Origin of the sequence: Vibrio sp. GLN_1, from assembly GCF_043106015.1 — a bacterium.
Lineage (GTDB): Bacteria > Pseudomonadota > Gammaproteobacteria > Enterobacterales > Vibrionaceae > Vibrio > Vibrio parahaemolyticus.
In genome coordinates, this window is record NZ_JBICMD010000017.1 from 1 (window position 1) to 230,686 (window position 230,686).

Annotated in this window: 197 protein-coding genes, 1 tRNA gene, 1 other RNA gene and 2 other annotated features (1 of these 201 cut by a window edge); of the genes, 78 read left to right on the forward strand and 121 right to left on the reverse strand. The window is 45.3% G+C overall.

Annotated elements, in window-relative coordinates; translation table 11 throughout:
* Positions 1-319: 319 nt before the first annotated feature.
* The 3 genes from clpB to rluD all read right to left on the reverse strand — a co-directional run bounded on the left by clpB (position 320) and on the right by rluD (position 4,748).
* Complete coding sequence (gene clpB / locus ACF8OV_RS08355; protein ID WP_005460310.1) at positions 320-2,893, reverse strand: ATP-dependent chaperone ClpB; 2,574 nt, start codon at positions 2,891-2,893, stop codon at positions 320-322.
* Between the two features lie 147 nt (positions 2,894-3,040).
* Positions 3,041-3,769: a peptidoglycan editing factor PgeF gene (gene pgeF / locus ACF8OV_RS08360; RefSeq protein WP_025518860.1), complete on the reverse strand. Its 729-nt coding sequence runs from the start codon at positions 3,767-3,769 to the stop codon at positions 3,041-3,043.
* Between the two features lies 1 nt (position 3,770).
* On the reverse strand, positions 3,771-4,748 hold the full coding sequence (gene rluD, locus ACF8OV_RS08365; protein ID WP_005460300.1) for a 23S rRNA pseudouridine(1911/1915/1917) synthase RluD: 978 nt from the start codon (positions 4,746-4,748) through the stop codon (positions 3,771-3,773).
* Positions 4,749-4,884: 136 nt separating this feature from the next.
* Here rluD and ACF8OV_RS08370 point away from each other — a divergent pair, with 136 nt between their 5' ends.
* From ACF8OV_RS08370 to yjjX, 5 genes are all read left to right on the forward strand, one after another.
* On the forward strand, positions 4,885-5,613 hold the full coding sequence (locus ACF8OV_RS08370) for an outer membrane protein assembly factor BamD (RefSeq protein WP_005460312.1): 729 nt from the start codon (positions 4,885-4,887) through the stop codon (positions 5,611-5,613).
* A gap of 134 nt (positions 5,614-5,747) precedes the next feature.
* Positions 5,748-7,229, forward strand: a complete 1,482-nt coding sequence (locus ACF8OV_RS08375; protein WP_317675878.1) for a lytic transglycosylase F — start codon at positions 5,748-5,750, stop codon at positions 7,227-7,229.
* A gap of 330 nt (positions 7,230-7,559) precedes the next feature.
* Positions 7,560-7,886, forward strand: a complete 327-nt coding sequence (gene hpf / locus ACF8OV_RS08380) for a ribosome hibernation-promoting factor, HPF/YfiA family (protein ID WP_005468590.1) — start codon at positions 7,560-7,562, stop codon at positions 7,884-7,886.
* A 107-nt stretch (positions 7,887-7,993) separates the two neighbouring features.
* Positions 7,994-8,116 (forward strand) — a sequence feature (Phe leader region).
* Between the two features lie 13 nt (positions 8,117-8,129).
* Positions 8,130-9,308 (forward strand): prephenate dehydratase, encoded by a 1,179-nt coding sequence (gene pheA / locus ACF8OV_RS08385; RefSeq protein WP_005468591.1) that lies wholly within the window; start codon positions 8,130-8,132, stop codon positions 9,306-9,308.
* A 9-nt stretch (positions 9,309-9,317) separates the two neighbouring features.
* Positions 9,318-9,866: an inosine/xanthosine triphosphatase gene (gene yjjX / locus ACF8OV_RS08390; protein WP_203504934.1), complete on the forward strand. Its 549-nt coding sequence runs from the start codon at positions 9,318-9,320 to the stop codon at positions 9,864-9,866.
* A gap of 48 nt (positions 9,867-9,914) precedes the next feature.
* Here the strand turns inward: yjjX and trpR are convergent, their stop codons facing one another.
* Both trpR and sltY read right to left on the reverse strand, forming a co-directional pair.
* Complete coding sequence (gene trpR, locus ACF8OV_RS08395) at positions 9,915-10,226, reverse strand: trp operon repressor (RefSeq protein WP_020904197.1); 312 nt, start codon at positions 10,224-10,226, stop codon at positions 9,915-9,917.
* Between the two features lie 13 nt (positions 10,227-10,239).
* Positions 10,240-12,186, reverse strand: coding sequence for a murein transglycosylase (gene sltY, locus ACF8OV_RS08400; RefSeq protein WP_203504936.1), 1,947 nt, complete (start codon positions 12,184-12,186; stop codon positions 10,240-10,242).
* Positions 12,187-12,549: 363 nt separating this feature from the next.
* On the opposite strand from sltY, the gene ettA reads away from it, so the two are divergent.
* The 3 genes from ettA (at position 12,550) to ACF8OV_RS08415 (ending at position 15,919) form a co-directional block, all read left to right on the forward strand.
* Complete coding sequence (gene ettA / locus ACF8OV_RS08405) at positions 12,550-14,217, forward strand: energy-dependent translational throttle protein EttA (RefSeq protein ID WP_005460278.1); 1,668 nt, start codon at positions 12,550-12,552, stop codon at positions 14,215-14,217.
* A gap of 303 nt (positions 14,218-14,520) precedes the next feature.
* Positions 14,521-14,889 (forward strand): PilZ domain-containing protein, encoded by a 369-nt coding sequence (locus ACF8OV_RS08410; RefSeq protein ID WP_005460291.1) that lies wholly within the window; start codon positions 14,521-14,523, stop codon positions 14,887-14,889.
* 28 nt (positions 14,890-14,917) lie between these two features.
* A complete protein-coding gene (locus ACF8OV_RS08415; RefSeq protein ID WP_203504938.1) occupies positions 14,918-15,919 on the forward strand; it encodes a M23 family metallopeptidase in 1,002 nt (333 codons plus the stop codon).
* A 62-nt stretch (positions 15,920-15,981) separates the two neighbouring features.
* Here the strand turns inward: ACF8OV_RS08415 and tyrA are convergent, their stop codons facing one another.
* From tyrA to nagZ, 3 genes are all read right to left on the reverse strand, one after another.
* The gene (gene tyrA, locus ACF8OV_RS08420) at positions 15,982-17,109 is read right to left on the reverse strand and encodes a bifunctional chorismate mutase/prephenate dehydrogenase (protein ID WP_086590735.1); all 1,128 of its coding nucleotides are present in this window, start codon (positions 17,107-17,109) and stop codon (positions 15,982-15,984) included.
* A 25-nt stretch (positions 17,110-17,134) separates the two neighbouring features.
* Positions 17,135-18,208 carry a 3-deoxy-7-phosphoheptulonate synthase gene (locus ACF8OV_RS08425; RefSeq protein WP_005488320.1) on the reverse strand — a complete coding sequence of 358 codons (1,074 nt, stop codon included), beginning with the start codon at positions 18,206-18,208 and terminating at the stop codon, positions 17,135-17,137.
* A 207-nt stretch (positions 18,209-18,415) separates the two neighbouring features.
* On the reverse strand, positions 18,416-19,399 hold the full coding sequence (gene nagZ, locus ACF8OV_RS08430) for a beta-N-acetylhexosaminidase (RefSeq protein ID WP_021454358.1): 984 nt from the start codon (positions 19,397-19,399) through the stop codon (positions 18,416-18,418).
* A gap of 99 nt (positions 19,400-19,498) precedes the next feature.
* On the opposite strand from nagZ, the gene ACF8OV_RS08435 reads away from it, so the two are divergent.
* Together ACF8OV_RS08435 and murQ are read left to right on the forward strand one after the other, a co-directional pair.
* Positions 19,499-20,611: an anhydro-N-acetylmuramic acid kinase gene (locus tag ACF8OV_RS08435; RefSeq protein ID WP_203504940.1), complete on the forward strand. Its 1,113-nt coding sequence runs from the start codon at positions 19,499-19,501 to the stop codon at positions 20,609-20,611.
* A 37-nt stretch (positions 20,612-20,648) separates the two neighbouring features.
* Positions 20,649-21,575, forward strand: coding sequence for an N-acetylmuramic acid 6-phosphate etherase (gene murQ, locus ACF8OV_RS08440; RefSeq protein ID WP_025792737.1), 927 nt, complete (start codon positions 20,649-20,651; stop codon positions 21,573-21,575).
* A gap of 79 nt (positions 21,576-21,654) precedes the next feature.
* Here the strand turns inward: murQ and ACF8OV_RS08445 are convergent, their stop codons facing one another.
* The gene (locus ACF8OV_RS08445) at positions 21,655-21,987 is read right to left on the reverse strand and encodes a hypothetical protein (protein ID WP_021450227.1); all 333 of its coding nucleotides are present in this window, start codon (positions 21,985-21,987) and stop codon (positions 21,655-21,657) included.
* Positions 21,988-22,126: 139 nt separating this feature from the next.
* Positions 22,127-22,468 (reverse strand): DUF2799 domain-containing protein, encoded by a 342-nt coding sequence (locus ACF8OV_RS08450; protein WP_005460271.1) that lies wholly within the window; start codon positions 22,466-22,468, stop codon positions 22,127-22,129.
* A 273-nt stretch (positions 22,469-22,741) separates the two neighbouring features.
* Here ACF8OV_RS08450 and ACF8OV_RS08455 point away from each other — a divergent pair, with 273 nt between their 5' ends.
* From ACF8OV_RS08455 to btsR, 3 genes are all read left to right on the forward strand, one after another.
* Positions 22,742-24,226 (forward strand): carbon starvation protein A, encoded by a 1,485-nt coding sequence (locus ACF8OV_RS08455; RefSeq protein ID WP_005477897.1) that lies wholly within the window; start codon positions 22,742-22,744, stop codon positions 24,224-24,226.
* 145 nt (positions 24,227-24,371) lie between these two features.
* Positions 24,372-26,042 carry a sensor histidine kinase gene (locus tag ACF8OV_RS08460; RefSeq protein ID WP_203504942.1) on the forward strand — a complete coding sequence of 557 codons (1,671 nt, stop codon included), beginning with the start codon at positions 24,372-24,374 and terminating at the stop codon, positions 26,040-26,042.
* 31 nt (positions 26,043-26,073) lie between these two features.
* Complete coding sequence (gene btsR, locus ACF8OV_RS08465) at positions 26,074-26,802, forward strand: two-component system response regulator BtsR (protein ID WP_005460295.1); 729 nt, start codon at positions 26,074-26,076, stop codon at positions 26,800-26,802.
* A gap of 76 nt (positions 26,803-26,878) precedes the next feature.
* Here the strand turns inward: btsR and ispH are convergent, their stop codons facing one another.
* From ispH to murJ, 6 genes are all read right to left on the reverse strand, one after another.
* Positions 26,879-27,844, reverse strand: coding sequence for a 4-hydroxy-3-methylbut-2-enyl diphosphate reductase (ispH, locus tag ACF8OV_RS08470; protein WP_025507039.1), 966 nt, complete (start codon positions 27,842-27,844; stop codon positions 26,879-26,881).
* A 24-nt stretch (positions 27,845-27,868) separates the two neighbouring features.
* Entirely contained in the window at positions 27,869-28,300 is a 432-nt protein-coding gene (gene fkpB / locus ACF8OV_RS08475) for an FKBP-type peptidyl-prolyl cis-trans isomerase (RefSeq protein WP_024702563.1), read from the reverse strand.
* A 156-nt stretch (positions 28,301-28,456) separates the two neighbouring features.
* A complete protein-coding gene (gene lspA, locus ACF8OV_RS08480) occupies positions 28,457-28,966 on the reverse strand; it encodes a signal peptidase II (RefSeq protein WP_005460289.1) in 510 nt (169 codons plus the stop codon).
* Between the two features lie 73 nt (positions 28,967-29,039).
* Entirely contained in the window at positions 29,040-31,868 is a 2,829-nt protein-coding gene (gene ileS, locus ACF8OV_RS08485; protein ID WP_005488293.1) for an isoleucine--tRNA ligase, read from the reverse strand.
* 64 nt (positions 31,869-31,932) lie between these two features.
* Positions 31,933-32,868 (reverse strand): bifunctional riboflavin kinase/FAD synthetase, encoded by a 936-nt coding sequence (ribF, locus tag ACF8OV_RS08490; protein WP_005477935.1) that lies wholly within the window; start codon positions 32,866-32,868, stop codon positions 31,933-31,935.
* A 70-nt stretch (positions 32,869-32,938) separates the two neighbouring features.
* Positions 32,939-34,501, reverse strand: coding sequence for a murein biosynthesis integral membrane protein MurJ (gene murJ, locus ACF8OV_RS08495; RefSeq protein WP_020904206.1), 1,563 nt, complete (start codon positions 34,499-34,501; stop codon positions 32,939-32,941).
* A gap of 294 nt (positions 34,502-34,795) precedes the next feature.
* Here murJ and rpsT point away from each other — a divergent pair, with 294 nt between their 5' ends.
* The gene (gene rpsT, locus ACF8OV_RS08500) at positions 34,796-35,056 is read left to right on the forward strand and encodes a 30S ribosomal protein S20 (protein ID WP_005381938.1); all 261 of its coding nucleotides are present in this window, start codon (positions 34,796-34,798) and stop codon (positions 35,054-35,056) included.
* A 198-nt stretch (positions 35,057-35,254) separates the two neighbouring features.
* Here the strand turns inward: rpsT and ACF8OV_RS08505 are convergent, their stop codons facing one another.
* Together ACF8OV_RS08505 and nhaR are read right to left on the reverse strand one after the other, a co-directional pair.
* Entirely contained in the window at positions 35,255-35,551 is a 297-nt protein-coding gene (locus ACF8OV_RS08505) for a metalloregulator ArsR/SmtB family transcription factor (protein ID WP_005461077.1), read from the reverse strand.
* Between the two features lie 292 nt (positions 35,552-35,843).
* The gene (nhaR, locus tag ACF8OV_RS08510) at positions 35,844-36,734 is read right to left on the reverse strand and encodes a transcriptional activator NhaR (protein WP_005457134.1); all 891 of its coding nucleotides are present in this window, start codon (positions 36,732-36,734) and stop codon (positions 35,844-35,846) included.
* Between the two features lie 384 nt (positions 36,735-37,118).
* Here nhaR and ACF8OV_RS08515 point away from each other — a divergent pair, with 384 nt between their 5' ends.
* Complete coding sequence (locus ACF8OV_RS08515; RefSeq protein ID WP_005497177.1) at positions 37,119-38,267, forward strand: Na/Pi symporter; 1,149 nt, start codon at positions 37,119-37,121, stop codon at positions 38,265-38,267.
* Between the two features lie 307 nt (positions 38,268-38,574).
* The gene (locus ACF8OV_RS08520) at positions 38,575-39,717 is read left to right on the forward strand and encodes a flavohemoglobin expression-modulating QEGLA motif protein (RefSeq protein WP_021487239.1); all 1,143 of its coding nucleotides are present in this window, start codon (positions 38,575-38,577) and stop codon (positions 39,715-39,717) included.
* Positions 39,718-39,789: 72 nt separating this feature from the next.
* Here the strand turns inward: ACF8OV_RS08520 and ACF8OV_RS08525 are convergent, their stop codons facing one another.
* From ACF8OV_RS08525 to rppH, 5 genes are all read right to left on the reverse strand, one after another.
* Positions 39,790-40,641 carry a thymidylate synthase gene (locus ACF8OV_RS08525; RefSeq protein WP_015296258.1) on the reverse strand — a complete coding sequence of 284 codons (852 nt, stop codon included), beginning with the start codon at positions 40,639-40,641 and terminating at the stop codon, positions 39,790-39,792.
* A 9-nt stretch (positions 40,642-40,650) separates the two neighbouring features.
* On the reverse strand, positions 40,651-41,472 hold the full coding sequence (lgt, locus tag ACF8OV_RS08530; RefSeq protein ID WP_029851143.1) for a prolipoprotein diacylglyceryl transferase: 822 nt from the start codon (positions 41,470-41,472) through the stop codon (positions 40,651-40,653).
* 88 nt (positions 41,473-41,560) lie between these two features.
* A complete protein-coding gene (locus ACF8OV_RS08535) occupies positions 41,561-42,352 on the reverse strand; it encodes a sulfite exporter TauE/SafE family protein (RefSeq protein WP_005481395.1) in 792 nt (263 codons plus the stop codon).
* A gap of 6 nt (positions 42,353-42,358) precedes the next feature.
* Entirely contained in the window at positions 42,359-44,605 is a 2,247-nt protein-coding gene (gene ptsP, locus ACF8OV_RS08540; protein ID WP_203504944.1) for a phosphoenolpyruvate--protein phosphotransferase, read from the reverse strand.
* Between the two features lie 2 nt (positions 44,606-44,607).
* Positions 44,608-45,132, reverse strand: a complete 525-nt coding sequence (rppH, locus tag ACF8OV_RS08545) for an RNA pyrophosphohydrolase (RefSeq protein WP_005457789.1) — start codon at positions 45,130-45,132, stop codon at positions 44,608-44,610.
* A gap of 618 nt (positions 45,133-45,750) precedes the next feature.
* Here rppH and mutH point away from each other — a divergent pair.
* Positions 45,751-46,431 (forward strand): DNA mismatch repair endonuclease MutH, encoded by a 681-nt coding sequence (mutH, locus tag ACF8OV_RS08550; protein ID WP_005481789.1) that lies wholly within the window; start codon positions 45,751-45,753, stop codon positions 46,429-46,431.
* Between the two features lie 14 nt (positions 46,432-46,445).
* Here mutH and ACF8OV_RS08555 read toward each other — a convergent pair whose 3' ends face one another.
* Complete coding sequence (locus ACF8OV_RS08555) at positions 46,446-46,757, reverse strand: DUF6482 family protein (RefSeq protein ID WP_005481791.1); 312 nt, start codon at positions 46,755-46,757, stop codon at positions 46,446-46,448.
* A 156-nt stretch (positions 46,758-46,913) separates the two neighbouring features.
* Between ACF8OV_RS08555 and ACF8OV_RS08560 the strand changes: the two genes are divergently transcribed.
* Positions 46,914-47,948, forward strand: a complete 1,035-nt coding sequence (locus ACF8OV_RS08560; protein WP_005459412.1) for an NADP(H)-dependent aldo-keto reductase — start codon at positions 46,914-46,916, stop codon at positions 47,946-47,948.
* Between the two features lie 133 nt (positions 47,949-48,081).
* Here the strand turns inward: ACF8OV_RS08560 and ACF8OV_RS08565 are convergent, their stop codons facing one another.
* The 7 genes from ACF8OV_RS08565 to xerD form a co-directional block, all read right to left on the reverse strand.
* Positions 48,082-48,333: a hypothetical protein gene (locus tag ACF8OV_RS08565; protein ID WP_005459410.1), complete on the reverse strand. Its 252-nt coding sequence runs from the start codon at positions 48,331-48,333 to the stop codon at positions 48,082-48,084.
* 509 nt (positions 48,334-48,842) lie between these two features.
* On the reverse strand, positions 48,843-50,177 hold the full coding sequence (gene vpsR, locus ACF8OV_RS08570; RefSeq protein ID WP_005459408.1) for a cyclic-di-GMP-binding transcriptional regulator VpsR: 1,335 nt from the start codon (positions 50,175-50,177) through the stop codon (positions 48,843-48,845).
* A 249-nt stretch (positions 50,178-50,426) separates the two neighbouring features.
* Positions 50,427-51,944, reverse strand: coding sequence for a lysine--tRNA ligase (gene lysS / locus ACF8OV_RS08575; RefSeq protein WP_005459407.1), 1,518 nt, complete (start codon positions 51,942-51,944; stop codon positions 50,427-50,429).
* A gap of 34 nt (positions 51,945-51,978) precedes the next feature.
* Positions 51,979-53,077 (reverse strand): peptide chain release factor 2 gene (prfB, locus tag ACF8OV_RS08580; RefSeq protein WP_097371395.1). Its coding sequence is split into 2 segments (ribosomal slippage): positions 51,979-53,001 and positions 53,003-53,077, totalling 1,098 coding nucleotides; the frame shifts between segments, so codons are not numbered across the junction.
* Between the two features lie 173 nt (positions 53,078-53,250).
* The gene (recJ, locus tag ACF8OV_RS08585) at positions 53,251-54,990 is read right to left on the reverse strand and encodes a single-stranded-DNA-specific exonuclease RecJ (protein ID WP_005459404.1); all 1,740 of its coding nucleotides are present in this window, start codon (positions 54,988-54,990) and stop codon (positions 53,251-53,253) included.
* A gap of 45 nt (positions 54,991-55,035) precedes the next feature.
* Positions 55,036-55,824, reverse strand: coding sequence for a bifunctional protein-disulfide isomerase/oxidoreductase DsbC (gene dsbC / locus ACF8OV_RS08590; RefSeq protein WP_005497149.1), 789 nt, complete (start codon positions 55,822-55,824; stop codon positions 55,036-55,038).
* Between the two features lie 59 nt (positions 55,825-55,883).
* Positions 55,884-56,801 carry a site-specific tyrosine recombinase XerD gene (xerD, locus tag ACF8OV_RS08595; RefSeq protein ID WP_020904209.1) on the reverse strand — a complete coding sequence of 306 codons (918 nt, stop codon included), beginning with the start codon at positions 56,799-56,801 and terminating at the stop codon, positions 55,884-55,886.
* 167 nt (positions 56,802-56,968) lie between these two features.
* On the opposite strand from xerD, the gene fldB reads away from it, so the two are divergent.
* Positions 56,969-57,487, forward strand: coding sequence for a flavodoxin FldB (gene fldB / locus ACF8OV_RS08600; protein ID WP_005479739.1), 519 nt, complete (start codon positions 56,969-56,971; stop codon positions 57,485-57,487).
* A 90-nt stretch (positions 57,488-57,577) separates the two neighbouring features.
* On the opposite strand, the gene brnQ is transcribed toward fldB, so the two are convergent.
* A complete protein-coding gene (gene brnQ / locus ACF8OV_RS08605; RefSeq protein WP_025792716.1) occupies positions 57,578-58,891 on the reverse strand; it encodes a branched-chain amino acid transport system II carrier protein in 1,314 nt (437 codons plus the stop codon).
* A gap of 331 nt (positions 58,892-59,222) precedes the next feature.
* Between brnQ and ACF8OV_RS08610 the strand changes: the two genes are divergently transcribed.
* The gene (locus ACF8OV_RS08610) at positions 59,223-59,942 is read left to right on the forward strand and encodes a tRNA1(Val) (adenine(37)-N6)-methyltransferase (RefSeq protein WP_020904210.1); all 720 of its coding nucleotides are present in this window, start codon (positions 59,223-59,225) and stop codon (positions 59,940-59,942) included.
* A 107-nt stretch (positions 59,943-60,049) separates the two neighbouring features.
* Complete coding sequence (gene srmB / locus ACF8OV_RS08615) at positions 60,050-61,273, forward strand: ATP-dependent RNA helicase SrmB (protein ID WP_203504948.1); 1,224 nt, start codon at positions 60,050-60,052, stop codon at positions 61,271-61,273.
* Positions 61,274-61,378: 105 nt separating this feature from the next.
* On the opposite strand, the gene yaaA is transcribed toward srmB, so the two are convergent.
* Positions 61,379-62,155, reverse strand: a complete 777-nt coding sequence (gene yaaA, locus ACF8OV_RS08620; RefSeq protein ID WP_025505368.1) for a peroxide stress protein YaaA — start codon at positions 62,153-62,155, stop codon at positions 61,379-61,381.
* Between the two features lie 107 nt (positions 62,156-62,262).
* Complete coding sequence (locus ACF8OV_RS08625) at positions 62,263-63,696, reverse strand: sodium:alanine symporter family protein (RefSeq protein ID WP_005459389.1); 1,434 nt, start codon at positions 63,694-63,696, stop codon at positions 62,263-62,265.
* Positions 63,697-64,417: 721 nt separating this feature from the next.
* Between ACF8OV_RS08625 and ACF8OV_RS08630 the strand changes: the two genes are divergently transcribed.
* Entirely contained in the window at positions 64,418-64,603 is a 186-nt protein-coding gene (locus ACF8OV_RS08630) for a DUF3545 family protein (RefSeq protein ID WP_005459060.1), read from the forward strand.
* A 230-nt stretch (positions 64,604-64,833) separates the two neighbouring features.
* Here ACF8OV_RS08630 and ACF8OV_RS08635 read toward each other — a convergent pair whose 3' ends face one another.
* From ACF8OV_RS08635 to nfo, 3 genes are all read right to left on the reverse strand, one after another.
* On the reverse strand, positions 64,834-65,385 hold the full coding sequence (locus tag ACF8OV_RS08635; protein ID WP_005459058.1) for a hemerythrin domain-containing protein: 552 nt from the start codon (positions 65,383-65,385) through the stop codon (positions 64,834-64,836).
* Between the two features lie 112 nt (positions 65,386-65,497).
* Complete coding sequence (gene ung / locus ACF8OV_RS08640) at positions 65,498-66,178, reverse strand: uracil-DNA glycosylase (protein WP_203504950.1); 681 nt, start codon at positions 66,176-66,178, stop codon at positions 65,498-65,500.
* A 283-nt stretch (positions 66,179-66,461) separates the two neighbouring features.
* The gene (gene nfo, locus ACF8OV_RS08645; RefSeq protein WP_203504952.1) at positions 66,462-67,349 is read right to left on the reverse strand and encodes a deoxyribonuclease IV; all 888 of its coding nucleotides are present in this window, start codon (positions 67,347-67,349) and stop codon (positions 66,462-66,464) included.
* A 326-nt stretch (positions 67,350-67,675) separates the two neighbouring features.
* On the opposite strand from nfo, the gene grcA reads away from it, so the two are divergent.
* Positions 67,676-68,053 carry an autonomous glycyl radical cofactor GrcA gene (gene grcA / locus ACF8OV_RS08650; RefSeq protein ID WP_005459053.1) on the forward strand — a complete coding sequence of 126 codons (378 nt, stop codon included), beginning with the start codon at positions 67,676-67,678 and terminating at the stop codon, positions 68,051-68,053.
* A 138-nt stretch (positions 68,054-68,191) separates the two neighbouring features.
* Here the strand turns inward: grcA and thrC are convergent, their stop codons facing one another.
* Genes thrC through thrA form a run of 3 tightly spaced genes read right to left on the reverse strand, consistent with a single transcriptional unit; the run spans position 68,192 to position 72,905 of the window.
* Positions 68,192-69,472: a threonine synthase gene (gene thrC, locus ACF8OV_RS08655; RefSeq protein ID WP_029823505.1), complete on the reverse strand. Its 1,281-nt coding sequence runs from the start codon at positions 69,470-69,472 to the stop codon at positions 68,192-68,194.
* Positions 69,469-70,425: a homoserine kinase gene (thrB, locus tag ACF8OV_RS08660; protein ID WP_005479586.1), complete on the reverse strand. Its 957-nt coding sequence runs from the start codon at positions 70,423-70,425 to the stop codon at positions 69,469-69,471. Before thrB ends, thrC begins: the two co-directional genes overlap by 4 nt.
* Before the next feature lie 20 nt (positions 70,426-70,445).
* On the reverse strand, positions 70,446-72,905 hold the full coding sequence (gene thrA, locus ACF8OV_RS08665) for a bifunctional aspartate kinase/homoserine dehydrogenase I (RefSeq protein ID WP_005479590.1): 2,460 nt from the start codon (positions 72,903-72,905) through the stop codon (positions 70,446-70,448).
* A gap of 54 nt (positions 72,906-72,959) precedes the next feature.
* Positions 72,960-73,079: a sequence feature (Thr leader region), on the reverse strand.
* 439 nt (positions 73,080-73,518) lie between these two features.
* On the opposite strand from thrA, the gene ACF8OV_RS08670 reads away from it, so the two are divergent.
* Positions 73,519-73,989, forward strand: coding sequence for a hypothetical protein (locus ACF8OV_RS08670; RefSeq protein WP_005460677.1), 471 nt, complete (start codon positions 73,519-73,521; stop codon positions 73,987-73,989).
* Here ACF8OV_RS08670 and ACF8OV_RS08675 read toward each other — a convergent pair.
* Positions 73,986-74,468: a putative 4-hydroxy-4-methyl-2-oxoglutarate aldolase gene (locus ACF8OV_RS08675; protein WP_005460676.1), complete on the reverse strand. Its 483-nt coding sequence runs from the start codon at positions 74,466-74,468 to the stop codon at positions 73,986-73,988. The genes ACF8OV_RS08670 and ACF8OV_RS08675 overlap by 4 nt on opposite strands.
* A 53-nt stretch (positions 74,469-74,521) precedes the next feature.
* Positions 74,522-74,929 (reverse strand): DUF3293 domain-containing protein, encoded by a 408-nt coding sequence (locus ACF8OV_RS08680; protein ID WP_203504954.1) that lies wholly within the window; start codon positions 74,927-74,929, stop codon positions 74,522-74,524.
* A gap of 360 nt (positions 74,930-75,289) precedes the next feature.
* On the opposite strand from ACF8OV_RS08680, the gene arcA reads away from it, so the two are divergent.
* Entirely contained in the window at positions 75,290-76,006 is a 717-nt protein-coding gene (arcA, locus tag ACF8OV_RS08685) for a two-component system response regulator ArcA (RefSeq protein WP_005479585.1), read from the forward strand.
* Positions 76,007-76,073: 67 nt separating this feature from the next.
* Here the strand turns inward: arcA and ACF8OV_RS08690 are convergent, their stop codons facing one another.
* From ACF8OV_RS08690 to ACF8OV_RS08705, 4 genes are all read right to left on the reverse strand, one after another.
* Entirely contained in the window at positions 76,074-76,538 is a 465-nt protein-coding gene (locus tag ACF8OV_RS08690; protein WP_203504956.1) for a hypothetical protein, read from the reverse strand.
* Between the two features lies 1 nt (position 76,539).
* Complete coding sequence (arcB, locus tag ACF8OV_RS08695; protein ID WP_005488721.1) at positions 76,540-78,891, reverse strand: aerobic respiration two-component sensor histidine kinase ArcB; 2,352 nt, start codon at positions 78,889-78,891, stop codon at positions 76,540-76,542.
* A 226-nt stretch (positions 78,892-79,117) separates the two neighbouring features.
* Positions 79,118-80,863: a diguanylate cyclase gene (locus ACF8OV_RS08700; RefSeq protein ID WP_005455892.1), complete on the reverse strand. Its 1,746-nt coding sequence runs from the start codon at positions 80,861-80,863 to the stop codon at positions 79,118-79,120.
* Between the two features lie 34 nt (positions 80,864-80,897).
* Positions 80,898-81,857, reverse strand: coding sequence for a TIGR01212 family radical SAM protein (locus ACF8OV_RS08705; protein ID WP_203504958.1), 960 nt, complete (start codon positions 81,855-81,857; stop codon positions 80,898-80,900).
* A gap of 551 nt (positions 81,858-82,408) precedes the next feature.
* Here ACF8OV_RS08705 and gltB (ACF8OV_RS08710) point away from each other — a divergent pair.
* The 10 genes from gltB (ACF8OV_RS08710) (at position 82,409) to ACF8OV_RS08755 (ending at position 99,533) form a co-directional block, all read left to right on the forward strand.
* Positions 82,409-86,962 carry a glutamate synthase large subunit gene (gene gltB / locus ACF8OV_RS08710; RefSeq protein ID WP_317675903.1) on the forward strand — a complete coding sequence of 1,518 codons (4,554 nt, stop codon included), beginning with the start codon at positions 82,409-82,411 and terminating at the stop codon, positions 86,960-86,962.
* Positions 86,962-88,431 (forward strand): glutamate synthase subunit beta, encoded by a 1,470-nt coding sequence (locus ACF8OV_RS08715; protein WP_005497129.1) that lies wholly within the window; start codon positions 86,962-86,964, stop codon positions 88,429-88,431. Before gltB (ACF8OV_RS08710) ends, ACF8OV_RS08715 begins: the two co-directional genes overlap by 1 nt.
* Before the next feature lie 451 nt (positions 88,432-88,882).
* Entirely contained in the window at positions 88,883-93,346 is a 4,464-nt protein-coding gene (gene gltB / locus ACF8OV_RS08720) for a glutamate synthase large subunit (RefSeq protein WP_203504960.1), read from the forward strand.
* A gap of 21 nt (positions 93,347-93,367) precedes the next feature.
* The gene (locus ACF8OV_RS08725) at positions 93,368-94,780 is read left to right on the forward strand and encodes an FAD-dependent oxidoreductase (RefSeq protein ID WP_203504962.1); all 1,413 of its coding nucleotides are present in this window, start codon (positions 93,368-93,370) and stop codon (positions 94,778-94,780) included.
* 91 nt (positions 94,781-94,871) lie between these two features.
* Complete coding sequence (locus ACF8OV_RS08730; protein WP_005480841.1) at positions 94,872-95,300, forward strand: DUF1499 domain-containing protein; 429 nt, start codon at positions 94,872-94,874, stop codon at positions 95,298-95,300.
* A gap of 62 nt (positions 95,301-95,362) precedes the next feature.
* Complete coding sequence (mtnN, locus tag ACF8OV_RS08735; protein ID WP_203504964.1) at positions 95,363-96,058, forward strand: 5'-methylthioadenosine/S-adenosylhomocysteine nucleosidase; 696 nt, start codon at positions 95,363-95,365, stop codon at positions 96,056-96,058.
* 12 nt (positions 96,059-96,070) lie between these two features.
* A complete protein-coding gene (locus ACF8OV_RS08740) occupies positions 96,071-97,024 on the forward strand; it encodes a cobalamin biosynthesis family protein (RefSeq protein ID WP_140085588.1) in 954 nt (317 codons plus the stop codon).
* Positions 97,024-97,848, forward strand: coding sequence for a vitamin B12 ABC transporter substrate-binding protein BtuF (gene btuF / locus ACF8OV_RS08745; RefSeq protein ID WP_025507167.1), 825 nt, complete (start codon positions 97,024-97,026; stop codon positions 97,846-97,848). The genes ACF8OV_RS08740 and btuF overlap by 1 nt, the downstream gene beginning before the upstream one ends.
* 71 nt (positions 97,849-97,919) lie before the next feature.
* Positions 97,920-98,540 (forward strand): TRIC cation channel family protein, encoded by a 621-nt coding sequence (locus ACF8OV_RS08750; protein WP_005461192.1) that lies wholly within the window; start codon positions 97,920-97,922, stop codon positions 98,538-98,540.
* Between the two features lie 132 nt (positions 98,541-98,672).
* Positions 98,673-99,533, forward strand: coding sequence for a LysR family transcriptional regulator (locus ACF8OV_RS08755; protein ID WP_024700352.1), 861 nt, complete (start codon positions 98,673-98,675; stop codon positions 99,531-99,533).
* Here ACF8OV_RS08755 and ACF8OV_RS08760 read toward each other — a convergent pair.
* A complete protein-coding gene (locus ACF8OV_RS08760; protein WP_203504968.1) occupies positions 99,469-100,248 on the reverse strand; it encodes a TSUP family transporter in 780 nt (259 codons plus the stop codon). The genes ACF8OV_RS08755 and ACF8OV_RS08760 overlap by 65 nt on opposite strands.
* Before the next feature lie 640 nt (positions 100,249-100,888).
* Here ACF8OV_RS08760 and ACF8OV_RS08765 point away from each other — a divergent pair.
* Positions 100,889-101,728, forward strand: coding sequence for a hypothetical protein (locus ACF8OV_RS08765; protein ID WP_005497113.1), 840 nt, complete (start codon positions 100,889-100,891; stop codon positions 101,726-101,728).
* Between the two features lie 572 nt (positions 101,729-102,300).
* Here the strand turns inward: ACF8OV_RS08765 and carB are convergent.
* The 5 genes from carB to secA form a co-directional block, all read right to left on the reverse strand.
* Positions 102,301-105,534, reverse strand: coding sequence for a carbamoyl-phosphate synthase large subunit (gene carB / locus ACF8OV_RS08770; protein WP_005461228.1), 3,234 nt, complete (start codon positions 105,532-105,534; stop codon positions 102,301-102,303).
* A 16-nt stretch (positions 105,535-105,550) separates the two neighbouring features.
* A complete protein-coding gene (gene carA, locus ACF8OV_RS08775) occupies positions 105,551-106,690 on the reverse strand; it encodes a glutamine-hydrolyzing carbamoyl-phosphate synthase small subunit (RefSeq protein WP_011105665.1) in 1,140 nt (379 codons plus the stop codon).
* A gap of 481 nt (positions 106,691-107,171) precedes the next feature.
* Positions 107,172-107,981: a 4-hydroxy-tetrahydrodipicolinate reductase gene (dapB, locus tag ACF8OV_RS08780; RefSeq protein WP_015296233.1), complete on the reverse strand. Its 810-nt coding sequence runs from the start codon at positions 107,979-107,981 to the stop codon at positions 107,172-107,174.
* Positions 107,982-108,090: 109 nt separating this feature from the next.
* Positions 108,091-108,489, reverse strand: coding sequence for an 8-oxo-dGTP diphosphatase MutT (gene mutT, locus ACF8OV_RS08785; protein ID WP_005461225.1), 399 nt, complete (start codon positions 108,487-108,489; stop codon positions 108,091-108,093).
* 75 nt (positions 108,490-108,564) lie between these two features.
* Positions 108,565-111,291 carry a preprotein translocase subunit SecA gene (gene secA / locus ACF8OV_RS08790; RefSeq protein ID WP_005461206.1) on the reverse strand — a complete coding sequence of 909 codons (2,727 nt, stop codon included), beginning with the start codon at positions 111,289-111,291 and terminating at the stop codon, positions 108,565-108,567.
* Between the two features lie 412 nt (positions 111,292-111,703).
* On the opposite strand from secA, the gene ACF8OV_RS08795 reads away from it, so the two are divergent.
* Positions 111,704-112,159 (forward strand): DUF721 domain-containing protein, encoded by a 456-nt coding sequence (locus ACF8OV_RS08795; RefSeq protein WP_005497100.1) that lies wholly within the window; start codon positions 111,704-111,706, stop codon positions 112,157-112,159.
* A 111-nt stretch (positions 112,160-112,270) separates the two neighbouring features.
* Here the strand turns inward: ACF8OV_RS08795 and lpxC are convergent, their stop codons facing one another.
* The 16 genes from lpxC to rsmI all read right to left on the reverse strand — a co-directional run bounded on the left by lpxC (position 112,271) and on the right by rsmI (position 130,563).
* Positions 112,271-113,188, reverse strand: coding sequence for a UDP-3-O-acyl-N-acetylglucosamine deacetylase (lpxC, locus tag ACF8OV_RS08800; protein WP_024700356.1), 918 nt, complete (start codon positions 113,186-113,188; stop codon positions 112,271-112,273).
* A 101-nt stretch (positions 113,189-113,289) separates the two neighbouring features.
* Entirely contained in the window at positions 113,290-114,519 is a 1,230-nt protein-coding gene (ftsZ, locus tag ACF8OV_RS08805; RefSeq protein ID WP_024700357.1) for a cell division protein FtsZ, read from the reverse strand.
* Between the two features lie 30 nt (positions 114,520-114,549).
* Positions 114,550-115,812 carry a cell division protein FtsA gene (gene ftsA / locus ACF8OV_RS08810; protein ID WP_005458184.1) on the reverse strand — a complete coding sequence of 421 codons (1,263 nt, stop codon included), beginning with the start codon at positions 115,810-115,812 and terminating at the stop codon, positions 114,550-114,552.
* The gene (locus ACF8OV_RS08815) at positions 115,805-116,587 is read right to left on the reverse strand and encodes a cell division protein FtsQ/DivIB (RefSeq protein WP_005489880.1); all 783 of its coding nucleotides are present in this window, start codon (positions 116,585-116,587) and stop codon (positions 115,805-115,807) included. Before ACF8OV_RS08815 ends, ftsA begins: the two co-directional genes overlap by 8 nt.
* Positions 116,588-116,777: 190 nt before the next feature.
* Entirely contained in the window at positions 116,778-118,235 is a 1,458-nt protein-coding gene (gene murC, locus ACF8OV_RS08820; protein WP_005458174.1) for a UDP-N-acetylmuramate--L-alanine ligase, read from the reverse strand.
* A 22-nt stretch (positions 118,236-118,257) separates the two neighbouring features.
* A complete protein-coding gene (murG, locus tag ACF8OV_RS08825) occupies positions 118,258-119,325 on the reverse strand; it encodes an undecaprenyldiphospho-muramoylpentapeptide beta-N-acetylglucosaminyltransferase (RefSeq protein WP_021453148.1) in 1,068 nt (355 codons plus the stop codon).
* Positions 119,312-120,508, reverse strand: coding sequence for a cell division protein FtsW (gene ftsW, locus ACF8OV_RS08830; protein WP_005458190.1), 1,197 nt, complete (start codon positions 120,506-120,508; stop codon positions 119,312-119,314). Before ftsW ends, murG begins: the two co-directional genes overlap by 14 nt.
* Positions 120,509-120,526: 18 nt before the next feature.
* Complete coding sequence (murD, locus tag ACF8OV_RS08835; protein WP_005458170.1) at positions 120,527-121,840, reverse strand: UDP-N-acetylmuramoyl-L-alanine--D-glutamate ligase; 1,314 nt, start codon at positions 121,838-121,840, stop codon at positions 120,527-120,529.
* Positions 121,841-121,879: 39 nt separating this feature from the next.
* On the reverse strand, positions 121,880-122,962 hold the full coding sequence (mraY, locus tag ACF8OV_RS08840; protein WP_005458164.1) for a phospho-N-acetylmuramoyl-pentapeptide-transferase: 1,083 nt from the start codon (positions 122,960-122,962) through the stop codon (positions 121,880-121,882).
* A complete protein-coding gene (gene murF, locus ACF8OV_RS08845; RefSeq protein WP_203504970.1) occupies positions 122,962-124,326 on the reverse strand; it encodes a UDP-N-acetylmuramoyl-tripeptide--D-alanyl-D-alanine ligase in 1,365 nt (454 codons plus the stop codon). The genes mraY and murF overlap by 1 nt, the downstream gene beginning before the upstream one ends.
* Complete coding sequence (gene murE, locus ACF8OV_RS08850; RefSeq protein ID WP_203504972.1) at positions 124,323-125,804, reverse strand: UDP-N-acetylmuramoyl-L-alanyl-D-glutamate--2,6-diaminopimelate ligase; 1,482 nt, start codon at positions 125,802-125,804, stop codon at positions 124,323-124,325. Before murE ends, murF begins: the two co-directional genes overlap by 4 nt.
* Before the next feature lie 60 nt (positions 125,805-125,864).
* A complete protein-coding gene (locus tag ACF8OV_RS08855; RefSeq protein ID WP_203504974.1) occupies positions 125,865-127,658 on the reverse strand; it encodes a penicillin-binding transpeptidase domain-containing protein in 1,794 nt (597 codons plus the stop codon).
* On the reverse strand, positions 127,655-127,972 hold the full coding sequence (ftsL, locus tag ACF8OV_RS08860; RefSeq protein WP_203504976.1) for a cell division protein FtsL: 318 nt from the start codon (positions 127,970-127,972) through the stop codon (positions 127,655-127,657). Before ftsL ends, ACF8OV_RS08855 begins: the two co-directional genes overlap by 4 nt.
* Before the next feature lie 5 nt (positions 127,973-127,977).
* The gene (rsmH, locus tag ACF8OV_RS08865) at positions 127,978-128,928 is read right to left on the reverse strand and encodes a 16S rRNA (cytosine(1402)-N(4))-methyltransferase RsmH (protein ID WP_005458168.1); all 951 of its coding nucleotides are present in this window, start codon (positions 128,926-128,928) and stop codon (positions 127,978-127,980) included.
* A 175-nt stretch (positions 128,929-129,103) separates the two neighbouring features.
* An RNA gene (rnpB, locus tag ACF8OV_RS08870) (RNase P RNA component class A) lies at positions 129,104-129,533 on the reverse strand.
* Positions 129,534-129,699: 166 nt separating this feature from the next.
* Positions 129,700-130,563, reverse strand: coding sequence for a 16S rRNA (cytidine(1402)-2'-O)-methyltransferase (gene rsmI / locus ACF8OV_RS08875; protein ID WP_086584365.1), 864 nt, complete (start codon positions 130,561-130,563; stop codon positions 129,700-129,702).
* A gap of 68 nt (positions 130,564-130,631) precedes the next feature.
* Between rsmI and ACF8OV_RS08880 the strand changes: the two genes are divergently transcribed.
* Genes ACF8OV_RS08880 through ACF8OV_RS08895 form a run of 4 tightly spaced genes read left to right on the forward strand, consistent with a single transcriptional unit; the run spans position 130,632 to position 134,081 of the window.
* A complete protein-coding gene (locus ACF8OV_RS08880) occupies positions 130,632-132,443 on the forward strand; it encodes a penicillin-binding protein activator (RefSeq protein ID WP_317675913.1) in 1,812 nt (603 codons plus the stop codon).
* Complete coding sequence (locus ACF8OV_RS08885) at positions 132,430-132,795, forward strand: YraN family protein (protein WP_020904236.1); 366 nt, start codon at positions 132,430-132,432, stop codon at positions 132,793-132,795. The genes ACF8OV_RS08880 and ACF8OV_RS08885 overlap by 14 nt, the downstream gene beginning before the upstream one ends.
* A gap of 3 nt (positions 132,796-132,798) precedes the next feature.
* Positions 132,799-133,389: a phosphoheptose isomerase gene (locus tag ACF8OV_RS08890; RefSeq protein WP_005458175.1), complete on the forward strand. Its 591-nt coding sequence runs from the start codon at positions 132,799-132,801 to the stop codon at positions 133,387-133,389.
* Between the two features lie 20 nt (positions 133,390-133,409).
* Positions 133,410-134,081, forward strand: coding sequence for a BON domain-containing protein (locus ACF8OV_RS08895; RefSeq protein ID WP_024703386.1), 672 nt, complete (start codon positions 133,410-133,412; stop codon positions 134,079-134,081).
* Between the two features lie 60 nt (positions 134,082-134,141).
* Here the strand turns inward: ACF8OV_RS08895 and sspB are convergent, their stop codons facing one another.
* From sspB to zapE, 8 genes are all read right to left on the reverse strand, one after another.
* A complete protein-coding gene (sspB, locus tag ACF8OV_RS08900) occupies positions 134,142-134,624 on the reverse strand; it encodes a ClpXP protease specificity-enhancing factor (RefSeq protein ID WP_005458208.1) in 483 nt (160 codons plus the stop codon).
* A gap of 16 nt (positions 134,625-134,640) precedes the next feature.
* A complete protein-coding gene (gene sspA, locus ACF8OV_RS08905) occupies positions 134,641-135,276 on the reverse strand; it encodes a stringent starvation protein SspA (RefSeq protein ID WP_005458199.1) in 636 nt (211 codons plus the stop codon).
* Positions 135,277-135,372: 96 nt separating this feature from the next.
* Positions 135,373-136,110 carry a cytochrome c1 gene (locus ACF8OV_RS08910; RefSeq protein WP_005479715.1) on the reverse strand — a complete coding sequence of 246 codons (738 nt, stop codon included), beginning with the start codon at positions 136,108-136,110 and terminating at the stop codon, positions 135,373-135,375.
* A complete protein-coding gene (locus ACF8OV_RS08915; protein ID WP_005479717.1) occupies positions 136,107-137,372 on the reverse strand; it encodes a cytochrome bc complex cytochrome b subunit in 1,266 nt (421 codons plus the stop codon). Before ACF8OV_RS08915 ends, ACF8OV_RS08910 begins: the two co-directional genes overlap by 4 nt.
* Complete coding sequence (gene petA / locus ACF8OV_RS08920; RefSeq protein ID WP_005479718.1) at positions 137,372-137,962, reverse strand: ubiquinol-cytochrome c reductase iron-sulfur subunit; 591 nt, start codon at positions 137,960-137,962, stop codon at positions 137,372-137,374. The genes ACF8OV_RS08915 and petA overlap by 1 nt, the downstream gene beginning before the upstream one ends.
* A 546-nt stretch (positions 137,963-138,508) precedes the next feature.
* Positions 138,509-138,901 carry a 30S ribosomal protein S9 gene (gene rpsI / locus ACF8OV_RS08925; protein WP_005458217.1) on the reverse strand — a complete coding sequence of 131 codons (393 nt, stop codon included), beginning with the start codon at positions 138,899-138,901 and terminating at the stop codon, positions 138,509-138,511.
* A gap of 15 nt (positions 138,902-138,916) precedes the next feature.
* Positions 138,917-139,345, reverse strand: coding sequence for a 50S ribosomal protein L13 (gene rplM / locus ACF8OV_RS08930; protein WP_005396465.1), 429 nt, complete (start codon positions 139,343-139,345; stop codon positions 138,917-138,919).
* Between the two features lie 252 nt (positions 139,346-139,597).
* Entirely contained in the window at positions 139,598-140,701 is a 1,104-nt protein-coding gene (gene zapE, locus ACF8OV_RS08935; protein ID WP_020840080.1) for a cell division protein ZapE, read from the reverse strand.
* A gap of 196 nt (positions 140,702-140,897) precedes the next feature.
* On the opposite strand from zapE, the gene zapG reads away from it, so the two are divergent.
* The 3 genes from zapG (at position 140,898) to degS (ending at position 144,306) form a co-directional block, all read left to right on the forward strand.
* A complete protein-coding gene (gene zapG, locus ACF8OV_RS08940; protein WP_005457173.1) occupies positions 140,898-141,341 on the forward strand; it encodes a Z-ring associated protein ZapG in 444 nt (147 codons plus the stop codon).
* 336 nt (positions 141,342-141,677) lie between these two features.
* On the forward strand, positions 141,678-143,045 hold the full coding sequence (locus tag ACF8OV_RS08945; RefSeq protein WP_005457169.1) for a Do family serine endopeptidase: 1,368 nt from the start codon (positions 141,678-141,680) through the stop codon (positions 143,043-143,045).
* Positions 143,046-143,241: 196 nt separating this feature from the next.
* Positions 143,242-144,306 (forward strand): outer membrane-stress sensor serine endopeptidase DegS, encoded by a 1,065-nt coding sequence (gene degS, locus ACF8OV_RS08950; protein ID WP_005490480.1) that lies wholly within the window; start codon positions 143,242-143,244, stop codon positions 144,304-144,306.
* 43 nt (positions 144,307-144,349) lie between these two features.
* Here the strand turns inward: degS and parC are convergent, their stop codons facing one another.
* From parC to nudF, 6 genes are all read right to left on the reverse strand, one after another.
* A complete protein-coding gene (parC, locus tag ACF8OV_RS08955) occupies positions 144,350-146,635 on the reverse strand; it encodes a DNA topoisomerase IV subunit A (protein ID WP_005482017.1) in 2,286 nt (761 codons plus the stop codon).
* Positions 146,636-146,638: 3 nt separating this feature from the next.
* On the reverse strand, positions 146,639-148,519 hold the full coding sequence (gene parE / locus ACF8OV_RS08960; RefSeq protein WP_005457157.1) for a DNA topoisomerase IV subunit B: 1,881 nt from the start codon (positions 148,517-148,519) through the stop codon (positions 146,639-146,641).
* A gap of 252 nt (positions 148,520-148,771) precedes the next feature.
* A complete protein-coding gene (yqiA, locus tag ACF8OV_RS08965) occupies positions 148,772-149,356 on the reverse strand; it encodes an esterase YqiA (protein ID WP_015296221.1) in 585 nt (194 codons plus the stop codon).
* A gap of 48 nt (positions 149,357-149,404) precedes the next feature.
* On the reverse strand, positions 149,405-150,211 hold the full coding sequence (gene cpdA / locus ACF8OV_RS08970; protein ID WP_017449192.1) for a 3',5'-cyclic-AMP phosphodiesterase: 807 nt from the start codon (positions 150,209-150,211) through the stop codon (positions 149,405-149,407).
* A gap of 61 nt (positions 150,212-150,272) precedes the next feature.
* The gene (locus tag ACF8OV_RS08975; RefSeq protein ID WP_005482022.1) at positions 150,273-150,716 is read right to left on the reverse strand and encodes a DUF1249 family protein; all 444 of its coding nucleotides are present in this window, start codon (positions 150,714-150,716) and stop codon (positions 150,273-150,275) included.
* The gene (gene nudF, locus ACF8OV_RS08980) at positions 150,716-151,366 is read right to left on the reverse strand and encodes an ADP-ribose diphosphatase (RefSeq protein ID WP_203504978.1); all 651 of its coding nucleotides are present in this window, start codon (positions 151,364-151,366) and stop codon (positions 150,716-150,718) included. Before nudF ends, ACF8OV_RS08975 begins: the two co-directional genes overlap by 1 nt.
* Before the next feature lie 229 nt (positions 151,367-151,595).
* Between nudF and vpoC the strand changes: the two genes are divergently transcribed.
* On the forward strand, positions 151,596-152,924 hold the full coding sequence (gene vpoC / locus ACF8OV_RS08985) for an efflux RND transporter outer membrane protein VpoC (RefSeq protein WP_005455451.1): 1,329 nt from the start codon (positions 151,596-151,598) through the stop codon (positions 152,922-152,924).
* A 222-nt stretch (positions 152,925-153,146) separates the two neighbouring features.
* Here the strand turns inward: vpoC and hldE are convergent, their stop codons facing one another.
* The 3 genes from hldE to ACF8OV_RS09000 all read right to left on the reverse strand — a co-directional run bounded on the left by hldE (position 153,147) and on the right by ACF8OV_RS09000 (position 158,863).
* On the reverse strand, positions 153,147-154,577 hold the full coding sequence (gene hldE / locus ACF8OV_RS08990) for a bifunctional D-glycero-beta-D-manno-heptose-7-phosphate kinase/D-glycero-beta-D-manno-heptose 1-phosphate adenylyltransferase HldE (RefSeq protein ID WP_005497052.1): 1,431 nt from the start codon (positions 154,575-154,577) through the stop codon (positions 153,147-153,149).
* Positions 154,578-154,654: 77 nt separating this feature from the next.
* The gene (gene glnE, locus ACF8OV_RS08995; protein ID WP_317675922.1) at positions 154,655-157,498 is read right to left on the reverse strand and encodes a bifunctional [glutamate--ammonia ligase]-adenylyl-L-tyrosine phosphorylase/[glutamate--ammonia-ligase] adenylyltransferase; all 2,844 of its coding nucleotides are present in this window, start codon (positions 157,496-157,498) and stop codon (positions 154,655-154,657) included.
* A gap of 108 nt (positions 157,499-157,606) precedes the next feature.
* A complete protein-coding gene (locus ACF8OV_RS09000; RefSeq protein ID WP_005455439.1) occupies positions 157,607-158,863 on the reverse strand; it encodes a methyl-accepting chemotaxis protein in 1,257 nt (418 codons plus the stop codon).
* A 48-nt stretch (positions 158,864-158,911) separates the two neighbouring features.
* On the opposite strand from ACF8OV_RS09000, the gene ACF8OV_RS09005 reads away from it, so the two are divergent.
* Positions 158,912-159,730, forward strand: a complete 819-nt coding sequence (locus tag ACF8OV_RS09005; protein WP_005455438.1) for a potassium channel family protein — start codon at positions 158,912-158,914, stop codon at positions 159,728-159,730.
* Positions 159,731-159,792: 62 nt separating this feature from the next.
* On the opposite strand, the gene ACF8OV_RS09010 is transcribed toward ACF8OV_RS09005, so the two are convergent.
* A complete protein-coding gene (locus ACF8OV_RS09010; protein WP_020840070.1) occupies positions 159,793-161,328 on the reverse strand; it encodes an inorganic triphosphatase in 1,536 nt (511 codons plus the stop codon).
* A 212-nt stretch (positions 161,329-161,540) separates the two neighbouring features.
* Between ACF8OV_RS09010 and ACF8OV_RS09015 the strand changes: the two genes are divergently transcribed.
* From ACF8OV_RS09015 to ACF8OV_RS09025, 3 genes are all read left to right on the forward strand, one after another.
* The gene (locus tag ACF8OV_RS09015; RefSeq protein ID WP_005479163.1) at positions 161,541-162,221 is read left to right on the forward strand and encodes a TIGR00153 family protein; all 681 of its coding nucleotides are present in this window, start codon (positions 161,541-161,543) and stop codon (positions 162,219-162,221) included.
* A gap of 130 nt (positions 162,222-162,351) precedes the next feature.
* The gene (locus ACF8OV_RS09020) at positions 162,352-163,611 is read left to right on the forward strand and encodes an inorganic phosphate transporter (RefSeq protein ID WP_005479165.1); all 1,260 of its coding nucleotides are present in this window, start codon (positions 162,352-162,354) and stop codon (positions 163,609-163,611) included.
* 177 nt (positions 163,612-163,788) lie between these two features.
* A complete protein-coding gene (locus ACF8OV_RS09025; protein ID WP_005455434.1) occupies positions 163,789-164,400 on the forward strand; it encodes a TIGR04211 family SH3 domain-containing protein in 612 nt (203 codons plus the stop codon).
* Between the two features lie 93 nt (positions 164,401-164,493).
* Here ACF8OV_RS09025 and ACF8OV_RS09030 read toward each other — a convergent pair whose 3' ends face one another.
* On the reverse strand, positions 164,494-165,177 hold the full coding sequence (locus tag ACF8OV_RS09030; RefSeq protein ID WP_089202865.1) for a general secretion pathway protein GspB: 684 nt from the start codon (positions 165,175-165,177) through the stop codon (positions 164,494-164,496).
* Positions 165,177-166,796 carry an ExeA family protein gene (locus tag ACF8OV_RS09035; RefSeq protein WP_005479167.1) on the reverse strand — a complete coding sequence of 540 codons (1,620 nt, stop codon included), beginning with the start codon at positions 166,794-166,796 and terminating at the stop codon, positions 165,177-165,179. Before ACF8OV_RS09035 ends, ACF8OV_RS09030 begins: the two co-directional genes overlap by 1 nt.
* A gap of 138 nt (positions 166,797-166,934) precedes the next feature.
* Between ACF8OV_RS09035 and ACF8OV_RS09040 the strand changes: the two genes are divergently transcribed.
* The gene (locus ACF8OV_RS09040) at positions 166,935-168,155 is read left to right on the forward strand and encodes a multifunctional CCA addition/repair protein (protein WP_203504984.1); all 1,221 of its coding nucleotides are present in this window, start codon (positions 166,935-166,937) and stop codon (positions 168,153-168,155) included.
* A gap of 52 nt (positions 168,156-168,207) precedes the next feature.
* Here ACF8OV_RS09040 and ACF8OV_RS09045 read toward each other — a convergent pair whose 3' ends face one another.
* The 3 genes from ACF8OV_RS09045 to folB are packed head-to-tail and all read right to left on the reverse strand — an operon-like array spanning position 168,208 to position 169,865.
* Complete coding sequence (locus ACF8OV_RS09045; RefSeq protein ID WP_203504986.1) at positions 168,208-169,011, reverse strand: undecaprenyl-diphosphate phosphatase; 804 nt, start codon at positions 169,009-169,011, stop codon at positions 168,208-168,210.
* 15 nt (positions 169,012-169,026) lie between these two features.
* The gene (gene folK / locus ACF8OV_RS09050; RefSeq protein ID WP_021454013.1) at positions 169,027-169,509 is read right to left on the reverse strand and encodes a 2-amino-4-hydroxy-6-hydroxymethyldihydropteridine diphosphokinase; all 483 of its coding nucleotides are present in this window, start codon (positions 169,507-169,509) and stop codon (positions 169,027-169,029) included.
* Positions 169,506-169,865 carry a bifunctional dihydroneopterin aldolase/7,8-dihydroneopterin epimerase gene (gene folB / locus ACF8OV_RS09055; RefSeq protein ID WP_005465889.1) on the reverse strand — a complete coding sequence of 120 codons (360 nt, stop codon included), beginning with the start codon at positions 169,863-169,865 and terminating at the stop codon, positions 169,506-169,508. Before folB ends, folK begins: the two co-directional genes overlap by 4 nt.
* A 248-nt stretch (positions 169,866-170,113) precedes the next feature.
* On the opposite strand from folB, the gene plsY reads away from it, so the two are divergent.
* Positions 170,114-170,725: a glycerol-3-phosphate 1-O-acyltransferase PlsY gene (gene plsY, locus ACF8OV_RS09060; RefSeq protein WP_005479185.1), complete on the forward strand. Its 612-nt coding sequence runs from the start codon at positions 170,114-170,116 to the stop codon at positions 170,723-170,725.
* A gap of 21 nt (positions 170,726-170,746) precedes the next feature.
* Here the strand turns inward: plsY and ACF8OV_RS09065 are convergent, their stop codons facing one another.
* Both ACF8OV_RS09065 and tsaD read right to left on the reverse strand, forming a co-directional pair.
* The gene (locus tag ACF8OV_RS09065; protein ID WP_045605699.1) at positions 170,747-171,562 is read right to left on the reverse strand and encodes an alpha/beta fold hydrolase; all 816 of its coding nucleotides are present in this window, start codon (positions 171,560-171,562) and stop codon (positions 170,747-170,749) included.
* Between the two features lie 157 nt (positions 171,563-171,719).
* The gene (tsaD, locus tag ACF8OV_RS09070; RefSeq protein WP_011105657.1) at positions 171,720-172,736 is read right to left on the reverse strand and encodes a tRNA (adenosine(37)-N6)-threonylcarbamoyltransferase complex transferase subunit TsaD; all 1,017 of its coding nucleotides are present in this window, start codon (positions 172,734-172,736) and stop codon (positions 171,720-171,722) included.
* A 230-nt stretch (positions 172,737-172,966) separates the two neighbouring features.
* On the opposite strand from tsaD, the gene rpsU reads away from it, so the two are divergent.
* The 6 genes from rpsU (at position 172,967) to ACF8OV_RS09100 (ending at position 179,148) form a co-directional block, all read left to right on the forward strand.
* A complete protein-coding gene (rpsU, locus tag ACF8OV_RS09075) occupies positions 172,967-173,182 on the forward strand; it encodes a 30S ribosomal protein S21 (RefSeq protein WP_001145625.1) in 216 nt (71 codons plus the stop codon).
* Positions 173,183-173,210: 28 nt separating this feature from the next.
* Entirely contained in the window at positions 173,211-173,654 is a 444-nt protein-coding gene (locus tag ACF8OV_RS09080) for a GatB/YqeY domain-containing protein (protein ID WP_005453780.1), read from the forward strand.
* 148 nt (positions 173,655-173,802) lie between these two features.
* Complete coding sequence (gene dnaG, locus ACF8OV_RS09085; protein ID WP_203504988.1) at positions 173,803-175,563, forward strand: DNA primase; 1,761 nt, start codon at positions 173,803-173,805, stop codon at positions 175,561-175,563.
* 99 nt (positions 175,564-175,662) lie between these two features.
* Positions 175,663-177,525 (forward strand): RNA polymerase sigma factor RpoD, encoded by a 1,863-nt coding sequence (gene rpoD / locus ACF8OV_RS09090; protein WP_005453778.1) that lies wholly within the window; start codon positions 175,663-175,665, stop codon positions 177,523-177,525.
* A 140-nt stretch (positions 177,526-177,665) separates the two neighbouring features.
* A tRNA-Ile gene (locus ACF8OV_RS09095) sits at positions 177,666-177,741 on the forward strand.
* 165 nt (positions 177,742-177,906) lie between these two features.
* The gene (locus ACF8OV_RS09100; protein WP_032477059.1) at positions 177,907-179,148 is read left to right on the forward strand and encodes an integrase domain-containing protein; all 1,242 of its coding nucleotides are present in this window, start codon (positions 177,907-177,909) and stop codon (positions 179,146-179,148) included.
* 259 nt (positions 179,149-179,407) lie between these two features.
* Here ACF8OV_RS09100 and ACF8OV_RS09105 read toward each other — a convergent pair whose 3' ends face one another.
* The 6 genes from ACF8OV_RS09105 to ACF8OV_RS09130 all read right to left on the reverse strand — a co-directional run bounded on the left by ACF8OV_RS09105 (position 179,408) and on the right by ACF8OV_RS09130 (position 184,223).
* On the reverse strand, positions 179,408-179,941 hold the full coding sequence (locus tag ACF8OV_RS09105) for a hypothetical protein (protein WP_148522925.1): 534 nt from the start codon (positions 179,939-179,941) through the stop codon (positions 179,408-179,410).
* Positions 179,942-179,949: 8 nt separating this feature from the next.
* Positions 179,950-180,270, reverse strand: a complete 321-nt coding sequence (locus ACF8OV_RS09110; protein WP_032477057.1) for an STAS-like domain-containing protein — start codon at positions 180,268-180,270, stop codon at positions 179,950-179,952.
* Between the two features lies 1 nt (position 180,271).
* Positions 180,272-181,291, reverse strand: coding sequence for a hypothetical protein (locus tag ACF8OV_RS09115; protein ID WP_032477056.1), 1,020 nt, complete (start codon positions 181,289-181,291; stop codon positions 180,272-180,274).
* A 272-nt stretch (positions 181,292-181,563) separates the two neighbouring features.
* Positions 181,564-182,721, reverse strand: a complete 1,158-nt coding sequence (locus ACF8OV_RS09120) for a beta family protein (RefSeq protein ID WP_050503360.1) — start codon at positions 182,719-182,721, stop codon at positions 181,564-181,566.
* Between the two features lie 12 nt (positions 182,722-182,733).
* Entirely contained in the window at positions 182,734-183,963 is a 1,230-nt protein-coding gene (locus ACF8OV_RS09125; protein ID WP_029809306.1) for an ImmA/IrrE family metallo-endopeptidase, read from the reverse strand.
* On the reverse strand, positions 183,960-184,223 hold the full coding sequence (locus ACF8OV_RS09130; RefSeq protein WP_032477054.1) for a hypothetical protein: 264 nt from the start codon (positions 184,221-184,223) through the stop codon (positions 183,960-183,962). Before ACF8OV_RS09130 ends, ACF8OV_RS09125 begins: the two co-directional genes overlap by 4 nt.
* A 271-nt stretch (positions 184,224-184,494) precedes the next feature.
* On the opposite strand from ACF8OV_RS09130, the gene radC reads away from it, so the two are divergent.
* The 7 genes from radC (at position 184,495) to ACF8OV_RS09165 (ending at position 187,623) form a co-directional block, all read left to right on the forward strand.
* Entirely contained in the window at positions 184,495-184,968 is a 474-nt protein-coding gene (radC, locus tag ACF8OV_RS09135; RefSeq protein ID WP_032477053.1) for a DNA repair protein RadC, read from the forward strand.
* Positions 184,965-185,402: a DUF2787 domain-containing protein gene (locus ACF8OV_RS09140; RefSeq protein WP_197035685.1), complete on the forward strand. Its 438-nt coding sequence runs from the start codon at positions 184,965-184,967 to the stop codon at positions 185,400-185,402. Before radC ends, ACF8OV_RS09140 begins: the two co-directional genes overlap by 4 nt.
* 50 nt (positions 185,403-185,452) lie before the next feature.
* A complete protein-coding gene (locus tag ACF8OV_RS09145; protein ID WP_123162468.1) occupies positions 185,453-185,896 on the forward strand; it encodes a DUF2787 domain-containing protein in 444 nt (147 codons plus the stop codon).
* A gap of 3 nt (positions 185,897-185,899) precedes the next feature.
* Complete coding sequence (locus tag ACF8OV_RS09150; RefSeq protein ID WP_015296107.1) at positions 185,900-186,076, forward strand: hypothetical protein; 177 nt, start codon at positions 185,900-185,902, stop codon at positions 186,074-186,076.
* Between the two features lie 138 nt (positions 186,077-186,214).
* A complete protein-coding gene (locus tag ACF8OV_RS09155; RefSeq protein WP_222729970.1) occupies positions 186,215-186,949 on the forward strand; it encodes a WYL domain-containing protein in 735 nt (244 codons plus the stop codon).
* 30 nt (positions 186,950-186,979) lie between these two features.
* Positions 186,980-187,348, forward strand: a complete 369-nt coding sequence (locus ACF8OV_RS09160) for a hypothetical protein (RefSeq protein ID WP_053037329.1) — start codon at positions 186,980-186,982, stop codon at positions 187,346-187,348.
* Between the two features lie 47 nt (positions 187,349-187,395).
* The gene (locus ACF8OV_RS09165; RefSeq protein ID WP_032477046.1) at positions 187,396-187,623 is read left to right on the forward strand and encodes a hypothetical protein; all 228 of its coding nucleotides are present in this window, start codon (positions 187,396-187,398) and stop codon (positions 187,621-187,623) included.
* Positions 187,624-187,797: 174 nt separating this feature from the next.
* Here ACF8OV_RS09165 and ACF8OV_RS09170 read toward each other — a convergent pair whose 3' ends face one another.
* The 7 genes from ACF8OV_RS09170 to ACF8OV_RS09200 form a co-directional block, all read right to left on the reverse strand.
* Positions 187,798-189,591 (reverse strand): DUF2357 domain-containing protein, encoded by a 1,794-nt coding sequence (locus ACF8OV_RS09170; RefSeq protein WP_029827291.1) that lies wholly within the window; start codon positions 189,589-189,591, stop codon positions 187,798-187,800.
* A gap of 19 nt (positions 189,592-189,610) precedes the next feature.
* A complete protein-coding gene (locus ACF8OV_RS09175; protein WP_029827290.1) occupies positions 189,611-192,178 on the reverse strand; it encodes a hypothetical protein in 2,568 nt (855 codons plus the stop codon).
* Positions 192,179-192,511: 333 nt separating this feature from the next.
* Positions 192,512-192,958 (reverse strand): ribonuclease HI, encoded by a 447-nt coding sequence (locus tag ACF8OV_RS09180; protein ID WP_029827289.1) that lies wholly within the window; start codon positions 192,956-192,958, stop codon positions 192,512-192,514.
* Between the two features lie 82 nt (positions 192,959-193,040).
* The gene (locus ACF8OV_RS09185; RefSeq protein WP_001211742.1) at positions 193,041-193,241 is read right to left on the reverse strand and encodes an AlpA family transcriptional regulator; all 201 of its coding nucleotides are present in this window, start codon (positions 193,239-193,241) and stop codon (positions 193,041-193,043) included.
* A 73-nt stretch (positions 193,242-193,314) separates the two neighbouring features.
* Entirely contained in the window at positions 193,315-193,914 is a 600-nt protein-coding gene (locus ACF8OV_RS09190) for an inovirus Gp2 family protein (protein ID WP_222729967.1), read from the reverse strand.
* Positions 193,915-193,967: 53 nt separating this feature from the next.
* Positions 193,968-194,642, reverse strand: a complete 675-nt coding sequence (locus ACF8OV_RS09195) for an inovirus Gp2 family protein (RefSeq protein ID WP_222729965.1) — start codon at positions 194,640-194,642, stop codon at positions 193,968-193,970.
* 61 nt (positions 194,643-194,703) lie between these two features.
* Positions 194,704-195,384: an inovirus Gp2 family protein gene (locus ACF8OV_RS09200; RefSeq protein ID WP_148511521.1), complete on the reverse strand. Its 681-nt coding sequence runs from the start codon at positions 195,382-195,384 to the stop codon at positions 194,704-194,706.
* A gap of 514 nt (positions 195,385-195,898) precedes the next feature.
* Between ACF8OV_RS09200 and ACF8OV_RS09205 the strand changes: the two genes are divergently transcribed.
* Together ACF8OV_RS09205 and ACF8OV_RS09210 are read left to right on the forward strand one after the other, a co-directional pair.
* Positions 195,899-196,735 (forward strand): hypothetical protein, encoded by an 837-nt coding sequence (locus ACF8OV_RS09205; protein ID WP_217266213.1) that lies wholly within the window; start codon positions 195,899-195,901, stop codon positions 196,733-196,735.
* A 598-nt stretch (positions 196,736-197,333) separates the two neighbouring features.
* Positions 197,334-198,137 (forward strand): MetQ/NlpA family ABC transporter substrate-binding protein, encoded by an 804-nt coding sequence (locus ACF8OV_RS09210; protein ID WP_069525416.1) that lies wholly within the window; start codon positions 197,334-197,336, stop codon positions 198,135-198,137.
* A 120-nt stretch (positions 198,138-198,257) separates the two neighbouring features.
* Here the strand turns inward: ACF8OV_RS09210 and ACF8OV_RS09215 are convergent, their stop codons facing one another.
* Complete coding sequence (locus ACF8OV_RS09215; protein WP_021487203.1) at positions 198,258-198,530, reverse strand: hypothetical protein; 273 nt, start codon at positions 198,528-198,530, stop codon at positions 198,258-198,260.
* 366 nt (positions 198,531-198,896) lie between these two features.
* On the opposite strand from ACF8OV_RS09215, the gene ACF8OV_RS09220 reads away from it, so the two are divergent.
* A complete protein-coding gene (locus ACF8OV_RS09220; RefSeq protein ID WP_203504621.1) occupies positions 198,897-199,946 on the forward strand; it encodes a DUF4382 domain-containing protein in 1,050 nt (349 codons plus the stop codon).
* Between the two features lie 43 nt (positions 199,947-199,989).
* On the opposite strand, the gene ACF8OV_RS09225 is transcribed toward ACF8OV_RS09220, so the two are convergent.
* Positions 199,990-200,709 carry an SIMPL domain-containing protein gene (locus ACF8OV_RS09225; protein ID WP_005453781.1) on the reverse strand — a complete coding sequence of 240 codons (720 nt, stop codon included), beginning with the start codon at positions 200,707-200,709 and terminating at the stop codon, positions 199,990-199,992.
* A 163-nt stretch (positions 200,710-200,872) separates the two neighbouring features.
* On the opposite strand from ACF8OV_RS09225, the gene ACF8OV_RS09230 reads away from it, so the two are divergent.
* From ACF8OV_RS09230 to ACF8OV_RS09255, 6 genes are all read left to right on the forward strand, one after another.
* Positions 200,873-201,139 (forward strand): hypothetical protein, encoded by a 267-nt coding sequence (locus tag ACF8OV_RS09230; protein WP_180791678.1) that lies wholly within the window; start codon positions 200,873-200,875, stop codon positions 201,137-201,139.
* Positions 201,140-201,276: 137 nt separating this feature from the next.
* Positions 201,277-203,025: a lysophospholipid acyltransferase family protein gene (locus tag ACF8OV_RS09235; protein WP_025505510.1), complete on the forward strand. Its 1,749-nt coding sequence runs from the start codon at positions 201,277-201,279 to the stop codon at positions 203,023-203,025.
* A gap of 609 nt (positions 203,026-203,634) precedes the next feature.
* A complete protein-coding gene (locus ACF8OV_RS09240) occupies positions 203,635-205,587 on the forward strand; it encodes a PTS mannitol transporter subunit IICBA (protein WP_005487444.1) in 1,953 nt (650 codons plus the stop codon).
* Between the two features lie 112 nt (positions 205,588-205,699).
* The gene (locus tag ACF8OV_RS09245) at positions 205,700-206,848 is read left to right on the forward strand and encodes a mannitol-1-phosphate 5-dehydrogenase (RefSeq protein WP_021450155.1); all 1,149 of its coding nucleotides are present in this window, start codon (positions 205,700-205,702) and stop codon (positions 206,846-206,848) included.
* A 57-nt stretch (positions 206,849-206,905) separates the two neighbouring features.
* The gene (locus ACF8OV_RS09250) at positions 206,906-207,436 is read left to right on the forward strand and encodes an MltR family transcriptional regulator (protein WP_005392227.1); all 531 of its coding nucleotides are present in this window, start codon (positions 206,906-206,908) and stop codon (positions 207,434-207,436) included.
* Positions 207,437-207,556: 120 nt separating this feature from the next.
* Complete coding sequence (locus ACF8OV_RS09255) at positions 207,557-208,216, forward strand: HAD family phosphatase (RefSeq protein WP_025817025.1); 660 nt, start codon at positions 207,557-207,559, stop codon at positions 208,214-208,216.
* Here ACF8OV_RS09255 and ACF8OV_RS09260 read toward each other — a convergent pair.
* The 5 genes from ACF8OV_RS09260 to ACF8OV_RS09280 all read right to left on the reverse strand — a co-directional run bounded on the left by ACF8OV_RS09260 (position 208,176) and on the right by ACF8OV_RS09280 (position 213,627).
* Positions 208,176-209,549 carry a heavy metal sensor histidine kinase gene (locus tag ACF8OV_RS09260; RefSeq protein WP_180932412.1) on the reverse strand — a complete coding sequence of 458 codons (1,374 nt, stop codon included), beginning with the start codon at positions 209,547-209,549 and terminating at the stop codon, positions 208,176-208,178. The genes ACF8OV_RS09255 and ACF8OV_RS09260 overlap by 41 nt on opposite strands.
* Complete coding sequence (locus ACF8OV_RS09265; protein ID WP_062888216.1) at positions 209,542-210,234, reverse strand: heavy metal response regulator transcription factor; 693 nt, start codon at positions 210,232-210,234, stop codon at positions 209,542-209,544. Before ACF8OV_RS09265 ends, ACF8OV_RS09260 begins: the two co-directional genes overlap by 8 nt.
* A gap of 102 nt (positions 210,235-210,336) precedes the next feature.
* Entirely contained in the window at positions 210,337-210,714 is a 378-nt protein-coding gene (locus ACF8OV_RS09270; RefSeq protein ID WP_023624886.1) for a DUF3316 domain-containing protein, read from the reverse strand.
* Positions 210,715-210,918: 204 nt separating this feature from the next.
* Entirely contained in the window at positions 210,919-212,751 is a 1,833-nt protein-coding gene (gene glmS / locus ACF8OV_RS09275) for a glutamine--fructose-6-phosphate transaminase (isomerizing) (RefSeq protein ID WP_005453795.1), read from the reverse strand.
* 114 nt (positions 212,752-212,865) lie between these two features.
* Positions 212,866-213,627, reverse strand: a complete 762-nt coding sequence (locus ACF8OV_RS09280; protein WP_005453786.1) for a DeoR/GlpR family DNA-binding transcription regulator — start codon at positions 213,625-213,627, stop codon at positions 212,866-212,868.
* A gap of 431 nt (positions 213,628-214,058) precedes the next feature.
* Here ACF8OV_RS09280 and pykF point away from each other — a divergent pair, with 431 nt between their 5' ends.
* Complete coding sequence (gene pykF, locus ACF8OV_RS09285) at positions 214,059-215,471, forward strand: pyruvate kinase PykF (protein WP_005453794.1); 1,413 nt, start codon at positions 214,059-214,061, stop codon at positions 215,469-215,471.
* Positions 215,472-215,628: 157 nt separating this feature from the next.
* Positions 215,629-216,297, forward strand: coding sequence for a GntR family transcriptional regulator (locus ACF8OV_RS09290; protein ID WP_005453785.1), 669 nt, complete (start codon positions 215,629-215,631; stop codon positions 216,295-216,297).
* Positions 216,298-216,390: 93 nt separating this feature from the next.
* Here the strand turns inward: ACF8OV_RS09290 and ACF8OV_RS09295 are convergent, their stop codons facing one another.
* The 8 genes from ACF8OV_RS09295 to ACF8OV_RS09330 all read right to left on the reverse strand — a co-directional run bounded on the left by ACF8OV_RS09295 (position 216,391) and on the right by ACF8OV_RS09330 (position 227,281).
* A complete protein-coding gene (locus ACF8OV_RS09295; RefSeq protein WP_203504610.1) occupies positions 216,391-218,271 on the reverse strand; it encodes a GGDEF domain-containing protein in 1,881 nt (626 codons plus the stop codon).
* A gap of 111 nt (positions 218,272-218,382) precedes the next feature.
* Positions 218,383-218,877: an acetolactate synthase small subunit gene (ilvN, locus tag ACF8OV_RS09300; protein WP_005459526.1), complete on the reverse strand. Its 495-nt coding sequence runs from the start codon at positions 218,875-218,877 to the stop codon at positions 218,383-218,385.
* A 1-nt stretch (position 218,878) separates the two neighbouring features.
* A complete protein-coding gene (locus ACF8OV_RS09305) occupies positions 218,879-220,603 on the reverse strand; it encodes an acetolactate synthase 3 large subunit (RefSeq protein WP_005480580.1) in 1,725 nt (574 codons plus the stop codon).
* A gap of 450 nt (positions 220,604-221,053) precedes the next feature.
* Complete coding sequence (locus ACF8OV_RS09310; RefSeq protein ID WP_005480577.1) at positions 221,054-222,862, reverse strand: long-chain fatty acid--CoA ligase; 1,809 nt, start codon at positions 222,860-222,862, stop codon at positions 221,054-221,056.
* Positions 222,863-223,160: 298 nt separating this feature from the next.
* A complete protein-coding gene (gene calR, locus ACF8OV_RS09315) occupies positions 223,161-224,120 on the reverse strand; it encodes a LysR family transcriptional regulator CalR (RefSeq protein ID WP_005459522.1) in 960 nt (319 codons plus the stop codon).
* 597 nt (positions 224,121-224,717) lie between these two features.
* Positions 224,718-225,764, reverse strand: coding sequence for an MJ1255/VC2487 family glycosyltransferase (locus ACF8OV_RS09320; RefSeq protein ID WP_025558304.1), 1,047 nt, complete (start codon positions 225,762-225,764; stop codon positions 224,718-224,720).
* A gap of 3 nt (positions 225,765-225,767) precedes the next feature.
* A complete protein-coding gene (locus ACF8OV_RS09325) occupies positions 225,768-226,316 on the reverse strand; it encodes a phosphatase PAP2 family protein (protein ID WP_243196977.1) in 549 nt (182 codons plus the stop codon).
* Between the two features lie 167 nt (positions 226,317-226,483).
* On the reverse strand, positions 226,484-227,281 hold the full coding sequence (locus tag ACF8OV_RS09330; protein WP_023584988.1) for an SH3 domain-containing protein: 798 nt from the start codon (positions 227,279-227,281) through the stop codon (positions 226,484-226,486).
* 543 nt (positions 227,282-227,824) lie between these two features.
* Between ACF8OV_RS09330 and leuA the strand changes: the two genes are divergently transcribed.
* The 3 genes from leuA to leuC all read left to right on the forward strand — a co-directional run.
* Positions 227,825-229,372: a 2-isopropylmalate synthase gene (gene leuA, locus ACF8OV_RS09335; protein ID WP_243196978.1), complete on the forward strand. Its 1,548-nt coding sequence runs from the start codon at positions 227,825-227,827 to the stop codon at positions 229,370-229,372.
* 82 nt (positions 229,373-229,454) lie between these two features.
* Positions 229,455-230,546, forward strand: coding sequence for a 3-isopropylmalate dehydrogenase (gene leuB, locus ACF8OV_RS09340; protein ID WP_005459506.1), 1,092 nt, complete (start codon positions 229,455-229,457; stop codon positions 230,544-230,546).
* 90 nt (positions 230,547-230,636) lie between these two features.
* Positions 230,637-230,686 carry the 5' portion of a 3-isopropylmalate dehydratase large subunit gene (gene leuC, locus ACF8OV_RS09345; RefSeq protein WP_005459505.1) on the forward strand. 1,366 nt of this gene lie beyond the right edge of the window, so 50 of the gene's 1,416 nt are visible here — the first part of the coding sequence; the start codon lies at positions 230,637-230,639; the stop codon falls past the right edge of the window.

The window sequence follows — 230,686 nt, forward strand, 5'->3', positions numbered from 1 at the left end:
CACTTTGAAGTTCTCTTCAAAGTGGACGGCCATTTTAGCTAGATAACTTATCGTGTCAAACACTTTTTTAAGTTATTTATCTGCGAGTTAATTCTTAACTCACTGACCTTGTTGACTAGGCTTCGCTTAACTTGCTTTCCCTTGGCAACGGAGGCGCATTATAGGGAGTTCATTGAGGAACACAAGCCTATTTTTCAAAAAAACTCTCCTTTTTAGTTTATTCGTATAGAAAACATCCAAAACGGACTAAAAGCGCATAGAAAAGGGGCCCGAAAGCCCCTTAAATGTGATTTTAATCTCACTTTTTGTGTCAGTGCAATTACTGATGAGCGAGAATTTGGTCATTAGTAACGATTAGCTGCACTTTCTTGTCTGGAACTATTTCACCAGCAAGAATGGATTTAGCTAATGGGTTCTCGACATTCTGTTGAATTGCACGTTTTAAAGGACGTGCACCGTATACTGGGTCGAAACCGACTTGGGCGATCAAGTCGAGTGCTTTATCAGAAACCTCTAATTGATACCCTTTTTCTTCTAGTCGTTTTGCCAAGCGTTCTAATTGAATAGAAGCAATGGACTTAATGTGCTCTTGACCAAGTGGGTGGAATACCACTATTTCGTCAACACGGTTCAAGAACTCTGGGCGGAAGTGTTTGCTAACCACATCCATCACTTCACTCTTGATACCTTGATAGTCCAATGTGGCGAAGTTCTCTTGGATTCGAGAGGAACCCAAGTTTGATGTCATGATCACGACGGTGTTACGAAAATCAACCGTACGACCTTGTCCATCAGTGAGTCGGCCATCATCGAGCACCTGCAGAAGAATATTGAACACATCTGGATGTGCTTTTTCTACTTCATCCAACAAGATCACTGAGTATGGTTTACGACGAACCGCTTCAGTTAGATAACCACCCTCTTCGTAACCAACGTAACCTGGAGGCGCACCCACTAATCTTGCCACTGAGTGTTTCTCCATGAACTCCGACATGTCGATACGTACCATTGCATCTTCGCTGTCGAACATGAAGCTCGCAAGTGTCTTACATAATTCCGTTTTACCGACACCAGTTGGGCCTAAGAATAAGAAGGAACCAATTGGTCGGTTTGGATCAGAAAGCCCAGCTCGGCTACGACGAATCGCGTTCGATACCACCGCAACTGCTTCGCTTTGCCCTACAACACGATTGTGAAGTACATCTTCCATGCGAAGTAGTTTCTCTTTCTCCGCTTCTAACATCTTAGATACTGGAATGCCGGTTTGTTTAGAAAGCACTTCTGCGATTTCGTTATCTGTTACTTTGTTACGAAGCAGCGTCATTTCTTGCATTTCAGCCTGAGTCGCCAAGTCTAGTTGCTTCTCTAATTCCGGAATACGACCGTATTGAAGCTCAGACATTCGGTTAAGATCGCCAGCACGACGCGCAAACTCCATGTCCATGCGAGCTTGCTCTAGTTCAGATTTAATATGCTGAGTACCAGAAAGTGCGGCTTTTTCTGTATTCCAAACCTCTTCTAACTCTGCGTATTCGCGTTCTTTCTCATTCAACTCATCATTCAATGCTTGCAAACGCTTTTCACTCGCTTCATCGTGCTCGTTACTTAGTGCTTGTTGCTCAATTTTTAGTTGGATGATTTTACGCTCAAGCTTATCCAATGATTCTGGTTTTGAATCGATTTGTAGACGAATGCTTGAAGCCGCTTCATCGATCAAGTCAATGGCTTTATCTGGCAACTGACGGTCCGAAATATAACGGTGCGACAAACTTGCCGCTGCAACAATCGCTGGGTCAGTAATTTCTACATGGTGATGAAGTTCATAACGCTCTTTCAGACCACGAAGAATAGCTACCGTATCTTCTACTGTCGGCTCATCCACCAGCACTTTTTGGAAACGACGTTCTAATGCAGCATCCTTTTCGATGTATTGACGGTACTCATCCAATGTTGTTGCACCAACACAGTGAAGTTCGCCGCGAGCCAATGCTGGTTTGAGCATGTTGCCCGCATCCATTGAGCCTTCACCTTTACCAGCGCCGACCATAGTGTGTAGTTCATCAATGAAGAGGATGACGTTGCCTTCTTCTTTAGCAAGTTCATTCAATACTGATTTTAAACGCTCTTCAAATTCACCACGGTATTTCGCGCCAGCAACAAGTGCGCCCATATCCAGTGATAGCACACGGCGACCGCGTAGACCTTCTGGCACTTCGTTATTAACGATTCGCTGCGCCAAGCCTTCCACAATTGCGGTTTTACCCACACCAGGCTCACCGATGATCACTGGGTTGTTTTTGGTGCGACGTTGCAATACTTGAATCGTGCGACGAATTTCATCATCTCGACCAATAACAGGATCCAATTTGCCCTGCTCAGCTCGCTCAGTTAAATCGATGGTGAATTTTTCAAGAGCCTGACGTAGCTCTTCAGCATTTGGATCATTGACCTTTTGACCACCTCTGATCTTTTCAATCGCTTGACTCACTTTTTGCTCGGTCAGCCCAACTTCTTTAAGTAGTTGCCCTAAAGGACCACGATCTTCTAATGCCGCAAGCAAGAAGACTTCGGACGAGATGTAGGAGTCTTGACGCTTTTGAGCCACTTTGTCACACAGATTGAACAAAGTCCCCATCGAGCTAGAAAGCTGCACATCACCACCGATGCCACTCACCTTTGGTAATCGATCAAGCATTTCGCCCAGCTTTGAGCGGAGATGAGTTACATCCACGTCCAGCATTGTCAGCAATGGACGAATTGGACTGCCATTTTGATCAAGCAAAGCCACCATTAAGTGAACTGGCTCGATGTACTGATGATCGCGCCCTAACGCTAGTGATTGAGCATCAGAGATAGCGATTTGAAACTTACTGGTAAATCTATCAAGACGCATATCGACCTTCCTAACCTCGATTAAAGAGAATTCTTTTGACAGTAGAAAGATGGATACTCAGTGGGGGAATTTCAAGGGAGTGAATAAATAAAGATAGCTTTGCAAAAATAGAACTATGCATCTCAGCTCTTTTGAGCTTTATGGGGCTTACTCTTCAATCCAGATAAACGTAGCTTGTCTCCCTGTCACACCATCTCGGCGGTAAGAATAAAAGGACTCTTTATCTTGGTAAGTACACAAACCGGAATCGAAAACTTGCGAGACGCCAGCCCTATTGAGACGCTGCGTCGCTAATTGCGACATGTTGGCAAGCCATTTACCTTCTACATTACGAGGGGTAAATGCGCGCTGAGCTTTTGAGTCAAAATCGACAAACGCTTGTAGAACATCTTCACCCACTTCAAACGCCTGTGGACCAATAGCAGGCCCTAACCATGCCATCACATCATCCGAAAATAATGCGAGAGCATTTTCAACGATACCATTCGCCAAACCACGCCAACCAGCATGAACAGCTGCTACTTGAGTACCTTGAGTATTCGTCAGCAGTACAGGCAAACAATCAGCGGTCATTGCTGAACACACGACATTACTCGCCGATGTGAAGACGCCATCAGCATCAAGCACTATTGGCGTAGGAGCATTCGCATGGGCAACGACAGTAGAATGAGTTTGGTTTAACCAAATTGGCGCACTTGGCATATTCGCTTGCTGTGCCAACCAATGACGATTCTTCGCTACGATAGAAGCATCATCCCCAACGTGCGCACCGAGATTTAACCCTTGATAAGAGCCTGTCGAAAAGCCACCAACTCGCGTAGAAGCAAAGGCTTTGACATTTTTAGGTGCAGACCAGTTAGGAATGATTGCCTTCATTTTAAAACTCGTCTGGTAAACCGTATTCTTCAGTGTCTTTACGAAGAGCTTCAGTCATTGCCACCATATCGTCTGGCACTGGAGCATGGAATTCCAGTTCTTCACCAGTGATAGGGTGTTCAAAACGAAGCATTACGGCGTGTAGCGCCTGACGATCGAAACCACGAATCATGTCCGTCAGTTCTTGCGATGCACCAGTAGGAATACGTGCACGACCACCATAAGCAGTATCACCTAACAGAGGATGCTGTAGGTAAGACATATGAACACGGATTTGGTGAGTACGACCCGTTTCCAAACGCAGACGGATACGCGTATGCTCACGGAAGTGCTCTGCTACACGGTAGTGCGTTACCGCAGGCTTACCCAAAGGAGCTACAGCCATGAGTGTGCGTTTAGTCGAGTGGCGACCAATTGGTTGATCCACTTTACCACCCGCTGTCATACGACCGATTGCAATCGCTTCGTACTCACGCGTGATGTTGCGTTTTTGCAGGGCACGAACCAAACGCGTTTGCGCAGGAACGGTTTTCGCCACAACCATCAGACCAGTGGTGTCTTTATCGAGACGATGTACGATGCCCGCTCGCGGTACTTCTGCGATGTCTGGGTAATGATGTAGCAATGCATTCAGCACGGTACCATCTGGTGTACCAGCACCAGGGTGAACGACGAAGTCACGAGGCTTATTGATTACGATGATGTCATCATCTTCGTAGACGATATCTAGTGGGATATCTTGCGCTTCCCAGCGTTCTTCATCTTCCAGCTCGGCTTGCAAAGTAATTTCCTCGCCACCCATAACTTTGGTGCGAGGTTTAGTGACAACTTCACCATTCACTTGAACTTTCCCGTCCAGCAACCATTCTTTCAGGCGCGAACGAGAGAAGTCAGCGAACAATTCGGCGATAGCTTGGTCTAAACGTTGACCTAACTGGCTATCTTTTACGGTATTTGTTAATACAATCTGCTGAGCCATATCGAACTTTTTTAAAAACTGTGAGACTAATGCTCACGACTGTGGAAAAATAGACTATTACGTCATTGTATCTGTTACTGGAAAGAAAGTAACGGCAGCTTAAGAAATATTTAGATTCAAGGAACAGACTCCTGATATGAAACGTCAGACTTTAACAGGCCTTTTAGCGGTATCTCTTCTGTTTGGATGTGCAAGCAAAGAAGAAATCGTTCCTGATGTGCCACCTTCGGAACTGTATGCAGACGCACAAGTCTCACTTCAAAGTGGCAACTGGCTTTCTGCGATTGAGAAACTGGAAGCGTTAGACTCACGTTACCCATTTGGTGCCTACTCTGAACAGGTGCAACTTGACCTTATTTACGCATACTACAAAAACGACGACCTAGCGTTAGGCTTAGCAACCATCTCTCGCTTTATGCGCCTAAACCCTACCCATGAAAAAATGGACTGGGTGCTTTACATGCGTGGCCTGAGCCACATGGCTCAAGATCGTAACTTTATGCACGACCTGTTTAGCATCGATCGTAGCGACCGCGACCCAGAGCCCGTGAAAAAAGCATTTGATGACTTTAAGAAGCTGCTTCAACGTTATCCAAACAGCCCATATGCGGAAGATGCACAAAAACGCATGGTGGCCTTGAAAAACCGCTTAGCGAATTACGATTTAGCTACCGCTGATTTTTACCTTCGCCGTGAAGCCTGGATCGCAGCCATTAACCGTAGCCAAGAGCTTCAAAAATCATTCCCTGATACAGAAGCTGCTCGCAAATCGTTAGAAATTCAGCTGGAAGCCTACAAGCAGCTGCAACTAGAAGATGCCGTTGCAAGAACAGAAGCGCTCATTAAGCTAAATCCTGTCAAATAAACGCCTACCGCCACAGCTCAAACTGTGGCGGTTTTGTTTTCTACCACCAATTCCTTCTCTTTGAACAATCTTGATGATTTTTTGAGCACAACTTATGCTTAGAGTTCTACTCCACCATTAAACTGGACGTGAACGTGACCATATCTAAGTTTTGGGCAATGCTGTTCTTTCTGTTGTCGGCGTCCGTTTACGCTTTGGAAATCTCACCATTAAAACAGCCTCCGTACACGGGTGACTTAGATGTCATCAAGGAGAAAAACGTATTGCGCGTTTTAGTTTCTGCCGATTTAGGCTTCTACTATATCGAAGGAGGAACACCAAAAGGGATTGGCGCAGAGCTGCTGGCTCACTTTGAAAAAGATTTACGCAAAATCAAACCCAAACTGAACGTACAAATCATCCCTCTAGCGCGAGACCAATTACTCCCTTCTCTCGAAAACGGCTCTGGTGATTTAGTGGTGGCAAACTTGACGATCACCGATGCCCGAAAACAAAAAGTCGACTTCAGTACCCCAATCTTATCCGGCATTGAAGAATGGGTGATCACCAACAAAAGTACTCCAACCATCACCAAACTTGAGCAGTTGAGCGGTAAGGAGATTTGGGTACGTGCCAGTTCCAGCTACTTTGAAAGCATTCAAGCCGTCAACAAAACACTGAACAAGAAAGGCTTACCGCCGATTATCGTGCACTTCATCGAAGAGACTCTGCAAGACTACGAACTCGTCGGCATGCTCAACAATGGCTATATCAAAGCCATTGTTTTAGATAGCCACAAAGCCAAACTTTGGCTCAATGCGATGGATGACATCAAAGCGCATAAGAAAGTCCCTCTTCGCAAAAACGGCAACATCGCTTGGGTAATGCGACAAAACAGTCCTCAACTCAAAGCAGTGGTGAACAAATTCATCCAAAAATCTCGCTCAGGCACACTCCTTGGAAACGTCATATATAGCAAATACATCGACAATACCAATTGGCTCAATAAGGCACTTAACCCTAAGAAAATTGCCCAGCTAGAAAAACTGTCGGCGCTGTTTTCACGCTACGGGGAGAAATATGACTTGGATTATTTGCTGATTGCGGCGGTTGCGTATAAAGAGTCCGGATTTAATAACAACTTAGTCGGCACAAGAGGCGCTGTGGGCATAATGCAAGTCTTACCGAGCACAGCGCGCGATCCAAACATCAACATCAAAAATGTTCGACAACTCGAAAACAACATCCACGCAGGAGCGAAATACTTAGCGTTTTTACGTCGGCAGTACTTTGGCGATAAGGCCATTACTGCTGAGAACAAAATTTACTTTACCTTGGCGGCTTACAATGCAGGCCCAGGTAATGTCGAGAAAATGCGCAAGCGAGCCGCACAGCAAGGCTACGACCCCAACGTTTGGTTTAATAATGTCGAAGTGGTCATGCGAAAAAGCCTCAGATCAACGGTCAGTTATGTGACCAGCGTGAACCGTTACTACGTCATCTATAAGCAACTAGAGAGCTTAGACCTCGCCAAAACACTAGAAAATGTGCTGCTGATTCCTGATGACCCAGTCTTTATGACACCAATAAGGAAAATCACTCAAACGCCAGATACAAAAATGCCGCTTGTTAATTAAGCGGCATTTTTATTATTCAGTGTACTTTGAAATTGCAGAGTGATTAATGTCACATTTTCATTCTAGTTAAAATTTAACCACTCTAAAAAACAGGCTGAACAACGTCCCTAAAAACGAAGGAGTTTTCAGCTGAGTACTCTATCCAATCTAATGATTTGCTAACCGATAACAAGCAATTTTGCGATAAATCTCAACAGATCTTGAGTGAGATCACATTCATTTTTCATCATCAAAAACACAACTTAAAAGGTGATCTAAATCACATTCTTTTATCCTTAAAGCGGTAATCTGAACTCAACCCATGAGGGATGCAACAGAGGAAAAACACTTATGACAATGAATATCACTGGCAAAAACATCGAAATCACCTCTGCAATCCGTGCTCATATTGAGAGCAAGTTTAAAAAACTGGAGAAATGGCAAGTCGACATTATTGGATGCCAAGCAACTTTCAGTGAGGAACCGAATAAACAGAAGAAATTCGAAGCGGTAATTAAAGTTCCTAAAGGCCAACTTGTCGCCTCAGCAACTCACGAAGATCTTTACGCAGCTATCAATGAAGTGGAGCAAAAACTAGAACGACAACTGAATAAGCTGACCCACAAACCTGAAGCTCGTCGTGCCAATAAGCCTGAGCTAGTGGAAGAAGAAGAGTAAACCGACCAGATTGAGGAAGTAGCGCCGAAAGGCGCTATTTTTTTGCTTGACGCTCCCCGCCTGCTTGCTTATTGTGTTTAAACACTCATAAATTAAGCACTATTTATGCACTTAACCTCACTGTTTATTTTTGACTTCTTTTTCCTTCCATAGTTGGAGGGGCTAACTCGTTTGTGAAAGAAAAGTCAAAAACAAACAGAAAGCCTCCCCACTCGGGAGGCTTTTTTTATAAGGAAAGAATTGATGACTGACCAACCTATTTCCCTTGAAGAAATTCGTTTACGCTTGAATGAGCTCGATGACCAGCTCCTTAGCTTGCTGTCTGAACGCCGTAAACTCAGCATTGAAGTAGCCAAAAGCAAAGTACAAACCTCAAAACCAGTTCGTGATGCCGTTCGAGAGCAACAACTGTTGGTTAAGCTGATTTCCAACGGCCGAGACAAATACGAACTCGATGCTCAGTACATCACCAAACTTTTCCACACCATCATTGAAGATTCGGTCTTACTTCAACAAGGTTATCTGCAAAACCTTGTTAACCCTCAACAAAGCCGCAAGCCACTTGCACGCGTCGCTTTCTTGGGAGCCAAAGGTTCTTACTCGCACTTGGCAAGCCGCGAATATTTCAGTCGTAAAAATACCGAGCTTATCGAGCTAAATTGTGAGCATTTCAAAGAAGTGACTCGAACGGTGGAATCAGGCCATGCTGATTACGGTGTGCTGCCCATCGAAAACACCAGCTCGGGCTCGATCAATGAAGTATATGACCTACTACAACACACCACGCTGTATATTGTTGGTGAGCTGACTCAACCTATCGAGCACTGCTTAGTTGCAACAAAAGACATTCGCCTCGAAGACATCAAAACACTGTACTCGCATCCGCAACCGCACCAACAGTGCAGCGAATTCTTAAGCCGTATGAAAGGCGTGAAACTTGAGTCTTGCGCAAGCACAGCAGACGCGATGCAAAAAGTCCAAGAGATGAATCGTGATGATGTGGCCGCAATTGGTAATGCTTCAAGTGGTAAGTTGTACGGCCTGCAAGCGATCCAAGGCAATATCGCGAACCAAACCGAAAACCACACGCGCTTTATTGTCGTCGCGCGTAAACCAGTTGAAGTCTCAACGCAAATTCCAGCCAAAACGACGTTGATTATGTCGACCTCCCAGGAAGCGGGCTCATTGGTTGAAACTCTACTGGTACTGCAACGCTACGGCATCAATATGACCAAGTTAGAATCGCGTCCAATCATGGGTAACCCGTGGGAAGAGATGTTCTACGTTGATCTAGAAGCGCACCTAGGCTCAACCGAAATGCAGCAAGCATTGCAAGAGCTAACAAAAATCACTAAACACTTGAAAGTACTGGGTTGTTATCCAAGCGAAAACATCAAACCAACGCAAGTAAAATTGAGCTAATAGACATCGATGAGTAAAAAGATCATAGCAACCCCAAAAGTCGTTATCGCCTCTCTAAACCCTGCAAAAATAAATGCGGTAAAGAGTGCATTTCAAAGCGCATTCCCTCAACAAGTTTTTGAGTTTGTCGGCATCAGCGTTCCGAGTGAAGTCGCCGATCAGCCGATGACTAACGAAGAGACCCATCGCGGAGCACTCAATCGAGTTAAAAATGCTAAATTGGAAATGCCAACCGCAGACTTTTATGTTGGCTTAGAAGCTGGAATTGAAGGCAATGTGACGTTTGCGTGGATGGTGATTGAATCAGATACCCATCGTGGAGAATCTCGCTCAGCCAGTTTGATGCTACCGCCAGAAGTATTAGCTCAACTTGCAGATGCTAATGAACTTGGTGATGTGATGGACAAAGTGTTTGGCACCGAAAACATCAAACAGAAGGGCGGCGCAATCAGCTTGCTGACCCAAAACCAATTAACTCGTAGCTCGGTGTATTATCAAGCATTAATTCTGGCGCTGATTCCATTTACGAATCCAGACCACTTCCCTGCCAATCTTTAATTCGAATTACCAGATACGAAAAAGGGCGGATATTTCCGCCCTTTTCTGTTACTTCGCGACTTGAGCCACTTGCTCTAATAAGAGTTTCAGCTTGTCTTTTTCCACTTCGGATTTCGACTTCAACTCATTTGAGCCACGAGTGATCGTGGCAATGCCAACACCAAGCATCTGACTGATCTGACGTTGAGATAATTCCCCTTTGAGAAGCTCATTAAGAATGTTAACGCGTGCAGTTAATGATTCCCTCTCATCAGGTGTCATCAGCATGGTTAACAGCATCTCATGTTGCTGACTATCCACGCTGGATCGGATTAGCTCGACAATCTGTTGCCAGTCTCTGTACTCGGGTTCGTGTGACATCAAGTTACCTCACTCAATACTTGGTATTGATCTCGTGTTGATTCAAGAACGCGCCGTCGATACCCAAAAGATCACGATAGTAGGTTTCAAACATTAGAATGTTTTGCACATACCCACGAGTTTCGTTAAATGGAATCGCCTCAATAAAGGCGTATGCGTCCACTTTGCCTTGGGTTCGCTCTCGCCACGTTTTTACTCGGTTAGGGCCAGCATTATAAGCGGCGAGCGCAAAAATACGATTATTATCGTAATCCTCTAGCAAACCTTGCAGATAATGACTACCGATCTCGATGTTTTTGCCGACGTTGTATAAATCATCACTACCTTGATAAGTCAGCTTGTATTTACGTGCCGTGTACTTCGCAGTCGCTGGCATGATTTGCATGATACCGCGAGCCCCTACCGGAGAACGCGCCTCTGAATCCAATGCACTTTCTTGTCTGGCTAACGACATCATCGTAATCGGGTCGATGTCATGCTTCTTCGCATAAAAGTTGAACCACCAGCGGTGCGCAATGGGGAATCGCAGTTCAATGTTGTCCCACATTTGCGCTTGGATACTGGCTGTGACCGTTAGGTGATGCCAATTCTTGGATGAGGCATACGCCGCCAACATCGCCTTTTCATCTTTACCTACTCTACTCAGCAAATGCGCCCACTCACTTTTCGCTGCCGCAATTTTATCTGTCGCAATCAACTCTTCTATACGAGTGAGAGAGTTTTGATACGGGTGAATAACCTTAGTATCGAGCTTAATACGATGAGATGGATATTTGATTGACTGACCAATCGCATTCGCCGCAGCCACGCTGTAGAAATTGCGCTGACCAACTAAGGTCGCCAATCGCTGTTTGCCTGCAATATCATCACCCAGCGCAATCTCACTTCGACCTAACCAATATTGCCAGCGAAGCGAGGCTTGCTCATCTTTGTTGAGTACAGCAATCCATTGTTGAACACCTTTCCAATCTGCATTTTGAATTGCTAGACGGATACGATTTTCGATCAAAGCGACATTTTTACTGGTTTTCGTCTTATCATCTCGCCATTTGGCTAGTGAATCGGATTCAGTACGAATCAGACGAATCGCAATGTAGTCCGCAAGTGCTTGGGCTTTTTCTGCTGAGAACTTTTGTCCTTTCACGACTTGCGCATACACTTTTTGAGCTTGATTGACATCCATGCGAGCTAGCTTTTCTAACGCATATTCACTCTGAGCACGATAAAAGTCATTGGCTGGCTTTTTCTTAGCAAACTCAGCCACCGTCGCAGGTTTATCAAACAGCGCTTTCATTTCTTGCGCTTGTTGTTTCGCTTTTGCAGAGCTTGGCAGCTTTTGCAAATAAGCCATCAAACTACCGTTACGAGCATCAAACGCCAACAACATGCGTTGCAGAACCAAATCGTCTGTACGTCCACCCGCTTTATCCCAAGCATTAAATAACGGGTCACACTCACTCGCGATGCTAGAACCGCTTAGCCACATGTCTTCTGCGCCTTTAAAGGCTGCAACTTGTTTGCCTTGCTTTAACTGAGCAACGTAAAAAATACACTGATAACGCTCACCACTTGGAATGATTTTTTGAAACTCAGTGATGGTTTTCCAATCTTTCTGTTTGTACAAGTTATCGAGATAAGGCGCACGAATGCGACGTGAGAAAGGGAACGCCTCATGCTCATTAATGAAAGCATCCACTTGTTGTGGTGATTTCATGGATAGCTGCCTGATGAACGTTCGGTAATCCACATAAGGAGTCAGTGGATAATCAGCAATTTTTGGACGAATAGATAAGTATCCGTCAATGTCATTCTTATCTAATAAATCTTGAGCTTGTTCATATACTTCGCGCTGCTTTTCTAAGCTGAGCGACGCGTTTGCCGTCATGCTCACTGCACATAACGCAGCGGCATAACATACGTTTTTAGCCAATTCAGATACGTTGAATCTCATTTGTGTCATTTTCCCCAGACATTTACTGCCCCAAAGCCTAGTTTTCTTAAAGTTCAGTGTTTTGAAGGCGCTTTGAATCCATGCTTTCATTCGTTTGGAATGCGGCTATCACTGTAAAACAACTTGGTGTATTAAAATTTGTACTCGTGAAACTTTTAAGACAATAGAGGCATGATGTTCCCAATAAGCAATGCAGACGCTCCTAAAATCAAAGCGAATAACAAAAGTGTATACCCTAACCGTGTAAGTTTCCGGTCAGCTGAAAATAAGAAATCTCATCCATAGGGAAATTCTTGCAATCCGGTAACAAAACAAAGGGAGTTGGTATAAAATAGTGGGTTTGAATGACAGTTAATTTAGGAACGATCGGCAATGGCTGAATACGTATATACCATGTCGCGGGTGAGCAAAATTGTGCCACCTAAGCGTCAAATTCTTAAAGACATCTCTCTGAGCTTCTTCCCTGGTGCGAAAATCGGTGTTTTAGGTCTGAACGGTGCAGGTAAATCTACCCTGCTACGTATCATGGCTGGTATCGACACGGATATCGACGGTGAAGCACGTCCACAACCGGGCCTAAACGTTGGCTACCTACCGCAAGAACCAGTACTCGATGAATCGAAAACCGTTCGTGAAGTCGTTGAAGAAGCAGTTGCTGACGTTGCTGACGCACTGAAACGTCTTGATGCTGTGTACGCTGCATACGCAGAACCAGATGCAGACTTTGATGCCCTAGCGAAAGAGCAAGGTGAACTAGAAGCTTTGATCCAAGCAAAAGACGGCCACAACCTAGAAAACACGCTAGAGCGTGCGGCAGATGCACTTCGTCTACCTGAATGGGACCAAAAAATCGCTCACCTATCTGGTGGTGAACGTCGCCGTGTAGCAATTTGTCGTCTGCTTCTATCGAAACCAGACATGCTACTACTCGACGAACCAACCAACCACTTGGATGCAGAGTCGGTTGCATGGCTAGAACGCTTCCTAGTGGATTACTCTGGCACTGTTGTGGCGATCACCCACGACCGTTACTTCCTAGACAACGCAGCAGGTTGGATTCTTGAACTTGACCGTGGTGAAGGTATTCCATGGGAAGGTAACTACACCTCTTGGCTAGAGCAGAAAGATGCACGTCTACAACAAGAAGCATCACAAGAAAGCGCTCGCCAAAAGACCATCGAGAAAGAACTTGAATGGGTACGTAAAAACCCTAAAGGTCGCCAAGCAAAATCTAAAGCACGTATGGCGCGCTTTGAAGAGCTACAAAACACTGAGCACCAAAAACGTAACGAAACCAACGAGCTGTTCATCCCACCAGGTGAGCGTCTAGGTGACAAAGTGATTGAAGTGAAGAACCTGACTAAGTCGTTTGACGGTCGCGTTCTGATTGATGACCTATCGTTCAACATGCCTAAAGGTGCGATCGTGGGTATCATCGGTGCCAACGGCGCGGGTAAATCAACGCTATTCAAGATGCTAAGCGGCACTGAACAACCTGACTCAGGTACCATTGAGATGGGTGACACAGTAAAACTCGCATCTGTTGAGCAGTTCCGTGATTCAATGAACGATAAGAACACGGTATTCCAAGAGATTTCTGAAGGCGCTGACATCATCAAGATCAACAACTTTGAAATCCCTGCGCGTGCGTACTGTTCACGTTTCAACTTCAAAGGCTCAGACCAACAGAAAGTGATTGGCGAGCTATCTGGTGGTGAGCGTAACCGTGTACACCTAGCAAAACTGCTTAAAGCGGGCGGTAACGTACTACTACTCGACGAACCAACCAACGACCTTGACGTTGAAACGCTACGTGCTTTAGAAGAAGCACTACTAGAGTTCCCGGGCTGTGCAATGGTTATCTCGCACGACCGTTGGTTCCTAGACCGTATTGCAACGCACATCATCGACTACCGTGACGAAGGCCAAGTTAACTTCTACGAAGGTAACTACACTGAGTACATGGATTGGTTGAAGAAAACGTTGGGCCCTGAAGCTGCAGAGCCGCACCGCATCAAATACAAACGTATTGCGAAATAATGATTACGACAGACTGACACCGAAACTTACGCTTTCTGGAAAGTCTGTTGGTAATTTATACAAAGGCCGCTATCATAGCGGCCTTTGTCGTATACCCCAGCCAGTTAAAAGCGCCTTTCTGGGCCATTTTGATTGGCGTTATTAAGGTATTTGATGATTTGAGAGTCATTGGGTCAGTGAAAAACATGACCGTGTACTTACGTAACTCTGTAGCGTTCTCGACAGTTTTTAAACAACATTCGAACACTTTTTGTTCTTCTTGATATACTATTCAATCTGTTTAAATGCCTTAGAGAGCGCAATATGACGGAGAAAAGACGCTTTTCACGCATCATCTACCAAGCTCCAGCTCAGTTAGAACAACGTGATTTGAGACTTAACGCTACGATTCAAGATCTTTCCTTACATGGTTTGCTCTTACAAGCCGAAGGCTTAGATACATTGAATCCTGCACTTTTGGTTGATGTCGGTTTCTCGTTCCACCAGTCTGAACAAGAGATTACGTTAACGGCACAGATCGTAGACGTCACTCAAGACCAAATACGGCTCAAGATCACCAACATCGGCATTGAAAGCATTAGCCAATTAAAACGATTTATCGAATTGAATGTAGGCAATAACGAACTTCTGAATCGAGAGTTAGACCATCTTTCCGATTTAGGGGAAAAATAAATCAACGCCTATTTAAGTAACAATAATTATGTCTAAAAAAATCATCATGCAGATCCCCACTAAAAACGGTGATCAGCAATTTTATTTGGGCCGCGGTTCGGTCCTAACCATATTAACTTCGATCATCACCTTACCTGCCGTTGTCGGTGGGGCTTGGTATTTGAACCAGCAACAGATTCATAATCAGACAACGCTGGCGCAAACCATTACCAAACTAGAAAGCGAGAAAGCGGAAATCACAGCGCTCTATGAAGAGCAATTGGATACCAACCACTCACTCTCTCAAGCTTTGACGGACAAGAACAACCAGATTCAGCTGCTCGGAAAGCGCGTATTTGATGTGGAATCGGTACTCGGCCTTGCTGATGAAGAGCTGTCTATCGATGAGAACAACCTCGCCTTAGAAGAGCGAATTGATGCGGCAGCTATAGATTCTGCGGTTCGTGCGACCATGTTCCGTTTGATTCCGAATGACAGCCCAGTGACGTATCAACGAATCTCTTCTTCTTACGGCAGTCGGATCAATCCTATCTCAGGCAGAAGACACGTGCATACTGGTATCGATTTGACCTGTAAGCGCGGTGAAGAAATCCTCGCGCCTGCAGACGGTGTGGTTGAAACCGTACGTCCAGGAAACAAAGGTTATGGTAACTACCTCACCCTTCGTCACTCTTTTGGTTTCTCTAGCTCTTTCGCTCACTTGAACAAGTTCAATGTCAAAAGCGGCCAGTTTGTTAGTAAAGGTGATGTCATTGCGCAATGTGGTAACTCAGGAAATTCAACCGGCCCACATTTGCACTATGAAGTGAGATTTCTAGGTCGCACACTTAACCCTCAATCACTAATGGAGTGGACGCCAGAAAACTTCAACTACGTGTTTGAGAAAGAGAAGATGGTGAAATGGGGTCCATTAGTTCAGTTGATTGATAATGTAGTGCGTCTACAAATCAACTTAACTAACTCACCCTACCGCGACACAACGATTAATACTGTTTCTAGTGAAGACAACAACGAAACGATTATTAACTGATGTCATTCGCTTGAAATAGAAAGAGCAGCCTAGAGCTGCTCTTTTCTTTTAAGAAGATAACATTATCCACGATGGATATTGTCATTCGCCTGTTTCAGTAAGTTTTGGCTCTCGTTCATAAATTGCTGAGAGTATTGGCCAAACCAATCACTCACCTGCTCAAAACTTTCTACAAATTTGGCCTTGTCTTTGCTGTCTAAAATCGCAAGCGCTTCCCCAAAGCGTTGATGGAAACGCTTGATCATATCGATGTTCTCTTGCGATGCGAGAATGATGTCACCGTAGAGATTTGGATCCTGACCAAACAGACGCCCCACCATTGCCAATTCAAGACGGTAGATTGGCGAGCTCAGTTTCAACAGTTGCTCAATATTCGGGTTCTCTTTGCTAAGGTGCATTCCGTAAGCAAATGACGTGAAGTGGCGCAGCGCTTGAATTAACGTCATGCCATGATCGTGTTCTTGCGCATCAATCTGACACAAGCTCGCGCCCCAAATACCAAACTGTTGTAACAACCATTGGTATTGCTCGTTACCACGCCCATCACAGTACACAATCACCTGCTTGGCAAGGCTAGGAACATCAGGGCCGAACATTGGATGTAAACCAACCACAGGTCCAGTGTGCACATTCAACATCGCTTGCAGCGGCTTTGACTTGATAGACGTCAGGTCACACAGAATGCAGTCTTGTGGCAAGTTGCCCAGTTTTTCAATCACCCCTTCCGTTAGGTGAATCGGTACGGTGACAACCACTAAGCCTGCGTCTTTGAGAATCTCATCTGCACGATCCCAATCTTTGCTACCCAAAACTTTCACTTGGTAACCTGATAGCTTGAACATGCGGCCAAACAGACCGCCTAACTGGCCATTACCACCAATAATGACCACTGAGCGTAATTCTGGGTTCAAACACTTAAAACCGGAATCTTTCTCACTGGCATAGGACTCACGCATGGTACGACGAAGAATGTCTTCGATAAGCTGAGGTGGGACACCCATTTTCTCAGCTTCTGCTCGGCGAGACGCCAGCATCGCCGCTTCACGATCAGGGGCATAAATAGGCAAACCGTGTTCGCTTTTTACTTCCCCAACTTTTTCTACCAGCGCTAAACGCTGAGCCAAAAGCTCAAGCATTTGTTTGTCGACTGCATCAATCTGATCGCGCAATGCGTTAAGTTCAACTGCCATTGATGTTCCTTAAATAAGTTCCGTTTTAGCCTTTAAGGCGGTTTTCTAAGAAAGGCACCAGCTCTTCGTGTGCATGACGTAATAGTGCCTCAGTTGACTCCCAATTAATACAAGCGTCAGTGATAGATACGCCGTATTTCATCTCATCCAACGCCAGATCAGAAGATTGATTACCTTCATTGATGTGGCTCTCGATCATCAAACCGATGATCGACTTGTTCCCTTCACGGATTTGGTGAATCACATCTTCTGCGACCAATGGCTGACGACGGTAATCTTTGCGTGAGTTTGCATGGCTGCAATCCACCATCAATGACGCTTCAAGACCTGATTTCGCCATCTCCTGTTCACATTCCGTAACGGATACTGAGTCGTAGTTCGTCTGTTTACCACCACGTAGGATCACGTGGCCATTCGGGTTACCTTGGGTTGTGAGCAACGCAACTTGACCTTCACGGTTAATACCCATAAAGCGGTGGCTAGAAGAGGCTGCCTGCATCGCATTGATTGCGGTTGCCAAACTGCCATCTGTGCCGTTCTTAAAGCCAATCGGCATCGAAAGACCACTAGCCATCTCACGGTGTGTTTGTGATTCTGTTGTGCGTGCGCCGATCGCTGCCCAACTAAAAGTATCGGCTAAGTATTGTGGGCTAATTGGGTCAAGTGCTTCGGTTGCAAGTGGGATTTCCATTTCCGCCAGTTCCACCAGCAGTTCACGTCCTACATGCAGACCGTGTTCAATGTCGAAGCTGCCGTCTAGGTGTGGGTCATTGATCAGGCCTTTCCAGCCGACCGTGGTGCGCGGCTTCTCAAAGTAAACACGCATTACAATATACAGTTGGTCGCTTAGTTGTTCAGAAAGAGCTTTTAGACGCTTCGCGTAATCCTTTGCTGCTTCAATGTCATGGATAGAGCATGGTCCACATACGACAAGTAGGCGATGGTCTTTTTTGTGAATGATGTTGGCGATGGTTTGGCGAGATTCTTGAATAAAACGGCGTGCCTTTTCACTAAGAGGAAGCTTCACTTTTAGCTCATCTGGCGTAATAAGAACCTGTTCATCGCTGATGTTAATATTGCTCAATTCACTTTTTTGCATAATTTAAACCTGTATATTTTTTTTTACACCCAACCAAATCCTTGGCGAGACAACTAAGCTTTAACGACAAGATAACAGGCTAAAAAAGAAAAACAAGCGTACACAATAAAAAACATTTAATGTAAACATAAATTTACACTCAAAGAAAAAGCCAAAGTCTAATGAGCTTTGGCTTCTAATTGGTGTTTTTAACAGTTTACGAGAGGTTTAGCTGGTCAAGCGTTTCATCGCTTCACTCGCCGCTTTCCACTCATGAGACAATTTGAGATCGCTTAAAGAAAACGACTGCTTTTTGAGTAACGCATCCGCTAGTGGCACGGTTGAAACAGGCAAGTTATCCAACACTTCAACTTGTGCTTCACGCTTATTACACATCAATAGCATATCGCAACCGGCTTTCATGGCTTGAGCTCCACGCTCGGCGGGGCTTCCCATGATCGCTGCGCCTTCCATCGTCAAATCATCAGAGAAAATTAAGCCTTTAAAACCAAGCTGTTGACGTAAAACGTGTTTCAACCAGTATTCAGAACCACTTGCGGGCTGAGAATCGTAGTTCGGGAAAATCACGTGAGCAGGCATCATGGCATCTAAAATACCGGCATCAATTTGCGCTTTGAAGATAGCCATGTCTTGTTCAAAAATGTCGCTGCGCTCGTCGTATGGCGTTTCTAAGTGTGAGTCAGCAATCACACCACCATGACCCGGGAAGTGTTTTCCGGTCGTCGCCATTCCTACGCTCTTCATACCCTGCATATAAGCGGTGCTATAACGAAGGATGGTATCGGCATCTTCACCAAATGCACGGTTACCGATCGCTTTACATTGATGACCTTTGTCGAGCACGGGTGCAAAGCTTAAATCGATGTCGTGAGCAATCAACTCGGCTGCCATTAGCCAACCGCCCATACGTGCTAGCTCTTCGCCATTTTGATGTTTGGCGTATTCGTCGGCGGCAGGGATTAACGAGAAACCTTCACGAAAGCGTTGTACTCGCCCGCCCTCTTGATCCACACCAATCAGGAATGGGCGTTTCACAGCTTTGCGGATAGATTGAGTAAGTGCTTGAAGCTGTTCACTATCATGATAGTTACGAGTAAATAGGATCAAGCCACCAACCGTAGGATGTTCCAGAATTTCTTTGTCTTCTGCGGTCAGTTCATAACCCGCAACGTCAACCCATAACGGTCCCATTTTTTCTCCTCAAAATCGGCTGAATATCTCGTATTCGATGAGGTTATTCGCTTCAGATTTGCTTTACAATAAGTGAATGAAGAATTGACGAGATCGGCTATGAAATTTAACGAACTGTACATTGGTGTGATGTCTGGAACCAGTATGGACGGCGTTGATACCGCTCTGGTTGAGATTACAGATAATCACGTTCGCTTAATTGCGCACGACGACTATCCAATGCCTGCGGCGATGAAAGAAATGCTGTTATCGGTTTGTACCGGTCAAGCGACAAACTTAAAAGCCATCGGTGAACTTGACCACCAGCTCGGCCACCTATTTGCAGATGCCGTGTTGCAGCTACTCAATAAGTCTGGTTACGTCGCAGAACAAATTCGTGCGATTGGTAATCACGGTCAAACGGTATTCCACCAACCTACCGGAGACTTGCCATTTACCACTCAATTGGGCGATGCCAACATTATCGCGGTCAAAACAGGCATTAATACGGTAGCGGATTTTCGTCGTAAAGACATGGCGCTGGGTGGACAAGGTGCTCCACTGGTTCCCGCTTTTCACAAAAGCATCTTTGCCATGCAAGATTCCACAACGGTAGTGCTAAACATCGGCGGCATTGCCAACATTTCGGTTTTGCATCCGCAGCAACCCGTGCACGGCTACGATACAGGGCCGGGCAATATGTTGATGGACGCATGGTGTGAGCGACATACTGGTCACGGTTTCGACAAAGACGCGCAACTTGCCCAGCGAGGCAACGTCAACGAAGCATTGCTGGCTCATTTACTTAAAGAGCCTTATCTCGCAGTGTCTGCCCCGAAGAGTACCGGACGTGAACTGTTCAACATGGATTGGCTACATCACCAGTTAGCCAATTACGATGTATCCGTCGAAGACGTCCAACGCACCTTGTGCGAATACACCGCGATCACTATTGCGCATGACGTAACAAAGTTCACGTATGGCGAGACTCCTCAGCTGTTGGTTTGCGGCGGCGGTGCACGCAACCCACTGTTGATGCAACGTTTAGCTGAACTTCTCCCCCAATGGCATGTGGCAACCACTACCGATAAAGGCGTTGATGGCGACTACATGGAAGCAATGGCGTTTGCTTGGCTTGCGCAGCGCCATATTCATGGCCTCCCTAGCAATTTACCGGAAGTCACAGGGGCAAGTCGCCTCGCTTCACTTGGTGTGCTCTATTCAAAAAATTAAGGGCAATAGACCCCAAACAAAAAAGGCTTAATTTATTATGACGAACGATGCACTTATCGCAGCTTTATCCCATCTGGTATCTGAAGGGCGAAATCCAGATACCATGGACATCGACTTGCTGCCTTCTCTCGATATTGTTCAACGCATCAACCAACAGGACAAACTCGTTCCGCTTGCCGTTGAAAAAGTGTTGCCTGAGATTGCTCAAGCGGTCGATAAGATCACCGACGCCTTTAAAGTGGGTGGACGCTTAATTTATATGGGTGCGGGAACGAGCGGCCGTTTAGGTGTACTGGATGCCTCGGAATGCCCACCAACGTTTGGCGTATCGGACAAAATGGTGATCGGCCTTATCGCTGGTGGTCCAGAAGCGATACTAAAAGCCAAAGAAGGTGCAGAGGATTCACCTCAACTTGGTGAGCAAGATTTAAAGGATATCGACTTCAGCAGCAATGATGTACTGGTAGGAATAGCAGCCAGTGGCCGTACACCTTATGTGATTGGCGGTTTGGAATACGCGAATACGATTGGTGCAACTACCGTTGCGTTGTCGTGCAATCCGGATTCTCCTATCGCAGATATTGCTGATATCGCAATAAGTCCCGTTGTTGGCCCAGAAGCCTTGACGGGGTCCACTCGCTTAAAATCAGGCACCGCGCAAAAGTTGGTGCTCAACATGCTCACTACAGCAAGTATGATCCGTTTAGGTAAGAGCTACCAAAACTTGATGGTGGACGTGAAAGCGACCAACAACAAATTGGTCGCGCGTGCTGCTCGCATTGTTATGCAGGCAACGGAGTGCACTAAAGAAGAGGCAACCAAGGTACTTAAGCAGACCAATTATGAGGTGAAACTGGCGATCTTAATGATCTTGACCGATCTTGATATCGAGTCCGCACGTCAGCACCTTCATCATCAAGACGGCTTCTTGCGTAAAGCGGTAGAAAGCCATAAATCAAACTGACCGAATGTAAGAAGGTTGGATAGTAAAAAGGTGGCTCATGGGCCACCTTATCTTTTTGCCGGTGCTGACACATCAAGCATCAATCCTCGTCATACAACCACTCATCAAATTCGCGATTTAACTCGTTATTCACCTTACGCTTGAGCTGGTCTGGATCAGTGGCATTTTTAACGCGTTCCACTTTATTCGTGTACTGGCTTGTCGCCTCGTTTACTTCCCGTTTCATTTTGTTTTGCACGTAAGTCCCGTTGGTGAGATCTTCAATATCCCGCTTGGTATTATTGAGCGTATTCGTAATCTGATGCTTGTTATGGTCGTATTTGCGTTTCGCTTTGATCGTATCTTTCAGCATATTGCTGGCACTTGCGGTTAGCGGCAGTAATACTAACGCAACTAAAAAGTACTTTTTCATATTTCAATATCACTTATTACTCAATCTCAATGAGCCAAGTAGACCAAAGCGATCCGATAGAATTGTCAGAAGTTCAACAAGCCAAACTATCGTCTTGATTATGAAACACAGTGAGTCTTGGCGTTAATTACTGTATTTATTAATTACTGTATTCGTTCCAGCCTCGTTGCCATTCCATACGGAATTTTTGAGCTTGCTCAGTGCCCTCACAGACACCCTCATAATATTGGCCAGATAGACCCATTTGATAAGCAAAGTCTGGATTGCAATATTCAGCGACACCTTCCAAATAGCCACGGTCATAATCACCAGGGTTAGCAGTGCCCAACGTTTTCAGCTCTTTTACACTACGAGAAGTGTGCCCTGCGATGCCATCTTGATAACCAATCTGATACCAATCACCCGATTTGGCGAGATCTTCCGTGGTTGCAGCACACCCAGCCAATAATACCAGCGCCAACCCCAACGTCGCTTTTTTCATAACTCTTCCTTAACTGATTGTTTTCAAAACAAGCTTATCACTAATTCTCAGAATCTGCCGCTCAACACTCAGATTTCGCCGCTCACGCAACCGCAAAACCACATAATGATGAAACGCGCCACTCACGAGCATCACAAACCACTCAATCGGTATATCGACCACTCGCTACTGTATTCGACCACTCATCTACTAAGCGAATGCATTTAACACAAGTGCCGCATAACATGCACCCTGAGATTAAAAAATTACCCTACCCAACCAAGGACAATTGCTATGATGTGGTTTCTAACTTGTGTCGCTGCCCTCATCGGCGGATACTTCATCTACGGCGCTTTCGTTGAGAAAATTTTCGGCATCAATGAGAAACGCCAAACCCCTGCACACACCAAAACGGATGGTGTTGACTTTGTTCCAATGTCAACAAAGAAGGTTTACCTAGTTCAGCTACTTAACATCGCTGGTGTAGGTCCTATCTTTGGCCCAATCATGGGTGCACTTTACGGCCCAGCCGCAATGCTTTGGATTGTTGTAGGTTGTATCTTTGCAGGTGCCGTACACGATTACTTCTCAGGTATGCTTTCAGTGCGTAACGGCGGTGCATCAGTGCCAACGATTACTGGTCGCTACCTAGGTAATGGCGCAAAACACTTTATGAATATCTTTGCCATTGTCCTGTTGCTTCTTGTTGGTGTGGTATTCGTATCAGCGCCAGCGGGCATGATCACAAACCTAATCAATGATCAAACCAGCCTAAACGTAAGCATGACAACAATGGTTGTGGTTATTTTTGCTTACTACATCATCGCGACAATCGTTCCAGTAGATAAGATCATCGGTCGTTTCTACCCTCTATTTGGCGCACTACTTATCTTCATGTCGGTTGGTCTAATGACTGCGGTTGCTCTATCTAGCGAGCACACAGTGATGGGTGATTTCCAAGTAACAGACATGTTCTCTAACCTAAACCCAAATGATATGCCTTTATGGCCTGCACTGTTCATCACCATCGCTTGTGGTGCAATCTCTGGCTTCCACGCAACTCAGTCGCCACTAATGGCGCGTTGTATGGAAAACGAGAAAAACGGTCGCTTCGTATTCTACGGTGCAATGATTGGTGAAGGTGTTATCGCTCTAATCTGGTGTGCTATCGCCCTATCATTCTTCGGCTCTCTAGAAGCGCTTTCTGAAGCAGTGAAAAACGGTGGTCCTGGTAACGTGGTATACAGCGCGTCATTTGGTCTACTAGGTGTATTCGGCGGTATCATTGCTTTCCTAGGTGTGGTTATCCTACCAATCACATCAGGTGACACAGCATTCCGTTCAAGCCGTCTAATCCTTGCTGAATACTTCAACATGGAACAGAAAACACTACGTAACCGTCTACTAATGGCTGTGCCGCTATTCGTTATCGGTGGTGTGTTGACTCAAGTAGACTTTGGCATCATCTGGCGTTACTTCGGCTTCGCAAACCAAACAACCGCAGTAATGATGTTGTGGACTGCGTCAGCTTACCTACTGCGTCACAACAAACTGCACTGGATTACAACTATCCCTGCAATGTTCATGACTACAGTGTGTGTAACTTTCATTCTGAACAACAGCTCACTAGGTTTCGGCCTACCAATGCAAGTGTCGACTATCGCGGGTGTCATCTTCTCCCTAGTCGTTACAGGTTACGTTATCAAAACCTCTAAAGGTAAAGGCGAATCTGAACTGGCGGATGAAGAAAAACCACAAGCAGTAACAGAAACTGCGTAAGCCAACCTCATATTGACTGGTTAAGACAAGGAGCCTGCCGTTTGCAGGCTCTTTTTGTTTTATACCTAAATGACTTTAAAGGCCGATAAAACCTTGAGGTTGTTTAGGTATACAATAACAACATTAATTTCAGGTTAGGTTCGCTATGGAACTAGTTATCTCTCTCTTGCAGCAAATGTGTGTTTACTTAGTCCTGGCTTACATGCTGAGTAAAACACCCATCATCTTACCGCTACTGAGTATTTCGTCTCGCCTTAGCCATCGTTTGATTTGCTACGTGCTCTTTTCTGGTTTTTGTATCCTCGGGACGTACTTTGGCCTGCACATCAATGATGCGATCGCCAACACGCGTGCCATCGGCGCTGTCATGGGCGGGTTGTTCGGCGGGCCAGTAGTCGGTTTTGCTGTCGGCTTAACTGGCGGGATTCATCGTTATTCACTTGGTGGCTTTACCGACCTAGCCTGTGCTATTTCAACCACTGCTGAAGGCGTGATTGGTGGCTTGTTACATGTCTACCTTATCAAACGCAACAAGGGCGCATTGCTGTTCAACCCAAGCATGGTGTTCAGCGTGACATTTGTTGCCGAAGTTGTGCAGATGATTTTGTTGTTGGCGGTAGCCAAACCCTTCGACCAAGCCTACGAACTGGTGTCAGCGATTGCCGCTCCGATGATCATTGCCAACTCGTTCGGTGCCGCACTTTTCATGAGCATCCTACAAGATAGAAAAACCATTTTTGAAAAGTACTCCGCTACCTTTTCACGCCGCGCGCTTACCATCGCCGATCGATCCGTAGGCATTTTGAGCAACGGTTTTAACACCGAGAATGCAGAAAAAATCGCTCGTATCATTTACGAAGAAACCAAGGTTGGCGCAGTTGCAATTACTGACCAAGAGAAGATTTTGGCGTTTGTCGGCATTGGCGATGACCACCATAGACCGAATACGCCTATTTCATCGCAAAGCACATTAGATTCGATGGAGAAAAACGACATCATCTACCTTGATGGTACAGAGCGTCCGTATCAGTGTTCTTTGGCGAAAGATTGCAAACTCGGTTCGGCGTTGATCATTCCATTGCGTGCGGGTAAAGCGGTCATCGGAACAATCAAACTTTATGAACCTAAGCGTAAGCTGTTCTCAACCGCCAACATGTCAATGGCGGAAGGGATAGCTCAGTTGCTCTCCAGCCAAATTTTGTATGGCGATTATCAACAACAACAAGCGCTGTTAGCGCAGGCAGAAATCAAACTGCTGCACGCGCAGGTAAACCCTCACTTTTTGTTTAACGCGCTCAATACCATCAGTGCAATTACACGCCGCGACCCAGATAAAGCCCGTGAGCTTATCCAAAACTTGTCGCATTTCTTCCGCAGTAACTTAAAACAGAACATTAATACGGTGACGCTGAAAGAAGAGCTTGCACACGTCAATTCTTACCTCAGTATCGAAAAAGCACGCTTCACGGATCGCTTGGAAGTAGAAATAGATATCGACCCGGAATTGCTCGATATCAAGCTGCCAAGTTTTACACTTCAACCCTTGGTGGAAAATGCCATCAAACACGGCATCTCCAATATGCTTGAAGGTGGAAAAGTTAAAATTTACAGCGAAGTACACCCTCAAGGACACCTGATTACGGTCGAGGACAACGCAGGCAGTTTCCAGCCACCAAAAGACAACCACTCAGGTTTAGGCTTGGAAATTGTAGACAAACGTCTCACTAATCAATTTGGGCGTGACTCAGCGCTAAAAATTGCGTGTGTGACGCATCAATTTACTAAAATGAGCTTTATCATTCCCCCGAAATCATAAACCCAATCAGCAGCAATAAAGGTAATGTTGGATGTTAACCGCACTCGTCATTGATGATGAACAGTTTGCTCGAGAAGAGCTGGCAGAGCTCTTGGATGAAACAGGTCAAGTGGAGGTGGTCGGTGATGCGTCCAATGCCATCTTGGGCCTCAAAAAAATCAACGAGCTCAAACCTGATGTGGTGTTCTTAGATATCCAAATGCCTCAAGTAACCGGGATCGAGCTGCTTGGCATGCTCGATCCTGAAACCATGCCGTATGTGGTTTTTGTTACCGCTTATGACCAATACGCAATCCAAGCTTTTGAAGACAACGCGTTTGATTATCTCCTCAAACCTGTCGACCCATGCCGCTTGAACAAAACCGTTAAGCGCCTAAACAAGGTGATCAGTCAATCAGCGTTAACTCAACAACTGTCTGCGATTACACCCGATACTTTGGATCAAATTCCTTGTATTGGACACAATCGGATTGTGATCATGGCAACCGAGACGGTGGAATGTGCTTATAGCGATATTAGCGGTGTGCATGTACGTTCCACCAGCCAAACAGCAAGCACTCAGCTCACGTTAAAAACACTGGAAGAAAAAACGCCCTTAGTGCGTTGTCATCGCCAATATTTAGTGAGCATTAAAGCCATCAGTGAAATCAAGCTGCTGGAAAATGGTCTAGCCGAAATCATCACCAAAACAGGCTTTGAGATCCCAGTAAGCCGTCGTTACCTCAAAGTACTCAAAGAGATGCTAGGTATCAGCCACTAAGTGCCGAATATGAGCGAAACATGCGATCAAAAAAGGCGACCTTGAGGTCGCCTTTTGAATATTCGATAAATGGATATCAGTCCACTTGCTTGATTTGCAGCTCTTTTGGTACTTCGAAGAACATGTTTTCTTCTCGACCTAAGACTTCATCGACTGAGCGTGCACCCACTAGCTCTTTGATACGCTCAAGAATCTGATTCACCAACTCTTCTGGCGCAGAAGCACCCGCTGTCACACCTACTTTTGTCTTGCCTTCAAACCACTCTGGCTTGATATCTTCAGGACAATCCGTCAAGTAACCAGGCGTGCCAAGTTTCTCAGCCAACTCTTTAAGACGAGTAGAGTTTGAAGAATTCTTAGAACCCACAACCACCATTACATCCACATCACCAGCCAGCTCTCGCACGGCATCTTGGCGGTTTTGTGTTGCGTAACAAATATCGTCTTTACGTGGGCCTTGGATGTCAGGAAATACGCGGCGTAGCTCTTCAATCACATCAGCGGTTTCATCGACAGACAATGTGGTTTGGCTTACATAGTGCAGATCCGATGGATCTTTCACGATCGCTTTTAGTTTTTCAACGTCCGTAGGAGTTTCCACTAAGTACATGCCGCCAGTTTCGCTTGAGTACTGACCCATCGTACCTTCGACTTCTGGGTGACCAGCGTGACCAATCAGAACCACTTCCATATTGCGGCGGCTTGCACGCGCAACTTCCATATGAACTTTCGTTACCAATGGGCACGTTGCATCAAATACCGTCAGATCACGCTGTTTTGCTTCTTGGCGAACCGCTTGCGATACACCATGAGCAGAGAAAATCACGATGTTGTTGTCAGGCACTTCATGTAGCTCTTCAACGAAGATAGCGCCACGCTGTTTTAGCCCCTCAACCACAAAACGGTTATGTACCACTTCATGGCGAACATAAATCGGTGGCTGATATAGCTCTAGCGCACGCTCTACGATGCTAATCGCACGGTCAACACCAGCACAAAAACCGCGTGGGTTAGCTAATAGGATTTTCATTTCATTGCTCATGGAAATTATCTTTTATTGGGGTGGCTATTCTACTGACAAAATTTCGACTTCGAAAGTCACGTCTTGTCCCGCTAGAGGGTGATTAAAGTCTACCGTTACCGAATCGCCAGCAATCTCAGTAATGATGCCCGGAATTTCCATACCATCAGGGCCACTGAAAGCCATGATAGTACCGACTTCAACTTCCGCTTCACCAACAAATTTGGTGCGATCCATATGATGAATATGGTCTGGGTTAGGCATACCAAAAGCATCTTGCGCTTTGAGTTCAATCGCTTTTTTCTCACCAGATTGGAGACCCACCAAGCACTGCTCGAAGTTCTCACTCAGGCTGCCGTCACCCATCACAAACTTCGCTGGTTTGCCCATATTATGAGTGCTGTCTGCCACCGAACCATCTTTCATTTTGATCGTAAAATGCAGGGTTACTATCGAATCATTCGTTATTGTTGTCACGTTACTGCTTCCTTGTTCTTGGGTCATTACGTCTATCCGCTTTGTCTTTTTATACACTGATGTGCGGATTTGCGTTCCAACATAATAAAAAGCGTCGTACGAATCAACGGACGACGCTTAGGGTTATTCGACTTTTCCAATATACATGGCCACGATTTAGGCTTTTGCTGTGTCTTTCTTGCGAAAGCCGTCTAGGATAATCATCGCCGCACCAAGACAAATCGCCATATCAGCAAGGTTAAATGCCGGCCAGTGATAATTGCCCCAGTAGAAGTCTAAGTAATCGACCACAAAACCATGGATCACGCGGTCAAATACGTTGCCAACGGCACCACCAATAATCATGGCGTAAGCAATGTTGTTCCACTTTTCTTTTGCAGGAAGCTTACTCATCCAATAAGTCAAAAGACCTGTGACTACAAACGCGATACCGGTAAACAACCAACGTTGCCAACCCGCTTGATCGCTCAAAAAGCTGAAAGCTGCGCCATAGTTGTGAACATAGAGAAGATTGAAGAAAGGCAAAATTTCAATTCGGTTTGCCCAGCCATATCCCATGTTGTTCATGACAACGTATTTAATGCCTATATCGGCCAAAAAAATCACAATCGCTAGCCACAGCCAACGTACACCTGATTGCTTTAACGTCAGTGCTTTTTCACTCATTACTTTACCTACAAACAGCCCCAGTAAATACTGGGGCTGTTAATTTTAAAAAAAGTTCAGTCGTTCTAGGCAATTACGCGAATTTACGTACTTCACCTTCGCCATCAACGTTAGATACACAGCGACCACAAATCTTCTCGTGACCCGCAATTGTGCCTACGTCTGGCGTGTGGTGCCAACAACGATCACACTTCTCAGCTTCTGTCGCTTTCACTTCAACAAACAGACCTTCGATGTCTGTTGCTTGTGCCGCGTCAGATTTCTCGCTTAAAGGCTTAACTGCTGCTGCAGACGTCAGTAGCACAAAGCGTAACTCGTCTTCTAGCTTGTTGATTTTCGCCGCTAGTGCGTCATCAGCAAATAGAGTTAGCTCAGCTTGTAGTGCACCACCGATGGTTTTCTCTGCACGCGCCGCTTCAAGAAGTTTGTTCACCGCCCCACGAACTTTCTGAATTTCAGTCCAGAATTCGTTGTTTAGCTCTTCACCTTCCGCTAGACCAAATAGACCATCGAACCACTCACCTGTAAACACGAATTTTTCGCGCTCGCCTGGCATCTCGTTCCAGATCTCATCTGCGGTGAATGACATGATTGGCGCCATCCAACGAACTAGTGCTTCTACGATGTAGTAAAGTGCAGTCTGACAGCTACGTTGAGCGTGGCCGCCCTGCTTCGCTGTGTACTGACGGTCTTTGATTACGTCTAGGTAGAATGAGCCCATCTCGATAGAACAGAACTGCATTAGACGCTGAGTTACGGCGTGGATGTTGTATTCATCGTACGCTTTGATGATCTCTTCTTGCGCAGCAAGTGCACGACCAACTGCCCAACGGTCTAGCGCCACCATTTCTTCAGCAGGAACGATGTCTGTTGCTGGGTTGAAGCCATTTAGGTTCGCTAGGAAGAAACGCGCTGTGTTACGGATACGACGATACGCATCTGCAGAACGTTTTAGGATTTCATCAGAAACCGCAACTTCACCAGTGTAGTCTGTAGAAGCAACCCATAGACGCAAAATGTCTGCACCGAGTTTGTTCGTTACGTCTTTTGGCGCAACCACGTTACCGATAGATTTAGACATCTTACGGCCGTGACCATCAACCACGAAACCGTGCGTCAGAACTTGTTTGTATGGCGCTACACCTTTCATCGCAATTGATGAAATTAGAGAAGACTGGAACCAACCACGGTGTTGGTCAGAACCTTCAAGGTATAGGTCTGCACTGTTACCGTTGTACTCTTCACGAGCATCAACAACTGAGAAGTGCGTAACACCTGAATCGAACCATACGTCTAGCGTATCGAGTACTTTTTCGTACTGCTCTGCTTCGTCGCCTAGTAGTTCAGCTGCGTCAACATCCCACCATGCTTGGATGCCTTTTTCTTCAACAAGCTTCGCTACTTTTTCAATTAGCTCTAACGTGTTTGGATGAAGTTCTGCTGTTTCTTTATGAACAAACAGAGCGATTGGCACACCCCAAGTACGTTGACGAGAGATACACCACTCAGGACGACCTTCGATCATACCTTCGATACGGCTTTGACCCCACTCAGGCATCCACTGAACACCTTTGATTGACTCTAGTGCTTTTGCACGTAGGCCAGCTTGGTCCATTGATACGAACCATTGAGGTGTTGCGCGGAAGATGATTGGAGTCTTATGACGCCAACAGTGAGGGTAGCTATGCTCGTAAGCGTGATGATGTAGTAGCGCGCCTTTTTCTTTTAGCGTTTCTACTACAGCGTCATTCGCTTTGAATACGTGCTGGCCAGCAAAAAGCTCAGTGTCTGGTAGGTAAACACCGTTTGAACCCACTGGGTTTGCAACTTCTAGGTTGTACTTTTGACCAACCGCAAAGTCTTCCTGACCATGGCCAGGTGCCGTGTGAACCACACCAGTACCTGAGTCAGTCGTCACGTGATCACCAAGGATCGCCGGAACTGTGAAATCGTAGAATGGGTGTTGGAACTGAGAAAGCTCTAAATCCGCACCTTTCGCAAAACCAAGGTTATGGAAGTGCTCGATACCCGCGCGATCCATCACATCTTTTGCTAATTCAGCAGCAACGATAATACGCTCAGGGTTGTCACCCTCAACTTGGATTAGCACGTACTCAAGATCATCACGTAGACATACTGCGCGGTTTGCCGGCAGAGTCCAAGGAGTGGTTGTCCAGATAACGATTGAAACGTCACCCTTACCTTCGTGGCCTTCAGTCAATTCAAATTTAGATAGCAGCGCAGCTTCGTCCGCTGTTTTAAAACGTACGTCGATAGATGGCGATACTTTATCTTTGTATTCTACTTCTGCTTCTGCAAGTGCAGAACCACAATCCGTACACCAGTGAACAGGTTTGAAACCTTTTAATAGGTGGCCATTACTTGCGATTTTACCAAGCGCACGAATAATGTTCGCTTCAGTTGCGAAATCCATAGTGCGGTATGGCTTATCCCACTCACCCATGATGCCAAGACGCTTGAAGCTCTCTTTCTGACCTTCAACCTGACCTGCTGCGTATTCGCGACATTTTTCGCGGAATTCCGCTGCCGTTACTTTTTGGCCTGGTTTGCCTACTTTCTTTTCTACCATCAATTCGATTGGCAAACCGTGGCAGTCCCAGCCTGGGATGTAAGGTGCGTCAAAACCTGAAAGTGTTTTGGATTTAATAATAATGTCTTTAAGAATCTTGTTTAGTGCGTGACCAATGTGAATGTCACCATTTGCGTAAGGAGGGCCATCGTGCAATACGAATGACTTTTTGCCTTTTTTAGCTTTACGGATTTCACCGTAAAGATCTTCTTTGTACCAACGCTCAAGCATTTCTGGCTCACGATTAGCCAGGTTGCCGCGCATTGGAAACCCTGTTTCAGGTAAGTTCAGGGTATCTTTATACTCACTCATCGATTCTTAATTCCGTTATATTGGGCGAAAATTAGACATTATGTCGAACGGTGGAATAAACCGTTCAACTCTTAAGCTGACGCAGCCACACCCTTGCTGCTTCAGCATCCAATTCGATTTGTTGTTTAAGTGCTTCAAACGACTCAAACTTTTGCTCATCTCGAAGTTTGTGCAAAAGTTCCACTTCTAGTTGCTTGCCATATAAATTGGCATGAAAGTCAAATAAGTGTACTTCTAACTGTTGGCGAACGCCATTTACTGTAGGTCGTTGGCCAATATTAGCCACGCCACCGACTGGCTTATCACCCAAGCCTAGCGCTTGAACAACATAGACTCCGGAAACCGGAGAAACACAACGTTTCAGTGGAATATTGGCCGTCGGGAATCCAATGGTTCTTCCTAACTTTCTTCCGTGTGAAACGCGACCGCTGATGCTGTAATCTCTTCCCAGCATCTCTTGTGCGGCATGCAAATCGTCACGAGCTAAGGCTTCGCGAATCGCGGTGCTACTCACTCGTAACTGTTGTAAACAAAAGCTTTGGGTACTGACGACTTCAAAGCCGTATTTTTCCCCTGCTTCCTGCAACATAGCAAAGTTACCTAAACGGCCTTTGCCAAAGCAGAAATCATCACCAACGACAAGAAACTTAACACCCAAACGCTCGACCAACAAGTCGCGGATAAACTCTTCCGCTGTCAGGCTGGCAAAATGGCGATTAAAGTTGACGCAAAGCAAACGGTCGATGTCGAGCTTGCTTAATTGAACGAACTTGTCGCGCAGTCGCGTCAACCTTGCGGGCGCTTTGTCTTTGGCAAACAGCTCCATTGGCTGAGGTTCAAAGGTCATCACAACCGACGGTAACGAAAGTTTCTCCGCTTGCTCAGACACTTGCTGCAATACTTGTTGATGGCCTTTGTGTACGCCATCGAAATTGCCGATCGTCAACACACAACCATAATGGTGTGGTGCGATATTATGAATGCCTCTAATCAGTTCCATTGGATACTGCGTTCTGCCTCTGTTTTTACTTTGCACTGTGTGAAACTGACGGATTATATACTAATCAACCTCAATCTGTCCCAGCTTTTAGGTCTTTTAAACGTACGCCTGTCAAAAATAGAACCGCTAGGTAAACTGCGGCGCCTAGACCAATTAACATTCCTAACATGCCGCTACGGTGAGCAAAGCTCCACTCTAGCCAAACCGACATGTCTTCCAATTGCCATAAGATCGCAGCGACCATCGCAGCGCCAGCAACAACCAAACGTACAATAAAGAAGACGGTACGCTTAGTGATTTGATAGACACCTGCAATGTGCAGACCTCGGTACAACAGCGCCATGTTGACGAACGCTGACAATGCCGTAGCAATAGCCAAGCCGACGTAACCGTAGAAATAGGCAAAAATTGCGTTGAACACCATGTTAGTCACCATCGCGATGATGCCGTATTTCACTGGCGTTTTTGTGTCTTGACGTGAGTAATAGCCTGGCGCTAACACTTTAATTAACATGAAATTCAATAGGCCAGATGCGTAAGCGAGCAACGACAGAGACGCTTGGTGCACATCTTGTGGAGAGAACTCACCGCGCATAAATAGCACCATCAACATCGGCTTCGCCAACGCCATCAAACCCAACATCGCCGGAATCCCGAGCAGCGTTACCATGCGAACGCCCCAATCCATGGTATGTGCAAAACCTTCGCTCTGCGAGTCCACATGTTTACGAGACAGCGCAGGCAAAATCACCGTCGCAATCGCAATACCAAACAGTCCCAGCGGGAACTCCAACAAACGATCGGAATAATACAACCAGCTGATTGAGCCAGTTTGTAGAAAGCTGGCAATAAAAGTATCAAATAGCAGGTTGATTTGACTGACAGAGACGCCAAACAAAGCGGGAATCATCAACGTGCGGATTTTTACCACCCCAGGATCGCGCCACCCCCACTTAGGCTTAACCATCACGCCCGCTTTAATAAGGAAAGGTATTTGGAATAAGAACTGAACCAAACCACCTAAAAACACACCGATAGCCAGACCGATTTCCGGTTGAGACATCTGTGGCGAGATAAACCAAGCCGCCAGAATGATCATGACATTCAAAAAGACCGGAGTGAATGAGGAGACGGCAAACTTGCCGAGTGTGTTAAGAATAGCTCCGGAAAGCGCAACAAAGGTGATGAACCATAAATAAGGGAAGGTAATTTTGAGCATCAGACTGGCTAGCTCAAATTTCTCTGCTGCCGGCCCACCATGCATCCAATCTAAAAACCAGCCAAAACCAAACAGCGCGGTTACCACACCAGAGCCCAGCACGCCCAGTACGGTAACAATAGAGACAATAACCCCTAACGTACCGGCAGCACGAGCAATCAACTCGCGTGTTTTGTCCATATCACCTTGAGCGTGATTCTCCGTTAAAACAGGGACAAACGCTTGAGAAAAAGCCCCTTCAGCAAACAAACGTCGTAAGAAATTCGGAATTTTGTTGGCGAAGAAAAAGACGTCAGCGCTTGCTCCTGCCCCCATTAAATTTGCCACTACAACATCGCGAACTAAACCCAGAACGCGGGAAATTAATGTCATAGCACTGACGATCATGCCTGACTTGAGTAGTCGTTTACTCACTGTAACCTCGGAATATCACTATAAGACAGCCAACCCTATACTGTTAAGCTCGTGGAGGCTCTAAATAGACGTCAAAAATATATCCGTTTATTGTTAGTTCTAAGCGGATAATTATTAGCATTGGTATAAAAATGCTGTTAGAATCCCCGCCATCTTAACCGCGATAACCTTTCATACCAAAATTTGTTTTGGTTTAGATGGGTTTTTGCACAAATCATTTGACATTTAGGCGCAAATGAGGGATATTCCTCGCCCTTAAATTGTCACAGAACTAAGTTTTTGGGAGTTAGACCCTTGGCAAATAGTAAATCTGCTAAGAAGCGCGCTATCCAAGCTGAGAAACGTCGTCAGCACAATGCTAGCCGTCGCTCAATGATGCGTACTTACATGAAGAAAACTGTTGCTGCTATCGAAGCAGGCGACAAAGAAGCTGCAACTGCTGCATTCGCTGTAGTTACACCTATCCTAGACCGCATGGCAACTAAAGGCCTTATTCACAAGAATAAAGCAGCTCGCCATAAGTCTCGTTTCGCTGCACAAATCAAAGCTCTTTAATAGACACTTGATTTTACAGTGAAGAAAAAACCGGCTTTATGTCGGTTTTTTTATATCTAAAATTCGTCAAATCACGAATCCAAGATAAGAAAAAAGCTGGCACCGCCAGCTTTTGTTATTTAGAACGACTCAAATCTGCCAGTTACCTACCGTTGCCTAAACAACACAGATAACACTAACGCATTTCAGTCTGTGCGATCAGTTTGCGCAATAAAGACCGTGAAGGGTTTGAATCAATGTCTTCACCTCATCACTTTTTAACGTGTAATACACCGTTTGCGCTTCTTTTCTCGTCGCGACTAATTCGTCACGACGAAGCCAAGCTAAATGTTGCGATAACGCCGACTGGCTTAATTCCAGTTTGGTACACAGCTCCCCAACGGACAACTCTTGGTTATGCAGCATACAAAGAATTTGTAGGCGTCTTTCGTTTGCCATCGCTTTGAGCAACACGACGGCTTTTGCGGAGTTTTTCTCCATTTCTTGTAGATTCATGTGTTGGACCTCTAGCTACAACTTACTTATTCCAACCCTGGCCAGCTTGTTGTGTTGCACTGATTTAATATCTCTAAGGACATCAAGATTCTTCTCCAGAGTCTTCTTTATTAGAACCTCTAAATTTGGCTTTAAAGCGATACATCAATTTTACCCACCAGCAGTGTTCACTGGGGCTTTATCGACGAGAAATAATTTTGCTCACTAAACCAAGTATCTTGAATTACTTAGGTATCATTTAGATTTATATTTTTATCGATAGTAATCTATTTATTTGAGCAACGATACGGGTTTACTCAAACATTTGACTGAAATCAGCATCACATACGTTTTTTACCGCAGGATGCTGAATCATTCGCTCGGCGAAAATAACGTAATACTCTTCTTTCAAATCCTCAACATGACCGATCAACTGTAAGCTGCGGTCATCTTCGATTTCTGACATGTAAACCGTCGGCGCCAAAAAGATTACATCATCACGGTATCTCGCAAAGGCTTTCATCAACGCGACGTCATCAAACTCTCCCAAGACATCAGGTTGTAATCCTTGGCGATCAAACCATTGAATGACTTTTCGCCCCATCGCCGTTCGACTTGCTGGGATCAACAGCTTTTTCTTTTCCAAAATTTCAGGGAACTTGACGTCTGGAATGTCAGAAGATGCAAAGAAACTCATGCTACTCTCGCCAAGCTTCTTACTATAAAGGCCTGGGCTTTGCGTCGAGTCCACCGGGCAATCAGAAAGAATCATATCCAACTTGTGCTGCGATAGCCGTTCTAATAACAGTTCGTGCGTCGACTCGTAACAACGTAAATGGATACTGTTGTCTTCAGGCACGGTTGTCATCAGCACTTTACTAACTAGCCGTTTTGACAGCGCATCAGCTACACCAACTTCAAACAAAATATTGGAGTGCTGACTGTAGTTCACAATATCAAGCATCTCATAGCTTAAACCAAACATACGATCCGCATATTTGAAGACCAATTGTCCGAGTTCTGTTGGTTCGACAGTACGGCCGTTTCGCTTGGTTAGCTTACCTTTCATCCGCTCTTCAAGCGCTTTGATTTGCCCGGTCACCGTTTGAGGAGTGAGAAAAAGCGCATCCGCGGCCTTGGTAACAGAGCCTTGCTTGCACACCATCCAGAAGTAATAAAGATGGTTGTAATTTAGATGTGACATCGGCCAATTCCAGAAAAGAAGGTGATGCTTTTTATACCAAATGTGACAGAGACAGACAAGATACTCGGCAAAACCATCACTTTAACCAACTAAAATTAAGTTTTACCGAAAATACAATCTCAGTATTGTCATAAAACTTGAAGTAAAACGCACTTTTTATCGAATTCTCTTCAAAAAAACCTCAGTTTATAAAACCAATAAAGCCTATATTTTTCAATAAATTAAAACAGGACAATCCGCTACTTTTTTTGAACTATTAAAAAGCACAATAAAAAGTGCTCACAGAAATCAATCTGTAATATTACTGAAATATTTGTTCTCTAACATCGCCCGAAGTTTCAACTTAAGACCGAAAAACGAACTTAAAGGTCAACGGAGAAAATTATGATGAACCAAGCTACTTCAACAGCAGCGCCTATCTCGAGCACGACTCGTTGGTTACGCTGGGCTAACTTGGCATTCATGCTGTATCTGCTTCTTCTAGCAGTATCTATGGTTGGTAGCGGTTTCAAATGGGCAACTGGCGACCAAGCAAAAGTATTGTTTGAGTTTGCATCTCACCCTATCGCTGGTCTTATGATCGGCCTAGTAGCAACAGCCCTAATCCAATCCTCAAGTACTGTAACTTCTATTATTGTGGGCTTAGTTGCAGGTGGTCTACCTGTAGAGACAGCGATTCCAATGGTAATGGGTGCCAATATTGGTACCACAGTGACCAATACTTTGGTTTCACTAGGTCACGTACGTTGTAAGGAAGAATTCAAGCGCGCATTTGCTAGTGCGACGATCCACGACTTCTTTAACCTTCTTGCTGTTCTGATCTTCCTTCCTTTGGAAATGATGTTCGGCATTCTAGAGAAAATTTCTCACTGGTTGGTTTCGCCACTATTGAACACTGGCGACATGAGCATGAAGGGTTTTGACTTCATCAAGCCAATCACTAAGCCTGTTGTTTCTGCTATCAAAGAACCGCTATCAACATTTGGTGACACCATGGGGGGCGTGGCTCTAATTGCTTTAGGTATCGCTACAATCTTCGTTGCTATCACAGTAATGGGTAAGCTAATGAAGAGCCTAATGGTTGGCCGTGCTCGCGATATTCTGAAGAATGCAATTGGTCGTGGTCCTATCCACGGTATCGTATCAGGCTCGATCGTGACGGTGTTGGTACAATCTTCATCAACAACAACAAGCTTGATGGTTCCACTTGTAGGTACTGGTGTTCTTAAAGTTCGTGACATTTACCCATTCACTCTAGGTGCGAACATCGGTACATGTATCACTGCGCTACTTGCAGCTACCGCAGTATCTGGTGAGTTTGCTGTGTTTGCTCTTCAGATTGCGCTAGTACACTTAACCTTTAATATTTTGGCGACACTGTTTATCTTTGGTATTCCGTTCTTACGTGAAATCCCAGTAAAAGGCGCTGAAATGATTTCAGAGCTTGCTATCAAAAACAAAGCCGTTGTGGGTGGCTACCTGATGTCTGTATTCATCATTCTGCCAGGCGCAATCCTTGCTCTGACAACCTGATAATACCAACCATCGCTTATTGTTTAAGGCTCCACGTTGTGGGGCCTTTTTTGTATCTGTAACCATGATGCAAAAATGAGAGCTGATGTAACTCCGATTGAGACTGAGAAATATTTGTTGTTCAAACCAAACACTCAATGATAATTTGGCTCCACCTCTTTCAATACAATCACCGTTAGTCAAAAGTACAGAGACGGTCATATACACAATGGATAACGGCTCTTGCCTCCCATAGTTGTCTTCGATGACTGACAGGTACTCTGCGCGTTGTTGAAAAAGGTCTTACCTTCACATGGAGTTGAACGACATGGCTCAGTTTAATGAACCAATTTCTAGCCAGCTATTAGCAATAGATGAAAACCTCACTCAGTTAGTCACTGATATTGATATTCTTAGCAGCGTAAACCCGCTTAATTACGCCCAAGAGCGAGAAAGGTTCATCAGTAATAAGTACTCGCAAGAACCTAACTTTCAGTACCAGAAAGCGCCTCTTGACACTCATCAGTCAAAACGCCGTTTGTACGAATTGCCTTTGGAACACATCGAAGATGCTCAGTTACAAAAGCTTTATGAGGATGTCATTCAGTCTTACGCCGACAAACTTGATCAAGTCAACACCATAGGTACGCAAGAGTTCCTATACAACTCTCTGCGCTATTACGGTGAACCAAGTGCGAAAGACATTGCTAACGCACATTTCATTTTGCATCTGCCGACAGAAGAAGAAAGCAAACCAGAGCATGATAGCCGCTCCATTGCTCATTTCATGCAAAGCTTCGCCGATAAAAATGGGTATGAATGTGAAATTCAAATCTTAGATGGCATGCTAGCTAACGCTTTGGTTTCAGGCTCACGAGTGAAGATTAACAGCGCTGCGCACATCACAACTGACGAACTTGAAGCGCTCGCACACCACGAGATGGGCGTGCATTTGCTAACTACGCTTAATGGCCGTCAACAACCACTTAAAGTGCTTAGTTTAGGTTGCCCTGCCAATACCAATACGCAGGAAGGGTTGGCAATTTTGTGTGAGTACCTCTCTGGACACTTCAGTATCAAACGTTTAAGAACCTTAGCTCTTCGCGTGCTTGCTGTAGAATCTATGATTAAAGAACGCGATTTCCGCCACACCTTTATGTTGCTGAAGGAGCAGTACAAAGCGTCTGACGTTCAAGCCTTTACCATTACTTCGCGCGTATACCGCGGTGGTGGCTTAACTAAAGATTATTTGTACCTGAGAGGATTTAGAGAAGTGCTCAACGCGTACGATAAGCTAGGGGATGATTTTTCACTGCTGCTATGTGGTAAAACGGAATTGAAGTATTTCGATCTGATCCGTTCTCTCGTTAATAAAGGGATTTTCACACAACCGAAGTTCATTAGCCCTGCACTATCGACTCCGAAGCAAACTAACCCGATTCATCGCTATATCGTCAGCGCATTGAAGTAACGAAACTCAAACACATCGCAAAAGCAAAAAAGCTCCATTCGGAGCTTTTTGTAGTATCAAGAACCAGCGTGATTACACTGAGAATGGATAACGAATTGGATCGTGGTGTTCGTACCCTTCTACCCAAAAGTCATCCAGTGTCACCCAAGTTTCCAAATCTTCTAGAGATTTAATCTCCGGATTGATATGGAATGTTGGTGCTTGTAACGGTTCACGCTTCAACTGAACATCACGCATCAACTCAAGCTGATCTTCATAAATGTGCGCGTTAACGATTTTATGGAAGGCCTGACCTGGCTTCTTACCCGTAATTTGCGCCATGATCGCTAAGAACACATAAACTTGAACCATGTTGAAGTTCAATCCAAGCGGCACATCGCACGAACGCTGTGTACTGTTGAGATACAAAGTGTCATCCAGTAGCGAGAAATGATGACTGTACATACAAGGTCGCAAGCACCCCATATGGAACTCACCAGGGTTGTAGAAGTTCAAGATTTCACCACGGTCATCAACACCGCGAGTCAAATCATCCACAATCTTGCGTAGCTGGTCGATATGACCACCATCAGGCTTTGCCCATGCACGACCTTGAACGCCGTATACACGGCCCATATCGTCTTCACCCTTACGGTATGGGTTATTCAACCAAGCGTCGTTTAGGTTGGCGTTCGCATCCCACGTTTTGGTGCCTAATTTACGGAAATCTTCAGCATTATCATAACCACGAATGTAGCCAAGTAGCTCAGCCACTGCTGCTTTCCAAAAACTTTTACGCGTCGTTACCAATGGGAATTGATTGTTCGCAACATCGTAGGTTAAATCCGCGTTGATTACCGTCAGGCAACGCTTACCTGTACGTTCATTTTCAACCCAAACACCTTGTTCAACGATGCGTTGACACAAATCTAAATACTGTTTCACACCAATACCTTACTTCGTTTTAACTTGATCTTTGTCTTGGTAAAGACCACGTTTGTAAGCCCAAACCATCATCAGAATACCCAACACGATCATTGGCGTTGATAGAATTTGTCCCATCGAAATATAACCACCAAATAGACCAAGCTGAGCATCCGGTTCGCGAACGAACTCGACTAAGAAGCGGAATGTACCATATCCAGCTAAAAATAGCCCTGATACCGAACCCAATGGGCGAGGCTTTTTGATGAACCAGTTCAAGATGAAAAACAGCACTACGCCTTCTAACAGCATTTCATACAGTTGCGATGGGTGACGTGGTAAAGGCCCGCCATTTGGGAAAACGATAGCCCAAGGAACGTCTGTTACACGCCCCCAAAGCTCGCTGTTCATGAAGTTACCCATACGGCCCATACCCAAGCCAAATGGCACAAGAGGCGCAACAAAGTCAGCAACGCCGAAGAAGGTACGACCGTTCTTGTGTGCATACCAGAACATTGCCGTAATCACACCCAACAAACCACCGTGGAACGACATACCGCCAGTCCAAACTTTGAAGAGATACAAAGGATCATCTAAAAACAGTTCAAAGTTATAGAAGATAACGTAACCGACGCGACCACCGATGACGACCCCTAAGAAGCCCGCGAAAAGTAGATCAGAGACTTGCTCTCGAGTCCAGCCGCTGCCTGGTTTGTCAGCACGACGGTTCGCCAACCACAATGCAAACATGAAACCGACGAGGTACATCAAACCGTACCAACGAATTGAAACAGGACCAATAGAGACTAAAACCGGATCAATATTGGGAAATTGAAGGTATCCCTGAGACATAAATCATTCTCTTCTTATTTACAAATAAAACCAATATACCCAAGTCACCTCAAATGCTCGGTTCAGCGTGAATAACTTGGGAATAAACTTACAGCAGCATTGTTGCTGCAACAAACATTAAGAATATTGCGAATATTTTCTTTAATACCGCAGTAGGAAGATTGGTCGCGAGCTTCGCCCCCACTTTCGTGGTCAACATCGAAGTCATCGCAATCGCAAGTAACGCAGGAAGGTAAACATAACCAATACTGTACGCAGGTAAGCCTTCAACCTTATAGCCGTGCAAAATAAAGCCGATCATGCCAGAGATGGCGATAATGCAGCCACAAACTGACGATGAGCCGACCGCTTTGCGCATTTCTACGCCATGCTTGTTGAGAAAAGGCACCGATAAAGAACCACCACCGATACCAGCTAAGCTCGAAACCACACCAATTCCCGTTCCGTACATCATAGTGACCGGACTACTCGGCATTGGCTTCTCACTTTTTACTTTAATAGATCGGAACATCTGCACAGCTAGACACAGAACAATGACACCAAATACTTTCGGCAAGTAATGAGTTGGGATCCATTCGGCAATGTTGGCACCAACAAAGCCGCCAATCACCACTCCGGGCATTAGCCACTTCACAACAAACATATCTACGTTGCCAAGTTTAAGATGGTTGAGAGCAGAAGAACCTGATGTGACGATGATACTTGCCAGAGATGTCGCAAGCGCCATGTGCATGCTCATTTCTGGAGAAATGCCCGCCCAAGGCAGCAAAAATAACAACGCAGGTACGACGATTAATCCGCCCCCAATGCCGAGTAGCCCCGCCATCACACCAACAAAAGCGCCCAGCGCCAGCAATAACAAAAATAAAGAGACGGTCACGATTACCTACTTTTTCCCTGCACGAACGAAGCCTGCAAAACCTTGTTGGATAAAGAAATCATGCATCATTTGATGAATCTCCTCTCCGTACGATTTTGTCATCGCCTGTTCCGCTAGTTTTTCTAGTTCCTGTTGTTGGCTATGACGAATCAAATACTTCACCTTAGCCACGTTAGATGTGTTCATACTTAAGCTGGTGTATCCCAACCCAAGTAATAAGAGCGCACCAAATGGATCACCGGCTAATTCACCGCAGATGCACACTGGCACATGATATTTATCGCACACGTCATGAATCTGTTTGAGTGCTAACAGCACTGCCGGATGCATGGATTCATAGACATCAGCGACGCGGGAATTGTTCCGATCCACCGCCAGTAAATACTGAGTTAAGTCGTTAGTACCAACAGAGACAAAATCCACTCGATGCGCGATGGCAGGAAGCAGATATACCATCGATGGTACTTCGATCATCACCCCGACCTTTGGAGCCTGAATACGCTCATCAAGCAAGACAACTTCGCTGTAGGCTTGGTTGATCAGCGTCATCGCATCATCCAGCTCTTTAATACCAGATACCATGGGTAACAAGATACTTAAATTACCACTTTCAGCACTGGCTCTTAGCATCGCACGCAATTGAATCAAAAAGATATCAGGATGATCTAACGTAAAGCGAATCCCGCGCCAACCTAAAAACGGATTGTCCTCTTCGATTGGCAGGTATGGCAATGGTTTATCACCACCGATGTCTAGAGTACGCATCACCACGCGTTGGTTCGAGTAGCTGTTTAATATTGCTCGATATTGATGATACTGCTCATCTTCCGATGGAAAGTGATGTTGAAGTAAAAATGCAATTTCAGTTCGATATAAACCGACACCATCGACGCCCGTATTAATGGCAATGTTGCTATCGGCACTGAGACCCGCATTCAGCATCACTTCAATGTACTGGTTATCTAACGTTACGGCAGGTAACGCGAGGTCTTTATTGACCATCGCGAAGAGCTCTGACTCTTCACTAACTAAACTGCGATACTCACGTAACAGCTGGCGGTTGGGCTCAAGAAAAATCTCGCCCGTATAACCATCAACGATGCCTAATTTGCCGTTAACCACATCCGTATTGATGTTAGCGCCCATAATGGCCGGCACACCCAATGCGCGCGAAAGAATTGCAGCGTGTGAGTTTGCGCCCCCTTCAAGCGAAACGACCGCTAATAAATGTTCTTTCGGCACCGATGCTAACAAAGTCGCAGTAAGCTCATTGGCCACTAAGATGATAGGACGATCGATGGCCGCATTCTCTTGCTCACTGTTGTGCAGAAAATACAGCAACCTTTGCCCCAACTCTCGGATATCTTGTGCTCGTTCACGCAAATAGACATCTGACATACGAGCAAAGCGGTTTGAATAAGTTTCGACTACCTGACGCAGCGCCCAATCCGCTCGATCGCCTTTTTCAATCTGTTTCTTAAGATCGCCGCGCAACATTGGATCATTGAGCAAGTGGGTAAACAAATCGAATATCGCTAACGCATCTTTATTGATTTCGCTGTCGAACTTTTTCCGCATCCGGCGGAAATCATTCAGCGCACGCTCAATCGCTACCAGCAGCAGCTCTTGCTCTCGCTCTTTATCCAGCGTGGAAGACGGGAATACGTCCGACAAACTCGGCTGCGTGTTGTCAAACCAAAACTCTCCGATGGCGACACCCGTTGATGCAGGCAAGCCTTTAAGAACCGTCGGTTTTGAGGCTAATTGCCAATGACCTAAACTTTGCGCGTGAGCGATGATAACGGCTAACTGCGCAGATAAGGTCACTAAGAAAGATTCTTCCATCTCACTAAACAATCGTGGCGTCTTTTGCTGAATGACTAATACACCTAATACTTGTTTGCGATGGATGATTGGAGTGGCGAGGAAAGAGTGATAAACCTGTTCACCAAGCTGCGGGAAAAATTTAAATTCAGGGTGTTTTGAAGCTTCTGCGAGGTTAAGAGGTTCTGCGCTGCGTTTAACGAGACCAACTAAACCTTCATTGAAATTAATGTGGATGCTATCGCCTTCAAAAATAAGGCCTTGAGTTGCCATCAACTCAAGGCGCTGCATTTCTTCATTGGCGAGATAGATAGTACAACACTCAGTGCGAAGGGCGGCACAAGTCTCTTTTACCAATATATCTAGTGCCAGATGCACATCATCGACTCTGGAGACTTTCTCAACTATTTCCCTTAGCTGGCTGAGCATGACTATCCTCTACGTTGTTGCTTTTTTCTTTTCCCTTTCGCTTTTCTCTCTCGAAAAGGCATGGCTAAAGATGCAAACTCTTTCATCGCTCGACGATAAACATCACGCTTGAAAGAAACAACTTGCCTAACTGGATACCAATAGCTCACCCAGCGCCAACCATCAAATTCAGGGGATTTCCCGCGCTGCATATTGATGCGCGATTCATCGCATTCCAATCGCAGCAGAAACCATTTCTGTTTTTGGCCGATACAAACAGGCTTGGAGTCCCAACGCACCAATCGCTTTGGTAGTTTATATCTTAACCAATGACGACTTGTTGCAATGATCTTAACGTCTTTTTTCGTTAATCCGACTTCTTCATACAACTCCCTGAACATCGCCTGTTCAGGTGTTTCACCTTCGTCAATCCCACCTTGTGGAAATTGCCATGAGTGTTGCCCGTATCGTTTAGCCCAGAAGACCTGACCATGGTTATTACATATCACAATACCAACATTCAGTCGGTAACCATCGCCATCTATCACTGGCTAACCTCTATGAATAATTTTTTATTACCGTGATTTTTCCACATATCCCCATTACTAGCAAACTTACTGATGTGATATGAGCAAGATTTATTACCTTTTCACCGTCATTGGATATCTTTTAATCAAATTAAAGTTTATCAACACAAGAGTGAGACATTGCCCACATTTATTCACCTTTTCTGTGAATAACTTTGTGAAGAATTCCATATCAACTCCGATTTTCAATCAAAAGCATTATTCTCTTACTCATCAATAAAAATAACGACCAATCATAACTCAATGATAAATATAAACTTAAAAACAAACCTGGTGATAAAACGATCTTGTCAATTCTGATGATCTTTTCACCAAACTCAGATCGGTTAAAGATCAACCGATCGGTTATTTATCCACACATTCATTCTCTAACTTCATGACATCTACATAAAATCAAGCCTAAAAACGTTTCAAAACCCCTGTTTATTCATCCAGCCCATCAGTGGATCCACTTATATGCACCTATATCTGTGGATAAGTTATGAATTGATCATTCTTAATCCATCTCGATGAAATCTTGGACAGTAGATTTTGTTGAAATTTGTTAGACTAGGATTTTTCCATTGTCATGCAGTTATTATGAAACCAGAACCACAATCAGAAGCGGAGTTAATGGAACGCGCTCACGATATTGCCGGACTCAGTTTTGCGGAATTAGCGGACGAAGCAGGGATGACCGTTCCAGAAAACCTCAAACGCGATAAAGGCTGGGTGGGACAATTGCTGGAATGGCATTTGGGCGCTCCTGCGGGTAGCAAACCTCAACAAGACTTTTCCAAACTTGGTATCGAGTTAAAGAGCATTCCAATTGGCTACAACGGACGACCGTTAGAAACTACATTTGTATGCGTTGCACCCTTAACTGGTGTTCAAGGACTGACATGGGAAACCAGCCATGTGCGCAATAAGCTCTCGCGTGTATTGTGGGTTCCGGTAGAAGGTGAACGAGAAATCCCCCTTGCCGAGCGTCGTGTAGGGACACCTCTTATTTGGTCGCCAGATAAAGAAGAGGAGCAGATCTTACGAAATGACTGGGAAGAACTGATGGAAATGATCGTCTTTGGCAAATTTGATCAAATTTCAGCCAGACATGGCGAAGCGCTTCACTTACGCCCAAAGGCCGCTAATGCCAAAGCACTAACTGAAGCCTATAGCTCCAACGGGAAACCAATGAAGACGCTACCACGAGGCTTTTACCTGCGAACACAATTCACCGAACAGATCTTACTGAAGCACTATATCAATGTGCAATCTGAGTAACTCATCTGTTCACTCTAATGGGTAACCAACGATAATTCGATATCGCAGTAAGAGGCGGTACCCTCACTACCGCACTCATCGTAAGCGTTGTGTAACCGCAAATAAGCTTTGTCGATACCTAACCTGAGCAGCTCTTCTTTCACCAAATCTAAGGAACCAAAATGAAGCGGTTCCTCTCCATCTTTAATCGGCTCTAGCTGGTGCTTATATTCCACAGCTAGCAAATAGTCAGAGACATCGGAACACCCAATGACAAATACTTTGGGTAACGTATAGGTGTCTTTATGTTGACCATGTAGCCACATGTCCAGTTGATGCTTCTGCATAGTGCACCTCCTTCACAAGATCTTTTTAGTGTAGTTGGGGGATGAATACCTTTCGAGCCACACTTGCGCTTATACGTAAATGATTTGCGATAGCGACCAAAAATCCCATATATTGATGGATAACCTATTCAGTTGGCTATTTTTCAAGGAAGTGAAATGCAATACACCAAACTACCGCACTCATCACTCGAGATCAGTAAAATCTGCCTCGGCACTATGACTTTTGGTGAGCAAAATACCGAACAGGAAGCTTTTGAGCAGCTCGACTTTGCTGTCGATCATGGGGTGAACTTCATTGATACCGCAGAGATGTACCCTGTTCCGCCAAAAGCAGAAACACAAGGCCTAACAGAACAATACATCGGCAACTGGCTGACAAAATCCGGCAAGCGAGAAAAAGTCGTTCTAGCGACAAAAGTGGCAGGGCCGCGCAATGTGCCTCACATCCGTGAAAACATGAGTTTAAATCGTCGCAATATCCATGATGCCATCGACTCTAGCCTTCAACGACTCCAAACCGATTACGTAGATTTGTACCAACTTCACTGGCCACAGCGTCAAACTAACTGCTTTGGCCAACTCAACTACCCTTACCCAGACAAGCAAGAAGAAGTGACGTTAATTGAAACCCTAGAAGCATTAACTGAACTGGTTAAGATGGGTAAAGTGCGTTACATCGGCGTATCTAACGAAACACCTTGGGGGGTGATGTCTTTGCTTCGTTTAGCGGAGAAGCATGATTTACCGCGTATCGTTTCAATTCAAAATCCATACAATCTACTCAACCGCAGCTTCGAAGTGGGTTTGTCTGAAATCAGCCATTATGAAGGTGTCCAACTGTTAGCGTATTCACCTCTGGCGTTTGGTTGTTTGAGTGGTAAATACTTACATGGCGCAAAACCAGAAGGTGCACGCTGTACTAAGTGGGAGCGTTTCGCTCGTTACTTCACGCCTCAAGGCGTCAAAGCGACAGAAGCATACGTGAACTTGGCGCGTGAGCATGGCCTAGATCCTGCGCAAATGGCATTGGCGTTCGTCAATCAACGTCCATTTGTCGCTTCCAACATCATCGGTGCGACCAACCTTGATCAACTTAAAGCCAACATTGACAGCATCGATATCAAGCTTAGTGATGAGCTGTTAACAGACATTCAAGCGATCGGTACTACCTACTCTAACCCATGTCCATAAAAGCAAACAGGCTGACCAAATAGGTCAGCCTGTTAATAGCACTTAGAACAAATCTATTTCGATATGCGTTTACAGCGTGTTGAGCTTTTAGGGTTAACTAAAGCGTCATGTTGGAAGCTCAACACGCTATAGATTACGTCGGTATTCGCGCAGTTAGCACTCGACGAAGATGACGAACTCGACGTTCAACTTTAACCGCTTCAGGCACGCTGGTTTGCGTAACTCGCCCTTCACGATCTAAACCAATATCCCTTAATAAATGAACATTGGTCCATGGAACATCATGAGAACTGCGGCGCACGGTACGTTGCCATTCTCTCTCTTCACGTTTTAAATCCGCTTTAATAAGCAAAGTAGCCAATGTTAAGTAAATTGAGTGACGCATAATTTTTCTCCAATTAAACGATAAATTATCGACTGGGAAAAATAGTACGCAGAGACACAGAGAGATCTGTTGAGACTAAGCCGCTACTTTTCCGCAGCCTAGTAAACATAAATTAGGTTACGGATTAATTTTTATCTTGTGAGCCAGTGGTATCGTTAATATCCGATTTAAAAGCTATCGGAGATTTAGACATACGATCAGCGCAAGCAGTGGTGTTAACAACGTAATGTTTCATCTTGCGCCTCCTAGCTAAAAAAATAATCCGTGTGTGAAGTGATATAACTCAACGAGTTATGGCTAAATTGTAAGCGTTGATGAGTATATATCAAACAATTTCTATGCTTTCGATAAAAAACAAATCAATACCCTGAAGATAAGTTGCATATGTTTTTTCATATAACATATTCATCTAGGGAATATATAAAACTTCGAGTTTTATAAATCAGAACGTATACAACGAAAAAGAGCGACCAGCAAGGTCGCTCTTTCAATTCGATTCACTCATTGAATTACATCGCCTGATCGGAAATCAAGTTGTGCTTGTTAAGTAGTCGATACATGGTTGCACGCGACACACCAAGTTCTTTCGCCGCATTGGAAACTTGACCAGAGTGCGACTCCAACACAACCAATAACGCATCACGCTCACTCTTTTCTCGAATTGATTTCAAACTGCGTTTTGAATCATTACGTTGCGGCAAATCGAGATGATGTTCTTCAATCATCACGCTGTCAGACATCAACACCGCACGCTTAACTTGGTTCATCAACTCGCGAACATTACCAGGCCAGAAGTAACGAGTCAGAGCTTTCAAAGCGTCCTCAGAGAAACTTTTTGCTTGAGAGTTGTACTCTTTAGAGAACTCTTGCAGATAGAAGCGAGCTAGTAGTGCAATGTCACTCGCGCGCTCTTTCAAGCTTGGTACGTTGATACGAAGTACATTGATGTAATGGTACAACTCTTCGTTGAAGTCGCCATCAATCAAAGCTTTTTCTACGTCTGACGAGTTAGCAGCAAGAATACGCACATTCACATTCTTCACACCTTCGCGCGTTTCAATCGTGCCCTCTTGTAAGAACCTTAACAGGTTCATTTGCTGGTCCTTCGAAATGGTCAGAATGTCATTAAACAACACAGTACCGCCATCTGCTTGTTCCAACAGACTTGGGCCCATTTCAGCATCCGCAGCAATACCAAAGACTTCCGCTTGGAAACGTTGCTCATTCAAAGCGCGGCAGTTAATCGACATAAAGGGCTTATGAGAACGGGAAGATACTTTATGAATTGCACGAGCAACCGCTTCTTTACCAGTACCGCTCTCGCCAGAGATCAGAATACTCACGTCCGTAGGACCAATTCGCTTAACTTGATCGCGTAAGCGCTTCATCGGGATAGATTCGCCAATCAGCCCCATATCGAGGCTATTGCCAAAGCTTGGCCAAACTTTTTTCTCTAGCTTGAGCATACCAAGTTGGTGGCCGATGGTGCTCAACAGTTGGGCATCTGGGATTGGGGCAGTAAAAAAGTCGATACAGAAGTTAACGATGAATTGGCAGATGGTGTCTGTGCCGAGCTGAGACTCACGAATAAACGCCAACCAACGCACGTGCTTATGAGAACTCACTAAGTTTGCCAGACCATTCAAGCTAAACTCGTCATGGCTCAGGTCAACGATACCGATACAAGGCCCAATATCTTCCAATAACGTGTTAGCTTTGCGTAAGTCGCCTACTTGGTGACACTTCCAGCCAACTTGTTCCAGTACTGATAACCAAGGCTCATAAGTACCGCCAACTACCACAAGCGATCCCGGGATGGAATCCATCTTAAACTGCCCAGCCATTCTCTAACCCTTATTCTTTTGTTGATAGAAATTTCGCGCCACAAACCCATCTTTGCGAACGGGTAACATTATCGAGACTACGACGCTCGAAGTCTGTCTCAATATTAAGACTATGCAATAGATTGAGATTTGGCGAATACTTATTTGCATATGCCATCAAAATCAAAATGCAACCTATTGAATTTTAGGAAATTAAAGATACAAAAAAACCACCCGAAGGTGGTTTTTTTGTCATTGTTCAGCAAAGAATTACGCTTGTGGGCGCATTGCAGGGAACAAGATCACGTCACGGATAGTGTGCGTGTTAGTTAGCAGCATAACTAGGCGGTCGATACCGATACCTTGACCTGCTGTTGGTGGTAGACCGTGCTCTAGTGCAGTGATGTAGTCTGCATCGTAGAACATCGCTTCGTCATCACCAGATTCTTTTGCTTCAACCTGTGCTTTAAAGCGCGCGTCTTGGTCTTCTGCATCGTTAAGCTCTGAGAAGCCGTTTGCTACTTCACGGCCACCGATGAAGAACTCAAAGCGGTCTGTGAAGAATGGGTTGTCATCGCTACGACGTGCCAGTGGAGAAATATCCGCTGGGTAGCCAGTGATGAACGTAGGCTGCATTAGTTTAGGTTCTGCAGTTTCACCGAAGATCTCTTCAAGAAGCTGACCACAAGTCCAGAAAGGTTCTACTTCAACGTGAACAGATTTCGCGATAGAAACCATTAGTTCGCGGTTTTGTAGATCTTCTTCCGTTAGCGCTTGGATTTGAGCGTGGTCTGGGTTGTAGTGTTTGATTGCTTCAAACATGCTCATGCGAGCGTACTTACCGCCAAACTCAACAGTATCTTCACCGTAAGGCATTGATGTTGAACCTAGAACTTCTAGTGCTACAGAGCTTAGTAGTTCTTCAGTGAAGTCCATTAGATCTTTGTAATCCGCGTACGCCATGTAGAATTCCATCATTGTGAATTCTGGGTTGTGACGTGGAGAAAGACCTTCGTTACGGAAGTTACGGTTGATTTCGAATACGCGATCAAAGCCACCAACAACTAGACGCTTCAGGTATAGCTCAGGCGCAATACGCAGGTACATTGGCATGTCTAGCGCGTTGTGATGCGTAATGAATGGGCGAGCACTTGCACCACCAGGGATCACGTGCATCATTGGCGTTTCAACTTCCATGAACTGTTTAGAGATCATGAAGTTACGAATTGCAGACATAACTTTAGAACGTACAACGAATGCATTACGAGAATCTTCGTTAACGATTAGGTCTACGTAACGCTGACGGTAACGCATTTCTTGGTCAGTTAGACCGTGAAACTTCTCAGGAAGTGGACGAAGTGCTTTTGTTAACAACTCGTACTCTTCCATATTCACGTATAGGTCGCCTTTACCAGATTTGTGTAGCGCACCTTTAACACCGATGATGTCACCGATATCAAGACCTTGGTATTTCTCTTTCAGTTCTTTTTGAACTTCTTTGTCTGCGTAAGCTTGGATACGGCCAGATGTTTCTTGAATTACTAGGAATGGACCACGTTTTGCCATAATACGACCAGCGATCGCTACTACGTGGTTAAGCTCTTCTAGCTCTTCCTTAGTCTTTTCACCGAACTCTTTTTGAAGGTCGCCCGCTAGTGCGTCACGACGGAAGTCGTTTGGGTGGCCGTTTGCTTTGCAGCTCTTTCGGATTTCGTCCAGTTTAGCGCGGCGCTCAGCAATCAGCTTGTTTTCTTCTTGTACAGTTTCGTTTTGAACAGCATCAGTCATTTTCGATGTATCCTGTTTTTGTCGGTGAAAAGCTTTATAGGCCTGATTTCAGGCTAGCTTCAATAAATTTGTCCAGATCGCCATCAAGAACCGCTTGAGTGTTACGGTTTTCAACGCCCGTACGGAGGTCTTTAATGCGTGAATCATCCAATACGTAAGAACGGATCTGGCTACCCCAGCCAATGTCAGACTTAGCGTCTTCATTAGCTTGTTTTTCCGCGTTTTGCTTTTGCAATTCAAGCTCAAATAGCTTCGCTCGAAGCTGTTTCATTGCCTGATCTTTGTTCTTATGTTGAGAACGGTCGTTTTGACACTGCACCACAGTATTCGTTGGTACGTGCGTAATACGTACCGCAGATTCAGTGGTGTTGACGTGCTGACCACCCGCACCTGACGCACGGTAAACGTCGATACGCAGATCAGCAGGGTTAATGTCGATAGCAATGTTTTCATCAATCTCTGGGTAGATGAACGCAGACGCAAAAGACGTATGACGACGGCCGCCTGAATCAAATGGCGATTTGCGCACTAAACGGTGAACACCAGTTTCTGTACGTAGCCAACCGTAAGCGTAATCACCTGAGATACGAACCGTTGCAGATTTAAGACCCGCAACCTCACCTTCAGATACTTCGATCACTTCCGCCTTGAAACCTTTTGCTTCTGCCCAGCGTAAGTACATGCGTAGCATCATGTTGGTCCAGTCTTGCGCCTCAGTACCACCTGAACCTGCTTGCAAGTCAATGTAGCAATCAGAGCTATCGTGGTCACCAGAGAACATGCGGCGGAATTCTAGCTGCGCAAGCTTCTCTTCCAACTCTGCAAGTTCTGGTTCGATTTCATCAAACGTTTCTTGGTCTTGTTCTTCAACAGCCAGTTCAAGAAGACCATCAACATCTTCTACACCTTGCTCTAGTTGATCAATAGTTTCAACTACGGCTTCAAGTGATGCACGTTCTTTACCTAGTGCTTGTGCACGTTCAGGCTCGTTCCATACATCTGGCTGTTCAAGTTCTGCGTTGACTTCTTCTAGACGCTCTTTCTTCGCGTCATAGTCAAAGATACCCCCTCAGGACATTCGTGCGCTCAGACACGTCCTGAAGACGGTTTTTAATGGGATTGATTTCAAACATGTTTGCTCAACATTTTAGAATAGAATTTAACCGAGAAATTCTACTGAAAAATGTGACGGAGATACAGGAAAATTTCGGCTGAGAAATCAGATTACGATTAGAGAGAGCACGGTCATAAAATTTTACACCCGCTTAAGGGCAACCGTACTCTATATTTAAGAAAAGCTTAGGTATTACTTGGCTTCGATGTGATCAATCATCAGTTGCAATGATTGGTTACCACGAAATTCATTCACATCCAGCTTGTAAGCCAAACGTACAGTTTTGACCGATGCGTCAGGCCAACGGCGTAAATCGACGTTAAATGCAATTCCATCAATCATCACATTGGTCGGATGCCCTTTGTATAAAGGCTCCAACATCAGTTTAAGATGTTTTTCTCCCACCAATTTTTGGTGCAACACCTTAAACTCACCATCAAAGATTGGCTCAGGAAAAGCTTGTCCGAATGGCCCACCAGCGCGCAACTGCTCCGCAATGTGCATAGAAAACTCTTCCGGTTTTAACTCGCCATCAGTAAGAATCACGCCTTTTAGAGCCGCTTCGTCGAGCTCTTTTTTCACCACTTCATCGAATAAACGACTGAAACGCTCAAAATCTTGCTCTTTGATGGTTAAGCCTGCCGCCATCGCGTGACCGCCAAACTTGATGATCAAACCTGGATTTTGCGTATCGATGAAGTCCAACGCATCACGCATGTGTAATCCAGGAATCGAACGACAGGAACCCTTGATCGTCCCTTCACCACCGTCAGCAAAGGCAATGACTGGACGATGGAATTTCTCTTTGATACGCGAAGCGAGAATACCAATCACACCTTGGTGCCAATCGCGCTGGAACAGCGATAAGCCGTATGGCAGCTCGCTGTTTTCGCCAAACTGCAAACGTTCACAAAACGCCATCGCTTCTTGCTTCATGCCTTCTTCAATCTCTTTACGAGTCTGATTGAGCCCATCAAGCTCACTGGCCATGCGACGTGCGGCGTGGATGTTGTTACACATCAGCAGCTCAACACCAAAAGACATGTCGTCTAAACGGCCAGCGGCATTAATACGCGGCCCCAATGCAAAGCCGAAGTCCGATGCCACCAAACGTCGCGCATCGCGTTTCGCCACTTCAATCAGTGCCTGAATACCTGGGCGCGCTTTCCCCGCACGAATACGCTGCAAACCTTGATGCACCAGAATTCGGTTGTTCTCATCAAGCGGCACAACATCAGCGACAGTGCCCAGTGCGACAAGGTCGATCAGCTCCATCAGTTTCGGCTCTTGCATGCCTTGCTGAGCAAACCAGTTGTGTTTGCGCATGTGGACGCACAACGCCATCATCAGATAGAACGCCACACCAACGCCAGCCAACGCTTTAGAAGGAAACGCACAACTGTCGAGGTTTGGGTTCACCATCGCATCCACTTCTGGCAGAACTTGTCCTGGCAAATGGTGGTCTGTCACCAATACGGTAATGCCATTTTCTTTGGCGTAGCGCACACCTTCAATCGACGATACGCCATTGTCGACCGTCATGATCATTTCTGCGCCAAGTTCCAATGCTTGATCGACCACCTCTGGGCTCAAACCGTAGCCATCTTCAAAGCGGTTCGGCACCAAGTAATCGACGTTATTGCTGCCAAGCATACGCAATGCCAATACAGAAAGAGCAGAACTCGTTGCGCCATCTGCGTCAAAGTCACCCACCACGATGATGCGTTTTTGCTCTTGAATCGCTTGGAACAATAACTCAACCGCCTGCTCAATGCCGCCAAGCTTTTGGTACGAATGCAATCCACGAGCAGAGGTTTCTAGCTGCGCGATGTCAGTAATACCGCGATTGATGTAAATGCGTTTTAAGATCGGAGGAATGGAATCTGGGAGAAGGGAAAGATCCGGTTCGGGACGTCGTTGAATTTCTATCATGCTTGAAAAGAGCCGACTATTGCGTCGGCTCTGCTCCTTAAAGGATTACAGTTGCTCTAAACGTTTCAGTAGTTCAGCTGGCGGTAAGTAACCACCAACCATCTCACCGTTTGGAAGGAAGATTGCAGGTGTACCTGAAATACCTAACTGACGACCAACGTTGTAGTGCGCTTGGATGGTCTCTTTACATTGTTCAAGATCTTTCGCTGGATTGTCGAAAGTGCGGCTCACTTTCGCGTTATGCATCGCCGCTTTTGGATCTTCTGCACACCAAATCGTTGCCATTTGCTCAGCAACAGGCCCTGTCGCACCTTGGCGAGGGTATGCCATGTAACGAACAGTAATACCTAGATCATTGTAGCCCTGCATTTGGTTATGCAGACGAACACAGTAGCCACAAGTGATGTCAGTAAATACCGTCACCACGTACTTTTCGTTGTCCGCTTTGTATTCGATCATGCTGTCTGCAAACTTGGCAATTTTCTCAGCATTCAAAGGCGCTTGGCGTTCTGCAAGTACGTCTTTGTAACCGCCGTTGTCATCAATCGCGTATAGTGTACCTGCAATAAAGTGATCGCCATTGTTTGACGCAAACAATATGCCGCCGTTGGTTTGAATTTCTAGCAGGCCCGCCACGTCTGAAGGTTGAATATCAATAATAGACAGACCTAGTTTCGAGAACTTTGCTTTTAGCGCCGCTTCATCAAAGTGTTGTTGCGCAGTTGGCGCAGCCTGTTGTGCAGGAGTTTCGGTTTTTGCCTGACTTTCTTCCGCACCACACGCGGTAATAAAGAATGGTAAAGTCAGCAGAGTTAGTCGGCGTAATACGCTCATTAAAGTCACCTTTAAATAAATTCTTTTCATCCAATCAAAGAGGATGAAGCAAGCCATCATTATGCTCTTGGGTGGTGTTGACTGTGGATCTGCTTCAATCGTTCAGTCGCCACGTGAGTATAAATTTGCGTGGTCGATAAGTCACTATGCCCTAGCAGCATCTGTACGACCCTGAGATCTGCGCCATAGTTCAATAAATGCGTTGCAAACGCGTGGCGTAAAACGTGCGGCGAAAGCTGGTCGGTATCGATACCAGCAATGACAGCATAGTATTTGATACGATGCCAAAACGTCTGACGAGTCATTTGGCGTGCTCGTTTACTTGGGAATACCACATCAGAAGACGTATCTCCCAATAATGCAGGGCGACCTTGCTGGATGAATGTTTCAATCCAATCGATCGCATTCTCCCCCATCGGCACCAAACGTTCCTTGCCACCTTTACCCGTCACACGCACGACGCCCTGACGTAAACTGATGTTTTCCATCGTCAGGCTGACGAGTTCTGTCACACGCAACCCAGTCGCGTACAACAACTCAAGCATGGCTTTATCGCGCAGTTCTACCGGATCATTCGGATCTGGCGCGTCCAAAAGTGCGTCCACTTGCTCTTCGCTGATGTCTTTCGGTAAGCGTTGTGGCAATTTCGGGCTGACCAACAAGGCACTTGGGTCATCGGCACGCACTTTTTCGCGGTGAAGATACTGAAACAAACGGCGAATAGCTGACAGCATACGAGCACGTGACGTCTGCTTGTAATCCAAATCCACCAGATACGTTTGGTATTCTTGAAGTCCAGACAAACTGATGAAATCGAGGCGGTAACGATGATGCTCCATCCAAGTGAGAAGCTTCATTAAGTCATTTCGGTACGAAGCCAGCGTATTCTCTGACAGACCGCGCTCCATCCACATTGCATCTAAGAACTGCTCAACAAGCGCAAAATCTTGTTGATTGACAGGCTGTTGTGCCGTCATTCACGCTTCCTTTTATTGTTCATCTATACCCAGTGAGAGTAAGACAGCGCCAGTGTGAATGCTATAAAAAATTGGCTCAGGTGGGGAATCTCACGATATTCGCTGCATTCCTAGGCAGTTTAAGGTTAAAATCCTCTGCAACAGCAACACAAAAAACGACGAATATAATGAAAATCGGACTCTTTTACGGCTCAACAACCTGCTACACCGAGATGGCAGCAGAGAAAATTCGCAACATTATTGGTGCAGACCTTGTCGATATTCACAATGTGAAAGAGACGCCGCTATCGCTGATGGCTGAGTATGATTTATTGCTTCTAGGCATCTCGACTTGGGACTTTGGTGAGATCCAAGAAGATTGGAGCGCCATTTGGCAAGACATCGCGTCTACGCCGTTGAAAGGCAAAGTTGTGGCGCTATTTGGTCTTGGCGACCAAGAAGGCTACGGTGAATGGTACCTTGATGCCATGGGCCTACTGCACGACGAGTTAAAAGCAACCGGCGCCCAGTTTATCGGTTATTGGCCAAACGAAGGCTATGAGTTTGAAGCCTCTAAAGCGCTAACGGAAGATGGCAGCCAATTTGTTGGCCTAGCACTAGATGAAGACTCTCAATACGATTTGAGTGACGAGCGAATTGAAAAGTGGTGTGAACAAGTACTTGTGGAGTTCCACGATACGCTTTAAGCACCGACGCTTACATTGATGCGAACCAGATACAAAAAAGCCCGATGAATCACTTCATCGGGCTTTTTCATTATTCAATTTCTAGCGTCTTTACACCGCTTCTTCTCGTAGTTCTGGTTGAACAGATTTAGAGATGAAGAACATGCAGATGATAGCTGACAGAGTAGGAAGAACCCAACCCATGCCCACTTCAAACAGCGGTAGTACGTTGAACGCAGATACATCCAAACCAGCAACTTTCGCTGCATCAACAAGTGCGAATAATAGTGATACTAGCAGTACCGCACGGTATGCAAAGCGAGGATTTGGCAGCTTGCTACGAACAAAGGTAAGAGCAACCAAAGCAATCGCCACTGGGTAAAGGGCAAACAGTACAGGTACAGAGAGCGAAATCAATTGCGCTAGACCAACGTTAGCAACTAGCGCACATACGGCACCGTTGATCAGAACCCACTGCTTGTATGACAGTGATGTCTTCGAGCTGAAGAAATCAGAACATGCTGAAATCAGACCGATAGCCGTTGTCAGACACGCTAGCAATACAATCACAGAAAGAACGATTTGACCGTAAGGGCCAAACAATGCTTGAACGTACTGGCTTAGAATCAGACCACCGTTGTCTGCGCCCGCAGCAACTGTTGCACTGGTAGCGCCTAGGTAGAATAGCGAAATGTAAACAAATGCTAGACCAGCCGCAGCGATACAACCTGCAAAAATCAGGTACTTAGTCGTCGCAGAACGCTCCGTAATACCTTTGCCGCGCAGTGCATCCACCATCAACATACCAAACATCAGCGATGCGAAAGTATCCATGGTGTTGTAGCCTTCAAGGAAGCCTTTGGTTAGTGGCTGAGTTAGGTACTCACCGCGTGCACCAATCATATCGCCTTGAGGATCTAGGAATACTGCAACAGCAAGAATGATCAAACCGACAAACAGCGCTGGAGTCAGCACTTTACCGATCAAGTCGATAAGACGGCCTTGGAACCAAGAGAACAGCATTGCAACCGCAAAAAAGATCACAGAAAACGCGGTAAGGTGCGCTTGAGAAGCTTCAACAAAGAATGGCTTCACGGCCATCTCGTAAGCCACTAGACCTGTACGAGGCGCTGCAAACGCAGGACCAATAATGATGAAGATAAGTGCTGCCATCAATACTGCTGCTTTTTTCGGAAGATCTTGAGTCAAGTGATCCCATGATCCACCTGCTACAGCAATAGCAACGATAGTAATAAGAGGTAGACCTACCGCTGTTAGCAAGAAACCGAACATCGCTGGCAATAGGTTTTCACCCGCGAGCTGACCCGCTAGAGGTGGAAAGATGATGTTGCCTGCACCTAAAAAGAACGCAAATAGCATAAAGCCTACTGCGACAATATCTGTTAGTTTTAACGTCTGCTTCACAGATAACCCTTTTCTTTATTTAATGAATGTTGTGTATGCATCGACCACTTTTTTGTATACCCAAAAGTTAATGAGTATCTGTGGTTCAATCTATAAAATTTTCGCCGCATAATGACGAAAGACTCATCATTTGGCAACCTTTAAGAAAAAAACACCATATTAATTTAGTTTTTAAACTTAAAAGCAGTGTATCTAACTAGATCAAAAGAACCGTACAGTTCTTTATCTCGATCAATTAACCATACAATTTAATAACCAACAAAACAACAATCTATACAAATAAGAAACAATAGAGAATTTCACTTAAATATTGAGCAGATAAAAAACAATCATGAAGAGCGGAAAATTTCAAACTAAAGGCTTCAAGTTTAAGCAGTTTTGTATCGAAGGAGGCGAAAGTGGCATGCCGGTGAGTACCGACGGCGTGATGCTTGGCGCGTGGATGGAAAGTCCGAGCCCTGCCCATATCTTGGATATCGGGACAGGAACAGGGTTACTCGCTTTGATGTGTGCTCAACGCTTTCCTGACGCAAAAATTACCGCCGTTGACATCGAAACCACAGCGGTTGAAGCTGCAAGCCACAATTTTTCGCACTCGCCGTGGCACGACCGACTCTCAGTTCAGCATACCGATGTTTTGATTTTTTCGCCGCCGCAACGCTTTCAACGCATTGTTTGCAACCCACCCTATTTCAACACTGGTGAGCAAGCTAAACAAAGCCAGCGAGCAACCGCTAGGCATACCGACTCCCTACGCCATGATGCGTTGCTTAAGTGTTGTTATCAGTTGCTAGATACAGAAGGAAAAGCCAGCTTTGTGCTGCCAATCACCGAAGGGGAGCTATTTATTGAACTAGCATTAACCCAGGGTTGGGCTCTATCTCGACTGTGCCGCGTGCAACCATCGGAAAAGAAACCCGTGCACCGTTTGCTGTTTGAACTGGCAAAGCAACCTTGCGATACTCAAGAGTCACATTTGATCATTCACTCATCAGACGGTTACAGCGATGATTTTGTCCGCTTAACCCACGAGTTTTATCTTAAGATGTGAAATAACATGTGATCCTTATCACCAATCACTTTATAATGTGCGACCTTTTTATATTCTATGCTGCTTTGGCGAACCATTAACCAAGCTTTGCTTGTGGAGAACTCATTGTGATCAGAACCTTTGCTGAACTTGATCTAGACCAAAACCTACTTGAAGCCATTGAAGAGATGGGCTACGAACGCCCAACTAAAATTCAGGCAGAAGCGATTCCACAAGCGTTGGATGGTCGTGACATTCTAGCGTCAGCGCCAACGGGTACTGGTAAAACGGCAGCCTTCATTCTGCCAGCATTGCAATACTTGCAAGATTTCCCTCGTCGTAAACCTGGGCCTGCGCGTATTTTGATCCTTACGCCAACTCGCGAACTGGCGATGCAGGTTGCCGACCAAGCTCGTGCTTTGGCAAAGAACACTAAGCTGAACATCTTCACGATCACAGGCGGCGTTCAATACCAAGAACACGCAGACATCCTAGCAACTACGCAAGACATCGTAGTTGCAACACCAGGCCGTCTACGTGAGTACATTGATGCAGAACGTTTTGATTGTCGTGCTATCGAATGGCTGGTTCTCGATGAAGCAGACCGCATGCTGGACATGGGCTTTGCTCCAACGGTTGACCGTCTGTCGAATGAATGTCGCTGGCGTAAGCAAACCCTTCTGTTCTCAGCAACACTAGAAGGTAAAGGCGTAGAAGGCTTCACAGCTGACCTACTGAACGAGCCAGCAGAGATCGACGCAAAATCGCCACTGCGTGAGCGTAAGAAGATTGCTCAATGGTATCACCGTGCTGATAGCGCAGAACACAAACTGGCTCTGCTGAAACATATCATCACAGAGCAAGCTGAGCGCACTATCGTGTTCTTAAAAACTCGTGAACGCTTGGCAGAGCTACGTGCACAACTTGAGAGCGCACAAATCCCGTGTTCGTGGATTCAAGGTGAAATGCCTCAAGATCGTCGTAATAATGCCATTGCACGTTTCCGTGACGGCACTGTGAACGTGCTACTAGCAACTGACGTTGCGGCGCGTGGTATCGACCTTCCTGATGTTTCTCACGTTATCAACTACGACATGCCGCGCACGGCTGACGTATACCTTCACCGTATCGGCCGTACAGCTCGTGCAGGTAAGAAAGGTAACGCAATCTCAATCGTAGAAGCGCACGACCAGCCAATGATGGATCGCGTAGCACGTTACGTGAAAGAAGACATCAAAGAGCGTTTCATTAAAGAGATGCGCCCTAAGCACAAGAAACCTGTGTTTAAGAAGAAAAAGAAAAAAGAAGACAAGAAGAAAACAGCGAAAAAGAAAACCGCTAAGAAGAAGTAATCTTGTTGAGGCTTAAAAAGCCCAAATAGAAATAACAAAGGGTTGGCAGTGCCAACCCTTTTTCGTTTGTGTAGCTTTCAATTAATAACGCGTATTGCGCTTCAATCAGTTTTGCTCTTCACGTTTAAATACCAAGTCTGTTGGTGTCGACTCTTCCTCAACGAAGTAGTAGCCAGCGGTATCAAACTTCGTTAAATCCGCCACACTCTCAATGCGATTTTCGATGATGTAACGCGCCATCATGCCACGCGCTTTCTTCGCATAAAAACTGATCACCTTGTATTGGCCATTCTTACAGTCTTTGAAAATTGGCGTAATCACTTGTGCATCCAAGTTCTTTGGCTTCACCGCTTTAAAATACTCATTCGACGCAAGATTGATCAAAACATTGTCACCTTGCTCAGCAATCGCTTCATTGAGCTTGTCGGTAATCACATTGCCCCAGAACTGGTACAGGTTGCTACCTTTCTCGTTCGCCAGTTTTGTCCCCATCTCCAGACGGTATGGTTGCATTAAGTCGAGCGGTTTGAGCAGACCGTACAGACCAGATAGCATGCGTAAGTGTTTTTGCGCGTATTCGAAGTCCGCATCTGATAGTGTTTCAGCTTCCAAGCCCGTGTACACATCACCTTTAAACGCAAAAATGGCCTGACGCGAGTTTTCCGTTGTGAACGTTTCGCTCCACTCTTGGAATCGCCCGACGTTCAGATCGGCTATCTTGTCACTCACTTTCATTAAAGAGGCAACATCAGCAGGCGTCAGTTTGCGGCAAACGTCGATCAATTCTTTTGAATATTCAATTAACTCTGGTTGAGTAAATTTTTCTGTCGCGAGCGGAGACTCGTAATCGAGGGTCTTCGCTGGAGAAACTACGATAAGCATGACTTTCACTTCCCTAATTTTGTTTTTTATTAGGGTACAAAAAAAGCCATGCATTGTCTGCATGGCTTTACGAATCGTCTTAATAGCTTTTAACGATAGGAGAACACTTAGTCTTTCTTAGTGTTGTCCCAAATACCGTCTTCTAGCTGAGACTTAAGCTCAGGGAAATCGTTCGCATCGAACGTTGGTACTTTACCTTCACCTAGCTGGCGGTTGTAGTCTTTCGCCAGTTTGATCACGATGCCCGATAGCAACAGAATCGCTACCAAGTTCACTATCGCCATCAAACCCATTGATACGTCAGCCAATGACCAAACCACAGGAAGAGACGCTAGCGCACCAAACATTACCATGCCAAGAACTACAACGCGGAAGATGCTTAGACCAGCTTTATGGTTGTGTTCCAAGAAGATCAGGTTCGTTTCTGCGTAAGAGTAGTTCGCGATGATTGAAGTAAACGCGAAGAAGAAGATTGCAACTGCAACAAAGATGCCGCCCCAATCACCAACTTGCGAGCTCAATGCACGTTGAGTTAGCTCAATACCAGTAACTTCCGTTGCTTGACCTACATACTCGCCCGACATCAGGATAATCGCTACTGTTGCAGAACAGATAACAATCGTATCCATGAACACGCCTAGCATCTGAACGTAACCTTGAGATGCTGGGTGCGGTGGGTAAGGCGTTGCCGACGCTGCTGCGTTAGGCGCAGAACCCATACCCGCTTCGTTCGAGAATAGACCACGTTTGATACCGTTGATCATTGCTTGTGCAATCGCATAACCAAGACCACCCGCTGCAGCTTCTTGCAGACCGAATGCGCTCTTGAAGATCAGCATCAATACATCTGGTAGTTTCTCTAGGTTTGAGAATACAACGAACAATGCAAGTACTAGGTATAGCAGTGCCATGATAGGAACGATCAGCTCAGCTACTTTCGCGATACGCTTGATACCACCGAAGATAACTACAGCTGAAAGTGCAACAACAGCAATACCAACGTATAGGTCATTCCAACCAAATGCGTTGCTCATTGCGTTTGCAATTGAGTTCGCTTGTACGGCGTTGAATACCAAACCAAAAGCGATGATTAGGAAAACAGAGAACAACACGCCCATCCAACGCATGCCCAAGCCTTTTTCCATGTAGTAAGCAGGACCACCACGGTAGTTGCCATCATCATCTTTGGTTTTGTATAGCTGCGCCAGAGTACTCTCTGCAAACGACGTTGCCATACCAAGCATTGCGATCAGCCACATCCAGAAGATCGCGCCAGGGCCACCCGCAGTCAATGCAACTGCAACACCCGCCATGTTACCAGTACCTACACGTGCAGCAAGACTAGTACAAAGCGCTTGGAAAGAAGAAATACCAGCTTTGTCTGCTTTACGGCTGTTCTTAAGAACAGAGAACATGTGGCCGAAGTGGCGGAATTGGATGAATCCCAATCGAACGGTGAAGTAGATTCCTACACCTACAAGAAGATAAACCAGAATCGAACCCCAAAGGAGATCGTTCATCAAATTGATTAAGTCTGTCATGTGTACCTCAAAGTGAGTTGCGCCAGTCTGTGCGTCCGAGCCATCCACCAGATTGCCTGCTAAGTGTCAAAGTGTGCTTAGCTTTTTGAATAATGTTTATGCGCAATCTAGAATCGTAAACGTCGCTTCATGCATCCATTTTACGTACCAGCGTATTTTTTGACGGGCGGATAATGCAACCTAGGAACGCAAAAATCAATATGCAACTATCACAATAACATTGTTATTTTTCACTATAAAGTCACCAAAAAATAACATAAAAAGAGGACTTAACACCCCAAACGCGCAACATTTCAATTACCAACATCCAACATAAATAATTACACCGACATTAATAGAACAGCACTCCATAAAAAACGAACCAGGCTAGTATTCACAAGGTGTTACATAAAATTATCTTCGCCGCCAGAGAGGTAATCGAACACTATTTCATCAAACACATTTTATGCAACTTCAACCTTTGCTTAGTACTCTAATTGAACGCATCAAATTAACATTGAAAATCTCTTCATTTAATCGTTTTCCCTTTCTCGTTTGTACACTTTTTATTCAATTATTCACGAAGCAAAATGTGATTTTGAGAGAACTTTTGCACGAAACTGTCATGTTACCGACACAAATGCGAAATATATCATGGTTATTCTCACACCTATTGTGGTACTTAAAAAACTCCACAAGGACTGGTTACAACAGTTTAGATAAAGAAGGGTAAAGGTGGCTTATGGAAGGCTTTCAACTAGATGAGATTTTCAATCTGGATACTACCTCAACAACAAGATCTCGCGCTAAACCAGTAAAAAGAAAGTGGCGTGAAATAGAAGAGATGAACGACAGACGTAACTTACTTAAAGAACTACGTGAACTTGATGTTTGCAACGACTACAGCTTAGACGACATCAAACTCTAATTTGAACAAAAGGCACCCTAACGGTGCCTTTTGTTTTTGTATAGAGCGGGGTTACATGTCCTGATTCTCTACGTCTAAATGTTTACGTGGACGGAATTCTTACTCAATGAGAATTAGCCGTTCTTTTTATCGAGAATTGGTTATGTTGAATTTCCATTCAATTCTCAAAGAATAAGAATTACCACAAATAAACCCGAGCAAGATTTATAGATACTCGGGCTTTGAGTGAGTTAAACAAACTCCATATCGCTTTGACGAACGCGCTCGGCAAGCTGTTTGTAGCGATCCGCAATCGTGTCACCAAATACAGGGTCGTCTTCGCTCTCGGTCCACAGACTTTCAACGTGTTGCCAGTCTTCAGTAGTAAAAAGCTCTTCAATTAATGGCAGGATTTTTCTCTCTTCGAGCTCAAGGTGACGCTTTTGCGACTCAATGAAATCTTCTAGCTGAGCAATAAAGATGTCTTGAGGAACAACCGCATCTTGCAAAATCATCTCAATGAGCATCGAAAACTCTTTGGTCTTCTCGGCGAGCTCTTGGTGCTCTTTCTCCAAGTTTTCCATGGTTTGTTGCTTACCGTAATGCTTGAGGAAATGATGGTAGAGAATGTCTTCTTTCGGATGATGAATTTTTTCCGAATGGTTTGAGAGGTAATCAACAATCTCGCTTACTAGCGAGTAATTAATGGCGTTTTCTTCTTTTATTTCGTTGAGTTTATGGCGCAATATAGCCAGCAGGCGAACCATGTAGCCGTGTTCGCGTCGAATTCTTTCGATCATCATAGCGTCTCTCCTTAACACCTACTTTCAATAAGTGTACATGAGAAATTCGCTACCAGCTTCGAGCATGCTCAAAAAAACAGCGATCATAGCACTATGATCGCTGTCTCTTCTTTTATACCGTTAACGGTAAATGCCAGTTGATTGGCTCTTTTCCTTGCGAAGCAAGTAATTGGTTTGCTTGGGAGAAATGCTTACAACCCAAGAATCCTCGATGAGCAGACAATGGCGATGGATGCGGCGCGGCTAATACATGGTGCTTCGAGCGGTCGATGAAACGCCCTTTCTTCTGAGCGTTAGAACCCCATAAAAGGAACACGACCCCATGCTGATGCTGGTTTATCGCTTCAATCACTCGGTCTGTGAATGTTTCCCACCCTGTTTTAGAGTGTGAGTGCGCTTTGCCTTGCTCAACCGTCAAAACCGTATTGAGCAACAATACGCCTTGCTCTGCCCAGCTTTGCAAGAATCCGTGCTGAGGGATCTGAAATCCTTCGATATCTTGAGCCAATTCTTTATACATGTTCACGAGCGACGGTGGCGTTTTGATTCCAGGAAGCACTGAGAAGCACAAACCATGCGCCTGATTTGGACCGTGGTATGGGTCTTGTCCTAAGATCACCACTTTCACATCGTTAAACTCCGTGAAACGAAATGCGTTAAAAACATCTTTTGCTGGCGGATAAATCGCTTTGCCTGCTGCTCGTTCTGCTTCAACAAAATTCAACGTGTCTACAAAGTAGCTCTGCTTTTTCTCTTCGCCGATCACATCGTGCCAAGTGGGTGACTGATTCATGGAAAGTTCCTGTCCTAAATTTTGCTTCTATTCTAACGAGCGAAACCCAAACAAACAAAAACTTACCACGAACTTGAGAACAGTAATAAAAGGCTAATGCTTCTGCGGCGTTCTAAAATGACCTTGCCCAGTAATATGGCGATTAGGCATCGGCAGACGCAATACGCGGCGACTGTAAGCATAGGGAGCAAAAGAGAGTGGTCGAGACATAGTGGCATCCTTCTTTCTTAATTCAAATTGACTTAAGCGACTAAGAAAGAAAGGTGCCAACTTTGCGATTACATTATTGGTTGTTAATAGCGGCTAAATGAAACTGACGCAGTGCGTTGATCTCTTGCTGCCAGATGTCCGGATCAATTGTTTCTAAAATCAGAGGGATACCATCAAAACGAGAGTCTTTCGCAATGTACTCGAAACAATCCCACCCGATCTCTCCTTTACCTAAAGAATGGTGACGATCCACTTTGCTAGCAAACTCTACTTTTGAATCATTTAGATGCATTGCTCGCAAATAGTGCATACCCACAATACGGTCAAATTCAGCAAAAGTGCGTTCGCAATCTTCTTTTGTACGCAAGTCATAACCAGCCGTAAAGGTATGGCAGGTATCAATACAAACACCGACACGATCTTTATCTTCCACTTGCTCGATGATTTCAGCTAAGTGCTCAAACTTCCAGCCAAGATTTGTGCCCTGCCCCGCAGTATTCTCAATCACCGCTACCACATCAGGTACAGTTTTGTGCGCTAAGTTGATTGACTCAGCAATCGTTGCCAAGCATTCCTGTTCAGAGACTTTCTTTAGGTGACTACCCGGGTGGAAGTTAAGCAAAGTCAGTCCCAACTGATTACAACGCTCCATTTCATCGATGAATGCAGCGCGTGACTTATCCAACTTGTCCACTTCTGGAGCACCTAAGTTAATCAGGTATGAGTCGTGCGGGAGAATATGTTCTGTGCTGAAACCCAGCATTTTACAGTTCGCTTTAAATGCACTGATGGTTTTTGCTTCTAAAGGCTTCGCCACCCACTGGCGTTGGTTTTTTGTAAATAGTGCGAATGCATTCGCGCCAATTTCGCGAGCTCTCAACGGCGCTTGATCGACCCCACCAGCAGCAGAGACATGTGCACCAATGAGTTTATTACCAAACTTGTTTTTCATGTTTGTCATTTAATCACTTTAGACTTTCAGTATCGCTACCCAAATACAGATAGTTGCGTTAATCAGTTTAAATTTTAAGCTCAACTTGTAGTAAATTTACAACAAATTGAGTTATTAAATATTTTTTATATTATCAAATAAATTGTAATTAGTATGTTTTCAAAGGTTTTATTGATTTAACTCAACAAAATCACCTTAATAAAAATAATGTTTTTGGTTGTTTTTTGACTTAAATCAATATTAAAATAGTGGATATTAGCTATATAATACTCAGCTCAACAAAAATTCGAAAATTAACACCAATAATCACCACGTAAGTGGTCTAGGAGATAGTGATGATCCAAGGTATCCAAATTACTAAAGCAGCAAACGACGAACTACTAAACTCAATCTGGCTACTAGATAGCGAGAAGAATGAAGCACGTTGTGTTGCTGCAGCAACTGGTTACGAAGCAGACCAAGTTATCGCAATCAGCGACCTAGGTGAATACGAAAGCCGCGAAGTAGCTATCGAAACTGCACCTCGCATCGAAGGTGGTCAACACCTAAACGTGAACGTTCTTAAACGTGAAACGCTAGAAGATGCAGTTGCTCACCCAGAAAAATACCCACAGCTAACAATCCGTGTTTCTGGTTACGCAGTACGCTTCAACTCGCTAACGCCAGAACAACAACGTGATGTTATCGCTCGTACATTTACTGAGACTCTATAATAGAGTACGCTCAAGTAAGTTTTAAAAACGGCGCTCAATGAGCGCCGTTTTTTATATTCGATTTCTGCCCGAGACCAGCCCTATAAAAACAAAAAGGCGGAGACAATGCCCCACCTTTTATCGCATATTCAGTTTTGGTTACTGAACGCGGCGTAATACTGTTTTTAGTGCATCAAAATCCGCATCAAGATCTTCAGACAACAACTCCATCGCAGCATGTTTAGCTAGTGGTGCAGGCAGTTCGATATCCGTCTGAAGAATATCATCTACAACCTCTTTGAACTTCGCTGGGTGCGCAGTACACAAGAACAGACCCGTTTCACCTTCTTGCAGTTGCTCTTCCAATACGCGGTAAGCAATCGCACCGTGTGGCTCACATAGGTAGCCTAATGCGTACAAGTCTTTTACTGATTGTGCGCTTTGTTCATCAGAAACTGCGCCTTTACCTAGTGTCTCAAGGCCCCACTCTTTCACACGGCACAGCTCTTCGATACGTGGCCAGTTGTTCGGTTGGCTCACGTCCATAGCATTTGAAGTGGTTGCAACCGTTGGTTTTGGCTCCCATTTACCCGTTTCGAGGTAACGAGGCACCGTGTCATTCGCATTGGTAGCAGCAATAAAACGTTTGATAGGTAAACCTAGCGCTTTTGCTAATAGACCTGCTGTTAGGTTACCAAAGTTACCGCTTGGTACTGATACCACGAGGTTTTCACGCTCTTGCTTACTCATTTGCGCCGCAGCTTCAAAGTAATAACAGATTTGTGCCATCAAGCGGCTGATGTTGATTGAGTTTGCAGAGTTCAGACCGATCTCTTCACGCAGTGCAGCATCATCAAAGGCTTGCTTAACAAGAGCCTGACAAGCATCGAAGTCGCCATCGATCGCTACGGTGTGAATGTTCTTACCAAGCGTACAGAATAACTTCTCTTGCAGTGGGCTGATCTTACCTTTCGGGTAAAGAATCACAACATTAATGTCTTCCATTCCGTAGAAAGCATGCGCAACAGCTGCGCCAGTATCGCCTGACGTTGCGGTCAAAATGGTGATCTTGCCGCCATTAGAAACTGCCGCAAGGGATTGCGCCATGAAGCGGCCACCGAAATCTTTAAATGCTAACGTCGGGCCATGGAAAAGTTCTAGCGCGTAAACGCCTTCTTTTACTTGGTTGATTGGTGCTGGGAATTGGAACGCAGCGTCAACCATTGCGTTAACTTGCTCTTCCGCCAGTTCATCACCAATCAGTGCTGATAGGATCTTAGTGCTACGAGAGACAAAATCTTCTGCTAACAACGCATCAACGTCTTCAAATTTTGGTAATTCCGATGGAAAAAATAGGCCTTGATTACGACCTAATCCTTGGCGAACGGCTTGGCCAAAGGAAACTTGTTCATCATTTTCTTTTATATTGTAAAGCTTCATAGCTCACTTCCTGTTACTTTCGAACCCTGCTTATCTAAACGACAAACGTGGACGAATCCTTCTTCGTTTTGTACGTAATTTTGTTCTAGCCAGCGAGCAACTCGCTCAGCGACATCTTTCTGTTTGCAAATACTGAACAGTGTCGGACCACTGCCAGAAATACCAGTTGCTAACGCGCCTGCTGATGCTGCGTACTGACGCGCATTCGCAAAGCCCGGAAGCAGTTTCTCACGATACGGTTCTGCGATCACGTCTTTGATCATTTTTGCAGCGAGTTCAGGCTGACCAGAGTGACATGCATGAATAAAGCCCGCAAGGTGACGGCCATGGGCAATGATATCTTGTCGACGATATTGAGATGGTAGGATTTCACGCGCTTCAGCCGTCGACACTTTAATGCCCGGATACGCCATCACCCAATACCACTCGTCAAAGCAAGGGACTTCTTGGCTGATGATGCCTAGCTCTTCAAGCATCAACTGGACACCACCAAGGTAACATGGAGCAACATTGTCGTAGTGAATACCACCCGAAATTTTACCTTCCATTTCACCCATTAAAGCCAGTAATTCCGTTTCATTCAAAGGCTGGTCGTGGAATCGGTTTAGCGCGTCCAACGCTGCCACAATAGAACAAGCACTTGAGCCCAAACCAGAACCAATAGGCATGTTTTTCTCTAGCGTCATTTCAAGTGGTTTTAGCTCAATGCCTTTTTTGTCCAGTTCACGAGCAAACACCACCCAACAATCGTAAACGATGTTCTCTTTTGGATCGGTTGGTAACTTCGAAACAAAGTGCCCAGCAGTGTTTAGACTGAACGGCTCAGTCCCTGCTTTTACTTGAACTCGGTCACCCAACAAAGTGCCGTCAACTGGGGACACTGCCGCCCCCAGCACGTCAAAACCTACGCTAACATTACCAATTGAAGCTGGGGCATAAACCACCACGCCCATATCACTTGCACTCATTCTTGTTATACCCCTAGTTTCCAACCTAAAGTACGCATTACATCCGAGAATACGCCTGCTGCCGTCACTTCTGTACCGGCACCGTAACCACGCAGCACTAAAGGAATTGGCTGGTAGTAGCGACTATAAAACGCCAACGCGTTTTCACCGTCTTTAATTTTGAACATTGGATCATTTTCATCGACAGCGGCCATGCTCACTGTGCACTTGCCATCATTAATTTCACCAACATAACGTAGCACTTTGCCTTCTTCTGCCGCTTTCGCAGATAACTCTTTGAAGTACGCGTCCGCTTCTGGCAAACGAGCCATAAATTCATCAACACTGCCTGAATCATCAAAGCCTGGTGGTAGCGCTTGGTCAACGACCACATCTTCAAGCTCTAATGACATACCTGCTTCGCGAGCTAGGATGAGCAGCTTACGCGCAACGTCCATACCAGAAAGGTCATCACGAGGATCTGGCTCAGTGAAGCCATTTTCTTTCGCAATATTCGTCGCCTCGCTCAGGCTCATACCCTCGTCAAGTTTACCGAAGATGTAAGACAGTGAACCTGACAAAATGCCACTAAATCGTTCAAGCTCATCGCCTGCTGCAATCAGGTTTTGTAAGTTTTCGATAACCGGTAGGCCTGCCCCTACGGTTGTTTCGTACATCAACTTGCGACGCGAGCTACGAGCGACATCGCGAAGCTGATGGTAGTACGCCATGCTTGCTGTGTTTGCTTTTTTGTTTGGCGTGACCACGTGGAAACCTGCTGCTAGAAAGTCTGCATATTGATTTGCAATGTCTTCACTAGACGTACAATCCACAAGTACAGGGTTGATGATGTGATTGCGCTGAACTAACGCGATTAAACGAGCTAGACTGAATTCTTCTGTTGCCGCAGACATGCGGTCGCGCCAGTGTTCTAGTGGTAAGCCTTCACTATCGAGTAGCAAGCCTTTGCTATTTGCTAAACCACACACTCGAATCACGATACCTTTTTCTGCCAGTTTGGATTGCTGACGTTGGATCTGATCCACCAGCTCACCGCCAACACCGCCAACACCAACAACAAACACATCGAGGAAGTATTTGGAGTTAAATAGGTTTTCGTGACACGCTTTGATCGCCTCAGAAATTTTGTCTTCCGGAATTACCGCAGAGATAGCACGCTCTGAAGAACCCTGCGCAATCGCGACGATATTAACGTTCACTTCCGCAAGAGAAGAGAAGAAACGTGAAGCAACACCACGGGATGTACGCATGCCGTCACCAACCAAGGTAACGATAGAAACATCATCGATAAAATCAACCGGTTCCAATAGACCGTCTTTTAGTTCAAGCTCAAACGCATCCGCCAGAACTTGTTGAGCTTTCAGCTTATCATCAGCCTCGATACAGAAGCTGATGCTGTACTCAGACGATGATTGAGTAATTAATACAATAGAGACACCAGCAGAAGACATCGCACCAAATACTCGGCTCGCCATGCCTACCATCCCCTTCATACCTGGGCCTGATACGTTAACCATGGTTAGGTCGTTAAGCGTTGTAATACCTTTGATCGCAAGATTATCTTCTCCAGTATCTTGGCCGATAAGCGTACCCGCGCCTTGAGGGTTAAAGCTGTTTTTGATCAGACATGGAATGTGGAATTGCGCGATAGGAGCAATGGTCTTCGGATGCAGAACGGATGCACCGAAGTAAGAAAGCTCCATTGCTTCTTGATAGCTGAGTGACTTAAGCAGTCGTGCATCTTCAACCAATCGAGGATCGCAGTTGTAAACGCCATCCACGTCCGTCCAGATTTCACAACAATCAGCACGTAAACAAGCCGCTAATACTGCCGCTGAATAGTCAGAACCGTTACGACCCAGCGTCACCAATTCGCCTTTTTCATTACCCGCAGTAAAGCCCGGCATGATGTTCACATGATCTTTAGGAAGAGGATTTTGACGGAAGTTCTGTGTCGATACATCAACATCCACCATGGCTTCTAGGTGATCGCCTTTCGCATACAGATATTCAACAGGATCAATGAGGTTCGCTTTTTGCCCTTTGGCTTCCAGTACCGCCTTCATCAATTGAATCGAAACTCGCTCACCTTTACTGATGATGCGAGCATTGACGTTGTTTGGACACATACCAAGTAAGTTGATGCCGTGCACAAACTGACGCAGTTGAGAAAGAGAGGTTTTAACTTGGTTATCGAACGCCGCACCTTCTAGGTTAGGCAATACCGCTTGGATATCAGCAAAAAGCGTTTTAAACGACTCTTCCAACTCATTGATTTGCAGCTCAGCTTCACCATTGCGAAGTGCACCTTCAATGACTGCTACTAACTTATTCGTCGTTTTACCCGGCGCTGAAAGTACAACGGCCACTTCTTCTTGTTGAGCGTTATTGGCAATGATATCTGCCGCTCTCAAAAAGCGATCTGCATCCGCTAGTGATGAACCGCCAAACTTCAATACTCGCATCCCTTCCTCCGATGTATTTTCTTAATTTTTGTCTAAATTCTGTCTAAAAACGCATAAAAAAAGGCCTGTATCTTGTTGGATACAGGCCTTTTTTGTGAATTTCTTTCGCTCAGCAGCCTGCCCCAACATTTGTCGTGTCGGTAATAATAATGGTCGTGGTCATTACTACTAGGCTGTTAGATGGCATAAATAAATATTCAACGTTAATCGTGTTTGCTTATATCTACGTTTACCGAGTTTCCTATTCAGAGTCAACAAAAAATTGTTTATTTTCCAGTCTTCCAGAGGTTTATTCTGCGTAATGTCATTGATATATAAGTGTAATTACTTACGCTTGATTTTAAGAAAAACATCCTTGTTTTCTAACTTCAGGAGTTAATGCCATTAAACGAACGGTGATTAGGAGCTATAGGTAAGCGGATCTTTCTCATAAAGCGCAAGATCAAACATTTGGACGGTGTTGTTTCTAGTTAACAACAACTTAACTGTGATCAATGTTCCTAGGATCGAATTATTTAGAAAATAGATGTGTTGGCTTTCATATTCTATGCTTTAATAGTGAGAAGCTTTTAGCAGATACTAATAAAAAAGTTAGACACAAGGAGTGGTGGACATGAAAAAATGGCTTTTTCTGTTACTGTTTTTAGTGTCTGGCGTTTCTTTTGCTAACGATCTCCCTCCCCTTCCAGGGAAAACAAGCACGTCTCCTCACAAACTGTTTATCTCAAGTGAAAGTTACCAAACCGACAGCTTTGATGTATGGAATATTGATGGTGGCTACGCCTATGAACTTTTTGATTCTGTTGACCTTTATGTAGGTGCGCGAGTCAATAACTCTCCGACTCAAAACCAAAGCGGCTTTCTCAGCGGGATCAGCTACCACTTCAATGATCGTGTCACCGTAAAAAGCACCGTAAGATCTTACAAATCAGAGAATAGCAACGGCATTCAAACCGAAGACAGTAGCCTCGCTGCTGAACTTTCTAGCCGCGTGAAAATTACCGATAAGTTAGACATTCACGCGACGTTGGATTACCAAGATTGGCAACAAGGCTTTGAGGTAGGTTTAGGTTTCCGATTCTAAAAATCGAGTGCTTCTTTTGAAATCAACACCCCATTCCAATCGGCATAAACATGATGTTTTGGTTGAACAATTTGGTTCAGCATCGTTAACGTCACGTTGACTTCACCCACACCACGCTTTTCCGTTTTAAACGGGCATGTACCCAGCGCTTGCACTCCTATGTCCATTTGCGACATTTGTGCCACATCACGCACTGCTCCGTACACGATGATACCTTCCCAACCATTTTCGATACCGAGTATCGCCAGCTGATCACCAAGCAGCGCTTTTTGGCAGGAACCGTGTCCATCAACAATCAAGACTTTGCCAGTGCCATCCTGTTCTAGAACTTCACGTACTTTAGAATTATCGTGATAGCAACGCACTGTGACAATTTCGCCATGAAAGGCGGTACGTTGACCAAAGTTCTGTAGTGGTAAATTTAGCAACGTCACTTGGTCTTCAAATTGGTCACAAATATCTGGTGTTATGTCTCTCATATTTCCTCCGTGAATTTGCTCGCTCGGGCATAACCCCAACGAGAGATATCCTGTTATACGAGCCTGTCGTTAATTTTTCCTAGCCAATGTTTTTTGCTCGGTACCGCGCACGCAACTAAGTAAAGATCACCATCTATCACATAGTAAATGGCATTTTGTTGAAACGCTTTTGCCAATCGCACAGCCTCTTCTAATGATATATCCGCCGCAAAACTCTCTTCACACCATTCAAAGCTGCGATCACCTACGTTAACGAGCACGTAATTCGCGTGTTTAAGTTGTTTTGCTAACTCTTGATTACTTATGCAGTTCTCTTTCTTTGACCGCAAATTACTGTAGGGGTTCCAAGCAGTTATCACCGCATAACTTGACGTATGCCATTCAGCCTCAAAATGAAAAAAAGATTCTGAATAAGCATTCCATAACGATACATCTATGTTCGTATTACTTTTTTCTATCATAACTCTTAAACGATTAATAACAGTTACATTTCATCAATTGATGTAAATCAACAAACTGAATGGAATTAACATTTGAGCATTGTTAGCATGCTGTTAACAATATAAAATCCGCTCCATATCTTAGGGTGTTTACGTTTCATGCCCTGCAAAGCAAGGAACTGAAAGGTAAACAAGCCCTATAGAATAAACGTCGCCATTGGATACTGGTGAGTTGGCAAAATTCCAAGGAAGGCGGATAGCTGAAAGAAGTGTTTTTTTGATCAACTTGATTTATTATCAAAATCACATTACCTGTATGTTATATTTTTGCCTAGAATTTATTCTATTAGCACAATTTTGTCACAAATTTAGGTACCGCCAATGCAAACCCCGCAGATTCTTATCGTAGAAGATGAGCAAGTAACTCGTAACACTCTTAAGAGTATTTTTGAAGCAGAGGGATACGCTGTTTTTGAAGCCAGTGACGGTGAAGAGATGCACCAAGTGTTGTCTGACAACTCTATCAACTTGGTCATTATGGACATTAATCTTCCAGGCAAGAATGGTCTACTGTTAGCACGTGAACTACGTGAGCAAGCGAACATCGCTCTGATGTTCCTAACAGGCCGCGACAATGAAGTAGACAAGATCCTAGGTCTTGAAATTGGTGCTGATGACTACATCACAAAACCATTCAATCCACGTGAATTGACTATTCGTGCGCGCAACCTGCTAAGCCGCTCAATGAGCACTAACGCAGTTCAAGAAGAAAAGCGCTCAGTAGAAAAATACGAATTCAACGGTTGGGTGCTAGATATTAACAGCCGCTCACTAGTGAGCCCTGCTGGCGATAGCTACAAGCTGCCTCGTTCTGAATTCCGTGCACTTCTGCACTTCTGTGAGAACCCAGGTAAGATCCAAACACGTGCTGATCTTCTTAAGAAGATGACTGGCCGTGAGCTTAAACCACATGACCGTACTGTCGACGTAACGATTCGCCGTATTCGTAAACACTTCGAATCAGTATCTGGTACGCCAGAAATCATCGCGACTATCCACGGTGAAGGCTACCGCTTCTGTGGTGACTTAGAAGACTAATTCAGTCTGCTAGAAATACGAAGGGCTTGCTCATTGGAGCAAGCCCTTTTTCTATGCGGGAAAGAAACTAATAAACCTTGTTTATCTTCACGTGCTTTTCAACAAGCCAACGTTGTTTACCCGCATCATCAAGCAGCAACGCCAAATCGACGGATTTATCTGTATCGGCTTCAACTTGCCAAGTAAACGTCACTTCCCACTGATTTTCGCTGTGAGTGCGAGTTTCCAAGTCCCCACCATCAATCATCCACTCGGTAGTACCCTGCTTTATAATCAAAGCCTCAGCAGTCAAATTCGCAGGCAGCTGTTTGTCGCCTTCCAGATACAAAGCACCTTGAATACTCAACTCTTGAACGTCTTGCACAGGCTCTTCCTCAATCGCAGGCATTAAGTTCACCCAAAGATTGCTCTTTAGTTCAACATTCACCTGATTCATCGTAATTTGGCTGCCTTGTTGCCAGTTCACTTGAGAAACAGAACTACAACCTACGAGCGATGCAATAAGTAAGGCTACGGGTGCAAGTTTCTTCATGTTATTTCCTTTGATCTAACCAACTTTTGAGTACCTGAATATCGTTTTGGTATTCATTCTTTATCTCTTCGACCCAGTCAGAAATATTTTCCCACCATGCCGGCATATCCGGGGATTGCGCTTTTTGAGCAACGCTTTGGATACGTTTAAGACCAATAGATCCTGCCGCACCTTTGATTTTATGCGCTTCAGAAACAATGCCATCCTGATCTTTTGCGGTCATGTTTGAGTCTAATACCTCAATGTAATCTGGCATCATGTCTTCAAACATCTTGATGCTGTCGTACACGGGTTTAACGCCGACAATATCCACATAAGACTCTAGCATATCCAGATCCAGTAGATGTGTCTCAATCACAGGAGAAGGCGCCGCTTCTTCCTTGACTTCAGGCTTAACAATCACCGCGGGTTTATCGACTCGATCAACAAAGAACTTATCTATCACTGACTGAATAGCATGCACAGCTAATGGTTTACTGATTGCGTCATCCATTCCATTTTCTAAGTACTCTCGACGATCTTTCATCACGTTCGCCGTTAACGCCACCAACGGAGGTAAGTGGTCATAATGCTCACGGTAGTACTTCGCCACATCAAACCCTGTCATGTCTGGCAGTTGAATGTCCAACAGCGCAAGGTCGTATTGATCCGGCACAAAGTTGACTAACGCCTCTTCCCCAGTCATCGCGACCGTCACGGAATGCCCCAAACTTTCTAGCAGCGACTTAGCCACCGTCACGTTAAGTTCAATGTCTTCAACCATAAAGATGTTGAGATGCACATTGTCGCGCTTCGCATCGATTACCGGCTCTTCGAGTTCAACAATAGGAACGTGAATCGACACAGTAAAAGTACTACCAAAGCCTTCTTCACTTGTGACCGTAATGTCCCCATCCATCATATTGATCAGCTGTTTCGAAACCGCTAACCCAATGCCTGTACCTACCGCATGCAAGTTGTCTTTGCCCGACTTAACTTGATAATACATAGCAAAAATCTTATCCAGTTCAGCTTCAGGAATACCGATGCCGGTGTCTTCGACTTCCATAATAATGGTCGCGAAGTCTTCTTCAACATCAGCGCTGACTGTCATCACAACGCCACCTTCTTTGGTGAACTTCATCGCGTTGCTCACTAGGTTCCAAATCACCTGACGTAAACGGGTCGCATCCACCTCGATCGCTTTTGGTAAGTCACTCAAACGTTCTAAGTCGAAACGCAGTCCTTTTTGTTCCGCCATGAGCGCCGAAATACTCTCTATCTCGGCGACAAAGTCTTCAAAGTTCAATGGCGCAGGTAACAGTTCAAGCTTGCGACGGTCGAATTTGTCCATATCGATGATGTCATTGAAGATATTCCCCAACGTAATCGCACTCACGTTGATCGTCTGCATGTGCTTACGCTGCTCTTCCGTCAGCTGGCTATCAAGCAACATTCGACTCAAGCCAACAATGCCGTTTAACGGTGTGCGAAGTTCATGGCTAATTGTGGAGATAAACGTCGTTTTATCTCGGCTGGCTTTTTCTAGAGATTCTTCGTGACGCTTACGCTCAGTAATGTCTCGCCCAAAACCAACCAACCCCAAGTGGCGACCGTCTTTGCTATAGAATGGTACTTTGCGCAATTCAAAATAGTGTTTTCGCCCATCAGGGTATTCCAACCATTGCTCGTAAGTGATCGCTTGGTTGTCGCTAAAGACTTTTTGGTCGGTATCTACGATTGGTTGCGCAATTTCTTTACTGTAGACATCCCACGGGCTCAAGCCGACAAGTTGATGCTCTTTCTTGCCCGTTAACTCTTCCATCGCTCGGTTACAACCAGAGAAGACGCCATCGGCATTACGGTAATAAATCAAATCAGGTGACGCATCGATGAATGAACGTAACAAGGCGGTACGCTCTGCTAACTCTAATTGCGTTCGCTCACGCTGGAAAACCTCATTTTCTAAATCCTGCATCGCCTCTTCACGCGCTTCTTCCGCTTTAATCCGCTCTTCAATCTCTAGATTGAGCTTTTCGATGTTCTGCTGTAGTTGGAAGTTCAGTTCTTGGTCGCGTGAACGCATGTCTTTCAATTTAGAAACCAGCTTCGTCAATCGTTGACGAGACTCTTCTAACTGATCAACCACCACAGATAGGAAGTAAACGGCCCAGGGCGTGATTAGCAAACCAAAGAAAACGGAACGTACGATGTCGATATCATCGACGCGCCCTTTGAGAGCCAAAGTGATACCAACTTGTACGACGACAGCAAGTGCCACCAGCGCTAGGGCTAACAAAATTGAAAAACGGACAATCCCTAGTTTCACCAGTAAGTCTACATAGTACTGGGCGAGATTTTTCATGGGCTTCATTCACTACTCCATGGCACAAGCAAGCTATCAACCCGACATATTGAAAACGGGCAGATGTACAAGGCCTAACGCAATTTAGGTCTGTTTGATTTTGAGGCATTCACCTTGATGAACTGGCGAGAATCATAGGATCACAGACGAGAACACAAGGTATAAGCAGTTTAACGTGTTTAATACGGTGATTTAAACCGCTTGCTATCAACTTAGAGCAAGCGGTCACAAAGCGCTAGAAGGAACTAGGGTGGATACAGGTGCGATTACGGCCATCGGCTTTGGCCTGGTATAGCGCACTGTCGGCCATAGCGATGCCCATTTCAGGCTCATCACCATGCTGAGGAACGTAAGAAACAAAGCCGATACTCACACTAAGGTGTTCTGAAGCTTCCGAACTACCGTGCTCCATATCAAGCTGTCTAATCTGTTGATGAATGCGTTGAGCGACTTGCTCTGCGCCTTCTGTTGTCGTGTTTGGCAAGATAAAACCAAATTCTTCACCACCGTATCGAGCCACGCAGTCTGAAGAACGGTTGACCACTTGCTTGAAGACCGCCGCGACACGAATCAACGCCTCGTCGCCTTGTTGGTGCCCGTAACAGTCGTTGTAATCTTTAAAGAAGTCGATGTCGCACAACATGATAGTCAAAGGCAATTTTTCACGAATATGGTGATACCAAAGTACATGAAGACGTTCATCAAATCGGCGTCTATTCGCCACTTGCGTCAAGCTGTCCATAAAACTCAATTTCTCAAGTTCAAGGTTCGCTTGTTCGAGTTTTTGCTCGGCGAGATAACGCTCTGAAATATCACGCGCCATGATAAGAACGCCATTCGTACCCGATGCCTTGTCTTTAAACGGCGATTTCACCACATCAAACCACGTAATATGGCCATCACTACTCACGACCTTATCGATATACCTTACCGGTTCCGCTTGTCGTAGAGCGTGTAGGTCGCTCGTTTCCAACCGCGTGTACATTTCAACGGGAATGACATCTTGAAGACGTTTACCAATCAAATCAGAAACTTCCGATATACCTAAAGCGTTTACAAATGGCTTATTGCACGCTTGGTACACCATGTTCTCATTAAAGATACCGATAGAGTCAGGGCTTGCATCTAAGATTGTTTGAAGAATGGTGTCACGTTGAGCCAAGGCGACTTCAGTGTCTTTACGACGTTCCATTTCATCACGTAAGTTTTGCTGAATCTTATGCCACTCCGTCACATCGTGACTAATAGACAACGTTCCGAGTAGCTCACCACTTGGCGATACTAATGAGCTTAAATTCACTTCAAGCAAGCAGCTGCGACCTTGCGTGTCCGTCGTCCATTTGCGTTCACTTTTACGGGTAGCGACTCGGCTCGCCGTTGCAGTGATGGCTTCTTCTCGTCGCCCCTCCCAAAACTGGTCAAAGGCACGATTCGTCGTCAATAAGTTACCTTGGCAATCTTGCAAGCAGATCAACTCGGACAGCGAATCTAGCGCTGAGCGAGCCATCTCTAACTGCGCCAACTCTTGCTGCTGCTCTTGTAAAGTGACTTGATAAGGTTGCGCGTACATGATCCAAACACGATGACCACGTAGCAAACTCTTTCGGCCGGACAATTCAACCTTAATAGATTCGTTTTCAGATAAACGCCAATCAAAGACTTGGTGACGGAAATAGCGACTGGAAAAACTATCTAGCAACGAAGAAAGTTTGTGAAGCTCAAACAAAGCTGGGTACAAAAAGCCTGTACCCAGTGAGCGAATGCCAAGCAACTGCATCGCTGCTTGATTCGAAAGTAGGATTTGTCCATGGCTGGCATCTAGCACCAGCACTGGATAAGGCGAATCAGTAATAAGCTGCTTAAGTGCGTTTTGGAAACGAAAGTAGATAAGTGCTATCGCAATCGCACTGACTATCGATAGCAGGACAATATATCCATAACTCTCCTGCCCATTCCAAAGCCAATTAAGTAACTGATCCATTTTTCCACCTATAAAGCAAACTGCTAAAAATATATCAGTTATTTATTGAGCAATCTGCTTTTAATTCCGGCTTCGTGTAGATAAAAGGTTTTCCTATTAAGCAGCCTTGAGCGCCATCTTTATTTAATGCGCGACCAATTTCAGTCATGGCTAACCAACGGTTTTCACACCAAAGCGGGGACAACAACGTTGGACGACGAGCTGCGGAAGAGACACGATGAAACACAACATCAGCGGGCGTCATACGAATCATTTCACTGGCAATCGCAACATATTCTTCCAATTCAGGAGCTTCTAATCTGCCAGCTCTCCAAGCTTTCGCCATCGTACTGCCTTCCACAATATGCAGGCCATGTAACTTGATGCCATCAGTGCCCACGGCCAGCACTTTTTGCAGCGTTTCAATATTATCGTCGCGGGTTTCTTTCGGTAATCCAACAATCAAATGAGTACAAACTTTGATCCCTAAGGATCGAGCTCGCTGAGTGATCTCCGCATAACATTCAAAATCATGTCCGCGGTTGATGCGTTTGAGCGTATCGTTATTTGCAGTTTGAAGACCTAGCTCGAGCCAAATTTCATAACCTTGGTTTATATAATCTGACAGCAAATCCAATACCGAGTCAGGCACACAGTCTGGGCGAGTTCCCACACACAAACCCACAATATCAGCAGCTTTGAGCGCTTCTTCATACATATTTTTCAGTACTTGTACTTCTGCATAAGTACTGGTGTAAGCCTGAAAATACGCCAGATATTTCTTCGCTCGATGGATTTCCCCAGCACGATCTTTCAACTGTTCATGAATACTTTTGATTTGTACTTCTTCGTCAGCAAACGAAGCCACATTACAAAATGTACAACCACCTCGGCCAATCGTGCCGTCGCGGTTTGGGCAACTAAAGCCACCATGTAAAGTCAGCTTATGGACTTTTTCGCCGTAACGACGCTGAAGATCTTGGCCTAGAGTATTGACCAACTCATGTAACTGCATAGATTCTCACCAATAGTAAACCGTAATAAATCTCACTACGATTTATGTAACTAAATTACATCCCTGCAAGAAAAAACAAACAATATTACTCAATTCAAACAACGCCCAATCGGTGTGAAATCAATAAACTTGCATAAATACAGACAAAAAAGCGTCATGTTGCGTAAATGTTAAACTAAAAATGCATATTTAAACGAAAAAATTGGGTCACAGAGGCGACTTTTCATTGCAATCCGAAGTAACAAAATTGTAGGATACTTACACAACCCCGCATTTTTTGTGACTTTTATTACAGCACGCACAGCGGGAATTGTCGGTGTTATCCCACTCCCACCTATATAAATCACTAAATAGTGAGAATAAATAAAGGGATATCACCAAGGATTGTTTTTCTCGCAATACTTTTCCTGCGAGATACGGAAAGGAATCAAGACCAGTCAACCTCGACTGGTGGCGATAATAAATATAAAGGACAAGACGCATCATGTGTCACAAGGCAACTTCGGTCTGCCTCGTACCTTTGCGTCGCATTGAACTGGAAGGATGTATCTATGGTAGATAGAGAGCAAAATTCACAGGGTCTATACACTCCGGAATTGGAGCATGACGCTTGTGGTATCGGTTTTGTTGCTCACCTTAAAAACCGTAAATCTCATGAAGTTGTGACTCAAGCATTGGATATGCTGGCTCGCATGGAACACCGTGGCGGTCAAGGTTGTGACCCATGCAGCGGTGACGGTGCGGGTATTTTGTTGCAAAAACCTCATGAATTCCTATTAGAAGAGGCCGTTAAACTAGGCATTAAACTGCCTTCGTTTGAAAAGTATGGCGTTGGTGTCGTTCTTTTCCCGAAAGACGAATACAAACGCGAACAATGCCGTGACATTTTAGAGCGTAATGCCAAACGCTTAGATCTCGAAGTCATCGGCTACCGCGTATTACCAACCGACAACTCCATGATTGGTGCCGACCCTCTAAGCACAGAGCCTCAATTTGAGCACGTGTTTATCTCCGGCGGCCCTGGCATCACACCTGAAGAGCTAGAACGCAAACTTTACGTACTTCGTAATTACACCGTACGCGTTTGCCTAGAAAGCGTTTCGAACATTGGTGACGACTTCTACATTAACTCAATGTCTTACAAGACATTGGTGTACAAAGGTCAGTTAACGACAGAGCAAGTGCCTCAGTACTTCCTTGATCTGCAAAACCCGACCATGGTGACCGCTCTGGCACTGGTACACTCTCGTTTCTCTACCAATACCTTCCCGAAATGGCGTCTTGCACAGCCTTTCCGTTACATCGCTCACAACGGTGAAATCAACACAGTTCGCGGTAACTTGAACTGGATGAAAGCCCGTGAAGCGATCCTAGAATCAGACCTGTTTACTCAGGCTGAAATCGACATGCTTCTTCCTATCTGTCAGGAAGGCAGTTCAGATTCATCAAACTTTGATATGGCACTTGAGCTCCTAGTTCTTTCTGGTCGTAGCCTGCCACATGCCTTAATGATGATGATCCCTGAAGCATGGCAAGAAAATAAAAACATGGATCTTAAGCGCCGCGCGTTTTACCAGTACCACGCGAACATTATGGAACCGTGGGATGGCCCGGCATCTGTCTGTTTTACCGATGGTGTTCAAGTAGGTGCTACGCTCGACCGCAACGGTCTACGTCCTTCTCGCTACACAGTGACCAAAGATAACTTCTTAGTCATGGCATCAGAATCTGGCGTAGTGGATATTGCACCAGAGAACGTAGAGTTCCGTGGTCGTCTGCAACCAGGTCGTATCTTCGTTGCGGATCTAGAGCAAGGTCGCATCATTTCTGATGAAGAAGTGAAAGACACCATCGCAACAGCACAACCTTACGAGAAGTGGGTTGAAGAAAACCTACTGAGCTTGAAGAAGCTGCCTGATGCGAGCAACCAGTTCAGCCAACCTAAGCCAGAACATCTTCTACACCGTCAACAAGCGTTTGGCGTAAGTACTGAAGAAGTGAACGAAATCATCGTTCCAATGGCAAATGAAGGTAAAGAACCGCTATCTGCAATGGGTGCTGACTGGCCGCTGGCCGTGCTGTCACACCAGTCGCAACATCTTTCAAACTACTTCAAGCAGTTGTTTGCGCAGGTAACCAACCCACCGATCGACCCGATCCGTGAGCGTATGGTAATGTCGTTGAATACTTACTTGGGTAAAGACCAAAACCTTCTGACAGAAACGCCACTTCACTGTCAGAAAGTGGAATTGGAATCGCCAGTTCTGGCTAACTCTGAGCTTGAGAAACTGCGTGCAATCGACAATGAGCACCTGCAAGCCAAAACTCTGGATATCGTATTCCAAGCCAGTGAAGACCAAGGCAAGCTTGAGCGCGCACTAAAACGTATCTGCCAATACGCCGAAGATGCGGTTATCGATGGTTACTCAATCATCCTTCTAACTGACCGTGCAGTGAACTCAAACCACGCGGCGATCCCAGCAATGCTGGCAGTTGGTGCAGTACATCACCATTTGATCCGTAAAGGTCTACGAGCGAAGTGTGACATCGTGGTTGAAACCGGTGACGCGCGTGAAACGCACCACTTTGCAACGCTACTTGGTTACGGTGCGAATGCGGTTAACCCTTACCTAGTGATTGAAACCATCATTGAACTTCAACGTACTAAGAAGTTGGATCCAGAAGCGAACCCTCGCGATCTGTTCAACAACTACCGTAAAGCGATCAATGGCGGTCTTCTGAAGATCTTCTCGAAGATGGGTATCTCAACCCTGCAGTCGTACCATGGTGCGCAAATCTTCGAAGCATTGGGTATCCACAAGTCAGTGGTAGACAAATACTTCACTGGTACGGTTTCTCGCATCCAAGGTTTGACTCTGGATGACATCGCGAAAGAAGTGTTGATTCGCCACCGCATCGGCTACCCACAACGCGAAATCCCAATTCAAATGCTGGATGTGGGCGGTGTTTACCAGTGGAAACAACGTGGTGAGAAACACCTATTCAACCCAGAAACTATCTCTCTACTCCAGCAATCAACTCGCAACAAAGATTACGAGCAGTTCAAGCAGTATGCGAGTGCCGTCGATAAACAAGGTGACAACGCGGTAACGCTACGTAGCCAACTGGAATTCATCAAGAACCCTGCGGGCTCTATCTCTATCGATGAAGTAGAACCAATCGAAAGCATCGTGAAACGCTTCGCGACAGGTGCAATGTCATTCGGTTCTATTTCTTACGAAGCTCACTCCACACTGGCTGTTGCGATGAACCGTCTTGGCGCGAAATCGAACTCTGGTGAAGGTGGTGAAGACCCAATGCGCTTTGAGCGCAAAGAAAATGGTGATTGGGAACGCTCTGCAATCAAACAGGTGGCTTCTGGCCGTTTCGGCGTAACCTCTTACTACCTAACTAACGCTGAAGAGCTGCAAATCAAAATGGCTCAAGGCGCGAAGCCGGGTGAAGGTGGTCAGCTACCAGGTGATAAAGTGGATGACTGGATCGGTGCCACTCGTCACTCGACTCCAGGCGTCGGTCTGATCTCACCACCGCCACACCACGATATCTACTCAATCGAAGATTTGGCTCAGCTGATCTACGATTTGAAAAACGCCAACCGCGCTGGTCGTGTAAACGTGAAACTGGTATCGGAAGCGGGCGTAGGTACGATCGCTTCTGGTGTTGCGAAAGCAAAAGCGGACGTAGTGCTTATCGCAGGTTTCGATGGCGGTACGGGTGCGTCACCAATGTCTTCAATCCGTCATACTGGTCTTCCTTGGGAACTGGGCTTGGCAGAAACCCACCAAACGCTACTGAAGAACGGCCTACGTAACCGTATCGTTGTTCAAGCAGATGGTCAGATGAAGACACCTCGTGACCTTGCAGTCGCAACACTACTAGGTGCAGAAGAATGGGGCGTAGCAACCGCCGCATTGGTGGTTGAAGGCTGTATCATGATGCGTAAGTGTCATAAGAACACCTGTCCTGTTGGTATCGCGACTCAGAACAAAACACTTCGCGAGCGCTTTGATGGTCGCGTAGAAGACGTCGTAACCTTCTTCCAATACATGGCCCAAGGTCTGCGAGAAATCATGGCTGAACTTGGCTTCCGCACTATCGATGAGATGGTAGGGCAAGGCCAAAAACTGAAAGTTCGCCAAGACGTTTCTCATTGGAAATACAAGAACCTGGATCTATCTCCTGTACTTCATGTTGAACAGCCTCGCGAAGCTGATGGCGTATTTAACCAAGCGCAGCAGAACCACAACCTTGAAGCAGTACTAGACCGTAAGCTGATTCAAGCCGCAATTCCAGCTCTAGAAAAAGGTGAAGCAGTAAGTGCTGACTTCCCTATCGTTAACACAGACCGCTCTGTCGGAACCATGCTGTCTAACGAAATTTCGAAAGTGTACAAAGACCAAGGTCTACCTCAACCAATGAATGTCAAATTCAAAGGTTCTGCAGGTCAATCTTTCGGCGCATTCCTCGCTAAGGGCGTGAAGTTCGAAGTGGAAGGTGATGCAAACGACTACTGGGGTAAAGGCTTATCTGGCGGTACTTTAGTGCTCTACCCTGACGCGAAATCCAGTATTGTCGCTGAAGACAACATCGTAGTTGGTAACGTATGTTTCTACGGTGCAACTTCGGGTGAGTCTTTCATTCGCGGTATGGCAGGTGAGCGTTTCTGTGTTCGTAACTCAGGCGCGAAAGTGGTTGTAGAAGGTGTCGGTGACCACGGTTGTGAATACATGACGGGCGGTGCAGCCATCATCCTTGGTTCAACAGGTCGTAACTTTGCTGCAGGTATGAGTGGCGGCGTGGCTTACGTATGGGATAAATCGGGTGACTTTGAGTCGAAACTAAACCCAGAGCTGGTTGACCTAGACCCAATCGAGCAAGAAGACAAAGATCTATTACTCGACATGCTAACCAAGCATGTTCAATTCACAGGAAGTGAAGTCGCTCAGTCTTTCCTAGATAACTTTGAAGCAAGCCTAGCCTCTATGGTTAAGGTGATGCCGCGTGACTACAAAGCGGTTCTTCAAAAGCGTAAAGCTGAGGAGGCTCAGTCTCAAGGAAATGAAACTCAAGCGGAGGCAGTGTAATGGGTAAGCCTACTGGATTTTTAGAGCATGGTCGTGAACTACCACAGAAGATCGACCCAGCTGAACGTATCAAGAACAACAAAGAGTTCGTTCTGAACGAGGAGTTTGGTAGCAAAATCAATACTCAGGCTTCTCGTTGTATGGATTGTGGTGTGCCGTTTTGTCATAACGGCTGCCCTATCGGCAACATCATCCCAGAATTTAACGATGCGGTTTATCGTGATAGCTGGGAAGAAGCATGGAACATTCTAAGTTCAACCAACAACTTCCCGGAGTTTACTGGTCGAGTTTGTCCCGCTCCTTGTGAAAGTGCATGTGTGCTTGGCATTAACCAAGACCCAATCACTATCTGTAATATCGAGAAAACCATCGTGGAAACGGCGTATCGTGAAGGATACGCCAAACCAAAAACTCCGCGTTCTCGCACTGGTAAAACCGTCGCTATTATTGGTTCTGGCCCTGCGGGTCTTGCGGCTGCCGAGCAGCTAAACAGCGCAGGCCATACCGTGACCGTATTCGAGCGTGACGAGAAAGTGGGTGGTCTGCTGCGTTTCGGTATTCCAGATTTCAAACTGAGCATGGAAGTCATTGATCGTAAGATCAATCTAATGGCAGAAGCTGGCGTTGAGTTTAGAGTAAATCAACACGTTGGTGTCGATGTAAACGCGCAACAACTACGTCAAGAGTACGATGTGGTACTGCTGACTGGTGGCTCAACCGTTCCTCGCGATCTTCCTGTTCCGGGACGCGATCTAAAAGGCGTGTACTTTGCAATGCAGTTCCTAGGACAAAACAATCGCCGAGCAAACAACATGGATCTAAAAGGTGAAGAAATTCACGCAGCAGGAAAACATGTTGTCGTAATCGGTGGTGGTGATACCGGTTCAGACTGTGTGGGTACATCAAACCGTCACGGCGCAGCAAGCATAACTCAAGTTGAAATCATGCCGATTCCACCAGAGAAGCGCCCAGCCAATATGCCTTGGCCTCAATACCCAATGATCCTACGCACTTCGACTTCTCATGAAGAAGGTGTCGATCGTCACTGGAACATCTTGACCAAAGAGTTCATCGGTAACGACAAAGGTGAAGTTACAGGTCTTCGTCTTGCAGATATCGTTTGGGAAGATGCGAAATCAGGCGAGCGCCCAAGCTTTAAAGAAGTAGAAGGCAGCGAGCGCGTGATCCCATGTGACATGGCTTTCCTAGCGATGGGCTTCCTGCACCCAGAACCAACTGGCGTGCTTGCTCAACTGGATATCGCACTCGATGATCGCGGCAACGTTGCAACGCAAGGTTTCGCGACGAATCAAGAAGGCGTATTCGCCGCAGGTGATATGCGTACAGGCCAATCTTTGGTGGTTCGTTGTATCAACGAAGGTCGCGAATGTGCTCGTGCTATTGATGAATACCTGATGGGTGGCACTAACCTTGAAGCAAAAGCAAATTCGCTAATGCTTTCAGCATAAAGGGGGCATTCACGCTTCCTTCTTTCAAAGTCATCACTTAGCCATCAGCGATATCGATGGCTAAAGACCAAGAAAGAAAACAATTCCTTCCAATCTTTATCTTTTGACCAGCATTTTATGCTGGTCTTTTTTATTCCTCCCAGCATCAAATGTTACTTTTTTGTAACAATCAATTTTCTATCTCATTGAAATTATTACACTATTTTAGGCAATTAAACGGTAAATCGCATATTCACATGATTATCCACTAATAACTTGACCTTTTTTACAATAAGCTATAGCTTGTGAAGTTGATGAAAATAAAACACACAAATTTTGTTAAATATTTTTCTAAATTAACTGAATAAATACACACAAAAATATAAAAGTGACGCATAGTTAGTCATCACTATCAACGTAAGCAGTGTTGATGTATCTGTCGGGATGACAGATAAGCAAAGGGAGAATTGCAATGGCTCTTTATGATCCAAGTCTTGAGAAAGACAACTGTGGATTTGGCTTGATCGCACATATGGAAGGCGAGCAAAGCCATAAGCTGGTTCGTACAGCAATTTCTGCACTTGACCGAATGACCCACCGTGGTGGTATTGCCGCCGATGGTAAAACAGGTGATGGTTGTGGTCTTCTTTTACAAAAGCCCGATTCCTATTTACGCCTTATCGCCGAAGAGAATGGTTTCAACCTAGGCAAACAATATGCCGTAGGGATGCTTTTCTTCAGCCAAGATCCGGTTAAAGCTCAATTATCTAAAGACATCGTCAATAAAGAACTCGCTCAAGAAACCTTAACGGTTGCGGGTTGGCGCGAAGTTCCAACAAATTCTGCAGTACTCGGCCCGATTGCGGCCAACTCACTGCCCAATATTCAGCAAGTCTTTATCTCAGCTCCAGCGGGCTGGCGTGAGCGCGACATTGAACGCCGTCTCTATATTGCCCGTCGCCGTATTGAAAAACAGATCACCGAAGATCCTGATTTCTACATCTGTAGCTTATCGACGCAGGTGCTGGTGTACAAAGGTTTGTGCATGCCTGCGGATTTGCCTCGCTTCTACCTTGATCTTGCTGATCTACGCATGGAATCAGCTATCTGTCTGTTCCACCAGCGTTTTTCAACTAACACTCAACCTCGCTGGCCACTGGCGCAGCCGTTCCGTTATCTTGCTCACAACGGTGAGATCAATACCATTGAAGGCAACCGCCAATGGGCCCGAGCGCGTGCTTATAAGTTCTCTTCCCCATTGCTGCCCGATTTACAAACCGCAGCTCCGTTTGTAAATGAGACTGGTTCGGATTCTTCAAGTCTGGATAACATGTTGGATCTTTTCTTGGCCGGCGGCATGGATATCTTCCGAGCCATGCGAATGCTTGTTCCACCAGCATGGCAAAATCACCCAGATATGGATCCCGATCTACGAGCCTTCTACGATTTCAACTCCAAACACATGGAGCCTTGGGATGGCCCAGCAGGGATCGTACTTTCCGATGGCCGCTACGCAGCATGTAACCTCGACCGAAACGGTCTGCGCCCAGCTCGCTACGTGATCACAAAAGACAAGTTGATCACGCTGGCTTCTGAAATCGGTATTTGGGATTACGCACCAGACGAAGTTGCGAAAAAAGGTCGTGTTGGCCCTGGTGAGTTGTTAGTTGTCGATACTCGTAAAGGTAAACTGTGGCAATCAAGCGAGATCGATAACGATCTCAAATCTCGTCACCCTTACCGCGAATGGATGGAAAACAACGTTCGCAAACTAACGCCATTCTCTCAGTTACCTGAAGATCAAGTGGGTGAGCGAAGCTTCGATGAAGATTTGCTTAAGACCTATCAAAAGCAGTTCGCCATGACCAATGAAGAAGTGGATCAGGTGCTGCGTGTACTTGGCGATATGGGTCAAGAAGCCGTAGGCTCTATGGGCGATGACACGCCGATGGCAGTACTGTCTTCGAAAGAGCGTTTGGTTACCGATTACTTCCGCCAGAAGTTTGCTCAGGTCACCAACCCGCCTATCGATCCACTACGTGAAAAGCATGTTATGTCGTTAGCTACCAGTATAGGTCAGGAGATGAACGTCTTCTGTGAAACCGACGGCCACGCGCATCGAGTGACATTTGATTCTCCAGTGCTACTTTACTCTGACATGCAGCAGTTGCTTGAGCTGGGTGACGATCACTACCGCAATACCATTCTCGACATAAACTACGATCCACAAGAGAAAGATCTCAAACAAGCGATTGATGACTTATGTGATCAAGCTGAACAAGTGGTGCGAGAAGGTACCGTCTTAGTGGTTCTTTCCGACCGCGCATTAGTTAAAGGCAAGTTGCCAATTCCAGCCGCCATGGCTGTCGGCGCCGTGCAAACTCGCTTAGTTACAGCCAACCTTCGTTGTGATGCCAACATCGTCGCGGAAACCGCAACCGCACGTGACCCTCATCAATTTGCCGTATTGCTAGGCTTTGGCGCTACGGCGGTTTATCCGTATCTAGCTTATGAAGCGCTAGGCAAGTTGATTGACGATGGTGCCCTAGATAAAGACTACCGCGATGTTATGCAGAACTATCAGTATGGCATCAACAAAGGCTTGTACAAAATCATGTCGAAGATGGGTATTTCGACCATCGCCTCTTACCGTTGCTCACAATTGTTCGAAGCTGTTGGGTTGAGCCGGGAAGTGGTCGACTTGTGCTTTAAAGGCGTAACCACTCGCATCGAAGGCGCAAACTTTGATGATTTCCAACAAGATTTAACCAACTTGTCCCGCAAGGCGTGGGCAAAACGTAAATCGATTGAACATGGTGGATTACTCAAATACGTACATGGCGGTGAGTACCATGCCTACAACCCTGATGTGGTTGGCACACTGCAAAAAGCGGTGAAATCTGGTGAAAGTAACGATTATCAAAGTTTTGCCAAACAAGTAAACGAGCGCCCTGTCGCGATGTTGCGTGACCTAATGGCACTGAAAAAAACTGACTCGCCATTGCCACTTGAACGAATCGAACCTAAAACAGAATTATTCAAACGTTTTGATTCTGCCGCCATGTCTATCGGAGCGTTGAGCCCAGAGGCACACGAAGCACTTGCAACGGCGATGAACCGTCTTGGTGGTTACTCTAACTCTGGCGAAGGTGGTGAAGATCCTCGTCGTTTTGGCACCGAGCGTAACTCGCGAATCAAGCAGATCGCATCAGGCCGTTTTGGGGTTACGCCTCATTACCTAACCAATGCAGACGTACTGCAAATCAAGGTTGCGCAAGGAGCTAAACCTGGTGAAGGTGGTCAGCTACCAGGGCACAAAGTCACGGCAGAAATCGCCAAGCTGCGTTACTCGGTGCAAGGGGTGACGTTAATCTCCCCTCCTCCACATCACGATATTTATTCGATCGAGGATTTAGCCCAGTTGATCTTCGACCTAAAACAAGTCAACCCGAATGCCCTGGTTTCGGTGAAACTCGTCTCCGAGCCTGGTGTTGGCACCATAGCCACAGGGGTCGCAAAAGCTTACGCCGACCTCATCACTATCTCAGGTTACGATGGCGGTACGGCCGCAAGTCCACTGACTTCGGTGAAATACGCAGGTAGTCCTTGGGAACTTGGCCTCGCAGAAACCCAACAAGCACTGGTTGCAAATGGCCTTCGCCATAAGATTCGTCTTCAAGTAGATGGCGGGTTAAAAACAGGGCTAGATGTTGTTAAGGCCGCGATTCTTGGTGCGGAAAGCTTCGGATTTGGTACCGCACCAATGGTTGCTATGGGTTGTAAATTCTTACGTATTTGCCACTTGAACAACTGTGCAACGGGTGTGGCAACTCAAGATGAAACCCTTCGTAAAGAGTACTTTAAAGGCTTACCTGAAATGGTAATGAACTATTTTACTGGCCTTGCCGATGAAGTACGTGAGTTACTCGCAGCACTCGGCGTAGAGAAACTGACAGACTTAATTGGTCGTACTGATTTACTTGAAGCCGTCGAGGGATTCACTGCGAAGCAAACCAAGTTGGATCTATCAAACATCTTAGAAGCTCCTATTTCAGCCGAAGGTCATCCACTATTTTGGACGGAGCCAAACAAACCGTTTGATAAAGCCGAACTCAACCAAAAAATCGTTGATGATGCCTTGAATGCTGTCGAAAACAGCCAATCAGCAAGTTTCTTCTACAACGTCATCAACACCGACCGTTCTGTTGGCGCGCGTTTATCTGGTGAGATAGCAAAACGCTATGGCAACCAAGGTTTGGCAGCTTCGCCAATCAAAATCTATCTTGATGGTACGGCTGGCCAGTCGTTTGGTGTTTGGAATGCGGGCAGCGTAGAGCTTTACCTCACTGGTGATGCGAACGACTACGTAGGCAAAGGCATGGCAGGCGGTAAAATCGCGATTAAACCTCACCTAGGCACTGCATTTAAATGTAACGAAGCCACCATTATCGGTAACACATGTTTGTACGGCGCGACAGGAGGCAAACTGTTTGCTGCGGGTAAAGCGGGAGAGCGTTTTGGTGTTCGTAACTCTGGCACCATCGCTGTCATAGAAGGCGCGGGGGATAACGCTTGTGAATACATGACTGGCGGCATTGTGGCTATTCTTGGCGCCACAGGAGTGAACTTCGGCGCTGGTATGACGGGCGGTTTTGCTTACGTGTTGGATGAAAATCAAGACTTCCAAGGTCGTGTAAACAACGAATCAGTGGAAGCCATTTCACTGTCGGATCTATACATCCACCAAGAGCACTTGCGCGGCCTAATTGCGGAGCATCTCGAAGAGACTGGCTCTAGCCATGCAGAACATATTTTGGCGAACTTTGACGAATGGATTCCGAAGTTCTACTTGGTGAAACCTCAAGCGGCTGACTTAAACACGCTACTTGGTCACCAAAGCCGCAGCGCTGCTGAACTGCGCGTTCAAGCCCAATAAATCATGGAGGATGTTTGAATCATGAGTCAGAACGTTTACCAATTTATCGATGTTCAACGCGTAGATCCGGCGAAAAAACCAATTAAGATTCGTAAGATTGAGTTTGTTGAAATTTACGAGCCGTTCACGAAACAACAAGCAACAGCGCAGGCCGATCGCTGTTTGGATTGCGGTAACCCATATTGTGAATGGAAGTGCCCCGTCCATAACTACATTCCCCAGTGGCTAAAACTGGCGAATGAAGGCCGAATTTTAGAAGCCGTGGAACTTTCACACCAAACCAACAGCTTGCCTGAAGTGTGTGGCCGTGTGTGTCCGCAAGACCGTTTGTGTGAGGGTTCGTGCACACTAAATGATGATTTTGGTGCAGTCACGATAGGTAACATTGAAAAGTACATCACCGACAAAGCCTTTGAAATGGGCTGGAAGCCTGACATGTCCAAAGTGGAGTGGACGGATAAAAAGGTGGCAATCATCGGCGCCGGCCCTGCTGGTCTGGCAGCAGCAGACATCTTAGTTCGCAACGGTGTAAAACCGATGGTGTTTGACCGTTACCCAGAGATTGGTGGCCTACTTACCTTTGGTATTCCTTCTTTCAAATTGGAAAAAGGAGTCATGGAAAATCGTCGTCGGGTATTTACCGAAATGGGCGTTGAGTTCCGCATGAATGTGGAAGTCGGCCAGGATGTGCAGATGCAAGAACTGCTTGATGAATACGATGCGGTTTTCTTAGGTGTGGGCACATACAAATACATGCGCGCGGGTTTGGAAAATGAAGACGCGCCGGGCGTTTATGACGCCCTACCATTTTTGATTTCCAATACCTATAAGGTTATGGAGCTAGAACATAACCAACCGTTTATCGATATGGCTGGCAAAAAAGTCGTAGTGCTTGGTGGTGGTGATACCGCGATGGACTGCGTGCGAACTTCGATCCGTCAAGGCGCATCTAACGTGATTTGTGCCTACCGTCGTGATGAAGAAAACATGCCAGGCTCCCGTCGAGAAGTGAAAAATGCCAAAGAAGAGGGCGTGAAGTTCATGTTTAACCTTCAGCCTTTAGGTATTGAGGTTGATGCGTATGGCAAAGTTTCAGGCGTGAAAGTGGTCAAAACTGCTTTAGGCGAGCCTGATGACGCAGGTCGCCGTCGCCCAGAACCTGTAGAAGGAAGTGAACACGTACTGCCTGCCGATGCTGTCATCATGGCATTTGGTTTCCAACCTCATCAAATGAACTGGCTTACTCCGTTCAATGTTGAACTTGATCAATGGGGACGAATCAAAGCACCCAACAACCAAGAGTTTCAATATCAAACCAGCAATGAAAAGATCTTTGCTGGGGGAGACGCAGTTCGCGGTTCTGATTTAGTGGTAACCGCCATTGATGAAGGACGAAAAGCAGCAGAAGGCATTCTTGATTACTTAAACGTATAACGTCGTACCAACACTCAAAAAGGATCCAAAGATTGGATCCTTTTTTCTTTTATTACATATAATTAAATTCCTCTGTTAAGGAATAGAACTCATGAAAAAAGCCGCTCTGATGCTCATCACTTTTCTCGGCTTAACCGCATGCAGCCAAGGAGTCACTTCGATGCCAGATAGAACTCAAACCCCATGTGGAAACAAACCTAACTGCGTTTCAACACAAGACCAACGAGAAGAACACCACCTCGAACCTTTTACTCTCACCGAATCCGCCACATTGGATGCAATTGAGCAAGCAGCACTGCAACTATCGGGGGCTAAAACAGCAGAGAAAGATGGCAATTATCTGCGCATTGAATGCACATCTAAAATCATGCGCTTCGTGGATGATCTCGAATTAAAGATCGACGGGAATACTCTGATCGTGCGTTCAGAATCACGCGTAGGGTATTCCGACTTTGGCGTCAATCGGAAACGGGCCGAGCAATTACGAACCGAACTTTCTAAAGCAGAACTCATCAAATAGAAAACTGCTGACAGGGAGTGCTATACTCTCGCCGATTAAATATTTTACCTAAAGAGAGTGCTATGAAAGTTGGTATCATCGGGGCGATGGAACAAGAAGTGACCATCCTGAAAGAAGCTATGACAAACTGCCAAACCGTAAACAAAGCAGGTTGTACGTTTTTCTCTGGTCAAATTAACGATGTAGATGTAGTGCTACTACAATCTGGTATCGGTAAAGTTGCTGCGGCAGTTGGTACAACAATTCTTCTTGATGAATACCAACCAGATGTGATTATCAACACAGGTTCTGCTGGTGGTTTCGATTCAAGCCTAAATCTAGGTGACGTAGTGATTTCTACAGAAGTGCGCCACCACGACGCAGACGTGACCGCTTTTGGCTATGAAATTGGTCAAATGGCAGGTCAGCCAGCAGCATTCAAAGCGGATGAAAAACTGATGGATCTAGCAGAAAAAGCACTCGAGCAAATGGCAAATACACATGCTGTTCGCGGTTTGATCTGTACGGGCGATGCGTTTGTTTGCACGGCTGAGCGCCAAGCGTTCATTCGTGAAAACTTCCCATCCGTTATTGCGGTTGAAATGGAAGCATCAGCTATTGCTCAGACTTGCCACCAATTCAACACACCATTTGTTGTTGTACGTGCTATCTCTGACGTTGCTGATAAAGAATCGCCAATGAGCTTTGAAGAATTCCTGCCTCTAGCAGCAAAAAGCTCTTCAGAAATGGTCTTCAAGATGCTGGAACTGGTTAAGTAATCCAAGTCATTCATGGAAGAAATTTTTCAGCAATTCTATGCTAACGGTGCGCTCCTCGTGATGTGGGGCGCATTACTGTTTCACCTGATCCTCCCTATTCCTCATTCCGCTCACCCTGCGACTTTATGGCGCAAGGTAGCCGAACAATTAGCAGAGAAAGTAAATAACCACCATAGCTACTCACAAAGCATTCTCTCAGGAAGCCTCGCTCTTATTTTGATGACATTGCCGTGTTTGGTGCTCTTAATCGCTCTAAAGCCTTTAGTTTGGCAAGAGCCTCTGTACGAACTTGCCTTGTTACTATTAGCGTTAGATTGGCGAAGTTGCGAAACCCTCACCAAACAACTTGCCCTCGCCTTGTCGCGTGAGGATAAAACGCGCTGTCGCGAGCTACTCAAGCCTTTTGTGAATCGTGATACCGAAACGTTGTCGCTTGTCGGTATAGGTAAAGCCGGAGCTGAAACCATCATTATGGGCTTTGGTCGCAATGTAGTGTGTGTACTGTTTTGGTATGCCATCGCAGGTGGGATTGGGGCGCTCATGTACCGTTTAACCATGGAGCTAGCACGAGCTTGGTCTCCTAGCCGTCGTCAGTATGCGCCATTTGGGAAACCAGCCATTCAAATCGTTGCCGTTTTAGAATTCATTCCATTAAGATTATTTTCCCTACTGTTGCTTGCTGGTCACAATATGTCCGCAGTGCTTAATGGACTCAAACAACAAGCGAAATCTTGGCCATTGCCAGGACCAGCTTGGTTACTGTGTACTATCGGCAATAAGTTCCAGCTTTCGTTAGGAGGCCCTGCTCTATACCAAGGCGTCAGAGCAGAACGCACCAAGATTGGTGGACGCATTGTGCCTTCTGCTATTCATCTTGCACAAATCCAAATTTTGCTGGTTTGGCGCATCTTTGCTTGGATTGTGATTCAAAGCTTTATTCTAGCACTGATTTATCAAGGATTATGATGAACAAAATTTGCCTATCCCTCCCCCTTTTCTTCTCCTCTCTTACGATGGCGAACGAACCCGTTGAACGAGTGATCAGTTTAGCGCCTCACGCCACAGAGATAGCTTATGCTGCTGGCTTAGGTGACAAACTGATCGCTGTGAGTGAGATGAGTGATTATCCGAAGGAAGCTGGTGAACTGGAGAAAGTATCCAATTACCAAGGCATAAAGTTGGAACGCATTATTGCCCTTCAGCCCGATCTCGTCATTGCTTGGCCTGCGGGTAACCCCGCCAAAGAGCTCGAAAAGTTAAAACAATTTGGCGTACCTATCTACTACTCAACCACGGGTACTTTAGAAGACATCGCAAATAATATTGAGCAGCTGAGTCAATACAGTGATGATCCATCAAAGGGTCAAAAAGCAGCGCGGGACTTTAGAGAGGGGCTAACTGCTCTCAAAGCGAAATACAACACCACAGAGAAAGTCCGCTATTTTTATCAACTCAGCGAAAAGCCGATCATTACTGTGGCAGGTAAAAACTGGCCGAGCGAAGTGTTTAACTTCTGTGGTGGTGAAAATGTATTTGCCAATACAGCAGCACCCTATCCTCAAGTCAGTATCGAGCAAGTGATAACACGTCAACCTGAAGTACTCTTCACCTCTCGTCATGCTATGAGTGATGATGGAATGTGGGCTCAATGGAAAAATGAACTGCCAGCTCTGCGCAACAATCATGTTTGGTCACTCAATTCTGATTGGATAAATCGCCCAACACCACGCACACTCAATGCTATCATTGAAGTGTGTGAACACTTTGAAAGCGTTAGACGAAAACGCTAACGTTTTCGTTGGAAATACCGTACAATTTCCGCCCATTTTTGTTCTCACACTTTTTATAGGTACCAAGTAACATGGATTCCATGCTGCTTTATATGATCGATTTATTCGGTACAGCAATCTTCGCTGTGTCTGGTGTTTTACTCGCTGGCCGATTAAAAATGGATCCCTTCGGTGTTATCGTCCTAGGCAGCGTGACTGCCATTGGCGGTGGCACTATTCGTGATATGGCACTTGGTGCGACCCCCGTCTTTTGGATTACCGATACCACTTATCTTTGGGTTATCTTCATCACCTGCTTGTTAACTATGATCTTGGTTCGCAGACCAAAACGGTTAGCTTGGTGGGTTTTACCCGTGTGTGACGCCATCGGTCTGGCCGTATTTGTGGGAATTGGGGTAGAAAAAGCGCTCGCCTACAACGCCTCAGGCATGGTTGCCGTGATCATGGGTGTAATAACCGGTTGCGGTGGCGGCATAATCCGAGATGTCTTAGCCCGAGAGGTACCTATGGTGCTAAGAAGCGAAGTCTACGCCACAGCCTGTATCATTGGTGGCATCTTCCACACGATGGCTGTGAGTATGGGTTACGATCATTCCACAGCCCTGCTCGCAGGTGTTATCTCAACACTGGTGATTCGCCTTGGTGCGATTCGTTGGCACTTATCTTTACCTACTTTCGCCATCAACCGCTAAGCAATTCAAGTGCAGATTTCAATCTAAAGAGCCGACTTTATCTCGGCTCTTCGCATTTTAATTAACACGATTCGCTTATCCCTCAGCAATTCGTTAAATTATCCGTCTCATTCCTAATTTTCATTAATTGCTATGTTATTAGAAGGCATTGAAACGTTACTTGTACTAAGTAAAGAAAAAACCATGAGCCGCACTGGTAGTCAGCTGTACATCAGCCAATCTGCGGTGAGTAAACGTATCGCCAATTTAGAAAAAAAGTTAGGAAAGAAACTGATCGAGCCAAACGGCAGACACATTAAACTAACCTCGGATGCTCTGGCCCTTATCAATACGATAGAGCCCACGTTCAATGAGTTACGAGGACAGATTTACGATCAGCAAGAGCTCGAAGATACGTCATTAATAAAAATGGATTGCTCAGAAACTCTCGTCGCAGGTTATCTGAGTATGATTATGGAAGAGCAACTGGCACGCGATCCTTATCTCAGAATCTCGACCAATCACACTCCGAGAATCGTTGAAAACGTAAAATCGGGGCGAGCGACCCTAGGATTCTGCGCTGGTTACTTACCTTCTCATCACGGTTTGATGAGCATTCATCTCGCCGATGAGCCTTTCTCTATAATAAGTAAGCACCCGCTAACTCAATTACCAAAAGCGATTTTAACTAACGATTTGAATAACCCAGCCAATACATACCAGCAAGCCATTTTGTCCAAGTACGAGATCCAACCTTTGATGGAGATGGACTCTTACACGGCGGCAGCACAATTAGCTTTAAAAGGAATGGCACCAGCACTGATACCTAAATCCATCATCAAAACACTCAACATCGCATCAAATTTCTGTTTTGAATTCGAAGAACTAGAGCCTCTAATTCGCCCAATACACATCTGTCTTCGCCACAACACATACCGCAATCAGCGAATTAAAACAGTGTTAGAAGCCATTGCTGATGTTGTTGCCAAAGAAGTTTTGTTGCCATCAGCATAGACATGGTAATCACTAGAGGTCGAATCCACTTTTGACCTTTGGTAACCACCACTTTTGCGCCAAGTTGAGCGCCAATAAAGCCACCGACCGCCATCGTCAAACCAATTTCCCATACAGGTAACCCTGCTAGAACGAAAAACAACAATGCAGCGATGTTTGAAGTGAAATTCAAAATCTTAGTTCGTGCTGTTGCATCCACGAGGGAGAAGTGGCCAATAGCAACAAAGCACACAGTAAAAATCGAGCCCGTACCGGGGCCAAAGAAACCATCGTAGAAACCAACTCCACCACCGATACACAATGCAAACATCGCTTCGGCAAGTTTTGGTTCGCCATCGATTTTTCGAGTGCTTGGGGCGAGTAAGAAATAAAGAGAAATCGCAATTAGAAGAACAGGAATCAAACTGGTGAGTACGCTAGCATCAATAAACTGTACAGCCTCGGCACCGATTGCAGCACCAATAAAAGTACAGAGTATCGCGAAACGCATTTCCTTTAGGCTGACAATACCGTTACGCACGAAATACCAGCTAGCAGAGAAGCTGCCAAACGAACTTTGTAACTTGTTGGTTGCTAGAGCTTGAGTAGGGCTCAATCCCGCAGCCAAAAGCGCAGGGAGCGTAAGGAGCCCTCCCCCACCAGCCATTGCATCAATAAAACCAGCCACAGATGCAACCAAAAACAACGCGGTTAATACTTCTAAAGTAAGTTCCACTTACACTTCCTTGTTCAAAAATACGAAAAGAGCTAAACGGTAGCACTTAACACCTCAAACTAAAAAGGAAAGTCGAGATATGAACCTATTCCATATTTTCATTGATTTAAGTAAGTATTGAGAAGCTCTAACCTAAAGATCTACAGATAAAAGCTAACTTATATTGAAAAAAGATAATTTATAACGTTTATAGTGGCTTATTTTAAAAATGCAACACTGCATAATTATGTCTATACAGAAACATTTCCAATTTGGATAAATTTCCAAGGGTATTGTTAAAGTACGACTATTATACTCTATTACTACATTTATAATAACATCATTAAATCCGCCGCCGTATTTTCTACAATACCCAAAATAGACATAGACGCACCTAACAATAAATCGTCAAATTGGTCATTCCATTCAGTTACCATATAAGCACTGATAAATTATTTCTTTGCGCTAGTGCAATTTTCATAAAAACCAGACTTAAGAATGCAACCCAAAAAACAACATATTAACAATATAAAAACAATAATTAGAGTTAAGTCGCAAATATTTTCTTATTAATAAGAAATCGAAAGGCAAACTATAGAAAAAATAGATTTAAAGTTACATTTATATAAAATAAAATAAAAACAAACTAGGTATAACTGACATGTCAACCACATATCCAATAGCAGGTCAAAAATTTCCAAAAGATAATAAAACTACAGCGCCTTATCCAGTAAAAAAACCTAGCCAAGGCAATAAAAAGACATTCTTATTTTCAGTGGAATCTTTTGATATTTTAATAAATAACTCAATCAGAGATAAACTAACACTTACTCGCTGGGAGCGAATTAAAGGTCTATTTGAAAACACAGCTAATTACTATGTAACTGGAAGTGATTTTGCTTTTGTAGCTCAACTTTGTCAGAAAGTTACAGGGAAAAACAGTGTATTTTACATAAAAAGCTATGCTGGGGTTCCACATATTGTTGTATCAGGGTCCTCCGCATTACAACTACGACTAACCAATATAGGTAGTAGCCTCCCTAACCCAACTGTCATAAAATTTGCAGTTGGTTCAGAAAGCGTGATGAAATCTATAAAAAGCGGAGGCATAATTACAGTAGTACTTGTAACCGCTTATCATGTCGCCAATTATTTCTTAGGAGATAAGCAAACTCTCTCTAAACTTTATGGGAGTGTTGCTAGCGATATTATAAAAATCGGATTGTCTTCCGCAATAGCTGCGGGGTCGACAAAGCTAGCAACACTTTACCTAGGAAGTGCTGTATTTTTATCAGCAGGACCGATATTGGGAATAATTGTAGTTGGTGTATTAGTGGGGCAAAGCCTAAATTATATAGACCAAGAGTTCTCATTAACAAATAAACTTACTAATGCAATCGATACTCATATGGACAATATAGCTAAAAATGAATACGAAAAGCTATCTCTAAAAATACATAGCTCTGTAGCTTTAGGTCGTTTAAATGGAAGTAACCTCTAATGAAAGAAATGACGAAAAAAGACAGATACACTGCATTTTTTTTAGGCGTATTTTTTTTGTTATTATCAGTAACTTTATTCTATATTGGTATTAGCAAAAGTTATAACTTCGCCCATTTCATAATGGAATCTAGGCCTGAAGTCATATTTAATCAAATTTACATTTTATCTTTTTTTGGAAGTGGTGTTTTCCTCATTTTCTCTTTCATGGGCATATTCTCATTTATAGTTGGCAGAGCAGCAAAAGCTAAAGAAAGAAATTTCATTAATCGACTTTTAATAATTACATCTTTACTAACTATTATTAGTCCATATCCGTCTTTGTTATTAATAGACGTATTTGCTAAAAATCACGGGTTTCAATTTGACAAGTCAGAGTCCAGCTATAACTTACTGCTTGAAACTAGAATCTACAAACTCCATAAAGAATAACCCTAGTTATATTCATACGCTGTATAAACACTACCAATACTAACAAAAACACCCATAATTAAATAAAAAAGCCCGCTCAAATGAGCGGGCAATGAGGTTGTCATATAGGCCCTATTTACCGGGCTTATTGATTTTTATCTATTACGCTTCCAGACTCGCTTTTACTTTCGCGTGTAGCTCTTGAACAGAGGTTACTGACGCTTTTGCATCAGCAGTGTGAGACATACACGTTGCAAACGCAGCGTTTAGCGTTGTTGTGTAGTTCACTTTCTCTGCTAGAGCACCGCGGCGTAGAACTTTCGAATCTTCAATAGCTTGACGACCTGCAGCCGTGTTCACAATATAGGTGTATTCGTTGTTCTTGATGCGGTCAAGAATGTGTGGACGACCTTCATGTACTTTGTTTACCAGGCGAGGGTTAATACCCGCTTCACCAAGGATTACAGCAGTACCGTGAGTCGCATCCAATTGGTAACCCAATTTTACTAGCTTAGACGCAAGGTCAACAACACGCTGCTTATCACCTTCACGAACAGAAAGTAGCGCACGACCACCTTCAGGGTACACACTGCCACAGCCAAGCTCTGCTTTTGCGTAAGCTTCTGCAAACGTTGCGCCAACACCCATCACTTCACCTGTTGAGCGCATTTCAGGACCTAATAGAGGGTCAACGCCAGGGAACTTATTGAAAGGTAGAACGACTTCTTTGACTGAGTAATAAGGAGGAATAATCTCTTTGGTGAAACCTTGTGATTCCAGAGACTGACCTGCCATTACACGTGCCGCGATTTTCGCTAGTGGTGCACCCGTCGCTTTCGATACGAATGGAACGGTACGTGCAGCACGCGGGTTCACTTCGATTAGGTATACTTCGTTGTCTTTTACAGCAAACTGCGTGTTCATCAGACCACGTACACCAAGTTCGAAAGCCAGCTTCTCAACTTGCTCACGCATCTTGTCTTGGATTTCTTGGCTTAGTGTGTAAGCAGGAAGCGAACATGCAGAGTCACCAGAGTGAACGCCCGCTTGCTCAATGTGCTCCATGATGCCGCCGATAACCACGCGCTCACCGTCACAGATAGCGTCGATATCCACTTCTGTTGCATCATCTAGGAATCGGTCTAGTAGAACTGGAGATTCATTCGATACGCTTACTGCTTCGTTGAAGTAACGACGCAAGTCTTGTTCATCGTAGACGATTTCCATCGCACGACCACCCAAAACGTAAGATGGACGAACAACGAGTGGGAAGCCGATTTCACGAGATTTCTCAACCGCTTGCTCCATCGCCGTTACTGTTGCGTTTTGTGGTTGTAGAAGACCTAAACGCTCAACTGCAGCCTGGAAACGCTCACGGTCTTCTGCGCGGTCAATCGCATCTGGGCTTGTACCGATGATTGGCACACCTGCAGCTTCTAGTGCGCGAGCCAGTTTAAGTGGCGTTTGACCACCGTATTGAACAATCACACCTTTTGGCTTTTCAACGCGGGCGATAGACAACACATCTTCAAGAGTTACTGGTTCGAAGTAAAGACGGTCAGATGTATCGTAGTCTGTCGATACTGTTTCTGGGTTACAGTTCACCATAATGGTTTCGTAGCCATCTTCACGAAGCGCTAGTGATGCATGTACACAACAGTAGTCGAATTCGATACCTTGACCGATACGGTTTGGACCACCGCCCAGTACCATGATCTTGTCTTTATCTGTTGGGTTTGCTTCACACTCTTCATCGTAAGATGAGTACATGTAAGCCGTATCAGAAGAGAACTCTGCCGCACACGTATCCACACGCTTGTAGACAGGGTGGATGTCAAACTGGTCACGTAGACGACGGATTTCGCTTTCAGCCACACCTAACAGTTTAGATAGGCGCGCATCAGAGAAACCTTTACGTTTCATCTGGCGTAGAACTTCTTCTGTTAGACCAGCAAAGCCACCGGCTTTCACTTGCTCTTCTAGTTTAACTAGCTCTTCAATTTGAACTAGGAACCAGCGATCAATGTTCGTCAGGTTAAACACGCCATCCACTGACATGCCCGCACGGAATGCATCTGCGATATACCAGATACGCTCTGCGCCAGCTTCTTTTAGTTCGTGACGAATCTTAGTTAATGCGTCAGGTGCATCTAGGTCAACCATCTCATCAAAACCAGTCGCGCCAACTTCTAGGCCACGTAATGCTTTGTGAAGAGATTCTTGTTGGTTACGACCAATCGCCATTACCTCACCAACTGACTTCATCTGAGTCGTCAGGCGATCGTTAGCGCCAGCAAATTTCTCGAAGTTAAAACGAGGAATCTTGGTCACTACGTAGTCGATAGTAGGTTCGAATGATGCCGGAGTTGCACCACCTGTAATGTCGTTTTGCAGCTCGTCTAGAGTAAAGCCAACAGCCAGTTTCGCCGCAATCTTAGCGATTGGGAAACCTGTTGCTTTTGATGCCAGAGCAGAAGAGCGAGATACACGTGGGTTCATCTCGATGATAACCATACGGCCATCTTTCGGGTTGATACCAAACTGTACGTTTGAACCACCTGTCTCAACACCGATTTCACGCAGAACCGCTAGCGATGCATTACGCATTAGCTGGTATTCTTTGTCAGTCAGAGTTTGCGCTGGAGCAACCGTGATTGAGTCACCGGTGTGGATGCCCATTGGGTCGAAGTTTTCGATTGAACATACGATGATACAGTTGTCCGCTTTGTCGCGAACTACTTCCATTTCGTACTCTTTCCAACCGATTAGCGATTCATCGATAAGAAGTTCGTTAGTCGGAGAAAGATCCAGACCACGACGACAGATTTCTTCAAACTCTTCTTTGTTGTACGCGATACCGCCCCCCGTACCACCCATGGTGAACGATGGACGGATGATACAAGGGAAGCCAACCATGTCTAAAACTTTGTAAGCTTCTTCCATCGTCTTCGCGGTATCAGCACGAGGACACTCAAGGCCGATAGACTTCATTGCTTTATCGAAGCGAGAACGGTCTTCTGCTTTATCAATCGCATCAGCGGTAGCGCCAATCATCTCTACGCCGAATTCAGCAAGAACGCCGTGCTTCTCTAGATCTAGCGCACAGTTAAGCGCCGTCTGACCACCCATTGTTGGCAATACTGCATCTGGGCGTTCTTTCTCAATGATCTTGCGAACAACTTCCCACTGAATCGGCTCGATGTATGTTGCATCTGCCATTTCAGGGTCTGTCATGATGGTTGCTGGGTTAGAGTTAACTAGAATAACTCGGTAGCCTTCTTCACGAAGAGCTTTACACGCTTGTGCGCCAGAGTAGTCAAACTCACATGCCTGACCGATAACAATCGGACCAGCACCAAGAATTAGAATACTTTGAATGTCAGTACGTTTTGGCATTATCTACTACTCCGAATTAAGCGCTGTGTTTTTTGATGAGTTCGATAAAGTGGTCAAATAGCGGTGCCGCGTCGTGTGGACCTGGGCTTGCTTCTGGGTGACCTTGGAAACTAAATGCTGGCTTGTCTGTGCGGTGAATACCTTGTAGAGAACCGTCAAATAGTGATACGTGAGTCGCACGTAAGTTTTCCGGTAATGTTGCTTCATCTGCCGCAAAGCCGTGGTTTTGCGAAGTGATCATCACAACGTTACGCTCTAAATCTTTTACTGGGTGGTTCGCACCGTGGTGACCAAACTTCATTTTCACCGTTTGCGCACCCGACGCAAGCGCCAGAATTTGGTGACCTAGACAGATACCAAAAATTGGTAGGCCTTTTTCTAGGAACACTTTGGTCGCTTCAATCGCGTAAGTACAAGGCTCTGGGTCACCAGGACCGTTCGATAGGAACACGCCATCTGGATTCAGAGCCAGAACTTCTTCAGCAGAAGTTTCTGCAGGAACAACCGTTAGGCGGCAGCCGCGGTCAACCAACATTCGTAAGATGTTGCGTTTTGCGCCGAAGTCGTAAGCAACAACGTGGTATGGCAACTCGCTGTCGTCTTTCGCTTCTGGAAGTCCACTCTCAAGCGTCCACGAACCTTGTTTCCATTGATACGCTTCTTTTGTTGTAACCTCTTTCGCAAGATCCATACCTTTCAAACCAGGAAATTCTTTTGCTTTCGCTAGCGCCAAAGCTTCGTCTAGATTGTTACCAGCTACGATACAACCGTTTTGAGCACCTTTTTCACGCAGGATACGAGTTAACTTACGCGTGTCGATGTCTGCGATGCCGACGATGTTTTGCGACTTAAGATAATCAGAAAGGGATTGTTCATTACGGAAGTTAGAAGCGATAAGAGGGAGATCGCGAATCACAAGGCCTTGTGCATGAATGGAAGAGGATTCTTCGTCTTCGGAATTGGTTCCGGTATTGCCAATGTGAGGGTAAGTAAGAGTAACGATTTGCTGAGAATAGGAAGGATCAGTGAGGATTTCTTGATACCCCGTCATCGAGGTATTGAAAACGACTTCACCGACGGAAACGCCATCTGCCCCAATGGACACTCCGCGGAACACTGTCCCATCTTCTAGGACTAACAGTGCTAATTTACTCAAGACAACCTCCAGAATAAAAATGCAAAAAAAATAAATCAAACTGCAATCATGCCTTCCTTTACCTATAAAATCTACATAAATAGGTATTTCAGACAAATTGGCGGTATTCTAAAGATGGACTGCAAACCTGTCAACATACAATGAAAAATAAATTATCTTTTTCTAAAGAGTAATAACATTTACTAGCAATAAGCCCCAAAAACACAAGTTTCCACCACCTGCAAACTTTGAAGATGGTTCTTTTTTTAGATTTTACAAATTTGAACTTTTTATAGATCACAAATTTTTATGAGATTTTCACGCAAACGTTAATCACAACAAAACAACATCAACTTTTAAGCAGTTAAGACAAATAAGACAACCAAGTCAGCAAAAATACACACAAACAAGTTCAAAACTGACGCTCTACAATACTCATTTTATTTACATAACTTTCTTCAAATACAAAAAAGCCGGCTTACGCCGGCGAATAATTATGTATTTAAAGCTCATTCAAACCAAGCACATCGGTCATGGTATAAAAGCCCGCTGGCTTGGAATGTAGCCACACTGCAGCCTTCACGGCACCATTAGCAAAAGTCATGCGGTCCGTCGCTTTGTGCGTTATTTCGACTCGCTCACCAATATCAGCAAACATTGCTGTGTGCTCGCCGACAATGTCACCTGCACGAATGGTTGCAAAACCGATTTCATCTTTAGTACGCTCACCAGTAATGCCTTCACGCGCATACACCGCAACATCACTTAACTTGTTGCCCATAGCGCCAGCAATCGCCTCACCCATACCAATCGCAGTACCTGACGGAGCATCAACTTTATGGCGGTGATGAGCTTCGACAATCTCGACATCGCAGTAATCACCCATTACTTTTGCAGCTTTCTCAAGCAACTTAAATACTAGGTTCACACCAACAGAGTAGTTAGGAGCCATCACAACAGGTACGTGCTTCGCAACTGCATCAATCAGTGCTCGCTCTTCTTCACTAAAGCCAGTGGTACCAATTACAATAGACTTCCCATGCTGTTTACATAACTCTAAGTTCGCTAACGTACTTACTGGAGCGGTAAAGTCGATAACAACATCAAAATTGTCGACCTCTTTCTCTAGGTCATCGGTCAGGAAAACATCGAACTTTCCTTCACCACAAAGTTCACCGATATCAACACCGACGAGCGAAGATTCTGGACGTTCTGAACCTGCCGTTACAGATGCATCTGGGTTTATGTGCGAGGCTTTGACTAGGTTGCGACCCATACGGCCAGCAGCTCCTGCGATTGCAATACGAACCATTGCGCTTTCTCTCCTTCTCTGGATAACGAGGCTTCTCGTTCTCTTTCGTTTCGCTGAATCTTTTTAAACTAACAACATACTGTGTTAACCACAAGCACGTTCATTGGGCTTAAGCAAACTCTTTTACGACACGTTGTAAGATAGGCACGTTAGCTTCAGGGAAGGTGTAATCCCCTAATTCACCAACTGCGACCCAGCGCCCTTCTTGGCCTTCTCGACCATAAGGTTCGTTCTCGAACTGAGAGACGGTAATAAAATCAAATTTTAGCGACTTATCTGGGTAATCGTATTCAAGGTGTTCAAACGGTGCTTGTTCAATCACTCGAATCCCCACTTCCTCTTCAAGCTCACGAACCATCGCTTGTTCAACTGTTTCTCCTAGCTCGACTTTACCGCCCGGAAACTCCCAAAAACCACCTTTGTGTTTATCATCAGGACGTTTAGTAATAAAGATTTGCGACTTATCTTGATTGAAAATGATCGCTGCAACAATGTGAATTCTTTTCATGGATATTTACCTAGGATCTATCGATACAAAAAGAGCCGCCTAAGCGACTCTTTCTTATTAAGTTATCAAGTTAGATTAATTGATCTGACCGTGACACTGCTTGTATTTCTTGCCACTACCACATGGACAAGGTTCGTTTCGACCTACTTTACGCTCATCACGAACAACAGGTTGATTTGAGCCCTCAGACTCTTCACCATCAGCCAACTGATTTTCCGCAGCTGCATGCTGAGCCTGCGCACGACGAGCAGCTTCTTCTGCTTGTGCACGACGTTGCTCTTCCATACGCTCAACTTCTTCTTGCTGTTGAACGCGGACACGAGACAGAACAGTAATAACGTCAGTCTTCAGCGCTTCAAGTAAACCTTCAAACAATTCAAACGATTCACGTTTGTACTCTTGTTTCGGGTTCTTTTGTGCGTAGCCACGTAGGTGGATACCTTGACGCAGATGATCCATCGCCGCCAGATGCTCTTTCCAAAGCGTATCGAGTGTTTGAAGCATCACTGATTTTTCGAAGTTACGAAGCACTTGTGCACCCACAACTTCTTCTTTCGCTTTGTATACTTCAACGGCTAGGCTGATGATCTTCTCGCGCAGCGCTTCTTCGTACAGTTTGTCGTCTTCCTCAAGCCATTGCTTGATTGGCGCGTCTAGATCGAAATCTGCTTTCAAACGTTCTTGAAGACCTTCCACATCCCACATGTCTTCTAGAGATTGTGGTGGAATGTATTCGTCGATGATCGCTGTGAGCACATCTTCACGGTTTTGTTCAATCATGTCGCTGATATCGTCAACGTTCATGAGCTCATCACGCAGTTCGTAAACCACTTTACGTTGATCGTTCGCCACGTCATCGTATTCAAGAAGCTGTTTACGGATGTCGAAGTTGCGACCTTCCACTTTGCGTTGTGCTTTTTCAATAGAACGAGACAACATCTTAGATTCGATTGCTTCGCCTTCTTCCATACCGCTTTGAATCAAGCTTGCCATACGATCTGAAGTGAAGATACGCAGTAGTGAGTCTTCCATCGATAGGTAGAAACGAGATGAACCCGCATCACCTTGACGACCAGAACGGCCACGTAACTGGTTATCGATACGACGAGATTCATGACGCTCAGTACCGATGATGTGCAGACCACCAGCATCTAAAACTTGATCGTGAACTTTTTTCCACTCAGCTTTGATTGCGTCGATTTGCTCTTTCGTTGGATCTTGTAGTGATTCAACTTTTGCTTGCCAGCTACCACCTAGCACGATATCTGTACCACGACCCGCCATGTTTGTTGCGATAGTTACCGCACCAGGCATACCTGCTTCAGCAACGATTTCCGCTTCTTTCTCATGGAACTTAGCGTTCAAAACGTTGTGTTTGATCTTCGCTTTCTTCAAGGCGTTGGAGAGTAGTTCTGATTTTTCAATCGATACTGTACCAACCAATGTTGGCTGACCTTTCGCAACGCGCTCTTTGATATCTTCAATGATTGCAGCAAACTTCTCAGCTTCGGTACGGTACACCACATCCGGCATATCGTTACGAATCATTGGTTTGTTGGTTGGGATAACAACAGTTTCCAAGCCATAAATAGATTGGAACTCAAACGCTTCAGTATCCGCTGTACCAGTCATACCAGACAGTTTCTCGTATAGACGGAAGTAATTCTGGAATGTGATAGAGGCTAGCGTTTGGTTTTCGTTTTGGATCTTAACGCCTTCTTTCGCTTCGACAGCTTGGTGAAGACCTTCTGACCAACGACGACCTGGCATTGTACGACCAGTGTGTTCATCAACGATCACAACTTCGCCGTCATCGTTAACGATGTAATCCACATTACGCTCAAACAGCACATGTGCTCGTAGAGCAGCATTTACGTGGTGAAGCAAGCTGATGTTCGCAGGTGAGTACAATGTATCACCTTCTTCCATCAAACCATTTTTAACCAATAGCTCTTCTACGTATTCTTGACCCGTTTCAGTCAAGTGAACTTGTTTTGATTTTTCATCAACAGTGTAGTGACCATCGCCACGGTACTCTTCAGAGTCTTCTTTATCTTGCTTCTGTAGGTGTGGGATAAGCAGGTTGATTCGAGTGTAAAGTTCTGAACTGTCTTCTGCCGGACCAGAGATGATCAAAGGAGTACGAGCTTCATCGATAAGGATTGAGTCCACCTCATCGACCACAGCAAAGAAACGTTCGCGCTGAACACGGTCTTCATTGCGGAAAGCCATGTTGTCGCGCAAGTAATCGAAACCAAACTCGTTGTTTGTTCCGTATAGAATATCAGCTTGGTACGCTTCTTTTTTCGCTTGAGGAGGCATGTTCGGCACGTTAACACCCACCGTCATACCTAGGAATTCAAATAGCGGACGGTTTGTCTCCGCATCACGTTTAGCGAGGTAGTCGTTGACCGTAACAACGTGTACGCCTTTACCAGGAAGTGCATTTAGGTAAGCAGGAAGAGTTGCCGTTAGAGTTTTACCTTCACCCGTGCGCATCTCTGCGATTTGGCCTGCATTTAGAACCATACCGCCGATGAGCTGCACGTCGAAGTGACGCATACCGTATACACGTTTAGACGCTTCACGAACAGTAGCAAAAGCTTCTGGAAGTAGCTTATCAAGAGTTTCGCCTTGCTCTAGGCGCTCACGGAACTCAACAGTTTTCGCTTTAAGCTCTTCATCTGAAAGTGCTTCAAATGTTGGTTCGTAGTTATTGATCTCTTTTACAATTTTTCTAAGGCGGCGCAGTGTTCGGTCGTTGCGACTGCCAATTACTTTTGTCAGTAGCTTAGTTATCATTTTTCGTGAATCTCTCTTTAATCAGACCGTTCCCGATCTACTCGTAATGCCTTCAGTCTCTGCCAGTTTGGAACTAAGAATACTGAGATAAATCATTTATCAAAGATATTGAGTTCAAACATTCATATTTCAAGGCTAAGTTTCGAAACAATGTGGCTTAGTGTAAGGATTTTTCATCGATACAACCATAAATAGACGTATTTGTTTGAAGCACTCTGAAATTTTTAGGTAAAGTGGTGATGGATTAGCCAATATTATTAGCAGCTACACGACGAAACTTGGCAAAAACAGGACTTTACCACGTTCAATCCATCTCCATTGTAAAACTGAGGCTAAAGACGTTAATGTAAACTATACCTAGTGAGAAAGCTGCTCTAGAATAGTCATATCTCAACAAAATTAGATTTTACCTATGCGTGATCATCGACCAACCTCGACAGAGGATGTAATTGCTGAGTCTCAATTTAAGCAAATTCAAGAACATGCCGGAGAAATCTTGCAGCTTAACCAAGCTCTACAAACAATTTTACCAAAAGGGACGGCAGATCATTGCCGAGTTGCAAATATTCGCAATGGCCATCTTCTGATAGACGTATCTAGCGCGGCCATCAAAATGAAGATCGACTACGATCGTCTAATGATCTTAAACAAACTGCGCACACAAGGTTATGCAAAATTGATAAGTGTCGACGTTCGGATCAACCCTTCACTTTATCGTAATCGATACGAGAAAGACGATAGGCCCAAACGCCCGCCGCTCACTGAGTCAGCAGCTCAATCACTGATGACCATCGCTGATATGGCCCCACCAAAAATCCAAGAGCGACTAAAAAGGCTCGCAGATATGGCAGAAAAATCTGGCCAATAACCATCAACCATCAACCATCAACCATCAACCATCAACCATCATCAAGTGATGGTAAAATTTAGATAGAAAAAAACCAGGTCGAAACCTGGTTTTTAATATTCTTTGACTAACTTATGCTAGCACCATGTTTGGCTCTGCAAAAGCGACTGGAGAACCGACTTCTTCTTCGAAAGTTGTCCATTCCCACGCTTCTTGATCCGCCAATACTGCGCGTAGAAGTTGGTTGTTTAAACCGTGACCTGATTTATAAGCACGGAATTCACCAATAATTGGATGACCACACATGTAAAGATCGCCAATTGCATCTAACACCTTGTGAGTAACAAACTCATTCTCAAAGCGCAGACCTTCTTCGTTCAGAATTCGGTAATCGTCCAATACGATAGCATTGTCGAAGCTACCACCCAAAACTAGGTTTTGAGATTGTAGGTACTCGATATCACGCATAAAGCCAAACGTACGTGCACGAGAAATTTCGCGAACGAAACCTTGAGATGAGAAATCAAACAGCAGACGCTGCTCGTCTGATTCAATCGCAGGGTGGTTAAAGTCAATTTCGAAGTCCATACGGAAGCCGTTAAATGGGACAAATTCTGCCCACTTATCGCCATCTTCAAAACGAACTGGCTTTTTAATGCGGATAAAACGCTTAGGAACGTTTTGCATTTCGATACCAGCTTGCTGAAGCAGGTAAACGAACGGGCTTGCGCTACCATCCATAATTGGGATTTCAGGTGCGTCAACTTCAACAACAATGTTGTCGATGCCCATACCTGCAAGTGCAGCGTTCAAGTGTTCAACCGTTGAAATACGCACACCTTCGTCGTTCACTAATGCAGTACAAAGCATAGTGTCACGAACAGAAGCTGGATCAGCTGGAAAATCCACAGGTGGATTTACATCTGTACGACGGTAAATAATACCTGTGTTTGCAGCAGCCGGGCGCAGAGTAAGCGTGACTTTACGACCAGAGTGGAGACCCACACCAGTAGTTTTCACTATTTCTTTCAGAGTACGTTGTCTGATCATCTGCTTGCCTCTCTAAAATATGCTACAAAACACGGTCGTCTGTAACGTCGACCGTGAATGCTACCATAATTTTGAGCCATGTCAAATTTATGGGTTAAAGATTAATCAGCCTGACGACGTAAAAATGCCGGGATATCTAAGTAACCGCTTTCTTTCTCTTGCTTTGGTGCTGCTGAGCTTTGGCCCGCGGCAGGAGAAGAAGAAACTGTGTTTGTCGGCTGAGGAGTTACCTGTGGCTTCTCTTGCACTTGATTCTGCAAAGTTTGTGCCGGCTTTTCTTCAGCTTGCGCTGCCGCAACTTGTTGTGGCTGAGCTTGAGGAGCCGAAGCTACTTTCGCTTTACCACCAGCGACTAGCGTGATATCTGGCTTTCTTTCATTGCCAATACCTGTCGCAACTACTGTCACACGGATTTCATCTGTCATATCTGGGTCTAGAGAAGTACCGATAACCACGGTTGCATTGTCAGATGCAAATGCCTTCACTGTGTTACCCACTGTCTCAAACTCATCAAGACGCATGTCCAGACCAGCAGTGATGTTAACAAGAACACCGCGAGCACCAGCAAGATCGATATCTTCTAGAAGTGGGCTAGAAATTGCCATCTCAGCCGCTTCTTCAGCTCGGTCTTCACCTTTCGCAATACCACTACCCATCATCGCGTGACCCATTTCAGACATCACTGTACGTACGTCTGCAAAGTCGACGTTGATCATACCAGGGCGAGTGATTAGCTCGGCGATACCTTGAACTGCATTCTTAAGAACGTCATTCGCACTCGCAAATGCTTCAAGCAACGTTACGCCACGACCAAGAACTTTAAGTAGCTTCTCGTTTGGAATCGTAATTAACGAGTCAACGTGCTTAGATAACTCATCGATGCCTTGCTCAGCAAACGCTAAACGCTTTTTGCCTTCAAAGCTGAACGGTTTTGTTACAACCGCTACCGTCAGAATACCTAGCTCTTTCGCCACTTCAGCAATAACAGGTGCTGCACCAGTACCTGTACCACCGCCCATACCAGCTGCGATAAACACCATATCGGCACCAGTTAGGGAATCTTTAATTCTATCTCTGTCTTCGAGAGCTGCCTCACGGCCAACTTGTGGATTCGCACCTGCACCCAGACCTTTAGTGATATCACCACCAATCTGAATGACATTGCCAACGCTTGTCTTACGAAGTGCTTGCGCATCAGTGTTGACGCTGATGAATTCCACACCTTCGATGGATTCACGCACCATGTGTTCAACGGCGTTACCACCGCCGCCACCAACTCCAACGACCTTGATTACTGCATCGTCAGACATTTCCATCATCGGTTCAAACATGTGTTGTCTCCGTTTATCCTGCAACTCAGGTTAAAACTCTTTTTGTATCCAATTACGCAATTTATCGAAAAAGCCAGTAACAGATGAGCGTTTAGGTTCATTGTAATCGCTATCGTCGCTAGACTGCATGTCTCTTGCGTAATGAAGTAATCCAACTGCCGTAGAATGGTACGGCTCTTTTACATAGTCAGTTAGCCCGCTGACTTCGAGCGGTTTGCCGACCCTTACTTGATTGCGGAATACGCGCTCCGCACATTCTACTACTCCGTCAATTTGCGCAGCACCGCCGGTTAGAACTACACCCGCAGCAAGATGGTGCTTAATGCCCTCTTCGCGCAGTTTCGCTTGTACAGAGTCGATAGTTTGGTTAACTAATCCCATAAGCTCAGAGTATCGTGGCTCAATCACTTCAGATAGAGTCTGACGCTGCAGACTACGTGAAGGACGTCCTCCTACGCTTGGGACATTAACCGTGTCATCCTTACTGACCAGTTCACTCAAAGCACAGCCATATTTGACTTTTATTTCTTCAGCATCGCTCACTGGCGTACCAAAAGCAAAAGCAATATCGCTCGTTACAGCATTTCCTGCGTACGAAAATACTTCTGTGTGACGTAACGCACCACCAGTCCAGATAGCCACATCCATCGTACCGGCGCCAATATCTACCACACAAACTCCGAGCTCTCTTTCATCCTCGGTGATTACCGCATTACTTGCAGCAAGCCCTGAAAACACAAGTTGCTCTACTTTAAGGCCGCAGCGCTCTACTGCCTTAATAATATTGCGTGCCATGTCATTATGACACGAGATAAGATGGACACTGACTTCCATTCTTACCCCTGATAAACCAAGAGGGTTTTTGATCCCTTCTTGATAGTCGATGGTGAACTCTTGAGGAATCACGTGAAGGATTCGCTGTTCATCACCGATTTTAATTGATTTCGCGGTATGGATCGCTCTGTCCATATCTTCTTGAGAAACTTCCTCGTCTGATATGGTGCCCATGCCTTTTTCAATTCGGCTTGCGATATGCTTACCAGACAACGAGATGAAGACTCGGCTGATTTGGCACTCGGCCATTAGCTCAGCTTGATCAATTGCACGTTGTACTGATTTTACAACCGACTCCAAGTCATTCACGCCACCTTTATCCATGCCGCGCGAAGGGCTACTACCCGCACCAATAATATTAATTTGGCCATCAGGTAGAATCTCACCCACTAGAGCTGATACGGTTGCAGTGCCTATATCAAGACCAACAATAATGTTGTCATCTGCGGCCTTAGTCATCTGTACTCTCTTCTAACTCTTCTTCAGGAAACCAACCGACTGCGGCTCCTGTATCGTACCTGAGATCGATATAACTGATTCGTTGCGTGTCACTGCCAAGCTTGTTATAGAGCGAAAAAAAGCGCTCTATACGCTCAAGAAGAGACTCTTTACCAAGCTCTAATCGAATACCGTTATCTAGGATGATTTGCCAAGCTCGTCGCTCGTTTAACACCAGAGACGATATCGCTAAACCCAATTGTTGAAACTTAGGACTCAGTTCGCGGTAAGTTTGTAACACTTCCGGGCCAGTGTCTTTGGGTCCATACAACTTAACTTTCTCGTCCTTTAACAAAGCAACATCACCATCGAAAACCAAACCGTTTTTATCTAACAGTTCGTTGCCATTCCAAATGGCTTCGGGTTGATGCTCTGTTAAGAAAACTTTTACTGTATCGGGCCACTGCTTGCGAATCGCTGCATGAGCAACCCACGGCAATGCTTCAACACTTTGCTGTAATACATCAATATCCTGAGACATGAATGTACCGATGTGATCTATTCGACTAAATGCAGCCTGAACATCGTCAGCTTTGACGTACTCCAATTTACCTTGAAGCACTATTTTGGAGAGAGGTAACCTTTGGTCATCCCACATCCAACTGATCGCCGAGTACAAAACAGAACTAATTAAGGTCACAACCACAACGAAAAATAGCGCACCCAAGATTTTATCTTGGCGACCACGGTTATTGTCCGTGTTTAGTCGCTCTTCATTAAGTGCAATATTCAACAACGTCTTCGTTTCCTGACTTTTGTCGTGTACTTTTCACCGTATAATATCGTATCGGCAAAAGTATTGACTTTAACCTTGGGATTATACTGAGCTCTTGTAAACTATCAAACACTGATAACAATAAATCACAACGATCTTGACGCAAAATCGAGATCTGAGTCTTATCTGTCCTTTGCGTCATCACTCTGACTTATCCAAGCATCTTGTTTATATTTAACTCAAGATTAGCCAGCTGTTTGGCAACTTTACCAACATCACCAGCACCTTGCGTTAAAATTAGGTCGCCGTCTTGTATAACGTTAGCCAAAACTGATGGTAATTGCTCGATTTCTGGAACAAAAATCGGATCTACTTTACCTCGGCTGCGAATCGTACGGCACAAAGAGCGTCCATCCGCGCCGGCAATCGGTTTTTCACCCGCGGCATACACGTCAAGCATGATCAATACATCAACCTGCTCAAGCACGTTTGCAAAATCATCGTAAAGGTCACGAGTGCGACTGTAACGATGTGGTTGGAAAATCATAACCAATCGCTTATCTTGCCAACCACTGCGTGCAGCCTTAATGGTGACGTCAACTTCCGTTGGGTGATGACCGTAATCATCGACTAACATCGCATGACCGTTACCTGTATCAAACTCACCAAGGTGATCAAAACGACGGCCAGTACCTTGAGTGCCTGCCATCGCTTTTAGAATCGCGTCATCTTCAATGTCGTCTTCCGTTGCGACCGCTATTGCTGCTGATGCGTTCAACGCATTGTGACGGCCTGGAATGTTTAGCGTGATATCGAGGTTAGCTCGGCCTTTACGTACTACTGTAAATTTACCTTGCTGACCTTCTTGATGATAATTTTCGATACGTACGTCCGCATCGTCAGAAAAGCCGTAGGTGATCACTTGACGGCTAATACGCGGAATCAATTCACGAATCACTGGATCATCGATACAGACAATGGCTTGGCCATAAAACGGCAGGTTGTGAAGAAAATCAATGAAGGTTTGTTTCAACGTTTCGAAGTCACCACCGTAGGTATCCATGTGGTCAGCTTCAATGTTGGTAACGATGCTCACCATAGGCTGCAGGTGCAAGAAAGAGGCGTCGCTCTCATCCGCTTCTGCAATCAGAATACGGCTAGAGCCCAAGCGCGCATTTGTGCCCGCGCTCTTTACTAGACCGCCGTTTACAAACGTAGGATCAAGGCCTGCTTCGGAATAGATTTGTGTGACTAGTGCTGTGGTGGTGGTTTTACCATGTGTACCCGCAACAGCGATACCATGACGGAATCGCATCAGTTCAGCCAGCATTTCTGCTCGGCGAACAATAGGAATACGCAATTCACGAGCCGCCATGACTTCAGGGTTTTCTTCGTTAATCGCGGTGGAAACGACTACCACACTAGCCTTTTCGACATTACTTGCTTGGTGACCAATAAATACGGTTGCCCCTTTCGACACTAAGCGCTCGGTTACTGGGTTTTCAGACAAGTCTGAACCCGTGATTTCATAACCTTCGTTTAGAAGAACTTCAGCAATGCCGCTCATGCCCGCACCACCGATACCGATGAAGTGGATGCATTTCACGCGACGCATTTCTGGTACCATCGCGCGAATCTGAGCTAAGTCTTGTGTATGTTGGATAGTCATTAATTCGATTCTCAATAATTCGTTAACGCTTTTCGGTCAAAGCGACAATGGCTTGTGCGACAACTTTGTCAGCATCTAATTTTGCGGCACTGCGTGCCTTTTGAGCCATTGAAAGTAAAGCTTGGCGATCCAATTGTTGGATCTGTTGAGTCAAAGACTCCACGGTTAAATCAGGTTGTTCAATCATCTTCGCAGCACCGCATTCCACTAAGTGGTCGGCATTCAGTGCCTGTTGACGGTCTTTATGCATAAACGGAACAAAAATAGCGCCGACACCAGCAGCAGACACTTCGGATACCGTCAGTGCGCCTGAACGGCACACCAGTAAATCAGCCCATGCATAGGCTTCGGCCACATCATCGATAAATTCAGTTACTTCAGCATTGTTCACCTTGTGCTCCTGATAAGCCGCCTGTACTTCTTGAGCTGCGCCCTTACCTGCCTGATGACGAATGCAGTACGTTTCACCAAGATTTGCCATTACCGCGGGAAGAGTCTGATTAAGAATACGCGCACCCTGGCTTCCGCCCATCACCAAGATTCGAATAGGATCCTGGCGATCTTGCATACGTACTGACGGCTCTTCAAGTTGAGTCACATCTTCACGTACTGGGTTACCGACAACCGCCGCAGAAGGAAATGCGCCGGGAAACGCTTGAAAGACTTTCTTAGCGATCTTTGATAGCCATTGATTTGTTAAACCTGCAACCGCGTTTTGTTCGTGTAGAACAACCGGGATACCGCTTAACCAAGCCGCGATACCACCCGGACCACTCACATAGCCGCCCATACCTAAAACGGCATCCGGCTGCCAGCGCTTCATGTGCGCTCGCGCTTGCATGATGGCATTAATAATTTGAAAAGGGGCAGCTAAAAGACGTTTAACGCCTTGGCCTCGCAGACCTTTTACTTTGATAAAGTCGATCTCAATACCATGCTTTGGCACCAAATCGGCTTCCATTCGATCCGCCGTGCCTAACCAACGGATCTCCCAACCCTGTTCTTGAAGCTGCTTTGCCACCGCCAAACCTGGGAATACGTGACCGCCGGTACCACCGGCCATCACCATCAAACGTTTATTCTGTTTCATTCGTCTGTTGTTCTGATTGTTGTTGCGCGCGTTTCAAGCGGCATTCGTGATCGATACGCAGCAATATGGACACTGCAACGGACATAATAATCAGACTGGAACCACCATAACTGATTAGTGGAAGCGTCAAACCTTTGGTTGGAACAATACCAGCAGCTGCGCCCACATTGACCATGGTTTGAAACGCAAACCAAATACCAATACCAAACGCTAAGTAACCACCAAACATCTCGCCTTCTTCAAAAGCACGTTTGCCGATATACACAGCTTTAAGTACCAAGCTAAAAATCAACATCAGCACTAAAACAACACCGACGAAACCAAGCTCTTCAGCCAATACCGCAAATACAAAGTCGGTGTGCGCTTCTGGTAGGTATTCCAGTTTTTGAATTGAGTTCCCTAACCCTTGACCAAACCATTCTCCGCGACCAAACGCCATCAAAGATTGAGTCAACTGATAGCCGCTACCGAACGGATCTTCCCATGGGTCAAGAAACGAAGTAACACGGCGCATACGGTACGGTTCTACCAAGATCAAACCGACGACAGCGCCAATGCCTGCAATCATCAGGGCCAGGAACTGGGTTAGCTTCGCGCCCGCGATAAATAACATGCCAAACAGAGTAACCAGCATTACAACGACGGTACCCAAATCCGGCTGACCAAGTAACAAGACGGCGAAGAAAGCAAACACCATGATTGGCTTCATAAAGCCGCCAAAGAAGGTCTGGCGCACTTCATCTTGCTTACGAACTAAATAACCGGACATGAAGATGAACAGCGATAGCTTCGCAACTTCGGCAGGCTGTAAGTTGAACAGACCAAGCGGAATCCAACGAGAGGCGCCGTTTACTGACTTACCTGCAAGAAGTACAACAATCAGCAAGCCGAATGAGACCCAAAGCAAGTAATGACTTTTCTTAAACCATTGCTCTAAAGGTACTTGAAGTATCACCGCAGAGGTCCCGATCGCCAACACTAAGAAGGTGGCATGACGGAACATGAAGTGGAACGGCTGATCGGTCAATCGTGAGCTGATTGGGAAAGACGCAGAGGTCACCATAATCAAACCAGTCAACATCAAACCCAACGCAATCCACACCAACTGGCGATCAAACAGCGCTTCTGGCGCTGGATGCTTAAGCCAATTACCAATGTTGTGTTTAACGTTACTTAAACCCACGAAACGAGTAACCTTTAGTTATGCATATTTCTGAGCAAGAACAGCAAATGCATCGCCTCTTGCCATAAAATTGTCGAATTGATCAAAGCTAGCACATGCGGGAGACAGCATCACCATATCACCAGATTTTAACTGCGAAGATATTTGTTGAATCACATCTTCCATGGTGTTGAAACGGATTGCTGACTCATGTAGTGGCATAAAATCATCGCCATCTAGGCCAAAACAGCACAGCTGTAGGTTAAGCGTTGCAAAGATCGGTTTTAATGGCGTGAAGTCCGCGCCTTTACCGACACCACCAACGAGCAGATAAAGTTTACCGGTCGACTCTAATCCTGATAGCGCAGCCATAGTGCTTGCGATATTAGTTGCTTTAGAGTCATTCACCCATTTTACGCCACGATTATCCGCAACCACCTGGCATCGGTGTGTCAGTCCAGTGTAATTTTTAAGTGCATTCAAAGCGTTGTGGTAATCAACACCTGCAGCTTTGAGCAGAGCCAACACGACGAGAGCGTTCGCTAAGTTATGTTTGCCGACAAGTTTCAATTCATCGCTGGCGATAACGCGCTGACCATGATCAAGTAACCATGTGCGAGAACCATCGACTTCAAGGCCGTAAGCTTGCTCATCGCTGCCAAACGTGACCACAGGCATCTCAACCTCTGGGTACGTCTCTTGGTCATCACGGTTAACCACGGCTAACTCTGCATGATCAAAAATACGCAACTTAGCAGCGCGATAATCTGCCATACCTTCGTAGCGATCCATATGATCTTCGGAAAGGTTAAGAAATGCCGCCGCTTTGAGTTTCAAACTCGACGTCGTTTCCAACTGAAAACTTGAAAGTTCCAGTACATACAAATCTGCATCTTGCTCAAGCAGCTCCAGTGCAGGCACGCCAATGTTACCGCCGACACCCACCGTCAATCCTGCCGCTTTTGCCATCACACCAGTTAAATCTGTCACCGTGCTCTTGCCGTTTGAACCAGTGATGGCCACCACTGGTTTATTCACAGCCCAAGCAAACAACTCGATGTCCCCCACGACAGGCGTGCCTTTCGCTAGCACCGTTTGTATCTCTGGTGTCGCCAACGCTATACCAGGGTTGGTCACCACCAAGTCAGCTTCTGCAAGCCACTGGGTATTCCAACCACCACGGTGTAGTTCAACCTGTTCAGGCAGACGCTCGGCGCCTGGCGGATTGTCACGCGTATCAATAACTTTAACCGTCAATTGCGGCTGAGTTTTTCGGAGGTGTTTAACGACAGAGAGCCCGGTAATACCGAGCCCTACGACGACAACGTTATGTATGTTTTGCCAACGTTCCATATGTGATCACACTGTATTGCTTGTTCTTGGAAAGTGCGTTTAACGCACTTTCAATGTCGCAAGACCAATCAGAACAAGAACCATAGAAATTATCCAGAATCGCACGATTACACGAGGTTCTGGCCAACCTTTTAATTCGTAGTGGTGATGAATTGGTGCCATGCGGAAAATGCGTTGACCGCGCAGCTTGTATGAACCGACTTGGAGGATTACAGACAGTGTTTCCATTACAAACACACCGCCCATGATAACCAGCACTAATTCTTGACGAACCAAAACAGCAATAGTGCCTAGTGCACCACCTAGCGCAAGAGAGCCTACGTCACCCATAAATACTTGTGCTGGATAGGTGTTGAACCATAAGAACCCAAGACCCGCGCCCACAATCGCCGTACATACCACAACAAGCTCAGAGGCGTGTGGTAGATATGGGATGTGCAGATATTCAGAAAAGTTAACGTTACCAGTAGCCCAAGCGATAACGGCAAAGCCTGCAGCAACCAGTACCGTCGGCATGATAGCCAAACCATCTAAGCCATCAGTGAGGTTTACCGCATTACTGGTGCCAACAATCACGAAGTAAGTCAGAATGATGTACATCAGACCAAGCTGTGGCATCACGTCTTTAAAGAATGGCACGACAAGCTGCGTCGCTGCTGTGTCTTTACCATAAGCGTATAGAGCAAATGCCACAACAAATGCGATCAAAGACTGCCAGAAATACTTCCAACGCGCGATCAAACCATCGGTGTTTTTACGCACCACTTTACGATAATCATCGACAAAGCCAACGGCGCCATAACCTAGCAATACCGTCAGTACCGCCCAAACATAAGGGTTGGATAAATCAGTCCACAATAGAATCGTGATCGAAATAGCCGCCAAAATCATGATACCGCCCATAGTAGGAGTACCACGCTTGCTAAAGTGAGACTCAGGGCCTTCGTTACGCACGACCTGACCAATTTGAAGCATTTGCAAACGCTTGATCATGATAGGTCCCATCCAAAGAGAAAGACCTAGGGCAGTAAGTACACTGAGAATTGCTCGAAAAGACAGGTATTCAAACAATCGGAAAAAAGACAGGTATGGCTGTAGCAGCTCGGCAAGCCAAATAATCATTAAAAATACTCCTTCAAAGCAGCAGCGACTTCAAACATACGTGCACCGTTCGCGCCTTTAACCAAAATAGTGTGTTGGTCAGAAACGGTTTGGTCTAGATGCTGCTTGATGTAGTCAATCATCTCTTGATGTGTCTCAAAGTGAATGCCATGGCAAAGCTCGCTAATGATCTTTGCGTCTGCACCATATGTGAGAACATGTTCAAATTTTTGTGGGGCAGCATGTTCCCCGACTTGACGGTGAAGTGCAAGACTTTCCTCACCCAATTCCGCCATATTGCCTAAAATCAACCAGCGCTGACCGCGAAACGCCCCAAGCAAATCAACCGCCGCTTTCATCGCAGGTACGCTTGCATTGTAGCTGTCATCGATCAACTTGATCATCGAGCTGAGTTGCTCCACATCCACTCGGCCTTTTACTTTGTTAAGGTTTAAAAGACCAAACTGAATCTCTTCAACGGTTGCCCCCATGTGTAGCGCAATGATTGAGGCCGCAATGGCATTTGCAACGTTATGTTGACCAATAATACCAAGTGACAGTTCAATTTCTCGCGAATCTGATGAAATATGCAAAGTAAAGCTCGCTTTACCTTCCTCATTCATTGTCACGTTCGATGCGTAAAAGTCCGCTTGCGAATTATTATGCGAGAAAGTGATCACTTTTTTATCTGCAAGAACCGATTGCCACAGCGCGTCACCGTTACTATCGAGATTGACGATGGCAATGCCACCAGCCTGTAACCCTTGATAGATTTCACCTTTGGCTTGCTTTACACCCTCAATAGAACCAAAGCCTTCCAAATGCGCCGCCGCAACATTGTTTACCAGCGCGATATCCGGTTTCACAAGCTGGGTAGTGTAAGCAATTTCACCAATATGGTTTGCGCCTAGCTCAATCACCGCGTAATCGTCATCTTGCTGAGAACGCAGCAAGGTCAGCGGAACACCAATATCATTATTGAAGTTACCTGCCGTGAACAACACGTTGCCTTTTTGCTGAAGAATGCTGGCAACCATCTCTTTCACAGTAGTCTTTCCACAACTGCCAGTTATCGCAACGGTAGGCGTTTGGCAAGAATGGTGCACCCAAGAAGCTAACTCGCCCAGTGCGATTTTGGTATCCGATACCACGACTTGCGGCGCATTCACATCAAGACGCTTTTCAACCAATAAGGCACCAGCCCCCGCTTCAAATGCTTGCTGACAAAAATTATGGGCATCGAATCGTTCACCGACAAGCGCAACAAACAGCGCACCATTGGCGATCGTTCGCGTGTCAGTGGACACTGCGTCGATAGTCAGATCGTTACCGAATAACGCTCCGCCAGTGATTTCTGCAATTTGAGATAAAGTAACCTTGATCATGAGGACAATCCTAAAAGCTGCATTGCGGATTCGCGGTCGGAATAATGAATCGTTTCGCCGTTACGAATTTGGTAGTCTTCGTGGCCCTTACCTGCCAGCAAGATAATGTCTTGAGGCGCAGCGTTTTCTAACGCGTAAGAAAGCGCTTTAAAGCGATCATGCTGGACAATCGCTTCTGCTGGTTTGGATAGGCCAGCAAGCATATCTTTGACGATGAATACAGGGTCTTCACTGCGCGGGTTATCATCGGTCAAGACGACTTTGTCACCCAAACGCTCAGCGATTTCTGCCATCATCGGACGCTTACCCGCATCGCGATCGCCACCACAACCGAAAATAGCCCAAAGCTGTCCGTCACAATGCACGCGCAGTGCTTGTAATGCTTTTTCAAGCGCATCAGGCGTGTGAGCGTAATCGACCACAACTTTGGCGCGATTTTCAGCTTGGAATAGCTCCATTCGGCCTAACACCGGCTGCAATTGAGCAGCCGTCACTAGCAAATCGTTCTTATCAAAACCAAGGCTCAATAAGGTCGCAAATGCCAGCATTAAGTTGGCTGCGTTGAATTCACCAATCAACGGCGCATGCAGCGTACCTTCGCCAAACTGACCATCAAAACGAATCGTAATACCGGATTCAGCATAAGCCACTTGGCTCGCCCATAGCGCGTGTTTAAACTCAGTTGTAGGAGCAAGAGAAACGGCAATCGCATTCGTCAGTTGTTTCGCCCACGCAGCGCCAACTTCGTCATCAACATTGATGATTGCTTGATCACATTGATGCTGGGTAAACAGCGTTAGTTTGGCGTTGGCGTACTCTTCCATCGTACCGTGATAATCAAGATGGTCTCGGCTCAAGTTGGTAAATACGCCAGCAGCAAAGGAAAGGGATTTAACGCGGCCTTGGATCAAGCCATGAGAAGACACTTCTAACGCCGTATATTGCGCTTGTTGTTCGGCCAAAGAAGCCAGCGTATGCTGGATTTCCACTGCGTTTCCTGTGGTGTTCGCCGCTTCTTTTAAATCATCTAAGAAACCATTACCTGTGGTGCCCATCACTGCTGCTTTTGAGCCAACTAATCCAATCCACTGCGCGATAAGCTGGGTGATGGTAGTTTTACCGTTTGTACCTGTCACACCAATCAACTTCATATCAGGATAGGTGTACAACTGGCCGGCAATTTCAGATAAACATTTATCAAGCGCATCGAGATAAACCACCGGAATATCATCGATGATGTCGATTGTACCATGCGCTTTCACATCACAAGCCTGGGCAATCACCGCATTGGCACCTTTTTCAATCGCAGAGGCAATGAACTTACGTCCATCTACGACATGGCCGACAATAGCGACAAAGGTTGTACCTGGTTGAACTTTGCGACTATCAAGTTCTAGTTCTGAAACGAGAACGGACGCCAAACTAGGGCAATCCACCCAAGGGGAAAGCAGCGCGTCCATACTGATGGCTTTAGTCATAATTGTTCTCCGAGCTTTGGCTCAGGTTTTCTTAAAGTGCTTTGCAGCAGGCTACATCGCCTACTGCTGGAATTTGTTTTCATCAGGTGCGACGTTCAGGATTTGCAGTGCACCTTTCATAATTTCAGAAAAGACAGGGGACGCGACCGAACCACCGTAGTAATCATCACCTTGCGGCTCATTCACAATTACCACCAACGCAATTCGTGGGTCGCTCACAGGTGCTAGACCTGCGGTATAAGTGATGTATTCATCACTATAGCCACCCGCCGATGCTTTTCGAGACGTACCCGTTTTAGCACCAACTCGATACCCCGGAACGGCTGCACGACGAGCCGAACCGCCTTTTTGAGTTACGGTCTCAAGCATATCAAGCACAAGACGCGCATTTTCCTTGCTTACTACCTGACGTGACATATCACGGTCATTACTCTCGATAATATGAATCGGCTCGTACTTGCCAAGGTTCCCTAACGTTGCATACGCATGTGCAAGCTGAATCGGCGTGATAGACAGACCATAACCAAACGCAATGGTTGCACGTTCAATGGGAGACCAACGCGTTCGAGTTGGGAAGATACCAGTCACTTCGCCAACTAAGTTCAAACCAGAAAGTTCCCCAAAACCCACCGAACTGTACAAGCCAAGCAGCGCCTCAACAGGCATTTGCATCGCAAGTTTGGTCACACCGATGTTACTTGATTTTTTCAGAATCATAGACAGGCTAGCTTTGCCTACCCACGAAACGTCCCTGACTCGGCTACCGCCCAATCGAAGCACGCCATTACCGGTATCAACGATAGTATCTTTATCCGCCACTCCATTTTCTAAGGCGGCTAAAATAACGAAAGGCTTAATGGTCGAGCCTGGCTCCATTGAGTCCGTGATCACACGGTTACGCATCTTATAACTTTGCCAATCCGTGCGGTTATTTGGGTTGTATGACGGAGCATTAACCATCGCCAAAACGGCACCCGTTTTTACATCCAGCATCACCACGGAGCCAGAGGTTGCACGGTGATCGGCAACCGCCTGTTTGATGGCGCGGTAAGCGATAGCCTGCAAACGCTGATCAATGGTCAGCTGCAACGACTTGCCTTCTTGTTTGTCTTGCCAAGCGATGTTTTCAACGACACGGCCATAGCGGTCTTTACGAATGGTCTTTTTACCTTCTTCACCGGTTAACCATTCATCATAGCTGCGCTCAACCCCCTCTAGGCCATGACCGTCAATGCCTGTCACACCGACAAGGTGCGCACTGACTTCGCCAGCCGGGTAATAACGACGAGACTCCGACTTAAGACCAATACCAGGTAGCTTCAGTTCACGAATGTAGTTTGCCATTGCTGGGCTCACCTGACGCTGCAGGTAAATAAAGCGACGCTTTTCGTTGCGCTTGATTTTGTCAATCAGGCCTTGGCGATCCACACCTAACACGTCTGCTAAGGCATACCAGTTTTGTTTCTGACTTAGCGCATTTTCTTTAAAAATGGTGGCTGGATCGGCCCAAACCGCTTCAACAGGCACACTCACCGCTAAAGGTTCACCATTGCGATCAGAAATAATGCCTCGTGCAGACGGGATAGACTTAACACGAATCGAACGTAGATCGCCCTGCTTAATGAGATTATCCGGCTCGATGATTTGAATGTAGGCCACACGAGCGACAAGAAGCGCAAAGGCGCAGAAAACAAAAAACAGCAATAAGTGGAAGCGCCAGCGAATCAAAAATGATGACTCTACTTCTACTTTCACTGCTTTCGGTGCGGTTTTGGTGTCGTTTACTGCGGCTTTGGGTTTCGCAGAAGACTTACGCTTATTTCCTTGTTTAGCGTTGGTTTTCTTTCTTATCATTTTAGCGTGATAACCACTTCTTTATCGCCGTCAGGTCGTTTCATTTCAAGAGCCTTTTTCGCAAGATCTTGCACTCGACTGTGTTCTGCTAAGGCGGTTTCTTCCAACATCAGGTTGCGCCATTCGCTATCTAATCGCTCGCGCTCAACCAGAGTGTGATCTTTTTCAGTGATCGCTTGACGCGCATGGTGGGTAGCAAATACCACTCCCATTGCTGATGCCATGATCAATAGCAACAATAGTAATGACCAGCGACCAACGGTAATTAAATCCGTGGCGATCAACTTAGCAAGGTTAGGAGTGGGTTTCGTCATAATAATTAAAGCTTTTCAGCAATTCTTAGCACAGAACTGCGCGAACGAGGGTTCATGTCAATTTCTTGTTTGCTCGGTTTTATCGCTTTGCCAACAGTTTTCATGTTTGCGCTGCCAAGCTCTTTGATTTGCGCTTCCGTCAAAGGAATCCCATGTGGAACCTCAGGACCTTTACTTTCTTTGCGGATAAAGCGTTTTACCATGCGGTCTTCCAACGAATGGAAACTGATGACAGATAAACGACCTTCAGGAGCTAAAATACGAGCCGCGCCTTTCAGTGCAGTATCAATTTCTTCTAGCTCACTGTTGATGTAAATACGGAACGCTTGGAAAGCACGCGTCGCTGGGTGCTTTTTCTCTTTAAAACTTTTTGGTGCTGCTTCAGAGATCAGTTTTGCCAACTGACCAGTACGAACCATTGGCTCGTTCTCTTCGTTTTCACGGTATTCCACAATCGCACGAGCAATACGACGAGCGTGTTTGTCTTCACCGAATTCACGAATCACCCAAGTGATGTCATCCAGATCCGCTTCCATCAACCATTGAGAAACCGGGATGCCTGAAGTTGGGTCCATGCGCATATCTAGCGGGCCATCTTTCATAAAGCTGAAACCACGCTCTGCGTCATCCAGCTGAGGCGAAGACACACCAAGATCCAATAACACACCGTCTACTTTACCAACTAGGTCATACTCTTCTGCGTATTGAGCCATGCCAGAAAACGGGCCATGAATAATGGTAAAACGAGGGTCGTCAATTTTGCCTGCTTCCGCAATCGCTTGAGGGTCACGGTCAATACTGTACAGTCGGCCATTTGGGCCAAGTTTGGATAAAATTGTACGGCTGTGACCGCCTCGGCCAAATGTTCCATCAATGTAGATACCATCTGGTTTGATAGCCAAGCCATCAATGGATTCATTTAATAACACGGAAATATGTTGGAAGGTTTCGGTCATAGCTTTCTCGTTGAATGATCTTGAAGCGATTCTTTAGTGTACTGATTTCCTACATCATCGCCACCACAAGTCTAAAGTTAGACGTGATTTACGCCAAGTTTATTGGTAATGACATAGTTTGCGTCAATTAAATGCAAAAAACCCATCGCTACCGAAGTAGAGATGGGTCTCGAATAGGTGGAGCCGACACATAAGCCGGGTTCTGTTCCGCTTGCGCGGCGGTAGCCATTCGTCTAGGCCAGCAATCACTCACTGGCTCGAGCAACCTACCCGCCTCCTTACGCGAGCAACGCAATGTGGAGGCCTATTTGGTCTTGCTTCAGGTGGAGTTTACCCTGCTACGAACTATTACTAGTCGTCCGGTGCGCTCTTACCGCACCCTTTCACCCTTACCTGTTCCCTTGCGGGTCATCGGCGGTCTTCTCTCTGCTGCACTTGTCGTAGGCTTGCGCCCCCCAGGCGTTACCTGGCACCTTGCTCTATGAAGCCCGGACTTTCCTCCCCTTTGTCAGTCTCCCGAAGGACGTCAACGTCAGTTTCCCGAAGGACCTCAACGTCAGTCTCCCGAAGGACATCAACAAAGCAGCGACTACCCAGTCAGCTCCGAGGGCGGATTGTATAGAGTTCTCACTTCAGAGTCTAGTTAGATCACAGATATGATGAAATGAATGCACCGAGTGATGAGTTTTTAGTCAAAACGCAAAAGGTAAACAATAAAAAAGGGTCGATGCTTTCACATCAACCCTTTGCAATATGCAATCTAAACAGCCCTTAATCTAAGTTTTCTAAACCCCATTTGTATAGAGCGTTCTTCTTCAGATTGTGGATTTCTGCCACCAACGCTGCCGCTTTCTTCAAAGGCAGTTCTTTCGTCAGAATACCCAAAGTACGCAAAGCCTCATCGGGCAATGCCTCATCCGATGTTTCACGATGACCATGAATCAAAAGCACCATTTCACCACGTTGCTGGTTATCGTCACTTTTCATCCACTCAATGAGTTCACCCAAAGGCATGCCTTGGATGGTTTCAAATGTTTTAGTGAGTTCTCTTGCTAGAACGACTTCTCGCTCAGAGCCAAGAACGTCTAACATATCTTGTAACGAGTCTAAAATTCGGTGTGGTGACTCGTAAAAAATGCATGTGCGCTCTACCGATGAAATCTCTAAGAATTTATCTTTACGGCCTTTACTTTTTGGCGGTAGAAAGCCTTCAAAACTAAAGCGATCTGACGGCAATCCCGACGCGCTTAACGCAGTGATAACTGCACACGCACCAGGAAGAGGCACAACTCTTACGCCCGCTTGACGACATTTTGTCACCAGATGGTATCCTGGATCGCTGATTAGTGGTGTACCTGCGTCAGACACTAAGGCAATAGACTGACCTGACAATAGCTTTTCGACCAAAACCTGTGCTTTTTGTTGCTCATTGTGATCATGCAACGCAAAAGTTTTGGTTTGGATATTGAAGTGAGACAGTAATTTACCCGTATGTCGGGTATCCTCTGCTGCGATGATGTCCACGTTCGACAGAACTTCGATAGCACGTTGTGTGATATCCGCTAAATTTCCGATTGGAGTCGGTACGATGTAGAGAGTTGGCCCCTCATTCGGCAACTTATTTTTATCTGTCATTTGTTTACCATCACTTCAACGATTAATATAGAGACAATTTTGTACAAAATTATAGAGAACTCACGGCAATGATTAACCATAAGAGACTCAGTGTACCACGCATACTCACTCCTGTTGCACTAGCAATTACGCTCGCCGCCTGTTCTTCAGGCCCGAGACAGCCTGATGGCGTAGATGTCACACTTGAGCCTACCCAGTCGGTACAGAACTACATGATTCAAGCTGATAGCACGGAAGGCAGCTTACAAAACGACTGGTTGATCATGGCAATCAAAGCCGCAATCCAAGCGAACCAATTGGATCAAGCAGACCTTCTGATAAAACGTCTGGCTCGCCAACAATTGACAGAAGTTCAACAGGCGGAGTGGCAACTGGCGCGTGCGACCATACAGCAAAAGCAAGGCGATTACTCTCAGTTGTTGCAACTTCTCAACTTTAAGCCTTGGTGGAAACTACCAAATGAGCAGTGGAAAGATTACTACTCTCTACGTGCCGACGCTTACCAAAGCCTAAATCAGCCGTTTGAAGCCAACCGCCAACTGGTAGCGTTTAGTCAATACGCGTCATCAGCAGAGCAACGCGAAATCTCAAGCCGAATTTGGATGAACTTTGGCAGTTACTCTGAATATGAACTGACTTCACTACAAACTGAACCCAGCGAAGACGTGTTAGATGGATGGTTGCAATTAGCAGTTTACGCAAAAACGCTCTCCGGCAATCTGTCTCAGTTAAAAAATACCCTTGAGCGTTGGTTGAACGAGAACCCGTCACACCCAGCGGCAATCTATACGCCAGAAGAAATTCAAAACATTCTGTCACTTGATATCGTAAAACCAAATAACACAGCATTGTTGTTACCATTAACAGGTAAGTTTGCGCCTCAGGCACAATTGATCCGCGATGGTTTTGTGTTCGCGATGATGAATGATAGAAACCGAGATCCAAGCGCAACGCTTACCGTCATTGATACGAATGCGTACAGCGCTGATGAAGTGAAACAACGTCTTATCAACGAAAACATCGATTTTGTTGTCGGCCCGCTGCAAAAAGAAAATGTCGAACTATTGCAAACCACAATGGATGGTTCAGCAAACAGTCCAGCCATTCCTGCACTGGCACTGAATATTCCTGAAGATGTTCAGCCAGGTACCGACATTTGCTACCTAGCGTTGTCACCAGAGCAAGAAGTGGCTCAAGCTGCAAAATACTTGTTTAGCGAAGGCTATAGCTTCCCGCTGATCCTAGCGCCAAAAGGCAGCTACGGTGAGCGTGTTGTGCAAGCTTTCAATGAAGAATGGAGCAAGTACAGCTCAAACAAAGTCGCAACAAGCTACTTTGGTGATAAGCGCCAGCTACAAAAAGACATTAACGACGTCTTTGGATTACAAGAGAGCAGACAGCGTATCGCACAGATGCAATCGCTCATGCGCATTAAGTTGGAAACACAGCCACGCAGTCGTCGTGATGTGGACGCAGTTTACATTGTCGCTCGTAGCTCTGAACTAACACTTATCAAACCATTCATTGAGGTCGCAATTAACCCAGATGCGAAGCCACCAAAATTGTTCTCGAACTCTCGTAGCAACAGCGGTGGTGCGACGTACGAAGACTTAACAGGCATTATCTACAGTGACATTCCGCTGTTAGTAAACCCAGACCCAATCGTGACCGCTGAAATGAATGAGCTATGGGCAGATCAATCCAACATGGAAAAACGCTTAAAAGCTCTAGGGATGGATGCCTACAAACTGATCGGTGAATTGCCACAAATGAAAGTGGTACCAGGTTACTCAGTAAGCGGCCAAACTGGTACGTTAAGCATTGACAACAACTGTGTTGTACAACGCGAATTGAGCTGGGCTGAGCGTGGGGCTCTTTAGTAAGCGTCAAATAGGTAATCAGTACGAGACCCTGGCGAAGCAGTATCTGCAGCGTCAGGGTTTGCGTTTTTTAGATCAAAATTATCTGACAAAGTTCGGCGAAATTGATTTAATCTTCCAACAAGGTGAAACTATCGTCTTTGTTGAAGTCAAATATCGTAAGAACGATCATTTTGGCTCAGCGGCTGAAATGGTCACAAACGCTAAAATGCGCAAACTGATCAAAACAGCACAAGTTTGGCTCAGCCAACAACGCACAATGAACACCATAGATTATCGGTTCGATGTCATCGCCATTCATGACAGTGGTCGCGACATCAACTGGATACAAAATGCAATATCTGAAGGATAAGCGATGCTAGACAGCATTAAAGATAGCTTTACAGAAAGTATTCAAATTCAAATCGCAGCCGCAGAAGCTCTGCCTGATGCGATCACGCACGCCGCTCAAGCCATGGTTTCGAGCTTGCTGAATGGCAACAAAATTCTTTGCTGCGGCAACGGTGGCAGCGCCTCAAATGCACAACAGTTTGTTTCTTGTCTTTTAAATCGCTTTGAGACCGAGCGCCCTAGCCTTCCCGCTATGGCGCTGACTGCGGACAACACCACACTAACGGCAGTTGCAAACGACTACCACTATCAAGAGATTTTCTCTAAGCAAGTTCGTGCATTTGGCCAACCAGGCGATATTCTTCTGGCGCTTTCTACCAGTGGCAACAGCAAAAACATCATCAAAGCGATGGAAGCCGCCGTAACTCGCGACATGACCATTATCGCCCTAACAGGTAAAGATGGTGGTGAGATGGCAGGATTACTGGGCGAAAACGATGTAGAAATTCGTATTCCATCCCATCGCACGGCTCGCATTCACGAAGTGCATATGGTCACTCTTCACTGCTTATGCGATTTGATTGACCAAGTACTTTTCCCTGCTCACGAAGAATAACAGATTTGAGAATCAGCATTATGATACGTAGCCTTATCATTTTATGTACCATCTTAAGCTTGAGCGGATGTGCGGGACTGTTCATTGCTGGAGCTGCCACCACGGCAAATATTGTGACAGATACTCGCACCACGAAGCAGATCTGGCAAGACAACAATATTGAATTTGAAGTCGCAGCGATCGGTAATAAAGAACCATTTAAAGGGCATGTACGAGTTGTTGCGAGCTCGTACAATGGTACGGTTGTTTTAATGGGCCAAGCTCCAACTCAAGATTTGATTAATCAAATTGAGCAACGAGCTAGAGCCATTGATGGCGTCAAAACCATTCATAACCAAATTAAGGCTAAAGAGCCATTGAGCGTGACGCAAATCAGCAACGACAGCTGGATCACAACCAAGGTAAAATCGGCTCTATTAACCGACTCGGACCTCAATGGCGTGAAAGTCAAAGTCATTACAGAGGATGGTGACGTATTTTTGTTTGGTTATGTAACCGCTCAGCAAGGTGAACGCGCGACGGAGATTTCGCGCAATATCTCTGGCGTAAAACAGGTGATCAAAGGGTTCCAATACGGAGACGCAGAACCAGTTAAAGTCGATTTACCTAGCGACGGTGTGACAACACAGACACAGACACAGACACAAGATGATAGTGATCCAGATGTCGAGACGTTTACCATTAGTGACTAAACGATATTGAAAAACTTGAAACCGAAGTATAAAAAAAGCAGCGTTAACGCTGCTTTTTATTTACTTAATCACTCTTAAGCTTGGTCGACCTTTAGGACGAGGAGCTTCTTCCTCTTGGGATTCTGCACCAATCTCCTCAGAAGTTTCTTCCGTCACCGCCTTAAAAGATGGTGACAAATCTTCTTCTTCAATCGTTTCTTCTTCGATGTGCGTGTACGCTTCTTCTGGTTCAAACATTGTTCCAGCACCGTTTTCACGAGCATAAATCGCTTGAACCGCATACACTGGCACGATCACTGAGTGTGGTCGGCCACTAAAACGAGCATGGAAGGTAATCGCATCATTACCCAACTCTAAGTTACCAACGGCACGAGGAGCAATATTCAAGATAATCTGACCATCTTGAACAAACTCAACAGGCACACGCACACCCGGCATAGTTGCATCAACAACCAAGTGGGGAGTTAAGTCATTGTCTACTAGCCAATCGTAAAATGCGCGAAGCATATACGGACGGCGAGCAGTCATTTTTGCAATATCCATAACGTCTCTAAATCGCTTAGCGAACTAGACGCATTTCACGTTCAGCTTCAGTTAAAGAAGCAAGGAATGAATCACGCTCAAATACGCGGTTCATGTATACCTTGATTTCTTTTGAGCCTGGGCCAACTAGGTCAATACCAAGTTGAGGTAGACGCCACAATAGTGGAGCTAGGTAACAATCGATTAGGCTGAATTCTTCACTCATGAAGTATTCGTATTCAGCAAAAATTGGCGCTAGAGTCAGTAGATCGTTACGAAGTTTCGTACGCGCTTTTTCTGACTCTTCTGCATTACCTTTAACAATTTTTTCAGCTAGTGAGTACCAGTTACGTTCAATACGGTACATCATCAAACGGCTGTTACCACGAGCAACTGGGTAAACCGGCATTAGAGGTGGATGAGGGAAACGCTCGTCCAAGTACTCCATGATGATTTTTGAATCGTAAAGAGCTAGCTCACGGTCAACAAGAGTTGGCACTGATTTATATGGGTTTAGCTCAACAAGCTCAGCAGGAAGATTAGCTTCATCAACAAGCTCAACTTCAACACTTACGCCTTTTTCAGCTAGTACGATGCGAACCTGATGGCTATACAAATCTGATGCACTTGAGAAAAGAGTCATCACAGAACGTTTATTGGCAGCTACAGCCATGGAGCCCTCCAGTACACTTACAAATAAAAATAATGGAGGCTAAGCCTCCATTATCCATCAATTAAAATTGGGAATTAGCACGGTATGATAGCACAATTAATGCACATCACGCCAATACTCTTTCTTAAGCATCACGACAACAATCGTTAGTAGAACTAGGAAGCCCATTACCCACCAACCCAAAGCATGACGCTCAAGTTGAACTGGGTCGCCGGCGTAAACCAAGAAGTTCACCAAGTCACCAACCGCTTTGTCATATTCGCCTTCGCTTAATTCGCCAGTACCGTTTGTCTCAGTACCAACAACCACTTTGACTTCTTCACCATCAACCATCTTAGTGCCGTACACTGGCGTTGGAATACCTTGCAGTTCTTCAAGAACGTGCGGCATACCAACACTTGGGAATACGATGTTGTTCACGCCAAATGGACGAGATGGATCAACATAGAAAGAGCGTAAGTATGTGTACAACCAATCCGCGCCACGCACTCGGGCTACCAAAGTTAGATCCGGTGGTGGAGCACCAAACCAGTTTGCCGCCTGCTTCGGTGGCATAGCATTAACCATGAGGTCACCGATTTTCGCTTCAGGGTTGAAAATCAGATTTTCCTTCATTAGGTCAGCTGGAATATCTAAGTCTGTTGCTACACGCTCATAACGCTGGTATTGCGTAGAGTGACAAGCAAAACAGTAGTTCATGAACAACTTCGCGCCATTTTGTAGCGAAGCTTTATCCGTTAGGTCCACGTTTGCTTTATCAAGCGGAACGTTGGCCCCTGCTGCCATCGCAAGAGATGGCAACATAGCAAATAGAATTACAATCCACTTCTTCATTTGAATGTCACCCTCTCTGGTAATGGTTTGGTTGCTTCATTTTTGCTGTAGAAGAACAGCAGTACAAAGAACATGAAGTAACACAAGCTAAAGATCTGAGATAGTAGTGTGTACGTCGGTGTTGCAGGCAACGCACCTAAAATGCCCAGAGCGATAAAGGCGATAGTGAACTGAACAATATTCAATAGGTGGATTTTGCTACGGTAACGGTACGAACGTACTTTACAGCGATCCAACCAAGGTAGAACAAACAGTACAGCGATAGACGCACCCATTAGGATTACACCCAATAGCTTGTCTGGAACCGCACGCAGGATTGCGTAAAACGGAGTGAAGTACCATACCGGAGCGATGTGTTCAGGCGTCTTCAATGGGTTTGCAGCTTCAAAGTTAGGCGGCTCAAGGAAGTATCCACCCATTTCTGGGTTAAAGAACAACACATAACAGAAGAAGAACAAGAAGCCAGCGACACCAACCAAATCCTTAACCGTGCCATATGGATGGAAAGGAATAGAGTCAATAATATCGTATTTCTTCGTGTAGTAATCGTGGAACTTGAACTGCGTTTTGTAATCATCGCCCATTGAACCTTTTGGTAACTTCGTTTCGATACCGTCAGGGTTGTTAGAGCCCACTTCGTGCAGTGCCAACACGTGAAGCACGATAAGTAGAAGTAGTACGATAGGCAGAGCGATTACGTGTAGTGCGAAGAAACGGTTCAACGTTGCACCTGAGATGATGTAGTCACCACGAATCCAAAGCGTTAAGTCATCACCGATAACAGGGATTGCACCAAACAGAGAAATGATTACCTGAGCGCCCCAGTATGACATCTGACCCCATGGTAGTAGGTAACCCATGAATGCTTCAGCCATTAGAACTAGGAAGATCAACATACCGAAGATCCACAGTAGTTCACGAGGCTTTTGGTACGAACCGTAGATCAGACCACGGAACATGTGCAGGTATACAACAACGAAAAACGCTGATGCGCCAGTTGAGTGCATGTAACGCAGAAGCCAACCGTACTCAACGTCACGCATGATGTATTCGATAGATGCAAACGCACCTTCACCAGAAGGAACGTAGTTCATCGTTAGCCAAATACCCGTTAGGATTTGGTTAACAAGAACCAGCATCGCCAGAGAACCAAAAAGATACCAAAAGTTGAAGTTCTTCGGCATTGGGTATTCAGATAAATGCTTTTTATAAGCATTCATTGCTGGAATACGCTTTTCTACCCAATCTAATAGTGCTTGCATTATGCATCCCCCTCATCAACACCCACAATGAGCTTGGTGTCGCTCAAATACATGTGTTTAGGAACGACAAGGTTCAATGGAGCAGGTACCCCTTGGAATACTCGGCCTGCCATATCGAACTTAGAACCATGACAAGGGCAGAAGAAGCCAGACCTTACGCCCTGCACCTGCTCTGAGAAAGAGTCTGGTAGGTAGGTAGGTGAACAACCAAGGTGAGTACAGAAACCAACGGCAACAAAGTACTCTTCTTTAATCGAGCGAAACTCATTCTGAGCGTACTCTGGCTGCTGTTCCATTTCAGATTGTGGATCACGAAGCTTATCACTGATCGTTTTTAGGTTATCCAGAACGCTTTGAGTACGGCGAACAATCCATACAGGTTTCCCCTGCCACTCAACACGTACCAGCTGACCTGGTTCAATTTTACTTATATCCACTTCCACCGGTGCACCCGCCGCTTTGGCTTTAGCACTCGGATTCCATGATTTAATAAAAGGCACGGCGACGGCGACTGCCCCTAACCCACCAACAACTGCCGTTGTAGCGGTTAGAAAACGCCTGCGACCGTTATTTAAAGGCGCGTTGCTCATCCAAACATTCTCCCATTTGCTCCCTTTGGATCGTTATTATTCCGCTTATAAGAGCATGGCTAACAAATAATGAATTTAGTTCTAATTATTGGGGAGAAATGATAAAGAAAACCCTACTTTTTGACAAGATAAAGCTACCTTTTTGTAACATTTGTGAGGCAAATCGCTCGCGTCGTCACAAAAGCGGCAGAATTATAAAAAATTGATGTGATTTGTAACAAGAAAGCGAAATGAAGAACAACAAAATTAAGCCTCACATGCCTTTTATTTTGGTTGTTTTCAGAGAATTACACCGAATAAGTTTTCAATAAGTGACAAAAATCACTAACACGTAAATTTAAACTTTTGTAGCACAGGTAAAGCGTAAATATCGCGATAAAACCTTCGTAAAATGTTGCGTGGATATTAAAGGGGAGTGTTCTGAGGGAACCAGAAAGAACGGATGTTTTATCTGACAATAAAAAACAAAAAGCTCGGCATATAGCCGAGCTTTTGGTGCACAGTCCCAGAATAATTCTGGAAAGCATAATTTCCGGTAAAAGGAAATTAACGCTTAGAGAACTGTGGACGACGACGTGCTTTACGTAGACCAACTTTCTTACGTTCAACGCAACGAGCGTCACGAGTAACGTAACCAGCTGCACGTAGAGCAGGACGTAGAGACTCATCGTATTCCATAAGCGCGCGAGTGATACCGTGACGGATAGCACCAGCTTGACCAGAAATACCGCCGCCTTTAACTGTAACGTAAAGGTCTAGCTTCTCAGTTAGTTCAACTAGCTCTAGAGGTTGTTTAACAACCATACGAGAAGTTGGACGACCGAAGTATTCATCAAGGCTACGCTTGTTTACTACAATGTTGCCGCTGCCTGGTTTAATAAAAACACGTGCAGCTGAGCTTTTGCGACGGCCAGTGCCGTAGTATTGATTCTCTGCCATTTTCGAAATCCCCAATTAGATGTCTAGTACTTGTGGTTGTTGAGCAACATGGTTGTGCTCAGCGCCTGCGTAAACTTTAAGCTTACGGTACATAGCACGGCCTAGAGGACCACGTGGAAGCATGCCTTTAACTGCTAGCTCAAGAACCATCTCAGGTTTACGATCGATCAGCTTTTCAAAAGTGATAGATTTTAGACCACCTGGGAACTCAGAGTGACGGTAGTACACTTTGTCTTTAGCTTTGTTACCAGTTACAGCAACTTTCTCAGCGTTGATAACGATGATGTAGTCACCAGCGTCAACGTGAGGAGTGTATTCAGCTTTATGTTTGCCACGTAGGCGAGATGCAATTTCACTTGCTAGACGGCCAAGAGTTTTACCTTCAGCGTCTACAACGTACCAGTCGCGTTTTACAGTTTCTGGTTTAGCAACGAAAGTTTTCATGCTAATAATAACCCGTTAATTAAAATTTAAACTTTAAAGGAACACCCGTTTGGTGCTCCCACACTGTCTAAGAGCCCAGTCATCACCCCTTCGAGTCGTTGGTACTCTCGACCATCTATTTCGAAATAACTTCGATAATCCGGTCTGCAGTAACGGTGGGTCGCAGGATTATAGAGAAGAGCGAAGAAAAAATCACCTTTTTTTGCGCCAAATCACTAATTTTTTCTTCACTTTTTAAAGAGGCAATCAAATTTACGCCAAATGCTCGCGAGCAAGATACTCATGACTCTGCATCTCGGTTAAACGTGATACACAACGCTTGAACTCAAATTCCAGTTGTCCTTCGCTATATAAGGCATCCATCTCGACTTCCGCTGAAATAATCAGTTTTACGTTACGCTCATAAAACTCGTCGACTAAAGCAATAAAACGCCTCGCAGCATCATCAATTTTACGATTCATCTGACGAACATCGGCCAGTAAAACCGTGTGATAAATACGTGAGAGTTCAATGTAATCGTTTTGACTTCGAGCGGTTTGGCACAACTGCTCAAAAGAAGCATGTAACACCCCATCACTGGCTTCAATCACGTTAATCTGTCGATGATTAATGTCGATTTTGTGGGCAACGCTTTTACGCTCAGCCGTAAGCTGCTGATAATAGGTATTTAAATTAATAGAAGCCTGCTCATCCAATGGATAATGGTAGATTTCGGCTTGTTCCAACGTCCTCAGACGATAATCGACACCACTATCCACATTTAGGACATGGCAACGCGCTAAAATCATATCAATAGCAGGAAGAAAACGTGCTCGCTGTAAGCCATTACGATACAAATTTTGTGGTTCGATGTTTGACGTCGCCACCAGCACCATCTGACGCTTAAACATTTCTTGCAACAATGTGGCAAGAATCATGGCATCAGTTATGTCAGAGACAAAGAACTCGTCAAAACAAACAATATCCGCTTCTTGTTTAAATAAGTCGGCAACTTTGGAGAGAGGATTTTCTACCTCCCCCAAGCGCTTTAACTCGTCATGTACCCGATACATAAAGCGGTGAAAGTGCACGCGCATTTTTCTGTCAGTAGGTAAGGCATCAAAAAAGGCATCCATTAAATAGGTTTTACCTCGGCCTACCCCGCCCCAAAAGTACAAACCTTTTGGGGGTTGAGGCATCTCGACCTTTTTGCCCATGAGCTTCTGCCATTTAGAAAGTTGAGGGATCGGCGCAGACTGAAACTCAACAATATCATGGTAGAGTTTGTCTAAAGCGACAACGGCTTGATGCTGGGCTTCATCGCGCTGGAATCCATGTTCTGCTATATCTTTTTGATATCGTTTTAGTGGTGTCATCAGATTAAGTCGTGTTAGAGGTACAGAGAAAATGGTCACCTCGGGGTCAACTTTGAGAATAGAGAGAAGTAGTTATCAGTCCCCGAAGACATACTGCTATTTTTCTTTATCGGCTGTGAAAGCCATAGTAACATGGACAAGCACCGCGTGTAACTAAGTAGTAAAAGACTTGTTAAAACAACTATAAGGAGCAGTTATGCCTTGGATTTATGCCATTGTGGGTTTGCTGGTCGGTACAATCGTAGGCGTAGTCATTAGTAGACTAACCACCCCTGAATACAAGAAACAAAAGTCTGTGCAAAAAGAACTTGAAGCGGCTAAGTTTGAACTAGAGCAACAACGTCAAGAGCTCGTAGATCATTTTGCACAAACCGCAGAAATGTTGGATACCTTGGGTAAGGATTACACTAAACTCTACCAACATATGGCGAAGACCTCTTCAGAACTTCTGCCTAACTTGCCAGAACAAGATAACCCGTTTGATAAGAAAACGGCGATGTCTTCAGAGCAAATCAAAGAAGACCAACCAGAGGTCAACGAACAACCAAAAGACTACGCCAACGGCGCGACCGGTCTTTTGAAAGATCAAGAAAAAGAGATCATCAACGCTCCCGACGTGGTGACGGCTAAAGCCTCTTAACCAGCTCTTTTCCTTTCTTTTGGGTCGATATAAATCGTAATTTGTATCGACCCTTTTTGAACTTTTCTGCAGCAATCCCTCTCTAACTTGCATGTGAACTGCCGTCACCCTTTGAATATCCAAACTAGACCTTATATTAAAAATATCAATCAAGATAAGTTGATGTTCATAAACCTATGCAGGCAATTCGTTTCAGTCTATTGCGGCCTTTGAATAATGGCATGCGCTATCGGTTGGGCTAAACGTACCCTGTCATGGATGACCAAACGCTTATTCTTATTGGTGTAAAGTGCGGATATTTCTTTTTGGCAGACATGTTTCAAGAGGAGTTACTGGATGAAAAAGCCATTGCTTGCGCTAACCGTTCTATCTTTAAGTTTGAGTTCCATTATCACGCCGATAACGGCCACGGCAGCACTGCCTCTAAGTGTTGATGGCCAGCAATTACCAAGCCTAGCCCCGATGCTAGAAAAAGTGACCCCAGCAGTCGTGAGCATTGCGGTTGAGGGTAAACAAGTTCAAACCAGTCGTATTCCGGAACAATTTCAGTTCTTCTTCGGCCCTGACTTCCCGATGGAGCAAACTCGAGAGCGTCCATTCCGCGGATTGGGCTCTGGCGTCATTATTGATGCCCAAAAAGGACACATCGTCACTAACTATCATGTGATCAAAGGCGCGGATGAAATTCGAGTGCGCCTCTATGACGGCCGCGAGTACGATGCTGAACTCGTTGGTGGTGATGAGATGGCAGACGTCGCATTGCTTAAATTAGAAAAAGCGAAAAATCTAACTCAGATTAAGATTGCCGACTCTGACAAGTTACGCGTCGGCGACTTTACTGTTGCTATCGGCAACCCATTTGGTCTCGGCCAAACCGTCACCTCGGGTATCGTTTCTGCACTGGGTCGTAGTGGTTTAAACGTGGAGAACTTCGAAAACTTCATCCAAACCGATGCCGCAATCAATAGCGGTAACTCTGGCGGTGCATTGGTGAACCTTAACGGTGAGCTGATCGGTATTAACACCGCCATTTTGGGACCAAATGGAGGCAACGTCGGGATTGGTTTTGCCATCCCATCGAACATGATGAGAAACCTCACTGAGCAGATTTTAGAATTTGGTGAAGTAAAACGTGGCATGTTGGGCGTTCAAGGTGGTGAAGTGACCTCTGAGCTGGCAGAAGCACTGGGTTACGAGTCAAGTAAAGGGGCATTCATCAGCCAAGTCGTGCCTGATAGCGCAGCGGACAAAGCGGGTCTAAAAGCCGGTGATGTGGTTGTATCAGTTAACGGTAAGTCAATCGACACTTTCTCTGAGTTGCGCGCCAAAGTCGCCACATTAGGAGCAGGTAAGAAGATCACGCTAGGCGTTATTCGTGATGGTAAGAGCAAATCGTTTGACGTGACTCTTGGCGAGTCCACCAACATGAAAGCCAAAGCGGAAACGTTGCATGAAGGCCTAAAAGGAGCAGAGTTAAGTAACACTACACCAAGTGATGCAATCCAAGGGGTAAAAGTCTCCAGTGTTGCAGAGAATTCACCTGCCGCGCAATACCAGCTAAAACAAGGTGACATCATTATTGGCGTCAATCGTCAACGAGTGAAAAACCTTGCGGAGCTTCGCTCTATTGTTGATAAACACAAAGGTGTGCTTGCACTAAATATCCAACGCGGGGAACGCACTATCTACTTGGTGATTCGATAGTCTCTAGCCTCTAAAATCAGGGCAAAACCAGACGATTGATCCATCACTCTTGGTGATGAAACTCGAAGAGTTAATCTTACTATCAATCTGATTATTAAAAGGGCAGTGCGATCACGCACTGTCCTTTTGTTATTTTTCAATGTAATGCTATTCTTCACCTTTCTATGCCATTTTGGCGCTGATGCATGGAGAGGATATGCTTAGCTTTTTATTACGTTCTGTCTTTTTAGGCTTAGCAACCGCTGCCGTTGTACTGCTCGCAGTTCCATCATTGCGCAATAACGTTATTCCTGTCGCGCTCGACCAACAACCGAAAAATATCGCATCTCTTGAGTTGTCGTTTAACCAAGCCGTAAGAAGAGCGGCGCCAGCGGTTGTGAACATCTACAGCCGAAAATACGTTGAAAACGATCGCAGTAAACTCTCAACACAAGGGCTGGGTTCTGGGGTTATCGTCAGCGAAAAAGGTTATATCATTACCAACTATCACGTGGTAGCTCAAGCAGACCAAGTCGTTGTTGCATTGCAAGATGGTCGAGCTGCTGCCGCTCAACTTGTTGGCACCGACAAACGCACGGACATTGCCGTTTTACGAGTTGAAGGTTCTAACCTACCTGTCATCCCATTGAATTCTGAATACAAACCTCAGGTTGGTGATGTCGTTTTAGCGATTGGTAACCCATACAACTTAGGGCAAACCACGACCTTCGGCATTATTTCCGCGACAGGTCGCTCTTCTATTAGCGATGGTCGTCAAGCCTTCATCCAAACTGATGCTGCAATCAATGAAGGTAACTCGGGCGGCGCATTGGTGAATACTCAAGGTGAATTGGTGGGCATCAACACCGCATCTTTCCAGCAGGCAACCGATCTTGAAACCTACGGTATCTCATTTGCAATCCCAGCCCCACTCGCCAGCAAAATTATGCAGAAAATCATCGCTGATGGTCGTGTGATTCGCGGCTACATCGGTATTGATGGGCAAGACATCAATGCAGTGACGGCCCGTTTACTAGGAAACGAGCACATTGGCGGTATCGTTGTTTTAGGTATCGACCCAAATGGTCCAGCAAGTGCCGCAGGCTTTGAAAAGCAAGACATCATTATCAGTATTGATGGCAATAAAGTTCAGGGCCGTCAAAGCGTGATGGATATCGTCACGGATTTACGCCCAGGCACTTCTGTCGACGTTGGTATCATTCGTAAAGGCAAGGAAATGACTCTAAAAGTCACCATCGCCGAAGACAAACAAGAAGCATAAAAAAAATCCCAGCCAATGGCTGGGATTTTTGTTTCTATTCGTTTTATTCGCTTTCGCTCGATTCTTCAGTGCTGCTCGACTCACCAAGCTCAACGTCAATTCGCGTCACTCTCTGTAAGCCTCTTGGCAGCAGACTACCTCTGCGACCACGCTCACCACGGAAGTTCTCAAGATCAGCAGGTTTCAAACCTAGCTTGCGCTTACCAGCGTACAAGGTTAAAGAAGCACCTTGCGGCAACGCGATTAAGTGGGACAACACTTCTTCACGCTCTTTCGCTTTAGCTGCTGGGATATTGATGATTTTGTTACCTTTACCTTTCGCTAATTGCGGCAAGTCTTTAATTGGGAACAACAACATACGCCCTTGGTTGGTAATCGCGAGAATCTCATCTGAATCCAGATCGCCGACTTCTTTTGGCGTCATCACTTCAGAATTTGCAGGCAACGTAACCAACGCTTTACCGCTACGGTTCTTCGATAGCAAATCAGCGCCTTTACACACAAAGCCGTAACCAGCATCGGAGCCCACCAGCCATAGCTGATCTTCTTCGCTCATGATCACCTGACGAATACTGCTACCCGCCGTGATATTCAAGCGACCAGTAATCGGCTCACCTTGACTACGTGCTGATGGCAACGAGTGCGACTCAAGCGAGTAACTTCGACCATCACTGCCAAGGAAGACCGCCGGCTGACTGCTCTTACCGCGCGCATGCGCCAAGTATTTATCGCCAGACTTGTAGTTCAAACTTTCCGCATCGACATCGTGTCCTTTCGCATGACGAACCCAACCTTTTTCAGACAGAACAACGGTAATTGGTTCACTTGGAACTAGGTCACGCTCAGTCAGTGCTTTTGCTTCAGCACGTTCAACTAAAGGAGAACGACGGTCATCGCCGTATTTCTCTGCGTCGGCTTTAATTTCTTTCTTAAGCAGTGTGTTCAGACGACGCTCAGAACCAAGCAGCTGCTCTAGCTTCTCACGCTCTTTCTCGAGTTCGTCTTGTTCACCACGGATCTTCATCTCTTCTAGCTTCGCTAGATGACGAAGTTTGGTATCCAGAATCGCATCGGCTTGAATATCGGTAATACCAAAGCGTTCCATCAACACCGCTTTTGGATCGTCTTCGGTACGAATGATCTCAATCACTTCATCTAGGTTGAGGTAAGCAACTAACAAACCTTCTAAGATGTGTAGACGAGCCATCACCTTGTCTAAACGGTATTGTAAACGACGACGCACGGTACTGCGGCGGAACTCAATCCACTCAGATAGGATCTGTACGAGACCTTTCACTTGAGGACGGTTATCCAAGCCAATCATGTTCAAGTTAACACGGTAGCTACGCTCTAGATCAGTAGATGCAAACAAGTGGTTCATCAGCAAATCGCAATCAACGCGATTCGAACGTGGCACGATTACGATGCGAGTTGGGTTCTCATGATCCGATTCGTCACGAAGATCTTCTACCATTGGTAGCTTCTTCGCACGCATTTGGTTTGCGATCTGCTCAAGCAGCTTCGAGCCAGACACTTGATGTGGAATCGACGTGATGACGATGTCTGACCCTTCTTTATGCCATACTGCACGCATCTTGATGCTGCCACGGCCGTTGCGATAGATCTTTTCAATTTCCGCTTGAGGCGAAATAATCTCCGCTTCTGTCGGATAATCTGGACCTTTCACAAACTGCATAACTTCAGGCAATTCTGCTTTCGGATTGTCGATCAGATGGATAGTTGCGTCAGCCACTTCACGAACGTTGTGAGGTGGGATATCTGTCGCCATACCAACCGCGATACCAGTTACGCCATTCAACAAGATATGAGGTAGACGTGCTGGCAACATTTGAGGCTCTTTCATCGTGCCATCAAAGTTTGGTTGCCATTCCACAGTGCCCTGACCTAACTCACCCAGCAATACTTCTGCAAACTTCGACAGTTTCGCTTCGGTATAACGCATTGCCGCGAAAGATTTCGGGTCATCCGGAGCACCCCAGTTTCCCTGACCATCAACCAGTGGGTAACGGTAAGAGAATGGTTGCGCCATTAATACCATCGCTTCGTAACATGCAGAGTCACCGTGCGGGTGGTATTTACCTAACACGTCACCAACGGTACGTGCAGACTTTTTGTATTTTGCTGATGCCGAAAGACCAAGCTCCGACATCGCGTAAATGATGCGTCGTTGAACCGGTTTTAAACCATCGCCAATGTATGGCAATGCACGGTCCATGATTACGTACATCGAGTAGTTCAGATAAGCGTCTTCAGTGAACTTGCGCATTGGCAACTGTTCAACGCCATCGTAGGTAATTTCTGTAGACATCCGTTAAACCTCTGCCAAATCGCCGTTGTTTTGTAGCCAAGAACGACGGTCATCTGCGCGTTTTTTACCTAGCAGCATGTCCATCATTTCCATAGTGGCTTCAGAGTCGTCGATCGTAAGTTGAACCAAACGACGCGTGTTCGGATCCATTGTGGTCTCGCGTAGCTGAATTGGGTTCATCTCACCCAGACCTTTGAATCGTTGTACGTTGATTTTGGCTTTCTTCTTCGACAAACGTTCTAGAATGCCATCTTTTTCATCGTCATCGAGGGCGTAGAAGACTTCTTTACCACAGTCGATTCGATACAGAGGCGGCATTGCTACATAGATATGACCCGCTTCAACGAGCGCGCGGAAGTGACGAGTAAACAAAGCACACAATAGCGTTGCGATGTGAAGACCGTCCGAGTCCGCATCGGCAAGGATACAAATTTTACCGTAGCGTAGGCTGTCAAGGTTGTCGCTGTCTGGGTCGATACCCAACGCAACCGAGATGTCATGCACTTCTTGAGACGCCAGAACTTGATCGGCAGAGACTTCCCATGTGTTTAGGATCTTACCACGCAGTGGCATTACCGCTTGGAATTCACGATCTCGGGCTTGCTTCGCGCTGCCACCCGCCGAGTCACCCTCCACGAAGAAGATTTCGGTGCGATTTAAGTCTTGTACGGAACAGTCTGTTAGCTTACCTGGCAAGGCAGGACCCGATGCTACTTTTTTACGTACGACTTTCTTGCTTGCGCGCATACGACGGTGCGCGTTAGCAATACACACTTCCGCTAGTTGCTCTGCAAGTTGAGGCTTTTCGTTTAGCCACAGACTGAATGCATCTTTTACCACACCAGAGACAAACGCAGCAGTTTGACGAGAAGAAAGACGCTCTTTAGTCTGACCAGCAAACTGTGGATCTTGGATCTTAACCGACAACACGTACGAACAACGGTCGAAAACATCATCGCCCGTTAGCTTCACACCACGTGGTAGCAAGTTGCGGAATTCACAGAACTCACGCATCGCATCCAACAAACCTTGGCGAAGACCATTTACGTGTGTACCACCCTGAGCTGTTGGGATAAGGTTCACGTAACTTTCGGTGATCATCTCGCCGCCTTCTGGCTGCCAGATTACTGCCCAGTTTGCTGCTTCTGTGTCTGCAGAGAACTCCCCTGTAAACGGTTCTTCTGGTAGTACTGGGTAACCTTTTACGCCTTCGGCTAGATAGTCTTTCAAACCATCTTCGTAGTACCACTGGTAGTCTTTGTTGTTTACTTTATCGGTAAACGTAATTTCTAGACCTGGGCAAAGTACCGCTTTCGCTCGTAGGTTGTTCACCAAACGAGTTACAGAGAAGTTAGCTGAATCGAAATACTTCGCATCCGGCCAAAAGTGCACGCTAGTACCGCGATTGCGGCGACCACATGTGCCCGTTACAGTAAGGTCTGATACTTTGTCACCGTGCTCAAAAGCAATTTCGTACACTTGACCATCACGACGTACCGTCACTTCAACTCGCTTAGACAGCGCGTTTACTACTGAGATACCTACACCGTGCAAACCACCTGAAAACTGGTAGTTTTTGTTGGAGAATTTACCACCCGCATGGAGCTTACATAAGATCAGCTCAACACCAGATACTTTCTCTTCAGGGTGGATATCAACAGGCATGCCTCGACCATCATCGATCACTTCTAGTGATTGGTCAGCATGTAGGATGACTTGTACTTTTGAGGCATGTCCGGCTAGCGCTTCATCGACACTGTTATCGATAACTTCTTGGCCCAAGTGGTTTGGGCGCGCTGTATCCGTATACATCCCTGGTCGGCGACGTACTGGCTCAAGGCCATTCAGTACTTCAATGGCACCAGCATTATATTGTTCAGTCATAATACGGAATTGTTCTCAAAGTTTACTTGTTACCCAAGTCTTACCTATCGGCAAGCACATACTCAGGAAACGAAAAAGCTACCCTGTCAGCATCGTTAAGTGTTTATAAATCTGATGCATAACAACGTAGCCAGGGTCGATGACCCTTAAGATCTTTAGGCAAAACATAGTCGGAAAGCATACCGCCTATGTCAAGAAACAGTTGGATATATCAATAAAAACTATGAGCCTATTCCAATCGTCTCATTAGTATTACAGTTCAAGGAATTCGATAATCTTAGCAGGATAACGCTCAAAGCCTACAAAACTGTGATCACCGCCTTGTTCTACCGTTTGCTTAGCTTTTGCAAACTTATCTACCGCTTGGCGATAGTCTAAAACCTCGTCTTCGGTTTGCTGTAACAACCAGAAAGAGTTAGGCGACGCGATGCTTTGTACATCAAGAGCTTTTAACTCGTCAATATGACAAGCTTCAAGTGTATAGGTTTCATGCGTGTATGGGTTGGTTTGCTCCCCCAAATAATCAACAAGCAACTCATAAGGTTTAACTGCAGGGTTCACGACAACCGCTTTAAAACCGTACTTCGCGTTTAACCACGTCGACATGTAACCACCAAGCGAGCTACCCACTAAGCCAATGTTGTAATCGTCTTTGTATTGCTCAACAATATCCAACAACAATTGAGCGGCTTGTTCAGGAAAGCAAGGCAATTGTGGGACGATGACTTTGATGTCCGGACGATGCTGCGCGCAATATTCTCTCATTAAATTGGCTTTCATTGAGAGCGGTGAGCTGTTGAAACCGTGGATGTACAATAGAAGTGAAGGTTTACTCATAGAAGTCTCGCATGAAAAAGCGAGCCCGAACTTAGAGCTCGGGCATCATTAATATCCGTTGGAAGAGAAATCTGGCTGGAATTGGCCTTCTGGTAAACGGTCGACATGGGTTGTGATGTCGCCGTTGGTGTGCAGTTCTAGCTCACGCCAACCTGGGGATGTGGTATCAAGCGCGAAATCATCGGAATTCGGCTTAAACTGGACACACGTTGATGGTGTTGCCATCACTCGAATACCTTTGTGTATTACGTTCATGTCTTGATGAACATGCCCACACAAAATGCCTTTTACATTGTCGAATCGATCCACAACTTGCCAAAACGCTTCTGCGTCTTTCAACGTATGCTGATCAAGCCAAGCGCTCCCCACCAGCAAAGGATGGTGATGCAATAAAACCAGTGTATGACGCTCAGGAAATTCCGTTAATTTCTCTTCCAAAAGAGTCAACTGCTGATCGCTTAAACGCCCATGAGGCACGCCTACTACTTGAGAATCAAGCAAAATCAATTGCCACTTTTCACCCAGCAACACATGTTCTGCCGCTTGAATTTGTGGTGAAGGTAACACACTGCCCATATTGGGTTTGTAATCGTGATTTCCCGGCAGCCAATAACAATCCTTTTGCAGCGGCGCAATGCCATCAGCAAATCGTTGATAAGACTCGGCGCTATGATCCTGTGAAATATCGCCAGTCGCTAAAATGTAATCAAACCCCACTTTGCGGCGCAAAACTTCGTTAACCACAGCAGAAAAGCTGTCGGCTGTTTTTACGCTCAGCAAACTTCCCTCGTCTGCAGCGAACAGATGAGTATCCGTGATTTGTAAAAGTTTGATGCTGTCATTCGATGATTGCAAAATGAAAACCTGATTCGTTCACTCTATAGTTTCTTGTTATTTTCCTTGAATGACGTGACGATCAATTGAAGGCAAGCGGCGTTCTACTAATGCCACTTCGTAAACAAAACGTCAGCCATTCACCAAGGAACGTATTAAGTTGATGCTTTTCATCTCTCTGCATCAACTGGTCATTGGGATAATCATATTTAGCTTTAATGCGTGAGAACTCTCCGCTTGAGCATACTTCAGCCACTCTCGCATCGTGATAAAGCCTGACAGACATCGTCGGCAAAGGAAACACTGGCGTTTCATCACTCTGACATATCTCAACAACTGTGGTGTATTTTGTGATTTCATTCACGGTCAGTTGGTAAACCATGTTCGCCGCTTGATAGCAACGTACATCCCCAACCTCAGCAGAGACAGGTAGTAAGGCATTTAACTTAGCGTAATTGGTCTCATAGGTTCTCATCAGACCCGCTAAATCAACATGATATCGCTGTTTTTCAGCCACCTGCGCCATTACTTACTCTCCACTATTTGGGGGTATCCCCATTGTGACCTCAACTCTTGATGGTTTAATTGCAACCATTGCAACGCAATAATAGAAGCACCATTCTCAAATATTCCGTCTTTCACCCATTGGTACGCTTGTTCACGACTTAGCACATGAACTCGAATGTCTTCATCTTCATAGTCTAAACCATGAATGCCGTGCGCTTTAGAAGCATCAACTTCACCAACAAACACATCCAGTTTTTCAGAGCATCCACCGGAAGAAGGATAATAAGACGTGACTGATGCCACTCGCCCTACGGTAATGCCTGCTTCCTCTTCGGCTTCACGGCGAATCACCTCTTCTGCGGATTCATCGCGATCGATCATACCGGCGACAATTTCTAGCTGCCAAGGGTGTTCATGTTCCAATGCGCCAATGCGGATCTGCTCAATGATAACCACTTGATCCGTTTTAGGATCGTAGGGCAGCATTGCTGCGGCATGGCCACGCTCGAACATTTCTCGTTCAATCACGTCGCTCCAACCACCAGCGAATAGCTTATGCTTAAAACGGTACTTCACCATTTTAAAGAAGCCTTCAAACACAGATTCTTTCGAGATGATTTCTACGTCTCGTAAAGTAAACTCATCTTGTCGTTTGTCACACTGTTGCATTCAACACCTCTCTGAGTGAATCTTGTAGTTTACTCATTGTTAATCACTTGCTCAAAGGACTTGGCTCAACTTTTTGTACAATAGTTATAATTTATTTTAAGTCTGAGTCAAAAATTTATTGCACAGATGGATAATTACGTGTAAAAAAGTGCAAACTTTAGAGTAAATATCGTTCAAATTGAGTTAAACTACTGAGAATTAACCAATCTATTGACCGCGGGAATAGAAAATGAAAAAATTGCTTCCACTATTTATCAGTGCAGCGCTAGGTGGCATAAGTTCTTCTGCATGGGCAGATTCTTTAGCTGAAATCTACGACTTAGCAAAGCAAAATGATCCACAATTGCTCAGTGTAGCAGCACAGCGTGACCGAGCTTTTGAAGCAATCACCTCTAGCCGTAGTGCTCTATTACCACAAATCAACCTAACAGCGGGTTACAACCTGACTCGTGGCGATACAGAATACGATTCAAATCTTATTAGTGACGTGTCAAACGACTCAAATGCCCTAACTGCTGGCGTTAACTTCTCGCAAGAACTTTACAACCGCGCATCTTGGATCACATTAGATACTGCTGAAAAAAGCGCTCGCCAAGCAGATGCTACTTACGCAGCAGCACAACAAGGTTTGATCCTTCGCGTATCTCAAGCGTACTTCGAAGTATTGCGCGCTCAAGACAATCTAGTCTTCGTTCGTGCAGAGAAAGCAGCCGTTGGTCGCCAACTAGAGCAAACAAAACAACGCTTCGAAGTTGGTTTGTCGGCAATCACTGACGTTCACGATGCTCAAGCTCAGTACGATGCAGTACTAGCGGATGAAGTGTTGGCAGAAAATGACCTGATCAACAGCTACGAATCGCTACGTGAAATCACAGGTCAAGAACACAAAAACTTAAACGTTCTTGATACTAACCGTTTCTCTGCAACACGTACGAACAGCCCTGCTGAAACGTTGATCGATGAAGCGAAAACGAAGAACCTTAGCCTATTGTCAGCTCGTATTTCACAAGACATCGCGCGCGACAACATCTCGCTAGCTAGCTCTGGTCACCTACCAACACTGTCTCTAGACGGTGGTTACAACTACGGTGATACTTCAAACAGTGCTCGTGATAACACGACGGATAACTTCAATATTGGCGTTAACCTAGCAGTGCCACTTTACACTGGTGGCAACGTGACATCACAAACCAAACAAGCTGAGTTTGCGTACGTTGCAGCAAGCGAAGATCTTGAAGCTCAGTACCGTAGCGTAGTGAAAGATGTTCGTGCACAAAACAACAACATCAACGCTTCTATTGGTGCGTTAAAAGCGTATGAGCAATCGGTAGTTTCAGCGAGATCTGCGCTAGAAGCGACAGAAGCTGGTTTTGATGTAGGTACTCGTACTATCGTTGATGTTCTAGACGCAACTCGTCGCCTATACGATGCGAACAAAAACCTTTCAGACGCTCGTTACAACTACATCCTGAGTGTTCTTCAGCTTCGCCAAGCGGTTGGTACACTAAGCGAACAAGACATCTTGGATGTGGATGCAGGTTTGAAACCAGCGAAATAACGTTCAGTTATACAATGAAATTAAAACGCCAGTTGATTCTTCAACTGGCGTTTTTTGTTGTCTATCATTCGATGCAAATTATCTAACATTGTGCGCCTAGCGATTATCTCGCAAATGCATTGCTATACCAGAACGTAACGTAACGTAGAACAACAAGCATAGAAAAACAAAAAGGCCGCTTTGCAGCGACCTTCCAGATAGTGTTCTTCAAAGCAGTAAGGCTTAGCCTTTGCCGCCTTTAATTGCATTGATGATTTCGCTGGTTGAGCAACCATCTTCAAAGTTCAAAACACGAACTTCACCACCTGCCGCAATCACTTCTTTACCACCGGCAATCTCTTCTGGTTTGTAGTCACCGCCTTTAACTAACATGCTTGGCAGCACTTCAGAGATCAGACGCTGTGGCGTATCTTCACTAAACGGTACAACCCAGTCAACTGCACCTAAACCTGCCAATACTGCCATACGGCGATCGGTTGGGTTTACTGGACGACCCGGACCTTTCAAACGCTTTACAGACTCATCGGTATTTACTGCGACAATTAGGCGATCACCTAGCTCAGCAGCATGATTAAGGTAAGACACATGACCAGCGTGAAGAATATCAAAACAGCCATTGGTCATGACGACTTTCTCGCCACGAGCACGTGCTTTTTTCACCGCTTCGATCAGTGCTTTTTCTGAGATGACACCAAAGTCGGTATCTTGACTGCCATGAACCGCTTCTGCCAATTCAATTTCAGACAGCGTCGACGTACCCAGTTTACCCACGACAACGCCAGCAGCTGCGTTAGCAAGTGCACACGCTTCTTCGAAGGATTTACCTGCCGCAACCGACGCGGCAAGTACAGAAATCACCGTGTCGCCAGCACCTGTTACGTCGTAGACTTCTTTCGCTTGCGTTGGTAGATGGAATGGCTCTTGGCCACGACGAATCAACGTCATACCGTGCTCACTACGTGTTACCAATAGCGCTTCAAAATCAAACTCTTCAACAAGTGCCAGAGCTTTCTCTACCAGCTCTTGATCCGATTTCACTTTACCGACCACATCTTCAAACTCTTTCATGTTTGGTGTCAGTAGAGTTGCACCGCGGTAACGTTCAAAGTCCGCACCTTTTGGATCGATGAAAACAGGAATATTCGCTGCTCGAGCTTTCTGAATGTACGCTTGAACGTGCTCTAGAGAGCCTTTTGCGTAGTCAGACATGATCACCGCTTTCACGTTTGGTAGCGCTGCATCCATACGAGACAGAACCGGGGTCGCGTCGGTGTTCTCAAACTTATCTTCGAAGTCAAGACGGATAAGTTGCTGGCCACGGCTCATAACGCGTAATTTAGTAATGGTTGGATAATCAGGCAACGCAACAAAATCACACTTCACGTTCAATGCGCTGAGTGTTTCCGTTAGCACTTTTGCTGGCTCATCTTCACCAGTCAGACCAACAATGTGAGCATGACCACCTAGTGACGCGATGTTCATCGCAACGTTCGCAGCACCACCCGGACGCTCTTCATTGTTTTCTACTTTTACAACAGGAACTGGCGCTTCTGGCGAGATACGTCCAGTTGGGCCATACCAGTAACGGTCTAGCATGACATCACCGATGATGAGCACACCAGCGCTGTTGTAATCAGGTAGAATTGGTTTCATTATTGGTCTCCAAAAATTAAATCGTGGTGAGTTTAGCACAGCCTTTTTCTAGGCTGAACCTTGAGCACTACTTCTACTTAGGCGAACCACTGGTTCCATGCTTGCTTCACCCATTCTCTTTCTGCAACAAACTTATCTTCAACCACATCTGCATCCAAATTAAGTAGGTTTCTGTGATGTATTTCGTTACGCATCGTCGTGTACGCGCGTATCAGTTGCATCGCTTGGTCTTCTTCCATGACACCTTGAGCAATTAGCGTTTCATATATTCGGACATTGTCACACCAACGCGTAAGCTTAGGTTTCTCGTGACTATAGTTAAGCACCAAATATTGAGCCAGAAATTCGATATCGGTAATACCACCGACGTCTTGCTTGATCATGAAGCGACCAGATTTCTTACCGCCTAAATGATCGCGCATTTTTTCGCGCATCTCGACGACTTCTTTTTTCAACGTTTGCTCATCACGCGGTTTACACAACACATCATGACGGGTGTTATGGAAAGCAATCGCCAATGGTTCATCACCATAAATCATGCGAGCGCGCACTAAAGCTTGATGCTCCCAAGTCCACGCATCTTGATGTTGATAATCATCAAACGCATCGGTTGGACTCACCAACAGGCCGGACGCCCCAGAAGGACGTAAGCGAGTATCCACTTCGTATAGAATGCCTGATGCGGTGCGGGTTGAGAAAATATGGATGATGCGCTGTGCTAAACGAAGGTAGAACTGACGACCGTCAATTTCCTTCTTACCATCGGTGTATACATTAACTGGGCAGTCGTGCATAAAGACGATATCTAAGTCTGAGTTATAGCCCAACTCCCATCCACCGACTTTACCATAACCGATCACGGCAAAGCCTTTGCCTTCACGATCTTTCACGTGTGTTGGCTCGCCGTATTTTTCAGACACTTGAAGCCACGCTTGGCTGACCACCGCTTCAACAATGGCTTCTGCTAGATAAGTTAAGTGATCACTTACTTTCATGACTGGCAGCACGCCAGCGATATCCGCCGCCGCGATACGCAAAATACAAATTTGCTTAAACTGACGCAGCGCTTCCATTTGCTGCTCCATATCATCTTCGGGAATACGGGCAAGGAAATCGCGCAATTCAGTGCGATAGCTATCGAGTGGAATTGGGTTGTACAGTTGTTGAGGATCTATCAACTCATCCAGAAGGATTGGATAACGAGACAACTGTTCGGAAATCATTGGACTTGCGGTACACAAGCGCACTAACTGCACCAATGCGGCAGGGTGTTCATCCAACAATTCCAAGTACGTCGTGCGCGTGCAAATATTGTGTAGTAAATGCAACACTCGCGGTAAACCAAATTGAGCATCTGGGTGGGCAAACACCGCATCAAACACTTTTGGCATCAAGCGGTTTAAGACCTCTCGCCCACGGGGGCCGAGCGTTTTCTTGGCCAAGTCGGCTTTAAAGTTGATGATAGCTTTAGAGAATATGGCGGGCTCTTCAACTTGAATGTCCTGCTCTAAAATCAGCTCTAGCACATCTTGTTTATTGGCCATATCCCATAATTCATGGAAATGACGAGCAATCGTGCTGCCCTCATCTTCTTCGTCGTCACCAATCAAGGTTTCAAATACTTGATGCACTTTGTTCATGTGCTGCTGAGTTTGTTCGATGAGCAGCTCCCACGACTCTAGCTGCATCGCAGTTGCCAGTTTTAAACGCTCAATGTCGCAATCGGGCAGCGTTTGAGTCTGCTTGTCTGCCATTGCTTGCAGTAGATTTTCTAGCTGGCGTAAATATTTATATGCCGCTTCCAGATTGCTGACTTCTTGCGGGGTTAACAGTGCAAGTTCCTCAATACCATTTAAGGTTTCGAGCAAGCCACGATTGCGCAAAGATGGCTCTCGCCCGCCACGAATCAGTTGGAAAACTTGCGCGATAAACTCAATTTCTCGAATACCACCAGCGCCCAGCTTGATGTTTTTGGTTAAACCGCGACGTCGCACTTCACTGCTGATCATTGATTTCATGCGGCGCAATGACTGAATCGCACTAAAGTCGATATAACGACGGAACACAAACGGACGCAACATTTTGCGTAGCTCTTGATATTGCGGATACATTTCGCATCCCATCACGCGCGCTTTGATCATCGCGTAACGTTCCCAGTCCCGTCCTTGCTCTTGGTAGTAATCTTCCAACGCGGCATAGCTCATTACCAACGGGCCGCTTTCTCCAAACGGACGCAACCGCATGTCGACGCGATAACAAAAACCATCAAACGTCTGTTGATCGAGTGCTTTGATGATCCGCTGACCAAGACGAGTAAAGAACTGCGCGTTAGCAATACTGCGGCGGGCACCTTGGGTTTCGCCGTTTTCAGGGTAAGTAAAAATCAGGTCGATATCGGAAGAGAAATTCAGTTCACCGCCGCCTAGCTTACCCATCCCAATGATCAACATCGGTTGAGCTTCACCCTCTGCATTTGTTGGCGTTCCCCATTCTGCGCAGCAAATTTTGTATTGCCATTGGTATGTCTCAAAGATCATCGCCTCTGCCAATTGGGACAAATGACGTAATGACTCTTCAAGTGTCCAAGCATGTAAGAAGTCTTTCCACGCGATGTAGACCATTTCTCGATTTCGGAACTGACGCAGAACGCGATGACCAGACATTTCATCTGGGCATTCTGCCAATAAAGCGGCCAGACGGGTGCGATAAGCTTGGTGTCGGCTAAGCTCACTTAACATCGTTGGTAACTGCTGCGCGAGAGCCTCGTCACGGTGAATGGTTTCCGTAATAAATTGGCTCAACGCCGAGACGTAATGAAACTGCTCTACGACCTCATTTGGCCATGATTGAAGGTAACCCGCTTCTTGGGCATTTTGAACGGCAGATTCGGCGACAGAGACCAGTGACGAAGGCAGCTGCATGTTTCTTCCTTGTGTGAAAAGCACGGTGATTCATTCTTTATACCAGACTTAAAGCAAATAAAAACGCCCACAAAAGGTTTGTGGGCGTTTTATCAAATCCAATTCGCTTTATACGCTAAATGACTTAATCTTCTTATCTAGCTCTTCGGCGTTACTTTGCATCATTTCAGAGGTTTCCAGTAACTCTGTGACCACCACGACCGATGCTTCAACCAGCTCACGAACGTTCGTCAAGTTCTGGCTCATTTCTTCCGCTACACTGCTTTGTTGTCCTGAAGCGGTGGCTATTTGGAAGTTCATGTCGTTGATTTGTGTTACTTGAGCAACGATGCCATCAAGCTCACTACCCGCGTTAGAAACCAGTTCCACGCCTTCAGCAGCTTCGACAACACTTTTCTCCATCAAATCAACCGCAGAAGTCGCGCTGGCCTGTAGCTGAGTGATCATTTCTTGAATTTCCACCGTCGCTTGTTGCGTGCGCTGCGCAAGGTTACGAACTTCGTCCGCCACCACAGCAAAACCACGCCCTGCTTCACCAGCACGCGCCGCTTCAATCGCCGCATTCAAAGCAAGCAAGTTGGTTTGCTCAGAAATGCCTTGAATCGTACCCACTACGCTACCAATCGACTCAACACGCTCTTCAACTTGGTTTACGGCTTGTGCAGAAGAAGCAATATCTGAAGATAGTTCGCTCATCTTCGCCACTGTACTTTGCAAGAACTGTTGACCCGTTACGGCTTGCGTGGAAGCCTGTTCCGTCAAAGAAGAAGCCGTTTGAGCATGATCGGCCACCGTTTGTACGGTCGATGACATCTCACTCATGGCCGTCGCCAGTTGGTCAATCTCGTTGAATTCTTCTTGCGCCGACTCTTTAGTTTCTGACATGCTCAGCGTCATCACTTCCGTCAGTGTCGCTAGCTCGTCGGATGCGTTGATTTGCATTTGAATCACATCATGCAGTTGGCGACGCGTTTTCTCTAGCTCTCGTGCCACATCTCCGTATTCATCTTTACAGTCCATACCAAACGGTACCGACAAGTTTTTGCTCGCCATTAATTTGATGGCTTCATTGAGATACTGAGTTTGGCGCAGCATTACGCGTGCGGCGGCCAATAGTAAAGCCACAAAAACGACGATAAGTAGCGCGGTCTGCCACACTACTTGAGTCAAATACGCTTCGTAATGTTGTTGAGCAACTTGCGCATTTTGAGTGGCTGCTAAAAGTGAATCGTAAAATGTGTTTGCGTCCCAAAGTTGTTTTGCCACGATCAGAACGGTACTGAATACCATCAACATGACCATTTTCGGTACAAGTCGAATGTCGGATATGACCCTTTCCCATGGCTTGAATGCCAGCTTTTCCATTGTCAGTTCTCCACTGAGTCTTATATAGTTTTTACATCTCTTATAGTTATGTTTGCGCTTGGGTTCTATCACGCGATTTATTTCGAGCTTCGTATGAAAAATAATGATATCAAAGACAGCACTCGACCGATGGGCCTGTTGTCACTAATCTTGTCCTTTATGGCGTTATTTGTGATCTCTGGCCTGTTGTTTTTTCCAATTGATAACGAAACCCGTCAAGTTCTTATCGGTCTGGATTTTATAATCTGTAGTATTTTTCTATTGCAGCTCACCATTGATTTGATCCGCTCCACAGATCGACGTTCATTTATTAAGCTGCATTGGATAGATTTTGTGGCCAGCATCCCAATGATCGAGCCATTACGCTTTGCTCGCATCTTTCATATTTTGCGCGTGGTGTTGGTGCTGCGCTCTTCAAAGTTCATTCTGCATCAGCTCAAAGAAAACCGCCGAGAAACCACCGTCGCGTCCATATTGCTGTTGATGGTGATCCTCATAACGCTCGGTTCCACCGCCATGCTGTTTATCGAAGCCAAAAACCCAGCTGCGAACATCCGTACTGGAGCTGATGCTTTGTGGTGGGTCTTTGTGACCATCTCCACTGTGGGCTACGGCGATCATTATCCAGTGACCTCTGGAGGAAAGTTTTTAGCCGTCATCATCATCGTTTGTGGAGTGGGGATCTTCGGTATGATCTCTGGTGTGATTACGTCGATTTTAACCGCTCCGACTAAACAGCAAGATCACCGTTCTAAGAACAAAGAGCGGATGTTAGAACAGCTATTAGAACAGCAAGAACAAATCCTTGAGCGACTAACTCTTATCGAAGAGGAAATGCAGCAACGCAAAATTCAGACAAAAAAATAGGACCTATCGGTCCTATTTCTCTTTAAATTAATGAAGATAACGCAGCTTTACACTCGCTTATCTTATTTTTCACGCCAGTACGGCTGAGTCTCTACGCTGATTGCTCTTGTTTGATCCATTGCATGAAGAATCGAACGCTCTTGGCGGTGCAGCCAACGCTCTAGCTGTTCTTTCTCTTCATTTTCCAGCATATCGACCAAAGGCAATAGATGGTTCAGCATCAACAGATCATCAATGCCATGCACTAAGTCAGCCCAAGGAAGGCGGAAGCTATTACGCTCGTCGAAGTTGTACAAGCTCGCAAAACCAATTCCAGTGTAAAGGTTACGCAGCAGACGGTAACGCTGATCCACATACTCTTGCGCAGACAAATCACGCTCTGCAGGGAAAGCTTCCATCAGCTCTGCCCAAGTGCGATCCAATTGCGTCACAGAAAACGGCATGATGTTGCTTGCCATCTTCTCGCGCGCTTTCTCATCCAAGAATGGCTGCCAGCCACGCGCTAAGATCCAGCGGCTAAGATCCAGCAGTAATCCTGTGTAACGCGCCGAACTCAACAATGTCAGCATCTCTTCACGACTTGGCAACTCTTCCAACTGTTGAGTCAACTCAGAGACAAGGAACTTACGCGCGTCAAGTTTGCGCAATACGTTACCTTTATCATCAAGCAACTCTTCAAGGTGAGCATGTTCATCAAGCCAAACGAGCTCTTCTTCTAACCACTTCAATTCTTGACGTAAGATAGCGCTCGCACGACGAGGCACTACGCCACCAAAAATGGTCAATGTTTGGCGAATAAAACGAATGGCGTTACTGATTTCACGCAGCGCTTCCACACTGTCGCGCTCTGAGTAAATTTGTTCGTGGTAATGCCAATGCGATAAAGCATGTTCAAGTGAATTGATTAAGCAGTATTCAACGGTGTCTGTTTTGTTACTGTCCACTAAAGAAAGCGGCTTCACTTCGTCGCCAGTGTAACCAGTCGCTAAACGGTAGCCTTTTGCGGCTTTGCTCAAGTTACCCAGACGCATCCCACCTTGTTCGCAGAAACTGCGCGCCAAAGTAAATAATGCATCGGTCTGGCCAGATTTGAGTTCAAGTTCGACTTCACAAATCGGTTCTTGTCTCTCTTCTCCGTCTTCCCCTTGCGCGACAACCATGCCTTGGTCAAACGCGACCTCTACTTGGCTGCCATCTGGCATACCAATCAGCCACTGCTCACGCGTGAAGTTGGTCGAAAAAAGCGGAACTAACTCGGATTGTAGAGTCGCGACATCTTTGCCTGACGGCCAGATATCGGAAGGATGAAGCGAAAGATCCGGTTCATTATTTGTGTGCTCAGCATTGTATTCTGGTCTTTGATGTAAGCCTGCGACAACGCGTCCTGCGGTTTTTACGGTTTGGACGAAAACGTCATCAAAACGGCGAATTCTTAAACCAATGTCGTGCTGTCTTAGCCAATTGTCGGCTGTATCAAAATAGGTGTTACCCAAGTCACGACAACTATGCTGAAGTACTTTTGTTTCAGAAATTTTTGCTCGTAAAGTTTCTGAAAATTCAGGAGAAACAAAAAACTTCAGTTCTATCTCGGTTTCCATAGCTATACCTTTCAAAGCAGATAGAAACAGGATATTGCCTAATTTCTCGCACGGCAAGAAAGAAATATCACCCGAATGATGATCTAAAACAGTTTTAATGAGCCATTTAATGCGTTAACATGCGCGCCTTTATAGCCATCGTTCAACATTTCGCCAAGAACTAAGAAATGGTGTATGTTTTTTTAAGGTTATAGTTATTAGGTTGAATGACCATGCCAGTAAATACAATTATGGGGTTATTTGCAAAGTCCCCAATTAAGCCTTTGCAACGCCACGTTGTGTGTGTCAACGAATGTTGTTCACACCTGGTGAAGTTCTTTGAAGTTTCTTCAAAGGGTGACTGGGAAAAAGCATCTGAGATCCGTGCACAAATTTCTCATCTAGAGAAAGAAGCGGACGTGCTAAAACGTGAAATCCGTCTAAAACTGCCTCGCGGTTTGTTTATGCCAGTCGATCGTACTGACATGCTTGAGCTTCTGACTCAACAGGACAAACTTGCTAACCTGGCAAAAGACATTGCTGGCCGTGTATATGGTCGACAACTTGTCATTCCTGAGGCTCTCCAACCAAACTTCCTCGCTTACGTTCAACGTTGTCTTGATGCTGCTAACCAAGCGCAAAAAGTAATCAATGAACTTGATGAACTGCTAGAAACCGGCTTCAAAGGCCGCGAAGTGACGCTCGTCGCTGAAATGATTCATCAGTTGGACGTTATTGAAGATGATACCGATGCCATGCAGATTGAACTGCGCCAACAACTGATGGCGATTGAATCTGAAATGAACCCTATCGATGTCATGTTCTTGTACAAGATTCTTGAATGGGTAGGTGGTATTGCCGACCAAGCGCAGCGCGTAGGTGCTCGTTTGGAAGTGATGCTATCTCGATCTTAAAACATAAGTTAACGACATAACGAAGAGCATAATGAACACGTGTCAGATGGACGATGACTATTTTCACCGTCTTATGGTTTGGCGCGCGTAAAATTTTGCTCCGCTTGTTATAAAACAACTAGGTATTACGATGGATATCCTTGCGAACTACGGCACTGTCCTGATTATTGTTGCAGCGATTTTTGGTTTCATGATGGCGATTGGTATTGGCGCGAACGACGTTGCTAATGCGATGGGTACATCAGTAGGTTCAAAAGCGCTAACCGTAAAACAAGCTATCATCATTGCGATGATCTTCGAATTTGCGGGTGCATACCTTGCAGGCGGTGAAGTAACCGACACTATCCGTAAAGGTGTTATCGAAACATCTCTCTTTGCTAGCCAACCAGACATTCTTGTCTTCGGTATGATGTCAGCACTTCTTGCTGCTGGTACATGGCTGCTGCTTGCTTCTTACATGGGCTGGCCTGTATCAACGACTCACTCTATCATCGGTGCAATCATCGGTTTTGCATGTGTGTCTGTAGGTACTGAAGCGGTTGACTGGAGCAGCGTTCAAGGGATTGTCGGTAGCTGGATCATTACTCCGGTTATCTCAGGCTTCTTTGCTTACGTCATTTTCGTCAGCGCACAGCGTCTGATTTTTGATACTGAGAATCCACTATTCAACGCAAAACGTTTCGTTCCTGTTTACATGTTCATCACGACAATGGTGATTGCACTTGTAACCATCAAAAAAGGTCTGAAGCACGTTGGTCTTCACCTGACTAACGGCGAAGCGTGGATGTGGGCAGTAGCGGTATCTGCACTTGTTATGGCTGGCGGCTACTTCTACATTCAGAAAAAATTCGCTAACCGTGAAGAAGACCGCAGCTTTGCTGGCGTAGAAGGTATCTTCAGCGTTCTAATGGTAATCACAGCTTGTGCGATGGCATTTGCTCACGGCTCAAACGACGTAGCAAACGCGATTGGCCCTCTTTCTGCAGTAGTATCGACTGTTGAACATATGGGTGAGGTTACAGCGAAAAGCACTATCGCATGGTGGATTCTTCCATTGGGCGGTATCGGTATTGTTGTCGGTCTTGCAACAATGGGCCACAAAGTAATGGCAACCGTTGGTACAGGCATCACTGAACTAACACCAAGCCGTGGTTTTGCTGCTCAGCTTGCAACTGCATGTACGGTTGTATTGGCATCAGGTACAGGTCTGCCAATCTCTACCACTCAAACACTGGTTGGTGCGGTTCTAGGTGTAGGTTTTGCACGTGGTATCGCTGCGCTAAACCTAGGTGTAGTACGTAACATCGTGGCTTCATGGATTGTTACGCTACCAGCAGGTGCACTATTGGCTGTCGTATTCTTCTACGGCATTCAAGCGATGTTCTCTTAATACATCCGTCAATAGAATGTAAGCGCTTTGTCATTATTGACTCAAACGCACAGAAAGGGAGGCTTTGCCTCCCTTCTTTGTTGCACCGAACTTTGAAACTGCATACTATTCGTCTATTTCCGGCTCCAATCATTCGGTGCCAACGCTGTATCCAAGAAAATCGTTAAGGGATTTACTGTGAAAAAACTAATCATCACGGTTTTGTTTACTTTGCTAGCAGCACCAGCGGCACTAGCAGCAAACCGTTATATTTCTGATGACCTATTCACTTTCATGCACTCAGGTCCAAACAACACTTACCGTATCATTGGCAGCATTAACGCTGGCTCTAAAGTTCAGCTTTTACAAGCCAACAAAGATACAGGCTACACGCAAGTTCGTGATGACCGCGGCCGCACTGGTTGGGTACAAAGCAAGTTTGTGACAAATCAAGAAAGCATGGCAATTCGCCTTCCTCGTATTGAGAAAGAGCTGTCAGAAGTGAAAGAACAGCTAGCAAATGCTCGTCAAACTTCTGATACCGAGAAAGCGGGTCTAGTAACATCACTAGAAACTCGTAACCAACAAATTACAGATCTAGAGAAAAAATACTCTGAGATCAGCGACCAGCTCACTTCTGTTGAAACAGAAAACCGTGAACTTCGCGCCAAGCTGGATACGCAAAAAGATGACATGCTGCTTAAGTACTTCACTTACGGTGGCGGTGTAGCCGGCCTTGGTCTTTTATTTGGTTTGATTCTTCCTCATATCATTCCACGCAGAAAGAAATCACCTGCAGGTTGGGCATAACTGCCCCGCAAACTACCGGTTTGCACATAGCGGATACGAAAAAGGCCACATTCATGTGGCCTTTTGCTTATCTAATGGTTTCACGCGAGAGTACTAACCATCCCATTCGTAAAGCGCAGGGATTAGGATTTGCTCACCTTGGAATTCGACAATGACAGCCTGCGGCTGAATCTCTTTCAGCGTGACTTGTCCATCCACCACATCCCCTTGGTGATACTCCACGTTATTGATTTTCACCCAACGACGATTGGCATCACTGGCATACATGTGCGTTTGCAAATTAAGGGCCGGAAGACGTCCTTGCCACTGCTGCGCATTGCGCTCCAAGTCATTCACCTGTGACGGCGCAGAAGTCGGCGCATCGTTTTGAGACAGCGCATTTTCCACTTTTTTGGCGAGATCTGGAGACAAGGAAGACAAGTCTAGATCATCCAATGACAAACCTAAGTCGTCACGACGATGCGTAGATGCTGTGCTCGTGACGGGAGTAGCCGTTGTCGGATCTGGAGCCTCACCCTCGTTGGCATACTCGGAGGGTTGCAAGAATGTCCCAATGTCGCGAGATAACTCGGCACTCGGCCATTCTCGTGGCAGTTGAGCAAGATCCGTTGATTCTGGATAATCTAAAACTTCAAATGGTTGTACGACTTCCGCCACCACTACCTCTGGCGTAACCGCTTGAGTCTCTGGCGTAAGCAAATCTAAATGCCACGCAACCGCAATCGCTGACACGCTAATAGGCACAAGAAAGAGTCCAACATGTTTGATGACTGACATTACGCCTCCTCCTTGTTAATGCTTGCTAGTGTTGGCGCATTAGGTTGCACACTTTGTTGTAAGCGTTCTAACGTGCGATGACCCGCAATGCCATCCACACCGATGCCTTGCCAACGTTGGAACAGTTCCACTCGCTCTTTTAACGCACCGTCAAAAATGGACGTTTCCAGTGGTGATTCACTCACCGCTTTGGCAAGCAATTGGTCAAGCACTTCTATCGCCGGCCCTTCCATATCTAAACGCAACGTCTCTTTAAGCGGCGCTTGCCACAATTCAATGATGTTGCCCTGCCACATAGGTTTCAGCCACGAAACAGGCAAACGTAGACGCTGTTTGCCATTGAGCACTTCTACTTGATCGTTGCCAACCGCATACAAAATCACGTAACCAACATCGCCTTGATAATTCAGCTCTAAAATAACCGGTCGATTTTGCTGCATCAGCAAGGGCCACGTTGCCATTTTTCTTTCACAACGCATGGTGGATTGAGGCTCAGACAAGCAAAGATTATCGCGCACTGATGCTCGATATCCCCAAAGGCGGTAAAGATCATTCACGGCAAGATTGGATTGTTTCTGCGCCAACAGCATATCGCGCTGTGCATCAGTTAGCTGCTCAGTTGCCATAAGAGGAGCAGGAGTAGACGAAGACGCAGCAACGGGTACTTCCGACATCGGAGCCTTTGGCTTCATTGGCATGTAATTTATTGCAGCCCAGCCGACACCAACCGCTGCCATTACACCAATAGCAGCCGATCCCCACGCTGGCCATGTAAATGATTGACGAGGTTTATCTTGCTGGTAAATGTCTGCCTGAAACTGCATGACTTCTTCGCAGGCTTGTTGCACCGTCTGTTTATCGACAACGACACTGCCCTGGTGATAACTCATATTCAATGCTTTATCACAAATCAGGTTGATGAGACGCGGAATGCCATGGCTATACTTCGCAATCAACTTACTGGAACTGCGATGAAACAGTTGCTGATCGCCACCAGCCGTGTGCAAACGAAACGCGATGTAATCCGCAGTCTCTTTCTCATCAAGAGGTAACAGATGATAACGGCCAGTGATACGCTGTGCGAGCTGACGCAACTGCGTAGTCTGTAACAAGCGTTGTAACTCTGGCTGCCCTACCAACAGCACTTTAAGCAGCTTTCTGGTATCGGTTTCTAAGTTCGTTAACAAGCGCAGTTGCTCAAGTACATCGGCAGCAAGATGCTGAGCCTCATCAATGACGAGCAACGTCTGCCAACCCACCTTGTGGTTACGCAGCAAATAATGATGTATGACTTGGTTTAGCTGTTTTAACGTCGCATCCTGCGGATAAGAGATTTTAAATTCATCGCAAATCGCTTCTAGCAGATCTCGGCTCGAAAAAGTCGGATTGAGAATCAGCCCCGCTTTGGTGCTTTCATCTAAATTCGCGAGCATGGCTTTGGCCACTGTCGTTTTGCCTGTTCCTACCTCACCGGTCAGCATGGCAAAACCACCGCCGTCGCCCAATCCAGCATTGAGGTGCGTGATCGCTTCTTTATGACGTTGGCTTAAATACAAATAACGTGAGTTTGGAACAATCGAAAACGGCTGTTCAACAAACCCAAAAAAGTCCTTATACATTAGGATCTCCAGCTAAAAACCCATCCCAAAAGAATCAAATATGATGTAAACATAGTTGCATCTGTTCTTGGGAGTAAAGAAAAGTACCATTGCTTGCTACAATGTCCAACGTCATATCCATAAATTCAGAGGTAATTCGTGCAAGTTTATTTAGTAGGTGGCGCAGTTCGAGATCAATTGCTCGGCATTGACAGTTATGACAACGATTGGGTGGTAGTCGGTGCCACACCAGAAATAATGCTTGCTCAAGGATACACTGCCGTCGGAAAAGACTTTCCTGTTTTTCTTCATCCTAAAAATAAAGAAGAACACGCACTTGCACGAACCGAAAGAAAATCAGGCTCAGGTTACACGGGCTTTGACTGTTTCTTCGATCCAAGCGTAACGCTAGAAGAGGATTTGATTCGCCGTGATTTAACCATTAACGCCATGGCGATGGATGATAGCGGCCAGCTGTACGATCCTTATGGCGGCCAAGCCGATTTGAATAATCGCATATTGCGTCATGTATCGGATGCTTTTGTGGAAGATCCCCTTAGAGTACTTCGGGTCGCACGTTTTGCTGCAAAACTTGCCTCGCTGGGATTTACGGTAGCAAAAGAAACCATGCAACTCATGCGCGACATCGCAGACTCTGGTGAACTCAATACGCTAACCCCAGAACGCGTGTGGCAAGAGTGGCATAAATCGCTTTCAACGCCTCGTCCCGATGTGTTTTTATCAGTGTTGCGAGATTGCGGCGCGTTAGCCGTCGTGCTACCAGAAATCGATGCGTTGTTTGGGGTGCCTCAACCTGAAAAATGGCATCCAGAGATCGATACGGGTATCCATACGTTGATGGTAGCAGAGCAAGCCGCAAAGCTGAGCACGTCCCTCCCTGTTAGATTTGCCGCACAGGTGCATGACTTAGGGAAAGGTGTGACACCAAAGAGCGAATGGCCAAGCCATAAAATGCATTGTCATACCGGTTTAAAGATAATTAAAAAACTGTGCGAACGTGTACGTGTACCGAATGAATTTAAAGAGTTAGCGCTCATGGTCTGCGAGCAACACTCCAACATTCATCGCGCCGCTAAGTTAAAGCCGCAAACCATCATCAAAATCCTGAACAAGTTTGATGTATGGCGCAAGTCGGAGCGCCTAAAAGACATTCTAATTTGCTGCCAAGCGGATCATGCAGGCCGCAAAGGTTTAGAAGATCTACCGTATCCACAAGCGGATATTTTCATGCTGGCCTATCAAGCAGCGGCATCAGTAGATGTGCAAGCCATCATTCAGGATGGCTTCAAAGGTCCAGCTATTCGTGATGAACAAGAAAAACGACGTATTGAAGCGGTCAAAGTCGCTTTAAATAAGTAACGCCAAAACAAAAACGCCCGCTCAATTGAGCGGGCGTTTTTATTTTCAAGGATTAAGCACTAAGCAAGAATGCAAATAGGCCCACACCTAGAATCAGACGGTAAATCACGAATGGCGTCATGCCCATGCGTGAAATCATCTTCAAGAAGAAGTGAATACAGATGTAAGCGCTAATAAATGAAGTCAGAATACCAGTCAGCAAAAAGCCAACGTGCACAGGCTCACCGCTGGTAACCAGCTTCATGCCCAAGTAGCTACCAGCTAATGTGATGATAGGAATCGACATCAAAAATGAAAAACGCGCTGCCGCTTCACGAGTGAAGCCAAAATATAGAGCGGCAGTAATCGTTGCGCCAGAACGTGAAGTGCCAGGGATCATCGCAAGTGCTTGAGCTATACCAATAAACACCGCTTTCTTCCAGCCAGTTTGGTACTCATCGGCAACAAGCTTGGCATTCTTATCCACCCACCAAAGCAACAAACCGAACACGATGGTGGTTGTCGCAATCACATAGGCACTGCGCAGGTAGACTTCGATAACGTCTTTCATCAGCAAACCGAACACACACGCCGGAATCGTCGCGATCACGATCATCCATGCCAGTTTTGCTTCTTTACTGCGGTCACCTTTGAAGATCGAAGCAAACAATGCTTGGAATAAAGTGATCACTTCGTGGCGGAAATAAATTACAACCGCCATCAATGTGCCGACGTGTACTGCCACATCAAACGCTAGACCTTGGTCGGCCCAGCCGAAAATAGCAGAGGGTAGGATCAAGTGCGCAGAGCTGGAAATGGGCAAAAACTCTGTCAGACCCTGAATCAGAGCCAAAATAAAGGCTTCAAAATAACTCATGTAAACAACTCAAATTTAAAGTGAAAAAGAAACTGGTTTGAGTGAATCAACTGGCTGCATAGCATGCCAAATGTCGGCTACAGTGCGTCCATCGCCGGGGATCACTAAATGAGGTTCGAGATCATACAAGGGCTTTGTGACAAAAGGATATTTGTAGATATCACTGCGAGGTAGCTCCGGTTTTTGTGTCGAGATGCACTCACCGAAGAGCACTATATCGAGATCCAGTGTTCGATCCTGATACTTTTGCGCATTTTCCTCACGCCCCCACTTATATTCAATCTCACGTAAGTGGTGACTCAACTCTTCGAGTGACAACTTTGTGCGCATCGCAATCACAAAGTTGTAGAAGTTTTGGCTACTAAAGCCGATAGGTTCACATTCGTATATCGGTGAGACGAGGAGATCTTCGCCGAGCCTCTGCAACTCGAGATAGGCAACCTTAGCGTGTTGCTCTCTGTCTATGTTTGTCCCCACACCGATATAAGTGGTGATCATGCTTGGCCTCGTTCAATCACAACCCCAACAGATCGTGCCTGAGGAACGGCGCCCGGTTTCGCTAAACGAATCTTCACCCAAGGAACGCTGAAGCGTTGCATGATAAGTTCTGCAACTTCTTCCGCCACGCGCTCTACCAACAAGAAGCGACCATTTTCAATATGATTTAATACTGCTTCACTCACCTGTGAGTAATCTAAGGCATCTTGAACATCATCACTTTTACCCGCAGGCTTGTTGTCGTGCGCCATTTCAATATCCAGAACCAACTTTTGTTTAATTTGTTGTTCCCAGTCATACACGCCAATCGTGGTGATTACTTCTAACTGTTCAATAAATACTTTATCCAGAGCCATCTTATGTCCTTCTTTACAGAGGTCGGATACCCGTCAGGGGTAATTTGATCGTAATATTCTATACCTAAGTAACCTTTGGCTAGGTCATCGAAATGTTACTTAGGTATAAACTGCGCTGCATCTTTATATACAAGAACTCACATAATGCAAGCTCTATCGCAGAGAGTATTTCAGCTCACCGCTGAATCAGGCTATGATACCAACTACGCGGGAACTGAGCATTAATTTCCAATCCATCAAGGACTTCTATGGACGCACTGGCACTAATAATGACAATGGCCGCCTACTTACTGGGTTCTGTTTCCAGTGCGGTGTTGATTTGTCGCCTGTTAAAACTGCCAGACCCTCGTAACGTTGGCTCAAACAATCCAGGCGCGACCAATGTATTGCGCATTGGCGGAAAAGGCGCGGCCGTATCGGTGTTGTTGTGCGATATGCTCAAAGGGACGATTCCAGTTTGGGGGGGGTACTTTCTTGGTATCGATCCTATCATTCTTGGCGTTATTGCTATCGCGGCGTGTCTTGGTCACATGTACCCAATTTTCTTCCACTTTAAAGGGGGTAAAGGCGTCGCTACCGCGCTTGGTGCCATTGCTCCAATTGGCTTAGACCTCACAGGCCTAGTTATGCTGACTTGGCTCTCGGTTGCAGTCCTGTTTCGCTACTCTTCCCTTGCCGCACTCGTCACGGTGTTAGTCACACCGTTTTATACTTGGATGTTCAAACCGCAATACACCCTGCCCGTTGCCATGTTGTGTTGTCTAATCGTGTTTAAACATCATCAAAACATTCGTCGTTTACTTTCGGGTGAAGAGCCTAAAATTGGTGAAAAGAAACTGACAGAAAAAAACTCGGCATAACGCCGAGTTTTTAAATGCATTTTAAGCGTGAACTTTGTTTAGGAAGCTCAACAACATCTGATTCACAAACTCGGGCTGTTCAAGCGAGCTGATATGACCCGCTTCAGGAATCTCCACCAACTCACTGCCCGTAATGCAGTCATGCATTAGGTAAGATTCAAATACCGGACGCGGCTTATCTTCTCGACCAACTGCGATCAATGTTGGCAGTGCGAATTTTTCTGCATCTTCAATTACATCACGTCGCCCAAACACCATGCGACCGATACGAGCAACTTCTACAGCTCGCTCACCTGTTAGCGATTCAAGGCTTTGTTTAAATGAAGCGACCAATTCTGGGTGAACTTGATCCGCGTTATTCGCAAAGAACAGTGGTGCAACGGCTTCGATAATAGGCTCAGGAACACCTTGAACTTGGCTGATGGTATCTAGCATCGCAAAGTATTTTTTATGCGTCACTTCTGGTTCCCAACCAATAAAGGTATCCATCAACACCAATGACTTCACTCGTTGTGGGGCTTGAGCGGTCAGTTCCGCGCCCCACATGCCGCCAACAGATAAGCCAACAATGGAAAATTCGTCGATTTCCAAATGATCCATTAGCGCCAGCATGTGTTGGGCATAATCAACTAAAGACGTGGTCGAAGCAGGAGCGGCGTCCGATTCACCATGCGCCCATAAGTCAGGCACAATACAACGATAGGACTGGCTCAAAACTTCAATTTGAGGCGCCCACATTTGGCAATCCCACAAATAGCTATGTCCAAACAGCAGCACAGGCCCTTCGCCTTTGTCTAGGTAAGCAAGTTGCTGACCTTCAATTTCAAACTTCTTCATTGTTATATCCATTTATTATTCTTCCGCGCCATCCTATCACTGAACACAAAGAAAACTGCTCACATCAGTCTGGAAATCTCGCGCCTTTTTCTTGGGAAAATAAACCACAAAAACAAAGGCCTCTATAAATAGAGGCCAGTCAATATATAAGGTTTGATTACGCGATTGGCGTTAGCTGGTCAATTGGCCAGCGCGGACGCGCTTCTACCGACATATCTGCAACTTCACCGTTCTTCAAACGTTGCATACCTGCATACGCAATCATTGCACCGTTGTCAGTACAGAACTCGGTACGTGGGTAATACACTTCACCACCGATTTTCTTCGCAAGCTTCTCAAGCTCTGCACGCAAGCGGCGGTTCGCACTTACACCACCAGCAATAACGATACGCTTCATACCGGTTTGCTCTAATGCTCGCTTACATTTAATTGCCAACGTTGCACACACGGCTTCTTCAAAAGCGTACGCAATATCAGCACGAGTCTGCTCGTCATCGCCATTCGCTGCAATCGTGTTTGCCGTGAAGGTTTTCAAACCAGAGAAACTCATATCCAAACCCGGCACATTGGTCATTGGTCGTGGGAACTTAAAGCGACCCGGAGTACCTTTCTCTGCTAGCTTAGATAACAGAGGACCGCCTGGGTAATCTAGCCCCATCAGCTTAGCCGTCTTATCAAATGCTTCACCAGCTGCATCATCAATGGATTCGCCTAGAATCTTGTATTCACCAATGCCTTTTACTTCCACCATCATCGAGTGACCGCCAGAAACCAACACTGCCACAAATGGGAATGGTGGTGGGTTGTCTTCTAGCATTGGCGCAAGTAAATGACCTTCCATGTGATGAACAGGAACAGCAGGCACACCCCATGCATAAGCAATGCTGCGACCGATGGTTGCACCCACTAGCAAAGCACCAACCAAACCAGGACCGGCCGTGTAAGCCACGCCGTCGATGTCTTGGGATGTTAAGTTTGCTTCTTTTAGTGCCTCTTTAATAAGAGGAATGGTTTTCTTTACATGGTCACGTGAAGCCAACTCTGGCACCACGCCGCCGTAATCCGCGTGAAGTTTTACTTGGCTGTAAAGCTTGTGCGCCAACAGGCCTTTTTCATCGTCGTAAATCGCGATTCCTGTCTCGTCACAAGAGGTTTCGATACCAATAATGCGCATGGTTTTCTCAGTATGCTTTCTGTATAGAGGAAATTTGGGCGTCATATTACCTCGCCTTGGTGCTTCAAACAAATTTTGTACAGACAATAAACGACAAAAGGCTTTACAAAGCCGTTGTGATCGGATTAAAATTCCGCACCATTTTTGATCAAGCTGGTAAGTGACCAAACAATTATGATTTGGTCTGTTGAATGCCAGCGTTAACGAATAACCCCTGAGGTGAAAGGCATATGCCAGTAGTTAAAGTACGTGAAAACGAACCGTTCGACGTTGCTCTACGTCGTTTCAAGCGCTCTTGCGAAAAAGCAGGTATCCTTTCTGAAGTGCGTCGTCGTGAGCACTACGAAAAACCAACTACAGTTCGCAAACGCGCTAAAGCAGCAGCTCAAAAGCGTCACGCTAAGAAGCTAGCTCGCGAAAACGCTCGTCGCGTTCGCCTGTACTAATAACTGAGCTCCCAAAAGGAATTTAGTTATGGCTCTCATTGATCAACTCAAAGAAGAGCAAAAATTAGCGATGAAAGCCAAGGACAAATTGCGCCTTGGTACTATTCGTTTAGCCTTAGCAGCAATCAAGCAACGTGAAGTTGACGAGCAGATCACTCTGAACGATGACGACATTCTTGCTGTGTTGACTAAAATGGTTAAGCAACGTCGCGACTCTGTTACGCAGTACGAAGCAGCGGGTCGTCAAGATCTTGCTGATGTGGAACAAGCAGAAATTACAGTTCTTGAGGAATTTATGCCTCAACCACTGACAGAAGAAGAAGTTGCTGCTCTTATCGAGAAAGCAATTGCAGAATCTGGTGCAGCTGGCATGCAAGACATGGGCAAAGTAATGGGCGTTCTGAAACCACAAATTCAAGGGCGTGCAGATATGGGTAAAGTAAGCGGTTTAGTTCGCGCTAAATTGGCTTAATACCCCACCCAATTGCAGCAAGCCGTGCTATCCTTTGGAACGCACGGCTTGTTTGTATCTGGCAGAATGGAATAAAACAAAGTCTCGCACATGCTTTTCTCTATAACCCATTCACACCAATCATGATTTTTCTTTTTTGTTAGGTTTTATGGCTGGACACATCCCTCGCAGTTTTATTGATGACCTTCTAGCTCGGCTTGATATTGTCGATATTATCGACGCACGCGTGAAACTTAAGAAAAAAGGCAAAAACTACGGCGCTTGTTGCCCATTCCACAACGAGAAAACACCGTCATTCAGTGTGAGCCAAGAGAAGCAGTTCTATCACTGTTTTGGCTGTGGTGCACATGGCAACGCCATCGACTTTATGATGGAGTTTGAACGCCTAGAGTTCGTTGAAGCGATTGAAGAACTTGCCTCTTATCTAGGTTTGGACGTTCCTCGTGAACAACGTAGTGGTGGCGGTGGGCAGTTCAATTCTGGACCGCAAGCAAGCAGCAGTGAAAAACGTAGCCTATACGATTTAATGGGTAGCATTGCCCAGTTTTACCGTAACCAACTCAAGCAACCTTCGAGCAAGGTCGCGATTGAATACCTAAAAGACCGTGGTCTATCTGGTGAAATCGTTCAGAAATTTGGCATTGGTTATGTGGCTGACGAATGGGATTTAGTCCGTAAAAACTTCGGCCAGAATAAAGACAATCAAGACATGCTTGTCTCTGGTGGCATGCTGATTGAAAACGACAAAGGCAACCGTTATGACCGCTTTCGTGGTCGTATTATGTTTCCAATTCGTGACCGTCGTGGTCGAGTAATTGGCTTTGGTGGTCGAGTACTTGGTGAAGGTACACCAAAATATCTCAACTCACCGGAAACGCCAATATTCCATAAAGGCAAAGAGCTTTATGGCCTGTACGAAGTGTTACAAGCGCATCGTGAACCAGCACAAATTTTGGTGGTTGAAGGCTATATGGACGTTGTCGCTCTGGCTCAATACGGCGTAGATTATTCCGTCGCTTCGCTAGGCACTTCGACAACGGGCGATCATATTCAAATGTTGTTCCGCCAAACCAATACCGTTGTGTGTTGTTACGATGGCGACCGAGCAGGTAAAGAAGCGGCATGGCGAGCGTTAGAAAACGCACTTCAATTCCTCAAAACCGGGAACACATTGAAGTTCTTATTCTTACCTGATGGGGAAGACCCAGACAGCTACGTTCGTAAATACGGCAAAGCCGCGTTCGAGCAACAAATAGAACAAGCGACACCACTATCGAGCTACCTTTTTGACAACTTGATTGAGTTACACCAAATTAATTTGGGTAACAACGAAGGTAAGTCTGCGTTGAGAGCATACGCTAGCGCCTTGATTGACAAGATTCCTGACCCATACTTTCAGGAGTTGCTCGAAAAACTATTGGATGAGCGCACGGGGTTTGATAACCGCCTACGTCAGCCTCGTAAAAAGATAAGTGAAACTCGACCTCAACCGCACAAAGAAATCAAACGAACTCCTATGCGTGAGGTTATTGCTCTACTTATTCAAAATCCGAGCTATGCTCAAATGGTACCGGACCTTTCCTCAGTGAGAGACTTATCCATACCAGGCCTAAGTTTATTTGCAGATGTACTTGATAAATGCCAGGCGCATCCCCATATCAACACAGGCCAATTATTAGAGCACTGGCGCAACAGCCAGAATGAGGCACTTCTGTCTCGTCTTGCGAGCTGGGATATTCCGCTCGACGAAGACAACCAAGAAGAAATATTTTTAGACTCACTGGATAAAATTATTGCCCAGTGCGTAGAAAAGCAAATTGAAAACCTGCAGGCCAAAGCAAGAAGTGTCGGTTTATCAGCCGAAGAGAAAAGGGAGCTGCTAGCACTTATGCTAGATTTAAAAGCGTAACCCTGTTTAATTAGTCAGCAACAATTTAATTTGTTATAGTAAGTGGTTTGCATTTCGCATACTGATTCCTTCACCAGATTACGAAGTTGGATACCGTCTATGGATCAAAATCCGCAGTCACAGCTAAAGTTACTTGTTATTAAAGGCAAGGAGCAAGGCTATCTGACCTACGCCGAAGTAAATGACCACCTACCTGCTGAAATCGTAGATTCAGAACAGGTAGAAGACATCATTCAGATGATCAACGACATGGGTATCAAGGTAGTAGAAACTGCTCCTGATGCTGATGATCTAGCACTGAACGATGACACAAACATTACCGATGAAGATGCAGCTGAAGCTGCAGCAGCAGCACTTTCTAGCGTAGAAAGTGAAATTGGTCGTACAACAGACCCAGTTCGCATGTACATGCGTGAAATGGGTACTGTAGAGCTGCTGACTCGCGAAGGCGAAATCGACATCGCAAAACGCATTGAAGAAGGTATTAACCAAGTTCAATCGTCTGTTGCTGAATACCCTGGCACTATTCCTTACATCCTAGAGCAATTTGATAAGGTTCAGGCAGAAGAACTTCGTCTGACTGATTTAATCTCTGGCTTTGTAGATCCTGACGCTGACGATACAGCAGCGCCAACCGCGACTCACATCGGTTCTGAACTGTCTGAAACTCAATTAGAAGAGGAAGACGAAGAAGACCTAGAAGATGATGAAGAAAGCGATGACGATTCAGATGATTCGGAAGAAGATGTAGGTATTGACCCAGAGCTAGCGCTTGAGAAATTCAACCAGCTACGCAGCACATACCAAAATCTTCAGCTAGCGATCAATGAGTACGGCTACGACAGCCCGAAAGCAACCGTTGCTAACGAAATGATGCTAGACGTATTCAAAGAATTCCGTCTAACACCAAAACAGTTCGACCACCTAGTGAACGAACTTCGCACAGCAATGGATCGCGTTCGTACTCAAGAACGTTTGATCATGAAGTCTGTGGTTGAATACGGCAAAATGCCGAAGAAATCGTTTATTGCCCTATTCACTGGTAACGAATCAAGTGATGCATGGCTAGACGAGATCCTAGCATCTGACAAGCCATACGCTGAGAAAATCAAACGTAACGAAGAAGAGATCCGTCGTTCAATCGCTAAGTTAAAAATGATTGAAGAAGAGACATCTCTAAACGTACAAAACATTAAAGACATCAGCCGTCGCATGTCTATCGGTGAAGCGAAAGCACGCCGTGCGAAGAAAGAGATGGTTGAAGCGAACTTACGTCTTGTAATTTCTATCGCGAAGAAATACACCAACCGTGGCCTACAATTCTTGGATCTAATCCAAGAAGGTAACATCGGTCTGATGAAAGCGGTAGATAAGTTTGAATACCGTCGTGGTTACAAGTTCTCGACTTACGCAACGTGGTGGATCCGTCAGGCAATCACTCGTTCAATCGCGGACCAAGCACGTACGATTCGTATCCCGGTACATATGATCGAAACGATCAACAAGCTAAACCGTATCTCTCGTCAAATGCTACAAGAGATGGGTCGTGAGCCGCTACCGGAAGAACTGGCAGAGCGTATGCAAATGCCAGAAGACAAGATCCGTAAAGTACTGAAGATCGCTAAAGAGCCAATCTCAATGGAGACACCAATCGGTGACGACGAAGATTCGCATCTAGGTGATTTCATCGAAGATACAACGCTAGAACTACCGCTAGACTCTGCAACAGCAACAAGCCTGAAAATGGCTACAAAAGATGTACTTGCAGGCCTAACGCCACGTGAAGCGAAAGTACTTCGTATGCGCTTTGGTATCGACATGAACACTGACCACACTCTAGAAGAAGTTGGTAAACAGTTCGACGTTACTCGTGAACGTATTCGTCAGATCGAAGCAAAAGCTCTACGTAAACTTCGTCACCCTAGCCGCTCAGAAACTCTGCGCAGCTTCCTCGACGAATAATAAAGCGTTGGACAAAAAAGGTGACCTTAGGTCACCTTTTTTATTATCACTGGTTCTAAGTGGATAAAAACTAAGCGCAATTGCCCTAGTTGCTATCTAGACACCTTGCAATGCTTCCCCTATAATCGTTGACCTATTAAGGCCCCTTAGCTCAGTGGTTAGAGCAGTCGACTCATAATCGATTGGTCCCCAGTTCAAGTCTGGGAGGGGCCACCACTCTCTCTTCTATTTATGTCTACCGACGTCTATCTACCCCAGTAAAATCAATACGTAGCAAACAATCTTTGTCTATAGCTGTCTATGCTCATCTTGTAACATCCACGTTTTAATGTACCATCGAATGTACCAACGGATAAATATCGACTATTTTGGTGGTACATCATGGCAAAAAGAGTAGTCCCTTTAACTAACACCCAAGTTAAACAAGCTAAAGAATCCGACAAAGAATACACTCTCTCTGATGGTGATGGCCTTCAATTGCGTGTTAAAACGAATGGCACAAAGTTATGGATTCTGAAATACACTCATCCAATAACCAAAAAAAGAAACAACATAAGCTTTGGTAGTTTTCCTGATGTCTCTCTTGCCGAGGCAAGGAAAAGACGTTCTGAAGCAAAAACTCTTTTAGCTCTCAATATCGATCCAAAACAGCATAAAGATGAACAGCTTTTAAAAGAAAGAGCAGAGCTTGAAAATACCTTTGGTAAATTTTCTGATAGATGGTTGGCACTCAAGAGAGAGAGCGTAAAACCAGAAACAGCAGATAAAGCTTATCGTGCTCTTGAGAAACATATCCTACCTAAACTTGGGAATGTCCCCATCCAAGACATCAAACCCAGAACGGTACTCAGTATTCTTGAGCCAGTAAAAGCACAAGGAGCTTTAGAAACAGTTAAAAGACTATGCCGTATAATCAACGAGGTGATGCGTCTTGCTGTAGCGTCAGGTGACATTGAAGCAAACTACCTAGCAGACATCACCAAGCTCTTTCCGGCCCCTAAACGCCAGCATATGGTAACTATCGAACCAGAAAGGCTACCAGAGTTGATGCAAGCTATAGCTGGTGCAAACATTACACTATCTACTCGTTGCTTACTTGAGTGGCAGCTACACACGATGACAAGGCCAATTGAAAGCGCTACAGCACGTTGGCAGGACATTGATTTTGAAAATAAAGTGTGGGTTGTTCCTGAAGAAAGAATGAAGATGAAGCGTCCCCACACAATCCCTCTTACAGATCAAACTTTGGCACTTTTAGAAATAATGAAGCCAATCAGTGGTCATAGAGAATTCATTTTCCCAAGTAACAAAGATCCGAAAAGCCATGTAAATAGTCAGAGTGCTAATATGGCGCTGAAAAGAATGGGGTTTGAAGGACAATTGGTTTCTCATGGGCTAAGAGCATTAGCAAGTACCACTCTTAACGAGCAAGGATTCAATCCTGACGTTATTGAAGCCGCATTAGCTCATGTTGATAAGAATGAAGTTAGGAAAGCTTATAATCGAGCAGAGTATCTTGAGCAACGCAGAAAGCTCATGTGCTGGTGGAGCGATCATATCACCGCTTCTGCTGAGGGAAATGTATCACTCGCGAGAAGAAAAGGGCTTAAACTGGCAGGGTAATTCAGTTCTATTGACCTGCTCCCCATATGGAAGTGTGTTGCTTGAGCGTATTAATTGAGAGATTCAGAATAGATAACACTATCATTGAACAGGTTAGGTCAATCACGCTCTAGTTAAAGATTAAAAAATCCACAAAGGAGGACAAATCCTCCTTTGTTGTAATCTGGCAATTAATGAACCTAATCATTAACAAATAAGTCGTGAACGTCGTATAGTTTCTCAACTAAAGACCATGAAATGAAACTAATAGAGTGTTGTTCTAACGATCAGAAGGGCTACCAATAAAGTATCCTCCAATACTAAAATAAATAAGGCACCACACAGCGACAAGCAAAGTGATCCTTATCCAGTATGGTACGAACTGATACCATTTAGCGCTAAAGCGATTACAAAAAGTTTCCTCTAAAGATTCCATCAGATCCATTGCTACCTCAATACCCTCCTCCATAACAGCATTTGATTCGTTGGGATTAAGTTTGGTGCGCAATGACACCAAAGTATCGGCAACAATAAACTCTTTGTGAGTCCGTTTTAGCAAGTATGCTTTCTTCGTTTCAAGGCTACTCGTCAGAGCTGCAACCTTTCCTTCATACTGGTATTTTTTACTAGAAGTTTTATCAACTTCATGCATAAACTCTTGAGTTAACGTAATTAACTCTTCAAGCTTTTTTATACAACCATCTATTGAGGATCTACTTTCATTTCTCAGAGCGATACGATCCGCATTGTACAAAACGATACCCCAACCTAAGACAGTGAGAAACGGCGCAAGGTACCCTTTAATCAATTCCATGACCACTTTTACTCCTCTTGAGCAGCTTTCTCTATTTCTTCCCAGCATGTACCTGCAAAGCTAGGTAGCTTGTCATGAACTATTGTCAGTTTATTTCTCAGCTCCTCGAGACTAAAACGCTCATCTCTAATTAGCCCGCCGAATGCCTCTGAAACGAACGAAGGGCCATAGCGGTTGTAACCCGTCAAATCGACAGTAACATGACTATGATCTCTTAAGGCGGGTGCAAGCAGCTCTTCTCTAAAAGCTTCACCACTACCATCTCCTTCCCTACGATATCGCCATTTTGGCCTTGGGTGGAATTGTTCAACTACTACAATTGTCTTCATTTTACTGATTCTTTAATTTAATGTTCCACTGAACAAGAGTTCCTGAAATACTACGGCTAAAGTCCTTTAGCTCTACACTATGGTCTTCACGGTAGTATACCCCTCGATTGCTAAACACCCAAAGAGCCCCATCTGGGTTTTCATCTACTAATGCTTGAATACTTTTACTACCTAGGCCATGTTTATCTTTTTTTGTAGATGTCTCGCCAAGCATCATGGACAACTCAATAGAATCTGAATCTGCTTCAGAAAGTAATCTTTTAACTAAGGCTGGTGACTTATCCACTATACTTCGAATCCAACCTTGCTCTTTAATCGTGTTTGGTATGCCAACACCTCGATCGCAAATCGCCAAATATAGATTGTCATCTATGACACTGCATATAATCCACCAAGGCTTATCACTTGCGTCTTCATAAGCATGGAGCTTGACATTACTTACAGTTTCCATAACTGCAGCTGCCCAAATATTCTCCTCTTCGGGCGTCATATCATTTTCAAAGATACGATGCTGAACATAATCAATTACAGCTTCAAACTCTTCACCTCTCGCAGTACCTTTTATAACGGGTAGTGGCCCTGTTTGCTCATCGACTACTGATGGTTCTTTATTCAGAGTAATTCCTTTTAAGCCAGATCTTTCGATAGCAAACTTAAATTTACCTTTTAAATTTTGGAATCTTACTAACTTAGATTTGTCATTACTTTTTAGAGAATCAATAGTGGCGTATAGTAATAGCAACGCAGCAGCAGATACCGATTCAGCGTGACTACAATCTAAAGCCACCCTTCTTTCCAAAGCGAATTTCTCAACAAGGCCCAAGAACTCCAGTGTAGACTCTCGAGTTTCCTCATTATACAAATCTAAATGAGATGGTACTGATATCTGCTCCCAACCTAAAACTCTATGAACTTTGATCTCGTCACTTCTCGGATTGTATTTTTTATCCTTGCGGCTTTCATTATGTTGAGTTCTTCGTCTCCACGTCCTGTATTCAGATTCTCTGCTAACTTGTCTCATCTCAAATCACGTACTAGCACCAACACTAAAGCATCATATCATGTCGACTGATTAGTGCACATAACGCCACCGACAACATAAAAATAGTGTGCTGATGTTGCTAAAAATTATAAATTTCAAACCTTCTCTAGATGGTTTTACTCGTACCAAGCTCAAGGGCGGGTTGGTCTATTGCGTTTTCAATAATAAAAAAAGAGGATGCATAGTCGCATCCTCTTCTTACTGTAGCTTATCTACTAAGGCTAATTCAGAACATGTAATCCTAAACGTTCCTAATGTTCACTCTTAATAGACCGGAGATAAGTGGCTGTAGACACTGTTTTTTCAAACTCCACCACTTCTTGAGTCACATAAGTCATATGGTGCACGGTATCAATCGCAACCCAACTAGTGGGGTTACCAACAAAAACTTTCCCTTTTACCGTTCCATAATTTGCACATTTTTCGATCATCATATCTCCCCAGCTGAATTCTGAACCACAGAAATAACCAGAACCAACTAGAGATTTACATAGCCCATGCATTTGTGCGCCTTTCTCACCTTGTCTTCTAGAATAACCTCGAACGACAAAGTAACTATCCTCTATGGTGTATCTGATTTTCCCATTGGCATCAGGTGCAATAGTCTCATCTCCAACATTTGGATTGGCTATACCATAGTCACCGAACACAAACTTCATACTTGGGTTAAATGATCGTACTGACTTCCATACTTTGAATTCTTTTCTTACAACGATACCTGTAGAATTTTTCTTAGGCACCATTCCGTTAATATCAGAAGTAATTGAACAACCAGCGATAGATACAAAGCTAAACTGATAGTCTTCAAGAAGTGATAATGCAGTATCTACCTGCTCTTGAATATCAACTATTGTATCTTTTGAAACATCTCCAAAGTCTAGAATCACAGAGCACTTACGGGTATCTAGCCCCATAGACGAGACGATATCTTCGATAGTGTCTAAAAACGGCTCTTCCTCAACCATATCTTCAAAGGCATATGAATCCAATCGAAGAATAAAACGATCCTTTGACTGAGCAAGAAGCTGTAATACTGTAGAGTATTCTGCATCTTCCCACCGGTCATATCCGATAACAGGTAAAACTTCACATCCTTCGTTAGAAAGGCAACTAGTGAAGACTGACAGTACGTGCTCGCCATTCTCAATTGTGGAATCTGGTGCCCATGAATGGATATCGATACCAATAGTAGGCACTGAAATAGATGAACTTAAGCCTACAGCACACTTGTTTATAAACTGCTCTCTAGGATTACTAACCCCTAAGTACGTTGTTTCTAACATTTTGCTTGTTAGAGTCGGAAGTTCAAATACAGGTAGCGTGTGTAGTTGAACTCTGCGAGGCAAGTTCTTATATGCATCAAACTCGCCTTTTTTCGCTTTTAAAATAGGGACGTACTTAGGAGTCATAACTCGCCTCACTTACCAATATTTAGAAGGGAAGTGCTTTCTAACCTCCCCGTAACCGACCAATTCAGAGAACTGATTATATTTGCCAGATTCTCGTCTTAACCTTCCAGCGATGATGGCTGGATGAATGTTCAATTCTCTAGACAAAGCATCGATAGTTGCACTACTCGGATTTAGGTATGCTTTACTCCGCTTCCAAACAACTCTCGGAATGAAAGTATCTCTGGCATATCTATTCGCCTCAGCTTCGAGCTTATCTTTACTCTCGGTATGATTTTCTAAATCATCTACAAATGTTTTATCTAGGTCGACATGCTTCCAGATATGTACAACTTCGTGAAGCAAGGTAAACCAAAAGTTATCTAGCCTATCTTGTCGTAGTGACAGAGCAATTATAGGTCTGCCATCAGCATCTTTTAGTGCTGCACCATCCACAGAAGTACCTTTTAAAGCCGGCTCAATAACAACACAAATACCATTCTTCTCTAGATATTCTACCGCGAGTAATGGACCATATTCAGACCAACTTAAATGCGCTAAATCCTTTAAAAATTCTTTTCCTAAAACGCTAGCATCGAATGGATACTCTAGGTTTCGAGTTCGAGCTTTCTGTATAACTCTAGCTACCCAAGCATAAAGCTTATATTGGCTCAAAGGTGAATAAGCATCACCTGACAGAGTTCTTTTGAAGGATGCGCTCGCGGTCGATCCCCCAAGGCTACTGATAAAGTCTTTTACCTGTTCTTCAACATTCTTCTTTACCTTAGCACCTGTATCCTCAATCCAGCCTCTTGACAGCATTTCTTTAATCGGAAATTTTGACCAATTAAATTCAGCTTTAGACGGATTTTCCGTAACAGCTCTATCATCAGTATCTAGTCCCAACAATGTTTGAGGAGCTATACCCAAGCCTACAGATAACGCTTTGATCATCGGAACCGTTAAAGGCCGTTTACCTGATAGCACCTCTGATACTCTGCTTTTTGTTCCAAAATACGGTGCTAAATCAATTTGCTTTAGCCCTTTCTCAGCCATTCTAAATTTAATAGCATCAATAGGATCTACTGGCTCGATTGCATAGTTGGAAGACTCATAGCTTTCAATCAAAACTGTTAGCAATTCCAATCTCTCAGCGTCATCGGAACCAGGTGTTAATTTTTGTACAATTAGTGACTCAACTTCAGACATATACTCTTGATATTGGTCCTGAGTTCTAATCACTCTTGGTTGAGACTTACTCATTTGCTTATCACTTCATGAATCACAGCAATACCTCCGTTAAAACAGAAAGTGACTTTGATGCTTATATGGTCATAACCAAAAATAGGAAACATATAAGAAAAACCTTCTACATGCTCAACTCTTGGAAACGCATCGATCAATTCCATATCACTTCTCCAACTAGCATGGTTCATCTCTGCCACCCAAGCTGAAATCCAGATATCAATTTCGTTACTGATACCTTTAATGGCGTTGAGCCTTTCTATACCTATCAAACGCATCAAGGTTCTCCATTTGGGAACATTATTGCACTAGCAAAAATAAAAATCAACGGAGTTCCACATATGGGAACAACAAACAAAAAACTATATCCATAAATAGAATGGGGGGTAAGAGAGCAAAATTCAACCAACATCATGTTTTTATTGACATTGAACTACTTAAATTTTTCACATACACACTAGGTATTAACGCTGTCACCCTCAATCCAAAAATCTTCAGGCATATGTCATCAATGTGAATACCCATCATTGATTCCTACAGGAGCCTGAAATGAATCCCAAAACTCCCGATTACCAAAAGCAGCAACGCTATCAGGAAAATGAAATCCTAGAGCATGCCGCTGAGATACTGGCAACACGCTACGTGCGTGGTGATGCCCTAACCAATCCTGATGCCACCAAAGAGTATGTGCGCTGCAAGCTAGGCTGCTATGAGCGTGAAGTGTTTGCCTTATTGCTGCTGGATAACCAAAACCGTCTGATTGAGTTTAAAGAGCTGTTTCAAGGAACAGTCGATGCAGCCAGCGTCTACCCGCGAGAAGTGGTGAAAGCGGTGCTGGAAGTCAATGCCGCAGCGGTGATATTTGCGCATAACCATCCATCCGGTGACTCAACACCGTCTCAAGCCGATAGACGCATAACCGAAAGACTCAAAGACGCTTTAGCGCTGGTGGATGTTCGCGTTCTCGACCATATCGTGACAGGCGATACCTGCACCTCGTTTGCAGAAAGGGGGTGGTTATGATTGAACAACATTATAGTGAGCTTTCTATTGATGACTCTTTACATGTGTCATTGGAAGCACTTCTGAATAGATACAACATTTCGGACAATGCGGAACGCCTCGTACTGAACTGCCGTCAGATGAGTTACTACCGACATCGACAAGGTTTGCATCCTATTGAAGTGCAGCTTAAACGTGAGTCAGCTTCAAGCCCTTGGCTGGTGGTGTTCTTTGCCAGCTTCTCTTATCCCGATGATAACAGCACAACCGTTGAGCCTGAGTTGTACTTTCACCTTCCTAATCGCTGGTGCTATCAACCCGATGTAGGGAGCACGGATTTATCTCACCCAGAGGTACAAGAACTGCTCTCGGTATGGATGAAAGCCTTTGCTCGTCACCTATCTCGAAACGTCTTTGATGATGTGCAACTAACGATGGTCGGCACGCTCAACTAAAACCTAATCTCTCATTTCTTATTTGAATCCTGAAACAAGGAGGACTCACTATGTCCAAATTAACCTTCACAGCATCATCACTACCTGTGTCCAAGAAACTGCATAAGCTGCTAAGTGAGCAACTCACCGCTCATTTGCTGAGTAATGAAGCACTGACCACCAGCCGTTATCTGGTATTTAACTTTCGCGATAAAAGTTACAGCGCGGAAGAAGGCGGCTTCCATCCGGTTGAGATGGCGATTTGCCAAACCTCAACAGGAGAATGGAGCATTGAGTACATCACCGACTTTGCTTACATGGGGAACTACTATCCAGAGCTAGAACGCAACTTGGATTTTGATTTTCGGGTTGGGCAGTTCTTTGTGGCCTATCGTGGCTGGCTACCAATGCAAGGTAGCCGTGATGCTAAAGAGCTGTATCGGCTATGGGAGAATAACTTTCTTGCCTATGTCGATACGGACGCTTACAACGAGATAGCCGTCACCCCGCAATAACTCATGACTTCCCTTCTTCTACAAACCATCAAACTTGTCACTGCCCTCATTACGTTGTTCTCACTTTCTCCGTTCTTCGGTGCCATTGGAGCCCTATCCACTTTAGGGTTTCTAGTGGTGCTGTTAATTGGGTTATTGGTAGCGATTGCCGAGCTCAGTGATAAGCATAAGCCTCGTTAATGTTAATCGGCTCACGCTTTGGTGATGCCGATTGATGCTGTTTTCACCGTTGGACATTATGTGTCTGACCCACCTCTATTCTCCCGACATTAAATGTCCGACTCCGGTGTGGAGCTTTGATGTATTGAGAGCGTAGTCATGAGCAATAAAACCAGCATTGAAGGGTTATCCGCTTTGCTGCACACGCTGATGCTTATTCCTCAACATCGATGGATCACCGTTAGGGAGTTGCAGCAGCAGTTAGCCCTACTCGATATCCACCGCACCACTCGCAGCATTAAACGCTACCTCGATGACATCATTGTGGAGGTGTTTAACGTGGAGTGTGATTCGATGAGCATGCCCCATGTATATCGGAAAACCTCAGAGCAATTACTGAAGCTCAACAAGCAGGAAATGCTCTATTGGCAACTGACCAACAAGTACTTACTACCGCTAGTTCCTGATGCACTGAATTATGGGCAACGGTCCTCCTCGGAGAGAGACAAACCCTTGCCACACAAGGGTTCAGCACATTCAAAGGAGCAAGCATGGTTAGCCAAAGTACATGTGGCATTGCCCACTATTCGCGAGTGGAGTGACGAGCAACGGCAAGTGTTGAATGCGGTACACACGGCGTTACTGCACAACCGTATGCTCAAGATATCTAGCCAAGTATTGCAGCAAGAGAAGGCGCTCATTGAGCCACTGGGACTCTCGGTTCAGTGTGACGCGCTCTTGCTGCTCTTTCAATTATCCGGTCAACACACGATACGCACCCTCGCCTTGCCTTTGATTGATGAGGCCAGTGTATCGACGTTTTCTTTTACCTATCCGACTGATTTCAATCTTGAGCGGTTCATGCGTGAACACGATGGAATCAGTACACCCTGAATTTCCCTCACCGATAAGGAGAGCACCGTTATGATATTAACCAACACCCTACTCCGATACGCCGCTATGACCATCCTGTTTATCGGGCTCACCGCTTGTGGCGACCAAGAAGAGACTCAAGCAGCAACAGCAGATATTGAAGTGTCGATATCGACTAACTCGCATTGGGGAACATTGGTTTTTGACCTGCAAGCTATCGCCGACAACACCGTAATAAGCAATGTGGTGATTAACCGAGGCAACTGCCGATTACCCGCAGGTACAGCCTCCGAGCTATCAAGAAACGTTTCGTTAAAGTTCGGCCAAACCTATACCGGATACAGCAACAACTGCACCGTGGACAACGTGAAAGAAATCGAAGTCACCTCCAGCGCTGGCACCTTTGTCTACACCTTCTAACTTCCAATTCCCAAATAACACACTCAACCAACTCGTAAGGATAAACTATGAACAAATCATCTCTACTCATTGCTACAGCGCTAGTTTTCTCTGCCTCTTCCGCCTTTGCTGGTGGAACACTTGGCGGTAACCCATCCGCAGATTCGGGTGCAGTTAACGTCAGTGTAGGCAAATGCACTCAATACAAAATGGATGTGAAAGCAGCGCAACAGAAAGGTAAGGACATATCGACCATCACCGTTCCTGAAGGCTGTGAGGCCATCAAAGAAAAGTAATACCTACCACCAGCGACGGTAAAAAATGACAATGGGGAGCAATCACGCTCCCCATTTTTTTCTTCTGTGCATTCTGCCCATCCAAAATAAAACAAAATAGCAGATTGCAGTAGCCAAAATCTCAGACCGGCTTCTACTGAATCTTAAAATCAACTCCCAATCTCGCTAAGGAAGTCATAAACGCGCTTCAACTTTATCTTCAACAGATATACCAATTAGTTTTTTAAGTATGCTTAACAACGGTTCGATCTTGCATTCATCAAGGCCAATAAAGCCTAACTGAGGTTTTGAGTCTTCTACCAAACGATTAATACTACCTACATGGGGATTTCTGAACATTGATACGTAAGCTGACGATTCACCCGAATACAACAACGTGACTGAATCAGGTACAGTTAACTGCGGGTGACCATTCACGACATTGTACATCCGTGTTTCTAATCCATATTTCCTCGCACATTCAGGCATGTGTCGTTCTTCTACCGTTTTGCGATTGGAATACTTTGCATCCAGAATATGGCATTCGGTACTATTTTCGCTTATGACGCGTAACTGGTAGTCGGGGCGCCATGTTTTAGTCCTAACAACATGCTTCATGTCATAAAGTCGACCAACAACTGGATTTTCTAAATCATCAATACGACCGGTTTGCAGATCATAAAGCAACTTAATCACAACACCGCTGAAATGCTTAAATACATAAACATTGCAGGGTTCATTTATTGGGCGATCAATCTCTACCCCGCTAATATCCACATAGCGTGATTCATCCAAGTTGAACCCCATCTCAACTAGCGATTTGTGAATGTTAATCAGACTCACAAATTCATATAGCTTACTGATGTTGCGAATTCCATAAAGTTCACTAGTACCACGCCATGAGGGCTCACCAATCCTGTAAAACTCATCCATAAACCGATACAGCGTAATATAGTGAGATTTACTCAAAACCTGTTGTGTGGGTATTGGCATTAAATTTCGAGTGGTATCTAACACGCATTTGAAATCTCGCTGCATTCGATTCAGAGCCAATCGGGCCGCATTATAGGCCACTTCTATTTTTTCTTGCTGAAATGTTATGAAGATCCCCGAATCCCTCAATACTTGATCCAGAGAGATATAGTCGATCCCATTAACCGAAATGGTCCCCTGATTTATTTGATTTTTGGCCAGCTCAGATTTAAGTTGCGTTACGAACTGATGAAACGTCTTCAGAAAGAACAAAATCACCTGATTTTCGAACACATTAAGGTTCTGGATAATCTTGTTTTGCACCATCTGTTGAATGGCGTAGTGCTGCCCTCGGATTAGTACATCACCCGATTGCGGATCTGAACGCGTTAAACTGTCTGGATGCGTCGAAAGATAGGAAATCGTCCGATCATCCACTGGCATCGACTTTGAAAATGGTCTGATTTCCGACTTGGCGCTTTTTTTCACGCAAGGATCATGGTGAAACCTACCCCATTCGTTATTCAAATACTCAACAACGCGTAATCCCGCGATCAACTTCTCTGAGAGATTGTTCGTTGAACGATTAGCATCACTACCACCTTTGGTGACGGTGAAACAAACAGAGCTAATATCCTCGTTGTTGAGGATAAAACGAAGATATCCAAGCGCACGCTCATAGCTGAGCTTACTGGCAAAGACGTTGATCGGGCGAGATACGGCAATGATCTCCTTGTCAGAGTCGAAACCATCTACTATTTCAGCATGCGTAAACCCAACAAAGTTTTTGAATGGCTGACTTGGGGTGCTTTCGTACACATGGAGCCCGTCTTGCATGAAATGATTTGTGAGCAATAAAGAATAGTCGCCCAGTAGCATCATAGGCTTCATTGGCTCATCGACCACCAGACGATAAGACACAGTTTCGTATTCGTTGACCGTGATATAGGCTTCATCCCGATCTAACAAATCCACCACATTAGGGCCACTATGTAGAGAAAATTCAAGCACATTCATGATTCTTCCCATCTCTGTCCTAGTAATGAAAGAAGTTATATGTTTCCAAGTTCTGCTCACCGCGTAATAAAATATCTTCCAGCTTAGCTGAGGACAATTCGAAATCTTTGTCCTGAAGCCATTCACTCAGCAATGCCAAACGCTGTTTAATTCCGGAACCTGCACCTTGAATTGATGGCAACACGTAATACAGCATGCCGTAGTCAATAGCCTTCTCTAACGCCGGACTCTCGCTTAGCTTTTCGGTAACCATTAATACCGAAGTCAGGGTGTAAACATAATCTTTCAGGTTTGAGATCTTACGACGACTCAAGATAATTGGAGAACCTAACCTAGGATCTGTTTTTTTCAGTATACTGAGAGCTTCTTCCAATAGTTGTGGCAAACCATCACTGGTTATAGCGAGTTGAGTACGCAAGAATGCATTTCGACCGAACATTCCCGAAAATGCTTCATATGATAGTTTTTTGTAACTGTCGACCTCATCGATGTAGTCCACAGTATCGTTGATGAAACTATCGAATGGAATCACTGGGGCACGGTCAATTAATCGAGGTGAAAGTGCTTCTGTGGTTAAATCATGGTTAATCGTTGCAATGATCCTTAGTGAATCAGGAATAACGATTTCCTCTTTCGACAACCGTAACATTTTGTCAGCTTCATCATCACTAATATTGATAAGGAACGCCCCATAGTGCTCGATGGCAGATAAGTTCGCCTCATCAAGCAGCATTAAACTTAGCGGAGCGGTTTCTGGCTGATCTTTACTTACCCCTTTAAGGAATTGATATACACCAGAGGAAGATGGCGAAAATGAATTTGAGAGGCTGTTGAAGAAACCAATAAACTCACGCTCAGATACCCAACTACGACCCACAGGCACTTCAAGGAAACGCTCATCCATTTTCAGCATTCCTTTAAGCAAACGAACAAATGATGTTTTTCCAAGACCTGGTGCACCAGTGAAGATACTGATCAATGATTGAGCATTAGCCACCAGCACTGAAGAAATAAACTCATTTGAATAGGATCGGTCGTACTTTGACATTTGACCAGCAATATAATTGACAAACTTAGAAATTTCGGATTGCGCGACACTCATTTCCCTAAATTTCAGCGATTGCAATTCTGGCATGCTGAACGGCAAAAATTTGTCATCAGTTGCGATCGGCGCTTGAATAATTGTCGAAACAAAAGGTACCAACTGACGCAGCTGCGTTTGCAACTCTGATTCATTAGTACGTAATGTTTGCTCGACCTTCTGAATGGATTGTTTTAACTCATTTTCACGGTTAAGTAGATACGATTGCTGAGTTTCGAGCACTTTGATCGCTTCAGCAATTGTTCCATACTGTTCTAATTGCTTATGCTCTAATCTCAGTCGCGCCAACTCAGCTTCACTTTCTTGGACCTGAGAGTCTAACTCCTGACGTCTCTCTTGTATTCTTTGCTCTAAATCTACATTGCTTTCCGCTTTTTCTAGCAACGCTTCATACTCGTTTTGCTTGTTCACGAGCAACTGTTCTTGTTCCGCAACTTTGGCTTTAGTTTCGGTTAAACGCAACTCTACGTCCTTAAGTTTGCGATCTATGGCTGAGTGCTTCTCGGCAGCAACTTTATCCCAGTTAGCCACATAGCTTTCTTTAGTGGCTTCAACATAGTTTTCAATGAGCTTTTTACCGCGGTCGTCATTACTAACAATATCAATGATCGCTTTCTGCCAATCAGAGTCATCGGCAGCAGCGTCGCAAATCTTGTAGATTGCCTCCTTGCCTTCTGGTGTCAGTGGGTAGTTTTTGTTTTGGAGCTCAAGACGTACTGCTGCCACCACCTGACCGGTAATTTTGCGTCGGTCTTTCAACCTATTGAACAACGCCATAAAGTCGTTACGCATCATATACTGATGAACAGTGTGGGACGCTTGTTTAAGAACAGATACATCTAGTAGATATTGCGAACCATGAACGGTGATTAAGTGTGGTTCTATGTCATTAAAATTAATTTTCGAGATATATGTAGACTTGGTATTTAATGGATCAATTCCTGTACTTAATTGCAAATTCCCTTCATATGGCCCAGCAAAGCTCATGTTTTTGTCCATGTTTTTCCGACATTCATTGGAAGGTTCAAACTTGAATGGACCATAGGCAAAGCCTTCATCGACAATGTAAAAACTACGCGTTGAAGGTAAAAAAGGAAGAATGATATCGTTGCAATCAAGCGGAGATGGCAATTTCATATGTAGCATGCCAAAAACGACTGTAGAAAACTCTCTAATATTGTTCTTAAACGTGACGTATCGAGTTACATCACTTTTTTCTTCATACTGATTGTTTGGTATAACGTCAGCAGCTATTAGTGTTCGGTGGTGTCTTACTTTTACGTCCTGAAACCCATCAATTACAAATACTTTTTCAATATCATCAAAGAACTGGTTACTGTTGATTTTAGTTATTGTTCCATCATCTTCTTCAAACAAAACATCTATAAATCCTTTACTAATTTTGGTTGTTTCATCTTCGCCATACATAGGCTTCGGTTCATCTAGAAAGCCGATGATACGTCTAAAGTTGTTGTCGCTATTCATCTAAACACTATTCCCTGTTAGTTAATTATGGAAAACTTATATATCTTGTATTGAAGGGACTATGTAATTGTCATTTATTCAGTCCTTCTTAGAAGTGATTGGACCATCGAGGATGAGCTATAACTCTCTAACATTACAGGAATTCGGTCAATTATTCACACTCGGAAAAGCTTGTCTCTGACGGTTCGATCAAACTTTGAAGGCAACACGCTAACAGTTGGGCTAATCTATGCCCCGCATCGTATCCATCTTCAGATATATGTTATCTAGAAAAACTCAAATAACAGGCAATAGCGGCTTGTTGGACTATGCCTACAAGCCGCCTTACATACATCAATCTATACCACTTCTAGCAGCATCAACTGCTAACGAATCCGCTATCTCATTACCTCTAACACCAGAATGAGCTTTGACTTTAAGTACCTCGACATACTTTCTAGAACGCAGTTCATCGATTTGTTTCCAGAGTTGCCGATGCTTAACCGGCTTCTTATTCGCTTTACGCCACCCTCGATCTTTCCAGTCATCAAGCCAAATGTTGAAACCTTTAACACAGTAATCATTATCTGAATAGATAACATCACCATCTTCGGCATACTCCAGCCCTTCGATAAATGCCAGTAACTCCAGCTCCGCACAATCCGTCTCTCGGTCAATGGTAATGCTCTCTTCATGGACTATCTCATTGTCTTCATCCATGACCACCAGCCCGATACCACCTCGTGTACATCCGTGTTGGTTGTTTGGTGCTGCGCCGTCTACGTAAATTGAATAACTCATTTTTTATCTCTCTCTAATTGTAAAAAGGGCGCATGACTTTGCTTAGCCAGCGCCCTGTTGATGATGTGATTTGATGTTTGTGTTACTGAAAGGATTCTTGGTTGTCTCGCATACTAAGACGCGATTCCATCCATTCCTCGATTTCACTTTCGACCCAAGCTACCGCTCGTCCACCGAGTGGCACACTTTTAGGAAAGTCGGTTTCATCTGCCATGAACTTGTAGATAGTTGAACGGCCTAACCCTGTTAGTGACATCACGTCTTTAAGTCGTAGAAATCTCATGGGAATTGTCTCCTCTTGTATATACCCATGGATAAGCCGCCACTGTAAAAAAGTGCAGTCGGCCTAATCTAATCTAATCTAGGCTAGAGCCAAAGCAGTAACGCTCTTCTTTCCACGCTTCAGCAAAGCTACTCAGACGGTGGAAGACACAACGCTTTATATTAGTATCTTTGCTCTTACAGCGTGTTCCTAGTCCATCGTTCCCTCGGTCGTTAAACAAGATCATTGATCGCTCTTTGCCTTTGTAGTGCTTTTCTATCGCTTCCTTCCAAGCTGTTTTTAGATGATCCACAAGCTGATTACCTTTATCCCAACAAATGGCAGGACCGAAGTACTGACTATCATCAAGAAACAGCATTACTCGGTAGTTATGTGAAGGAGTTTTATCAGCTCGCTTACGCCATACATAAGGCAACGAATCTGCATCGATTTTCTCTTTCAGAATGTCAAAGTAATCATTGAGGATGCTGAGATCGGTGTCTTGATGATCTTTAGGCAGGTATAAATCCAAACGCATCGCAAGAGTACGTTGATACTGAGTCAGAGCCTGATCAAAGACCTTATCCATCGTGGTAAGCGCTGATTCATAAAGTCCCTTATTGCTGTAAAACAATGGATAATCTTTAAATGTTCTAGCACGAGTAATGGTTGGAAGGTGGGTTGTGTTCGACATGAGTAATACCTCTCAGTGTGTGAATGACATAGGCATTACTCGCTCTGTATTTTTTAAGGTGAGTCGTGACTGCAACCAAAGCTCTTGTTGGGGTGAGCGTTCCGGTTTGCAGTGGGCTTCGCTAGACGACTGATTCGATAAAAAAACTCGTTTAACTGTAACGGGAACACTTCAGCGTCAGACAACAGCTCAAAACCTTCATTCGTAGGAGAGTAGGCTAATCCAGAGCATGGTTGGCTGTAATAAGCTTCAACCACCCTATCCCATGTCTTCCTCACTTTTTTGTAGAGAAAACGTCCCCAACCCTCTCGTCCAGTACCGAAGCTTTGAAAGAGAACCCTATCAAAGAGCAAGATAAGATGATGATGCTGGCTGGTGGATTCACTGGCCTTCGCCCAGATATAGCGAATGACCGTTTGCTGGTATTGATAAGTTCTGTCGGTGTATTTGTCTCTACAGAGCTCATTAGTCTCCGATTCTAAAATACGAAAGAAATGGGCAAACACCGCTAGGTAATCTTCCCCGAAGTCACTCGGTAGGTTTAGGTTGATGTGAACAGCAAAGATTCTTGGGTATTGGTTTAGTGCTTCAGTCAGCACTCGGTCTATCTCCTCTAGGTATTCGAGAACGAGACCATCCTTGTGGTAGTAGAGTGGCTTTCCATTAAAGGTTCGGTCATGAGTGATGGTGTGGACTCTTTGATGAGCTACGTTGAGTTGATGAATCATGATTAGTTCCTGTGGTTTGTTGTGATTCCCACAGGAACTGAGACTGTCGTTACTTTTTAAGCTACTTATGGCTATGGCCGAAATTTCGTCTACCACTACCAAAGTGCTTAGTGTTCTCTTTTGCTAGATAGCTAATGTGCTTGAAGAACTCATCAAACGCATCATCAAAGTCATCAGTGTTACAATTCAAGCGGTGGATAACCACACTGTCGCTATTCTTTCTCTTTGAAAAATGAACCAGTCCATTGGCTTCCTCGTAGTCGACACCAGCCACCCTCGCCCATGCCTCTACGATAAAAGAGCCTAAGTTCTCCTGTTGTGTTTGAGTTTTACCCAACCAGTTAAATCTATCTTTGTTGAACATGAGTACTAGGTGATAGTGGTCGTTTATCGAGCTAGAGCGCTCCCTCACCCAAGCAATCCGCACTTTGCAGGGATGCACTCTAGCACTCCCTTCTCTTTTCTTTCGTTTTCCGGAGTGATCAATCTGCGACTGTAACGAGCGTAGAAAGTCGGTCATGACATTACCGCTCTTTTCATTGTTCCTTAGCTTAGGAAACCTCAAATCCACTCGAATAGCCATCAGCCGAGGATACTCGCCCAATGCGAGATCAATCGTATCGTGCATTTTCTCTAAGTAGTCGATGTAGAGTGGACCGTGCTCGGTCTGGATAGGCCTACCCAGAAACGTTTTCTTGTTGGTTAGTCTGAGGTTTTTGTTTTTTCTAGAACGTTCATTCATTCCTATCTACTCCGGTGTTTAGGTTCATAGATAGGTCTGTGTCGTTAATTTTTAATTGCGTACTGTGAGTCACTATGGTGACTCAGTTGATGAGCTTATGCCGATGTAATGGGTGTATTGATAGGGTAGAGATGACTGTAATAATACTAACCAGACAGACAATGCAAAAACTGCTACGTATACATTTCCTGTCCATCTAAAGGGGCAAGTGCTAGTTAACCATCAACACCTAGGCACGGAACTGTGGAAAATCGATGTCCTCTCCCCCACTCTCGAATCCAAGTAAGTTACAAGTTAAATGACAATCTATTGAGCTAGTTAATGAAGAGATAGCTCGATAATGCCCACGATTTCAACAGCAATCCATCACGCTAAAACAACCCAACTCATCCTCATTTACTCACATAAGACAAGATTATTAAAAAATATTTTTTACCTATAAATCAATCAAGTTGGAAGAATAAAATTATAATAGTATATCTAGCAAAATCGAAAAAACGTGGAAACTTACTCAATGCTCAACAATGAAGCCTCCCAAAACAACTTAAAAGAAACCGCAGTTTCTCAACATCCGTTGCACAACTTCATTAATCCATTTGATCGTCAAAATGAATTTTTAGTGCTTACTGATAGCCAAAAAACAGATGGTAGATTTACGCGTAGACAACATACTCCCTCATCACTTATCCAACTCAACTCATGGGCTGATTTCCAACCAATGACAAAGCCCTTTGAACCAAACTCTGAGATCTATGTTCTACCCTCTCACCCCCTCAGTGAGTCAACAAGACAGACTCATTTTATGGGAGCATCACTAGTTGAGTACGACAACATTTACCAATACATAGAGCAAAAAGCTCAAGAGTTGGGGTTTCGCCAGCAGCGCACCCAGAACCTAATTATTGTGACTATGTTGTTAGCAAAGAACTTTGATTTAATGATTGGTGGAGTCCCTATAGGCGGAAAATGGATAGCGGATAAACTCGGTACAAACACCTATAAAGTAAGTGATCGGCTGAAGGATTTAGAAGATATGAACCTGATTCGGCGATGCTCAAGACTCTCGAAAAAAGACAAAACAAAATTAACTGGCTTCATTGAATTGACTCCGTTTTTTTTGCTCAACTTCACATCATTCTTTAGTAACAAGGATCATATCAACTACGAGCAATACTTAGCCTCAAAAGCCGCCACACAGAAAGGGGAAACCAGCTATCAAATCTACGGTGAGAAAGGGCACTTTGAATACAAAGATATAATCTATACCCTTAAAGTTAGGTTACTCGAATTAACTAGAAATCCTACGGTCTGTGATCAAGTAAAGGTAGCAGCATACAAAGCGTTACTGTAGCGCTAACAATTAACAGGATGCTTTTACCTGAATTGTCACAAAAAAGGTGCACAGCAATAGAAAAGCATGTAATTAAAGTGATAAATAATGACAAGCTGTGATTAGCGTACAAAGTGCAACAAAAGCTCTAGGGCTCTTTAAACACTGAAATATTAAACATAATTAATATTTCAAATTGTTCTAAGTGTAATTTATGGATTGTTGTACCTAAAACGCAATGTACCACTAAATGTACCAACAACAAAAACAAGAACAAAATAATATTATAATTTACAATAAGTTAATGTTAAAAATTGAGTCTGGGAGGGCCACCAAATTTCGAAAGGCGTAGCAGGTTAATACCTACTACGCCTTTTTTGTATCTAATGGTTTTAAGTGTTGCTATGGGTACACCGTTGGCACCTGAGCTCATCTTCTTATCCCCCTTGTAAACTCTTTTGCTTCAACCCTTTCAACTCTCTTAACCATCTGCTCGATAAAATTCGTGCTCTATAGCCCTTGTGACCTTCAAATGATCCCTCAATGTTTTAGTCGTTGATCGTTTATATATTCCTAATAGGATAGCCGTATGGACGTCTAAATATAAAATGGAGTTACGATGACAAATTTAGGTCACATCAAAAAGTTGTCTTGGGTTCTCGCTGCTGCGCTCAGCTTAAGTGCCTGCGGAGAAAAAGATAATTCAGTAATCAAAGTCGGAGCTACGGTTGGGCCACATGCACAAGTAGTTGAAGCGGTAGCGAAAGAAGCGGCAAAGCAAGGGCTAAATGTTGAAGTCATCGAGTTCTCTGATTACGTGACACCTAACGCCGCGCTGAGTGACGGTAGCATCGATATTAACAGCTACCAACACCAACCTTTTTTGGATAACTTCAACAGCAGTCATAACTCTCAGCTCGTTTCAATTGGCCAATCTATCTTGATGCGCATGGGGATTTATTCCAATAAATACCGTTCGTTAGAAGAGTTACCAAACCGCGCCAGAATTGCCATTCCAAACGACCCAACTAATGGAGGCCGAGGGCTGTTACTACTCGCTGATGCGGGCTTGATTGAGCTTAAACCAGGTGTTGGCCATAAAGCCGCGTTAACCGATATTAAGAGTAATCAAAAAGAACTGGAGTTCGTTGAGGTAGATGCGGCGCAGCTGCCAAGAACGCTGGATGACGTTGATGCCGCAGCTATTACGATGAATTACGTGATGTCTTCAGGCTTAGACCCTAAGAAGCAAAGTATTTTCCTAGAGTCCAAAGACGCACCTCTCGCTGTTATGGTTATTGCGACTCGTGAAGCCGACAAAAACAACGAGGCTTACAAGACGTTCGTTTCTATTTACCAATCCCAAGAAATTCGCGACTTCCTTGATAGCACTTTCAAAGGAACGATTGAACCAGCCTTTTAAGTAAGAATTAATCCTTGAGCAAGCTATCTTGCTTGCTTAGAGAGGCAAACGACAGAGGCTCATGAAACAAAGCATGAGCCTCTATCGTATCAAATGGTATCAATCGTACTTGGAGTTAGATTATCGACTTTCTGCTTCTAACTTTAGCGCGATATAGTTTTGTGCGGCGGTAACCAAATCAGAACGATTAATGATCTTCCATAGGAAAAATGGCGGGATTAAGAATGCAATGAAGTAAAACGACTCATGAAAAAAGATCTGAGCAATTGCATCTTGATGTTCCCACAACGCCGTAAGCGCGAAAAGATCGAGCATCACACCAAGTACACCAAAAACAACTGAAACCACGATCGCTAATCCTAGTAGCTCTCGAATAAAAAATTTGTATGCCATCATACTAATTCCTTCTAGCAATAATCGACCTTACGTTACGCCCCTCATCACCTATCTATTTTGATTATTATCAACTTCATTTCACTACGAATAAGAACTTAGTTTTATAAAAAAGCGCTTGTAGAAATGGGAAAAGTGGTTACCAAGCGACCACGTTGTTTAGCTAAGTAGAGCCGAAGTTAATGGAGTTACTGCTTCGCTGCTGCACTTGAGCAATAGATTTAAAAATAGCCTTTTAGGAATCCATATCACACTATGAATTTCCCTTTTTTACATTGACCCCGTCATTACCAAGCAATGACATTTCGTCTCGACTCTGAAACTAATCTTCGATGTTTATCGGCAGTGTAAACACAAGAGGTCAATATGAAAAAATACACTTATCCTCTACTTGCTATCTCAGGCGGTCTACTACTGACTGGCTGCGGTGGCGACAACTCTTCATCAAATACAGAATCCGCTACGTTTTCTCTTGGTGTCTCAGATGCACCTGTGGATGACGCCAACAAAGTGGTCTTAGCATTTAAAGACGTGGTTTTAATTCCCTTTGACCCAGAAACGGGCGAGCAAACTGGCGATCACATTCAGCTAGACGCAAGCGAGAACGGCGCTCTACATCAAGTTGATTTGATGGAATATCAAGGAAAAAATGCCAAAACCATCATTAGCGAACAACAAATTGCTCCGGGTGATTACGCCATGTGCGTTTACGCGAAAGATGGCCGACAGTTGAATGATACGTCTCTATCGTATGTCGAAAAAACTGATGGCTCAGTAAAAGGTCTTGTTGTTCCAAGTCGTGGTAGCTGCTTTGGCTTTAAGCCCGATACCAGCGATCAGGGTCGCTTGAAGTTTTCCCAAAAAGGTCAGTATGTAAAAGTTCATACTGGGCACAATAGCTACGTTGTAGAGTTTGATTTGCGTAAAGGTCTGGCGGATCCAGTCGGCCAAGATCATATGAACATGAACTCGAATGCCGTAAGTTTGGTGAACGCATCAGATTCAGGCCATATCGCTGGCACAGTAAGTAACGTGCAATACCAAGCTTGCGAAGCAGACAGTGCGGCATGGAACGCGATTCATGATGTGCCTGCCGTTCACTCTGTTTACCTGTATGCGGGTTCCATGGATCGCTCAACCATGGGCGATATGGGCGCGACAGCTCCACTCAACGCGCCAGTTGCGGTAGCTAATGTGAATGAATCGCAAGACGAAGAAGGCAATACAACCTACAGCTACGAGTTTGGTTACACTGGCCCGGGTACTTACAGCATTGGCTACACATGTACTGCGTATATTGATACGCCAGACGCTCATGAAACGTCAGAAGACGGTTTCTTGATTTACCAGCACTACACGCCAGTTGATGTTGTCGAGACAGAGCTGACAACTCAGGACATTAATCCCATTCTTTAAGCCACCATATTAAAAAAGCCGCTCGTACTGAGCGGCTTTTTACTTAGTCAGAAAGGTAATATTGAACCGTCGATACCACTCGGACTTTTTTAATGTAAGGCGTATTGCTATCGCGGTCATAAATGGAGAACTGACCTTGCGTCGCTCGCTTGATCTTTCCTAATGAGCTTTGTGAGTCTTTCGCAAACTTTTGTGCCACCTCGCGGGCGTTTTTGGTCGCCTCTTCGATCATGTCTGGTTTGATGTCATTAAGTTTCGTGAAACTGTATTCGATTCGGTTTGCATAAGGATCTTGATTAAGAATCACGCCTTGTTTCCCAAGTTCACCAATCTCATTAATCGCCGCACGAACCACATTGATATTTTGGCTGTAAACCGTGACCGTTCGGGATGCTAAATAACGATACTCAATGTCTTGCTCACCACCATATTGCTGCGCTTTACGGTCTATCACTGAAGGCGAAGACAGCGAGATGTTTTTGTCAGTTAAGCCTTTTGCGGTTAAAAAATCGAGAATCAAACGCGTTTGTTGGTCTATGTCATCAAACATCGCGCCCATATCATTGCTGGCTACCGTAAATTGGATTGGCCAAATGACGGTATCTGCCGGGTACTCTCGCTCAGACAATCCCTTCACCGTTACCACTCGCTCATAGGCTTTGTATTTGACTGCTGTTTGCTGAATAAAAAAGCCCAATACTCCTAAACCAATTATCAGACACAGCCCGAGCCATATTGACGCTTTATTGGAAATCTTCTCCATTCATCCTCCTAATTTCGCCAAAAGTAACAATTCGTAGTATCGATAACATAGCTCAACTATGGCCAGAAAATGGCGACCTAAAGCTAAATTTTTGTCATATCGTTCGAAATGGTGAATAGAATTAATCAAAATTGAACAGTGTTTTATTGTGAATTTTAAGATTATGTTGAAAACAACATGGTTGGTGGTTCTAGGCGGATTATTTGTCTCAACGGCCTGTTTGAGTGCTGACGACTTAGCTATGGATGACAACTCAACACAAGCACCCCAAGTGGATGCGTGTAATGAACAGCAATACGAAGGGAAAAGCTTTGATGGTCGAATTCTGCTAGATAATGAGCCGACCAAACAGGTCTTGAGCTCACTAGAAAGTCTCGGTGAAACGCTCAACTCTCTGAGTATCCTGATGTTTGCTGGCGACAAAACGTAACGCTAAAGCTGTCCTATCCCCTTCGCCTTTGGTCAACAAAGCTTCACCAGTTTGTCACCAAAGGCTCATGGATTTGCCTCTGAACTGTCATCTGTAATTTCTACTATCCGATCAGCCACTTGTACGCTGAGGTAAATATGGATAGTTCGACCCCTTTTCGTCTCCCTCGTAAAACGCCGTTTGGCATTGGTGAAAACGTTGCAGAATGGGCTACGGGTTTAAGTCAGCTCGATAAATTCTACGCCCAACGCCCAGCGAATGCGGATACCAAAACTTTCTTGCGATTCACACTGGATATCTTGGGTATCGACTATCGCATTGCCCATGGTTCGCTCGGCTCAGTGCCAAAGCAAGGCGCAACCGTCATTGTGGCGAATCACCCTCTCGGCTGTGTTGAAGGCGTGATTCTCGCCGAACTACTGTTGATGGTACGAGACGATATCCAAATTTTAGCGAATCAGTACCTAAAAACCGTGCCAGAGCTCGACCAACTTTTTATTGGTGTCGACGTATTCGAGGGCAAAGATGCGGTCAAGTCAAACATGAAGGCACTTAGAGCAGCCAACAAACACCTTGCGAATGGCGGCTTGTTATTGGTTTTCCCTGCGGGTGAAGTGTCACAGTTGGTGGATGCCAAACAACAGCGTTTAGAAGACAAAGAATGGAGCCGCAGTGTCAGTGCGTTAATTCGTAAGAACAAAGCCGCCACTGTTCCCATCTTCATTAGTGGGCAGAACTCAAAACGCTTCTACATGGCAGGTAAAATCCACCCTCTTTTACGCACCTTGATGTTAGGAAGAGAGCTGCTCAACAAGAGCGCAAAAACTATTGAGTTGTCCTTTGGGCAAGCAATCAAATTTAAAGAACTCAATAACCTCAACGATGATCAGATCGTCAATTATCTGAGGCTCAACACCTACCTGCTTAACCGCGATGTAAGTGCCACTCAGCAAACGGTCTCAGACAATGATCTCTTACCTATTGCGGCAGGGTTACCCATAGGCCAATTGCTTGAAGAGCTGCACAGCTTACCGGCAGAAACCCAATTGCTTCAAAATGGCGAGTTCGACGTGTACTGCGCCAGCGCACAGCAGATCCCATCTCTCCTGCATGAAATTGGCCGCTTGCGAGAACATAATTTCCGTCAAGTTGGCGAAGGGACCGGACAAGCGATAGACATCGATCATTTCGATCATGATTACCTGCACCTGTTTGTGTGGGATCGTGAGAACCAATGCATGGTAGGTGCTTACCGTCTTGGATTAGTTGATCAATTATTGGCGAAATATGGCGTAGAAGGATTGTATTCGCGCACCTTGTTCAACTATGACCAACGCTTTCTCGATCAAATGGGCAAGTCGATTGAAATGGGTCGTTCTGTGATTGCCGAGCAATATCAAAAAAGCATGAGTGCCCTACTCTTACTTTGGAAAGGCATAGCGACTTTTGTTCATCAACATCCTGAATACACGCACTTATTTGGCCCAGTGAGCATCAGCAACGATTACAGTCATACCGCGCGTCAATTATTGGCACAATCGATGACCCTACACCACTACGACAACGACTGCGCCGAATACGTCACTCCGTCAAACCCGCTGCCAGAAACCAACTTAAACTGGAATACCAGCATGCTAACCGCATTGGGAGATTTACAATTGCTATCTCGCGTGATCGCTCGAATTGATGAAGGCAAAGGCGTCCCGGTATTACTGCGCCAATATTTGAGTTTGAATGGTAAGTTGGTGTGTTTTAACGTCGATCCTGCGTTTAACAACGCACTGGATGGATTGATTATGGTGGATTTACGCGATGTACCTGAGAAAACGCTTGCACGTTATATGGGCAGTGAAAACGCGCGCGAGTATTTAGCTATGAACAATTAACCGTCGTCTACAAACGTAGGAGGTATCGCGCTGCTCAAATCGCTCTAAACAAAACGTGTGCAGCGTGATACGTTATTTGCTCATAAAACATTAAAAACAAAGTGTTTAGTTAAACTCATCGCAAAAAGGCCACTCATCTCCAGCTTTAATCCACAAAACGCCAACATCGCGCAAACGTTCACGTTATAAACTTTCACAAAACCTCAAAATGGTTATAGATCACATTTCAAATCAAACCGAACGCCAAACAAAATGTGACATTGATCGTTTCAGGCATTTAATTTGAATTGAAAAAGAAATTAAAGGTGATCTCAATCACAATGAATTTTGATTTTATATTTGTCAGAAGATCGAATTGATCACTAATATTTTTGTTGACAGATTTGAAAGTCATTTTTTGTTATTAAGTTACATATCAATTAATTGATCATCATCACTTAAAAAATGCTTTTCATCCGAAGAAATGCGGGGGTTGATCACGAAAAACCCGTCGTCAGTTCCAATTGGAAAATGTGTGGTAAATTGATTGGGTACTAAGCAATCAAACAAGCGGTTTTGGCGAACCGTTTACGACAACATATTCATCAGAACATCGAACGGGGAATTGTTATGATATCACCAGATGCCAAGATCAAGATACAAAATTTTGGTCGTTTTCTGTCAAACATGGTAATGCCTAACATCGGCGCGTTTATCGCGTGGGGCTTTATCACTGCTCTATTTATCCCAACCGGATGGCTACCAAATGAGACGTTAGCTTCCATGGTTGGGCCTATGATCACTTACTTGCTGCCACTACTTATCGGTTACACCGGTGGTAAGTTAGTGGGCGGCGATCGCGGCGCGGTCGTTGGTGCAATCACAACCATGGGCGTGATCGTCGGTACCGACATCCCAATGTTTATGGGCGCAATGATGGTTGGCCCAATGGGTGGCTGGGCAATCAAAAAATTCGATAACTACATCGACGGTAAAGTAAAAAGCGGCTTCGAGATGTTGGTCAACAACTTCTCTGCGGGCATCATCGGTATGCTGTGCGCCATTCTGGCTTTCTTCCTTATCGGCCCATTTGTCAAAGTGCTTTCAGGCGCATTGGCAGCTGGCGTAAACTTCCTTGTTTCAGCGCACCTTCTGCCACTGACTTCTATTTTTGTTGAGCCAGCGAAGATCCTGTTCCTAAATAACGCGATCAACCACGGCATCTTCTCTCCACTGGGTATTCAGCAAGCGTCTGAGACTGGTCAATCGATCTTCTTCTTGATCGAAGCGAACCCTGGTCCGGGCTTGGGTATCCTGCTGGCTTACATGGTGTTTGGCAAAGGTACGGCTCGCCAAACGGCTGGCGGTGCATCCATCATCCATTTCTTCGGTGGCATTCACGAGATTTACTTCCCGTATATTCTAATGAACCCACGTCTGATCCTTGCGGCTATTGCAGGCGGTATGACTGGCGTGTTCGTTCTAACCATGTTTAACGCGGGCATCGTTTCTCCAGCATCACCAGGTTCAATCTTTGCAATCTTGTTGATGACTCAAAAAGGCTCAATTGTTGGCGTTCTTGCCTCTATCGCGGCAGCAACAGGCGTGTCATTCGCGGTTGCGTCGCTACTGATGAAAACGCAAACCTCGACAGAAGAAGATGGCGATGAAGCGGCACTAGAAAAAGCCACATCGCAAATGAAAGACATGAAATCTGCATCGAAAAACGGCGCAGTGGTAAACAACGAAAGCAAAGGTGATGTAGACCTAGCGACAGTACAAAGCATCATTGTCGCTTGTGATGCGGGCATGGGCTCAAGCGCCATGGGTGCGAGCATGCTACGTAAGAAAGTTCAGGACGCAGGTCTGAACGTCCACGTAACCAACCTTGCTATCAACAGCTTACCAGAGAGTGCAGATATCGTGATTACACACAAAGACTTGACGGATCGTGCACGTAAGCATGCTCCAAACGCACACCACATTTCATTGACTAATTTCCTAGACAGCGAAATGTACAACCAGCTAGTCACCAAGTTACTGGCAGCACAAAAACAGTCGGCGGCGAACGACGATCAAATGGTCAAAGTATCGGTACTTGCTGCCAACGACGACAGCTTTGAGCCACAACAGCCATCGGTTTTCCAAATCCAGCGTGAAAACATTCACCTAGGTTTGAAAGCAGCCAACAAAGAAGAAGCCATCCGATTTGCAGGCAACAAATTGGTTGAACTTGGCTACGCAGAACCAGAATACGTAGACGCGATGTTTGAACGTGAAGCGTTGGTTCCAACTTACCTTGGCGAGTCTATCGCGGTTCCTCATGGCACCGTAGAAGCGAAAGACCGCGTGAAGAAAACTGGCATTGTAATCTGCCAATACCCATCGGGTATCCAATTTACTGAAGATGACGACGATGTCGCGAAACTGGTTATCGGCATTGCCGCTAAGAACGATGAGCACATCCAGGTGATCACCACCATTACGAACGCGCTCGATGAGCCGGAAGCAATTGAGAAGCTAACCAGCACCAACGATGTAGAAGAAATTCTTAACATCCTTGGCGGTCAACAAGCGGCTTAATTACTCCTTTAATTTGCTCCTGAGGCAAACGAGGTCAGCTGTCACCCCCTATGCGGTTGGCCTCACCCTAGTTTCGTAAGTCAACATTTTCAGATATTGGTAGGTAAGAATTATGAAAAACGCAGTTCATTTTGGTGCAGGTAACATCGGTCGTGGTTTCATCGGAAAACTCTTAGCAGACGCAGAAGTCGAGGTCACTTTCGCTGACGTTGATGTACCGCTAGTAGACCAGCTCAGCCACAAACAAGAATACAAAGTAAAAGTCGTGGGCACCGAGTGTCAAATCGACACCGTTACCCACGTCACAGCGGTAAACTCAGCCAGTGAAGACGTGATTGATCGCATCGTCAAAACCGATTTAGTCACCACAGCAGTGGGTCCAAACGTATTAGACATCATCGCGAAAACCATCGCGAAAGGGATCGCCAAACGTTTTGAAGCTGGCAATGACGCGCCACTTAACATCATCGCCTGTGAAAATATGGTGCGTGGCACAACGCACTTAAAAGGTGAAGTGTACAAACACTTAGATAAATCATTGCATGCAAAAGCAGACGAGTTGGTTGGCTTTGTTGATTCCGCTGTCGATCGCATCGTGCCACCAGCAGAAGCCGCCAACGATGACCCATTGGAAGTGACGGTTGAAAGCTTCAGCGAATGGATTGTCGATGAGCAACAGTTCAAGGGCGACATCCCAAACATTGCTGGCATGGAAAAAACCAACAACCTAATGGCCTTTGTCGAACGTAAGCTGTTCACCCTAAACACAGGTCACTGTATTACCGCTTATTTAGGCTGTTTGAAAGGCCATCGCACCATTCGCGAAGCGATTGAAGACCCAAACATTCATGCCGAAGTAAAACAAGCAATGCAGGAAAGTGGCGAAGTGTTGATTCGTCGTTACGGCTTCGACCGCGACATGCACAATGCCTACATCGAAAAGATTTTAGGTCGCTTCGCCAACCCATATTTAGTGGATGAAGTGGATCGCGTTGGACGACAACCAATTCGTAAATTGGGTGTAAATGATAGATTAGTGAAGCCATTACTCGGTACAATCGAGTATGGCACTGAAAATCAAACACTTTTGAAAGGGATCGCGGCGGCGTTGAAATACACCAACGACACCGATCCGCAAGCGGTTGAGCTACAGACCTCATTAAAAGAGGTTGGCGTGACAAAAACGCTAGCAAAATACACCGGTCTGGCTGAAGACAGTGTTGAAGTGGCTCAAATCGAGTCGCTTTACAACCAGCTTTAATTGACTCAGGGGGAGCTCTGCTCCCCTTAATATAATAATGAAACAACTGATCAGTATATGGCAGATAACATCAACGAAACCGAGATTATTGAACGACTCAACAGCGCACCATCGGTACGAGGCTTCTTTATTGCGACCGTCGACGTATTTAACGAATCCATCGACGGACTCATCCAAAGAATCTTCCGTAAAGATAACTTTGCTGTGCAATCGGTCGTCGGCCCATTACTGCAAGATTCAGGACCGCTTGGCGACTTATCGGTTCGTTTGAAGTTATTGTTTGGTCTAGGTGTATTGCCCGACGACATCTACCACGATATCGAAGACATCATTAAGCTGAAAAACCAACTGAACAGCGATGCATCGGACTACGAGTTCACTGACCCGAATATCCTAGAACCGATCAAAAAACTGCATCTGGTGAAGAAAATGGGCATGGTGCAATTGGAAGTCAACGAACCCGATGACGACATCGATCTTGAGTTTTACCAACTCCAGCTTCAGCGCCAACAACAAATCATTAAGTCCGGCCTGTCACTCGCGATTGTCGAAATTTGCAATGAACTGGGCAAGGACAGCCCGTTCTAATATCTGCCCCTTGTTATACCTAAGCTCCCTAACACTCATGCTGATCTAGGTGGCTTTGTTATAACCGCTTGCTACCACCGATAGCAAAAGACTGGCCCTTCTCTGCCACAGGAGCGTGTGATGCTCAAAGCAATTCTCTTTGATATGGACGGCTTAATTTTCGATACCGAGTCCATCTACAGACAAAGCTGGCAATTCGCAGGAGCCGAGCAAGGCTTACAAATCACCGACGATACCTACCAACAGTTCATTGGCGTTCAAGACTCAGAGTGCGAAAGAATTCTCGCCGAGCACTTTCAAAACGCTATCGATATGACGCGCTACAGAGCGGTACGGGATGCGCATTTTCATCAACTAAGAGAACAAGGCATCGGACTAAAAACGGGATTTGATGGACTATTTTCTGCGATCAAACTGCGGGGCCTAACCACAGCACTGGTCACCTCTTCTCATCGACCTGACGTGCTATATAACTTTGCCCCTTTCAATTATCTCGACCAGTTTGATTTGATTATCACTGCAGAAGATGTGCAACATGGCAAACCCCATCCAGAATGCTACCAAATGGCGTATCGAAAACTCGGGCTAAAATCACAGCAATGCTTAGTGTTGGAAGATTCCAATAATGGCATTAAAGCCGCACTTGCTGCTGGCTGCCATGCAGTAATGATTCCAGACTTATTGCCACCGCAGACAGAGTTAATGTCTGATATCACTGTACTCGACAACCTAGCTCAGGTTATTCCTCTTTTGGACTCGTACGAGCCGAAGGCAACCTGATGTGAAATTCGGTGCGCTGGTTTTCTGATTGAACTTGGATATCACCTTCATACGCTTGCACGATAGATTGGGTAATCGACAAACCTAGCCCTGCTCCTACACTGCCTACATGTTGGCGAGACTTATCTGCGCGATAAAAACGGTCGAAAAGGTACGGTAAGTTTTGCTCTGCAATGGTGTCACCTTGGTTGCTGACCGATATCGTCACCTGTTCATCAACCGCTTGAACGTCAATCACAATGGTTGAATCAGCATACGCATGACGAATCGCGTTGGAGAGCAAATTGCCCACCGCACGCTCAAACATGTTTTTGTCCATATAGAGCTGACCGTCGCCTGAACTCACGATTCGCACCTCGGCATCTTCGGCCAATATTTCAAAATACGCGACCAAGCGGTCAATTTCCTCCTGCACCGCAAACACTTCGTCATGGCGATGAATGAGCTTGTTTTCGGCCTTGGCAATGTAGAGCAAATCGTTGATGGTTTTCGTGATGCGGTTGAGTTCTTCCAACGTTGAGGCAATCGCATCCTGATACTCTTCAGACGTTCGACACGCACCTAAAATGACCTGATTTTGCGTGGTAATGTTGGTGAGTGGCGTTTTTAACTCATGTGCTATATCAGAAGAAAACTCGCTCAAGCGGCGAAAACCAGTTTGCAACCTATCGAGCATCGCGTTGTGTTTGTTGGCTAACTCACGCAGTTCTATTGGCAACGAATCGGGGTCGAGACGAATGCCCATTTGCTCTGGTGATATCTGTTGAATGTGCTGATTCAATCCCACAATCGGCTTCAACCCACGTTTTACCATCCAACCGCTCAACGCGGAAGAAATCACAAACGCCAAACCGAGCGCCCAAAACAAAATCCAGTCGAGCTTATCCAAAAACAAAATATGGTGATTGATACTCATGCCGAGCACCACCTGATACTCCCCAGCTTGAAACGCAAACGCGCGAATATTCAGCGAGTCCTCACTCCATTCGATGGCACGCTCGTGATTTAAAACCTGAGGCGAGCTAATGCTGTAGGCTCGGTTCTGAGGAATCGTCAGGCTCGAGTTCTGATACACGTTCTGCTTGCCTTCAAACACCCACATATAGAGCGTACTGTTATTCGCTTGCTTGAACACATCCTCTGGCGAGCGTATTAATTCTTTCTCAATGGCATTGAACTTACTGGAAATATAGCTGAAATCTTGCGAATAAAAGTGGCGTTCAATGGCGTACTGTAGGATGAAAGCCAAAGAAAAATAGGTCACAAACGTCATGCTAACAAACATCAGCACGAGCTTGTTTTTCATGGAAAAAGGCAGCGAGAACTTAGGCATCACGACTCTCTTCGAGTTTATAGCCCATCCCTCTAACAGTGTGAATCAGTGGTTTATCGAACGGTTTGTCCACTTTGCTACGCAGACGTTTGACCGCCACATCAATCACATTGGTATCGCTGTCAAAGTTCATATCCCACACTAACGACGCAATGGTGGTACGTGAAAGCACTTGGCCAGTTTTGCGCATCAACAACTCAAGCAGGGCATATTCTTTGGCGGTAAGCGACATCGACTGCCCCGCGCGCGTGGCAACGCGTTTGATCATATCAAGTTCTAAATCTGCCACACGTAATGTTTGCGGCGATGCGACCACTTGCGCGGCAATATGATGACGAAATACGTTTTGAACACGCGCCAGTAGCTCTGCAAACGCGTAAGGTTTTACCACATAGTCATTGGCACCCAGCTCAAAACCGCGCACGCGATCTTCCACTTGATCCTTCGCTGTCAGCATGATCACTGGAGTGTGAATCCCACTACTGCGCAATGTGTTAAGCACCTGCCAACCATCGAGTTTAGGCAACATAATGTCGAGGAGGATTAAGTCATATTCTTCACTGGTAGCGTGATAAAGCCCATCGACCCCATCATGCACTAAATCCACCACATACCCAGATTCAATCAAACCTTTTTGCAGATATTCTCCGGCTTTGTGCTCATCTTCGACGATCAATATTTTCAACTTTACTTACCTGGTGTGTTAGCGGGAGGATGAGAACCCAGTATAAAGCTCGAAAAAGAGCATGATGTGAACCACACCATACTCTTCCTCATTGGCAAACCATTATCGATTGTTATCGCGTTCGGCATAATGCACTTTGACATTCACTTTGCCCAAATATTCCAACTGACCATCTTCATTCATGCGTTCTTGCACGGTCACGAAGCCTCCATCTTTTAAATGCGTACTGCGAGACTTCACATTAAATGTCAGGATATTGAGCTCTTTATTCAGTTCACGAGCCGACATGGTTTTAAGTGAATTGAGTTCAGACAGTGCCTGTTGATAAGCCTCATCTGACGTTGCCATCGGCGTAACTGAGATGGTTTTCATCTCTTCGCGGCTCACGTAGTTGCCACCAGCGAAAAGTGGTTGAGCGAATGCAGATGCGCTAGTCATTGCCATTACCGTTACAAAAAGAGCAGTTTTGATTGCGTTCATGTTGTTAACCTTTGAGTGCTTGTTTTCAATGAGGTCATTATTGAACACCGCCTCTGACACCACCCTTTCAACAACATGACATTTTTGTCATGAAAGCAACTTACTGGCGAAGGCGCTTGAGCGCTCCATCACGCTTAGCACAAGACAAAAAAAGCGGCACATACTCTCGCATGTGCCGCTTGGAATTTTTGCTGTTAAGCGTTATTACTCAACCGTTACCGCTTTCGCTAGGTTACGTGGTTGGTCTACGTCCGTACCTTTGATCAGTGCTACGTAGTAAGACAGCAACTGCATTGGGATGGTGTAGTAGATCGCCGCCGTGATTTCACTAACGTGAGGCATCGTGATGATCTTCATTGTTTCATCGCCTTCGAAGCCTGCGTCTGCATCTGCGAATACGTATAGAAGGCCGCCACGTGCACGCACTTCTTCAACGTTTGATTTTAGCTTCTCAAGTAGGTCGTTGCTTGGTGCAACCACCACAACAGGCATGTCTGCATCAATCAGCGCAAGAGGACCGTGTTTCAGTTCACCCGCCGCGTACGCTTCTGCGTGGATGTAAGAGATCTCTTTCAGTTTTAGAGACGCTTCCATCGCGATTGGATAGAACTCGCCACGGCCTAGGAACAAAGTGTGGTGCTTGTCTGCAAAATCCGTTGCTAGTGCTTCAATTTCTTTCTCGAAAGAAAGTGCCGCGTTGATTTGCTTAGGAAGTGCGTGTAGCGCTTCGACAATCTCTTTTTCTTTCTCTTTGCTGATGCGACCTTGCTCTTTACCCAGGGCTGTTACCAGCATAAGTAGTGCAGAAAGCTGAGTCGTGAACGCTTTGGTTGAAGCCACGCCGATTTCGACGCCAGCGCGAGTCATGAATGCAAAATCAGATTCACGAACCAAAGAAGAACCCGCTACGTTACAGATGGTCATCGCCGCCATGTAACCTTTTTCTTTCGCAAGACGAAGTGCTGCTAACGTATCTGCTGTTTCACCAGACTGAGACAACGTAATAAGAAGGCTGTTTGGACGAGTCACAAACTTACGGTAACGGAACTCAGACGCGATTTCGACGTCACAGCTCACGCCAGCAATGTCTTCAAACCAGTAACGCGCTGTCATACCTGCGTTGTAAGACGTACCACACGCGACGATTTGTACGTGTTCTACTTTGCTTAGAATGTCTGCCGCATGCACACCGATCGCATCAGTTACAACAGAGTCTGCCGTGATGCGTCCTTCCATTGTGTTGATCAACGCTTTAGGTTGCTCGTAGATTTCTTTTTGCATGAAGTGACGGTATTGGCCTTTATCACCTGCATCGTGCTCTGCGTTTGATTCGGTAATTTCACGCTCAACACGTTCGCCAGTCACATCGAAAACCGTTACGTCACGGCGAGTAATTTCTGCTACGTCACCTTCTTCTAGGTACATGAAGCGACGTGTTACGTTAAGAAGTGCAAGTTGGTCAGAAGCAAGGAAGTTCTCACCGACACCAAAACCGATCACGATTGGGCTGCCAGAACGTGCTACGACGATGCGAGATGGATCTTTACGATCCATCGCCACTGTGCCGTATGCGCCTTCAAGTTGTTTCGCGGTTTTTTGTACCGCTTCTAGTAGAGATTCAGCTGTACGCAGTTCCCACTCAACCATGTGTGCGATAACTTCTGTATCCGTTTGCGATTCGAATACGTAACCACGAGATTGAAGCAGCTCGCGCAGCTCTTCGTGGTTTTCAATAATACCGTTGTGAACCACCGTGATGTCGCCAGACATGTGTGGGTGAGCGTTGATTTCAGAAGGTTCACCGTGCGTCGCCCAACGAGTGTGAGCGATACCAGTACCGCCAACCACTTTCGCTTCATCAACCGCGTCCGCCAACTCTTGTACTTTACCTAGGCGACGAATGCGCGTTAGGTTCGCTTCAGCGTCAACAATTGCCACGCCCGCAGAGTCGTAACCGCGGTATTCCAAGCGGCGTAAGCCTTCAACTAAAATTTCTGCAACATCTCGTTGTGCTACTGCACCTACGATTCCACACATGTGTTTATCTCCGTTTGTAGTTTTGTTCTTCCCTAGCCATGTTTCAGATAGAGGCAGCAAGCAAAGGCCTGTATTCAGAGGGAAGCGAAATATGAAACTGGTTACATTATTAGATTAGGCGCAAATGACTTTCACGCCATGTTGTTCAATCTGTACTTTGTGCTCTGGTTGGATATCCGCATCGGTGACCAGCACATCAATTTGATGCCAAGCGAGCTCTAAGTTAGGGATCTTACGACCGATTTTTTCGGACTCGATCATAACGATGACTTCACGAGAGACTTCTGCCATCACCTTACTTAAGCCAACCAACTCATTAAATGTTGTGGTTCCGCGCTCCAAATCGATGCCATCCGCACCAATAAACAGCTGGTCAAAGTCGTAAGCTCGTAATACAGATTCGGCTACTTTGCCTTGAAAGGATTCAGAGTGCGTATCCCAAGTTCCGCCTGTCATTAGCAGAGTGGGTTCACTCTCTAGCTCGTTAAGGGCATTGGCGACGTGCAATGAGTTGGTCATGACCACCAAGCCACGTTTGTCGTTCAGTTGCTGAATCAGCGCAGCGGTCGTGCTACCGCTGTCTATCACGATTCGATTATGGTCGCGAATCAATGATGCCGCAGCTTTCGCCAAACTTAACTTTCGAGTCGAAACATTAGAGCTTAGTTCTTCATGAATAACTTCCGTAGGGATGGCAATCGCACCACCGTATCGGCGTAAAAGTTGTCCATTTTTTTCTAGAGAAGCTAAGTCCTTTCTAATCGTGACTTCTGAGGTTTCGAACTTTTGAGCCAGTTCATCAACACTGACTTCTCCTAGCTCATTTACCATATTGGAAATCGCGTGTCTTCTCAGTTGAGTGTTTCGTTTCGACATTTACGTTTTGAATTTAAGTTTCGATGTGAAACTTATTATAGTCAAACCGAAACTTTTAAGTCCATTTATTTCGATCCAAAAAATTAATATTTCTCGATAAAACCTTGTCCTAAGACAATTCTTAAACAGTGATATTGGATTCATTCGGTGGTAGAATTCGCCACCGAAAAGAAAAAAAATTACAGAACTGACGGCTATTTTTTTGCAACTTTCTGCATATAAAGTGGGATTAGTCACAAAAAGGTAACCAAAATCGCCGATCTTTTAGTCATAAAATGACTAAACTTGGTGAAAGACTTTCAGAATCTGAAGTTCAATAATACGGCGGAAAATCGGTGGGTGGCAGGCACTAAATGTCATCAAAAGCGCCTAACTTCAGAGTAAATAACCGACTTTCAAATTGTAACTATACTTACCGGAGAGTATCTTCCATGAAAAAGACCAAAATCGTTTGTACGATTGGCCCTAAAACTGAATCTGTAGAGAAGCTAACTGAACTAGTAAACGCAGGCATGAACGTAATGCGTCTTAACTTCTCTCACGGTGACTACGAAGAACACGGCACTCGTATCGCGAACTTCCGCAAAGTAATGGAAGCTACTGGCAAACAACTAGCAATCCTTCTAGATACTAAAGGTCCAGAAATTCGCACTATCAAACTAGAAGGCGGTAACGACGTTGATCTAGTAGCTGGTCAAGAATTCACTTTCACAACTGACACTTCAGTTGTAGGTAACAAAGACAAAGTTGCAGTAACTTACGCTGGCTTCGCAGCTGACCTAAACGTTGGTAACACTATCCTAGTAGACGACGGTCTAATCGAAATGGAAGTTATCGCAACAACTGACACTGAAGTTAAATGTAAAGTTCTTAACAACGGTGCTCTAGGCGAAAACAAAGGTGTTAACCTTCCTGGCGTTTCTGTAAACCTACCTGCTCTATCTGAAAAAGATAAGAACGACCTTAAATTCGGTTGTGAGCAAGGCGTTGATTTCGTAGCTGCATCTTTCATCCGTAAAGCTTCTGACGTTCAAGAAATCCGTGAAGTACTTGCTGCAAACGGCGGCGAGAACATCCACATCATCTCTAAGATCGAAAACCAAGAAGGTGTTGATAACTTCGATGAGATCCTAGAACTTTCTGACGGCATCATGGTTGCTCGTGGCGACCTAGGTGTTGAAATCCCAGCTGAAGAAGTAATCTTCGCTCAGAAAATGATGATCGAGAAGTGTAACCGTGCACGTAAGATGGTTATCACTGCAACTCAAATGCTTGATTCTATGATCAACAACCCACGTCCTACTCGTGCGGAAGCAGGCGACGTTGCAAACGCAGTAATGGACGGCACAGACGCAGTAATGCTTTCTGGCGAAACAGCAAAAGGTAAATACCCTGTTGAAGCGGTAACTATCATGGCTCAAATCGCTAAACGTACTGACTCTGTACTTAAAGCTGAACTAGGCTCTCGTCTAGACAGCCCACGTCTACGCATCACTGAAGCAGTATGTAAAGGCGCAGTAGACACAGCTGAAAAACTGGCTGCTCCATTGATCGTTGTTGCAACTGAAGGCGGTAAGTCTGCACGTTCAGTACGTAAGTACTTCCCAACTGCAAACATCCTAGCGCTAACAACTAACAAGAAAACTGCAGCACAATTAGTTCTAACTAAGGGTGTTACTCCAGTTGTTGTTGACGCTATCGAAAGCACTGACGCATTCTACGTAGCAGGTAAAGAACTTGCTCTAGAATCTGGTCTAGGTAACAAAGGCGATATCGTAGTAATGGTTTCTGGTGCTCTAGTCGCTTCAGGTACTACGAACACAGCTTCTGTACACGTACTATAAGACTGAATTTTTAACATTTCAGTTTATTGAGAAAGAGGGCTTATGCCCTCTTTTTTTATATGGCTTTCTTGCTCTAATAATACGCTACCTGTATCATTCACCTCACGCAGAACTGCGTACTGTTTAATTTTGTCGTCACGATAAAAAATTCTATGAGGTGTATGTGTCCAGTCCCACTCTTACCGACAAAGTATCAAAAATGATCTGTCAGGATATCCTGACTGGTGAGCTAAAACCTGGTCAAAAACTTGTGGTTGCAGAGCTAAAAGAGAAATACAACGTAGGTGCCTCCCCTATTCGCGAAGCATTGGTTCAGCTATCGTGGAGCAAATACGTCAAACTCGCGCCGCAAAAAGGCTGTTGGGTTGCGCCAGTGTGTAAGCATGAGTTGAATGACTTGTATGAAAGCCTACGGATGACGGCTTCATTTCTATTGAAAAAGGCGATCATGACAGGCGATGAAAACTGGGAACTGGACGTCCTAACTTCATACCACAAACTATCTCGAGTGAATCTCGGCCAAGGTTTTTGCTGGAGAGAATGGGAAGAACGCCACTATCACTTTCTTGAGGCGTTGCTTGAGGGGGCGAACTCGCACAATTTGTTTACCTTCTTCCGAGATATTTTAAACCAGATCAAGCGTTACCATTACTTTGCTATGCAAGTGCTAGGAACGAACAATCAAGGTCACTGCAATATCGATGAACAAGAGATGATCATGAAGTTATCGCTGTCTAAAAATAGTGACGATGCGGTGCAGTTTCTGGATCGTTATTTGTTGAAGTCGTTGCAATGTGTCGAAACCGCCATCGACAACCCGCTATAAACGTCACGCCAAATCAACTCGCTTATTAACGAAAAAATCGGGTATATCCCGATTTTTTCTTTTTGGTATAAACGGTTTTCTCGCTCATGTGAACTAAGCAATATCATCAATGCTATGACATAAAGAAACACAGTTTCTGCCAGCGCTTTTGGATTCATACAGCGCGATATCTGCGCACTTATAACTTCGAGTTCGATCGGCAGTGAGGTCACTATAACCTGCACTGACAGTAACGGTCATATTGCTTCGCAGCTGAACCGCGACTCGCAAACGATTGAGCACCACTTCGGCCTCTTTAACTGTGGTATGAGGCATGATCACCGCAAACTCCTCACCACCAACACGAGAAACAAAATCCGTAGTGCGCACTTCACGTAGTAACGTTTCTGCGACGCTACAAATGACTTTATCCCCTTCATCGTGACCGCGTTCATCGTTAATGCGCTTAAAGTGGTCAATATCAAACAAAGCCAAACACGTCGTCGGTGTATCAGGATAACGTTCTACAATATTCGCGTAGTGGGTTAATTGTTCTTCAAACTTTCTGCGGTTCCACAGTCCAGTCAAACCGTCTTTCTCACTTAAGTTGCGCAGCTGCTCTTCCAACGCTTTACGTTCAGAAATATCCACCAGCGAAGTGATGTAATAGCTGATTTTACCGGACTTTGTTAAGTTCGCTTGGATACGCATGATCGCCGTAAACACATGATTCAATTGGGTACGGCAGCGTACTTCGCCTTCCCAAACATTCTCGCGCCCTAACTTATTCCAAATGTTTAGCGTCTCTTCGAGGTCTTCAGGAAGCAAAATCAGGCTATGGGCATTTGAGCCTTTCACTTGTTCGGTAGAATAACCCATCATGTTTTCAAACTCTTGGTTGACCATGATGATGCGAAGCGACGCGTCAGAAATCATGACGGCGGTCATACCATCGAGTGCGGCACGGGCTAACTTCGATTCCACACTATGACGACGGTAATGCAGCGCCAACGCGGTAATTGGCAAAGTGAAAACCAGCACAAGACTTAATACAAACAAGGATTCTTGAATAAGGTCATTGATGTCGCGCGTCGCTCTTTTTGACAACTGCTCATTCGAGAGGTCGATGATGAGATGCAAAGGCTCGTTGGAGACAAACTTAATCGAGCTAAACGCAATCAAATGTTCACCGTTATAAGAGTACCCCGCTTGCTCAGATACCACTCGCGGCCATATATCTGGATACATGTTCGAGAAATTAAACTGAGAACGCTCAGGAATAATATCGCCATACAAGCGCGACTCGTCAGGACTCGCGATATAAAAGCCGTTGTGCTTAACCAACTCGATGTGGAAATCTCGCACTGGTGAATAGTTGAGAAGGGATGACAGATACTCGATATCGACATTCAACACTAAGTAACCCTGTCGAACGTCATTCACTGAAATTGGCATCAAAATGCGTAGTGACGGACTTAGCGGATAAACCAACTCACCTTTGCCCCTTTCAAGTTCAATCCCCCAAGCTGAGATTTGCTCGTTCTCCAAACTCTGCGCGTATTTAAAATACTCTCGCGCAGATTTATCTCGAAGGATCAATGATGGGCCAGCGATGCCGGTTTTGAAATCGTATTTAATGCGAACTTTTTCGGTGCCAGAGGTGTCGAGAAAACGGATCTGCTTATACAGTTTTTGGTTGCGAGCAACCGAGCTCCACATGTTCTCTAAGATGGTCAGATTGGCTTTACTGGGTTCACGTAAGTAATCGTAAAGGCTTTGACTGTGACCAAGTAGGTCGCTGATGGTTTCTATCTGATCTTGAATATTGTTGTATTCGCGCCCGGTGTAAGCCAGTTGGTGTAAGGCTTCTTTGGCGGTGTTTTCAACATTATTCGCTAAGAGGGCTTGGTATTTCTGGTAGTAGTAGGTGGCGGTGAGGGCACTAAAGAATAGTGCTGTCGCCAATAATGTGCCGACCAGCTTTTTTACTTTCACGCGTCCTACAGCCTATGATGCCTACTAAAACGACAATTATATCATTATTTGGCAGCATCTAAACAAAAAGCCACTGTAATACAGTGGCTTTTCGGTTAGATATGAGGCTTGTTAAGGCTTTAACGCTCGTTCTCCACGGGCAATACCTACTACCCCGCTACGTGCTACTTCGACCACTTCGGTGACTTCGGAGATGGCTTGGATGAACGCGTCGAGCTTTTCACTGGTGCCAGCAAGCTGCACGGTGTACTGAGAAGCGGTGACATCCACAATCTGTCCACGGAAAATATCTGCCGTACGTTTCACTTCCGCTCGCGCAAAACCACTGGCTTTCACTTTCACCATCATCAGTTCACGTTCAATGTGTTCAAACTCAGTGACTTCTTGTACTTTCAGTACATCAATCAACTTGTGTAGCTGTTTCTGGATTTGCTCCAGCTGCATTTCATCCGATGTGGTTGTGATGTTCAAACGCGATAACGTTTCGTCATCCGTCGGCGATACGGTCAATGATTCAATGTTGTAACCACGTTGAGAGAACAAGCCGACAACACGAGACAACGCACCCGGTTGGTTTTCCAATAGCAACGAAATAATGTGTCTCATATTAAGTTCTCTCCGTTTTGCTTAGCCACATCTTGTCCATACCTTCGCCTTTAATTTGCATCGGGTATACGTGCTCGGTTTCGTCTACGTTGATATCAACAAACACCAAACGATCTTTCATATCCAACGCTTTTTGTAGCCCTTCTTCGAGCTGATCTGGCGTTTCGATACGAATGCCGACGTGACCATAAGCTTCTGCAATCGCAGCAAAATCCGGAACAGAACTCATGTAAGAGTTAGAGTGGCGACCTTGATAAATTATGTCTTGCCACTGTTTTACCATACCGAGGAATCGGTTATTCAGATTGATGATCTTCACAGGAATATCGTACTGCATGGCCGTCGATAGCTCCTGAATGTTCATCTGGATACTGCCATCACCCGTCACCACCACCACTTCTTCTTCAGGCATCGCGAACTTAACGCCCATACCAGCAGGAAGACCGAAGCCCATTGTGCCCAAGCCACCCGAATTGATCCAACGGCGAGGTTTGTTGAATGGGTAGTACAACGCCGCAAACATTTGGTGCTGGCCTACATCAGACGCCACATACGCATCACCATTGGTTAGCTTGTGCAGTGTTTCAATGACTTGCTGTGGCTTAATTCGATCCGACGACGTTTCGTAAGACAAGCACTGACGATCGCGCCACACTTGAATATCATCCCACCACTTAGTGATCGCCGCTTCATCGTTGCCACAATCTTGCTCTGCCAGTAGACCAAGCATAGTAGTCAGTACTTTTTCAGCAGAGCCTACGATTGGAAGATCCACTTTGACGTTTTTGGAGATCGACGACGGATCAATATCAATGTGCATCACTTTCGCATTTGGACAGTACTTCTCAAGGTTATTGGTGGTGCGGTCATCAAAACGCACCCCAATACCGAAGATTAGATCCGCTTCGTGCATCGCCATATTGGCTTCGTAAGTACCGTGCATCCCCAACATACCAAGCGAGTTTTTGTGAGTACCCGGAAATGCACCTAGGCCCATTAAGGTACTGACAACTGGCAGGTTAAGTTTGTCTGCCAGTTCTAAAATATGTTCGTGAGCACCAGAAATGACTGCGCCACCACCGACATAAAGCACCGGTTTTTTCGCTTCAATCAAAGACTTCAGCGCTTTCTTGATTTGGCCTTTATGACCCGAAGTGGTTGGCTTGTATGAACGCATCGAAATGCTTTCTGGATATTGGTAAGGCAGTTTGATTTGCGGATTCATTACGTCTTTAGGCAAATCAATCACAACTGGCCCAGGACGACCAGTTGTTGAAATGTAGAAGGCTTTTTTGATCGTTTCAGGGATATCTTCCGCCTTTTTCACCAAAAAGCTGTGTTTTACTACCGGACGAGAGACGCCCACGATGTCACATTCTTGGAAAGCGTCGTTACCAATCAGGCTGTTTGGCACGTTCCCTGAAATCACGATCATCGGGATGGAGTCCATGTACGCCGTTGCAATACCGGTAATGGTATTGGTTGCGCCAGGCCCTGAACATACCAGTACCACACCCGGCTTACCTGTTGCGCGAGCATAGCCATCAGCCATGTGCGTCGCAGCCTGTTCGTGTCTTACTAGTACGTGTTTAATTTGGTCGGTTTTTGCGTGCAGTGCATCATAGATATCCAAAACGGAACCACCCGGATAACCGAAGATCTGCTCTACGTTTTCCTCTATCAGAGATTGCACCACCATCTCTGCACCTGACAACATTGCTGTCATAATTGCTCTCCTTACCCAGAATTCCACACCGTAAGGTCAACGGTTTGGTCTGGTTTTACATAGTCTAGGTCTTATTCGTAGCCTAATCGAAATACTTCCACGTTTTCGGCTATGTCTTGCGTTCGTCATAACATCCCGCAAGGTTCATCAACAAATGTAACGGTTTATTAGCAACGGGTCTAATGAGAGATATGTCTAGTTTTTAAACAAGACACTAGAAAGCAGAACGATAACAGGAATAGAAGCCAACTAAGCGCAAATATGCAGCACGATCAAAAAACATAACGACAAAAAAAAGAACATAATTTCACAGAGATTTACCCAAACATCAGAAATTCACCCGTTATCTGCATCATCAAGCCGAACTGCTGCACATACAAAAATCCCCAACGATACCAAAAGGTACGGCTGGGGATCTTTTCATCAATCTGAAATCTAAGTCAGTGCTTGTTACTTTTTATCTGACTTTTCGTTGTACATTTCTTCGATTTCGTCTTGGTATTTATCGTTAATCACTTTACGACGCAGTTTTTGCGTTGGCGTTAACTCTCCATCGTCCATCGAGAAAGCTCTTGGTAGCAGTTTGAACTTCTTAACTTGCTCAAATTTCGCCAGTTCTTTTTGCAGTTCATTCACTCGCTTCTCAAGCATTTCGACCACTTGGTGGTGTTTGATAAGCTCAACTCGGTCGTGGTATGCGATGTTCAGTTCTTTCGCATATTCTTCAAGAGAGTCAAAACACGGCACAATCAGCGCAGAAACAAACTTGCGTGTATCGGCAATCACCGCAATCTGCTCAATGAAGTGGTCTTTACCAATCGCACCTTCGATCATTTGCGGTGCAATGTATTTACCACCAGAGGTTTTCATCAGTTCTTTAATGCGATCGGTGATGAACAGGTTGCCATTTTCATCAATATGGCCAGCATCACCGGTCTTTAAGAAACCGTGCTCATCAAACGTCTTTTCGGTCTCTTCTGGCATTTTGTAGTAACCGCGCATCACCATCGGGCCACGAACCAGAATCTCGTTGTTTTCGCCAATCTTCACTTGCGCGCCAGGCATCGACATACCGATAGAATCCGGATCAAAGCACTTGTCATCCCAGCACGAAATCGTCGCGGTGGTTTCTGTCATGCCGTAGCCCAACTTCACGTTGATGCCAATAGCATGGAAGAAGCGACCAATGGTTTCATCCAACTTCGCGCCACCACATGGCATAAAGTTGATACGACCACCGAGTAACGCACGCAACTTACTTAGCACCAACTTGTCAGCTAATGCGTGTGCTTTGCGCAGCATCATCGAAGGTTTGCGTTTTTCTTGATGGCAAAGTGCCATTTTCGCGCCCATGTTCACCGCCCAAGTAAACATGATCTTGCGATGAATCGGTGCTCGAGACACTTTCTCGTGAATCGCTGAGAAAATCTTTTCGTAGAAACGAGGAACCGCACACATCACGGTTGGACGCACTTCACTTAATGCATCGCGCACCTGCATGGTGTCTTGCAAGTAACAGTTCGTCGCACCTTTGTATAATACGTAGAATGTCCAAGCGCGTTCAAATACGTGTGAAAGCGGAAGGAAACACAAAGAAACATCATCTTGAGATAAGCTCAAGCGTTGGTCGTGACCTTCTAGCTGCGCTGCGATGTTGCCATAATCCAACATCACGCCCTTAGGTTGACCCGTTGTACCTGAGGTGTAGATCAGCGTAAGCAAATCATCAACTTTCGCTTGTTCCAAACGCTCATCAAGTTCAGCTTGATGGCTTGTATCGCCTTTTGCGACAAAGTCTTTCCAAGAGATAGCAAAGTCATGATCGCCAAGCTCAATATCATCCGACATCGCAACAATCAGCTCTAACTGCTCACATTGTTCAAAAATGCTCACAGCAGCATCAAACTGAGGCTGTTCGCCAACAAACAGAACTTTTACGTCTGCGTTGTCGATGATGTATGCCGACTGAGCAGCAGTATTGGTTGGGTAGATAGGCACCGTCACGCCACGCAGTTGCAGTGCGGCGAAATCAGCAATCGTCCATTGCGGCATGTTGTTTGAGAAAATGCCGATCTTATCTTGGACTCCTAAACCCTGAGCCAAAAGTGCAAGCGATAAAGTATCAACTTGCTGACCAAACTGCTCCCAAGTAATACCTTGCCATGCTCCTGCTACTTTATGTTTCAGTGCAACGCGGGTACCACCGTTCGCAATTTGTTCACGAATACGTTTAACGATATGAAAATCTAACTTGGCCATTCTTTTACTTACCTTTTGGCTTACAGGCGTAAGCTATTTGAGCGAACAAGTGTACTCACGCAATGCTAAAACGCAACTGACCAGTATCAAACTTATCACTAATAAGAGACAACTATCACTAATGAACCCAAGGCCCAATTGAAGTTGATGGAGGTTTAGGCAAAATAACTTGCTGTTTCGCTTATTAATTAACCTAAATAAAAAGCCCCGAAAGACAAACGTCTCTCGGGGCCAAACAATTGTAAAAATTGATGATTACAAATCCAGTCTGACCAGTTCATCAGACCAAATAATAAACTTATTTTGATGCAACCACTTCACCACACGTCACCATTAGCTGGTCACGTAGCCAAATGTGGCCTTTGTCTTTTTCACTTGATTCATGCCAGCTAAGGAAGCCGCTGATTTCTTTGTTCGCAAATGGGAAATCTAGAATCTGCAGTTGGTCACTGTTCACCGCATTTTCCGCCATCCAGCGTGGTGCGATAGTCACTAACTCAGATTGGCTAACAACGTAAAGCAAGTTGCTTAGGCTTGAACCTTCGTACGCAGCTTGGCAGTCAAGCTCGCGGTACGCCTGCTCAGAGAAGCTACGTTGACCGTGAACTTTAGACAGTTTCGCGTGCTTTTCGTTAATTAGCTGCTCGGCGCTTACGCCACCTTGAATACGTGGGTGCGTTTTCGAAGCGATAACCACCAATTCATCTTTGAAAATTTCTGTGCTTGAGAAACCTTGCTCATCAAAACGAGCGTAATCGATCACGAAGTCGATTTCTTGGTAACGCATGCGCTCAGAAAGAAGACGGTCAAATTCCGCGTCTAGATGTAGCTGAACGTTTGGCGCTTGTTGATTAATCTTCGCCATGATTTTTGGAGCAAAGCGCATGTCACATGGGCTGCAAATCGCCAGCTTGAATAGACGAGTTGACGACTCTGGTTGGAATACCGAGCTTGGCAATTCGTTACGGATCAGTTGCAATGCTTGGCGGATAGGGCCAAACAGTTGACGCGCACGTTGAGTTGGTTGAATACCACGGCCCTGACGCATGAACAGTTCATCGTTAAACATCACTTTTAAGCGTGCCACGGCATTACTTACTGCCGGTTGAGACATGCCTAAGTTGTGTGCTGCACGAGTGATATTTTGCTCTTGCATCACAGCATCAAATACAGTCAGTAGGTTCAAATCTACACCACGCAAAGTGCTTTCCATACGGTAGCTAGCAATTGCGCTCATCGCATCTTTCTTCTCTAACATTGAGTGCGCCTCTTTTGTAATCGTCAAATTGTTTCAATGAATTCATAACGAATAGAATCCCATCTCGCACAAAAGACGGCGGCTGGATTCGAATCATTTTTACGAATAGAAACCTAATTTTTATTATATTTATCGTCCGGATACTTCCGGCTCGAAGCGTACTATCAACTAATCGATTGGGGTTTAGCAACTAGATTGATATTTAATCACTAAATTTTAGCCGCTTAGGTATTTAATCCTTTAAAATCAATCAATTGAGAAAAATATAAAAAACTATAAAACAACTAAAACCACACTCTTTGAGTATGTATTTAGCAAATTGATAAGACTAAGAACAAACATCGAAACATATTTACCCCACCTATCAATAACCAGCAGACCAAAAAACACAGCCTATGTCTTTGGCGTAAATTTGCGCGTATCAGTCAAATAATCTGCAATTAAACAATGAATAGAAATGAACGAGAGGGAATAAAAATGCAGCCCTTCGAAATCGAAAAGCTGCATCAAGTACCATGTAGGAATGTTGGAAGGGACGTAATAATAGGTAGTTAATAGTTATTATGTATTTGCCACAAACAATCCGAGCAAACAAACTTAGATATTGGATACATAGCTCGGAAAATCCACCTGCTCCCACAACTGTTTGGAGAGTTCTTCTTGCGAATCCCACGCCCCTTGTAAAACCCAATTCACGATGGCTTGTGCAACGTCGGGGTATTTAACACTCTCAGCTTGCTGCTCTTTGAGCCACTGACGTACGGTAGAAATGTCTAAACTGTCCATTGCAGTGGCTAACCCAAGATCTTCAAGCGTGGCTACGTTGCTCTGCTGTTCAAATTGTCCTGCCAGTGGTTTCATTAGCAGTTTTTTGCCAAGAGAAAGTGCTTCTGAAGGCAGTTCAAAACCGCCGTTGGCGATGACCCCACAGCAACAATGTAGATGGTGCTGAAAGTTGGTATGGCACAGCGGACGCAATTCTATGTTCTCCACTTTCTCTACTTCTATCACGTCGGGGTGATAACAAATAAACGTCTGCTGATTAAAGTGGAACAACAAGTCGCAGATGTCCTCAATCGACTCAAACGGTAAATACACCAACACGAAATCATCGTTATCCGCTTGGTTATCCAAAGTGTGGACGATGGGCGGTAGCAACGGCTGGTCAAAGTGATACCAGTGCAATCCAAGCTGATGTTGAGATGGTGCAAAATACTCAAGTACTGATTTATCCAGCCAGCTAGCCCCCTTCAGAGGCACTGGATAGCGAAACGCATTTTGGTGACTGATACCGATACACGGCTTATTTTGTTGACGAGCTGCCCAAGCCGTGACGGGTTCAAAGTCGTTGATGATTAAATCATAAGGCGCCAGATTAAGTTGGTTCACTTCTTTGAAAAAATGAATCAAATTGTTGTTCAAGGCCGTTTTGGCGTAATTGACCGAGCCTTTTTCCGTCACAAACGTAAAACCGCGACGAGTCTGATAATCGCCAAACGCTTCCATTGAAAAGTATTTCTCCGGTGCTCGTCCAGAAAAAAGAAAGTCGACCTGCACATCGTGCGATTCAAATGCCTTGCTCATTGCACGTGCACGTGCGATATGGCCATTTCCCGTACCTTGAACACCGTATAGAATTTTCATCCATTAGCCTCCTACGATCGCAATAGCCAGAGCACCACACGCACTTCCCAACAGCGCCCCGATGATGACGTCAGTAAAGAAATGAACACCGAGCAAAATACGCGCCGTACCAATTAAGCTCGCCCAAGAGAATGCGACATAACCGAGTTCTGGGTAGTAATGGTTGATAAGTGTTGCCATGACAAACGCAGCAGCAGTATGTCCAGACGGTAAACTGTAGCGATCAGAAGGGGTGATAAAAGCAGGTAACAAAGCGCTCAGTTCTTCGGGGCGACGGCGTTTAAAGCTGTTTTTTAGCGTCCAGTAAATGGGTAGCTCGACGGTAAATGCCAGCAATCCGGCTAACATAAACCAAGAGCCGTGTTCTTTATCTAAATACCAAGCTAACAGCCCTAAGACGACGTAGAGATGCCCATCTCCACTGTGCGAAACGCCTTTACTGATGTTGGCAACTTGTTGGTTAAAACGATGCTGAAGACATACGCTAGAGAATGCTAAATCAAACTTAGCGATGGTTGCTATTGGCTGTGTGATTGTCTCAATGGTTCGCATGTGACCTTCCCTTACTTTGACAACGCCTTTGTGTGCAAAGTAGGAGGTTTAGGTGACAGCTACATGACGGGAAGTTGGACAATTAGTGACAAAAGTAGAATGGACGGAATAGCGCACATTGATGTCCCCAACCATACCGTTAAACACATCAATAAAAGCAATAAGAATTACGAAGGGTTAGCTGGTGAGGCAGACGGCGTATCGATATACCAAACTTTGCGTTTTTTGCGGCATGCGCGTAATGACCCCGTGGTCACATCACCGTCTTTAGTTAACTCATAGCTCAGCGCTCGACACGTGTAGCTGCCCAGCAGCTCGTGTCGGGCACTCGATACAGAATGAGTCGCTTGCTGAGCATCGAGCAACGGATTCGGTTGAGTCGACAAAATATCGCGATTCACGACGTTGCTGCGTACGTAATCTTGATGCACGTAGCCCTTAATAACGCCTTTTTGTTCAACCAGAATCCAAGGTTCTCCTTCTACTCTCGCCAACGCATTGAACACTTCGCCTTTTTCAAGTTGCCCCAGCTTTGTACTCTCTACACTCGGTTTGGAGCGCAAATTTAACCCCGTTTTTGAACGATAGGAGACATCCATGAACTCCAGCTTGTTAGAGGTATCCACTCCTTCTTCTACTGGTCTGACTATCTCAGCTTGTTGCCACTCATTAGGTTGCACGCGGATCTTCCACCACGAATAGGTGTCAGGATCTTTGCCTTTGAATTTATCTCGGCTATCCGACTCAAGCGCCACCAGCATCTGATTTAAGAAAGATTCCCGCCCTTCACTGCTTAAGTACATGTCCATTTGATCGCTGATGACCATAATACTTTGCGCATGATCGTTCACGATCACCGGAGAAGCCACCTCAGCATTCGTGTTTGATTGAAACAGCTGACAACCAGATAAGCTGATCAATGTTAATGCGAGTGCCGAACGTCCAAGTTGTTTTGCTGTGACCATGAATCCTTTACCTTCTGTTTCTCTTCACCTAATGCAACTGCACTACTATAAATGGTCAGCGCGTATTTTCGCCAAGCAATTAAGACCTTTGTGTGATAAGTCGCAATCCCTATACCGGAATTTTGATAACACAAAGCTTTAGGCTGTGATCTTTGTCGCCCGCTCAGGTTCTAGCACGTTTCCTTCACTTTTAACTGATTGCACTTTGAATTGATTGAATGTGTCGATGTATCAGCTGCCTATTATTAAACCACTCATCCGATATGAATAAAAAATCGACTTTAGGGTTGACGCGCTCCAAGGAGTGCGGTACTAATTTGTTAACTTAAATTTGTGGAAAGCTTAACAACTATGTCAGCTCATTTTTCTATCCTGCTTAGCCTCCTCCTGATCGTGACCAGTTCGCGCGGGTAGGCTGTGGAAGAAAAATAACCACACCAATTTCTTAGAAACCCGCATGAAAATGCGGGTTTTTTTATATCTAAATACTGGAAGTAAACGATTAACTTGCACGAAAGTGCAGAAATCAGGAAGGAAGCAAACATGAACGATCAGGTCATTATATTCGACACCACCTTGCGTGATGGCGAGCAAGCGTTGTCAGCAAGCTTGACGGTTAAAGAAAAACTGCAGATTGCCTATGCGCTTGAAAGGCTGGGCGTTGATGTTATCGAAGCTGGTTTTCCTATCTCTTCCCCTGGCGATTTCGAGTCCGTACAAACTATTGCAAAACACATCAAAAATAGCCGAGTTTGTGCCCTTTCGCGTGCCGTTGCGAAAGACATCGATGCCGCAGCTGAAGCGCTAAAAGTTGCTGACCAATTCCGTATCCACACTTTTCTAGCCACTTCCACGATTCACGTTCAAGACAAGCTACGCCGCAGTTACGATGACGTACTTGAAATGGCGGTCAACGCCGTTAAACACGCGCGTAACTATACCGATGATGTCGAATTTTCTTGTGAAGACGCAGGCCGTACGCCAATCGACAATCTATGTCGCATGGTTGAAGCCGCAATTGATGCTGGCGCAAGTACCATCAACATTCCCGATACCGTTGGCTACACAGTGCCAAGCGAGTTCGGTGGCATCATCCAAACGCTTTTCAACCGCGTGCCGAACATCGACAAGGCCATCATTTCAGTGCACTGTCATGATGACTTGGGCATGTCGGTCGCAAACTCAATTGCAGCAGTACAAGCCGGTGCTCGCCAAATTGAAGGCACCATCAATGGTATCGGCGAGCGTGCGGGTAACTGCTCACTAGAAGAGATCGCGATGATCATCAAGACGCGTCAAGAGCTGCTGGGCGTAAGCACGGGGATCAAGCACGAAGAAATCCATCGTACTAGCAAGTTGGTGAGTCAACTGTGCAACATGCCGATCCAAAGCAACAAAGCGATCGTGGGTGCCAATGCATTCAGCCATTCTTCAGGTATCCACCAAGACGGCATGTTAAAGAACAAGAACACTTACGAGATCATGACACCTGAGTCGATTGGTCTTAAGAACCAAGCACTTAACCTAACCAGTCGTAGCGGCCGAGCGGCGGTGAAGAGCCACATGGATTCCATGGGTTATAAAGAAGATGAGTACAACCTAGACGCACTGTACGCCGATTTCTTGAAACTGGCCGACCGTAAAGGCCAAGTGTTTGATTACGATTTGGAAGCACTAATGCACTTCTCCAACTTGCGTGAAGAAGATGATTTCTACAAGTTGAATTACCTAAGCGTGCAATCGGGCAGCGTGATGGCAACCACCAGCATCAAGATGCAATGTGGTGATGCGGAAATGTGTGAAGCGGCGGTCGGCAATGGTCCGGTTGATGCGCTATACCAATGTATCTACCGCGTGACAGGTTACGAGATCGTACTAGATAAATTCGATCTAACCGCAAAAGGTGAAGGTGAGGATGGTCTAGGTCAAGCAGACATCATTGCCAACTACAAAGGTAGAAAATACCACGGTACGGGCGTTTCAACCGATATCGTAGAAGCTTCTGGTCAAGCACTATTGCATGTTATCAACAGCATCCATCGCGCAGACACCATTGCCGAGATGAAGCAGAACAAGATTGCTACGGTATAGTCATGCTGAGCTTTATCGCTCAGAGACACACAACACGATTTCAAATAATTAAGCTCAAAAATTAGAAGATTAAAGGAATAACATGACAGACAAATCATACAAAATTGCCGTACTTCCTGGTGACGGCATCGGCCCAGAAGTGATGGCTCAAGCGCATAAAGTTCTGGATGCGATCGAGCAAAAACATGGCATCTCATTTGAGCGCGAAGAACATGATGTTGGTGGTATTGCTATCGATAATCATGGTTGCCCACTTCCAGAAAGTACGGTAACAGCGTGTGAAGAGTCTGACGCGGTTCTATTTGGTTCGGTTGGTGGCCCTAAGTGGGAACATTTGCCACCAAACGACCAGCCAGAGCGCGGTGCATTGCTGCCACTACGTAAGCACTTCCAACTGTTTTGTAACCTTCGTCCAGCGCAAATCCACGCTGGTCTAGAAGCTTTCTCACCGCTACGTGCAGACATCTCAGGTCGCGGCTTTGATATCGTGGTCGTACGCGAATTAACTGGTGGCATCTACTTCGGCCAACCGAAAGGCCGTGAGGGTGAAGGCGCTAACGAAAAAGCGTTTGATACCGAGGTGTACCACCGCTACGAAATCGAACGTATTGCAAAAATCGCGTTTGAATCGGCTCGTCTACGTCGTAAGAAAGTGTGCTCAATTGACAAAGCAAACGTTCTGCAGAGTTCTATCTTATGGCGTGAAGTTGTGGAAGAGATTGCCAAAGACTACCCAGATGTCGAGTTGTCTCACATGTACATCGACAACGCGACCATGCAGTTAATCAAAGACCCAGCCCAGTTTGACGTCATGTTATGTTCAAACATCTTTGGCGACATCATCTCTGATGAGTGTGCAATGATCACGGGCTCTATGGGCATGTTGCCTTCAGCAAGTCTTAACGAAAGCAAGTTCGGCCTATACGAGCCTGCCGGTGGCAGCGCACCAGATATCGCAGGCAAAAACATTGCTAACCCAGTTGCGCAGATCCTTTCTGCAGCACTGATGCTGCGTTACAGCCTTGGCGAAGAAGCTGCGGCGCAAGATATCGAATCCGCAGTATCTAAAGCACTTTCGGCAGGCGAGCTTACCGCAGACCTAGCAAGCGACAAGCCTGCACTGACGACATCAGAAATGGGTGACAAGATCGCTGAGTACATTTTGAACTCATAAACAGACTGACATTATAAATATAACTGTCGTTTGCCATCACCGCATCGGATCATCCCGTTGCGGTGACAAGGACGACGAGGAAAGGAAGCAATGGGCAAAACACTATACGAAAAAGTCTACGACGCACACGTTGCAGTCGC

Coding starts and splice junctions, on each gene's coding strand:
- ACF8OV_RS08750 (WP_005461192.1), top strand. CDS start 97,920: ATGGATTCCATGCTGCTTTATATGATCGATTTATTCGGTACAGCAATC.
- ACF8OV_RS09325 (WP_243196977.1), bottom strand. CDS start 226,316: ATGCGAACCATTGAGACAATCACACAGCCAATAGCAACCATCGCTAAG.
- rsmI (WP_086584365.1), bottom strand. CDS start 130,563: ATGACAGATAAAAATAAGTTGCCGAATGAGGGGCCAACTCTCTACATC.
- hldE (WP_005497052.1), bottom strand. CDS start 154,577: ATGAAACCAATTCTACCTGATTACAACAGCGCTGGTGTGCTCATCATC.
- ettA (WP_005460278.1), top strand. CDS start 12,550: ATGGCTGAATACGTATATACCATGTCGCGGGTGAGCAAAATTGTGCCA.
- rluD (WP_005460300.1), bottom strand. CDS start 4,748: ATGGCTCAGCAGATTGTATTAACAAATACCGTAAAAGATAGCCAGTTA.
- ACF8OV_RS08725 (WP_203504962.1), top strand. CDS start 93,368: ATGAGTCAGAACGTTTACCAATTTATCGATGTTCAACGCGTAGATCCG.
- clpB (WP_005460310.1), bottom strand. CDS start 2,893: ATGCGTCTTGATAGATTTACCAGTAAGTTTCAAATCGCTATCTCTGAT.
- ACF8OV_RS08910 (WP_005479715.1), bottom strand. CDS start 136,110: ATGAAGAAGTGGATTGTAATTCTATTTGCTATGTTGCCATCTCTTGCG.
- radC (WP_032477053.1), top strand. CDS start 184,495: ATGAATCCCAAAACTCCCGATTACCAAAAGCAGCAACGCTATCAGGAA.
- sspB (WP_005458208.1), bottom strand. CDS start 134,624: ATGGATATTGCAAAAATGACTGCTCGCCGTCCGTATATGCTTCGCGCA.
- plsY (WP_005479185.1), top strand. CDS start 170,114: ATGGACGCACTGGCACTAATAATGACAATGGCCGCCTACTTACTGGGT.
- vpoC (WP_005455451.1), top strand. CDS start 151,596: ATGAAAAAATTGCTTCCACTATTTATCAGTGCAGCGCTAGGTGGCATA.
- murD (WP_005458170.1), bottom strand. CDS start 121,840: ATGGAACGTTGGCAAAACATACATAACGTTGTCGTCGTAGGGCTCGGT.
- ACF8OV_RS08700 (WP_005455892.1), bottom strand. CDS start 80,863: ATGGATCAGTTACTTAATTGGCTTTGGAATGGGCAGGAGAGTTATGGA.
- ACF8OV_RS09210 (WP_069525416.1), top strand. CDS start 197,334: ATGACAAATTTAGGTCACATCAAAAAGTTGTCTTGGGTTCTCGCTGCT.
- ACF8OV_RS09120 (WP_050503360.1), bottom strand. CDS start 182,721: ATGACTCCTAAGTACGTCCCTATTTTAAAAGCGAAAAAAGGCGAGTTT.
- ACF8OV_RS08625 (WP_005459389.1), bottom strand. CDS start 63,696: ATGACAGACTTAATCAATTTGATGAACGATCTCCTTTGGGGTTCGATT.
- ACF8OV_RS09225 (WP_005453781.1), bottom strand. CDS start 200,709: ATGGAGAAGATTTCCAATAAAGCGTCAATATGGCTCGGGCTGTGTCTG.
- leuB (WP_005459506.1), top strand. CDS start 229,455: ATGACAGACAAATCATACAAAATTGCCGTACTTCCTGGTGACGGCATC.
- ACF8OV_RS08410 (WP_005460291.1), top strand. CDS start 14,521: ATGACGGAGAAAAGACGCTTTTCACGCATCATCTACCAAGCTCCAGCT.
- petA (WP_005479718.1), bottom strand. CDS start 137,962: ATGAGCAACGCGCCTTTAAATAACGGTCGCAGGCGTTTTCTAACCGCT.
- ACF8OV_RS08435 (WP_203504940.1), top strand. CDS start 19,499: ATGAAATTTAACGAACTGTACATTGGTGTGATGTCTGGAACCAGTATG.
- ACF8OV_RS09140 (WP_197035685.1), top strand. CDS start 184,965: ATGATTGAACAACATTATAGTGAGCTTTCTATTGATGACTCTTTACAT.
- ACF8OV_RS09065 (WP_045605699.1), bottom strand. CDS start 171,562: ATGAAGAAGTTTGAAATTGAAGGTCAGCAACTTGCTTACCTAGACAAA.
- trpR (WP_020904197.1), bottom strand. CDS start 10,226: ATGTCACACGAACCCGAGTACAGAGACTGGCAACAGATTGTCGAGCTA.
- xerD (WP_020904209.1), bottom strand. CDS start 56,801: ATGACGGCACAACAGCCTGTCAATCAACAAGATTTTGCGCTTGTTGAG.
- gltB (WP_317675903.1), top strand. CDS start 82,409: ATGGTAGATAGAGAGCAAAATTCACAGGGTCTATACACTCCGGAATTG.
- ACF8OV_RS09230 (WP_180791678.1), top strand. CDS start 200,873: ATGTTGAAAACAACATGGTTGGTGGTTCTAGGCGGATTATTTGTCTCA.
- yqiA (WP_015296221.1), bottom strand. CDS start 149,356: ATGAGTAAACCTTCACTTCTATTGTACATCCACGGTTTCAACAGCTCA.
- ACF8OV_RS09330 (WP_023584988.1), bottom strand. CDS start 227,281: ATGGTCACAGCAAAACAACTTGGACGTTCGGCACTCGCATTAACATTG.
- recJ (WP_005459404.1), bottom strand. CDS start 54,990: ATGATAGAAATTCAACGACGTCCCGAACCGGATCTTTCCCTTCTCCCA.
- ACF8OV_RS09215 (WP_021487203.1), bottom strand. CDS start 198,530: ATGGCATACAAATTTTTTATTCGAGAGCTACTAGGATTAGCGATCGTG.
- rsmH (WP_005458168.1), bottom strand. CDS start 128,928: ATGACCGAAACCTTCCAACATATTTCCGTGTTATTAAATGAATCCATT.
- ACF8OV_RS09165 (WP_032477046.1), top strand. CDS start 187,396: ATGAACAAATCATCTCTACTCATTGCTACAGCGCTAGTTTTCTCTGCC.
- ACF8OV_RS09240 (WP_005487444.1), top strand. CDS start 203,635: ATGATATCACCAGATGCCAAGATCAAGATACAAAATTTTGGTCGTTTT.
- ACF8OV_RS08370 (WP_005460312.1), top strand. CDS start 4,885: ATGAAACGTCAGACTTTAACAGGCCTTTTAGCGGTATCTCTTCTGTTT.
- ACF8OV_RS08680 (WP_203504954.1), bottom strand. CDS start 74,929: ATGATAGAAAAAAGTAATACGAACATAGATGTATCGTTATGGAATGCT.
- dnaG (WP_203504988.1), top strand. CDS start 173,803: ATGGCTGGACACATCCCTCGCAGTTTTATTGATGACCTTCTAGCTCGG.
- secA (WP_005461206.1), bottom strand. CDS start 111,291: ATGATAACTAAGCTACTGACAAAAGTAATTGGCAGTCGCAACGACCGA.
- murE (WP_203504972.1), bottom strand. CDS start 125,804: ATGACTAAAGCCATCAGTATGGACGCGCTGCTTTCCCCTTGGGTGGAT.
- murG (WP_021453148.1), bottom strand. CDS start 119,325: ATGAAACAGAATAAACGTTTGATGGTGATGGCCGGTGGTACCGGCGGT.
- ACF8OV_RS08425 (WP_005488320.1), bottom strand. CDS start 18,208: ATGCAAAAAAGTGAATTGAGCAATATTAACATCAGCGATGAACAGGTT.
- ACF8OV_RS08415 (WP_203504938.1), top strand. CDS start 14,918: ATGTCTAAAAAAATCATCATGCAGATCCCCACTAAAAACGGTGATCAG.
- ACF8OV_RS09035 (WP_005479167.1), bottom strand. CDS start 166,796: ATGTATAAGGACTTTTTTGGGTTTGTTGAACAGCCGTTTTCGATTGTT.
- ACF8OV_RS08505 (WP_005461077.1), bottom strand. CDS start 35,551: ATGAATCTACAAGAAATGGAGAAAAACTCCGCAAAAGCCGTCGTGTTG.
- ptsP (WP_203504944.1), bottom strand. CDS start 44,605: ATGCTCAGCCAGCTAAGGGAAATAGTTGAGAAAGTCTCCAGAGTCGAT.
- ACF8OV_RS09020 (WP_005479165.1), top strand. CDS start 162,352: ATGGATATCCTTGCGAACTACGGCACTGTCCTGATTATTGTTGCAGCG.
- ACF8OV_RS08855 (WP_203504974.1), bottom strand. CDS start 127,658: ATGATAAGAAAGAAAACCAACGCTAAACAAGGAAATAAGCGTAAGTCT.
- ACF8OV_RS09160 (WP_053037329.1), top strand. CDS start 186,980: ATGATATTAACCAACACCCTACTCCGATACGCCGCTATGACCATCCTG.
- ACF8OV_RS09185 (WP_001211742.1), bottom strand. CDS start 193,241: ATGAGATTTCTACGACTTAAAGACGTGATGTCACTAACAGGGTTAGGC.
- ACF8OV_RS08975 (WP_005482022.1), bottom strand. CDS start 150,716: ATGGCGCAGGTGGCTGAAAAACAGCGATATCATGTTGATTTAGCGGGT.
- ACF8OV_RS09080 (WP_005453780.1), top strand. CDS start 173,211: ATGGCTCTCATTGATCAACTCAAAGAAGAGCAAAAATTAGCGATGAAA.
- ACF8OV_RS09030 (WP_089202865.1), bottom strand. CDS start 165,177: ATGTCAGTCATCAAACATGTTGGACTCTTTCTTGTGCCTATTAGCGTG.
- thrA (WP_005479590.1), bottom strand. CDS start 72,905: ATGCGAGTATTGAAGTTTGGCGGTTCATCACTAGCGGATGCAGATCGC.
- ACF8OV_RS09320 (WP_025558304.1), bottom strand. CDS start 225,764: ATGAAAATTCTATACGGTGTTCAAGGTACGGGAAATGGCCATATCGCA.
- lpxC (WP_024700356.1), bottom strand. CDS start 113,188: ATGATCAGACAACGTACTCTGAAAGAAATAGTGAAAACTACTGGTGTG.
- ACF8OV_RS09170 (WP_029827291.1), bottom strand. CDS start 189,591: ATGAATGTGCTTGAATTTTCTCTACATAGTGGCCCTAATGTGGTGGAT.
- ACF8OV_RS09105 (WP_148522925.1), bottom strand. CDS start 179,941: ATGGAATTGATTAAAGGGTACCTTGCGCCGTTTCTCACTGTCTTAGGT.
- ACF8OV_RS09005 (WP_005455438.1), top strand. CDS start 158,912: ATGTTTGCGCTTGGGTTCTATCACGCGATTTATTTCGAGCTTCGTATG.
- ACF8OV_RS09155 (WP_222729970.1), top strand. CDS start 186,215: ATGAGCAATAAAACCAGCATTGAAGGGTTATCCGCTTTGCTGCACACG.
- rpsU (WP_001145625.1), top strand. CDS start 172,967: ATGCCAGTAGTTAAAGTACGTGAAAACGAACCGTTCGACGTTGCTCTA.
- ftsZ (WP_024700357.1), bottom strand. CDS start 114,519: ATGTTTGAACCGATGATGGAAATGTCTGACGATGCAGTAATCAAGGTC.
- nudF (WP_203504978.1), bottom strand. CDS start 151,366: ATGCAACAGTGTGACAAACGACAAGATGAGTTTACTTTACGAGACGTA.
- arcA (WP_005479585.1), top strand. CDS start 75,290: ATGCAAACCCCGCAGATTCTTATCGTAGAAGATGAGCAAGTAACTCGT.
- ACF8OV_RS08445 (WP_021450227.1), bottom strand. CDS start 21,987: ATGAAAAAGTACTTTTTAGTTGCGTTAGTATTACTGCCGCTAACCGCA.
- ACF8OV_RS09175 (WP_029827290.1), bottom strand. CDS start 192,178: ATGAATAGCGACAACAACTTTAGACGTATCATCGGCTTTCTAGATGAA.
- ftsL (WP_203504976.1), bottom strand. CDS start 127,972: ATGACGAAACCCACTCCTAACCTTGCTAAGTTGATCGCCACGGATTTA.
- mutH (WP_005481789.1), top strand. CDS start 45,751: ATGAAACCAGAACCACAATCAGAAGCGGAGTTAATGGAACGCGCTCAC.
- ACF8OV_RS08715 (WP_005497129.1), top strand. CDS start 86,962: ATGGGTAAGCCTACTGGATTTTTAGAGCATGGTCGTGAACTACCACAG.
- lgt (WP_029851143.1), bottom strand. CDS start 41,472: ATGTCTCAGGGATACCTTCAATTTCCCAATATTGATCCGGTTTTAGTC.
- ACF8OV_RS09220 (WP_203504621.1), top strand. CDS start 198,897: ATGAAAAAATACACTTATCCTCTACTTGCTATCTCAGGCGGTCTACTA.
- ACF8OV_RS09190 (WP_222729967.1), bottom strand. CDS start 193,914: ATGTCGAACACAACCCACCTTCCAACCATTACTCGTGCTAGAACATTT.
- ACF8OV_RS09125 (WP_029809306.1), bottom strand. CDS start 183,963: ATGAGTAAGTCTCAACCAAGAGTGATTAGAACTCAGGACCAATATCAA.
- ACF8OV_RS09000 (WP_005455439.1), bottom strand. CDS start 158,863: ATGGAAAAGCTGGCATTCAAGCCATGGGAAAGGGTCATATCCGACATT.
- ACF8OV_RS08450 (WP_005460271.1), bottom strand. CDS start 22,468: ATGAAAAAAGCGACGTTGGGGTTGGCGCTGGTATTATTGGCTGGGTGT.
- mutT (WP_005461225.1), bottom strand. CDS start 108,489: ATGAAAAGAATTCACATTGTTGCAGCGATCATTTTCAATCAAGATAAG.
- murQ (WP_025792737.1), top strand. CDS start 20,649: ATGACGAACGATGCACTTATCGCAGCTTTATCCCATCTGGTATCTGAA.
- ACF8OV_RS09195 (WP_222729965.1), bottom strand. CDS start 194,642: ATGATTCATCAACTCAACGTAGCTCATCAAAGAGTCCACACCATCACT.
- dapB (WP_015296233.1), bottom strand. CDS start 107,981: ATGGTTCGTATTGCAATCGCAGGAGCTGCTGGCCGTATGGGTCGCAAC.
- ispH (WP_025507039.1), bottom strand. CDS start 27,844: ATGAGCAATGAAATGAAAATCCTATTAGCTAACCCACGCGGTTTTTGT.
- ACF8OV_RS08455 (WP_005477897.1), top strand. CDS start 22,742: ATGATGTGGTTTCTAACTTGTGTCGCTGCCCTCATCGGCGGATACTTC.
- folB (WP_005465889.1), bottom strand. CDS start 169,865: ATGGCTCTGGATAAAGTATTTATTGAACAGTTAGAAGTAATCACCACG.
- ung (WP_203504950.1), bottom strand. CDS start 66,178: ATGAATCAGTCACCCACTTGGCACGATGTGATCGGCGAAGAGAAAAAG.
- mtnN (WP_203504964.1), top strand. CDS start 95,363: ATGAAAGTTGGTATCATCGGGGCGATGGAACAAGAAGTGACCATCCTG.
- ACF8OV_RS09280 (WP_005453786.1), bottom strand. CDS start 213,627: ATGTCGAAACGAAACACTCAACTGAGAAGACACGCGATTTCCAATATG.
- ACF8OV_RS08895 (WP_024703386.1), top strand. CDS start 133,410: ATGATACGTAGCCTTATCATTTTATGTACCATCTTAAGCTTGAGCGGA.
- yjjX (WP_203504934.1), top strand. CDS start 9,318: ATGAGTAAAAAGATCATAGCAACCCCAAAAGTCGTTATCGCCTCTCTA.
- dsbC (WP_005497149.1), bottom strand. CDS start 55,824: ATGAGCGTATTACGCCGACTAACTCTGCTGACTTTACCATTCTTTATT.
- ACF8OV_RS08740 (WP_140085588.1), top strand. CDS start 96,071: ATGGAAGAAATTTTTCAGCAATTCTATGCTAACGGTGCGCTCCTCGTG.
- ACF8OV_RS09205 (WP_217266213.1), top strand. CDS start 195,899: ATGCTCAACAATGAAGCCTCCCAAAACAACTTAAAAGAAACCGCAGTT.
- ACF8OV_RS08880 (WP_317675913.1), top strand. CDS start 130,632: ATGATTAACCATAAGAGACTCAGTGTACCACGCATACTCACTCCTGTT.
- murF (WP_203504970.1), bottom strand. CDS start 124,326: ATGATCAAGGTTACTTTATCTCAAATTGCAGAAATCACTGGCGGAGCG.
- sltY (WP_203504936.1), bottom strand. CDS start 12,186: ATGACACAAATGAGATTCAACGTATCTGAATTGGCTAAAAACGTATGT.
- ACF8OV_RS09180 (WP_029827289.1), bottom strand. CDS start 192,958: ATGAGTTATTCAATTTACGTAGACGGCGCAGCACCAAACAACCAACAC.
- arcB (WP_005488721.1), bottom strand. CDS start 78,891: ATGAAGCCCATGAAAAATCTCGCCCAGTACTATGTAGACTTACTGGTG.
- ACF8OV_RS09100 (WP_032477059.1), top strand. CDS start 177,907: ATGGCAAAAAGAGTAGTCCCTTTAACTAACACCCAAGTTAAACAAGCT.
- ACF8OV_RS08755 (WP_024700352.1), top strand. CDS start 98,673: ATGTTATTAGAAGGCATTGAAACGTTACTTGTACTAAGTAAAGAAAAA.
- ACF8OV_RS08915 (WP_005479717.1), bottom strand. CDS start 137,372: ATGCAAGCACTATTAGATTGGGTAGAAAAGCGTATTCCAGCAATGAAT.
- tsaD (WP_011105657.1), bottom strand. CDS start 172,736: ATGCGCATTATTGGTATCGAAACCTCTTGTGACGAGACAGGAATCGCG.
- ACF8OV_RS08795 (WP_005497100.1), top strand. CDS start 111,704: ATGCGTGATCATCGACCAACCTCGACAGAGGATGTAATTGCTGAGTCT.
- ileS (WP_005488293.1), bottom strand. CDS start 31,868: ATGAGTGAGTATAAAGATACCCTGAACTTACCTGAAACAGGGTTTCCA.
- ACF8OV_RS08560 (WP_005459412.1), top strand. CDS start 46,914: ATGCAATACACCAAACTACCGCACTCATCACTCGAGATCAGTAAAATC.
- ACF8OV_RS09310 (WP_005480577.1), bottom strand. CDS start 222,862: ATGGCCAAGTTAGATTTTCATATCGTTAAACGTATTCGTGAACAAATT.
- ACF8OV_RS08890 (WP_005458175.1), top strand. CDS start 132,799: ATGCTAGACAGCATTAAAGATAGCTTTACAGAAAGTATTCAAATTCAA.
- nagZ (WP_021454358.1), bottom strand. CDS start 19,399: ATGGGACCGTTATGGGTTGACGTTGCGGGTTATGAACTGACCGCAGAA.
- glnE (WP_317675922.1), bottom strand. CDS start 157,498: ATGCAGCTGCCTTCGTCACTGGTCTCTGTCGCCGAATCTGCCGTTCAA.
- thrC (WP_029823505.1), bottom strand. CDS start 69,472: ATGAAGCTTTACAATATAAAAGAAAATGATGAACAAGTTTCCTTTGGC.
- ACF8OV_RS08635 (WP_005459058.1), bottom strand. CDS start 65,385: ATGATGATCGAAAGAATTCGACGCGAACACGGCTACATGGTTCGCCTG.
- nfo (WP_203504952.1), bottom strand. CDS start 67,349: ATGACAAACATGAAAAACAAGTTTGGTAATAAACTCATTGGTGCACAT.
- ACF8OV_RS08705 (WP_203504958.1), bottom strand. CDS start 81,857: ATGCAGTTACATGAGTTGGTCAATACTCTAGGCCAAGATCTTCAGCGT.
- vpsR (WP_005459408.1), bottom strand. CDS start 50,177: ATGGCTGGGCAGTTTAAGATGGATTCCATCCCGGGATCGCTTGTGGTA.
- fldB (WP_005479739.1), top strand. CDS start 56,969: ATGAAAATCGGACTCTTTTACGGCTCAACAACCTGCTACACCGAGATG.
- ACF8OV_RS09010 (WP_020840070.1), bottom strand. CDS start 161,328: ATGGAAACCGAGATAGAACTGAAGTTTTTTGTTTCTCCTGAATTTTCA.
- murC (WP_005458174.1), bottom strand. CDS start 118,235: ATGACTATCCAACATACACAAGACTTAGCTCAGATTCGCGCGATGGTA.
- parE (WP_005457157.1), bottom strand. CDS start 148,519: ATGACTGAACAATATAATGCTGGTGCCATTGAAGTACTGAATGGCCTT.
- lysS (WP_005459407.1), bottom strand. CDS start 51,944: ATGACTGATGCTGTTCAAAACGAAACTGTACAAGAAGAAAACAAGCTG.
- ACF8OV_RS09270 (WP_023624886.1), bottom strand. CDS start 210,714: ATGAACGCAATCAAAACTGCTCTTTTTGTAACGGTAATGGCAATGACT.
- ACF8OV_RS09145 (WP_123162468.1), top strand. CDS start 185,453: ATGTCCAAATTAACCTTCACAGCATCATCACTACCTGTGTCCAAGAAA.
- ACF8OV_RS08945 (WP_005457169.1), top strand. CDS start 141,678: ATGAAAAAGCCATTGCTTGCGCTAACCGTTCTATCTTTAAGTTTGAGT.
- pheA (WP_005468591.1), top strand. CDS start 8,130: ATGACTGACCAACCTATTTCCCTTGAAGAAATTCGTTTACGCTTGAAT.
- ACF8OV_RS08675 (WP_005460676.1), bottom strand. CDS start 74,468: ATGAGAGACATAACACCAGATATTTGTGACCAATTTGAAGACCAAGTG.
- ACF8OV_RS08520 (WP_021487239.1), top strand. CDS start 38,575: ATGGCTCAGTTTAATGAACCAATTTCTAGCCAGCTATTAGCAATAGAT.
- thrB (WP_005479586.1), bottom strand. CDS start 70,425: ATGGGCGTGGTGGTTTATGCCCCAGCTTCAATTGGTAATGTTAGCGTA.
- ACF8OV_RS08610 (WP_020904210.1), top strand. CDS start 59,223: ATGAAGAGCGGAAAATTTCAAACTAAAGGCTTCAAGTTTAAGCAGTTT.
- rpoD (WP_005453778.1), top strand. CDS start 175,663: ATGGATCAAAATCCGCAGTCACAGCTAAAGTTACTTGTTATTAAAGGC.
- lspA (WP_005460289.1), bottom strand. CDS start 28,966: ATGAGTGAAAAAGCACTGACGTTAAAGCAATCAGGTGTACGTTGGCTG.
- ACF8OV_RS09110 (WP_032477057.1), bottom strand. CDS start 180,270: ATGAAGACAATTGTAGTAGTTGAACAATTCCACCCAAGGCCAAAATGG.
- ACF8OV_RS09250 (WP_005392227.1), top strand. CDS start 206,906: ATGGCAGATAACATCAACGAAACCGAGATTATTGAACGACTCAACAGC.
- mraY (WP_005458164.1), bottom strand. CDS start 122,962: ATGATTATTTGGCTTGCCGAGCTGCTACAGCCATACCTGTCTTTTTTC.
- ACF8OV_RS09255 (WP_025817025.1), top strand. CDS start 207,557: ATGCTCAAAGCAATTCTCTTTGATATGGACGGCTTAATTTTCGATACC.
- zapG (WP_005457173.1), top strand. CDS start 140,898: ATGCCTTGGATTTATGCCATTGTGGGTTTGCTGGTCGGTACAATCGTA.
- ACF8OV_RS08630 (WP_005459060.1), top strand. CDS start 64,418: ATGGAAGGCTTTCAACTAGATGAGATTTTCAATCTGGATACTACCTCA.
- tyrA (WP_086590735.1), bottom strand. CDS start 17,109: ATGGCAGTTGAACTTAACGCATTGCGCGATCAGATTGATGCAGTCGAC.
- nhaR (WP_005457134.1), bottom strand. CDS start 36,734: ATGTCACATCTAAATTACAACCATCTTTATTACTTCTGGATGGTGTGC.
- calR (WP_005459522.1), bottom strand. CDS start 224,120: ATGTTAGAGAAGAAAGATGCGATGAGCGCAATTGCTAGCTACCGTATG.
- carB (WP_005461228.1), bottom strand. CDS start 105,534: ATGCCAAAACGTACTGACATTCAAAGTATTCTAATTCTTGGTGCTGGT.
- ACF8OV_RS09130 (WP_032477054.1), bottom strand. CDS start 184,223: ATGCGTTTGATAGGTATAGAAAGGCTCAACGCCATTAAAGGTATCAGT.
- hpf (WP_005468590.1), top strand. CDS start 7,560: ATGACAATGAATATCACTGGCAAAAACATCGAAATCACCTCTGCAATC.
- sspA (WP_005458199.1), bottom strand. CDS start 135,276: ATGGCTGTAGCTGCCAATAAACGTTCTGTGATGACTCTTTTCTCAAGT.
- ACF8OV_RS08730 (WP_005480841.1), top strand. CDS start 94,872: ATGAAAAAAGCCGCTCTGATGCTCATCACTTTTCTCGGCTTAACCGCA.
- btsR (WP_005460295.1), top strand. CDS start 26,074: ATGTTAACCGCACTCGTCATTGATGATGAACAGTTTGCTCGAGAAGAG.
- leuA (WP_243196978.1), top strand. CDS start 227,825: ATGAACGATCAGGTCATTATATTCGACACCACCTTGCGTGATGGCGAG.
- ACF8OV_RS09245 (WP_021450155.1), top strand. CDS start 205,700: ATGAAAAACGCAGTTCATTTTGGTGCAGGTAACATCGGTCGTGGTTTC.
- ACF8OV_RS09115 (WP_032477056.1), bottom strand. CDS start 181,291: ATGAGACAAGTTAGCAGAGAATCTGAATACAGGACGTGGAGACGAAGA.
- ftsA (WP_005458184.1), bottom strand. CDS start 115,812: ATGACTAAGGCCGCAGATGACAACATTATTGTTGGTCTTGATATAGGC.
- degS (WP_005490480.1), top strand. CDS start 143,242: ATGCTTAGCTTTTTATTACGTTCTGTCTTTTTAGGCTTAGCAACCGCT.
- rpsI (WP_005458217.1), bottom strand. CDS start 138,901: ATGGCAGAGAATCAATACTACGGCACTGGCCGTCGCAAAAGCTCAGCT.
- ACF8OV_RS09150 (WP_015296107.1), top strand. CDS start 185,900: ATGACTTCCCTTCTTCTACAAACCATCAAACTTGTCACTGCCCTCATT.
- glmS (WP_005453795.1), bottom strand. CDS start 212,751: ATGTGTGGAATCGTAGGTGCAGTAGCACAACGAGATGTTGCAGAAATT.
- pykF (WP_005453794.1), top strand. CDS start 214,059: ATGAAAAAGACCAAAATCGTTTGTACGATTGGCCCTAAAACTGAATCT.
- ACF8OV_RS08765 (WP_005497113.1), top strand. CDS start 100,889: ATGTCAACCACATATCCAATAGCAGGTCAAAAATTTCCAAAAGATAAT.
- ACF8OV_RS08515 (WP_005497177.1), top strand. CDS start 37,119: ATGATGAACCAAGCTACTTCAACAGCAGCGCCTATCTCGAGCACGACT.
- gltB (WP_203504960.1), top strand. CDS start 88,883: ATGGCTCTTTATGATCCAAGTCTTGAGAAAGACAACTGTGGATTTGGC.
- yaaA (WP_025505368.1), bottom strand. CDS start 62,155: ATGCTTATCGTAGTTTCTCCAGCGAAGACCCTCGATTACGAGTCTCCG.
- grcA (WP_005459053.1), top strand. CDS start 67,676: ATGATCCAAGGTATCCAAATTACTAAAGCAGCAAACGACGAACTACTA.
- ribF (WP_005477935.1), bottom strand. CDS start 32,868: ATGGAACTGATTAGAGGCATTCATAATATCGCACCACACCATTATGGT.
- ACF8OV_RS08690 (WP_203504956.1), bottom strand. CDS start 76,538: ATGAAGAAACTTGCACCCGTAGCCTTACTTATTGCATCGCTCGTAGGT.
- ACF8OV_RS09015 (WP_005479163.1), top strand. CDS start 161,541: ATGCCAGTAAATACAATTATGGGGTTATTTGCAAAGTCCCCAATTAAG.
- ACF8OV_RS09200 (WP_148511521.1), bottom strand. CDS start 195,384: ATGAATGAACGTTCTAGAAAAAACAAAAACCTCAGACTAACCAACAAG.
- btuF (WP_025507167.1), top strand. CDS start 97,024: ATGAACAAAATTTGCCTATCCCTCCCCCTTTTCTTCTCCTCTCTTACG.
- rplM (WP_005396465.1), bottom strand. CDS start 139,345: ATGAAAACTTTCGTTGCTAAACCAGAAACTGTAAAACGCGACTGGTAC.
- ACF8OV_RS08670 (WP_005460677.1), top strand. CDS start 73,519: ATGAAAAAATGGCTTTTTCTGTTACTGTTTTTAGTGTCTGGCGTTTCT.
- zapE (WP_020840080.1), bottom strand. CDS start 140,701: ATGACACCACTAAAACGATATCAAAAAGATATAGCAGAACATGGATTC.
- ACF8OV_RS09260 (WP_180932412.1), bottom strand. CDS start 209,549: ATGCCTAAGTTCTCGCTGCCTTTTTCCATGAAAAACAAGCTCGTGCTG.
- ACF8OV_RS09235 (WP_025505510.1), top strand. CDS start 201,277: ATGGATAGTTCGACCCCTTTTCGTCTCCCTCGTAAAACGCCGTTTGGC.
- ACF8OV_RS09305 (WP_005480580.1), bottom strand. CDS start 220,603: ATGACAGCAATGTTGTCAGGTGCAGAGATGGTGGTGCAATCTCTGATA.
- parC (WP_005482017.1), bottom strand. CDS start 146,635: ATGTCTACAGAAATTACCTACGATGGCGTTGAACAGTTGCCAATGCGC.
- folK (WP_021454013.1), bottom strand. CDS start 169,509: ATGATCACCACTTATATCGGTGTGGGGACAAACATAGACAGAGAGCAA.
- ilvN (WP_005459526.1), bottom strand. CDS start 218,877: ATGAGACACATTATTTCGTTGCTATTGGAAAACCAACCGGGTGCGTTG.
- pgeF (WP_025518860.1), bottom strand. CDS start 3,769: ATGAAGGCAATCATTCCTAACTGGTCTGCACCTAAAAATGTCAAAGCC.
- ACF8OV_RS08555 (WP_005481791.1), bottom strand. CDS start 46,757: ATGCAGAAGCATCAACTGGACATGTGGCTACATGGTCAACATAAAGAC.
- ACF8OV_RS09045 (WP_203504986.1), bottom strand. CDS start 169,011: ATGAGTTATTTTGAAGCCTTTATTTTGGCTCTGATTCAGGGTCTGACA.
- ACF8OV_RS08565 (WP_005459410.1), bottom strand. CDS start 48,333: ATGCGTCACTCAATTTACTTAACATTGGCTACTTTGCTTATTAAAGCG.
- ACF8OV_RS08460 (WP_203504942.1), top strand. CDS start 24,372: ATGGAACTAGTTATCTCTCTCTTGCAGCAAATGTGTGTTTACTTAGTC.